Annotated in this window: 206 protein-coding genes, 7 tRNA genes, 1 other RNA gene, 2 pseudogenes and 1 riboswitch (2 of these 217 running past the window's edge); of the genes and pseudogenes, 89 read left to right on the plus strand and 127 right to left on the minus strand. The window is 41.9% G+C overall.

Features of this window, described 5'->3' with window-relative positions:
• From gyrA to GWK51_RS02265, 4 genes are all read right to left on the minus strand, one after another.
• Window positions 1-2,337: the 5' portion of a DNA gyrase subunit A gene (gyrA, locus tag GWK51_RS02250; RefSeq protein WP_161932508.1), read on the minus strand. Its footprint begins 645 nt before the window's first position; 2,337 of the gene's 2,982 nt are visible here — the first part of the coding sequence; its start codon is at window positions 2,335-2,337; its stop codon lies off the left edge, out of view.
• Between the two features lie 467 nt (window positions 2,338-2,804).
• Window positions 2,805-3,740: an FAD-binding protein gene (locus GWK51_RS02255; protein ID WP_142769195.1), complete on the minus strand. Its 936-nt coding sequence runs from the start codon at window positions 3,738-3,740 to the stop codon at window positions 2,805-2,807.
• A gap of 17 nt (window positions 3,741-3,757) precedes the next feature.
• Entirely contained in the window at window positions 3,758-4,510 is a 753-nt protein-coding gene (locus GWK51_RS02260) for an electron transfer flavoprotein subunit beta/FixA family protein (protein ID WP_100240977.1), read from the minus strand.
• A 504-nt stretch (window positions 4,511-5,014) separates the two neighbouring features.
• Window positions 5,015-5,620, minus strand: coding sequence for a LysE family translocator (locus tag GWK51_RS02265; RefSeq protein WP_161932509.1), 606 nt, complete (start codon window positions 5,618-5,620; stop codon window positions 5,015-5,017).
• Between the two features lie 114 nt (window positions 5,621-5,734).
• Between GWK51_RS02265 and GWK51_RS02270 the strand changes: the two genes are divergently transcribed.
• Together GWK51_RS02270 and GWK51_RS02275 are read left to right on the plus strand one after the other, a co-directional pair.
• The gene (locus GWK51_RS02270) at window positions 5,735-6,229 is read left to right on the plus strand and encodes an Lrp/AsnC family transcriptional regulator (protein WP_100240975.1); all 495 of its coding nucleotides are present in this window, start codon (window positions 5,735-5,737) and stop codon (window positions 6,227-6,229) included.
• Window positions 6,230-6,236: 7 nt separating this feature from the next.
• Complete coding sequence (locus tag GWK51_RS02275; protein WP_161932510.1) at window positions 6,237-6,797, plus strand: GNAT family N-acetyltransferase; 561 nt, start codon at window positions 6,237-6,239, stop codon at window positions 6,795-6,797.
• Here the strand turns inward: GWK51_RS02275 and GWK51_RS02280 are convergent.
• The 8 genes from GWK51_RS02280 to GWK51_RS02315 form a co-directional block, all read right to left on the minus strand.
• Window positions 6,777-7,145 carry a hypothetical protein gene (locus GWK51_RS02280; protein ID WP_161932511.1) on the minus strand — a complete coding sequence of 123 codons (369 nt, stop codon included), beginning with the start codon at window positions 7,143-7,145 and terminating at the stop codon, window positions 6,777-6,779. The two genes, GWK51_RS02275 and GWK51_RS02280, sit on opposite strands and share 21 nt — an antisense overlap.
• A 221-nt stretch (window positions 7,146-7,366) precedes the next feature.
• Entirely contained in the window at window positions 7,367-8,290 is a 924-nt protein-coding gene (xerA, locus tag GWK51_RS02285) for a site-specific tyrosine recombinase/integron integrase (protein ID WP_161932512.1), read from the minus strand.
• Between the two features lie 10 nt (window positions 8,291-8,300).
• The gene (locus GWK51_RS02290; RefSeq protein WP_161932513.1) at window positions 8,301-8,921 is read right to left on the minus strand and encodes an alpha/beta fold hydrolase; all 621 of its coding nucleotides are present in this window, start codon (window positions 8,919-8,921) and stop codon (window positions 8,301-8,303) included.
• 103 nt (window positions 8,922-9,024) lie between these two features.
• Complete coding sequence (dapF, locus tag GWK51_RS02295; RefSeq protein ID WP_161932514.1) at window positions 9,025-9,870, minus strand: diaminopimelate epimerase; 846 nt, start codon at window positions 9,868-9,870, stop codon at window positions 9,025-9,027.
• A 13-nt stretch (window positions 9,871-9,883) separates the two neighbouring features.
• Complete coding sequence (gene lysA / locus GWK51_RS02300; protein ID WP_161932515.1) at window positions 9,884-11,128, minus strand: diaminopimelate decarboxylase; 1,245 nt, start codon at window positions 11,126-11,128, stop codon at window positions 9,884-9,886.
• A gap of 23 nt (window positions 11,129-11,151) precedes the next feature.
• Entirely contained in the window at window positions 11,152-11,376 is a 225-nt protein-coding gene (gene lptM / locus GWK51_RS02305; protein ID WP_100240970.1) for an LPS translocon maturation chaperone LptM, read from the minus strand.
• A 133-nt stretch (window positions 11,377-11,509) separates the two neighbouring features.
• Window positions 11,510-12,913, minus strand: a complete 1,404-nt coding sequence (locus GWK51_RS02310; protein WP_161932516.1) for an amino acid permease — start codon at window positions 12,911-12,913, stop codon at window positions 11,510-11,512.
• 307 nt (window positions 12,914-13,220) lie between these two features.
• Window positions 13,221-14,720: an alanine/glycine:cation symporter family protein gene (locus tag GWK51_RS02315; RefSeq protein ID WP_161932517.1), complete on the minus strand. Its 1,500-nt coding sequence runs from the start codon at window positions 14,718-14,720 to the stop codon at window positions 13,221-13,223.
• Between the two features lie 350 nt (window positions 14,721-15,070).
• On the opposite strand from GWK51_RS02315, the gene radA reads away from it, so the two are divergent.
• From radA to tehB, 3 genes are all read left to right on the plus strand, one after another.
• Window positions 15,071-16,453 carry a DNA repair protein RadA gene (radA, locus tag GWK51_RS02320; protein WP_161932518.1) on the plus strand — a complete coding sequence of 461 codons (1,383 nt, stop codon included), beginning with the start codon at window positions 15,071-15,073 and terminating at the stop codon, window positions 16,451-16,453.
• Window positions 16,454-16,576: 123 nt separating this feature from the next.
• A complete protein-coding gene (locus GWK51_RS02325; protein ID WP_161932519.1) occupies window positions 16,577-17,551 on the plus strand; it encodes a Tim44 domain-containing protein in 975 nt (324 codons plus the stop codon).
• A gap of 137 nt (window positions 17,552-17,688) precedes the next feature.
• Entirely contained in the window at window positions 17,689-18,552 is an 864-nt protein-coding gene (gene tehB, locus GWK51_RS02330; protein WP_161932520.1) for an SAM-dependent methyltransferase TehB, read from the plus strand.
• A 65-nt stretch (window positions 18,553-18,617) separates the two neighbouring features.
• Here tehB and cysN read toward each other — a convergent pair whose 3' ends face one another.
• The 8 genes from cysN to glnA form a co-directional block, all read right to left on the minus strand.
• The gene (gene cysN / locus GWK51_RS02335; protein WP_161932521.1) at window positions 18,618-20,228 is read right to left on the minus strand and encodes a sulfate adenylyltransferase subunit CysN; all 1,611 of its coding nucleotides are present in this window, start codon (window positions 20,226-20,228) and stop codon (window positions 18,618-18,620) included.
• Window positions 20,229-20,273: 45 nt separating this feature from the next.
• Window positions 20,274-21,182 (minus strand): sulfate adenylyltransferase subunit CysD, encoded by a 909-nt coding sequence (cysD, locus tag GWK51_RS02340; protein WP_026441297.1) that lies wholly within the window; start codon window positions 21,180-21,182, stop codon window positions 20,274-20,276.
• Window positions 21,183-21,396: 214 nt separating this feature from the next.
• Window positions 21,397-21,609, minus strand: a complete 213-nt coding sequence (locus GWK51_RS02345; protein WP_100241077.1) for a hypothetical protein — start codon at window positions 21,607-21,609, stop codon at window positions 21,397-21,399.
• A gap of 103 nt (window positions 21,610-21,712) precedes the next feature.
• A complete protein-coding gene (locus GWK51_RS02350; protein WP_161932522.1) occupies window positions 21,713-23,044 on the minus strand; it encodes a lipase family protein in 1,332 nt (443 codons plus the stop codon).
• Between the two features lie 107 nt (window positions 23,045-23,151).
• Window positions 23,152-24,033, minus strand: coding sequence for a 4-hydroxybenzoate octaprenyltransferase (gene ubiA, locus GWK51_RS02355; protein ID WP_161932523.1), 882 nt, complete (start codon window positions 24,031-24,033; stop codon window positions 23,152-23,154).
• 18 nt (window positions 24,034-24,051) lie between these two features.
• Complete coding sequence (locus tag GWK51_RS02360; protein ID WP_161932524.1) at window positions 24,052-24,519, minus strand: chorismate--pyruvate lyase family protein; 468 nt, start codon at window positions 24,517-24,519, stop codon at window positions 24,052-24,054.
• 68 nt (window positions 24,520-24,587) lie between these two features.
• A complete protein-coding gene (locus GWK51_RS02365) occupies window positions 24,588-24,863 on the minus strand; it encodes a hypothetical protein (protein ID WP_100241076.1) in 276 nt (91 codons plus the stop codon).
• Between the two features lie 90 nt (window positions 24,864-24,953).
• Window positions 24,954-26,369 (minus strand): type I glutamate--ammonia ligase, encoded by a 1,416-nt coding sequence (gene glnA / locus GWK51_RS02370; RefSeq protein WP_171334036.1) that lies wholly within the window; start codon window positions 26,367-26,369, stop codon window positions 24,954-24,956.
• Window positions 26,370-27,192: 823 nt separating this feature from the next.
• On the opposite strand from glnA, the gene GWK51_RS02375 reads away from it, so the two are divergent.
• Entirely contained in the window at window positions 27,193-27,984 is a 792-nt protein-coding gene (locus GWK51_RS02375; protein ID WP_161932525.1) for a transporter, read from the plus strand.
• Window positions 27,985-28,038: 54 nt separating this feature from the next.
• Here the strand turns inward: GWK51_RS02375 and yddG are convergent, their stop codons facing one another.
• The 13 genes from yddG to GWK51_RS02440 all read right to left on the minus strand — a co-directional run bounded on the left by yddG (window position 28,039) and on the right by GWK51_RS02440 (window position 43,028).
• Window positions 28,039-28,923 carry an aromatic amino acid DMT transporter YddG gene (gene yddG / locus GWK51_RS02380; RefSeq protein ID WP_161932526.1) on the minus strand — a complete coding sequence of 295 codons (885 nt, stop codon included), beginning with the start codon at window positions 28,921-28,923 and terminating at the stop codon, window positions 28,039-28,041.
• A gap of 236 nt (window positions 28,924-29,159) precedes the next feature.
• Window positions 29,160-29,426, minus strand: a complete 267-nt coding sequence (locus tag GWK51_RS02385; protein ID WP_161932527.1) for a PAAR domain-containing protein — start codon at window positions 29,424-29,426, stop codon at window positions 29,160-29,162.
• A 16-nt stretch (window positions 29,427-29,442) separates the two neighbouring features.
• On the minus strand, window positions 29,443-30,189 hold the full coding sequence (locus GWK51_RS02390; RefSeq protein WP_235941056.1) for an OmpA family protein: 747 nt from the start codon (window positions 30,187-30,189) through the stop codon (window positions 29,443-29,445).
• A gap of 22 nt (window positions 30,190-30,211) precedes the next feature.
• Window positions 30,212-31,174 carry a type VI secretion system-associated protein TagF gene (tagF, locus tag GWK51_RS02395; protein WP_161932529.1) on the minus strand — a complete coding sequence of 321 codons (963 nt, stop codon included), beginning with the start codon at window positions 31,172-31,174 and terminating at the stop codon, window positions 30,212-30,214.
• 37 nt (window positions 31,175-31,211) lie between these two features.
• Window positions 31,212-35,039, minus strand: coding sequence for a type VI secretion system membrane subunit TssM (gene tssM, locus GWK51_RS02400; RefSeq protein WP_161932530.1), 3,828 nt, complete (start codon window positions 35,037-35,039; stop codon window positions 31,212-31,214).
• 22 nt (window positions 35,040-35,061) lie between these two features.
• Complete coding sequence (locus GWK51_RS02405; RefSeq protein WP_161932531.1) at window positions 35,062-36,462, minus strand: hypothetical protein; 1,401 nt, start codon at window positions 36,460-36,462, stop codon at window positions 35,062-35,064.
• Window positions 36,455-37,456 (minus strand): type VI secretion system baseplate subunit TssG, encoded by a 1,002-nt coding sequence (tssG, locus tag GWK51_RS02410; protein WP_161932532.1) that lies wholly within the window; start codon window positions 37,454-37,456, stop codon window positions 36,455-36,457. The genes GWK51_RS02405 and tssG overlap by 8 nt, the downstream gene beginning before the upstream one ends.
• Complete coding sequence (gene tssF, locus GWK51_RS02415; protein ID WP_161932533.1) at window positions 37,420-39,225, minus strand: type VI secretion system baseplate subunit TssF; 1,806 nt, start codon at window positions 39,223-39,225, stop codon at window positions 37,420-37,422. The genes tssG and tssF overlap by 37 nt, the downstream gene beginning before the upstream one ends.
• A 17-nt stretch (window positions 39,226-39,242) precedes the next feature.
• Window positions 39,243-39,716 (minus strand): type VI secretion system baseplate subunit TssE, encoded by a 474-nt coding sequence (gene tssE / locus GWK51_RS02420; protein WP_161932534.1) that lies wholly within the window; start codon window positions 39,714-39,716, stop codon window positions 39,243-39,245.
• 83 nt (window positions 39,717-39,799) lie between these two features.
• Window positions 39,800-40,303, minus strand: coding sequence for an Hcp family type VI secretion system effector (locus tag GWK51_RS02425; protein ID WP_016165884.1), 504 nt, complete (start codon window positions 40,301-40,303; stop codon window positions 39,800-39,802).
• 48 nt (window positions 40,304-40,351) lie between these two features.
• Entirely contained in the window at window positions 40,352-41,833 is a 1,482-nt protein-coding gene (gene tssC / locus GWK51_RS02430; protein ID WP_161932535.1) for a type VI secretion system contractile sheath large subunit, read from the minus strand.
• On the minus strand, window positions 41,826-42,335 hold the full coding sequence (gene tssB / locus GWK51_RS02435; RefSeq protein WP_142769225.1) for a type VI secretion system contractile sheath small subunit: 510 nt from the start codon (window positions 42,333-42,335) through the stop codon (window positions 41,826-41,828). Before tssB ends, tssC begins: the two co-directional genes overlap by 8 nt.
• Before the next feature lie 24 nt (window positions 42,336-42,359).
• Window positions 42,360-43,028: a hypothetical protein gene (locus GWK51_RS02440; protein WP_216071662.1), complete on the minus strand. Its 669-nt coding sequence runs from the start codon at window positions 43,026-43,028 to the stop codon at window positions 42,360-42,362.
• A 354-nt stretch (window positions 43,029-43,382) separates the two neighbouring features.
• Here GWK51_RS02440 and tssH point away from each other — a divergent pair, with 354 nt between their 5' ends.
• The 6 genes from tssH to GWK51_RS02470 are packed head-to-tail and all read left to right on the plus strand — an operon-like array spanning window position 43,383 to window position 50,956.
• A complete protein-coding gene (gene tssH, locus GWK51_RS02445; protein WP_216071663.1) occupies window positions 43,383-46,049 on the plus strand; it encodes a type VI secretion system ATPase TssH in 2,667 nt (888 codons plus the stop codon).
• A 24-nt stretch (window positions 46,050-46,073) separates the two neighbouring features.
• On the plus strand, window positions 46,074-47,192 hold the full coding sequence (tssA, locus tag GWK51_RS02450) for a type VI secretion system protein TssA (protein WP_161932536.1): 1,119 nt from the start codon (window positions 46,074-46,076) through the stop codon (window positions 47,190-47,192).
• A gap of 5 nt (window positions 47,193-47,197) precedes the next feature.
• Complete coding sequence (gene tssK / locus GWK51_RS02455) at window positions 47,198-48,562, plus strand: type VI secretion system baseplate subunit TssK (RefSeq protein ID WP_161932537.1); 1,365 nt, start codon at window positions 47,198-47,200, stop codon at window positions 48,560-48,562.
• A 12-nt stretch (window positions 48,563-48,574) separates the two neighbouring features.
• On the plus strand, window positions 48,575-49,378 hold the full coding sequence (locus tag GWK51_RS02460) for a DotU family type IV/VI secretion system protein (protein ID WP_142769230.1): 804 nt from the start codon (window positions 48,575-48,577) through the stop codon (window positions 49,376-49,378).
• Window positions 49,379-49,392: 14 nt separating this feature from the next.
• On the plus strand, window positions 49,393-49,986 hold the full coding sequence (locus tag GWK51_RS02465) for a hypothetical protein (RefSeq protein WP_161932538.1): 594 nt from the start codon (window positions 49,393-49,395) through the stop codon (window positions 49,984-49,986).
• Between the two features lies 1 nt (window position 49,987).
• The gene (locus tag GWK51_RS02470) at window positions 49,988-50,956 is read left to right on the plus strand and encodes a M15 family metallopeptidase (RefSeq protein ID WP_161932539.1); all 969 of its coding nucleotides are present in this window, start codon (window positions 49,988-49,990) and stop codon (window positions 50,954-50,956) included.
• A 135-nt stretch (window positions 50,957-51,091) separates the two neighbouring features.
• On the opposite strand, the gene GWK51_RS16505 is transcribed toward GWK51_RS02470, so the two are convergent.
• The 8 genes from GWK51_RS16505 to GWK51_RS02510 all read right to left on the minus strand — a co-directional run bounded on the left by GWK51_RS16505 (window position 51,092) and on the right by GWK51_RS02510 (window position 61,778).
• Window positions 51,092-51,241, minus strand: coding sequence for a zinc ribbon-containing protein (locus GWK51_RS16505; RefSeq protein WP_322869399.1), 150 nt, complete (start codon window positions 51,239-51,241; stop codon window positions 51,092-51,094).
• 363 nt (window positions 51,242-51,604) lie between these two features.
• The gene (locus GWK51_RS02480; protein ID WP_199949998.1) at window positions 51,605-51,748 is read right to left on the minus strand and encodes a zinc ribbon-containing protein; all 144 of its coding nucleotides are present in this window, start codon (window positions 51,746-51,748) and stop codon (window positions 51,605-51,607) included.
• 196 nt (window positions 51,749-51,944) lie between these two features.
• Window positions 51,945-52,841 carry an AbiTii domain-containing protein gene (locus tag GWK51_RS02485; protein WP_161932540.1) on the minus strand — a complete coding sequence of 299 codons (897 nt, stop codon included), beginning with the start codon at window positions 52,839-52,841 and terminating at the stop codon, window positions 51,945-51,947.
• A gap of 68 nt (window positions 52,842-52,909) precedes the next feature.
• Window positions 52,910-55,534: a Fe/S-dependent 2-methylisocitrate dehydratase AcnD gene (gene acnD, locus GWK51_RS02490; protein ID WP_161932541.1), complete on the minus strand. Its 2,625-nt coding sequence runs from the start codon at window positions 55,532-55,534 to the stop codon at window positions 52,910-52,912.
• On the minus strand, window positions 55,534-56,685 hold the full coding sequence (prpC, locus tag GWK51_RS02495) for a bifunctional 2-methylcitrate synthase/citrate synthase (RefSeq protein ID WP_142769235.1): 1,152 nt from the start codon (window positions 56,683-56,685) through the stop codon (window positions 55,534-55,536). The genes acnD and prpC overlap by 1 nt, the downstream gene beginning before the upstream one ends.
• 101 nt (window positions 56,686-56,786) lie before the next feature.
• On the minus strand, window positions 56,787-57,671 hold the full coding sequence (gene prpB / locus GWK51_RS02500) for a methylisocitrate lyase (protein WP_131327042.1): 885 nt from the start codon (window positions 57,669-57,671) through the stop codon (window positions 56,787-56,789).
• A gap of 23 nt (window positions 57,672-57,694) precedes the next feature.
• On the minus strand, window positions 57,695-58,378 hold the full coding sequence (locus tag GWK51_RS02505) for a GntR family transcriptional regulator (RefSeq protein ID WP_161932542.1): 684 nt from the start codon (window positions 58,376-58,378) through the stop codon (window positions 57,695-57,697).
• A 430-nt stretch (window positions 58,379-58,808) separates the two neighbouring features.
• Window positions 58,809-61,778, minus strand: a complete 2,970-nt coding sequence (locus tag GWK51_RS02510) for a heavy metal translocating P-type ATPase (protein WP_161932543.1) — start codon at window positions 61,776-61,778, stop codon at window positions 58,809-58,811.
• An 81-nt stretch (window positions 61,779-61,859) separates the two neighbouring features.
• On the opposite strand from GWK51_RS02510, the gene GWK51_RS02515 reads away from it, so the two are divergent.
• The 4 genes from GWK51_RS02515 (at window position 61,860) to GWK51_RS02530 (ending at window position 65,975) form a co-directional block, all read left to right on the plus strand.
• Entirely contained in the window at window positions 61,860-62,249 is a 390-nt protein-coding gene (locus tag GWK51_RS02515; RefSeq protein ID WP_142769238.1) for a MerR family transcriptional regulator, read from the plus strand.
• 44 nt (window positions 62,250-62,293) lie between these two features.
• Window positions 62,294-62,884 carry a 5-formyltetrahydrofolate cyclo-ligase gene (locus GWK51_RS02520; protein ID WP_161932544.1) on the plus strand — a complete coding sequence of 197 codons (591 nt, stop codon included), beginning with the start codon at window positions 62,294-62,296 and terminating at the stop codon, window positions 62,882-62,884.
• A gap of 148 nt (window positions 62,885-63,032) precedes the next feature.
• Window positions 63,033-65,462 (plus strand): endopeptidase La, encoded by a 2,430-nt coding sequence (lon, locus tag GWK51_RS02525; RefSeq protein ID WP_161932545.1) that lies wholly within the window; start codon window positions 63,033-63,035, stop codon window positions 65,460-65,462.
• Window positions 65,463-65,594: 132 nt separating this feature from the next.
• Entirely contained in the window at window positions 65,595-65,975 is a 381-nt protein-coding gene (locus tag GWK51_RS02530) for a VOC family protein (protein WP_161932546.1), read from the plus strand.
• A gap of 286 nt (window positions 65,976-66,261) precedes the next feature.
• On the opposite strand, the gene GWK51_RS02535 is transcribed toward GWK51_RS02530, so the two are convergent.
• Window positions 66,262-67,152: a M20/M25/M40 family metallo-hydrolase gene (locus GWK51_RS02535; protein ID WP_407925959.1), complete on the minus strand. Its 891-nt coding sequence runs from the start codon at window positions 67,150-67,152 to the stop codon at window positions 66,262-66,264.
• A gap of 205 nt (window positions 67,153-67,357) precedes the next feature.
• Here GWK51_RS02535 and rlmH point away from each other — a divergent pair, with 205 nt between their 5' ends.
• From rlmH to GWK51_RS02550, 3 genes are all read left to right on the plus strand, one after another.
• Complete coding sequence (rlmH, locus tag GWK51_RS02540) at window positions 67,358-67,840, plus strand: 23S rRNA (pseudouridine(1915)-N(3))-methyltransferase RlmH (protein WP_161932548.1); 483 nt, start codon at window positions 67,358-67,360, stop codon at window positions 67,838-67,840.
• A 115-nt stretch (window positions 67,841-67,955) separates the two neighbouring features.
• Window positions 67,956-68,732, plus strand: coding sequence for a DODA-type extradiol aromatic ring-opening family dioxygenase (locus tag GWK51_RS02545; protein WP_161932549.1), 777 nt, complete (start codon window positions 67,956-67,958; stop codon window positions 68,730-68,732).
• A 117-nt stretch (window positions 68,733-68,849) separates the two neighbouring features.
• On the plus strand, window positions 68,850-69,617 hold the full coding sequence (locus GWK51_RS02550; protein ID WP_161932550.1) for an META and DUF4377 domain-containing protein: 768 nt from the start codon (window positions 68,850-68,852) through the stop codon (window positions 69,615-69,617).
• Between the two features lie 64 nt (window positions 69,618-69,681).
• Here the strand turns inward: GWK51_RS02550 and gdhA are convergent, their stop codons facing one another.
• Window positions 69,682-71,025 (minus strand): NADP-specific glutamate dehydrogenase, encoded by a 1,344-nt coding sequence (gene gdhA / locus GWK51_RS02555; RefSeq protein ID WP_161932786.1) that lies wholly within the window; start codon window positions 71,023-71,025, stop codon window positions 69,682-69,684.
• A gap of 342 nt (window positions 71,026-71,367) precedes the next feature.
• Here gdhA and GWK51_RS02560 point away from each other — a divergent pair, with 342 nt between their 5' ends.
• Both GWK51_RS02560 and nth read left to right on the plus strand, forming a co-directional pair.
• Window positions 71,368-72,159, plus strand: a complete 792-nt coding sequence (locus GWK51_RS02560; RefSeq protein WP_161932551.1) for an RnfABCDGE type electron transport complex subunit B — start codon at window positions 71,368-71,370, stop codon at window positions 72,157-72,159.
• Window positions 72,160-72,191: 32 nt separating this feature from the next.
• The gene (gene nth, locus GWK51_RS02565; RefSeq protein ID WP_161932787.1) at window positions 72,192-72,860 is read left to right on the plus strand and encodes an endonuclease III; all 669 of its coding nucleotides are present in this window, start codon (window positions 72,192-72,194) and stop codon (window positions 72,858-72,860) included.
• A gap of 48 nt (window positions 72,861-72,908) precedes the next feature.
• On the opposite strand, the gene GWK51_RS02570 is transcribed toward nth, so the two are convergent.
• The 4 genes from GWK51_RS02570 to GWK51_RS02585 form a co-directional block, all read right to left on the minus strand.
• On the minus strand, window positions 72,909-73,118 hold the full coding sequence (locus GWK51_RS02570; protein ID WP_228151386.1) for a hypothetical protein: 210 nt from the start codon (window positions 73,116-73,118) through the stop codon (window positions 72,909-72,911).
• A gap of 58 nt (window positions 73,119-73,176) precedes the next feature.
• Window positions 73,177-73,836: an adenylate kinase gene (gene adk, locus GWK51_RS02575; protein WP_044740200.1), complete on the minus strand. Its 660-nt coding sequence runs from the start codon at window positions 73,834-73,836 to the stop codon at window positions 73,177-73,179.
• 85 nt (window positions 73,837-73,921) lie between these two features.
• The gene (locus GWK51_RS02580; protein WP_142769249.1) at window positions 73,922-75,238 is read right to left on the minus strand and encodes a hypothetical protein; all 1,317 of its coding nucleotides are present in this window, start codon (window positions 75,236-75,238) and stop codon (window positions 73,922-73,924) included.
• 60 nt (window positions 75,239-75,298) lie between these two features.
• Window positions 75,299-75,826, minus strand: a complete 528-nt coding sequence (locus tag GWK51_RS02585; protein WP_161932552.1) for a hypothetical protein — start codon at window positions 75,824-75,826, stop codon at window positions 75,299-75,301.
• Window positions 75,827-76,077: 251 nt separating this feature from the next.
• On the opposite strand from GWK51_RS02585, the gene mrdA reads away from it, so the two are divergent.
• Both mrdA and rsmD read left to right on the plus strand, forming a co-directional pair.
• Complete coding sequence (mrdA, locus tag GWK51_RS02590) at window positions 76,078-78,141, plus strand: penicillin-binding protein 2 (protein WP_161932553.1); 2,064 nt, start codon at window positions 76,078-76,080, stop codon at window positions 78,139-78,141.
• Window positions 78,141-78,695 carry a 16S rRNA (guanine(966)-N(2))-methyltransferase RsmD gene (gene rsmD / locus GWK51_RS02595; protein ID WP_161932554.1) on the plus strand — a complete coding sequence of 185 codons (555 nt, stop codon included), beginning with the start codon at window positions 78,141-78,143 and terminating at the stop codon, window positions 78,693-78,695. The genes mrdA and rsmD overlap by 1 nt, the downstream gene beginning before the upstream one ends.
• 90 nt (window positions 78,696-78,785) lie before the next feature.
• Here the strand turns inward: rsmD and GWK51_RS02600 are convergent, their stop codons facing one another.
• On the minus strand, window positions 78,786-78,983 hold the full coding sequence (locus GWK51_RS02600; protein WP_161932555.1) for a hypothetical protein: 198 nt from the start codon (window positions 78,981-78,983) through the stop codon (window positions 78,786-78,788).
• 687 nt (window positions 78,984-79,670) lie between these two features.
• Window positions 79,671-79,973, minus strand: a complete 303-nt coding sequence (locus GWK51_RS02605) for a hypothetical protein (protein WP_161932556.1) — start codon at window positions 79,971-79,973, stop codon at window positions 79,671-79,673.
• A gap of 661 nt (window positions 79,974-80,634) precedes the next feature.
• On the opposite strand from GWK51_RS02605, the gene GWK51_RS02610 reads away from it, so the two are divergent.
• A complete protein-coding gene (locus tag GWK51_RS02610) occupies window positions 80,635-80,844 on the plus strand; it encodes a hypothetical protein (protein ID WP_161932557.1) in 210 nt (69 codons plus the stop codon).
• 328 nt (window positions 80,845-81,172) lie between these two features.
• Window positions 81,173-82,819 carry a bifunctional 3-(3-hydroxy-phenyl)propionate/3-hydroxycinnamic acid hydroxylase gene (locus GWK51_RS02615; protein ID WP_268895760.1) on the plus strand — a complete coding sequence of 549 codons (1,647 nt, stop codon included), beginning with the start codon at window positions 81,173-81,175 and terminating at the stop codon, window positions 82,817-82,819.
• A 65-nt stretch (window positions 82,820-82,884) separates the two neighbouring features.
• Here the strand turns inward: GWK51_RS02615 and GWK51_RS02620 are convergent, their stop codons facing one another.
• The 13 genes from GWK51_RS02620 to GWK51_RS02680 form a co-directional block, all read right to left on the minus strand.
• Window positions 82,885-83,496, minus strand: a complete 612-nt coding sequence (locus tag GWK51_RS02620; RefSeq protein ID WP_161932789.1) for a glutathione S-transferase family protein — start codon at window positions 83,494-83,496, stop codon at window positions 82,885-82,887.
• 117 nt (window positions 83,497-83,613) lie between these two features.
• Window positions 83,614-84,507, minus strand: coding sequence for a LysR substrate-binding domain-containing protein (locus GWK51_RS02625; protein ID WP_161932558.1), 894 nt, complete (start codon window positions 84,505-84,507; stop codon window positions 83,614-83,616).
• Window positions 84,508-84,518: 11 nt separating this feature from the next.
• On the minus strand, window positions 84,519-85,712 hold the full coding sequence (locus GWK51_RS02630; protein WP_161932559.1) for an MFS transporter: 1,194 nt from the start codon (window positions 85,710-85,712) through the stop codon (window positions 84,519-84,521).
• Window positions 85,709-86,293, minus strand: coding sequence for a TetR/AcrR family transcriptional regulator (locus GWK51_RS02635; RefSeq protein WP_161932560.1), 585 nt, complete (start codon window positions 86,291-86,293; stop codon window positions 85,709-85,711). Before GWK51_RS02635 ends, GWK51_RS02630 begins: the two co-directional genes overlap by 4 nt.
• A 163-nt stretch (window positions 86,294-86,456) precedes the next feature.
• Window positions 86,457-86,981: an acyl-CoA thioesterase gene (locus GWK51_RS02640; RefSeq protein WP_100240930.1), complete on the minus strand. Its 525-nt coding sequence runs from the start codon at window positions 86,979-86,981 to the stop codon at window positions 86,457-86,459.
• Window positions 86,982-87,284: 303 nt separating this feature from the next.
• A complete protein-coding gene (locus GWK51_RS02645; protein WP_161932561.1) occupies window positions 87,285-87,476 on the minus strand; it encodes a hypothetical protein in 192 nt (63 codons plus the stop codon).
• 268 nt (window positions 87,477-87,744) lie between these two features.
• Entirely contained in the window at window positions 87,745-88,674 is a 930-nt protein-coding gene (locus tag GWK51_RS02650) for a patatin-like phospholipase family protein (RefSeq protein WP_161932562.1), read from the minus strand.
• 325 nt (window positions 88,675-88,999) lie between these two features.
• Window positions 89,000-90,475: an alanine/glycine:cation symporter family protein gene (locus GWK51_RS02655; protein ID WP_100240928.1), complete on the minus strand. Its 1,476-nt coding sequence runs from the start codon at window positions 90,473-90,475 to the stop codon at window positions 89,000-89,002.
• A gap of 78 nt (window positions 90,476-90,553) precedes the next feature.
• Window positions 90,554-91,795 (minus strand): sodium/glutamate symporter, encoded by a 1,242-nt coding sequence (gene gltS / locus GWK51_RS02660; protein ID WP_161932563.1) that lies wholly within the window; start codon window positions 91,793-91,795, stop codon window positions 90,554-90,556.
• Between the two features lie 144 nt (window positions 91,796-91,939).
• Entirely contained in the window at window positions 91,940-93,271 is a 1,332-nt protein-coding gene (locus GWK51_RS02665) for a DcaP family trimeric outer membrane transporter (RefSeq protein WP_161932564.1), read from the minus strand.
• Between the two features lie 308 nt (window positions 93,272-93,579).
• A complete protein-coding gene (locus GWK51_RS02670) occupies window positions 93,580-94,923 on the minus strand; it encodes a DcaP family trimeric outer membrane transporter (protein ID WP_161932565.1) in 1,344 nt (447 codons plus the stop codon).
• Between the two features lie 662 nt (window positions 94,924-95,585).
• On the minus strand, window positions 95,586-96,491 hold the full coding sequence (gene ypfJ, locus GWK51_RS02675; RefSeq protein WP_161932566.1) for a KPN_02809 family neutral zinc metallopeptidase: 906 nt from the start codon (window positions 96,489-96,491) through the stop codon (window positions 95,586-95,588).
• A gap of 39 nt (window positions 96,492-96,530) precedes the next feature.
• Window positions 96,531-97,457 carry a DUF808 domain-containing protein gene (locus GWK51_RS02680; RefSeq protein WP_161932567.1) on the minus strand — a complete coding sequence of 309 codons (927 nt, stop codon included), beginning with the start codon at window positions 97,455-97,457 and terminating at the stop codon, window positions 96,531-96,533.
• 197 nt (window positions 97,458-97,654) lie between these two features.
• Here GWK51_RS02680 and trpS point away from each other — a divergent pair, with 197 nt between their 5' ends.
• The 4 genes from trpS (at window position 97,655) to GWK51_RS02700 (ending at window position 102,366) form a co-directional block, all read left to right on the plus strand.
• Window positions 97,655-98,668, plus strand: a complete 1,014-nt coding sequence (gene trpS, locus GWK51_RS02685; protein ID WP_016165833.1) for a tryptophan--tRNA ligase — start codon at window positions 97,655-97,657, stop codon at window positions 98,666-98,668.
• 378 nt (window positions 98,669-99,046) lie between these two features.
• Window positions 99,047-99,688: a YqiJ family protein gene (locus GWK51_RS02690; protein ID WP_161932568.1), complete on the plus strand. Its 642-nt coding sequence runs from the start codon at window positions 99,047-99,049 to the stop codon at window positions 99,686-99,688.
• A gap of 24 nt (window positions 99,689-99,712) precedes the next feature.
• Window positions 99,713-101,422: a flotillin family protein gene (locus tag GWK51_RS02695; protein WP_161932569.1), complete on the plus strand. Its 1,710-nt coding sequence runs from the start codon at window positions 99,713-99,715 to the stop codon at window positions 101,420-101,422.
• A 119-nt stretch (window positions 101,423-101,541) separates the two neighbouring features.
• Window positions 101,542-102,366, plus strand: a complete 825-nt coding sequence (locus GWK51_RS02700; protein ID WP_161932570.1) for a VOC family protein — start codon at window positions 101,542-101,544, stop codon at window positions 102,364-102,366.
• A 25-nt stretch (window positions 102,367-102,391) separates the two neighbouring features.
• On the opposite strand, the gene GWK51_RS02705 is transcribed toward GWK51_RS02700, so the two are convergent.
• The 5 genes and pseudogenes from GWK51_RS02705 to GWK51_RS02725 all read right to left on the minus strand — a co-directional run.
• Window positions 102,392-102,826 carry a hypothetical protein gene (locus tag GWK51_RS02705; protein WP_161932571.1) on the minus strand — a complete coding sequence of 145 codons (435 nt, stop codon included), beginning with the start codon at window positions 102,824-102,826 and terminating at the stop codon, window positions 102,392-102,394.
• A 184-nt stretch (window positions 102,827-103,010) separates the two neighbouring features.
• The gene (locus tag GWK51_RS02710; protein WP_161932572.1) at window positions 103,011-103,769 is read right to left on the minus strand and encodes a TorF family putative porin; all 759 of its coding nucleotides are present in this window, start codon (window positions 103,767-103,769) and stop codon (window positions 103,011-103,013) included.
• 70 nt (window positions 103,770-103,839) lie between these two features.
• Entirely contained in the window at window positions 103,840-106,095 is a 2,256-nt protein-coding gene (gene tynA / locus GWK51_RS02715; protein ID WP_235941058.1) for a primary-amine oxidase, read from the minus strand.
• A 164-nt stretch (window positions 106,096-106,259) separates the two neighbouring features.
• Window positions 106,260-106,943 (minus strand): response regulator transcription factor, encoded by a 684-nt coding sequence (locus tag GWK51_RS02720; protein ID WP_161932573.1) that lies wholly within the window; start codon window positions 106,941-106,943, stop codon window positions 106,260-106,262.
• A gap of 125 nt (window positions 106,944-107,068) precedes the next feature.
• A pseudogene (locus tag GWK51_RS02725) lies at window positions 107,069-107,374 on the minus strand (succinate--CoA ligase subunit alpha); the annotation flags it as partial.
• 532 nt (window positions 107,375-107,906) lie between these two features.
• Between GWK51_RS02725 and pgaB (GWK51_RS02730) the strand changes: the two are divergent.
• On the plus strand, window positions 107,907-109,142 hold the full coding sequence (gene pgaB, locus GWK51_RS02730) for a poly-beta-1,6-N-acetyl-D-glucosamine N-deacetylase PgaB (RefSeq protein ID WP_235941043.1): 1,236 nt from the start codon (window positions 107,907-107,909) through the stop codon (window positions 109,140-109,142).
• On the opposite strand, the gene pgaD is transcribed toward pgaB (GWK51_RS02730), so the two are convergent.
• From pgaD to sdhC, 13 genes are all read right to left on the minus strand, one after another.
• Window positions 109,039-109,599, minus strand: a complete 561-nt coding sequence (gene pgaD / locus GWK51_RS02735) for a poly-beta-1,6-N-acetyl-D-glucosamine biosynthesis protein PgaD (protein ID WP_161932574.1) — start codon at window positions 109,597-109,599, stop codon at window positions 109,039-109,041. The genes pgaB (GWK51_RS02730) and pgaD overlap by 104 nt on opposite strands.
• On the minus strand, window positions 109,586-110,860 hold the full coding sequence (gene pgaC, locus GWK51_RS02740) for a poly-beta-1,6-N-acetyl-D-glucosamine synthase (RefSeq protein WP_161932575.1): 1,275 nt from the start codon (window positions 110,858-110,860) through the stop codon (window positions 109,586-109,588). Before pgaC ends, pgaD begins: the two co-directional genes overlap by 14 nt.
• A complete protein-coding gene (gene pgaB / locus GWK51_RS02745; RefSeq protein ID WP_161932576.1) occupies window positions 110,860-112,695 on the minus strand; it encodes a poly-beta-1,6-N-acetyl-D-glucosamine N-deacetylase PgaB in 1,836 nt (611 codons plus the stop codon). Before pgaB (GWK51_RS02745) ends, pgaC begins: the two co-directional genes overlap by 1 nt.
• Window positions 112,695-115,148, minus strand: a complete 2,454-nt coding sequence (pgaA, locus tag GWK51_RS02750; RefSeq protein WP_161932577.1) for a poly-beta-1,6 N-acetyl-D-glucosamine export porin PgaA — start codon at window positions 115,146-115,148, stop codon at window positions 112,695-112,697. Before pgaA ends, pgaB (GWK51_RS02745) begins: the two co-directional genes overlap by 1 nt.
• Window positions 115,149-115,362: 214 nt before the next feature.
• A complete protein-coding gene (sucD, locus tag GWK51_RS02755) occupies window positions 115,363-116,253 on the minus strand; it encodes a succinate--CoA ligase subunit alpha (RefSeq protein WP_100240908.1) in 891 nt (296 codons plus the stop codon).
• An 11-nt stretch (window positions 116,254-116,264) separates the two neighbouring features.
• A complete protein-coding gene (gene sucC / locus GWK51_RS02760; RefSeq protein ID WP_161932578.1) occupies window positions 116,265-117,431 on the minus strand; it encodes an ADP-forming succinate--CoA ligase subunit beta in 1,167 nt (388 codons plus the stop codon).
• A 173-nt stretch (window positions 117,432-117,604) separates the two neighbouring features.
• Entirely contained in the window at window positions 117,605-119,038 is a 1,434-nt protein-coding gene (gene lpdA / locus GWK51_RS02765; protein WP_161932579.1) for a dihydrolipoyl dehydrogenase, read from the minus strand.
• Between the two features lie 60 nt (window positions 119,039-119,098).
• Window positions 119,099-120,313, minus strand: coding sequence for a 2-oxoglutarate dehydrogenase complex dihydrolipoyllysine-residue succinyltransferase (odhB, locus tag GWK51_RS02770; RefSeq protein WP_100240906.1), 1,215 nt, complete (start codon window positions 120,311-120,313; stop codon window positions 119,099-119,101).
• Window positions 120,313-123,153 (minus strand): 2-oxoglutarate dehydrogenase E1 component, encoded by a 2,841-nt coding sequence (locus GWK51_RS02775; RefSeq protein ID WP_216071689.1) that lies wholly within the window; start codon window positions 123,151-123,153, stop codon window positions 120,313-120,315. Before GWK51_RS02775 ends, odhB begins: the two co-directional genes overlap by 1 nt.
• 745 nt (window positions 123,154-123,898) lie before the next feature.
• Window positions 123,899-124,609 carry a succinate dehydrogenase iron-sulfur subunit gene (locus GWK51_RS02780; protein WP_142769274.1) on the minus strand — a complete coding sequence of 237 codons (711 nt, stop codon included), beginning with the start codon at window positions 124,607-124,609 and terminating at the stop codon, window positions 123,899-123,901.
• A 14-nt stretch (window positions 124,610-124,623) separates the two neighbouring features.
• Window positions 124,624-126,522, minus strand: coding sequence for a succinate dehydrogenase flavoprotein subunit (gene sdhA, locus GWK51_RS02785; RefSeq protein WP_142769275.1), 1,899 nt, complete (start codon window positions 126,520-126,522; stop codon window positions 124,624-124,626).
• Window positions 126,523-126,534: 12 nt separating this feature from the next.
• Window positions 126,535-126,900 (minus strand): succinate dehydrogenase, hydrophobic membrane anchor protein, encoded by a 366-nt coding sequence (gene sdhD, locus GWK51_RS02790; protein WP_004695554.1) that lies wholly within the window; start codon window positions 126,898-126,900, stop codon window positions 126,535-126,537.
• Window positions 126,900-127,298, minus strand: coding sequence for a succinate dehydrogenase, cytochrome b556 subunit (gene sdhC / locus GWK51_RS02795; protein WP_142769276.1), 399 nt, complete (start codon window positions 127,296-127,298; stop codon window positions 126,900-126,902). Before sdhC ends, sdhD begins: the two co-directional genes overlap by 1 nt.
• A 997-nt stretch (window positions 127,299-128,295) precedes the next feature.
• Here sdhC and gltA point away from each other — a divergent pair.
• Window positions 128,296-129,573: a citrate synthase gene (gene gltA, locus GWK51_RS02800; protein WP_100240904.1), complete on the plus strand. Its 1,278-nt coding sequence runs from the start codon at window positions 128,296-128,298 to the stop codon at window positions 129,571-129,573.
• Window positions 129,574-129,678: 105 nt separating this feature from the next.
• On the opposite strand, the gene GWK51_RS02805 is transcribed toward gltA, so the two are convergent.
• From GWK51_RS02805 to GWK51_RS02820, 4 genes are all read right to left on the minus strand, one after another.
• On the minus strand, window positions 129,679-131,277 hold the full coding sequence (locus GWK51_RS02805) for a flavin-containing monooxygenase (RefSeq protein ID WP_161932581.1): 1,599 nt from the start codon (window positions 131,275-131,277) through the stop codon (window positions 129,679-129,681).
• A gap of 16 nt (window positions 131,278-131,293) precedes the next feature.
• On the minus strand, window positions 131,294-132,139 hold the full coding sequence (locus tag GWK51_RS02810; RefSeq protein ID WP_161932582.1) for an SDR family NAD(P)-dependent oxidoreductase: 846 nt from the start codon (window positions 132,137-132,139) through the stop codon (window positions 131,294-131,296).
• Window positions 132,140-132,157: 18 nt separating this feature from the next.
• The gene (locus GWK51_RS02815) at window positions 132,158-133,114 is read right to left on the minus strand and encodes a metal-dependent hydrolase (protein ID WP_161932583.1); all 957 of its coding nucleotides are present in this window, start codon (window positions 133,112-133,114) and stop codon (window positions 132,158-132,160) included.
• Window positions 133,115-133,309: 195 nt separating this feature from the next.
• Complete coding sequence (locus GWK51_RS02820; protein ID WP_161932792.1) at window positions 133,310-133,795, minus strand: type IV secretion protein Rhs; 486 nt, start codon at window positions 133,793-133,795, stop codon at window positions 133,310-133,312.
• 239 nt (window positions 133,796-134,034) lie between these two features.
• Here GWK51_RS02820 and GWK51_RS02825 point away from each other — a divergent pair, with 239 nt between their 5' ends.
• On the plus strand, window positions 134,035-135,660 hold the full coding sequence (locus tag GWK51_RS02825) for an NAD+ synthase (RefSeq protein WP_161932584.1): 1,626 nt from the start codon (window positions 134,035-134,037) through the stop codon (window positions 135,658-135,660).
• Between the two features lie 119 nt (window positions 135,661-135,779).
• Here GWK51_RS02825 and GWK51_RS02830 read toward each other — a convergent pair.
• From GWK51_RS02830 to coaD, 5 genes are all read right to left on the minus strand, one after another.
• Window positions 135,780-135,856 (minus strand) — tRNA-Met (locus GWK51_RS02830).
• Window positions 135,857-136,306: 450 nt separating this feature from the next.
• Window positions 136,307-136,383, minus strand: a tRNA-Met gene (locus GWK51_RS02835).
• Window positions 136,384-136,456: 73 nt separating this feature from the next.
• An RNA gene (gene rnpB, locus GWK51_RS02840) (RNase P RNA component class A) lies at window positions 136,457-136,834 on the minus strand.
• A 27-nt stretch (window positions 136,835-136,861) separates the two neighbouring features.
• Window positions 136,862-137,125 carry a YfhL family 4Fe-4S dicluster ferredoxin gene (locus GWK51_RS02845; protein WP_100243201.1) on the minus strand — a complete coding sequence of 88 codons (264 nt, stop codon included), beginning with the start codon at window positions 137,123-137,125 and terminating at the stop codon, window positions 136,862-136,864.
• A gap of 1 nt (window position 137,126) precedes the next feature.
• Window positions 137,127-137,618 carry a pantetheine-phosphate adenylyltransferase gene (gene coaD, locus GWK51_RS02850; RefSeq protein WP_016165810.1) on the minus strand — a complete coding sequence of 164 codons (492 nt, stop codon included), beginning with the start codon at window positions 137,616-137,618 and terminating at the stop codon, window positions 137,127-137,129.
• A 251-nt stretch (window positions 137,619-137,869) separates the two neighbouring features.
• Between coaD and smpB the strand changes: the two genes are divergently transcribed.
• Window positions 137,870-138,346: an SsrA-binding protein SmpB gene (gene smpB, locus GWK51_RS02855; protein WP_016165809.1), complete on the plus strand. Its 477-nt coding sequence runs from the start codon at window positions 137,870-137,872 to the stop codon at window positions 138,344-138,346.
• Window positions 138,347-138,388: 42 nt separating this feature from the next.
• On the opposite strand, the gene GWK51_RS02860 is transcribed toward smpB, so the two are convergent.
• The 3 genes from GWK51_RS02860 to rluD all read right to left on the minus strand — a co-directional run bounded on the left by GWK51_RS02860 (window position 138,389) and on the right by rluD (window position 140,939).
• Window positions 138,389-138,955 carry a flavodoxin family protein gene (locus tag GWK51_RS02860; protein ID WP_161932585.1) on the minus strand — a complete coding sequence of 189 codons (567 nt, stop codon included), beginning with the start codon at window positions 138,953-138,955 and terminating at the stop codon, window positions 138,389-138,391.
• 105 nt (window positions 138,956-139,060) lie between these two features.
• Window positions 139,061-139,801, minus strand: a complete 741-nt coding sequence (pgeF, locus tag GWK51_RS02865) for a peptidoglycan editing factor PgeF (RefSeq protein ID WP_161932586.1) — start codon at window positions 139,799-139,801, stop codon at window positions 139,061-139,063.
• A gap of 85 nt (window positions 139,802-139,886) precedes the next feature.
• A complete protein-coding gene (rluD, locus tag GWK51_RS02870; protein WP_161932587.1) occupies window positions 139,887-140,939 on the minus strand; it encodes a 23S rRNA pseudouridine(1911/1915/1917) synthase RluD in 1,053 nt (350 codons plus the stop codon).
• Window positions 140,940-141,010: 71 nt separating this feature from the next.
• Between rluD and GWK51_RS02875 the strand changes: the two genes are divergently transcribed.
• Complete coding sequence (locus GWK51_RS02875) at window positions 141,011-142,000, plus strand: outer membrane protein assembly factor BamD (RefSeq protein ID WP_161932588.1); 990 nt, start codon at window positions 141,011-141,013, stop codon at window positions 141,998-142,000.
• Window positions 142,001-142,185: 185 nt separating this feature from the next.
• Window positions 142,186-144,060, plus strand: coding sequence for a DNA primase (locus GWK51_RS02880; RefSeq protein WP_161932589.1), 1,875 nt, complete (start codon window positions 142,186-142,188; stop codon window positions 144,058-144,060).
• A 16-nt stretch (window positions 144,061-144,076) separates the two neighbouring features.
• Here GWK51_RS02880 and hemA read toward each other — a convergent pair whose 3' ends face one another.
• Window positions 144,077-145,360 carry a glutamyl-tRNA reductase gene (gene hemA / locus GWK51_RS02885; RefSeq protein ID WP_161932590.1) on the minus strand — a complete coding sequence of 428 codons (1,284 nt, stop codon included), beginning with the start codon at window positions 145,358-145,360 and terminating at the stop codon, window positions 144,077-144,079.
• A 79-nt stretch (window positions 145,361-145,439) separates the two neighbouring features.
• Between hemA and GWK51_RS02890 the strand changes: the two genes are divergently transcribed.
• The 12 genes from GWK51_RS02890 to ribB all read left to right on the plus strand — a co-directional run bounded on the left by GWK51_RS02890 (window position 145,440) and on the right by ribB (window position 152,654).
• A complete protein-coding gene (locus GWK51_RS02890) occupies window positions 145,440-147,152 on the plus strand; it encodes a tetratricopeptide repeat protein (RefSeq protein ID WP_216071665.1) in 1,713 nt (570 codons plus the stop codon).
• 9 nt (window positions 147,153-147,161) lie between these two features.
• On the plus strand, window positions 147,162-147,743 hold the full coding sequence (lolB, locus tag GWK51_RS02895; protein WP_100243202.1) for a lipoprotein insertase outer membrane protein LolB: 582 nt from the start codon (window positions 147,162-147,164) through the stop codon (window positions 147,741-147,743).
• Between the two features lie 12 nt (window positions 147,744-147,755).
• A complete protein-coding gene (gene ispE, locus GWK51_RS02900; RefSeq protein WP_161932592.1) occupies window positions 147,756-148,586 on the plus strand; it encodes a 4-(cytidine 5'-diphospho)-2-C-methyl-D-erythritol kinase in 831 nt (276 codons plus the stop codon).
• Window positions 148,585-148,659: transfer RNA gene (locus GWK51_RS02905), tRNA-Gln, on the plus strand. The genes ispE and GWK51_RS02905 overlap by 2 nt, the downstream gene beginning before the upstream one ends.
• 24 nt (window positions 148,660-148,683) lie before the next feature.
• Window positions 148,684-148,758 (plus strand) — tRNA-Gln (locus GWK51_RS02910).
• Window positions 148,759-148,776: 18 nt separating this feature from the next.
• A tRNA-Gln gene (locus tag GWK51_RS02915) sits at window positions 148,777-148,851 on the plus strand.
• A gap of 93 nt (window positions 148,852-148,944) precedes the next feature.
• Window positions 148,945-149,019: transfer RNA gene (locus tag GWK51_RS02920), tRNA-Gln, on the plus strand.
• Between the two features lie 36 nt (window positions 149,020-149,055).
• Window positions 149,056-150,009 (plus strand): ribose-phosphate pyrophosphokinase, encoded by a 954-nt coding sequence (locus tag GWK51_RS02925; RefSeq protein WP_100243191.1) that lies wholly within the window; start codon window positions 149,056-149,058, stop codon window positions 150,007-150,009.
• Window positions 150,010-150,109: 100 nt separating this feature from the next.
• Complete coding sequence (gene rplY / locus GWK51_RS02930; RefSeq protein WP_100243190.1) at window positions 150,110-150,406, plus strand: 50S ribosomal protein L25; 297 nt, start codon at window positions 150,110-150,112, stop codon at window positions 150,404-150,406.
• A 20-nt stretch (window positions 150,407-150,426) separates the two neighbouring features.
• Window positions 150,427-151,008 (plus strand): aminoacyl-tRNA hydrolase, encoded by a 582-nt coding sequence (gene pth, locus GWK51_RS02935; RefSeq protein ID WP_142769292.1) that lies wholly within the window; start codon window positions 150,427-150,429, stop codon window positions 151,006-151,008.
• A gap of 144 nt (window positions 151,009-151,152) precedes the next feature.
• Window positions 151,153-151,533 (plus strand): aspartate 1-decarboxylase, encoded by a 381-nt coding sequence (gene panD / locus GWK51_RS02940; protein WP_016165796.1) that lies wholly within the window; start codon window positions 151,153-151,155, stop codon window positions 151,531-151,533.
• A 193-nt stretch (window positions 151,534-151,726) separates the two neighbouring features.
• Window positions 151,727-151,883: riboswitch (FMN riboswitch) on the plus strand.
• Window positions 151,884-151,994: 111 nt separating this feature from the next.
• Window positions 151,995-152,654: a 3,4-dihydroxy-2-butanone-4-phosphate synthase gene (gene ribB, locus GWK51_RS02945; RefSeq protein ID WP_161932593.1), complete on the plus strand. Its 660-nt coding sequence runs from the start codon at window positions 151,995-151,997 to the stop codon at window positions 152,652-152,654.
• Between the two features lie 42 nt (window positions 152,655-152,696).
• Here ribB and GWK51_RS02950 read toward each other — a convergent pair whose 3' ends face one another.
• On the minus strand, window positions 152,697-153,233 hold the full coding sequence (locus tag GWK51_RS02950) for an HPP family protein (protein ID WP_161932594.1): 537 nt from the start codon (window positions 153,231-153,233) through the stop codon (window positions 152,697-152,699).
• A gap of 88 nt (window positions 153,234-153,321) precedes the next feature.
• Between GWK51_RS02950 and GWK51_RS02955 the strand changes: the two genes are divergently transcribed.
• Window positions 153,322-153,876: a TetR/AcrR family transcriptional regulator gene (locus tag GWK51_RS02955; RefSeq protein ID WP_161932595.1), complete on the plus strand. Its 555-nt coding sequence runs from the start codon at window positions 153,322-153,324 to the stop codon at window positions 153,874-153,876.
• 10 nt (window positions 153,877-153,886) lie between these two features.
• On the opposite strand, the gene GWK51_RS02960 is transcribed toward GWK51_RS02955, so the two are convergent.
• Together GWK51_RS02960 and GWK51_RS02965 are read right to left on the minus strand one after the other, a co-directional pair.
• Window positions 153,887-154,498: a LysE family translocator gene (locus GWK51_RS02960; RefSeq protein ID WP_161932596.1), complete on the minus strand. Its 612-nt coding sequence runs from the start codon at window positions 154,496-154,498 to the stop codon at window positions 153,887-153,889.
• Window positions 154,499-154,542: 44 nt separating this feature from the next.
• Complete coding sequence (locus tag GWK51_RS02965) at window positions 154,543-155,028, minus strand: DUF1289 domain-containing protein (RefSeq protein WP_161932597.1); 486 nt, start codon at window positions 155,026-155,028, stop codon at window positions 154,543-154,545.
• 204 nt (window positions 155,029-155,232) lie between these two features.
• Between GWK51_RS02965 and trhO the strand changes: the two genes are divergently transcribed.
• From trhO to GWK51_RS02980, 3 genes are all read left to right on the plus strand, one after another.
• Complete coding sequence (gene trhO / locus GWK51_RS02970; protein ID WP_161932598.1) at window positions 155,233-156,165, plus strand: oxygen-dependent tRNA uridine(34) hydroxylase TrhO; 933 nt, start codon at window positions 155,233-155,235, stop codon at window positions 156,163-156,165.
• 140 nt (window positions 156,166-156,305) lie between these two features.
• On the plus strand, window positions 156,306-156,929 hold the full coding sequence (locus GWK51_RS02975; protein WP_161932599.1) for a DedA family protein: 624 nt from the start codon (window positions 156,306-156,308) through the stop codon (window positions 156,927-156,929).
• 21 nt (window positions 156,930-156,950) lie between these two features.
• Complete coding sequence (locus GWK51_RS02980; protein ID WP_161932600.1) at window positions 156,951-157,364, plus strand: ABZJ_00895 family protein; 414 nt, start codon at window positions 156,951-156,953, stop codon at window positions 157,362-157,364.
• A gap of 27 nt (window positions 157,365-157,391) precedes the next feature.
• On the opposite strand, the pseudogene GWK51_RS02985 reads toward GWK51_RS02980, so the two are convergent.
• Window positions 157,392-158,270, minus strand: a pseudogene (locus GWK51_RS02985) (LysR family transcriptional regulator).
• Between the two features lie 103 nt (window positions 158,271-158,373).
• Here GWK51_RS02985 and GWK51_RS02990 point away from each other — a divergent pair.
• The gene (locus GWK51_RS02990) at window positions 158,374-158,973 is read left to right on the plus strand and encodes a LysE family translocator (RefSeq protein WP_161932601.1); all 600 of its coding nucleotides are present in this window, start codon (window positions 158,374-158,376) and stop codon (window positions 158,971-158,973) included.
• Between the two features lie 118 nt (window positions 158,974-159,091).
• Here GWK51_RS02990 and GWK51_RS02995 read toward each other — a convergent pair whose 3' ends face one another.
• A complete protein-coding gene (locus GWK51_RS02995) occupies window positions 159,092-159,616 on the minus strand; it encodes a YecA/YgfB family protein (RefSeq protein WP_100243177.1) in 525 nt (174 codons plus the stop codon).
• A gap of 68 nt (window positions 159,617-159,684) precedes the next feature.
• Window positions 159,685-159,894 (minus strand): PA3496 family putative envelope integrity protein, encoded by a 210-nt coding sequence (locus tag GWK51_RS03000; protein ID WP_016165788.1) that lies wholly within the window; start codon window positions 159,892-159,894, stop codon window positions 159,685-159,687.
• Between the two features lie 417 nt (window positions 159,895-160,311).
• Between GWK51_RS03000 and rpoD the strand changes: the two genes are divergently transcribed.
• The 6 genes from rpoD (at window position 160,312) to GWK51_RS03030 (ending at window position 166,841) form a co-directional block, all read left to right on the plus strand.
• Entirely contained in the window at window positions 160,312-162,201 is a 1,890-nt protein-coding gene (gene rpoD / locus GWK51_RS03005; RefSeq protein ID WP_161932602.1) for an RNA polymerase sigma factor RpoD, read from the plus strand.
• 110 nt (window positions 162,202-162,311) lie between these two features.
• Entirely contained in the window at window positions 162,312-162,599 is a 288-nt protein-coding gene (locus GWK51_RS03010; RefSeq protein WP_100243175.1) for a YbeD family protein, read from the plus strand.
• A 135-nt stretch (window positions 162,600-162,734) separates the two neighbouring features.
• Entirely contained in the window at window positions 162,735-163,397 is a 663-nt protein-coding gene (gene lipB, locus GWK51_RS03015) for a lipoyl(octanoyl) transferase LipB (protein ID WP_161932603.1), read from the plus strand.
• An 81-nt stretch (window positions 163,398-163,478) separates the two neighbouring features.
• Entirely contained in the window at window positions 163,479-164,012 is a 534-nt protein-coding gene (locus tag GWK51_RS03020) for a hypothetical protein (protein WP_100243173.1), read from the plus strand.
• A 1-nt stretch (window position 164,013) separates the two neighbouring features.
• Window positions 164,014-165,198 carry an iron-containing alcohol dehydrogenase gene (locus GWK51_RS03025; protein WP_100243172.1) on the plus strand — a complete coding sequence of 395 codons (1,185 nt, stop codon included), beginning with the start codon at window positions 164,014-164,016 and terminating at the stop codon, window positions 165,196-165,198.
• A 245-nt stretch (window positions 165,199-165,443) separates the two neighbouring features.
• Complete coding sequence (locus tag GWK51_RS03030; RefSeq protein ID WP_100243171.1) at window positions 165,444-166,841, plus strand: APC family permease; 1,398 nt, start codon at window positions 165,444-165,446, stop codon at window positions 166,839-166,841.
• Between the two features lie 48 nt (window positions 166,842-166,889).
• On the opposite strand, the gene GWK51_RS03035 is transcribed toward GWK51_RS03030, so the two are convergent.
• Window positions 166,890-167,444, minus strand: coding sequence for a flavodoxin family protein (locus tag GWK51_RS03035; RefSeq protein ID WP_161932604.1), 555 nt, complete (start codon window positions 167,442-167,444; stop codon window positions 166,890-166,892).
• A gap of 184 nt (window positions 167,445-167,628) precedes the next feature.
• Between GWK51_RS03035 and GWK51_RS03040 the strand changes: the two genes are divergently transcribed.
• Window positions 167,629-168,015, plus strand: a complete 387-nt coding sequence (locus GWK51_RS03040) for a winged helix-turn-helix transcriptional regulator (protein WP_161932605.1) — start codon at window positions 167,629-167,631, stop codon at window positions 168,013-168,015.
• Window positions 168,016-168,034: 19 nt separating this feature from the next.
• Here GWK51_RS03040 and GWK51_RS03045 read toward each other — a convergent pair whose 3' ends face one another.
• The 8 genes from GWK51_RS03045 to rplU all read right to left on the minus strand — a co-directional run bounded on the left by GWK51_RS03045 (window position 168,035) and on the right by rplU (window position 175,568).
• On the minus strand, window positions 168,035-168,520 hold the full coding sequence (locus GWK51_RS03045) for a tRNA (cytidine(34)-2'-O)-methyltransferase (RefSeq protein ID WP_161932606.1): 486 nt from the start codon (window positions 168,518-168,520) through the stop codon (window positions 168,035-168,037).
• A gap of 107 nt (window positions 168,521-168,627) precedes the next feature.
• Window positions 168,628-170,001: a siroheme synthase CysG gene (gene cysG, locus GWK51_RS03050; RefSeq protein ID WP_161932607.1), complete on the minus strand. Its 1,374-nt coding sequence runs from the start codon at window positions 169,999-170,001 to the stop codon at window positions 168,628-168,630.
• A gap of 72 nt (window positions 170,002-170,073) precedes the next feature.
• Complete coding sequence (gene serS, locus GWK51_RS03055) at window positions 170,074-171,345, minus strand: serine--tRNA ligase (protein WP_161932608.1); 1,272 nt, start codon at window positions 171,343-171,345, stop codon at window positions 170,074-170,076.
• A 129-nt stretch (window positions 171,346-171,474) separates the two neighbouring features.
• Window positions 171,475-172,272 (minus strand): RsiV family protein, encoded by a 798-nt coding sequence (locus GWK51_RS03060; RefSeq protein WP_161932609.1) that lies wholly within the window; start codon window positions 172,270-172,272, stop codon window positions 171,475-171,477.
• 208 nt (window positions 172,273-172,480) lie between these two features.
• Complete coding sequence (lolA, locus tag GWK51_RS03065) at window positions 172,481-173,179, minus strand: outer membrane lipoprotein chaperone LolA (protein WP_161932610.1); 699 nt, start codon at window positions 173,177-173,179, stop codon at window positions 172,481-172,483.
• A 249-nt stretch (window positions 173,180-173,428) separates the two neighbouring features.
• The gene (locus tag GWK51_RS16725; RefSeq protein ID WP_268895762.1) at window positions 173,429-174,757 is read right to left on the minus strand and encodes a YadA C-terminal domain-containing protein; all 1,329 of its coding nucleotides are present in this window, start codon (window positions 174,755-174,757) and stop codon (window positions 173,429-173,431) included.
• 222 nt (window positions 174,758-174,979) lie between these two features.
• On the minus strand, window positions 174,980-175,237 hold the full coding sequence (gene rpmA, locus GWK51_RS03075; protein ID WP_100242545.1) for a 50S ribosomal protein L27: 258 nt from the start codon (window positions 175,235-175,237) through the stop codon (window positions 174,980-174,982).
• A gap of 19 nt (window positions 175,238-175,256) precedes the next feature.
• Window positions 175,257-175,568, minus strand: a complete 312-nt coding sequence (rplU, locus tag GWK51_RS03080) for a 50S ribosomal protein L21 (RefSeq protein ID WP_100242544.1) — start codon at window positions 175,566-175,568, stop codon at window positions 175,257-175,259.
• Window positions 175,569-176,006: 438 nt separating this feature from the next.
• Between rplU and sdsA the strand changes: the two genes are divergently transcribed.
• The 8 genes from sdsA to GWK51_RS03120 all read left to right on the plus strand — a co-directional run bounded on the left by sdsA (window position 176,007) and on the right by GWK51_RS03120 (window position 186,643).
• Window positions 176,007-176,984 carry an All-trans-nonaprenyl-diphosphate synthase gene (gene sdsA / locus GWK51_RS03085; RefSeq protein WP_161932611.1) on the plus strand — a complete coding sequence of 326 codons (978 nt, stop codon included), beginning with the start codon at window positions 176,007-176,009 and terminating at the stop codon, window positions 176,982-176,984.
• Window positions 176,985-177,005: 21 nt separating this feature from the next.
• Complete coding sequence (locus GWK51_RS03090) at window positions 177,006-179,057, plus strand: site-specific recombinase (protein WP_161932612.1); 2,052 nt, start codon at window positions 177,006-177,008, stop codon at window positions 179,055-179,057.
• A gap of 135 nt (window positions 179,058-179,192) precedes the next feature.
• On the plus strand, window positions 179,193-179,798 hold the full coding sequence (locus GWK51_RS03095) for a phosphatase PAP2 family protein (RefSeq protein ID WP_100242541.1): 606 nt from the start codon (window positions 179,193-179,195) through the stop codon (window positions 179,796-179,798).
• Window positions 179,799-179,830: 32 nt separating this feature from the next.
• Window positions 179,831-181,087 (plus strand): efflux RND transporter periplasmic adaptor subunit, encoded by a 1,257-nt coding sequence (locus tag GWK51_RS03100; protein ID WP_161932613.1) that lies wholly within the window; start codon window positions 179,831-179,833, stop codon window positions 181,085-181,087.
• 12 nt (window positions 181,088-181,099) lie between these two features.
• Window positions 181,100-184,279, plus strand: coding sequence for an efflux RND transporter permease subunit (locus GWK51_RS03105; RefSeq protein WP_161932614.1), 3,180 nt, complete (start codon window positions 181,100-181,102; stop codon window positions 184,277-184,279).
• Window positions 184,279-185,724, plus strand: a complete 1,446-nt coding sequence (adeK, locus tag GWK51_RS03110; RefSeq protein ID WP_161932794.1) for a multidrug efflux RND transporter AdeIJK outer membrane channel subunit AdeK — start codon at window positions 184,279-184,281, stop codon at window positions 185,722-185,724. The genes GWK51_RS03105 and adeK overlap by 1 nt, the downstream gene beginning before the upstream one ends.
• A gap of 112 nt (window positions 185,725-185,836) precedes the next feature.
• Entirely contained in the window at window positions 185,837-186,184 is a 348-nt protein-coding gene (locus GWK51_RS03115) for a YbjQ family protein (protein WP_161932615.1), read from the plus strand.
• A 9-nt stretch (window positions 186,185-186,193) separates the two neighbouring features.
• The gene (locus GWK51_RS03120) at window positions 186,194-186,643 is read left to right on the plus strand and encodes a YbjQ family protein (protein WP_161932616.1); all 450 of its coding nucleotides are present in this window, start codon (window positions 186,194-186,196) and stop codon (window positions 186,641-186,643) included.
• Window positions 186,644-186,705: 62 nt separating this feature from the next.
• On the opposite strand, the gene GWK51_RS03125 is transcribed toward GWK51_RS03120, so the two are convergent.
• Window positions 186,706-187,512 carry an SDR family NAD(P)-dependent oxidoreductase gene (locus tag GWK51_RS03125; protein ID WP_100242535.1) on the minus strand — a complete coding sequence of 269 codons (807 nt, stop codon included), beginning with the start codon at window positions 187,510-187,512 and terminating at the stop codon, window positions 186,706-186,708.
• 34 nt (window positions 187,513-187,546) lie between these two features.
• Window positions 187,547-188,209, minus strand: coding sequence for a hypothetical protein (locus tag GWK51_RS03130; RefSeq protein WP_161932617.1), 663 nt, complete (start codon window positions 188,207-188,209; stop codon window positions 187,547-187,549).
• 182 nt (window positions 188,210-188,391) lie between these two features.
• Between GWK51_RS03130 and GWK51_RS03135 the strand changes: the two genes are divergently transcribed.
• The 3 genes from GWK51_RS03135 (at window position 188,392) to GWK51_RS03145 (ending at window position 193,277) form a co-directional block, all read left to right on the plus strand.
• Window positions 188,392-191,286 (plus strand): valine--tRNA ligase, encoded by a 2,895-nt coding sequence (locus GWK51_RS03135; RefSeq protein WP_161932618.1) that lies wholly within the window; start codon window positions 188,392-188,394, stop codon window positions 191,284-191,286.
• Between the two features lie 75 nt (window positions 191,287-191,361).
• Window positions 191,362-192,612: an ATP-binding protein gene (locus GWK51_RS03140; protein ID WP_161932619.1), complete on the plus strand. Its 1,251-nt coding sequence runs from the start codon at window positions 191,362-191,364 to the stop codon at window positions 192,610-192,612.
• Complete coding sequence (locus GWK51_RS03145; protein WP_161932620.1) at window positions 192,612-193,277, plus strand: HNH endonuclease; 666 nt, start codon at window positions 192,612-192,614, stop codon at window positions 193,275-193,277. The genes GWK51_RS03140 and GWK51_RS03145 overlap by 1 nt, the downstream gene beginning before the upstream one ends.
• A gap of 48 nt (window positions 193,278-193,325) precedes the next feature.
• On the opposite strand, the gene GWK51_RS03150 is transcribed toward GWK51_RS03145, so the two are convergent.
• Together GWK51_RS03150 and GWK51_RS03155 are read right to left on the minus strand one after the other, a co-directional pair.
• Entirely contained in the window at window positions 193,326-193,694 is a 369-nt protein-coding gene (locus GWK51_RS03150) for an endonuclease domain-containing protein (RefSeq protein ID WP_161932621.1), read from the minus strand.
• A gap of 144 nt (window positions 193,695-193,838) precedes the next feature.
• Window positions 193,839-194,855 (minus strand): molecular chaperone DnaJ, encoded by a 1,017-nt coding sequence (locus GWK51_RS03155; RefSeq protein ID WP_161932622.1) that lies wholly within the window; start codon window positions 194,853-194,855, stop codon window positions 193,839-193,841.
• A gap of 641 nt (window positions 194,856-195,496) precedes the next feature.
• Between GWK51_RS03155 and GWK51_RS03160 the strand changes: the two genes are divergently transcribed.
• From GWK51_RS03160 to GWK51_RS03180, 5 genes are all read left to right on the plus strand, one after another.
• Window positions 195,497-196,438 (plus strand): transporter substrate-binding domain-containing protein, encoded by a 942-nt coding sequence (locus GWK51_RS03160; protein WP_161932623.1) that lies wholly within the window; start codon window positions 195,497-195,499, stop codon window positions 196,436-196,438.
• A 71-nt stretch (window positions 196,439-196,509) separates the two neighbouring features.
• Entirely contained in the window at window positions 196,510-197,253 is a 744-nt protein-coding gene (locus GWK51_RS03165; protein WP_100242530.1) for an amino acid ABC transporter permease, read from the plus strand.
• Entirely contained in the window at window positions 197,253-197,936 is a 684-nt protein-coding gene (locus GWK51_RS03170; RefSeq protein WP_161932624.1) for an ABC transporter permease subunit, read from the plus strand. Before GWK51_RS03165 ends, GWK51_RS03170 begins: the two co-directional genes overlap by 1 nt.
• Window positions 197,937-197,950: 14 nt before the next feature.
• Entirely contained in the window at window positions 197,951-198,676 is a 726-nt protein-coding gene (locus GWK51_RS03175) for an amino acid ABC transporter ATP-binding protein (protein ID WP_171334101.1), read from the plus strand.
• Window positions 198,677-199,157: 481 nt separating this feature from the next.
• The gene (locus tag GWK51_RS03180) at window positions 199,158-200,345 is read left to right on the plus strand and encodes an ammonium transporter (protein WP_161932625.1); all 1,188 of its coding nucleotides are present in this window, start codon (window positions 199,158-199,160) and stop codon (window positions 200,343-200,345) included.
• A 63-nt stretch (window positions 200,346-200,408) separates the two neighbouring features.
• Here GWK51_RS03180 and GWK51_RS03185 read toward each other — a convergent pair whose 3' ends face one another.
• A complete protein-coding gene (locus GWK51_RS03185) occupies window positions 200,409-201,104 on the minus strand; it encodes an HAD family hydrolase (protein WP_161932626.1) in 696 nt (231 codons plus the stop codon).
• 189 nt (window positions 201,105-201,293) lie between these two features.
• Here GWK51_RS03185 and GWK51_RS03190 point away from each other — a divergent pair, with 189 nt between their 5' ends.
• Window positions 201,294-202,037 carry a phosphatase PAP2 family protein gene (locus tag GWK51_RS03190; RefSeq protein ID WP_161932627.1) on the plus strand — a complete coding sequence of 248 codons (744 nt, stop codon included), beginning with the start codon at window positions 201,294-201,296 and terminating at the stop codon, window positions 202,035-202,037.
• Between the two features lie 247 nt (window positions 202,038-202,284).
• On the opposite strand, the gene GWK51_RS03195 is transcribed toward GWK51_RS03190, so the two are convergent.
• The 5 genes from GWK51_RS03195 to GWK51_RS03215 all read right to left on the minus strand — a co-directional run bounded on the left by GWK51_RS03195 (window position 202,285) and on the right by GWK51_RS03215 (window position 208,650).
• A complete protein-coding gene (locus GWK51_RS03195) occupies window positions 202,285-203,607 on the minus strand; it encodes a sensor histidine kinase (RefSeq protein ID WP_161932795.1) in 1,323 nt (440 codons plus the stop codon).
• Window positions 203,608-203,631: 24 nt separating this feature from the next.
• The gene (locus tag GWK51_RS03200) at window positions 203,632-204,312 is read right to left on the minus strand and encodes a response regulator transcription factor (protein WP_142769329.1); all 681 of its coding nucleotides are present in this window, start codon (window positions 204,310-204,312) and stop codon (window positions 203,632-203,634) included.
• 15 nt (window positions 204,313-204,327) lie between these two features.
• Window positions 204,328-206,004 (minus strand): phosphoethanolamine transferase, encoded by a 1,677-nt coding sequence (locus GWK51_RS03205; RefSeq protein WP_161932628.1) that lies wholly within the window; start codon window positions 206,002-206,004, stop codon window positions 204,328-204,330.
• 120 nt (window positions 206,005-206,124) lie between these two features.
• Window positions 206,125-207,240, minus strand: coding sequence for a porin (locus tag GWK51_RS03210; protein WP_161932629.1), 1,116 nt, complete (start codon window positions 207,238-207,240; stop codon window positions 206,125-206,127).
• Window positions 207,241-207,375: 135 nt separating this feature from the next.
• Window positions 207,376-208,650, minus strand: a complete 1,275-nt coding sequence (locus GWK51_RS03215) for an MFS transporter (protein ID WP_407925955.1) — start codon at window positions 208,648-208,650, stop codon at window positions 207,376-207,378.
• Between the two features lie 115 nt (window positions 208,651-208,765).
• On the opposite strand from GWK51_RS03215, the gene GWK51_RS03220 reads away from it, so the two are divergent.
• From GWK51_RS03220 to putP, 5 genes are all read left to right on the plus strand, one after another.
• Window positions 208,766-209,392 (plus strand): 1-acyl-sn-glycerol-3-phosphate acyltransferase, encoded by a 627-nt coding sequence (locus GWK51_RS03220; protein ID WP_161932630.1) that lies wholly within the window; start codon window positions 208,766-208,768, stop codon window positions 209,390-209,392.
• 60 nt (window positions 209,393-209,452) lie between these two features.
• Entirely contained in the window at window positions 209,453-210,379 is a 927-nt protein-coding gene (locus GWK51_RS03225; protein WP_100242519.1) for a patatin-like phospholipase family protein, read from the plus strand.
• A 99-nt stretch (window positions 210,380-210,478) separates the two neighbouring features.
• Entirely contained in the window at window positions 210,479-210,952 is a 474-nt protein-coding gene (locus GWK51_RS03230) for an NfeD family protein (protein ID WP_161932631.1), read from the plus strand.
• A gap of 14 nt (window positions 210,953-210,966) precedes the next feature.
• The gene (locus GWK51_RS03235) at window positions 210,967-211,821 is read left to right on the plus strand and encodes an SPFH domain-containing protein (protein WP_100242517.1); all 855 of its coding nucleotides are present in this window, start codon (window positions 210,967-210,969) and stop codon (window positions 211,819-211,821) included.
• A gap of 203 nt (window positions 211,822-212,024) precedes the next feature.
• Entirely contained in the window at window positions 212,025-213,515 is a 1,491-nt protein-coding gene (gene putP, locus GWK51_RS03240) for a sodium/proline symporter PutP (RefSeq protein WP_161932632.1), read from the plus strand.
• A gap of 110 nt (window positions 213,516-213,625) precedes the next feature.
• Here the strand turns inward: putP and GWK51_RS03245 are convergent, their stop codons facing one another.
• From GWK51_RS03245 to prpF, 3 genes are all read right to left on the minus strand, one after another.
• Complete coding sequence (locus tag GWK51_RS03245; RefSeq protein WP_100242515.1) at window positions 213,626-214,534, minus strand: polyprenyl synthetase family protein; 909 nt, start codon at window positions 214,532-214,534, stop codon at window positions 213,626-213,628.
• A 244-nt stretch (window positions 214,535-214,778) separates the two neighbouring features.
• Entirely contained in the window at window positions 214,779-215,750 is a 972-nt protein-coding gene (locus tag GWK51_RS03250; protein WP_216071668.1) for a GGDEF domain-containing protein, read from the minus strand.
• Window positions 215,751-215,948: 198 nt separating this feature from the next.
• Window positions 215,949-217,139: a 2-methylaconitate cis-trans isomerase PrpF gene (gene prpF / locus GWK51_RS03255; RefSeq protein ID WP_161932633.1), complete on the minus strand. Its 1,191-nt coding sequence runs from the start codon at window positions 217,137-217,139 to the stop codon at window positions 215,949-215,951.
• A 316-nt stretch (window positions 217,140-217,455) separates the two neighbouring features.
• On the opposite strand from prpF, the gene GWK51_RS03260 reads away from it, so the two are divergent.
• Both GWK51_RS03260 and GWK51_RS03265 read left to right on the plus strand, forming a co-directional pair.
• Window positions 217,456-218,811 (plus strand): amino acid permease, encoded by a 1,356-nt coding sequence (locus GWK51_RS03260; protein ID WP_161932634.1) that lies wholly within the window; start codon window positions 217,456-217,458, stop codon window positions 218,809-218,811.
• Between the two features lie 84 nt (window positions 218,812-218,895).
• Window positions 218,896-218,968 (plus strand) — tRNA-Arg (locus GWK51_RS03265).
• 217 nt (window positions 218,969-219,185) lie between these two features.
• Here GWK51_RS03265 and GWK51_RS03270 read toward each other — a convergent pair.
• Window positions 219,186-219,974, minus strand: a complete 789-nt coding sequence (locus GWK51_RS03270) for a suppressor of fused domain protein (RefSeq protein ID WP_161932635.1) — start codon at window positions 219,972-219,974, stop codon at window positions 219,186-219,188.
• A 239-nt stretch (window positions 219,975-220,213) separates the two neighbouring features.
• Here GWK51_RS03270 and GWK51_RS03275 point away from each other — a divergent pair, with 239 nt between their 5' ends.
• Window positions 220,214-221,182, plus strand: a complete 969-nt coding sequence (locus tag GWK51_RS03275) for an MBL fold metallo-hydrolase (protein WP_161932636.1) — start codon at window positions 220,214-220,216, stop codon at window positions 221,180-221,182.
• A 155-nt stretch (window positions 221,183-221,337) separates the two neighbouring features.
• Here the strand turns inward: GWK51_RS03275 and GWK51_RS03280 are convergent, their stop codons facing one another.
• The 4 genes from GWK51_RS03280 to GWK51_RS03295 all read right to left on the minus strand — a co-directional run bounded on the left by GWK51_RS03280 (window position 221,338) and on the right by GWK51_RS03295 (window position 223,757).
• Window positions 221,338-222,018, minus strand: a complete 681-nt coding sequence (locus GWK51_RS03280; RefSeq protein WP_161932637.1) for a DUF799 domain-containing protein — start codon at window positions 222,016-222,018, stop codon at window positions 221,338-221,340.
• Window positions 222,015-222,392: a DUF4810 domain-containing protein gene (locus GWK51_RS03285; RefSeq protein WP_161932638.1), complete on the minus strand. Its 378-nt coding sequence runs from the start codon at window positions 222,390-222,392 to the stop codon at window positions 222,015-222,017. The genes GWK51_RS03280 and GWK51_RS03285 overlap by 4 nt, the downstream gene beginning before the upstream one ends.
• Window positions 222,393-222,405: 13 nt before the next feature.
• The gene (locus GWK51_RS03290; protein ID WP_161932639.1) at window positions 222,406-223,077 is read right to left on the minus strand and encodes a CsgG/HfaB family protein; all 672 of its coding nucleotides are present in this window, start codon (window positions 223,075-223,077) and stop codon (window positions 222,406-222,408) included.
• Between the two features lie 98 nt (window positions 223,078-223,175).
• Complete coding sequence (locus GWK51_RS03295) at window positions 223,176-223,757, minus strand: LysE family translocator (protein ID WP_171334100.1); 582 nt, start codon at window positions 223,755-223,757, stop codon at window positions 223,176-223,178.
• Between the two features lie 465 nt (window positions 223,758-224,222).
• On the opposite strand from GWK51_RS03295, the gene GWK51_RS03300 reads away from it, so the two are divergent.
• Entirely contained in the window at window positions 224,223-225,836 is a 1,614-nt protein-coding gene (locus GWK51_RS03300) for an oleate hydratase (protein ID WP_161932640.1), read from the plus strand.
• 116 nt (window positions 225,837-225,952) lie between these two features.
• On the opposite strand, the gene GWK51_RS03305 is transcribed toward GWK51_RS03300, so the two are convergent.
• Window positions 225,953-226,144: an NF038215 family lipoprotein gene (locus GWK51_RS03305; protein WP_100242508.1), complete on the minus strand. Its 192-nt coding sequence runs from the start codon at window positions 226,142-226,144 to the stop codon at window positions 225,953-225,955.
• A 279-nt stretch (window positions 226,145-226,423) separates the two neighbouring features.
• Here GWK51_RS03305 and GWK51_RS03310 point away from each other — a divergent pair, with 279 nt between their 5' ends.
• From GWK51_RS03310 to GWK51_RS03325, 4 genes are all read left to right on the plus strand, one after another.
• Window positions 226,424-226,972 (plus strand): TetR/AcrR family transcriptional regulator, encoded by a 549-nt coding sequence (locus GWK51_RS03310; protein WP_142769344.1) that lies wholly within the window; start codon window positions 226,424-226,426, stop codon window positions 226,970-226,972.
• A 14-nt stretch (window positions 226,973-226,986) separates the two neighbouring features.
• Window positions 226,987-228,636, plus strand: a complete 1,650-nt coding sequence (locus tag GWK51_RS03315) for an MFS transporter (RefSeq protein WP_161932641.1) — start codon at window positions 226,987-226,989, stop codon at window positions 228,634-228,636.
• 29 nt (window positions 228,637-228,665) lie between these two features.
• The gene (locus GWK51_RS03320; RefSeq protein ID WP_161932642.1) at window positions 228,666-229,799 is read left to right on the plus strand and encodes an HlyD family secretion protein; all 1,134 of its coding nucleotides are present in this window, start codon (window positions 228,666-228,668) and stop codon (window positions 229,797-229,799) included.
• A gap of 63 nt (window positions 229,800-229,862) precedes the next feature.
• Window positions 229,863-230,686, plus strand: the 5' portion of a protein-coding gene (locus GWK51_RS03325) for a 1-aminocyclopropane-1-carboxylate deaminase/D-cysteine desulfhydrase (protein ID WP_161932643.1). Its footprint extends 46 nt past the window's final position; the window shows 824 of its 870 coding nt (coding positions 1-824); it begins with the start codon at window positions 229,863-229,865; its stop codon lies off the right edge, out of view.

Here is a 230,686-nt window from a genome sequence, read left to right on the forward strand (position 1 = left end):
CTGTTCGCCATCAGTAATCGCAACACCAATCAAGGTATCTTCTTCGTTCAGCTCAATCGCACGTAAACCATTAGAACGTACATTACTGAACTGTTCAAGTTCGACACGTTTCACAGTACCTGAAGCCGTTGCCATAAACACAAAGAAATTCTTACGTAGGTTTTCAGTCATTTCTGCAAATTCAGCGACAATTTCATCGTCCAAATCAATTGCAGAAAGTTCAACACCTAACTCTTTCAGCTGCTTACGCAATGCATCTGATAACTCATCAGCATCTTCTGCCAAACCATCAAACGAAGCTTTTAACGCTTCATAATGGGCTTCGATAATGCTGTTTTCACGTAGTTTCACCACATTGGCACGTACAAAAGCTTTAAAGTCCGCTAAACGGTCTTTAAATTTCTTCGGTGCATCAATTACAGGTAAAATTGCGGTGATAGTTTCATCTGCTTCAAGTGGCAACAAGTTCACCATCGGGCGACCTTTCGCACCACGTGACGCTTGCGGTACTTCAAATACTTTCAAGCGATACACTTTACCGACATTGGTAAAGCATAAAACGGTCGCATGGTTCGACGTCACAATCAGATGCTGAATGTAGTCATCTTCTTTCATCGATGTTGCAGATTTACCACGTCCTCCGCGACGCTGCGCCGCATAGTCAGACAATGGTTGCGTTTTTGCATAACCCGTTTGCGAAACTGTTAATACCACTTGCTCTTCAGGAATTAAATCTTCACGGCAGAAATCAATACGTGATTCCACAATTTCAGTACGACGCGCATCGCCATATTGCTGAAGAATTAAAGCCAGTTCTTCTTTAATGACATTCATCAATAAATTGAAATCGTTCAGAATTGCAGTTAACTCTGCAATTTGACCTAGAATTTCGGTATATTCAGCATGAAGCTTGTCTTGCTCTAGACCTGTTAAGCGGTGCAAACGTAATTCTAAAATCGCACCCACTTGCGTTGGAGACAGACGATATACATTACCATCTAAACCAAATGGACGGTTTGGATCTTCGCCTTCAATGACATCTGGACGAACCGAAACTGAACCAGCTTTCTCCAATAAAGCAACCACACCACCTGCAGCCCATTCACCTGCTTGTAAACGCTCACGCGCTTCAGCTGGGTTGGCAGAGGTTTTGATGGTTTCGATGATGGCATCGATATTGGCTAAGGCAACCGTTAAACCTTCCAAGATATGACCACGTTCACGCGCTTTGCGTAATTCAAACATGGTACGGCGTGTCACCACTTCTTGACGGTGACGAATAAATGCCGCAATGATATCTTTAAGATTCATTAACTTCGGCTGTCCGTTGTCCAGACACACCATGTTAATGCTGAAAGAGTTCTCAAGCTGTGTATTCAAAAACAGGTTGTTGACTACAACTTCTGCATTTTCGCCACGTTTTAAATCAATGGCGATACGCATACCTTCTTTATCAGATTCGTCGCGTAGTTCAGAAATCCCTTCTAGTTTCTTTTCTTTCACCAACTCAGCGATACGCTCAATGGTTTTCGCTTTGTTGACTTGATATGGAATTTCAGTGAAGACAATCGTGGTACGACCTGTTTTTTCATCTTCTTCAAAATGGTATTTACCACGAAGATGTAAACGACCTTTACCTGTACGGTAAGCATCCACAATACCTGATTTACCGTAAATAATGCCACCCGTCGGGAAATCTGGACCCGAAATATGCTGCATTAAACCTTCAATCGTGATGTTCGGGTTTTCAGCATAAGCCAAGCAAGCATTCACGACTTCGGTCATGTTGTGCGGCGCCATGTTGGTCGCCATACCCACAGCAATACCCGTGGTGCCGTTAATCAACAAGTTTGGAATACGCGTCGGCATCACTTGCGGAATGCGTTCAGAACCGTCGTAGTTGTCTTCCCAATCTACGGTATCTTTTTCTAGATCCGCTAAAATTTCATGGGTCAGCTTTTGCATACGGACTTCGGTATAACGCATTGCTGCCGCGCTATCGCCATCGACAGAACCGAAGTTACCTTGACCATCTACAAGCATATAACGCAAACTGAAATCTTGCGCCATACGAACAATCGTTTCATAAACAGCAGAATCACCATGTGGGTGATATTTACCGATTACGTCACCGACAACACGGGCAGACTTTTTGTATGCTTTGTTGTAGTCATTACCCAATTCGTGCATTGCATAAAGCACACGACGATGAACAGGTTTTAGACCATCTCGTACATCCGGTAAAGCGCGCGATACAATCACGCTCATTGCATAATCCAAATACGAGTGCTTGAGTTCATCCTCAATGGCAATCGGTCTAATTTCCGATACGCTCATGCATACTCCTTGTTATACAAGCAAAGCAGGAATTCTGCCCGCATTTATATATCTTAAATCTTGCAAAAATTTAACCCAGAAAACTGAGCTAAAAAACTAAAATACAGCCGCGAATTTTAGCATATTTTATGCCTTTTAGGTGCGGATTTAGATGAGTTAATTTCGTTTGTTTTCCTTTATTTATCGGCTTTTTTTTAAACACTTTCTGCACAAAATTTAAGTTGAAATATGTGCTTTTTCCAACGTCGTTCAATCCCACACCAAACTCAAATTAAACTCTTGTTTTTATTATATTATTCACAATTTCAAGCTTCTATATATAGAGCTTAACCTTTCTACCCAACAAAACACATGCCTAACTTTTATCCTCCTTCCAGCCTTTCATACTCTAAATCACATGCATCCAATAAACTTGAGGCATAAAAAAACGCCCTTTTCGGGGCGTTTTTAGAACAATTGTTCAGAAATTAGATTTTAGACACTAATTCAGGAACAACAGTGTTCAAGTCACCGACTAACCAGTAGTCAGCAACTGCATTGATTGGCGCTTCTTCATCTTTGTTGATCGCAACGATCACTTTAGAGTCTTTCATACCTGCCAAGTGCTGAATCGCACCAGAGATACCTACAGCGATATAAAGGTCAGGCGCAACAATTTTACCCGTTTGACCAACTTGCATGTCGTTAGGAACGAAGCCAGCATCTACCGCAGCACGTGAAGCACCTTGAGCAGCACCAAGCTTGTCTGCTAATGGATCAAGTACTTTGTGATAGTTCTCACCAGAACCTACACCACGACCACCAGAAACCACGATACGAGCCGCTGTTAATTCAGGACGTTCAGATTTTACGATCTCTTCAGCAACAAACTTAGAGATACCAGCATCTTTTGCTTCGCTTACCGCTTCAACCGCAGCAGCACCGCCTTCAGCAGCAACTGGGTCAAATGCTGTACCACGAACGGTAGCTACGACAATTGCTTCGTCAGATTGAACAGTAGCAATAGCGTTACCTGCATAGATTGGACGCTTGAATGTGTTTGCAGATTCAACAGCAATGATGTCTGTGATCATGCTGACATCAAGAAGTGCAGCAACACGTGGAAGAATGTTTTTACCCGTAGTTGTAGAAGCAGCCAATACGTGCTTGAAGCCACCTTTAGCAACGTCAGCAACTAAAGCTGCAACGTTTTCAGCCAATTGGTTTGCATAAGCAGCGTTGTCAGCAAGTAATACTTTGCTTACACCAGCAACTTTAGCCGCAGCGTCAGCCACTGCTTGCGCGCCTGAACCTGCTACCAATACAGTGATATCACCACCGATTTTTTGTGCCGCAGCAACAACGTTTAAAGTTGCACCGTTAAGTGTCTTGTTGTCGTGCTCAGCGATTACTAAAATACTCATGATTTTATCCTTCTGTATTAGATCACTTTCGCTTCGTTTTTCAATTTTTCAACAAGTTCATCAACAGATTTCACTTGTACGCCAGCTTTACGGTCAGCAGGTGGTTCAACTTTAACTGTTTTAAGTTTAGTTGCTGCAGTAACACCGAAATCAGCAGGTGACTTAGTATCAAGCGGTTTTTTACGCGCTTTCATGATGTTTGGAAGAGCAGCATAACGTGGCTCGTTCAAACGTAAGTCAGTCGTGATGATTGCTGGAAGTGACAATTCAACAGTTTGTAAACCGCCATCAACTTCACGCGTCACTTGTACTTTGTCGCCATCAACTTTAACTTCTGATGCGAAAGTACCTTGACCTGCACCGAGAAGTGCACCAAGCATTTGACCGACTTGGTTAGAGTCGTCATCAATGGCTTGTTTACCAAGAAGGATTAGTTGTGGTTGTTCAGCTTCAACAACACCTTTCAGGATTTTAGCAACTTCCAAAGCACCAAGTTGGCTGTCATCAGCTTCAACTAAGATACCGCGGTCAGCGCCAAGTGCCATTGCAGAACGAATTTGTTCTTGAGCTTCTTTAGGACCAATAGAAACAACAACGATTTCTGAAACAGTTCCTTTTTCTTTTAAGCGAACCGCTTCTTCCACTGCGATTTCACAGAATGGGTTAATTGACATCTTAACGTTAGTAAGGTCTACCCCACTATTGTCCGGTTTAACGCGAACTTTAACGTTGGCATCAACCACACGTTTTACAGCAACAAGAGCCTTCATGTAATCCTCGGCTGTTTTAGCAAAAGTAAATGTTGAGAAAAGTTAGATTAACTCTTCACTTAAAATTTTTTAGGTGTCCTATCTTGCAATGCGTATGGCATTTCGGTCAAGTCACAATTGCCGAATCGGCTGTAAAAATGCGTAAAAATGGCTGAACGTCGCGTTCAAAGTTTTATTTGCATACATTTCAATTCTAAAATAGCTTTTAAAGTGTATTAATTTTAAACATTGATTTTTATTATTTTTTTACTTTATTTACTACATAATTTTTTCTGATCAATTGCTGAAAATTCGGCTTGATCTGTTGACTCAAGCCAGCCAGAAGGACTGCAAAATGAAACAAATGACTTGTCAGTTTTGACAGAACCTTATTCCTGATTAAAATTTTATCCCCTGCCATATCAAAGTAGCAGTCCAATCCAACAGATTGCACCATTAGGGTAAAAATCTACTTTAGAAAATACAAAAAAGCATGCCAATCAAGAGCATGCTTTTAAGTTTCCATTAATTGGCAATCAGCCAAGTGGCAGCCAGCATCAGTAAACCACCCGAACCAGCATCAATCCATTTTTGTTTTTTGGCATCTAACTGTGCATTTGCGGTAATTTTAGCAATGACCAGACTTAATCCACTATACACCACCAAACATAAGCCAATAAAAATAGACGATAAAATCAAACCTTGAGTGACAGTGTTTTCAGCCTGCCGAATAAATTGCGGCAAAATAGCAAAATAAATCAGCATGCCTTTTGGATTCAGTAAAGCCGTTAAAAAGCCTTTCGTAATTGGACTACCCGCAGCTGCTTTAGGTACATGCAAAGTTTTGGTATTTAATACCGACTTTAATAAGCTAAATGCCAGATACAGAAGATAGGCAATCCCCAACCAACGTATGGTTTCAAACAGCACAGGAAAAGAAACAAGAATGGCGGCAATGCCAACGGCAACCAAAACTGAATGCACCACATAGCCCATGCATACACCAAGCGTCGCCATCATGCCTGCTTTTACGCCTTTCGCCATCACTTGCGAAAATATAAACAACATGTCGGGCCCTGGGGTAAACACCAGAGGTAAAACAGTCAGCGCAAACAATAAATAAACAGACATATCCTTTTCCCTTCCGAATAGACTGAAAGTGAAAATTAGTATCTGCGAATTTATACAAAATAGGATTGCAAATATTCTATAATTAGATTTAATTTTCGAATTTAATTCTATTTTATGAAATCATCTTCCAAGAATATTTTAATCAAGCTTGATCGTATTGATAAAAGTATCATTCGTGCTTTGCAACAGAATGGCCGGATTCAAAATAATGATTTAGCCAAAGAAGTTGGCCTATCGCCATCTTCCTGCCTACGTCGAGTCAAATTGCTGGAAGAAGCGGGTGTGATTCAGAATTACACTACTGTGGTTGATCCACAGAAAATTGGTTTCCAACTGATTTTATTCTCACGCATTTGGTTGGTTGGACAAGATGCCGAAACCATTGATCGTTTCATTGAAGCCATGAAAGAACTACCGCAAGTGATGGAGTGCTATATTATTTTGGGTGAATGCGATGCCATGCTAAAAGTGGTCGTGCCCGACCTAGAAAGTTACCGCAAATTTCAGTCAACGCATTTGACCAAGAAAAATGGTATCACCAGTGTCAAAACCGATTTACCCAGTCAAATTATTAAACAAAGTTTTCAACTGCCGCTGGAAGATTTATAAAAATTTTATGCCAATACAACTCGAAAGTAAGCGCTTGATCTTAAGACCGTGGCAAGAAACGGATCGCTTGCCCTTTTATCAACTCAATGCTGATCCTGCTGTGATGCGCTATTTTCCAAAATGTTTGTCGCAAACCGAAAGCGATCAATTGCTGGATAAGTTTCAAGCATTGATTGAACTGCAAGGTTGGGGATTTTGGGCGGTCGAATTAAAAACTGAACAGCGTTTGATCGGTATGACGGGATTTCATCATCAGCCCGATCAATTTAGCTTTTCACCTTGTACTGAAATAGGTTGGCGTTTTGACAAAAACTATTGGGGACAAGGCTATGCGACAGAAGCAGCACAATTGGCTTTGAATTTTGCGTTTCAAACTTTACAGCTCAAAGAAATTGTGGCTTTTACAGCGGCGATTAACCATGCTTCAATAGCAGTCATGCAACGTCTAGGTATGTTGTATCGACAAGAGTTTCAGCACCCTGCACTTAAAGCGGACAGTATTTTGCAAAAGCATGTGCTGTATGCCATTCAGCAAGCTGAGTTTTGCTCAAATATGCGCATTGCCTAAAAAGTCTCGATGTACATGACTCAATTCGATCAACTCATAATCTGATAAATCAAAAATTTCCCACACCGATTGAAAGTCATCCGTCGTATCCATAATCGGAATATAACTTGCAGAGACATTCCATGTGGTGCCATCCCAGACATAACACTTAAGCGTATCCTGCTGCATCGCTTGTACCATACCAGAAGTATTAATGCCTTCAATCACCGAATTTTCAGGCAACAAAGGTTGCACCTCAGGTAAGCAATACTCAATAAAATGTTTAATCTGGCGCAAACCATAGCCAGCAAAAATATCCTTTTGCACTTTATTTAGCTGATCATATTTTTCTTGTATGTTTGAAATCATGGTTTGCAATCCTCTTTCCATTTCGCTGTCCAAATCGCATTGGGTACTGACCTTCCTGTACCACACACTAAGCGACACTTATACTTCATCTTTTGCTTTTTTATTATTCTACAATAGTACAAATATGCTCCTTTCATAGCTGTTGCCCTTGAGTGGAGCAAGTTCTGTACCAAATTAAAATCATTCATCGGAATGATGGACTTATATCTACACGGAAATTGTTACTGTTTCTTGAATTGGGCACGTGGATGCGCTTGATCATAGACATTGGCTAGTCGATCAAAATCGACATGGGTATAAATCTGGGTCGTGGTTAAATTGCTATGTCCCAACATCTCCTGCACCGCTCTTAAATCACCACTATTCGACAGCATATGGCTGGCAAAACAATGTCTGAGCAAGTGCGGATGCAAATCAATACTAACCCCTGCACGTTGTGCTTGAAACTTGACCCGATTTTCAATTTGTCGTGCCCCAAGTGGATTACCTTTACGACTAATAAACACCTGTGCATCAGGCACAAAATCGCCATTCCATAGCGGATATAACTTGAGCCACTGCATTAATGCCAATTTGGCTTTGGAACCAAAAGGTACGACACGGGTTTTATTACCCTTACCTGTAATGCGTAATAATTGACGATTAAAATCAATGTCCTTAATTTTTAGGCTTTGTACTTCTGCAAGTCGCAAGCCACTGGAATACAGCAATTCCAGAATAGCTTTATCACGTAGCCATAATTCCTGATCCGATTCTTTTTCAGGCTCGGCTTGATCCAAAATTTGCTGGATGGTTTCAATATCGACCATACCGGGTAATGGTCGCGGTTGACGTTTTAACTGAAAATCATCGGAAGGGTTAAATTCCAGATACTGCCCTTCTTGTGCCCATTTCATAAATTGACGAATGGCAGACAATAGCCGCTGCAAACTACTGGAACTGAGTTGCTGCTGTTCGACTTTTACCGCCAAATACTCACGTAGATCCGCTGTTTCTACATCTTGCAAAAGCAACTTTTTCTGTTCGCAAAACTGTAAAAAATCACCCACATCACGCTCATAAGCCAATAGGGTGAGTTTGGACTGATTTTGTATTTCTCGTGCCTTCAGCCACATGACCAATAACTGTTGGGGTTCCACAGACATAATGCCAATCCTAAATCTTCACCAATCCATTGAACTGGTTTAAATACTGCTGAATGTGGACTGCAACGTCTTCAGCATATTGTTCTGCAAAAGCATGGTCACCACCTTGAATGATATGTAGTTCAGCTTGCAGAAGTTTGTGCTGCAAAGCCTGACCGACTGCAATAGGGCTAATCGGATCCTGATCTCCCCACAACAACATCACTGGTATGTTAATTTTTTCAAGTTGCGGCGATAAATCGATTTGAGCACTCACAAACCAGTCTGGATAATGTAAATACTGTTGTTGATAAGCACTACGCCAGTCCTGTACCTGAAAAACAGATAAATCAATTCCGCCCGAAGTCGCCAACAACACCAACCCTTTGACCAAATCTGGACGTGCTAATGCAGCTTGTACGGCAAAAATTCCACCCATCGACTGGGCAATCAAAATACATTCCGACTGAATCTGCTGCAGAACATAGTCAGACAAACTGGCAAAATCGACAACCGATGGCTGACTGGGTTCATCGCCAAAATCAGGGTAAGCAATCACCTGTTTTTCCGTATAGTCAGGCAGAAGTTGAATCAATGGATTCCAAAATGCGGTATTGCCCGAAGCGCCAGGCAGAAAAATGAGTGTTGGCATGTATTTCAATTCATGGATTTGATCTTTTTATGCAGCATAGCTGATTTTTTGCCATAAAAAAGCACCATCTCGCAGACAGTGCTTTTTTAATTAGGCTAGAGGTTTAGCCTTGGAAATAACGGAGATCAATGCGTCCTTCATAGACATTGGCCGTTGGACCTGTCATCCACACCACATCACCATCTCGCCATTCAATTTGCAATTTTCCGCCCGCAAGCTCAATTTCAACCTGATTGGCCAATAAACCACGGCGCATACCTGACACAGCGGCAGCACATGCCCCTGTACCACAAGCCAAGGTTTCGCCCACACCACGTTCGAATACGCGTAAACGCGCATGTTTTTCATCAATAATTTGCATGAAACCCGCATTGACTCGTGCAGGGAAACGCGCATGTGATTCAACTTGCGGTCCCATCGTAGTGACATCCGCAGTGATCACGTCAGGTACGATGGTCACCGCATGTGGATTACCCATATTCACCACATCAATTGTAATCTGCTGTTGATTGGCTAATTCGAGGTCATACAAGTTTTCAGGCTCATCTGCCAAGAAAGGAATCTCTTGTGGCAAAAATTTCGGGTAACCCATATTGACGCGTACCCAGCCATTCGGACCCAATTCAGGCTCAACAATACCCGCTTTGGTTTGCACCTTAATTTTGGTTTTAGTCGTCAGTTGGCGCTCATGCACAAAGCGTGCAAAACAGCGTACTCCATTACCACATTGCTCAACTTCAGAACCATCGGCATTAAAAATACGATATTTAAAATCTGCTTCAGGGACATCAGGTGGTTCAACAATCAGTAGCTGGTCGAAACCAATGCCAAAATGACGGTCAGCAAGGCGTTGAATCGTCAGCGCATCCAAATATGCGCGCTGACTAATCAAATCAATTACCATGAAGTCATTGCCTAGACCATGCATTTTAGTAAATTCTAAAAACATTCTGAGTGACTCCTTAAGGCAACAAACGCTCTTTTTCCCACAGGGATTCTACAGTTTCACGCTCACGAATCAGATGCGACTCAGTACCATCCACCATCACTTCAGCCGCACGTCCACGTGTGTTGTAGTTTGAACTCATGACAAAACCGTAGGCACCTGCACCCAAGACGGCCAAGGTGTCATTTTCACGTAACGCTAAATCACGTTCTTTACCTAAGAAATCGCCAGTTTCGCAAATTGCACCAACCACATCCCACTGTAAAGTTTCCACATCAGTACGTGGCGTGACAGGTTGAATATCCATCCACGCTTCATACAAAGCAGGACGAATCAAATCATTGATTGCCGCATCGATAATGGCGAAGTTACGGTGATTGGTCGGTTTTAATAAATCGACTTTGGTCACCAGTACACCCGCTTTGGCAGAAATACTACGACCTGGTTCCATATACACTTTTAAACCTAACTTTTCTAAAGCAGGTTTCATTGCATTGGCATATTCTTCTACAGTCGGCGGGACTTCATCTTTATAGGTCACTCCCAAACCGCCACCAATATCGATGTGCTTGAGTTGAATACCTAAATCTTTCAACTGTTCGATCATCAGCATGACGCGATCTAAAGCATCGACAAAAGGTTTGGTTTCGGTCAATTGTGAACCGATATGACAGTCGATCCCGACAATCTCTAAATTCGGTAAACTCGCTGCATATTGATAAGTTTCAAATACAGTGTCCGACGGAATCCCAAATTTGTTTTCTTTTAAGCCTGTCGAAATATAAGGATGCGTTTTCGCATCCACATCTGGATTGACACGCAAAGAAATTGGCGCTTTTTTACCTAAAGCCGCTGCCACTTTCTGAATGCGATCTAATTCAGCATGAGATTCAACATTGAAGCAGGCAATACCGACTTCTAAAGACTTTTGAATATCGGCTTCAGTTTTGCCTAAACCTGAAAACACCACTTTAGACGCATCACCGCCCGCTGCCAGAACACGTGCCAGTTCACCACCGCTCACGATATCAAAGCCGCAACCTAACTTCGCTAACACATTGAGTACCGCGATATTTGAATTTGACTTTACCGCAAAACAAATTTGATGATCGATAAAATCAAACGCACGATCCATATCTAAAAAATGCTTTTCAAAAGTTGCTTTTGAATACACATACAGTGGCGTGCCATATTGCTCTGCAAGCTGTTCTAGGGAACACTGCTCTGCGTGCAATACCCCATTAATGCGGGTAAAACTCATGAAGATGTCCTTTCAGTGACAAGTTAAGGTGTAGAGGTTTTCGATTCGGTAGTCGCCTGTTGGTCGGCTGGTTCAGTCGTTTGGACTTGTTCAGTTTTCTGACCAGACTCTACGTTTGGATATAACAAATATTTTGCACGTTTGTCATAATTTGGATCGCTTGGTAATTGTAATGCTCCCGATTGACCACAACCGATTAATGAAGATCCCAATACCAATACACTTATGCAGCAAATGACGCGACGCATCTGACCACCTATCTCAAATTTTAACGAAGTATAACCCGATCAACGCGTTGACCAAAGCATTAAACGCTAGAGATTATCGCCAGACATAAAAAAACGCCAGTATTGAACTGACGTTTTAACATACAACAAAAGATTATTTATGTTTCGGCTTGTAGAAACCAAAATAACCAATCGCAAGAATAATCAACCAAATTGGGCTAACCATTAATGCCTTCATGGTATCAGGCTCTAATGACAATACGTAAATCATACCGACAAAGAAGATAATCCCCACCCAACAGGTAAAAGGTCCACCTGGTAATTTAAAGGTCGATTTGGCATGTAACTCTGGGCGAGTTTTGTAATACACCAAATAGCTCCACAAAATGATCAACCAAACCAAGATAAATAGAATGGTGGAAAGCGTGGTCGCTAAAGTAAAGGCTTCTACCGTATTCGGTACAAAGTATTGTAATGCCGCACCTGCCAATAAACAGATAGCTGAAAAATACAAGGCATTTGCTGGAACAGCACGCTTGTTCAAATGACCAAACGCTTGTGGACCTTGTTTCTCACGTGACAAACCGAACAGCATACGACTGGTCGAGAATACACCACTGTTCATGGAAGACATGACCGAAGACAGCACCACCAAGTTCATGATAATCGCTGCTGCCGCAATGCCCGCTTGACTGAACAAGTTTACGAATGGGCTCACGTCTGGATTAATCTTATTCCATGGTGTAACTGACATCACGATGATGAGTGCGAACACGTAGAAAATGATGATTCGGATTGGAATCGAGTTGACCGCTTTGGGCAAGTTACGCTCAGGGTCTTTGGTTTCAGCAGCCGTAGTTCCTACCAATTCCACCCCAACAAAGGCAAAAATGGCAATCTGGAAACCAGCCAAGAAGCCTTCCATACCCGTCGGGAACATACCACCATTTGCCCACAAATGGGTAAATGATGCGACTTCGCCAGATGTGGAGGTAAAGCCTGTGAAAATCATCCACAGACCAACCGCAATCAACACCACAATCGCAATGATTTTGACCAGCGCAAACCAGAATTCAAGCTCACCAAACAGTTTCACTGTCATGAGGTTCAAACCCATGATGAAGACAATCGCAGCAACACTGATCATTGCCCCTTCAACAGGACTAAACGGCAGTCCGTTATTGAAGAATTGCAGGTAATAAATAATGGCAGACAAGTCCGCAATACCAATGGTGATCCAGCACAACCAGTAGGTCCAACCCACAAAATAACCTGCCCAAGGACCAATCAGGTCCGTGGAAAAATCAATAAATGACTTATATTTCAGGTTGGATAATAGTAATTCGCCCAATGCACGCATGACGAAGAACACCATTAAACCAATGATCATGTAGATGAATAAGATCGAGGGACCTGCCAAACTAATGGTTTTCCCCGAGCCCATAAATAAACCTGTACCAATTGCCCCACCAATGGCAATCAGTTGTAGATGTCGATTCGACAAACTACGATGGAGTTCGCCTTGTGCGGCTGACTCATTCGAGTTTTGATTTAACATCGTGATAGAAACTCTCTATTAATCCTTTAAGATTTTTTAACCAAATTAATCCAAATTACACATTTGCACTATTTTTAAGCATGCCTTCGCTATGTAAGTTTTTGGGTCAATCTAAGCTAAACAACTATATCTGTATCGTTCAGCATTCACGCCTCATACAATTAGCGCCGATAATACGCACAAGATTGGAGCAATACAATGCACTTTTTTGACACACCAGTTCGTATAAATCCCAAATATTGAAATAAAGAAAGCAGCCTTTTCGGCTGCTTTCTTAAGTTTTACTAAATGCTAGTATGGGAACTTTCTATTGTTTGTTTTGTTGTTTCTTTAAACGCTCTTCCCAGAAGGTTGCATTACGAATACCGAGTTTGACTGGGTCAAAGGTATATTCGGTTACGCCTGCTTTTTGTTGTTGCTCATAATCTTTAAGAGCTTTGATGGTTGGTTTCCAGACAAAGTAAGTTAGGATAATACCGATAATGTTGATCCAAGCCATTAAGCCTACACCAATATCACCAATCCCCCAAATATAACCTGTCGCACTGATTACACCGTAAGCTACTGAAATCATGATGAAACATTTAGTGATAAACATCAATGAAGGTGTTTTAGTGATATAGCTAAGATATGTAATGTTGGTTTCAGCAATGTAGTAGTAGGCAACAATCGTGGTGAAGGCAAAGAAGAAGACCGCTAAAGCCACAAAGATTTGACCAAAGCCACCGAATACTGTACTTACTGCCATTTGAGTAAATGCTGGAGAACCAATTTCTACTGTGCCTGCCACGTTTTGTACAATGAATTGACCCGCTTCTAACGTCCCTTGTACGTTATACATACCCGTGATCAAAATCATGAATGCTGTAGCTGAACAAACGAACAAGGTATCTACATAAATAGAGAATGCTTGAACAAAACCTTGTTGTGCAGGATGTTGAACTTCTGCCGCTGCAGCTGCATGCGGACCTGTACCCTGACCCGCTTCGTTTGAGTAAACACCACGTTTTACCCCCCAACCAATTGCGGCACCCAATCCTGCCATTGGTGTAAAGGCATCATTAAAAATTAGTTGAATGACACGTGGTAGCTCATGGATGTTAATAATTACAATCACGATTGCCATGATGATATAACCTGCCGCCATGAATGGAACGACAAATTCAGCAAAACGTGCAATACGCTTAATACCACCAAAAATAATGATCGCCAGTAAAGACAAAATGACAACTAAAGCAACCAGTTTAAAAGATCCTATATTACCGAATACGATAGAACCTTCACCCGTGATCTGAGTAAATGCATTACCGACAGCATTAGCCTGAATACCAGGTAAGAACAAACCACAAGCAACAATCGCAGCGATAGCAAAGACCACACCTAACCAACGTTGACCTAAACCTCTATCGAAATAGAATGCGGGTCCACCGCGGTATTGACCTTGATATTCAACTTTATAAATTTGACCTAGAGTGGATTCAACATAAGCAGTACTTGCACCTAAAAATGCCACTACCCACATCCAAAATACTGCACCAGGACCACCAAAACCAATTGCAGCAGCAACACCTGCAATATTACCTACCCCCACACGTCCAGATAGTGAAACGGCCAATGCTTGAAATGAGGAAATACCTTGTTCCGAAGAACCACCTTTGATTAATAATCTCGCCATCTCTTTCATTTGGCGCACTTGCACAAAGCGCGTCAAAATAGAGAAAAATAAACCTGCCCCCAAACATAGATAAATTAGAGCCTTGCTCCAAATAATACCATTTACCCAATCAACAATTTCTGCTGCACTCATAGACATCAACCTTTTATATAATTTGAAAATGTAGCAACTGCTTTATTTTCATTTGTCTGAGCATGAGCAATATCTATGCCATTCAAGATCCGAGTCATGACAAGAAATGTACAAATGCTCAAACACCTTCCTTGGAAAAAGTGAACTGAACGAATATCTTGACTCAAAAACACACTGTTTCTTACTTGTAAAAGTCTTAGATCATGTTATTTTTCTGAGCACTTCCCTTTAACCAGTAAATTACGACAAACAGCTTTGCTTCTTATTCCTTAAGAATTACACCAACTGTATTTAGTAGTTTTCGTAATCACTATTTTTATCTAATTTACAGATTATTTTCAATTTTATTTATGGCAAAAATTAAAACTGTATATCGCTGCGAACAATGTGGCGCTGACCATTCCAAATGGGCTGGACAATGTTCCGAATGCGGAGAATGGAATAGTCTGGTTGAAGTACGAATGGAACCTGCCATCACGCACCGCGCCCAACCGAAAATGGGCGGCGGTTATGCAGGACAAGCCGCCAGTGTGACTACCTTAAATCAGGTGTCAGTCTCACATGAAACTCGTCTCGCCACAGGCATTGGTGAATTTGACCGCGTACTGGGTGGCGGTTTAGTCACAGGTTCAGTGGTTCTAATTGGGGGTGACCCTGGGATTGGTAAATCGACCATCCTTTTACAAACCGCAACCTATATGGCGGCTGCCAAAAGTTCAGCCCTCTATGTAACCGGTGAAGAATCCTTATCTCAGGTCGCACTCCGTGCACAGCGCCTAGATTTGCCAACCGATCAACTTAAAGTCATGGCGGAAACCTGTGTAGAGCGAATTTGTGAGGTATTGGCTCATGAGCGTCCTGCCGTTGCCATTCTCGACTCGATTCAGACCCTGTACACAGAAACCTTGCAATCTGCCCCGGGTGGTGTCTCGCAAATTCGTGAATCTGCCGCCTTACTGACTCGTTTTGCGAAAAACAGCGGGACTGCACTGTTTATTGTGGGTCATGTTACCAAAGAAGGTGCACTTGCAGGACCGCGTGTGCTTGAACACATGGTCGACTGCGTGCTGTATTTTGAAGGTCAATCCGATTCACGCTATCGCATGATTCGTGCAGTGAAAAACCGTTTTGGTGCAGTCAATGAACTCGGTGTGTTTGGCATGACCGATAAAGGCTTACGTGAAGTTGCCAATCCTTCTGCTATTTTCCTGAGTCGTTATGATGAAGCCATACCGGGTTCTATCGTGATGATCAGCCGCGAAGGCACACGACCATTGTTAGTCGAAGTCCAAGCCTTGGTCGATGATGCACACGGACAACCGCGCCGCGTTGCATTAGGTTTAGAACAAAACCGTTTAAACATGCTGCTTGCCGTAATGCATCGCCATGGTGGTGTGCAAACCTCTGGACAAGACGTCTATGTTAATGTCGTGGGTGGTTTAAAAATTACCGAAACAGGCTCTGACTTAGCCGTACTCTTGGCTTGTGCTTCCAGCTTAAGGGGCAAAGCCTTACCACAGCAACTGGCCGTTTTTGGGGAAGTTGGTCTGTCAGGTGAAATTCGTCCCGTGCCGAATGGTCAAGAACGCTTAAAAGAAGCCATTAAACATGGTTTTAAATACATCATTGTGCCGCGTGCCAATGCACCGCAAAAAGCAATTGCAGGCGTACAAATTATTGCGGTTGCCCGATTACATGAGGCCTTGACCGAAGCCATGAATCTTGCAGAGTAATTGAACTGGCTGTTCAAATTTAACTGTGCAAAATTAAACAAAAAAATTGCTTTTTCTTATTGAAAAAAGTGACAAATGCCTGCATAAATACAGGGCTATTTATCATTTTTATAGGAAAATTGAATGGAAGTTCGACAGCGTAGTTTAGTTGCAGGTATTTTAGCAGCGATGTTATTGGTTGCACCTTTGGCCGAAGCCAAACGTGCAGGTGGTGGTAAAAGTCATGGCATGAGCCGTTCAGCAACACCAACACAGTCTTATCAACAACCTCGTCAAGCTACACCTGCTCAACAACCTGTTGCCCCTGCAACTGCACCACAAAAATCTGGTCCAGGTGTAGGTAGTATGGTTGCTGCGGGTGTTGCAGGTGCTGCCGTAGGTGCAGTTGCTGCAAATGCGCTTGCAGATGACCGCCCAGCTAGCCAAGCTGAAGCCGCCCAAGAAGAAAAAGGCGGAATTCCAGGCTGGATCTGGATTCTTCTCGCTGCTGCTGTTGCCTTCTTCATTTTCCGCAAGATGGGCGCAAAAAAAAAACTAACATCCACTAACCCGTATGCACCAAATCATGGCGGTCAAACAGCATCGCCATTTGGTCAAGCACCTGCAGCACCACGTGCATCAACAGACAATACCAATATTTTTGGTCAATCTGTAGGTGGCGGTGCCGCAACTCAAGCACCTGTGAATAACGCACCATTCGGTGCTGCCTATACCAACAGTGGCAATCAACTACCTGATGGTACTGAGCCAGCCGCTTTCTTACGTATTGCACGTCAACGTTTTAATCATATTCAATCAATGAATACTGCGAGCAATATTGAAGAAATTCGTCGTTATTTAACGCCTGATTTATACCAGTCGATGTATAACGACATTATGGCGAACCGAGATCAAGATGTTGCTGAGTTTTCTAACTTGAATGCAATGGTGACGGATTCTGCGACTGAAAATGGTCAATATGTAGTGAGCGTTCGCTTTACAGGTACAGTCAGTGAAGACCTGAACAGTTTGCCGCAGCCATTTGCTGAAATCTGGCATTTTGTTAAACCTGCGGGTTCTAACCAAGACTGGTTGGTTGCAGGTATTCAACAAGCTTAATCATTGAATTGCATAAAAACAGCGACTTCGGTCGCTGTTTTTATTTGTCATCAAATCAGGCTAATATCAAATCAAGAATATGAATGAATAAAACCTCTTTCTAGCTGAGATAAAGCAACAAATTACAGGATCTCTCTATGCAATCTCTCGTTTGTTATAAAACCCTTCCTGTTTGGAAGCACGACAGCATTCCCACCGCCTTTCAGCAACCCCACAACACCAAACAAGGGACTTGGGCAAAACTGCATATTCTGCAAGGTGAACTTGAGTTTGCTATGCTAAGCGAACAGGGTGAAGTCATATCAAATCATCATTTTAGCGTGACCGAACAGCCCCCTTTAATTGAACCTCAGGCTTGGCATCGTATCGTGGCATTTAGTGATGATATTGTATGCCAGCTCAGCTTCTATTGCCAAGCCGAGCAATTGTTCACCCAGAAATATCAACTCACTCCGACCCATTCAGAAATTTTAGCCGCTCAACCGTATTTGCACGGTGGAAAGGCACTTGATGTCGGCTGTGGTTCAGGGCGAAATGCCCTATTTTTAAGTCAGCATGGCTTTGAAGTGGATGCTTGGGATGTGAATGAACAAAGCCTGCAACGCTTAGAACAAATTATTCAAGCTGAGAAAATCACCCATATTCATACCCAACTGCGGGATTTGAATCTAAATCAACACATTGAAGATCAATACGATTTCATCTATTGCACCGTCGTGATGATGTTCTTACAAGCAAGTACCGTTCCAGCGCTGATTGCACAAATGCAACAAGCCACCAAATCAGGCGGATATAACTTGATTGTCTGTGCAATGGACAGTGAAGATTATCCAGCCCAGCCTGACTTCCCTTTCAGCTTCAAAGTGGGCGAGTTAAATGCACTTTATCAAGACTGGAATATTCTCAAATACAATGAAAATATCGGTGAACTGCACCGTACTGATGAACATGGACAGCGAATTAAACAGCGCTTTGCCACACTCTTTGCACAAAAGAAATGAGGCTTAAATATGAATTTTTGCCCATAAAAAAACCCGCCATCTGGCGGGTTTTTTAGTATTGGATCTTATAAACGAACCAATTTCACGATTTGTTCTGCAAGCTCTTCAGCTTGTTCTGCAGTTAAGCTTACATCCGTTGCATCCGCAAGGTCAGTAATCACCACCACACCTGTTTCACGCAACAATGCCACTTGCTCAACGGTTAAACCAGCTTTCGCAATTGCTACCACACCTTGTTGAATCAACAAGCTTTCTAGGACTTGTGCTTGCTCTAGGGCTTTTGCTGTTACCGTTACTGTCGCAGGTTTTTGACCTAAACGTGCAGCACGATCTTCAGCAGAAACAGGGTTTGCATGTGCAGTCCATTCAACCGCAGCTTCAACCATACCTGCACCAACCGTCACATTGCTTAAACGGTCAATAAAGATAAATGAACCTGTATAGCGGCTGTCTTGGTAGCGGTCAAACACCACTGGTGCATCAAATTCAACCGTTAAGTCTGCAATCGCATTTAACTCTAACTGTTCAACTTGGGTATGCTCAAGCGTATTCACATTCACACGGAAATTAATTGCCGTGACTTTTGCTGGAACCGTTTGCGTACCAATCTTAACGTTGTACAACTTGCCTTTTACCAGTGGCTGGTCATTCATCCAAACCACGGTCGCACGTACACTACGTGATAAAGATGGCTCTTCACCCGCTTTTACTAGCACGTTACCACGAGAAATATCAATTTCATCGTTTAAGGTTAAAGTAACTGCCTGACCTGCAATCGCATGATCTAAGTTACCGTCATAAGTCACGATTTCTTTCACTGTCGACTTTTTACCTGAAGGTAATGCCACAATTTCATCGCCAACGTGTACTTCACCCAATGCGATTGTTCCACAGAAACCACGGAAATCGAGGTTTGGACGGTTAACATATTGCACAGGGAAACGAAATTCGCTCTTGCTTGAATCACGAGTAATTTCTACAGATTCCAAGATGCTCATCAAGGTTTGACCTTGATACCATGGTGTATTTGCAGAAGCGTTGACCACGTTATCGCCATTCAAAGCAGAAATTGGCACAAACAGAATATTGCTTGGCTTGCGATCTAACTGGCTGACAAACTGTTGGTATTCTTCTTGAATTTCGCCAAAACGAGTTTCAGAGAATTCCACCAAGTCCATTTTGTTAATCGCAACAACAATGTTCTTAATACCCAACAAGCTTGCGATGTACGTATGACGACGTGTTTGAGTTTGTACACCATAACGTGCATCAATCAAGATGATTGCAAGGTCAGCCGTAGACGCGCCTGTTGCCATGTTACGCGTATATTGCTCATGCCCTGGCGTATCCGCGATGATGAACTTACGTTTTTCTGTAGAGAAATAACGGTAAGCCACATCAATGGTAATGCCCTGCTCACGTTCTGCTTGCAGACCATCCACCAATAACGCAAGGTCAGGTGCATCACCCGTAGTGCCGACTTTTTTACTGTCGCGGGTTACCGCTTGTAATTGATCTTCATAGATCAATTTTGAATCATAGAGTAAACGTCCGATTAAAGTACTTTTACCATCATCGACGTTACCGCACGTCAAAAAGCGTAATAAGTCTTTTTGTTCATGCTGTTTTAAGTAAGCCAAAATATCTTGGCTAATTAATTCTGATTGATGAGACATTGCTCAAACTCCACAAATGCTTTGAAACCGAATGCTGAGTAACGCTTAGAAATAGCCTTCTTGCTTTTTCTTTTCCATAGAGCCAGCTTCATCATGGTCAATCATACGACCTTGACGTTCTGAGCTTGTCGCGAGCAACATTTCTTGAATAATTTCAGGTAAGGTATTCGCTTCTGACTCGACTGCACCTGTTAATGGGTAACAGCCTAAAGTACGGAAACGTACCGATTTCATTTGTGGAACTTCACCTTCGTGCAAACGCATACGTTCATCATCAACCATGATGAGTGTACCGCTACGTTCAACCACTGGACGTTCAGCAGCAAAGTACAATGGAACAATTGGAATCTGCTCCAAATAGATGTACTGCCAGATGTCTAACTCTGTCCAGTTTGATAATGGGAACACGCGAATACTTTCGCCTTTGTTCACTTTACCGTTATATAAATTCCATAATTCTGGACGTTGGTTTTTAGGATCCCAACGGTGTTTATTATCACGGAAAGAATACACACGCTCTTTGGCACGAGATTTTTCTTCGTCACGACGTGCACCACCAAAAGCAGCATCAAAACCATACTTATCCAGTGCTTGTTTTAAGCCCTGAGTTTTCATGATATCCGTATATTTTGAACTACCGTGATCGAATGGATTAATGCCCGCATCACGACCTTCTTTGTTTTGATGAACGATCAAATCAAAGCCATGGGTTTTCGCCATGTTGTCACGGAATTGGATCATTTCCTTGAATTTCCAACCTGTATCTACATGCAGTAGCGGGAATGGAAGCTTGGCAGGATAAAACGCTTTCAAGGCAAGATGCAGCATTACAGCTGAGTCTTTACCAATAGAATATAACATTACCGGATTTTCGAATTCGGCAGCTACTTCACGAATAATGTGAATACTCTCAGCTTCAAGCTGTTTAAGATGAGTAAGTCTTTCCTCATTTATTGACATCGACAACACCGATTACTAATTCGTGCTTATTACACATTCAACAATTGATATTCATTATAGAGATTTACTATTCACAGTTATTGCTTGTTTTATTATATTGATATGCAAAATTATCATATAAAGCATAACTAATAATAAGTATTAGTTTTCAAGCTATAGTGAATCTCTACCCTTTCAAATGGATTGTAAAATCTGGGAAGATTTTAGCCTATTCACTTTTTGCTTGCGATGCAGCTTCGCGCTGTTGTCTTAATTCAACTCGCTTTTGAATTTCTGCACGCTCTAGATCATATTGCTTTTTATTCTCTGCATCACTTTTAGCCGCTAAAAGTGCCATTCCGAGAATAAACACTGGAATGAGCAGCCCAAATGCCATGAGTTTCCAAGGCATCGGTTTTTTATTCACTTCAGGTTGGTTCATACGCAATAACTCAAATCTAATATCTTTTAAACGCGCAACAATATAACAAAAAAGAGCCTCAATGATGAGACTCTTTTTCAACCAAGTAATTTCTTATAAGAACTTAAAAATTACCCGTACATTGAGGGTTTGAGCTTGCATCCAATATTGATGAATCTGGTGTCACATTGGTTTTGGCAGGCATATTCGCTTGAATAAAACTATAGACTTCTTGATTGCGGCAGACAATCGCTTGCGTATGAGAAGCACCGATCACTGGATCGAGAGTGACGCTTGGCGAACCCAATGCCTGTAAATTCTCAACCAATGCCTTGGTAATAGGATAAGGAACATTGGTATCCGCAGTACCTTGCACGACATACACAGGTTTATCAATGCGTTTCGTTGCAGGCTGGTTATTAACCAAGAACTTTTGTACTGTTTCATTTGTCGCAAAAACCGTACTGTCTAAACCTGGATAATCCATGACTTTCTGATCAGGATTATCTGTCAGATACTGAATGATATCTGCTTTGAACTTTTCAATTAAGCTAAGGCTGGCATCATTTTCATTATCCAGACATAGTCCATTATCCCCTGTTGTACCTTCTGCATATTCAGAAAGTGATTTTGCCCGAGATTGGAAAATATCCTGATAATTGAAACGCGGCTCATACGCTTTAATACCAACGCCAGTTAAAGCCGCATATGCCAACAAGGTGGCATAGGTATCAACCGATGTACGGTATGCCAAAGGAACATTTGCAGCAATTTCTTGTGCCTCGATGTTCGCCAAGGCAGCAGGTGCAACTTCTAAAATAATTTTACCTAAACTTGAAGCTGGAGCTCCTGCAACAGCACCTTTATAACTTGCATCAGTATTTGCATATTCTGCCGTCCCCAAAGAAGCATGTCCGCCTTGCGATTGTCCGACTGACATCCAATCACCATTCAGTTGTTTTCCATAATGGTCCTTGGCTGCCTGTACGGCAGATAAAGCTGATTTAGCTGCACTCGATAAATTGAGATATGGGTGAATCCCAGGTGTTCCTAGTCCCTCATAGTCTGGTGCCACAATCACATATCCTGCGGCCAACAGACTTTCTGCTAAAATTTTGAAACGCGGATGAATCAAGTTATTACTTGGGGCACAACTATCTCCAACACCCACCGTTCCATGTTCCCAAACAACCATCCGATAACCATCTGCAGGTTGAGTAACTTTAGGAAATAAAACCATCGCTGTTGCTTGTGCTGTCTGTCCCTGTACATTTTGCATGTTATAGGTCATGACTTTTATCGAGGCGGCAGCATCTACAATATCTTTGGAATATACACTTTCAGAAACATAAGTTTGCTGCTGAGCTGCTGGGGTATCATCATCGTCATGACAGGCTGTTAAAAATAGACTAGAAAATGCAAATGTCAGTGCCAACGCTATTTTTGTGCGCTTCATAAAATGTCCTTTTTATGTTTGTTGTTGTATGCACGAAACTACATGCCAATTCATTAAGGCATAAAAAAAGTGCCCTGTATAGGACACTCTTTAACCGCATAGTCATTTTAAACAATTAATTCTAAAAAGATTCCTGCAAAAATAAGCATTCCCACCCAGCGATTGTGACGAAATGCCCAAAAACAAATTTGCGGATTACGATCTTTGGTTTTGATTGCTTGATAAATAAAATCAGCAGCAACAAGTAGCAATGCTAACAAACCGAATGGCATCAATAGCTGTTCTAAATACAAAGCACCGCCAATTAGCACCAAACTCAACACCTGCAATAACCCGATGATCTGAACATCATATCGTCCGAATAAGATTGCCGTGGATTTCACCCCAATTTTTAAATCATATTCACGGTCGGTAATCGCATATTGGGTATCATACGCCACGGTCCACGCCAAATTACCAAAATACAGTAACCAACAAGTTAAATCTGGTGTTACCCCCACTGCGGTATAACCCATTGGAATTGACCAAGAGAATGCTGCACCCAGAAACACCTGTGGTAAATGAGTGTAGCGTTTCATGAATGGATAAATAAAGGCGAGAAACAAGGCACCAAAAGACCAGTAAAAGGTCTCTATCGGCAAAAAGAACAACATGCAGGCACTGGCTAAAACCAAGACCAAAAACACGTAAACTGCTTCTTTGGCACTAATAATGCCTGTCGCTAAAGGGCGCGTCTTGGTACGCTCGACATGCGCATCAACTTTGCGATCTGCAAAATCATTAATTGCGCACCCTGCCGCACGCATGAAAATGGTGCCCAAAATCATGGGAATTAAAATCCCCAAACTCGGTATTCCCTTATTGGCAATCCACATTGCCCACATGGTTGGCCAGAACACCAATTCCGTACCAATCGGTTTATCAAAGCGACATAAATAATAATAAGCTTCTAAGCGTTCACGCCAAGTAATCTGTTGCACCGTAGCCATGAAAATCCTTCAAAAATTTCACAATTTGGTTTTGCGAAGATATTGCTGAAATGCAGGTAAAAATGTTTCTTGCACTATAAATTTGCAACCATGCCAAGTATAACAACTTTGTCGTGTCCACCCCTCATCCAGCAAAATTACGCGACGCTCGCATTTCGGCTCAGTCCGATCAAACAAGAACCAACCAATTGGTTTAGCACCAATATGCTTAAAGATTCTGGCACGGCGCTGCAAACTTTGAATCGGGAAAATGCTTTTTGCTTTGACCCAAGGCTGAGATTCACAACCATATAGATAACTTTCACGTACCCATGAAATGTGATGCAAAGGTTCTTGCATCCATGTCGCATCGATAAAATTCAATCGCTGAAAATGCTCTTTGACAAGCTTAACGCTAAACTGTCCATCCGCAACATCGGTTAACTGCTGGGTTAATGAACCCGAAGCATGCAGCCATGTTTTCAGTTCCGCTGGAATTTGCTGCATAAATTTACCTACGCAATCGCTCTGTATAACTGATTCACATTGATCTAACTGATTTTAAGAATGATGCTTTAACCATTATCTGTTTTTGCAATAATTTCAAATTGACCATTGGGCAGTTTTTGCAAAATAAAACCTTCCGCACTGATATAAAAGCTTTGGGGATAAGCATAGTCCAAAGCCATTTCAGGACTCTTAAGACCTAAAAACTCAACCTGCTTATAACCTTCAGGTGTCCTTGCGACTTCGACATAGACCACAGGTGAAAAATTTAATTTAAACCCTTTGCTGTGATCTTTTGCATCGACCCAAGGATAAAAGCCTGTTTGTTTTTTCCGCTGTGCCATAATTTTGAAGACTAAATTTCTATGTGCAGCCATGATACAAAAAAAACCCGCACAAGGCGGGTTTTTTTACAGTCATTCTTCTCGAAAGAATTACAAGCTGTAGTACATGTCGAATTCAACTGGGTGAGTAGTCGTGTTAAGACGACGTACATCTTCAGTTTTAAGTTCGATGTAGGCATCAAGCATTTCTTTAGTGAATACACCGCCTTTTAATAAGAACTCGTGATCCGCTTGAAGTGCTTCAAGCGCCATGTCTAGGCTATGAGCAACTGTAGGGATTTTTGCTTCTTCTTCAGGAGGAAGGTCATACAAGTTCTTGTCAGCAGCTTCACCTGGGTGAATCTTGTTTTGAATACCGTCGATACCCGCCATTAACAATGCAGCGAAACCTAAGTACGGGTTCATCATTGGATCTGGGAAACGAGCTTCGATACGCTTGCCTTTAGGGCTAGAAACGTAAGGAATACGGATAGAAGCAGAACGGTTACGCGCTGAGTAAGCAAGCATAATTGGTGCTTCGAAGTGTGGTACTAAACGCTTGTACGAGTTTGTAGAAGGGTTAGTAATTGCATTCAATGCACGAGCGTGCTTGATCACACCACCAATGAAGTAAAGCGCCATTTCAGAAAGACCAGCGTATTCATCACCAGCGAACAAGTTCTTGCCATCTTTAGAGATCGACATGTGAACGTGCATACCTGAACCGTTATCACCAACCATTGGTTTAGGCATAAACGTTGCAGTTTTAGCATATTGGTGTGCAACGTTCCAAACCGCATATTTAAACTGTTGTACTTCGTCAGCTTTACGAACCATCGTGTTGAAGCTTACACCAATTTCTAATTGGCAAGATGCAACTTCGTGGTGATGTACTTCTACACGACCTGGACCCATGATGTCTTCGATCTTGTTACACATCTCAGCACGCATGTCTTGAGAAGAGTCAACTGGAGGAACTGGGAAGTAACCGCCTTTAACACGTGGACGGTGACCAGAGTTACCAGCTTCGTAATCTTTGCCAGTAGACCAAGCAGCTTCTTCAGCGATTAATGTATGACGAGCGCCAGACATATCGATGTCCCACTTCACTTCGTCAAATACAAAGAATTCTGGTTCTGGACCAAAGAATGCAGTATCACCAATACCTGTAGATTTTAGGTATTCTTCTGCACGGCGAGCGATAGAACGTGGGTCACGGTCATAACCTTGACCTGTTGATGGCTCAATAACGTCACAAGTAACAACTACTGTAGGCTCAGCGAAGAACGGGTCGAGAAAACCAGTTTCAGCATCTGGGCGTAAAATCATGTCAGACGCTTCGATACCTTTCCAACCAGCAATTGAAGAACCGTCAAACATTTTACCGTCTTCAAATGTATCTTCATCAATTGTATCTGCTGGGTAAGTTACGTGTTGTTCCTTACCTTTAGTATCAGTAAAGCGGAAATCGACCCATTTTGCGCCACTTTCTTGGATGAGTTGAAGGACCTTGTTCGCCATGCTCATTTTGCTCCGATGATTTTTTGTTGCACCTGTGAAGTGCGTGTTAGTAGTTGGCAGTTATAAAGCAATTCTCATACCAACTTTGTAAAAGCAAAGCTAAAACATTGAATTATTTATCAGAATGCAAGATTTATAAACTTTGCTTTGAACCTATTATACTGTTAGAAAATTGAAATGCACCATATTCAAACATTTTCATTTTCACGTTTAAAACTATCACACAAAAAGATCCAAAAGAGTGCATTTTTAGGTAAATGATATAATGCAGTGCATTTTTTCAGGGAAGTTTTAACTTTTTATATTGGTTTTATGATGATCATTTTCATCATTTATCAATAAAACTTATCCATTATATAAAATTTGATTTTTTTCCTGCTTCTGCTCAAGACTTTTGATGCAATTCACACCGTCTTAGGCAAAAAGCCTCATTTAAAAGTAGGAATCATCGTAAAAACTTGCACCACTTTATTGCTATGCATTGATGCTCCTGTGATGGCTTATCTGTTTACTATAAAAGTCTGATCTCGAAAGACATCATTACCAATAAAACCAATAATCTTAAATCCCTAAAAATTCGTTACATTTATAGACAAGCTGATTATTTTGACCAATACTACAACAAACTTTGATCAATCAAGGTGTATAAAAATACAACACAGTAAGAATAAAGGTAGGACAACAACGACACTCTACAAACTCAAGTTGTAATCAAACCATCAGAACCCTTTAAGACTTCATCAACAATAACACTGATCCTGCTTTTCTAAATCTCAACATTAATGCATAGAGAAGATAGAAATAGAGGCAAATCGACCCGAGGTAGAATATGAAAAAAAGTGTGTGTTTCGGTTTTTGTTCTCTCTTTGCTGCAACCAGCTCTGCTGCGGATACAGCAGATCTAGCTAAACAGTTGTCAAACCCTGTCGCGGCGATGATCAGTGTCCCTTTTCAGTTCAATTACGATGAAAATATAGGGGCGAATGAAGACATCGAGCGCTATCAACTCAATATTCAGCCCGTTGTTCCTATTAGTTTAAATGAAGACTGGAATCTGATTTCACGTACGGTACTGCCAGTTGTGGTTCAAACCTATGGCGATAGTGCGAAAGATGATGACTGGGGCACGGGTGATACCGTACAAAGTTTATTTTTATCGCCTAAAGAGCCTGGACCTGGTGGGATTATTTGGGGTTTTGGTCCTGCGATGCTCTTGCCTACAGCATCTGAAAAAACCTTGGGTGCAGATCAATGGGGACTTGGTCCAACAGGTGTGGTATTGAAACAAATGAATGGCTGGACATTTGGTGCACTCGCCAATCATATTTGGGCGGTCGAACATAAAGACAATGCTGAGGGTGTGAGCAGTACATTCGTACAACCCTTTATCACGTACACCTATCCAAACAGTGTGACCATTGCACTAAACAGTGAAGCCACTTATGACTGGAACAGTGAAGATTCTACAATTCCGATTAACTTGAATGTCACCAAAATTGTAAATCTGTGTGGACAACTGATTAGTGTCGGTGGCGGTGTGCGTTACTGGGCTGAAGACACTACAGGTAGTGCGAAGGACTGGGGTGGACGCTTACAAGCGACCTTTATTTTCCCGAAATAATCGCGCCCAGTTCTATATGCAGTGAAAAAGGAGATGTCATCATCTCCTTTTTTATTATCGCGCTCGAGTAGACCACCAACACAAAAAAGATCCGCCTGTGACCAAAGCTGCACCCTGCCAGAATGACCATGTCAGCTCAATACTCAGCAACTGCATAGCAATGAGCGAGGAAATAATTGGCGTGAAATAAGACGCTGCGGTCAGAAGCTGAATATTGCCATGCAAAATGCCAATATTCCATGCTGCATACCCGAGTCCAAAAGCAGCAGCACTAAACACCAGATACAGATAGCTATACCATTCAATGTTAGGAATAACAAAGTCTCCCATCCAAAAGTACTTCAACCATAATGCGATGGAAGTCAGACAGAAAAACAAGGCAATCGCATTTTGACCATTCCCGATTTTCTTGGTCACAATGCAATATGCCGCCCAGATAAAAGCCCCCATGAATGCTAAAACATAACTAATCGGATTCGAGGCAATATTCTGCGTAAGCTGGCGAATACTAAATTCGCCATTCCCAACCTGAACCTGAATAATGCCCAATAAAGTGAGTAGCACCCCCACAATCACCCAAGGATGGAACTTCTGCTCTTTAGCTAAGATTAAAAGCAGCACCGTCAAGCTTGGCCACAAATAGTTCAGAATACTGACTTCAACCGCTTGCTGACTATTTTGTGCAAATGCGAGGGAAAGCGACAAACAAAGCTCGTAGGAAACAAATAAAATTGAACCCCAAATAAGATAGGTTTTATTCAATAAATGCAGTTTGGGTGGCTTAAATAGAATGAGTAAAACAACAGAACTTAAACTGTAAATGAGGCAGACCCCTAAAATTGGACCAAAACCCTCCGTCACCTGCCGTAATAACCCGACGATAGAAGCCCACAATAAGATGGCACAAAGCCCAATAATTGTGGCTAAACGATGTGACATGATTCTCTACTTTAGCACTGCAAAATTCATGTGAATGTAACAACACTCAGATGGAGCGACAAGGCATTTGTCGAACAGAAGGCTGAATATTTTTTCCAAGTGTAGGTACGCTTCAACAAAGTCTTCAGAACCGAAGCTAAAAGCCGCACTTTCTAGGTAAATGATTAAACCTCAATTAGTGAAATATTATTCAAACGTTCGACTAAAAAATTAGATGCGAGACCCAAATTTTTAAATTAGTTCGCACCTTGGACTAAACTTTGCTTAGGCAATAACTTGCAGCCACATGATAATACATCATTCACACGTGCCACAGCTTTTCCCATGACCAACATATGTGCATCACCCGAAATAATGGTGGCAACTACTTTATGTAAAGGACAAGTTGCTTTATCTCCAACACATGCCACTGCAATCCCCTCAATCGTGTAGGTTGATTGCCCTGAAATGACTTTTCCACCACCCGTCGTTGGACACCCAACCGTAATATACGGCGTCGCCATACCTCATTCTCCAAAACTATAAAACTTCAAATTCAATTCTTCTATTCTTCTTGCGCCCTTCAGCAGTCGTATTGTCGGCGACTGGTTTGTCAGAACCTAAACCCGCCGTACTTAACCGTTCAGCAACAATACTTTTACCAACCAAATAGGTTTTCACTGCTTCTGCCCGAGCCAAACTCAACTGTTCATTTTTCTTGGCATCCCCTGAGCTATCAGTATGCCCAATAATTTTGACGTTCTTGTCTTGCACTTTATTTAATGCAACAGCCATCTCATCCAGAATTTTGGTTCCCGTCACCGTTAAAATGGCACTGCCTGATTCAAACTCAACAATACGATCCTTTAAAGCATCATCTACAATTTTTTGCTCAGATTGGTTCGCTGTAAGTGTGGTATTCAAACGATATGGAGGTTGTACCAACGACTGGAACATTGAAGTGATTGGTTGCAACTCATTTGGATTGTTCAGTTTTCCAGATAATTCGACTTGAGTTCCCTTAATGGCCAATTTTCCTGCACTCACCTTTTTTAGGTCTGGAGTAATGACTCTGGTCACACTTTCATTCCAGTCCGCTGGTGTAGTGACAGCACGAATCTGAATCTTATCGACAATTTGTTCGGCACCATAAACTGCAGATAACTTTTGTAAAATTGCTTGTTTACTGGCTTCATTGGGAACCGCCCCCTCAACCACAATGGATTGAGCATAGACCATACTGGTACAAAACAGCCCTAGACCAAACAGAAAATTGGCGGAAATCATTTTATTTACAGCTTTCATTATTTTATTGACCCTGTATAAAAGTGTTCTTAAAAAGTTTAATCGCCTGATTTAGACTGAGTTGGCGCTCGCATAACGCCTGCTCCAGAGCAGCCAAACCCGCATTCTGCGCTAAATAACCATCAATCCATTCCGCATGAATTAATGAAACCCAGCGATTACTATTCAAGTTTTGGCTAAAAATATCACTGAGTGCAGCGATGTCAGCCCCTTGAAAGCCAAATAACAATATAGGCTCTTCGCAATGTAATAATCCCACCAGAACTTCTGTATTTTGGTTATGCAGAAAAGCATTGATTAGGCTGCACCAAAACGCTGCGATTTCATAACTGTGCCGCGCATTATGAACTGGGAGGATTAAAACTTTATTCAGCTTGGCAACACCATAATGCAGAATCGGTTGTAGCAATAAGCCTAGTCCAATCATGCTCTGAGCCAATTGATAGCTATTTAACTTCATTAAGCCCGCAAATGAATGCATCGTGTGATGATCAAAGAATTCGGCGCTTGGTACAGTCGCAGATTGCGGTAAACTTTGAGTAAAGCTTGCAAGCTGATTGGATAACTCTTCTTCTTGTCGAATCGTCTTCAATATTTTGTTTTGCTGGAATAAATGTACCAGTAAGGGCTTATAAATTAGGGGTGCAAAAGATAAGTTAGCCGCAGGATGAGCTATTTCAAGTAAATGCGAGAGCACCATCGGGAATTTGCGTCCTGATGAATCCTGACTGGCGGCTAAATTAGCCACCAGAAACATCGGCTCCATAGGGTTTGCGATAAAGAAATCTAAGCTTGGCAAAGTCCGATATGAGACGTCGAAATCGGCTTGTTTCATTGCCAACTCCAATGCCTCACTCATCCAGCGATCAAGCATAGCGATGATTGCAGATTGTCCTTTACTCTTTAAAAAGTCACCATGTGCAGGCGTTTTACCGAAATACAAAGGGGCTGTTTTAATCACCTGCATCGGAATTCTCCTGCTGTTCTACTCCACCACTGCTGCATTAGTTGTTAACTCCTGACATGGATGGCTGCTGCCCTTGCACAGGTAATTTACTTTCCGCATTGGGCTTTAAAGGTTCCGATGCGACCTGTGCAGCGACAACACGCACAGCTTTATCCATCACCACTTTATCCACCAGTTGCAGACCTGCGTAACCCCGCCCTGAACCCACATTGCTATTACTGTTACCACTGATCAGACGGAAGTTCAGCTTCACTGCTAAGGATGGATCTTTCGGGTCAGTCCACGTCATTTCAAAGCTGCCATTTTGCGGTTTACGTTGTGCTGAATCGATCAGTCGATTAATGCCATATTCACCTGGAGCATCAAAAATGGTATGGGTTTGTCCTTGCAAATCTACTGCAGTAATTCGCACACCTGGGATAGCACCAGGATTTGGCCAAATAAAGTTTACCCATTGTTGAATTCCGTTTTCATAGAGCATGCGCTGTCCATCAATATCAATGCTATACGACTGCAACTTCGGATTTGGTAAAGGATAGAATTGGAAATTAGACTGATTGGCAGCTGCGGGTGCTGCTGCCTGATTAAGCTCGCCCGTCGCAACGCCATTTGCTGGTGCAACATAACGTTGGAAGTTCATGACAAACTGTGGATTTAAGCCCACCCCTAAATCTTTCCAAGTTTTAGACGACAACATATAACCGCGTCGAATCACCAAAGGGTCTAAGCTTTCTTTCACGAATCGAGCAATACTGCCTGTTTCGCCAAAGACCTGCCCAATTTCAGCACTGGTCGCCTGAATGGTCGCACTTTGATTAAACGGATATTTGTTTGCCAAAGTCTGACTAAATGGCTGATAAGCCTGCATGACCCACAATTTATTAATTTCATCTTGCGCAGGTAATAACAACGCAGTAAATGCTTGGGTTAATGGACTTACCAACAAACGTTGTAACATTTGCTGATCGCTGGCATTTACACCCACGGTGAGCTTTTCATCGACAATTTTCTGCGTGCTATTAAACACAGAGCTTTGCTCATTAATGGTTTGTTTTACCACTGTTAATGCACTAGGACCAATATCCCCTGCATTTTTTAAATCATTAAATTTACTACGCACTTGCGAGAAACTCATTAAGTATTCATCAAGGAGCGACTGATTCTGTTGATCATCCCGTTTACGAACCAATTGGTAAAACACCACAAATTCTTGTGAGATCGGTCCTTGTGCTTGCTGAAGTGCTTTTTGAACGGCATCTTCATTATTTTGTCTTAAAATTTTACGTTTGAACCAAGCCACAAAACCTGTTTGTGGTGCAGCCAATTCCGCTTGCACAACAGGATTATCCCAACTGGTTTCTTGCGTAACTCGATTAAGGAAAACTCGAATTGGCGAGTTTTGCGATTCACCTAAAATATCGACAATCCGTGCATCAGTTTTAAAATCTGTCCCTTTGGCATAATGCACTGCATTTAAAAACTTTTTCCATTCCAAGATATATTCTTGCTTGTATAACTGCGTCAGTTGTTTCCGAATTTGATCAGGACTACCGCTAAAAGTTAAATCATCAGATTGTGTTGTATTGAGCACCCAATCCTTACTATCAGTCGGTTTATTCGCAACTTCGTCAATCGCTTTGGCAACATAATCATTCCAAGCCTGATAGGTAAATACGCCAGGAAGTGCATATCCCCCCATCACCACAGTCTTGTTATTTTCACCAACAATTTGTGCAACGGTTAAAGCAGGAAAACGTACGGCTGCACGCATTTTAATTTCGTTATACACCCGATCGCGTGCTGGCATACCACGCACGACAGACACCATGACTTGTCGGGTCTGCTCCACCAGCTGAGTATCTGCCGCTAATACAGGAAATGCCTCTTGATTGGCTAAGGTCATGGCATAACTTAAGACTTGTTCGGCTTTTTGGGTCAACTCTGCCTGCGGCATCGAACCGCGATTTGCCAATAACCAAGAACGCCAAAATTTGGTCACCTGATCACCTAAATGACTTGAATCCATATATTGATGATTACTCATCATCAAATAAGCTTTTAATGCGTTATAGGCATCCTGTGGATTTGTCTCAGAAGGCTCGAAATATTGTGTCGTTTTCTGGGTTGACACTTGCTGGATTTGCACATTGGCATGATTTTCCTTCAGCACTGCTTCATTGGCTTTAACACGCTGCAGATATTGTTCAATATTTTGTTGCGATGGTTGCAAAACCAGTTGTTGAATACCTTTCAGATATTCCAGTTCGAGTTTTTCCCTGAGGTCTTCTCCCTGATAAAGGCCAAAGGAAAACTTGAAGGGTCGATCCTGCGCAAAAGTATCAAATTGCTGCAGTCGGTTTTGAAGAATCAACAATGCATCAAGTTGGGTTGAAAGATCCGTTCCCGAACTTTTCTCCATTTGCAGTACTTTATTCAAGTCTGCCTGTACGTCCATAATCAACTGCTGATTATTGCGATAAGACCAAACCCACGTCGCCAAGACCAAAGACACGGCAAATAAGGTCACGATAAAACCCAAATAACGTTGTCGTTTCCGTGTCGGGTTAATGTGCTGTTTGACCAGATTTTTATCTTTTAAAATGACGTTTGAAAAAAGCCCCTTTAAAAAATACCCATGATTTTGTGTAATGACGGCTTGGGTCTGATCTAACTGTTTAAGTAAATTTAAATCAAATTCTTGCGCAATTTGCTCCGTCATCGGGCTTTCAATCATGCCTTCCTGCAAGGCACTGGTGAAATAAAAACCACGGAAAACAGGTTTAAATTGATAGGGATTATCTTCAAAAAGTGCCGCAATAAAGGTTTTCACAGCAGGTTTAAGCGTTTTAAACTCCAAAGGAAAAGTCATCACGCCGGGCGAGATATTCTGTGCATGACGTCGACTTAAATGCGTGGTACTGACACTTTTTAATCCATCAAAAAGAATATTGTAGTGTTGCTCAAACATGTCTGAGGCATTCGCAGCAGATTCAGGGTCATATGGCAAAGTTGCCCCCCAAACCTGATCAAATTCCTGCCCATCATAACAGTCAAAAAATTCTGTAAAACCTGCAATCAGATCCATCTTGGTAAATACAACGTATACAGGTGCAAAAATCTCGAGCCGCTCGGTTAAATCTTGAATACGTGCTCTCAAGTTCTTTGCCAACTTCAAGGACTTTTCGGGGCTTTGGCTAATCAATTCCGCAATACTGACCACCACAATCAAGCCATTCACAGGTGCTTTAGGACGATTCTTTTTCAGCAGTTTAAGAAAACCGAGCCATTCCCCGTGGTCTTCCGCATAGACCGAATAACGACCCGCGGTATCCAGCAATACGCCATCCGTTGAAAAAAACCAGTCGCAGTTTCGGGTACCACTTAATCCCGCAGAGACTACTTTTTGATGGGATTCTTCAAAAGGGAACTTCAAACCTGAATTATAAATGGCAGAACTTTTACCTGCTGCTGGGTTGCCAATCACCATATACCAAGGTAATTCATACAGTGCAGCATTGCCTTTTTTATCCCCCAGCCTTGATTTGCGAATCAACTGTATGGATTCTTTCATCTGCTGTTGGATCAGACGTAATTCTTCGTTATTTTTGGTCTGGTTATATTCTGCTTGTGTTTCTTGATTAATTGCATCCGCAAGCTCTTCCCCTTGCTGTTCATGCTTTCGACGTTGTATGAGCCAGTAAATCCCGTACCCGATCAAACCCAAAATATAGGCAACACACAATGCAATAAAAATATGTCGCGGGATGACATTATATGAAGAAATCAGTGCCACAAATAAGGAAAGTGCAATGATGGCTTTGGGATTGGTAATGTACTGCCAAAGGTATCCTAAAATGATATACATTGTTTTCTCGTCAATTTTAATCTTATATATTTGTGAATTCTGCGAGTGACTCTTCCGTATGGAATCTCACCAAGGTCTGAGCTGCGTCCAAGCTATACATAAAGCTTTGTAAAGATTCAGGTGCTTGTAAGCCTAAAATAAAGGCATAAATTTTGGCTAAGTCTTGCGTGTGACCTAAACTGTAATGACTATATAAATAGTGATGGGGCTGAATGGCTGATGCGGCAAAATAGTTTGAAATCTGTTGCACCACCTTCGCCTGAGTAATGTTGTCGGGTAGCAGCACAAATGGATTTTCTAAGTCATATTGCTCAAGATGCTCAATCTCGAAGCGTTTTAAACTATGCGCCACGCTAGCCTCATTTGAAAGCAGATCAATCCCTTTGAGTTTCGACGTTTCTAAAATTTGTAGGGCTTCACTGGCGAGACAACAACTTCCGATAAACTCTGCAGGAATAAATTGCTCGGCTTGCCATAGATGATCATCAATCACTTCCTGATCGAGCGCTGAATCTGTTACCAGCAAAAATGAAACCTCAAAGGATTGCGAGCTGATTTTTTTAAGTAAATTCAGCCATTCTGAGTAAGCATTTTGGGCATCCCAATAATGGTAATGAATCTTGACCTGCTGCGAGAGCAAACCCAGATTTTCGAGAAATTCCAGAATCAGCTGCTCACTGTCACTTTCATTCCAGACGTGCAAATATGCATCCGATAGCACCACATGCATATTCAAAACATTGAGGCGAGGAATATCCTTCAGCACCTGTATGTCATCCTCATGTTCAGCATCTGGCTTGATCCATGCAGGATGTATCCGATATTCATAGGCTAGCTGCTGATCATAGAACATAGCCGATTGTTTCAAATGCTCCACTAGACTGAGCAGCATGGCTTCATTTTCATAGAACTCTGCGAGCATGAATGTTTGGATTCTTTTTTGAATACTTGCAATGAAATGCTCAGCAGACTCATCTTCAAGATCTGCATCAAACTGTTCAGGAATTCGATAAGATAAAATGGGATGACCAAACTGGTTTTTAAACACTGGATCAAGCGTAGGTGCCTGCATTTGATCCATTTGATTAAAGATCTCTTGGTTTTTCCCCATCGCACTGAGTAAAGAGCTTGAATAGACATTCAAACGGATATGTTCGATATCGACGGATGCTTGGGCAGACAAATCTGTAGAAGTGGGTTCAGCATCCATTTTTTGCTGCTTTTTCTCTACCGAAGTTTTATACCAAGACCAAATCAAATACGGGCTTAATAACACCAGACTAATCAAGCATGGCAGTAAAATAAAATACAGCAACAGATCTTGTGGGGATGGATCAAACTTTGAATCTTGCCAGTAAAAAATGATTAAGGTTGAGCTAAGGAGAAATACACTGAACAGCGTAGTCAGAATTTTCTTAAGCATGAGAACCTTCCCCTAGCAAGCTATAGCAAAACTGACGATGATCCTGACCCAGTCTAGGCATTAAAAATGTGCTTTGTCCTAAGCCCATCTCTGAATGAGAGTCCAGAACAACCGAATGTAGGTCTGTCTGTTTTAAAATGAGTCGTATATCAACCATCAAAGTTGGACTACACCAACTCTGAATAATTTGTTTTAGTTTTTTACTTAAAGATTTCTGCGGCAAAAAATTGAGATAGTCCGCATAATTTAATGGTCCAATCTGTATTTCAATTTTTCCATCCACTTGACGAACTTTTTCACCACAAAAAGTACTCTGTCCAAGTGCATTGCGCTGCTGACCACCTAAGCAGGTCTTTTGCATGTCATTTAAATAAAAACATTCTGGAATAAATTCTTGAATATGAATGTGCTGCTTCAATACACAGCTCAGCATCGTTTGCAAAGCATGTGCATTGTTATTTTGTCCTTGCAACAGTCCTGAAAATTCAGCAAAGAAATACTCTAAATCTTGGTTCCCGCCCTGTTCTGATCGAAAACCACTTAGGGCATGTAATATGTTTAGATAATCATTGTTGTGTTCAATTTCATAACGAACAGGTAAATGGTAAGCGAGACTTGCATCCACATATTGAGCGGTCAGTTTATGGTTAAATAGTCCAATAAACTTCTGAATTTCCAGTCGTTGTTTACGTGGCGCAAGCTTTACTTTTTGGGTGTAGCTATAAGGTAAAGCGCCTTGAATCCCCATCAGCCCAATCATGAGATTTTTAATCTCAATTTTGTCTTCCTCAAGCGTTAATGATTCAATTTCCGCAACAGGAAAATTTAAATTAATTGAACTCTCGAAGCTAAATCGACTTGACCAATCTAATTGCTGCTGCGATGTAGGTTCATGTCTAAGTAAGCGTGTTGTTTGAACAAAATCATACGCTGTAGGAACCTGAAATAACCGATCAATTACAGAAGCTTCTTGCCACCAACGTTCTGAACGCATTGGTATAACTCCTGTTCTGATTGACTATCCACAATGCAAAGATCAATAAAACTATTGATCTGAACTTTTAGATTAAATACATGACTTAATAGCTGGCTAAATAGATATAAGCTATGACCACGGAATATTTCAGGCTTGATCGATACCGTGACTTTAAGTCCTCTTACAAATGCAGGGAAAGGCTTGGCACTCATCATTTTGTGACTGACATCAAACTTGATGCCTTGAATGGCATTAATGATTAAATGATTTTCTTGCGAACACGGTAAGTTATATAGGGTTAATAACTCCTGTAGATAATCCACAGGATTGGCTTGCATGAAGGACATTGAATTTAATGAAAGATGCGAAACGATTCTCCATTGCTCGGCTTTATTGCCAGAAAAGGTATAGCAAGCCGTTGGTCTTTTTACGACCGTTGCATGCCGAATTAAGCCCGTATTGGTGGTGTTTAAAACATGATTACTCAAACTCATTGCTTCATAAGGTAAATCCCCATTCGAGCAAAGCAATGTTGTACTAATAAAATCTGATTTTATTTCTTGTGGATTCAGATGTTTTGAAATAATGGAATAACCCATTTCAATATTTTTCTGATTTACTTTACTATTTAGTGCATAAAAATATTGAATATTATCTTTGTGTGCATGACTCATGGCAAAAAAAGGAGAAATCGGATAACTTACCTCGGCCTGATCATGTTTTTCTCGTATCATCTGCATATTTAAAACAGAATAAACACGATAATACTCAGGATGATGAGCATCCGTTAAAATTGGATATTCTATTTTCTTATGGTCAATTTTTTGTGGTTCAGCCTTTTTTTCAAATAAATTCACAGCATGGCAAGTAAATAACTTAAAGTTCGCAATATTTAATGCAGAATAATTATTTAATATTGCAGGGTCACTTAAATTTAATTTTAAGTGAACGTGTAGCTCAAAATAATTTGATTTTGTTTTTAACTTTTTTAGACAGTTTAAATTCAATCTTAAATAATTAAATTTTTCTGGAAAACAAAAATATTCCATTAAAAGACGGTATGCATGATGCGTATGCTGATCTAGAGGCAATAGACTTTCTTGCTCACTAAATCCCATGACCTCAAACGGATTGTCGATATCGACGCTTTCAGCACCTGATTTTAAGCAAAAGCGAGTTTCATTTCTAAAAACTGCATCTAAAAACTGCAAAGGAAAATTTGAAATGGCATCCAGATAAATAGGTAAAGTCTGATGTTCTAGCCAGACTTCAGCCTGATTAAAAGCCTCAAAAGAGAATGTCAGTGTGGCATTTTGATTCAGATGAATGTGTGAACTTTGCCGAGATGTAAACTCTACCCGCTTCAGTTGCAGCGGTAATAAACACACGTCCGCACTGGTTTTGAATTCACATTGCACACCTTTTACACTTCTAGATTTGAGTGAGGTTTTTGCGGGAATAATATGTGCTTCGGTTATTTTTTTTTGCTTTTCAATATCTTCTAAACTAATAACTGTACACGCAGGAAAATGACGGAGATACTGCGGAAACATCACCTCAAAAATGGAATGCGTGAATACATCGTAACTGTCTGCTAATTTCTTATCGATTCGCGCTGCAATTAGAGAGAATGCTTGTATCAAACGTTCAATATGCGGATCATCAATCTGCTCTTGGTTCAAAGCCAATCGTTGCGCAATTTTAGGATATTTTTTGGCAAACTCTCGCGACTGCTGTCCAAATTCTTGTAATTGTTTTTCGTAATACGGTAATAGTTCTTCGATCACAACATTTTCTCGAAAGCTTAGGACTGTGCAGAAACAACGTATTGTTGTGTCGTCGGTTTTAATAACGCATCAAAAACAACAGGTTCGTACAGAGGATGGATATTTAAATACGCCTGAATGGTGAGGCACAGCGCGCCCATATTGTGCCCATCCAATAACATTTCCACTTTAACTTGTCTTAAACGAGGCTCATGTGCCGAAATAGATTGTTCAATCGACTGACAAATTTTATCTCGATCTAAAGGGTTAGCCGTCGACAATCCAACAAAGTCTATGATGCCAAACTGGATAATAGACTGTTTGGCCAGTGGATAATCCCCGATCAAATGATCCAGTTTCGCCATGCGACTATTGAGTAAATCTTCAAGATCATGCGCGACAGATTGTCTTAACTCTTGCAGTGACAGCCCTTTCAAGACATCATTTTCTGGCAGTAAACGGTCAAAAAGTGTAGAACGGAAACCGTAAGGATATAGCTGATCTAAGCTCATTTTTTATGATCTAAATTTAACAAATCGTGATTCAAAAATAGGGAGCAAACTTTGCTGCCCCCTATTTTCGGAACTGAATCTAATTAAGCAGCATAAGAAGCTGTGTTATTAGACAATGACCATTTCTTCGTCACAGCACCCTTCGCAGTACCATTGATATCTTGCTGGTTATAGGTCCACTCAACCGCTGCATATTTCAAACCGAAAGTTTCTGTTGGTACGCCTTCTTCATTCACGCTTGGTGCAACACTAGAAACAAGAACGTGTTTCAGCTTGATTTGAAGGTATTTGATACGCTTATCACCATTGGCGCGGTAGAAGTCGATTTGCACTTCATCAAAGGTATAACCCGCTGAACATGCTTCCCAAAGTTTAGGGCTGGTTGCATCAAGATCTTTCACAAAATGCATATCTGCATGCTCAACACGTTCTGCCGTATGACCACCCACACTTGAAGAAGTTGCTGATTTTGGTTGGCGAATATTGTGCGCCCAAGAGTTTACTTCTAACCAACCCTTGTGTTCAGAGTCACGAGACTCACCATCAACTTTGTATTTACCTCGAAATTCGACGTATATATCTTTCATGGAGTTATCCTATATTATAAAGTTCTTAATTATTTAGCTGTTCTTAATTTAATTAGAAGACTGAGGCAACTCAGTGACAAGTCGCAAAGATACGGACAACTCGTCCAGCTGGAAATGTGGTCTTAGAAAAACCACAGACTTGTAGTGACCAGGCTCGGCTGGATTTTCTACAACTTTCACGGACGCTTCTCTTAGCGGAAATTGTGCTTTCGCTTCTTGAGAGGCTCCGTCATCCAGTAGTATATATTTTGCTAACCATTCATTTAAAAAGGCTTCAACATTACCAGCAGACGCAAAACTGCCAACTTTGTCGCGCATCATGGCTTTTAAATAATGGGCAATTCGCGATACAGCCATAATGTACTGAATCTGACTTGATAAGGCAGAATTGGCATTCGCAGTATCACTATCGTATTTTTTTGGTTTTTGTGCAGATTGCGCACCAAAAAAGGCTGCATAATCCGTGTTCTTACAATGTACTAAAGGAATAAAGCCCAAATCGCTGAGTTCTTTTTCACGACGATCCGTAATTGCAATTTCAGTTGGACACTTAAATGCCACTTCTCCATCGCTGGTTTTAAAGGTATGTACAGGTAAACCCTCAACCAAACCACCACCCTCGACGCCACGGATTGCAGCACACCAACCATGCATATCAAACGCATTGGTTAAACGGGTTCCAAATGCATAAGCTGCATTCATCCATAAATATTCTTCGTGATTTTGACCTGAAACTTCTTCAACAAAATTAAAGCCTTCGGTTTGCAAGCCTTGTTTCGGATCATACGGTAAGCGGCCCAATACACGCGGCATGGTTAAAGCCACATAACGGGCATCATCGCTTTCACGGAAAGAGCGCCACTGCACATATTCAGCCGTTTCAAAAATTTTTGAAACATCACGCGGACGGTCAATATCCGTAAATGATTCCAGCCCCAACATATTGCAGCTGGCTGCCGAAATAAAAGGTGCATGTGATGCAGCAGCAACATGTGAAATCTGTTCAAGTAAATACATGTCTGAAGGTGTACGATCGAACTCGAAATCACCAATCAAAGTCGCATAAGGCGCCCCACCAAAGGAACCATACTCTTCTTCATAGATTTTCTTAAATAAAGTGCTTTGGTCAAAGTCAGTCGCACTTTGGAAATCTTTAATCAGTTCCTTCTTGGTCGTGTTCAATACACGAATTTTAATCAAAGGATTAGATGGAGATTCTTGGCAGAAATAGTACAGTCCACGCCATGTCGATTCGATTTTCTGAAATTCGGCATGATGCATAATTTTGCTAAGTTGTTGCGAAATCAAATCATCAATTTCTGCAATTCGCTTATCAATCGACATCGACATATTGTCAGAAACGGTAATAGTACCCGCCATAACTTCTTTTGCCAGTTCAGCAATCAAGCTTTTTGCACGGTCATGTTCATCATCATTTCGCGCAATGCGACTTTGCTCAACAATCGAATCCAGCAAGGTGAATTCAGCAGCCGTATCCTGAACTGCCAGTGCAGATTGCATATTATTCATGATCTGCACCTACTTCCTGACTCAACTGTCGAACTTGTTCTGTATTTTTTAGAACCTCATCCAGCAAGTCTTCCAAACGTTCACTGTTTGAAATTTTATTTCGTAAATCTGTGAGACGTTCACGCGCCTCAACCAATTTACGTAACGGTTCAATTTGCTGGGCAATATTCTCTGGTCGAAAATCTTCCATCGATTTGAAAGTTAAATCTACACCAAAACGACCACCCGTTTCAGTCATGGTGTTCTCGACTTGGAATGCAGCGCGGGGAGCAAGCGATTCCATGACTTCATCAATATTTTCCAAATCGACATTGATAAACTTTTTATCTTTTAATTTGGTTTTTTCATGTTCAGATGCCGCAGAGAAATCTCCCAATACACCCACAACAAAGGGTAATTCTTTAATTTCTTTGCCTTCGCCCACTTCAACGTCATATGTTAATTGAACACGCGGAGGTCGAATACGTTGCAATTTCTTTTGCACGCTTTCACGTTTAGCCATGATGTAAAACCTTAATTGAAATTGTTATAGACCTGCAAATGGATTACCACTGCTGTTCGAATTACTCGAACTGGTATTATTTTTTGCGATGGTCGGTGTTGATTTTGTTTTATTGGATGGAGGATTGGCTTTAGGCTTACTCTTCGTTTTTGAAGTAGAAACTTTTGTTGTTTTTACCTTGCTAGATTTGGTCGAGCTTTGATTTTTTTCTGCGGTATTTAGCGCAGTTTCTAATAAAACAGAAGCTGGTTTAGCAGAGTCAATGCTACGAATTAATTCATTCGCTGCTGGATAGGTAATATCCGAACTTAAATAACGCATTTCCTTAGAACGCATCTGTTTTAAGGCGTCATTTGCCATTCCTGTTGCAGCTAAAAACTTAACATCCGTCAGCGTATTACTTTGAACTTTCTCTGCTTCAAGTTGCTGCACAATGGTTAACGCTTTTTCGTTACGACCTAACTGTTGAAAACGCTGAGCTGCTTGAACTAAATAACCATTTTTATTATCTGCATTTTTTTTGTCACAGATTTGGCTATATGTTTTTAATAGCACTGAGTCAGTTTCACCCGAAACTAATGGGTTTTTCTTAATACAGCTTCTAGATATATCCACTTCTGAAGTACTAGCGAATGCACTTATAGATACACAGCACAGTGATAAACATGCAGATATCAAAATATTAGTTTTCAAAACAACCTCTATTTATAAAGTATTTGTCTAAAGTTTTAACCATTAAAATTGGTTTTTACTTTATGTATTTTTAAAGTAGGCAGATTTAACTAAAAAATAACCGCACAAGTCAAGACAAATTTCGTCACCTTGTGACATCCCGCACATTTAAATAACACTTTTTTTCTTAAATTTTATGGTATAAGATGCGCACGACTTTATACCAATTAATTAAAAACATAATTTTTCATGCTAAAAGTTATGATTTTTTGACTAAGAACGCTTGATTATTACTTTATTATTAATGAGTTATTACCTATAAAATCTTGTATTAAAGTAAGCATTTATTCTTAGTCTCAAAAGCTGAGATCCATAATGAATAATTTAAAAGTTTTAATTACAAAATTGTCTAATCCTGTGCGTGAGGCACTTGAAAAGGCAGCAAATTTCTGTGTTTCTCAACAGAATTTTGAAATAGAAATTGAACATTTATTTTCAGAAATTGTTAAACAACATTCAAATAATGATCTCAAAATATTATTAGAAAAATATAAAATTTCAGAACCCGATTTAATCCGCGATTTATCACACAGTATTGCGCAATTACCCAAAGGAAATACCCGTACTCCCATCTTTGCCCTTTCGATTGTGCGATTGTTTGAACAGGCATGGTTGGTCGCTTCTGCCGAACAAATCCCCGTGATTCGCAGTAGCCATCTCTTGGTTGCATTATTAACTGCACCTGATTTATTTCAAATTGCCAGTCGCGCTTCCACCCTACTGGAAAGTGTTCCAATCGACACCATGAAACACCAATTTTTGCAGATCTGTCGGGATAGCATTGAATCGGATCAGGCAAAACAAGCAGATACAGCATCAGCAGCTACACCCGTGGCAACCCCACCTGTGCGTAGCCCAACGCCTGCATTGGATCAATACACCATTAACTTGACTCAAAAAGCACAAAAAGGCGAGATTGATCCTGTAATTGGACGTGAGCATGAAATCCGCCTCATGCTGGATATTCTAATGCGTCGTCGACAAAACAACCCTATTTTAACGGGTGAACCTGGGGTTGGAAAAACGGCAGTTGTGGAAGGCTTAGCCTTAAAAATTGTCCAAAACGATGTGCCTGAAGCCTTAAAAAATGTGCAACTGCATACCCTCGATATGGGTCTATTACAAGCTGGTGCCAGTGTAAAAGGCGAGTTCGAAAATCGACTCAAACAAATTATTCAAGAAGTACAAGCTTCTAGCCAAGCCATTATTCTGTTTATTGATGAAGCGCATAGTTTGATTGGTGCTGGCGGTCAGGCAGGACAAAATGATGCGGCCAACTTACTTAAACCCGCTTTGGCACGGGGTGAACTCCGCACCATTGCAGCAACCACGTGGGCGGAATACAAACAGTATTTTGAAAAAGATGCCGCATTAAGTCGTCGCTTTCAAGTGATTAAGGTTGAAGAACCGAGCGAAGCCGTTGCAATTGATATGTTACGCGCGATGGTTCCAGTCATGTCGAACCATTTCCAACTGCACATTGACGATGAAGCCATTGTAACCGCGGTACATGCTTCACACCGTTATATTACGGGACGTCAACTGCCCGACAAAGCCATTAGTGTACTGGATACTGCCGCGGCACGTGTTGCCTTGACCCAGAATGCGCAACCTGTTGCTTTAGATCAAGGCCAAGCGCAATTACATAACTTAAGGCTTGAACTTTATCTTCTGGAAAATGAGCAACGTTGTCATCCTGTTCATCAAGAACGTATCCAGACCATTCAACAATCGATTCAGTCTGTTGAACATGACATCCAAATCATTCAACAAAAATGGCAACAGGAATTGTCACTGGTACAGCAAATTCAAGCTTTGCAACAATCCGAAGATCAAGAAACTCAGCCCACTATCACAGAACTGCGTCATGAATTGAGTCAGCTTCAAGGACAAAATCCATTGGTGTTTGATCGAGTCAACGCCCAGATCATTCATGAAATTATTTCAGACTGGACAGGTATTCCTGTGGGCAATATGGTCAGCGATGAAATTAAACAAATTTTAAGCTTAGAAACCAAACTCGAACAGCGTGTTATGGGACAAACCTATGCCTTAAATCAATTGGTTCAAGGCATCAAAACCTCTAAAGCCAAATTAGAAGACCCGAACAAACCACAAGGTGTCTTTTTACTGGTTGGACCAAGTGGTGTTGGTAAAACTGAAACCGCGTTGGCTTTGGCAGATGAATTGTATGGTGGAGAATCACACCTGATCACCATCAACATGTCTGAATACCAAGAAGCACATACCGTTTCATCTTTAAAAGGGGCTCCTCCTGGTTATGTAGGCTATGGTCAAGGCGGAGTATTAACCGAAGCAGTACGCCGCAACCCTTACAGCGTTGTATTACTTGATGAAATTGAAAAAGCGCATAGTGATGTGCAAGAACTGTTCTATCAAGTCTTTGATAAAGGCACACTGGAAGATGGTGAAGGTCGTCTCATCGATTTCAAAAACACCACCATTTTGCTGACCTCAAACACAGGCTCTAGCGCCATTATGCAAGCCTGTTTAAATCAGCCTGTAGAGCAATGGCCTTCTGCAGAAGAGTTATTGAATCAGCTCAAACCAAGTTTATATCAACAATTCAAACCTGCCTTTTTAGGTCGCATGCGGATTGTGCCGTACTTCCCTTTACATGATGATCTGCTGATTCAAATTATTGAGCACAAACTCTCGAAAGTCATTCAGCGTCTACAACAGCAATACCAAACACAAGTGCAATATAGCGAAGATGTGCCTGAGTTATTGCTGAGTCGTTGTACCGAAGTCGATAGTGGTGCCAGAAATGTTGATCATATTTTAAATGCAACAATTCTGCCTGCTTTGGCAACCGAAATTTTGCTGGCATTAAGCGAACAAAAATTGCCACAACAGATCTGGATTGATGTGAAAGATGATGAGTTTGTGTATGTGCTCGACCCACAAAACAAAACGTCTAAGAAGAAAAATCTTAAAAAATCTAAATTAGAACCAATGTAAGCCTCAATCAGATTATTAAACGCCATGCATTTTACATTAGACACTTTACTTGAACCGATTGCAGGTTCTCGCGCATGTGGAGAAGACTTGTCCTTTTCCAATGAGTTTCATGCCATTAAGAAAGCCCGTACAGAAGACGATCCTTTACTGGCGCTTGGGGATTGGGTGACTGAACCCAAACAAGCCGATTGGTATTTTGTGGCAGAACAAAGCAGCATCTTACTGGCAAATAAATCCAAAGATATTCGCCTTCTGACTTGGTTATCTGAAGCTTGGGCACATTTAGAGGGCTTTCAAGGCATTGCGAATGGATTGGAACTGTCCTATCGCCTGTTAGAACAATACTGGCTCAAGTTACATCCAGAAATTGAAGAAGATGATTTAGACCAGCGTTTAGGTTTACTAAAAGGCTTGGTCAATCAGCTTCCCGTTTTAATTCGAAAAACACCTTTAATTGAAACCGCTCCTGCTTATTGTTTAATGGATTATGAAAATTTCCTGTATCAACACAATCAGCAACGCAAGCAGGCTGAAGATGAAGACTTAAGCTCAAGTTCGCAACAACTTGAACAATTTGATGCTGCTCTTGCAGGCAGTTCCAAAAGTGTTCAGCAACAAAACTATCAAAATTTTGAACTGATTTTGTCGCACTGGGAGAGTCTGAAACAGGTTCTTGACCAGTTAATGCAATTAGAAGCACCAAGCTTTGCTCAGATTGATTCCCAACTTGAAGACATCCATAAATCTTTAAAAAAAATTTATAAAACGGAAATGTTTCAGTCTAGTCAGCACAGCACTTCCCTGATGACTCCACAAAGCAGCAATACAGGTGTAGTACCAGCCGACCATACACATGCCATGACTACTCTCCCGATGCAACAGCAGCAAGGTTTTCAACCCTCTGCACAGAACCACTTACAAAACCGTGAGCACGCCATTCAGGTCTTGCAGGAAATTGCGGATTATTTCCAAACCCATGAGCCACACAGCCCTGTGAGTTATATGCTGCAAAAAACCGTGAAATGGAGCCAAATGCCTTTGCATGAATGGCTGGCACAAGTGATTAAAAATGAAAACCCGCTCGAATCTGTACAAGAATTATTGGGCATTTCACCAACAAATAATGAAACAAGTAACTGGTAATTTGCATGTTTAAAGCAGAAAAAATTCTTTGGGGTGAAGGACTGTTTTTACGTCCGCAACACTTTCAGCTACAAGACCGTTATCATGAGCAGCATTTAAACCATACCATTCGCTCGACCATTCCCTTTGCGTATGGAATACAAAAAATTCAATTTGATGAAAGTCAGCTACACCTGAACGTGTTGGCTTTGGCATCAATTGAAATGCTATGGCAAGATGGTGAAATCTATGCTGCACCTGCACAAGATCTGTTGCCTGAACCGATTTTACTGGACCAGTTAAATTTACGTGGTGAAATGCAGATCTACTTGGCAATGCCAATCGTGCAAGCCAATAAAAAGAATGTTGCCTACGAGTCAGATGCTCAATCCAGCCGTTACCATTGTTATTTAAATCAAACCCATGACTTGTTTACCGATGCATCGCCTGCGGAAATTTCACTATTGCAACGTCGTGCCGAATTTAAACTTTTAGAGCCACATCAAACTCCAGCACATGAAATGGATGGTTTTCTGTATTTAGCTGTAGGACGAATTAAGCGACAAAGTTCAGGGCAATTTGAACTTGATCATAAATTTATTCCCCCTATCTTGCATATTGAATCCAGCGTGACTTTATATACTCAGCTGAAACGTACTCTGAATGTGATACGCGCCAAGATTAAAACCATCCAAACCAATAATCGCGAAAATGAACAAAAGCTGATTGAATTCCGTTCTGGGGATATTGTGTCTTTTTGGCTGGTCAATGCCCTCAACACGGCTTACTCCAGCTTGAATCATATTTACCAGCATCCACAAATTCATCCTGAACGATTGTTCTGCGAATTGCTACGGCTTACAGGTTCATTACTGACTTTTTCATCGGCACATGAGGTCGATCAACTGCCCCAGTATCAGCACCACCAACTGCAACAGAGTTTTAACAACTTAGACCAGATTTTGCGGGATTTGTTAGACACTATTATTTCAAACCGCTACATCAGTATTAGCCTGAAAGAAACCCGCCCTTCTTATTGGGTTGGTAGTCTGGAAACAGACAAGATTACCCGCGACACCCGTCTCTATGTGTGTGTATCTAGCAGCATGATGCAAACACACGAGCTGATTCAGATTGTTCCATTACGTTTTAAAGTGGGGAGTACGGTCGATGTTGAACAACGTGTGGTTGCTGCCCTGCCTGCCATTCCACTGCATCATTTAATTCAAGTTCCAACTGCAATTCCTGTGCGCTCAGGGGTGAGTTATTTCGAAGTAGAGCCGCATCATGAGCTGTACCAAAACATGCTGGATGCTGAAAGCATTTGTATTTACGTGCCTTCAGGCTTCCAAGACATCAGCATTGAATTAATTGCCGTCATGAATGCTTAAGGAACAATCGTTATGAATTCAACAACTAAAGCACCTTCTCTATTTGATGACGGTCAAATTGGTAGCAGCGCACTGCCCACTGCACCAGCCACAGTTCAGCACAGCTCGACATTGACCGATCTGCTGTATGACGGTTTTTATGTGGTGTTTTTAATTCGCAATCAATATGTCCCGAGCAATCCCGCCCAGTTTCGTGAGAAGGTGCTGGATTTGTTGCATCGCTTTGAACAGCAAGCCCGTAAATTACATTTTTCTGCAGATGACATCCATGATGCGAAATATGCCTATTGCGCCTTGCTGGATGAAACCATTGTGACCCAACAAGACGATGCATTCTTTAACCTGCAAAATGTCTGGCTGATTAATCCTTTGCAATTGAGTTTATTTGGTTCACAACTGGCAGGTTATCAGTTTTTTGAAATTTTGGAGCAATTGCGCAGCAAAGGCAAAGACCGTCTAGCATCACTGGAAGTGTTCCATTACTGCATGCTATTGGGCTTTCAAGGCAAATATCGCATTGAATCGATTGAAAGTTTAAACCATTTAGTTTCCCGTGTCGGAGATGAAATTGATTACCTAAAAGGTAAAAAAGCTGCATTCTCGCCTTTTTCAGCCTTACCCGATCAAATTAAAAATATCATCCATCGCGAATTACCCTTTGTCTGGATCATTTTGTTCTTATTGATTTTTAGCCTTCTGGCTTTTGCAGGTTTAAGATACTCGCTGAGTCAACACACGCAAAACTCCCTTGCACCATTTAACAATGTGATTACTACGCCAACTGAACAGGCGAATATCACTATTTATTTACCATAAATGGTGGCGGATTTATGGCACAAGACAAGCAAAACTCCATACGTATTTTAAAAGCATCGCCATCTCCAGCTCCAAAGCGTTCAAGCCTGTACCTTATTGCAGGTTTTGTCGGTGGCATTCTTTTAAGTGGCGGCTTATTTGTTTTTTTTATTTATGCTCAAGATGTACAACCATCAACGGCATCAACAACGCAGAGTGAAACTAGAGAGGCCGATACGCCATCTGTTGCTTCTGAAATAAAGCCTACAGGCAATCCGAATACGCTCACTGAAGCTGAAGATGTTGATTATCCCAATCAGTTGAATGATCAAGAAATGTCAGCCCTGTTCAAGCATCCTGTAAACGGGGTCAATACCCTGAATGCACCAGCACCAAACAGCTCACCTTTTGCCAATCTCGCTCAGGGGCAAGAAACGAACCCCATCAGTAAAGAAGTCGTGATTGAGAGGAAAATTCACAAACCTCAAGCAGTGACCCCAGCAGTCAAACCTTTGCCTCAGGGCGTCGTCAAACCTGCTCTTTTAGATCAGCTGGATAAAGAAATTGAATTAGCCCAGCCGCAAATGCAAGCCACTCATCCATCTTCTCCAGCAGTGCATTCGAACTAAAATGATCATTTTTATTGGCTGTAGTTTTTTGGCGCTGGTGATTGGCTTGAGCCTATTGATGTCTTATGAGCTTAGGCTGCGAACCCTCAATTATGTACGGCTGATTTTACCCAGCAGTAAGCAGAAGCTGGGGCATGCACGTCATTTTGCCCAAGAAATGGGATATGCCGCTTCGGCTGAACAGACTCAAACCCATTGGCATTTGCAACAATGGTGGATTCTGATTGCAGGATTTTTCCTGTTGGGCAGTATTGTATTGTTTGCCTTTACGCGACCTATTGATCCCACCAAAGTTGAAGCCAATTATCTGGAACAGGTCGACCCGCAAATTTATGCGCTGTTAAATGGTGAAATGCTGACGCCTCCGCCAGAAGTGGATGAACAGTTGGTCGATGCCGCTATTGTTGAAGCCATGCAAATGGAACAACAGTATCAGGCACAGAACAACAGTGTGACTGCTCAACCTTTCTCTTTGGAACGGGAGAGCACCTTTGAACAAAGTCATGGGCATTTTGATACTTCGCTGATTGACCGTAAATGGGATCGTATGAACCCGCGCTATAAGCAACGCTTGTTGATGGTCTTTAAGATTATGAAAGAACGTCATAACTATGAGCTGGTTTTACTGGAAGGTTACCGTAGCCCTGCGCGTCAAAATATGCTGTCTGGTAACAAGAACACCACCCGTGCCAAGGCGTTTCAGAGCTATCACCAATTTGGTCTGGCCGCAGATGTGGCCTTTAAACGGGATGGCAAAGTCGTGATTTCAGAACGTGACCCTTGGGCTTGGAAAGGCTATCAACTGTATGGTGAAGTTGCCGAATCAGTAGGTTTAACGTGGGGTGGACGCTGGAAGTCTATACATGATTATGGTCATACCGAGTACCGTATGCCGGGGTTGAAGAAAACAGCAGAAATGGCAGAAAAACTGACCACCGAAGGACAACTTTTAGCGCAAGAGTTGAATTAATCAATCGCTCAATTAGGATGACTACACATCAAATCACATCGTTCTAAAATATAGATGACAACAAAAAGCCCTATTGAGTAATAGGGCTTTTTCCAAAACAGGGTTGTCTGTTTTGGCATTGTTACTTAAACACTTTTATTTTTTAAATTGAGTGCAAGCGCATTTGGTACACGGGGGTAAACGATCAGTACCAATTTCTAAGTAGACGCGACGTCCGCATTGAACACAAAAATAGAAACCTGTTCCAGGTTGTTCGCCAGCAGTTACCATTTTGGTTCTCCTTATGTTCTTTTAGAAATGGTATCCCTAGTATAACGCGCTTATGCTGAATGTCTATTGGTCATTTCAAAAAATAATGGTGTCATAAGTGTAAGAAATGATGTATTCAAAAAATTGGTGAACCAACTAAAATTTAATCATTAAAGTGAATATTTGATTACCTTATAAACCTAAATAATGCTTTAGATCTCATATACCCTATTCTCTAAGTGTATTGATGATGAACACTCGCTCTAAGTTTCACATACAGTTGAGCGATTCAATCTGTTTTTTACGCTCTTAAATGCTTTTCTTCATGCAAATAAAAAGCCCTATCGAGTGTGACAGGGCTTAATTCAAAACAGCAGATAACTGCTTGGTGTTTGCGGCTTAGGCATTCTTACTATTGAATTGATTGCCAAGGCATTTGGTACACGGGGGTAAACGATCAGTACCAATTTCTAAATAGGTGCGGTGTCCGCATTGAATACAAAAATAGAAGCCTGTTCCAGGTTTTTCGCCAGCAGTAACCATTTTTGTTCTCCATGTGTTTTAAAAATGGTGAACAGAGTATAGACAAGCTTTTGAGATTGTAGAGTCTATTTTGTGACCGCAGGGGTCATGGCAAAATTGTAAAATATTTAATGAATGCTTTTCTATTTGGCAAGAGTTTAAGCATACATATAAAAAGTCATCTAATATTATTAATACCCATTTTATTTTAAAAAATTCAACTTAAATAACTAGATAGCATCGGAATATATGGCGCAATAAAACCCAAAACAGTAGCAGAATTCGAAGCAAAACTCATAAAATCACTAAAAAGTGTTTTATATTGATCTGTACCTATAGAAGCTCCTAATATTTCAATTCTTTTTGAAACCTCTAAAACAATCTCATCATCAATATCTGATTTCCCTAAATCATTTATTAACTGAATAAATTCTTCGGGAATTTGATTATTATTAACTTTTTGGTGAATAGTACTATGAGTATTCCCTGAAGCTAGATTCTGAACATTACCTGAAATATTAATATTAAAAATCTGACTTACTTTATCTTGAGGAATTGGATTTGAATTCAACTCTGCTTCTCCAGCTTGAGGATTTATCACTTCTATTTCTAATACAAAATTTAAAATCTTAGTTTTGACAGTATCAATTATACCTATAACAGAGGCTACTGGAATTACTTTCCATGCTTGTATACAATTCATACCTCTGTACATATTCGAGCCATATTTAGCTAATATCGCTGGGTCCCAACTCTGTGTTAATTGCCCATTTTTATCATTGATTGTATAACTTTCTAAAGTTGCAATTGGACTTTTAAAATCAGCTTTAGAACATGACTCTTGTAACCAATTAGGAAGACCATGGGTCGGAATATCTGCATTACTCAAGCTACTACCAAAGCTACCTACAAAATGTCCTTTAGACCCGACAAATATTGTTCTATAGTTTGGCAATAAATCTTCAGAACTATAACCGTTAAGTTCAAAATCCACCCAACTTTTAAAATCCTCATTTCCTAGCCTATAAGCTAGAATTTTACATTTCCTCAATAAATCTGAAACATTTACATTTGAATTTACAGCATCATTTTGAATTTCTCGCAGTAAAGACATTTCACACTCGAATTAAAAAACCCCACTCAAAAGTAGGGCTTTTTTAAAACAATTTCAAATACTTTAAATTAAGCTGTTAATTGTTCTTTCTCTTCTTGGCTTTCCAAAAAGTCCTGAGCAAAACGCTGAAGTACACCACCCGCTTCATATACAGACACTTCTTCTTCTGTATCTAAGCGGCAAGTGACAGGCACTTCCACAACTTCATTCTTACCATCAGCCGTTGCACGTTCAATCACTAAAGTTAAGGTCGAACGTGGTGCAATATTACCAATCACGCTGTATAGCTCAGTACCATCCAGCTTCAAAGTATTACGGTTTACACCTGCTTTAAACTCAAGTGGTAACACGCCCATACCCACCAAGTTGGTACGGTGAATACGCTCAAAACCTTCCGCGACAATTGCTTCTACACCTGCAAGACGTACACCTTTCGCAGCCCAATCACGGCTAGAACCTTGACCATAGTCTGCACCTGCAATGATGATGAGCGGTTGCTTACGATTCATGTAAGTTTCAATCGCTTCCCACATACGCATCACTTCGCCTTCTGGCTCTACGCGCGCTTTCGAACCTTGTTTAACAGTACCGTCAGAACGACGCACCATTTCGTTAAACAATTTCGGATTCGCAAATGTTGCACGTTGTGCTGTTAAGTGGTCACCACGGTGCGTAGCGTAAGAGTTGAAGTCTTCTTCAGGTACGCCCATTTTGTGTAGGTATTCACCTGCCGCAGAGTCCATCAAAATCGCATTTGAAGGCGACAAATGGTCTGTGGTGATGTTGTCACCCAAAATTGCCAACGGACGCATATTTGCCAAAGTACGTGGCGCAGCCAACGCACCTTCCCAATATGGCGGACGGCGAATATAAGTACTTTGTGGACGCCAGTCGTAAAGTGGGCTTTCCGCTTGCTCAACTTCGCCCAAGTCAAACATAGGAATGTAGACTTTACGGAATTGTTCAGGCTTCACCGCATCTTTTACCAGTGCATCAATTTCAGCATCGGAAGGCCAAATGTCTTTCAGGTAAATTGGATTACCGTCTTTGTCTGTGCCCAGTGCATCTTTTTCGATATCAAAACGAATCGTACCCGCAATCGCATACGCAACAACTAGCGGTGGAGATGCCAAGAACGCTTGTTTTGCATATGGATGGATACGACCATCGAAGTTACGGTTACCCGACAGTACCGCTGTCGCATACAAGTCACGGTCAATGATTTCTTGCTGGATTTTCGGATCAAGCGCACCAGACATCCCGTTACAGGTGGTGCAGGCATACGCCACGATACCAAAGCCCAGTTTCTCAAGATCACCCAAGACACCTGCTTCTTCTAAATACAATGCAGCCGCTTTTGAACCCGGTGCAAATGATGATTTCACCCAAGGCTTACGCACCAAACCAAGTTCATTGGCTTTACGTGCCAACAAACCAGCAGCAACTGTGTTACGTGGGTTTGAAGTATTGGTACACGAAGTAATTGCCGCGATGATGATTGCACCATCTGGCATTAAGCCATCGGTACGGTGCTCAACCACACCTGCAATGCCTTTCTCTTTCAAATCAGCCGTAGAAACACGTGCATGCGGATTTGATGGACCAGCGATATTACGGGTTACGGTAGAAAGATCAAAACGAAGAACACGTGGATACTCAGCTTTGGTCATGTCTGATGCCCAAAGACCGATTTCTTTCGCATATTGTTCAACCAATGCCACTTGTGCATCTTCACGACCAGTTAGGCGTAAGTAATCAATGGTGTTTTGGTCAATGTAGAACATTGCCGCAGTTGCGCCATATTCTGGAGTCATGTTGGAAATCGTGGCACGATCACCCACCGACATGCTGTCTGCACCTTCACCGAAGAATTCGAGGTATGCACCCACCACGCGCTCTTTACGCAAGAACTCAGTCAATGCAAGCACGATATCAGTTGCCGTGATGCCCGCTTGACGCTGACCAACAAACTCAACCCCAATAATGTCTGGCAGACGCATCCAAGATGCACGACCCAACATTACGTTTTCAGCTTCTAAGCCGCCCACGCCAATTGAAATAACACCTAAAGCATCGGTATGTGGTGTGTGTGAGTCTGTACCTACACAGGTATCTGGGAAAGCTACGCCATCACGTGCCTGAATCACTGGAGACATTTTCTCCAAGTTGATTTGGTGCATAATGCCGTTGCCCGCAGGAATCACATCGACGTTTTTAAATGCCGTTTTAGTCCACTCAATAAAGTGGAAACGGTCTTCGTTACGACGGTCTTCTACCGCACGGTTTTTCTCAAACGCGTCTGGATCAAAACCACCGTATTCCACAGCTAAAGAGTGATCCACGATCAACTGGGTTGGCACCACTGGATTGACTTTAGATGGATCGCCACCTTTGTCTGCAATCGCATCACGCAAACCTGCAAGGTCAACCAATGCGGTTTGACCCAAGATGTCATGACACACCACACGCGCTGGATACCAAGGGAAATCCAGATCCTGACGGCGTTCAATCAATTGTGTTAAGTATGCAGTTAAATTTTCTGCATCTGCGCGACGAACCAACTGTTCCGCCAACACTTTAGAGGTGTATGGCAATGTCGCATAAGCACCAGGCTGAATATCTTCAACGGCTTGGCGTACATCATAGTAAGCTAATGATGTGCCTGGCAATGTCTTACGATATTGGCTATTCATTAAACACGCTCTGCTAATGGTTTAAATTCGAGGTTTTCAGGACCTGTGTAGTTCGCGCTTGGACGAATAATTTTGCCGTCTTGACGCTGTTCAATCACGTGCGCTGACCAACCTGCGGTACGCGCAATCACGAATAATGGCGTGAACATTGCTGTTGGAACACCCATTAAGTGGTAGCTTACCGCACTGAACCAGTCGAGGTTCGGGAACATGTTTTTCACTTCTTTCATCACGGCTTCTAAACGTTCCGCAATCAAATACATTTTTTTGTTTTCTTGTGCATCCGCCAGTTCAAGCGCCACTTGCTTGATCACTTCGTTACGTGGGTCAGCAATGGTGTAAACAGGGTGACCAAAACCAATCACCACTTCTTTGTTTTCTACACGCTTACGAATGTCCGCTTCTGCTTCATCAGCATTGTCATAACGCTGTTGAATCACGAATGCAACTTCGTTGGCACCACCGTGTTTCGGACCACGTAATGCACCAATCGCCCCTGCGATAGTTGAGTACATGTCTGAACCTGTACCTGCAATCACACGTGACGTGAAAGTAGAGGCGTTGAACTCGTGCTCTGCGTACAAGATCAATGAAGTGTGCATCGCTTGAATCCATTGTTCACATGGTTTTTCACCGTGTAACAAATGCAGGAAGTGCGCACCAATTGAGTCATCATCAGTTTCAACTTCAATGCGTTTGCCGTTGTGGCTGAAGTGGTACCAGTACAGCAACATTGAACCGAAAGATGCCATTAATTTGTCTGCGATGTCACGTGCGCCTGCATAGTTATGGTCTTCATGTTCTGGGGTTAAGCAACCTAGCACCGAAACACCTGTACGCATCACGTCCATTGGGTGTGCATACGGCGGAAGCTGTTCTAGCGCAGCTTTAAGCGATGCGGGTAAGCCACGAAGTGCTTTTAATTTGTTTTTATAGGCTTTCAGTTCAGCTTTGTTGGGTAATTTGCCGTGTACCAAAAGGTAAGCCACTTCTTCAAATTCGCTTTGACCAGCAAGGTCTAGAATGTCGTAACCACGGTAGTGCAAGTCATTACCACTACGACCTACGGTACAGAGTGCTGTATTCCCCGCAACTTGTCCGCTTAGTGCAACTGACTTCTTTGGCTTAAATCCTGTTGTTGTAGCATTCATAAGATCTTCCTTCTTCCATTGGGTGGATCAAATCATTGTGATTCATCGTGACTGCTGTATTTCCTGTGCAGACACGATGAATGGTCTAGTAAATTGTGTTGTTATTTATTTTTTACAAAAGAGGCATCAAGGTATTGTTCAAACGCATGGTAGTTAATGCGGTCATACAATTCTTGGCGGGTTTGCATGGTGTCGACCACATTCTTTTGCGTGCCTTCTTTACGTAATGTGGTGTACACGTTTTCTGCCGCCTTGTTCATGGCACGGAATGCAGAAAGTGGATACAGTGCAATGCTCACGTCCGCAGAAGCCAATTCTTCTGTGGTGAATAATGGCGTAGAACCAAATTCAGTAATGTTCGCCAAAATAGGCACATGGGTCGCAGCAGCAAATTGCTTGTACATGGCCAATTCAGTGATCGCTTCAGGGAACAACATGTCCGCACCTGCTTCAATATAAGCCCCAGCACGGTCAATTGCCGCTTGTAAACCTTCAACCGCTAAAGCATCGGTACGCGCCATAATCACAAACTTATCATCACCACGTGCATCCACAGCAGCTTTAATACGGTCTACCATTTCTTGTTGTGAAACAATGGCTTTGTTTGGACGGTGTCCACAACGCTTTGCACCGACTTGGTCTTCAATGTGCATGGCTGCTGCGCCAAACTTGATTAGCGCTTTGGTGGTACGTGCAATGTTAAATGCAGATGCGCCAAAACCTGTATCTGCATCCACCAATAAAGGTAGATCGCAAACATCGGTAATACGGCGTACATCAGTAAGAACGTCATCTAGGTTGCTAATGCCTAAGTCAGGTAGACCTAGAGAACCTGCCGCAACCCCACCGCCAGATAAGTAAATCGCTTTGTAGCCTGCACGCTTTGCCAATAATGCATGATTGGCATTGATGGTGCCGACGACTTGTAAAGGATGCTCGCTAGCGACTGCATCACGGAATTTCTGTCCTGCTGATAACGTTGACATAAGTTCTCCCTCTCTCCTCACGATTAAGAAATATGTTGCTGAATATTTTGATAGGATGCGGCAATGTGACGACGCATCAGTAACTCCGCCAGTTCCGCATCACCATCGGCAATGGCATCTAAAATACGGATATGTTCTGACAAGGCTCTGTGTGGACGATTTGGGGTTTTGGAATACTGAATTCGGTACATCCGAATCAAGTGATACAACTCATCACACAGCATCTTTTCTAGGGTTTTATTGCCACAGTTCTTGATGATGCAGTAATGAAAATCGTCCTGACCTTCTTGTAAGTAATATCCTTTACCTTCTTTAAAATCTGGGTCCTGTGCATGCATATGCAGCACTTCACGCAAGTTTAGAATCTGTTGCTTATCGATGCTTTGTGCCGCCAAACGACAAGCCAGTCCTTCTAAGTTTTCACGAATTTGATACAGCTCGAACAATTGCTGATGCGACAAGGACACCACACGTGCGCCGACATGCGCAGTCCGTTCCACCAATTTTTGCCCTTCTAGGCGATGAATGGCTTCACGTAAAGGACCACGACTGATGCCATACACACGAGCCAGCTCAGGTTCAGAAATCTTGCTACCCGCTGCAATTTCACCACTGACAATTGCAGTTTGAATCTTTCTGAAAATTTGGTCTGTTAAAGTCGCATTAGCGGCTTGTTTTGTCTGCGTAGACAGCTCTTCGGTTAGCATATTGTCAACAATCAGTTCAATTATTAGCTAAAATAAGCACAAATAAATTAAAATGCAACAAGATTGTCAACAACTTTGGTATTAGAGTTGCAAACCTTCTTAAAGATAACTTGACAAAGATGGAGTAGAATCATGGCTGGCTTCCGTTCTGAAGATGTTGCATTATCACACCTCAATAAATTATTTTAATTCAATGTTTTAAATCTTATTTCCATACTTGTTCCGTGATAGAACTGCAATTTTTATAACAATGTCATGACCTGCTCTAACCACACTAGGTTTCAGTCAAATCACGCAGTCGTCCCGAATGACCCTTGAGTTTTATTGTCGACACTTCAGTTTTTGTTTTGCTCTATCTGTTATGCCGTAATCAAAAAAAAGCCTCAAGGAAATGCTTGAGGCTTTTGTTACCATTTATATGCTATGTGACTTATTTCGCCTTTTGTAAGCGCAAGGCATTTAGCACCACCGACAGTGAACTGAGTGACATCGCTACCGCAGCTAACATTGGGGTCAATAACAAGCCAGTCAATGGATAGAAAATCCCCGCTGCCACGGGTACACCTAAGCCGTTATACACAAAAGAAAAGGCAAGGTTTTGCTTCATGTTGCGCACACCCAGTTTCGCCATATGCACTGCATCAGCTGCGCCACGGATATCGCCTTTGACCAAGGTCACTTGCGCTGTCTGTTTGGCAATATCAGTGCCGTTGCCCATGGCAATCCCGACATTGGCTTGAGCCAGTGCAGGCGCATCGTTAATACCATCACCCGCCATTGCGACAATTTTGCCCTGTGCCTGATATTGTTTCACAATTTCCAATTTTTCAGTTGGCGTGCAATTGCCATGAACATGCTGAATCCCCAGTTCTTGTGCCACCAACTGCGCATTCTGTTCATGGTCACCTGTCGCCATCACCACTTCAATGCCATCAGCCATCAATTGCTGAATGACCTCTTGAGCATTGGTTTTAATCGCATCGTGAATTGAAATATAGGCCAGCACTTCTTGGCTATTGCTCAAGAAACTGATGACATTGCCTGCTGCACGTTGTTGATCCAACTGACTTTGTATAGCAGGATCTAAACCAATACCGAGTTGTTCCAGCAACTTTTGACTGCCGATATACAGTGTTTGTTCACCAATCTGACCTTTCACGCCAAAGCCTGTGACATCTTCAAAGTCTTCCACTTTCAGCAATTGCTGGGCAGGCACAATTTGCGTCAGGGTTTGTGCAATTGGATGACTTGAATATTGTTCAATCGAAGCAATCCACTGTTCCACTTGCGCCTGTTCCACATTGGAACTGAGTAATCGAATTTCCTTTAAACTTGGCTTGCCTTCAGTCAAGGTTCCTGTTTTGTCGACAATCAGCGTATTGACCTTGCTTAAGGCTTCAATCGCTTCTGCATCTTTAAACAACACCCCTTTCTGCGCTGCACGACCTGTGGTTGCCATGACCGACATCGGCGTAGCTAAGCCCAGCGCACATGGACAGGCAATAATCAGCACCGCTACTGCACACATCAAGGCTAAGTCAAATTGTGCACCCCCAAACACCATCCATGCCACGAAGGTCAAAGCACTAATCAGCAACACCACAATCACAAAATACTTGGCAAATACATCGGCTAAACGTTGTAACGGGGCTTTTGAGCGTTGTGCTTCCGCAACGGTCTGAATCATTTTGGCTAAGGTGGTATTCGCGCCCACCGCGGTAGTTTGAATACGGATACTGCCCTGTTGATTGACCGTTCCACCAATCACGGTGTCATGCACCTGTTTTTTCACAGGTACAGGTTCTCCCGTCATCATGGCTTCATCAACATAGGTTTTGCCTTCCACCACCACACCATCCAGTGGAATCTGTTCACCTGAAGAAATCTGTAAAATATCCCCCTGCTTCACCATGCCAATATCAACTTCAACCACCTGATCGGCTTGTACCAATTTGGCAGTATTCACTTGCAGTTTTAGCAAGGCTTTGAGCGAGTCAGCAGTTTTGGCACGTGCTTTCAGCTCCATGATTTGACCAAGCAAACTTAAAGACACAATCATACACGCGGCTTCAAAATACACCGCCACGCCATGTCCTGTTTTAGCAGCTATCGGAATCAAGCTTGGGAAAATGGTTGCCACGACACTATAAATATAGGCGGCTAACACCCCAACCCCAATCAAGCTCCACATATTCAAATTGCGAGTTTTATAGGAAGTCCAGCAGCGCTCAATAAACGGTTTACCTGCCCACAGCACCACAGGGGTTGCCAGCACCAATTCAATCCACGGCTGAATATGCGGTGAAATAAAGCTGTGAATATGCGAACCCATCGCCATAACAAACACAATTAAAGTCAGCGGCAAGGTCAGCCAAAAACGATGGCTAAAATCGACCAGCTCTGGGTTGGGTCCATCATCTAAAGTCGGTTGCATCGGCTCCAGTGCCATACCACAGATGGGACAAGTACCTGGACCTTTCTGCACAATTTCAGGGTCCATTGGACAGGTATAATCCATATCTGCCGCACCCTCAGGTACAGGGCGCTGATCCGGTGGAATCAGATAAAACTCAGGATCCGCCTTAAACTTATCCAAACAAGATGGATTACAGAAATAATAAGTTTGCTGTTGATAATCGGTTTTGAGTTCTGTGTTTGAATCGACCGACATACCGCAGACAGGGTCAATAAATGTGGATGACCCCGATGGAGCAGGATGTTCATGTTGATGTTTCCCGCCACCACAGCAGCTACTTTTTTCGGGTTCCGGTTTAGGCTTGGGTGCACAACAGCTTGATTTTGATTCGGTTTGTTCTGTTTCAGGAGTTTTAGTCTCCGTACCACAACATATCGAGGTTTTCTGAACTTCTGGTTTTGAAGCGTCACAACATCCTGATGCTTTTGCAGGCTTTTCTTCCTCTGTCGAAACATAGCTTTCAGGCGCAGCGATAAATTTTTGCTGACATTTTTCACTGCAAAAATAATAGTTTTTGCCCTGCCATTCGCTATGCGGTTTACTCAAATCTGTCACGGTCATGCCACATACAGGGTCAATAAATGTGGTCATCGCTGTATCTGAAACAGCTGTTGATCCACAACCACACCCTTTGGAAGTAACTACAACACTTTCCTCTTTCACCTGAGATGAGGCATCGCTTAAATCTGTTTTCGGCTTACTGCAACATGAACTTTGCGCTTTTTCTGAGGTTAGATAAGCTTCAGGATCGGCTGCAAATTTGTCTAAGCAACCAGCACTACAAAACAAATAGCGAACCGATTGATATTCATAGGCATGTGGCGAATCCTCTGTAATTGTCATTCCACAGACAGGATCAATGGTCACCACCGTTGGCGATTTTTTTTCTTTGGAACAGCAAGAGCTTTTGGGTTGCTCGTTCATCGGACTCACCATTTCTTTTTTGATTGTGTTAGCATAAAGTCTGTACCTAGGTACTGAGTCAAGCCTTTTGGAGATTATTTTATGCTCACTATCGGCAAACTGGCAAAACACTGCCATGTGAATGTAGAAACCATTCGTTATTATCAACGTATTGGGCTGATGCGCATTCCAGAAACGACTCAAAACTACCGTTACTATGGCCAGCAAGATATTGAAACCTTAAGCTTTATCCAAAAAGGCAAAGATGCCGGTTTGCAACTCAGTGAAATTCAAGATTTGTTGCATTTACAACTGGATGATCGAGAAAAGGTACGTGAAGTCATTCAGCAACGACTGGAAAAAATTGACCAGCGTATTCAAGAGTTGAATGCCTTAAAACAGCGCCTGTCCAGTTGGGTAGATGAATGTAAAACCACGGAAAGTAGCTGTTGTCCAATCTTACAAGCACTTAAAAATGACAACAAAATTTAACCATCACTGACTGACTTCCTTCGCTAATAACATAGTGCATAGCCATGACCACTGAACTGATTCAACTTCGAAAGCATCTTAGAAAGAAACGCCGCCATGTTTCACCGATACGTCAAAAACATGCTGAACAACACATCTTAAATCGGCTGAGACACCTACCCGAATTTAAACATGCCGCGCAGGTGGGTATTTATTTGCACGCTTTTGGCGAGATTCAGACGCGTAAAATCATTGAATATTGCTTCCAACAAAAGAAATCTGTGTATTTACCCATGATTTGCAATATGAATCAGCGCTTGGTTTGGGTCAAAATTTCACAGCATCAATTTTATAATCAGCGTTTTTCTTATCACCCACTCGGCATGCAAGAGCCCATGGCTAGTCGCGGACAGCATGTTTCACATTTAGACTTGCTGATTATGCCCTTACTGGCCTGCGACCCCTTCGGCACACGGATTGGCATGGGTGGCGGTTTTTATGACAAGACCTTGGCCTCTACCCCTTACCATCGCCCATTCCGCTTAGGTTTGGCGCATCACTTCCAGTTGGTACCACAAACCCTAACTCGGGAAAAATGGGATCAACCCTTAGATGCGCTGCTCATGCCCCAACAATTTTTACGTTTCAAACGTTAAAATTGGTATTTCTGACTGTTGTGAATACTTAAAAATCACATATTTAGTCATTTTTTATACATTTTGTATTGACCTGCCCTTGTATTTTTTGAAATACCCATCACTATAAAAAACATGGCAACACCGTTGTCACTCATTAGGAGTGCCCATGTCTGAAATTATTATGAATCAAGAAACCTTAGAGCCTCAGGTTCCAAGTGTATTACCGCTTTTAGCGTTACGTGACGTGGTGGTTTACCCGCACATGCAAATCGCGCTATTTGTAGGTCGTGAAAAATCGATCAATGCAGTTGATGTGGCTCGTAACAGTGACAATCTCGTATTTGTAGTTGCTCAGAAAGATTCTCTGACAGAAGAAATTGATCACGACAACTTATATCAATACGGTACGGTCGCGAAGATTGTACAAGTTGTGAATCATGAAAATGATGAAAACTGTATAAAAGTATTAATTGAAGGTCTACATCGTTCTAAGCTAGAAAAAATCATTGATGAAAATGATTATCTGACTGCTGAACATGCCCTGAGCCCAATGTCGATTCACATTGACGAACAAACGCAAGAAACACGTGTTCAAGAGTTACGAACCCTGTTTGCTCAATATGCTGAAGCAAAATTACGTAATGCCCGTGAACTGGTTGCCGCAGCCAACAAAATTGAAGATTTATTGCAATTGTTGTTCTTCGTTGCTACCCGTGTACCTCTGAACATTGATGTGAAGCAAAAATTCCTTGAGCACGATGAATTTGAAGCACATTTACAAGAGTTGATGACTTATTTGTTGCAACAGTCTGAAGAGCAACAAATTGAACAAACCCTGCATGACTCTGTAAAACGTCAAATGGAGAAAAACCAGCGCGAATACTTCCTCAATGAAAAGATGAAGGTGATTCAGCGTGAACTTTCTGACATGAATGGCGGTGCAGAAGATGACGTTGCGGAAATTGAAAAACGTCTTGCAGAAGCGGATTTACCAGAACATGTCCGTAAAAAAGCAGAAGCTGAATTCCGTAAGCTAAAAGCCATGCAACCAGCTTCAAGTGAAGCAGCTGTAGTGCGCAATTACTTAGAGGTGATTTTAGATACACCTTGGAATAAAGCCAGCAAAGTCAGCATCAATCTTGCAAAAGCACAAGAAATTCTCGATGCAGATCATTACGGCCTAGATGACGTGAAAGACCGTATTGTGGAATATCTTGCAGTACAGTCACGCGTGAAAAAACTCAAAGGTCCTATCCTATGTTTAGTTGGCCCTCCGGGTGTAGGTAAAACTTCACTGGGTGAATCAGTTGCGAAAGCGACTGGTCGTGAGTTTGTCCGTATGGCGCTGGGCGGTGTACGTGACGAAGCGGAAATCCGCGGTCACCGTCGTACTTATATTGGTGCGATGCCAGGTAAAATTGTGCAGTCGCTAACAAAAGTTGGCGTGAAGAACCCATTGTTCTTGCTCGACGAAATCGACAAGATGGCGCAAGACTACCGTGGTGATCCTGCATCAGCATTGCTTGAAGTGCTTGATCCATCGCAAAACAACAAGTTCAACGACCACTACTTAGATCTTGATCTTGATTTGTCTGAAGTAATGTTCATCTGTACTGCCAACAGCATGAATATTCCTGAAGCCTTGTTAGACCGTATGGAAGTGATTCGTCTACCGGGTTATACCGAAGATGAGAAAATCAACATTGCTGAACGCTACCTTGTACCTAAAGCCATTAAGAACAATGGTTTACGCGCTAAAGAACTGACTGTTCATGAAGAAGCGATTCGTGACATCGTGCAACGTTATACACGTGAAGCAGGTGTTCGTAGCTTAGAACGTGAAGTCTCTAAAATTGCGCGTAAAGTGGTAAAAGAAGCGGTCAGCAAAAAGGCGAAAAACCTGCAAGTGAATGTAACTTCTGCCAATCTTCCAGACTACTTAGGTCCGCACAAGTTTGACTTCGGTATGGCTGAAGATGAAGCACAAGTGGGTCGCGTAAATGGCTTAGCTTGGACATCTGTCGGTGGTGAGTTATTGACCATTGAAGTTGCTGCCGTGAAAGGTAAAGGTAAATTCATCACTACGGGTTCACTCGGGGATGTGATGAAAGAATCGATTACCGCAGCCATGACCGTGGTTCGTACGCGTGCAGATGAACTGGGTATCGAGTCGACTCGCTTTGAAGAGACTGACGTACACGTTCACTTGCCAGAAGGTGCAACACCGAAAGATGGTCCATCCGCAGGTTTGGCACTGACAACAGCATTGGTTTCTGCCTTCACAGGTATTCCAATTCGTCCAGATATTGCCATGACTGGTGAAACCAGCTTGGGTGGTCGTGCAATGCGGATTGGTGGCTTGAAAGAGAAACTATTGGCTGCACACCGTGGTGGCATTAAATTGGTGTTTATCCCTCAAGACAATGTCCGTGATTTAGCGGAAATTCCTGAGAATGTAAAAGAAGGTCTAGAAATTAAGGCTGTAAAATCAATTGATGAGATTTTACCGCTAGCATTGACTTCTATGCCTGAACCTTTGCCTAAAGCACCGATTGTTAAACCAGTCGATGAAGGTAAAAAGGCAGCACGTCACTAATTTCTGCAAGAATGAGAAAGAGAGCTTCGGCTCTCTTTTTTTATTACAATTTACTGCTGATAACACCACACAACTTGATGCTTTTATCGCCTACAATAATTCGACGCAAGGGATGATTGCAGGACAATTAAAATGAAAAATCCTGTCGGCTGGTTTGAAATTTATGTGGATGACATCACACGAGCCAAACAGTTCTATCAAGCTGTATTTAATATTGAACTCACCGAACTGACGCCACCTTCAGATGGTTCGTCACTGCAAATGTGGGCTTTCCCTTCAGATATGCAAGTCTATGGTGCTTCAGGTGCTTTGGTACAAATGCCAGATGTTGCCGCAGGCGGCAATAGCACATTAATCTATTTTTCATGTGAAGACTGTGCTGAGGAAGCTGCTCGAATTACTGGTGCAGGTGGAAAAATTCAGGAGGAAAAAACCTCCATCGGTGAATATGGTTTTATTGTGCTGGCCTTTGATACTGAAGGAAATATGATTGGTTTACATTCCTTGAAGTAAAGCATTCGAATGTAAAGTAGATTTAAATGATCGTGGTTTGAGGGTTCCAGAACATTTCATTCGATTAATAAAAAATCGACTTGAAAAAACTGGAAAAAGCCTCATATAAAATAGTAAGACACATATGCGCTGTATGTTTCTTATTCATAAAGGTTATCTGTTTCTCCAGGCGGGTAACCTCTTGATCGCAGTCCTAATACTATTCTAGGGCTGCGTTTTTTTATTGGGATTATGTATAAAATCTACATAATCCAATTCAGTTCAAGTTGGTAATTTTCGACCTTCTCTATTTCAAAATGGCTTGTACCAAACCATCAATCACTTGTGTCATTTTTTCCAGATTTAAAGTCTTTAATGTGTCCGCAGAGGTATGATAATTTTTATTCCGATAAAACGCGGTATCCGTCACCATAATGGCGGGAATATCATATTTCCAATAATTACTATGACTGGAAAAATTAATGCCTGGGGTAATCGATGGTGCAACCAAACGCTGACACTCTAGGTTTTGCATGGCTGCACAGAAATTTTCTCCTAGCCCCCGTGAATCAATATCACTGACTGCCGCAATAAAATTGGCATGACTCGGATAAAACCATTTTAAACCTGCAGGATATTCCTGCGTCTGTGCCACATCGTAATAGCCAACCATTTCCAGAATATACACGCCCTGAATTTTATCACGCTGCGCCTGTTCCGATTTGGCATGTACATAACTGCCCATATATTCCGTATTGGCATATGGGGGTTCTTCCAGCGTATAAAACACAAACTCTACATTATGTTTTAGATTTTTTTTCTCCTGCGCCAAGATGCGTGCTGTTTCAAGTACTCCTGCCACGCCAGAAGCATTGTCATCTGCCCCTTGTTGTTGCTCAAACACATCATAATGTGCACCTACAATCAGTTTGTCTGCACGCCTAACATTCAGACTACACACCACATTACGATAGTTTTCACGGTTCACAATATAGTTTTGAAACTGACAAGGAATACCAAACAAGCGCATTTGCTCTTTAATCCAAGCAGAAACTCGGTTTAATTCTTCGGTATTTTGATGATTTCGGAATGAGCCACTCCCTATAATCTGCTGCAAATAAACATCCAGATTCTGCGCATCAGCCTGCTTATTGATTGCAGAATTGGCTCCACTATAGGTACTGCTGAATAAGGTCATTAGTATGACGAGTACGATCCAGCAGCGTCCTTTAAAATTTTCCCTTTGCATTTATTCTTATTCCACGTTATCCGCAAAATTTATTGCTTTTATAAGAGCATTAATGCAACAGCCAGTAATTATTTTCAATTGCAAAATGTATATCAGCAGCAGATTCTGCCGTTTCAAGGCTATAATTCTGCTGAATTAGCTTTTGACATCAGATATGAAAATACGGATTCTGACCATTGGTCAAAAAATGCCAGCTTGGGTGCTGACAGGTTTTGAAGATTATTTCAAACGAATTCAACCCTTTGTACAGACGCAAATTATTGAATTGCCGATGGCAAAACGCGGCAAAAACGACTCTGAAGCTGACATTTTAAAATACCGTCAAATTGAAGGTGACAGCATTTTAAATGCCTTAAAAGCCAATGAAACTCTGATTGCACTTGAAGTCGGTGGTCGTGAATTTAGTACCGAAAAACTGGCTGAAACCATGAAATCATGGATGCTGGAAGGGAATGATGTGGCTTTGGCAATTGGTGGTCCAGATGGTCACTCCGAAGCAGTACGTAAAGCTGCGGCATGGCATTGGTCTTTATCTAAGCTAACATTGCCGCATCCACTGGTGCGGGTCATGTTGATTGAACAGCTGTATCGTGCCATGAGCATTAACCACAATCATCCTTACCATCGTGCAGGCTAAGCGCAATTCTTTATCATTCTAATATTGCAACAATACGTTGAATATACGCTATTTATTCATATATTTGTATTTGGCATGATAAACCCATTCCTTCATTCAACTTAGGCGCAAGACTATGAATCTACTAACTTTACCTGGTTTATTTATTTCACATGGTTCACCCATGCTTGCGCTTAATCCAGAACAAGTCGGTCCCGCTTTACAGCGTTTAAGCCTGAATCTTCCGACGCCTAAAGCCATCGTTGTGATGTCAGCTCACTGGGAAAGTCAGGCTCTCGAAGTGAATACTGGGGTTCGTCCTGAAACATGGCATGATTTCCGCGGTTTTCCACCAGCACTGTACGAAATTCGCTACCCTGCTCCTGGTGCCCCTGAACTTGCAGAAGATATTTTAAAACGTTTGTCTGACGCAGGCTTTGATGCGCATGCCAATGCGAGCCGTCCACGCGATCATGGCGTATGGATGCCGCTACTGCATATGTTCCCCGATGCAGACATTCCTGTGGTTGAAATTTCATTACCGATGCACATGACTGCGGAACAGATTTATCACATTGGACAAACCCTTGCCGCGTTACGCGAACAACAGGTTTTATTGATTGGCTCGGGGAGTATTACCCACAACCTGTCAGAACTGTCATGGCATGGTGAGTCACAGGATGTACCTGTCTGGGCATCGACTTTCCGCAACTATGTTGCCCAGAAACTCAGCCATCAAGATTATGATGCCGTGCTTGATTGGAAAAGCATTCCCTATGTACAGCGCAATCACCCCACCTTAGAACATTTTGCTCCGTTATTTTTTGCAATGGGCACGGGTACACGCTTTAATATTGTACATAGTAGTTTTTCTATGGGGTCACTCGGTATGGATATTTACCGTTTCGACTAACGTGAAATTCACATTAAAGAAATGAATACAAATGTTGTACATGTATTCATTTCTTTTTTTTATAAATCAATTAACCTTTAGTTTTATATTTCTTCGACTCAAAGTGTTAATTTAAAAATGAAATTGAAATATCTTTTACTTGCTTTATTACCTTTTTCTTTAGCTGCTTGCCAATCTACTCAAACTCAATCAAATTTGGATCAAGCCGTGAATGTACAATCAATTCCTGATCAAAATAAAACCCTTGCTGCCTATCAATGGATCAGCACCACATCAACGACACCAAAACCATTAACCTTGTCTTTCAATGCACAAGGTCAACTTGCAGTGAAAACCAGTTGTAATGGTTTAGGCACCAGCTGGAAAATTGAAGGTGACAAAATTGTCACAGGTGCAATGATGGGCACGCAAATGGCTTGTGCTGAACCTGCAATGCAACAAGAGCGTTTAGCCGCAGAATTACTGGGCGAGCGTGCCATTCAGTTCACACTGAATAGCCAAAATGTGGAAGCGCCAACCTTAACCCTAGTGTCTGCCAAAGGTGAAAAACATGTTTTTATGGGTACAATGACACCTGAAACTAAGTACCAATCTCAAGGTGAAACCATTTTTCTAGAAATTTCACCTGAAACCAAAGCCTGCTCTGGCGTTGGTCCAATGACTTGCCTACAAGTCCGTGAAATCAAATATGACGACAAAGGTGTAAAAACCGCGGTGGATAAAGACTGGACTTTATTCTACGGTCATATCGAAGGCTACACGCACGATCCGAAAACCCGTCAAATTGTTCGTGTAAAACGTTTTGAACGTCCAAACCCTGCAGCAGACCAATCGAAATATGCCTATGTCAAAGACATGGTGGTTGAGACTGAAACTATCAAATAAAGTCCGTTCAATAAAAAAAGCCGTTGGATGTCCATCGGCTTTTTTTAACTTAGGCGGCTATAATTTAGAATACGCCTTGAGACAACATCGCGTCTGCCACTTTCACGAAGCCCGCAATATTGGCACCATCTACATAATTGACGCTACCATCTGCTTTCGTACCATATTTGACACAATTGCGATGAATGTCTTTCATGATGGCATGCAAGCGCTCATCGACTTCTTCAAAACTCCAGCCTAAACGCAATGCATTTTGCGACATTTCAAGACCAGAAGTGGCCACACCACCTGCATTGGATGCTTTACCCGGTGCATACAAAATGTTAGCAGCCACGAATTTTTCTACTGCATCTAAGGTCGATGGCATATTTGCACCTTCAGCCACGCACAGTACGCCATTCGCCAAAAGCAGATCCGCATCTTCACCAGTCAATTCATTCTGGGTTGCACACGGTAAAGCGATATCGCACGGAATGCCCCATGGACGTTTGCCTTCCAAGTATTCAAAACCATGCTTAGATGCAAATTCAGAAATACGACCACGCGCCACATTTTTCAAATGCATGACTTCATTCAGAAGTTCATCAGTAAAGCCATCTTTGACATAGACCGTACCGTTTGAGTCAGACAATGAAACAACTTTGGCACCCAAGAACATGGCTTTTTCCGCAGCAAATTGCGCCACATTGCCCGAACCTGAAATGGTCACGGTTTTACCTTGGAAACTGTCACCGCGCGTTTTCAGCATTTCTTCAGCGAAATACACCGTACCATAACCCGTCGCTTCAGGACGTGCCAATGAGCCGCCAAAAGCCAAGCCCTTACCGGTAAATACACAAGACGTGTCATTACTCAGCTTTTTCATCATGCCAGCCATATAGCCAACTTCACGACCACCCACACCAATGTCTCCTGCTGGAATATCGGTGTTTGAGCCTAAGTGACGATACAACTCAAGCATTAATGCCTGACAGAAGCGCATGATTTCGCCTTCAGATTTGCCCTTTGGATCAAAATCAGAGCCACCTTTCCCCCCACCCATTGGCAAGGTTGTTAAGGCATTTTTAAAAGTCTGTTCAAAACCCAAGAATTTTAAAATGGATAAATTGACTGAAGGATGGAAGCGCATTCCACCTTTAAAAGGACCAATCGCTGAATTGTATTGGACACGAAATGCACGATTTACATGCGTATTGCCTTGATCATCGACCCAAGAAACACGGAATTGGACCACACGCTCAGGTTCAACCAAACGCTCAAGTAACCCATGTGCTGCATATTTAGGGTTCTTTTCAATGAATGGCCAAAGGCTGGTCATTACCTCTTCTACCGCTTGTAGAAACTCGGGTTGGTGTGCATCACGTGTTTTTACGTAATCCAAGAAGTCGTTTAGGCAACTATATTTCAACACTTCATCCTCAGCAATTTATGAATCAAAATAGGTCAAAATTAAAATAAGTGATAAATTTTGGCGCAAAACATTAAATAACTTTTGACCACCTTCCACAATATTTATTTCATTTATTGTGATATTTTTAATATATAACAATAAATTATTTTAACTATTAGACAAATTATTGACTTTATCTTTATCAACCCTGACTTAACAATACTTTCCATTTTCGCACCATATAAATACATGTTTTGCATTAATTTAGTACACAAGATTAATCCCCTGAATCATGTTAAAATTCCCCAAAATTTGATTCCATCTCTCTAATCCTGTTCTGAACACAGGCGTGGTTTTCGCATGATTTCGCAAATTGCTCTCATTCAACACATCGACTCCCTGCTTCCTCAAACCCAATGTGGTTTATGTGGTCATCGCGATGGTTGTCTACCCTATGCCAAGGCGATTGCTGAGGGTGAAGCTGCAAATAAATGCGTTCCCGGTGGACAGCCCGTCGCAGATGCTTTAGCTGACTTGCTACAACGCCCGCAATTAATCGCTGAAGAAAGTGTTTGGCCCATTCAGGCAGATGGTCGCCCGCAACGCATGAAAGCCATCATTCGTGAAGATGAATGTATTGGCTGTACCAAATGCATCAGTGCTTGTCCTGTGGATGCGATTATTGGCTCAGGCAAACTCATGCACAGTGTATTAACCGACTTATGCACAGGATGTGAACTCTGTATCCCGCCATGTCCCGTGGACTGTATTGATTTGGTTGAAGATGTACTGACACTTCCGAATGAAGATGCACGGATTGCAGAACAAAATGACCTGCGTCAGCGCTACTATGCACATATCCAGCGTGAGGAAACACGACGTGTACATCGTAAAGGGCCTGTGGTGCGTGCCGAAATCGATACGGCGCTTTTCGCCCAGTTTTCGACTCAGCTTGACTCTGTTCCTGTCATTGAAGTTGCAGATAAAACTGCTGTAGTGAGCAACCAAGATGCCAAATCTACTATTGAGTTAGCGAAATTACGGACGCAAATCAAGAAGCTCGAAAAGCAGCTGAGTGTGCGTGAAGATGCAACCAAGCGTGCTCTGTTACTCAGCTTGAGCGAACAACTCAATGCATTGCAAGGAGCTTAAACGTGGCAACAAAAACTGCAACCGTCAAAAACATGACCAAAAAGCAAATTCAGATTTTTTTTGAACGTTTACGTGATCAACGTCCAAATCCTACGACTGAGTTAAACTTTTCCACGCCTTTTGAATTGTTAATCGCGGTGACCCTGTCTGCGCAAGCGACGGACGTTAGTGTAAATAAAGCCACAGACAAGTTGTTTCCGATTGCCAATACCCCTGAAGCCATTTTTGGCTTAGGAGTTGAAGGATTGAAGCAATATATTAAAACCATTGGTTTATATAATTCCAAAGCGGAAAATGTCATTAAAACCTGTCAAATTTTAATGGAACGCCATAACAGCCAAGTCCCGAATAACCGTACCGATCTTGAAGCCTTACCCGGCGTGGGACGTAAAACGGCCAACGTGGTGCTAAATACTGCATTTGGGCACCCTACTATGGCGGTAGATACGCATATTTTCCGTTTGGGTAATCGTACAGGCTTGGCTGTGGGGAAAAATGTCCTTGAAGTCGAACACCGACTGGTCAAAGTAATTCCCAAAGAATTTATGGACGATGCACACCACTGGCTGATTTTACATGGTCGTTACTGCTGTATCGCGCGTAAACCGAAATGTGCCGAATGCGTGGTGTCCGATGTGTGTAACTGGCCAGACCGTTTTGAATTTGGCGCTGCACGGGCCATCCCCGTAAGCAATATCTAAATCACACAGTGCATAGAACGGACATGCGCTGTGATCAAATGGACAGGCTTATTGCTTAGGTGGCTTTTGTTTTAATTTCGGGTGTAACGTGTACTCAGGTTTTGGCGCAGTTTTATTTTCTTCTTTTTGTTTTTGTTGAGTTTCTCTGAGCATTTTAAAGCTGATATAGAGCAAACCCAGCAACATCGCCAAGCAGGCAATCACCAAAATGATTAAACCAATTTTTAACAAAATCGTATCCTCAAAAAGTTCGGACAATTAAAAAGAGCCCTAATATGACTTAGGACTCTTTTAAAGTCAAAAATTCAGGTTTGAATTATTTTGACTGATCTAAAATCGCGAACAAATCTTTTTGTACGTCTTCAATTGCACGTAAACCGTTTAATTTGTCATAAGTCGGTGCGTTTTCGCCAGAAGCAGCACGACCTTGGTAGAATCCAACCAATTGCTCAGTTTCTGTATGATAAGAACCAAGACGCTTGCGAATGGTTTCTTCTTGGTCGTCAGGACGTTGTACCAAGTCTTCACCTGTTTCGTCATCTTTGCCTTCAACTTTTGGTGGGTTGTAAACAACATGATAAACACGACCAGATGCAGGATGCTGGCGACGACCAGACAAACGCTGAACGATTTCTTCGTCAGGTACATCAATTTCGATCACGTGGTCGATGTTAATCCCTTCTTTTTCCAAAGCTTCAGCTTGTGGAATCGTACGTGGGAAACCGTCGAAAATGCAGCCGTTCACGCAATCAGGTTGAGCAATACGTTCTTTTACAAGACCAATGATCAGTTCGTCAGAAACCAAACCACCGCTTTCCATTACGCTTTTAGCTTTAAGACCTAATTCAGTACCTTCACGAATCGCAGCACGGAGCATATCACCGGTTGAAATTTGTGGGACATTGTAGCGCTTACAGATCAACTGAGCTTGTGTACCTTTACCTGCTCCAGGTGGTCCGAGTAAGATAATGCGCATAAAAAAACATCCTCATTTAAAACAATGTGTATGATACTTCGAGCCAACAATTCTGCAGATCTGAACCGTCAGCATGAGCATCTAATTATAAGAAAGCTACAAACAAATGTATTGTACCAGCTATAAATCCAGTGACCCCACCTAATACAATCAGAATCCATTCGTCTTCCTGAAATGCAGGACGTAATAGGTTCTGGAATTCTTTCGGCGTTAACTCCCGAATACGCTCTCGGAACATTTGAAAGATTTTCTGTGCACGGCTCGCATTGAACGCAGGGTCGCATACTGGCACCATCGTAATTTCAATTGAGCGATCAATCAAGTCCGTCTTGAGTTTTGCGTACTCTTTTGGCCCTAATGACAGCTGTAATGACGTACGAACCAATGGAGTTTCCATAATTTCATTGATATGACGCTTGACGATACGACGGGTTTTGTCTTTTTTACTGCCGTACATCATTTCCGTCATGATGGATTTTAACGTAATCAGATCTTCTGTGACCACACTGGCAAACACATCCGAGACTTCTTCCTGACGTTTCATGAAGGCACCTTGAATATTATAGGTTCCGATGCGAGGCCAGACAGGTTTAATCCAAGGAAATTTACGATCTTTAGTTAATTCAGTCAGTTGCGGATAACGCACATAATGTGGCTCAATTGGGTTAAAGACCATCCAAATGGCAATCCAGTTGGTTAAAAAGCCCCAAATCGATGCCCAGAAGGGAACTGTCCAGTGCCATGGCACCACGAACCAGACAATCATCTGGAACACACCAAAGAACATCCCAATCAAGGCACTAATGTGCCAAATAAAGTTAATTTCTTTCTGTCCAACTTTAAGGAACATACGTACCATCAAACGGCGATCGCCTTCCATTTGGCTGACCACCATTTCACGCATGTCAACCAATGACTCAACGTTCACAGTTAATTCTGTTACCAGTTCTTTCAACACCCCTGGAAGTTGCTTGTGTGCTTGTGCATAGATACGTCGTTTAATCGAATAGGGTAAATTTTCCCAAAGCACTGCATTTCGGTCGACCATTACTTCATCAATCAGATGTTCCAGTTCAAATCCGACCTGCTCCCCAATAATACGTGCCATGTCTTCAGGGTCCATGGCATCGAGAAATTCACGCAAAGAACCCAATTTAGACAAGGTATTATCAGTAATGATGCCTGAAATACGTCCCGCCTTACGTGGCACAATCCCCTGCCAACCCACGGGCAAAGGACCTAAATGGAAACCCCAGAAGTTAATTGGATAGAACACCATTTTGAGCGCCATCCAAACGTGCGCCCAAGTCACAAATGCAGTTACTGGAATAATGCTCAGCACAGCCCAAAAATCGGGACGATTCAAAAAGGTTTGCCACAACTGATTGATGTACTCAAGCATGCATAATTTTCCAAAATAATAACGAAATAACAGAGATTAATTCTTAATTTTTTAAACAGGTTATTTTCTGCCTAAGCCCATACTTAATGTATAAGAGAATTGTATTTTTGGTTCAATGTGTTCCACAACTTCACCCTCACGATTCTTTAATTCTTCTCCTGCCCCAACCCCCACACTAAACGTACTGATGCGATCTCGATCCAACAATACATATGCAAGATCTACACCTACACCTAAACGCGTTTCATCTTTATTGTCCACTTGCTTACTGGCAATATGCCCTGCATAGACGCCGACATAATACCCGTTTTTATCCTTCCCAGTGAAATAGTAAGGATATCTAAAGCCAAGCTGCACCCCAAAAGGTGAATCATCTGTTAAGAAAAAACCCGCCTTGGCATAAGCAATCCCGTAAGGATTGACCCATTCGGTATTTAAATGCACCAGCTGTTGGGTGACTCCTGCACCCACATTCCACATTCTGGCACTCTCAGGTGTCAATTTGGCGTCTGGCAGATAATTTTGATCCTGTGCATAAGCAGTATTGAATAATGTTATCAATGCTAACAAGGGATAAACTCTTGTCATTATTGTCACCTTTGTCCTTATTTTAATTGTGCATGCATTCCAAATTTTTTGCATGTTTTTGACTTTAACAGAATTGTTTCTAATCTTATATACAACGCCTGCTGTTTTTACTGTCTAAAAGGTCAAAACACCCTGTTGCAATAAAACAACCAAGCCCAGCGGTGTTCCCGTAGATAAGCATTATCAAAGACTCTGACTTGGGGTAGAATAGCGCCTTCCTGATTCTCCCCCACTGTGTAAGTCAATCGCGTATGAAGCAGCACTTTCCTTTAAAAAATGTCCAACAAGAAAAGCGCATTTATCGCAATCGAGTCTTTATCTCTGTCGGGATTGTCAGCTTCTTTATGCTGCTGTTGGTTGCACGCTATGCCTATTTGCAAATTATGCAATATCAGCAATTTTCAACCGCATCGGATCAGAACCGTATTCGCTTGCAACCGCTTGCCCCTGCACGTGGCTATATTTATGACCGTAACGGGATTTTATTAGCCGATAATTATCCCGTCTTCACCGCAACCATGAGTCGTGCAGATGTGGATGATATTGACGATACAGTTAAGCGCCTCACCCCAGTTTTAAGTCTGACTGATGAGGATATTGAGCGCTTCCTGTCACGTATTAAAACCTCGAAAAAAACCGAACGCGTATCTATTAAACTGAATTTGACAGAAACCGATATCGCCAAATTCAGTGAGGTGAAATTCCAGTTTCCTGGGGTCAATATAGAGACTCAAATGACCCGCTATTATCCGCATGGTGAGCTGTTCGCACATGTGATTGGCTATGTGGGTCGAATTAATGACAAAGAACTCAAAAGCATTGACAAAGACTTGTACGCAGGAACCAACCTGATCGGAAAAATCGGGGTGGAAAAGTCTTATGAGGAATTGCTACATGGTGTTCCGGGCAATGAATCTGTGGAAGCCGATGCACACGGGAACGTCCTACGTCATTTAGGACGTAAAGAACCCGTGCGAGGTAATGACTTATACCTTTCACTGGATTATGGCTTACAAACAGTTGCGACCGAGCAACTGGCTGGACGTCGTGGTGCGATTGTTGCCATGGACCCTCGCACAGGTGAAATTCTGGCGCTGGTTTCCAGTCCAAGTTTTAACCCAAATCTATTTGTCACAGGCATTAGCCATACGGACTACAGTGGCTTACGCGACAATTTAGATCAGCCACTGTATAACCGTGCCGTACAAGGGGTATATCCACCGGGTTCGACCATTAAACCGATGTTTGGTTTAGGGGGGATTCACTATGGTTATATCGACTGGGGCACAGCCATTTCCGATCACGGTTACTTTACCCTACCCGGCGATTCACATAAGTTCCGTGACTGGAAAAAATCAGGTCATGGTGTGGTGAATCTGCATAAAGCCCAAGTCGTCTCATGTGATACGTTCTATTATGTGCTCGCTTACCGTTTGGGTATTGAGAAAATGAACTCGTGGATGCGCCAGTTTGGCTTTGGTCAAAAAACTGGTGTGGATTTACCGAGTGAAAGTGAAGGTCTCTATCCAAATCCAGACTGGAAAATGCGTACCCGTAAAAGCAAATGGCTCAAGGGTGAAACCATCTCCGTGAGTATTGGTCAAGGTGCTTTCACCGCAACACCATTACAGTTGGCGATGGCAACAGCCATTACCGCCAATCATGGTGCCCATGTGATTCCACATGTATTGCAAGCCAGTAAAGGGGCAAAACCGCACACCGTTCTGAATGCACCTGATGGGCATATCCTGTTTAATGGTACAGATGAAGACTGGGTCAAAATGCGTGATGCCATGGTCGATGTGATTGAAACAGGTACTGGTCGAGGGATTCGTACCCCGATGTATAAAATTGCAGGTAAAACCGGTACAGCACAGGTTAAAAGTATTGCACAGGGTAAACGCTATAATGAAGCGCTACTGACTGAGCGCCAGTTAGACCACGGTTTATTTGTAGGTTTTGCACCTGCCGAAAATCCTGAAATTGCGATTGCGGTGGTATGGGAAAATGGTCGTCATGGTGGTTCTGCAGCGCAGTTAGCCCGCCCTGTTTTTGACTATTGGTTATTGCAACGTAAAAAGAACCCGATTAAACCTGAAGGGCATCAAATTAGTGGTGGCTTAATGACTGCTGGAATTAAGCCAGGCGAATTGCCAAGTGGTACAACTCCTGCGTCCCCAGCAGCAATTACTCAGGCACGACCAACTACAAATACTCAGGCGCGACCAGCGACCGCAACTACCCAAACAGCCCAACAACCCGCTACACCTACCACCCAAGCTGCACCTGCTGCAGTTGCGGAGGATGTCGAATAATGAAAAATCAACTCAGAATTATTGGCGGAGAGTGGAAACGCCGCCAACTCGCCTTTGCTAGCATTGACGGATTACGCCCGACCCCAGATAGAGTACGTGAAACATTGTTCAACTGGCTCATGTGGGACATTCAAAATGCGCAAGTCCTCGATTTGTGTACTGGTTCAGGAGCTTTAGGTTTTGAGGCTTTGTCTCGTGGTGCCAAGCATGTGACCATGATTGAACCTGACCGTACACAAGCACAGTTTCTGAAACAGAACATACAGTTATTAAAAGCAGAGAATTGCCAGTTAAAAGTCACTACGGCGCAACAAGCCCTGCCGACGTTGAAATCTAGCTTTAATCTGGTTTTTCTAGATCCACCGTATAGTTTGGATCTGTGGGAAGAACTGGCAAAACTGGCTGATCCGCTGATTGCTGAAAACGGTTTGATTTATGTCGAAGCAGACCGTGATCTGAACAGTCTGAATCTGCCAGCAACTTGGCAAGCAATGAAGCAAACCAAGGCTGGAAGCGTACGCGCAGCTTTATATAAGAAAGTCACAACAAATTAATCTTGATGCAAAGATCAACCCGTCATTGCGCACTGAACTTTGACTGGGCTTTGATCTTGCTCTGTAAGTTATACACAGACACCAAAGTCATTAACGCGGTGCAGGCCGGTTATGATCGTCATAGTCATTATTATTCATATGATCATGATGATTTGAATCTGGTCGATGATCCGAGTCATGGTGCTGCGGAGGACCATTATGATGGCGATGGTCATAATCATCGTCATACCATAAACATCCTGTGAATAATGTTGCAGTCAAAACCAACAGCATAATATTTCTAATCATTATTTTGCTCCAGCCTTTGAATTTCATTTTTAATTATTAATGATCAGTTGCACCGACAGGCATTTATTTTGTTTATTTTCTGTTCAAAGTTAATCCGAACATCTTGCCCTCAAATACACTTTTTGAAAATCCGTAATTTAAAAAACCAGAGGGAGAATACAGTCTCCGTCTGGTCTCAGGATACTCATAGCTCAATTAATGGGTATCGGATAAAATCAACTGTGGGAGATGAACCATTTTTGTCCATATATTTTTGATGAGACGGTTCTGGTTGATAATCAGTTTGTTGGAGCATTGGACTCGAATATGATTCGTCCATGCCTGTACTATTTGACATACAACCCATCATCAAGCTTGTAGTCAGTACAAGCAATAAGGTTGCTTTAATCATTTTCAATCCCCTTTTAACTAGGGTCGAATCTTTATTATTCACCTTATCTATAGACCAGAACTTTTAAATTTGTGCATTTTTTGTTCTATTTCTTGTCATATGTCAACCCTATCGCAAGAGATTCGCTTTGCGATGAATTAGTATCAGACGCTCAAGATTCTGCTGCCTTGCTAAATTTTTCATTTTATTTTGCCTGATATATCCTCTTAAAATCCTGTCAAATAAGAGTTTCTGCTTCCCCTTATTTGACTGAATGGATTGACTCAAAACTACGCCCATCACAAAGTGAACCCGCGTTAATGTGGCAAAGGTTTAGTCTGTTTATAGTTCGGACGATCAGGTCGATGACTCGGCGGACGATTCTCTGGAGGTCGACTTTGAGGTGGTCGATGCTCAGGCGGACGGTTCTCAGGAGGTCGATTCTGCGGTGGTCGGTAATCTGGACGTCCATTCCATTCATAGCCATACGAAGGTCGACGATGATCATAATCATAGCCATATGAATAGCGATGATCATGGTCATACCAATCGTCATCGTACCAAACACATCCTGATAACAGCATAACCGACAAAGTAGAGAGCAAGACTAGTTTTATCATTATATTCCCCTTGTCTACTGGGTGTTCTCTTTCATTATTCAGAAGAAGCATGGATAGAAAACAAACAACATGTTCATTTTTTGTTATAGCCTTGCTTTCAGTTTCTTTGAGACTTTTATGCATTCGAGTCTATATTTTATACCATCCAAAGCATATCGACTTTCACATTTTTGGTGGATTTGCTGTGTGCTTTACAGTTCTATGAGATTGCGCAAGCCTGCTTGAGCTATTCTCTCGGTCTTTCACAGTTGAAGAAATATCTGCCCAGTTTCTACGACAATAGATTATTAATTTTTAATCTGTTGATTTTATCATCAATTTATTCAAATTAGACATATTCCCTTACAAGTCAAACCAGATCACTTGAGCTAAAAAGCACTGATTTTTCTGCTGTTATGTTTTGTTTCAGTAAACGCATCGCATTCAATTTAATGCAATTGAAATATTTGAATACAAATTCTGCCGAATGTTTCTTCCAATCGTTACCTGAGCTACACAGTTTGCACATTATTGTATTATTCACGTAATTTATTCTGTTTCGCTTTGTAGCTTGAATTGCCTGAAATGCCCTGAATCCTTAGCATGAGTCCTGTTCTTACTTAAGTGATGATAAGTAGAACAGCTTTAATTTTTATCTCATTTATAACTCAGGATGCCTATTATGAAATTAACTCATATCCTACTTGCAACGACAATTGCTGCTGCCACAACAACGACTTTTGCTGCGACACAAGAGCATGCTCAAGCAGAAGAAAAAGTGATTGTTTCAACTCAAGAACAGCCTACGACTGCTGCGGGCGAAGGTACAGCGGCTCAACCAAGCACAACACCTGCAGCTGATGCTGCAAGTGAAGCGACACCTGCTCAATAAGGTCGCATAAACCAGTTTTTCTAGGGCTTTCACTCCACCTCATTCACTCGAAAGCTCTAGAAAATCGCAGGTGATTCAGATTGTTCTGATTCACCTGTTTTCGTTTTAAAGCCGCTAAAACTTGAAAAAACCCGACCATGAAGATAGTTAATTATGATGATTCCCATCCGATCAACTATCATCAAAAATACAATAAGTCATTTTAAATCAATAAAATATTAAAAAAATAGAAACCATCTTCGGCCTTATTCATACTAGCTCTACACTATGGCATAGCTTGTTTACAGCCTGCGCTTGACCGTTAATAGCCACATTGTGAATGGATTGAATGGAATTCGCTGTGAGCACAAACAAGACTGAATTTATGACAGAAGTGGCAATTCTTGGCGCTGGTCCAGTGGGACTAACACTTGCCAATTATTTAAGCAAGCAAGGCGTACAGGTCACTGTCATTGAACAACTGGATCAACTGATTGATTACCCGCGTGCCATTGGTATTGATGATGAGGCATTGCGCACCATTCAATCTTTAGGATTGGTGGAGCAAGTATTACCGCATACCACACCTAACCATGCTATGCGTTTTTTAACGCCTAAAGGTCATTGCTTTGCAGATATTCAGCCGTTAACCCGCGAATTTGGGTTCTCACGTCGAAATGCCTTTATTCAACCGCAAGTGGATAATGTGTTGCTTCAAGGACTAAAGCAATATCCACAAACTGAAGTGCTGTTTTCACGTCAACTGATGGAATTTAGCCAAGATGCTCAATCTGTAACGTTGAAAATGCAGAATAAACAGGGACAGGACGAAGTCGTTAAAGCGCAGTATCTGATTGCTTGTGATGGAGGTAACTCTGTTGTTCGTCGCACCTTAAATATCGGTTTCGATGGTAAAACAGCACCCAACCAATGGATTGTGATTGATATTGAAAATGACCCATTGGCAACACCGCATATCTATTTATGCTGTGATCCTGTACGCCCGTATGTCTCGGCTGCTTTACCGCATGGCATTCGTCGCTTTGAATTTATGGTGATGCCTGGTGAAACCCAAGAAGAACTGAGCAAACCAGAAAACATCAATAAACTGTTGGTCAAAGTCTTACCGAATACCCATAACATTGAAGTGATTCGTCAACGTGTCTATACCCACAATGCCCGTATTGCAGAGAAGTTCCGTGTAGATCGGATTTTACTGGCCGGCGATGCTGCCCACATTATGCCTGTGTGGCAAGGTCAAGGGTATAACAGTGGTATGCGTGATGCTTTTAACTTGGGCTGGAAAATGGCATTGGTGATTCAAGGCAAAGCTAGTCCTGAACTCCTAGATTCTTACCAAATTGAACGTAAAGATCATGCTAAAGCCATGATTGATCTTTCTGTGATGGCAGGTCATGTCCTTGCGCCACCTAAAAAATGGCAAGGTTTTGTCCGTGACGGCATTGCCTATGCACTGAACTATATCAAGCCAATTAAACAATATTTGCTGGAAATGCGCTTTAAGCCGATGCCGCAATATCATGATGGCGTGCTCATTCCAAATACGCAAAAGAACTCGCCTGTAGGTAAAATGTTTATTCAGCCCAAAGTGCAATTGGTCACGGGTGAACACGTATTGCTGGATGAAGTGATTGGCAATGACTTCGCAATTTTGGCTTGGGGGGTAGACCCACAATGGGGCTTATCAGCAGCCAGCATGCAGCAATGGAAAAAACTTGGGGTGAAATTCATTCAAGTTTTACCTGCAATTCAACTGCAAAACGAGAAGCGCAAACAATACGATGGCGTGATTTGTGTGGGTGATATTGGTACTGAAATCCGCACGTGGTTTGGTCGTACCAATGACTCGATGGTGATTTTACGCCCTGACCGCTTTGTAGCCGCACTTGCGATTCCACAAAGTGCCGATCAGATTAGCCAAGCCTTATTCGCGAAATTATACAGCAAAGCTGAAGCAAATCAGTTAATTGCCTGAGCTTATCCCTGATAAAAAGACAAAGCCCAGAACACATTCTGGGCTTTTGTTATTGCTAAAAGCAATTATTCAATAGCATCAAACCAAGCAATCCCTTGCACCGAGGCTCTACTTTTCATCTGTCTTAAGAAAGGTTTGGCTTCTTCAAAATACGGGAGCAGCTTAAACGCCATGGCATAGACCAACCAATACGCCAAATATAAATCTGCTGCTGTACATTTTTCTCCCAGCAAATACGGTTTCGCCTGACTCAAACCTTGTTTTAAAAATTGGAATAAGCGTTGTTCATCACCAAAACTTAAGCCTGATTTTTTACTTTCGATCAAATCCTCAGCTACGTTCAAGTTTTTTATATCCATATATTCTGTTAATGGACCATGGATAAAGAACAGCCATTTCAAATATACACCGCGTTTCGGGTCATTCAGTGCTGGGGCAAAATCTTGCTCAATATACTTATCCGCCAAATAGGCAATAATCGCAGGCACCTCCGTGACCACAATATCAGCATCAACCAGACAAGGCACTTTTGCCATGGGGTTAATTGCCAAATACGGCGCTTGATGAAGATCTTCATAGCTAATATTGATCAGTTCAACCTTATCTTCAATGTTCAGTTCTTTCAGAAAAGGCAAAATGGTATTACCGCGCGATTGCGGATTGGTATACAACTGCATCATTGTTATGCTTCTACTGTTGTTATTTTGCGCTACCTTAGCATAGCTTGAACCACAACAACGTGGTTGTTCTGTCATCCATGACTTTCGATGCTGCTGGTGATTGCAATCCCTAGCTTAGAGAATACCTGTATAAAACTGTTCTTTTAATATTTTTAAAATCAATTCAATCGCTTCGCTGCGCTGTTCCTTGCGATAACTGGCGTACAAACCAATGGTCGGTAAAGGTTCAATGGTGTTCTTCACCACAATTTTATCGCCCAATAATGGAATGACATAGGCAGGCACCAGACTCCAGCCTACTCCCATCCCGACTAAATTTACATTGAGCAAAATATTGGTCGAGTACTGAACTACATTTACATTGAGTTTGGATTGTTTGAAAAAATCCTGAATGATTTTATACAGCTGCGGCGAAGCCCCTTCATCGCTGATAATAAAATCTTGCTGATTGAAACTCTTGATGCTGACATGGCGTTGTGCGGCTACGGCTGAGTCTTTCGGGACAATCAATGCCAAAGGTTCATTAAAGATTTGTACATATTCCAGTTCACTTGATTCATCAATATATCGGGTGAAGGCAATATCAATGTCGCCTTTCTTTAAGGCTTTGAATTGGTCTGCATCGGTCAGGCTATGGAAGTGAATTTTCAAATCAGGAAAATGCGCTCGGATATTAGGCATGATGTAGGGAAAGATTTTCATCTCGGCGACAGGCACGAAACCAATATGCAGTTGGTCTTTGCTCATGTTTGCCACTTTCCGCGCATCGTGAATGGCCTTTTCTGCATGTTCCAAACTGAGTAAGGCTTCTTTCAAAAAAGCTTTACCTTCTTCAGTCAGCTCGACTTTACGGTTGGAACGCACCAATAACTGTACTCCAACCTCTTGTTCCAAATCCTTGATTTGTTGACTCAAAGAAGGTTGTACCGTACACATGCGTTGCGCTGCTTTGGTGAAATTCAGCTCCTCAGCCAATGCAACAAAATAGCGTAAATGACGTAGTTCCATCTGTGTTCTCCTTAATGTTGAACGCGTACAACTTGAGCTGCCACCTTGACCCGATACACCCATAGTGTCACTAAAGTCATTCCAGCACAAAACAGATACGTTGCGGTATAGCCCCAATAGGCAATCAATAGCCCCATGATCACTGAACCCACCGCCAAGCCTAAATCAAACAAGGTGAAATACGTGGAAATGGCATGTCCGATCCGTTGCTTGGGTACACTTTGAATGGCCACCGTTTGCAAACATGGAAACAAAGTGCCATAGCCAATGCCTATGAGCACTGCCGACAACCACAAGACCCATGCCTGATGCAACTGACTTACCACGGCTAGCCCCAGTGCAAACAGCAGAAAAGAGGGATAAATCACAGCACTGGCGCCTTTCTGGTCAAACCAACGTCCGACCCAAGGGCGAACAAAAATCATAGAACAGGCAAACACCAGAAAAAATGTACTGGTATATGCCATCAACTGTTTGGTTTCAGTATAAGCCGCAATAAAGCTCATCACACTCGAATAAGCAAATGCCGTTAATAGCGCCACCACACCGACCGACAACACTCGAAACTCAATAATATCGTGTACCGTTAAACTGGAAGAAGCGGGTTCGATTGAAGATTGCTGATCATCATCCTGAACTGGAATGCAAAGGCAGAATAAAAACCCGATGGTAATTAATCCAGAGAGGACAGCAAACAGCACAGTAAAGCTGGCATATTGGGTGATGGTTAATGCCAATAAAGGACCAAAGACCACACCTAAATTGGTGGACATCACAAAGTAGCCCATGCCTTCGCCTCTGCGTTGTTCAGGAATAAATTCATTCGCCACAGGTACGGTCACTGTGGTCAAAATACTGAACCAAATGCCATGAATAAAACGCACCAACAGCAGGCTCCACATGCTGTCAATCCACAGATAACTGAAGCCAAACAAGATAAAAAGAACTTCCGAGCCACGGAAGCTCAGCTTCTTGCCAATTTTTTCCGCGATCAATCCTGAAAATGGACGTACCAAGATGGAGGAAATTAAAAATAGCGTCAGCGCCAAACCAGCTTCTTTTACCGACCCACCCAAATCTCGCATGATATAGACAGGGAGAATCGCCAACATCGCAAAATAATAGGTAAATAAAAACAGGTTATTCAGTACACAAAAAATAAATGCCCGATTCCATAGCCGACTTTCATGCAGATCCGACGTCATTTGGAATCTACCTGCGGAGTTGCATTGATCCGAGCAGGTTGCAATACCAGATTCAGCAAGGCTTGAATATAAGCTTCATCAGGCTGTCGGTTAAAGAAAATCATCTGGTAATGAATTGGGGCATATAAAGTGTCGAGCATCAGTTCAAAAGGGTAATCAGCTCGAATCTCACTTTGCTCAATTGCCAGTTGAATCAACTTTCGGGTCGCTTCACGGCGCGGCAATAAATACTGACTAAAAAACGTCCCTGCCGCTTCACGATGTTCCGATAAAACCACCATCAAGGCACGCCCTATCGGACGGTTTAACGCATGCGATAATTTTAATAACTGTTGTTTTAAATTAAATTCCAGACTTTGTGCATAGTCCAGTTCAAACACCGAAGCCGTTTCTTGCTTAAAGGCTTCAAAGACCAAATCGGATTTATGCTTCCACCAGCGATAAATGGTGGATTTACCCACACCTGCCCGTGCGGCAATCTCTTCGATCGTCAATTTGCTGTATTCATAGTCTTCCAAGGCTGCAATCACGGCATCCAAAATACATTGCTTGCGCCGAGAAGTTTTTTCCAGCTCTGACATAGATCACCATACAAACGAAACGATACGTATCGTTTTATAATAATGTAAATATTGCGTCAGTACTAGCCAATTAAGACCAAGGACTAATGATTTAGAGAAAGATTAGAGATAAAAAAACCCGTGAATCTGAAACTCACGGGTTGCGCTTGAACACAGCTAAATTTTAGCTCGGTGTCGATGCCTTTTTATAAATGCTGCAAGATGGGTGGTGGTTCTCTTGTAAACGCGCCACTTTACGTTGTTCCGCAGCTTCAAAGCGGCAACGTTTCCACTCATTGCTTAAATCCAATGGTGGAATCTGTTTTGGCTTACCTGTTTCATCCACGGCAACCATGGTGAAATAACAGCTATTGGTATGGCGAATAGTACGCTTTTGAATATTTTGCGCTTCTACACGAATACCAATTTCCATAGAGGTACGACCAACATGGTTCACACTGGCAAGGAAGGTTACAAGTTCACCAACATGAATCGGCTCTTTAAAGTTCACTTTATCAACCGATAGTGTCACAACATAACTACCTGAATAGCGGCTTGCACAGGCATATGCCACCTGATCCAGCAACTTTAAAATAGTTCCACCATGGACATTACCCGAGAAATTTGCCATATCTGGAGTCATCAATACAGACATGGTCAACTCCGACTGATCATCTAAAATTGGAGTAATTTGATCTAATGGGGACATCGCGTTCTCTAGACTCTTACAAAGATAGTAGAATATGTGGTCATTATTATATAACTTTTGTCGTAAATAACATGTTCAAATCGGCAATAAAGTCATCATTATTATTTATAGTGATTAGCACATCATTCAGTAAAATATATATTAAAGCAGTCAACTTTAATTTAAACCTATAATTTCATTATACTTATTTAGAATAATGTCGATTTCAGCTTCACTTGCCTTGAAGTTGATGCATCAATATGAATCTGAATGAAACGACGGCTTCAGCCCAATTTTATTAGGGTTAAGGAAATTTCAATGGAATTATGTAGCATCGATTTCTATGACGCTCAGCATTTCACGACAGACATGGTCATAACTGAGTTGAGTTTTAACATCTAAATCAGCGCTAATTTGATAGGAACCATCGCAATGTAACGCCACAATTTTGAATAATATATTTGGAAGTGATGCCAATTTTACGGTTTGACCCAATTCGAGTTGTTGTAAAGACATGGATGCTGTTTTCATTTTTAGGAGAAGAAGAAAATTTTAAAGTGCAGTATATTGAGCAAGAATATCACTGTAAATAAATTTCTTTAAACAGCATCATCTCTGATTATTTTAAAAAAAAATTAATTTATTTCAATAAATTATAAAAATATAATTTAAGATAAGTTATGTGATTAATAAAGTTTATTATCTGATGAATCATCATCTGGTATTGCAAATTGCTGCAAATAAAAAAAGGAAGCTTTCTAATGCTCCCCTTTTCAGTCTTTCCTTAATTCTGCACAGTAAATTGTGGAATTTTATAACCGCGTGAAAAATTCTGCTGATCAAACACTTTGAAAATACTGCTCAATTGTTTATCCGCAGCGGTTACTCCTGCTTGCATGGTTTCTTCACGCCCACGCACATCAAAGATATGTGATTTTTCCCTTAAATCGGGTTGAATCACCACATCGGCATGTTTGAGTTCTTCTTGTGCTAAACGGTTTTGCATAATGTTGATATTCTGGTTGAACAATCCCCAGACATTACTGGTTTCGGTATGTTCAGGCTGCGCCAAGATATCCACGGCAATCACAATATCCGCACCCAACTCACGTGCCACATTCACAGGTACTGGACTAACCAAGCCCCCATCAACATATTCCTCACCCGCAATTTTTGTTGGAATAAACATGCTCGGAATCGAAACAGAAGCACGCACGGCTTGCCCCGTGTTGCCATAATTAAATACGACCTTTTTACCTTCTTTCAGCTCAGTGGCCACCACGTACATCGGAATTTTCAAGTGTTCTAAGGGCGTACTCAAGACTTGTTCATTGACATAGTCTTCCACCTTTTGACCATCAAAAAAGCCTGTCATGGCTAACTTCACATCACGTACATCATTTGCCTTCATGTTCAGCGCGATGTCCCGTAATTGCTGTGCATTTTTCCCGCTGGCATAAATGGAACCGACCACACTGCCAGCACTGGTGCCCACAATCATATCGGGATGAATGCCATATTGTTCTAGCACTTGAATCACACCAATGTGCGCATAACCTCGCGCCCCACCACTCCCCAGCACCAATGCCACAATAGGACGATGTTCAGTTTGCTTCAGCTTCTTAAAATCGACACGATCTGCTTTGGCTTGGGCCTCAACCAGTGTTTGCTTGGTAGGGTTCTGATTAAAAGAAAATAGCGATGACTGAGCCATGGCTTGCCCTGAAAACATGCAGATAATGCCAATAACTAAGCTAGATTGAAGCAATTTCAAGGCGGACTAAACTCTCTGATCGGGACTGATGGTTATTCTATGCAAACGACAGTTTTTCTCTGTTGCATTTCGTAAAAATGTCATCTTGCCGTATTAAGATAATGAAGAAAAACCGTGAAATCATGGAGACTGTGCTGCATTTTCGCAACTAGGTTTCGCTTCACCTGCTTAGATGGCATTCCAATACGGATAACAAGACCTTAAATAAAAAAAGCCAGCCTTGCGGTTGCAGACTGGCTTCTTCAGATTCAGATGATTGGTTGCATTACCAAATATCAGAATTCACTTTATCTTTAAATTTCGGATGATTATCCAGCTTAAATTCTGGTTCTTTAATGCCTTGCTTCAACTGCGAGGTATAGTCTTTCAACAGCATTAATGCAAAAGGTGTTAACAACAGAATTGCAAACAAGTTAATGGTTGCCATTAAGCCCATAGATAGATCGGCCATAGACCATACCAATGGAACACTGGTGATGGCGCCGAAGTACACCATAAACAACACCAGTAAACGGAACACAAAGATCACTTTACGGTTATTGTTGATGAACTGCATATTACTTTCAGCATAGGCATAGTTACCAATGATGGAAGAGTAAGCAAACATAAACAGAATAATCGCAAGGAAGTCATCGCCCCAGCTACCAATCTGACTTACCAGCGCCATCTGAGTTAACTGTACACCCGCAAAACCTGCATCATGGTACAACCCTGATGACAAGATGATGATAGCAGTACATGAACACACCACGAAGGTATCGACAAATACACCCAGCATTTGTACCAAACCTTGGTTTACAGGATGTTTTACATCTGATGCTGCTGCTGCGTTTGGCGCAGAACCCATCCCTGCTTCATTCGAGAATAAACCACGTTTAATCCCCATCATCATTGCCATAGATACCATGGCACCAAAGAAACCACCTGCCGCAGCATCAAACTGGAAAGCATGCGAGAAAATCAATTGGAAAATGTCAGGCAAGATTGGCAAGTTTTTCACAGCAATGTACAACGCAACTGCCAAATACATGACTGCCATGAGGGGTACAAAGCTTTCTGCCACTTTGGCAATACGCTTAATCCCGCCAAAAATAATCACCGCAGTTAAGATCACCAATGCAAGACCGACCCAAGAAATTTCAAAAGAGAAAAGTCCCAAGTTCAACATGACATTGGCTTTATCCCAGCCCCATGCATGTGAAGTTGCATCAATAATCGAGTTGGCTTGTACTGCATTAAACACAAAGCCATAGGCTAAAATCAGGGACAGTGCGAAGACCACACCCAACCATTTTTGTTTTAGACCTTGGGTAATGTAGTACGCTGGACCACCGCGGAATTGCTGGTTCTGGGTATCACGAACTTTAAATAGCTGTGCAAGTGATGATTCAACGAAGGCTGAACTCATCCCTAAAAATGCAGTAAGCCACATCCAGAACACCGCACCAGGACCACCAATGGCAATGGCAATCGCCACACCTGCGACGTTACCCACACCAACACGGCTCGCAAGACCCGTCACAAACGCCTGAAACGGGGTAATCCCATGATCATCATCGCCCTCTTTACGGCTTGATTTCATCACTTTGATACTGTGGAAAAACAGTCGAAGCTGAACAGCGCCCGTAATTAAGGTATAGAACACCCCAACCACAACCAAAAATACAACCAGAAAGTTCCATAACGGATCATTCAGCATTTGCACCCAAGACATCAGGGTCGCATTTAATTGTTCATCCATTTTCTTATTCCTTAAGACTCAGCAGATATTGTTTGGCAATTCAAAAAAGGCCTTGAGAACAAGACCTTTTGTTATCACTTAAGCGAAGAACTTAAGAATAAGTTGAATTACAGTTGCATTGATCAAGTCAACAAAGAATGCGCCACAGAGTGGAACAATCAAGAAGGCTTTATGCGAAGCGCCATACATATTGGTAATGGCCTGCATATTGGCAACAGCAGTTGGGGTCGCACCCATACCAAAACCACAATGTCCCGCAGAAAGGACTGCTGCATCGTAGTTTTTGCCCATCACACGGAAAGTGACAAATGCTGCATACAATGCCATGGTGATGGTTTGCGCACCTAAAATCACAACCAATGGACCCGCAAGGTCTGCCAGTTGCCATAATTTTAACGAAAGCAATGCCATCGCCAAGTACAATGACAGTGAAGCATTACCAAACACATCAATCGCACGGTCAAAAATACTGACTTTGAATACGCCTTCAAGGATGTTACGTAAAATTACGCCACCGCCCAAAGTCCAAACAAAGGTCGGAAGTTCAAACCACGTGCCTTTACTAAAGCCCGTCATGAATTCAGCAAAAGCCAAACATGCTGCAAACATACCTAAAGTGGTAATTGCATTGTCCGCAGTAATTAAACGCACTTGATGTGGATATTCAAACGGAGCAGTTGCTTCAGCTTCTTTCTCGGTCATTGGAGTATGATCACGCGTTTCAATTTGCGCATCAGTTTTTGGTTCAGCCAATTGATAACGGTTAATCAACATTTTTGCCAAAGGACCACCGATTAAACCACCGATAATCAAACCAAAAGTCGCACTTGCCATACCCAGTGCTAATGCACCTTTGATACCATGTTGAACTTCTAGAATTTCGCCCCATGCACCCGCAGTACCGTGACCACCCGTCAAGGTAATTGAACCCGCGATTAAGCCAATCAGTGGGTCAATACCCAATAAAGTCGCAAGACTAATCCCGACAAAGTTCTGTACCACAATGAATGAAGCCACGGCAATCAGGAAGATCACCAAGCCCATACCACCTTCTTTCAGTTTAGAGAAGTTTGCACTTAAACCAATTGAAGCAAAGAAAATCAACATGAAGCTGGTTTGCAGTTCACTACTGGTGCTAATGCTAAAACCCCAGATGTTGTACACGACTAGGGAGAGAATAGCCGCGACCAAACCACCAGCAACAGGTTCAGGGATATTATAACGACGTAAAAAGTCGATATGATTCACAAGGAATCGACCCAACAACAATACAATGACTGCTGCAATCAGCGTATAAAACGCATTAAAAGTAAGTGCCATAATTCTTGTCCGTCAATTTTATCTGTTGTTATACAGATAAATAATAACGCCCTAAGTATGAAAAGCTACAAGCGGCAATTTGTACAAACAGTGAAACACTCTGTACAGCATCCGCGTGCAGGTCCAACTTTTGAGCAAGAGAATTTAGAAGTTGTAGCGTGCCATTGCGCCTACGCGATTATCTTTCCCTTTTACCCCAGAGAAAGTTTCACGCTCACCATAAATATATTCCACCCCAAGCGTGACAGGCGTCACGGGGTTGTACATCACATTGAGCCAACCTTGTTGTAAGGTTTTGTTCTGTACGGTATCTGTCACAGCCAAATAATCAGCAAAATCATTACTGTCATTTGCCAACATCAATCCATAGCCCAAAGTACCCCGTACTTTAGGATTAAATTGATAAGTCGTACCTACAGTTAAGGCATCGAATTCATTTAAGTTTAGATCTGCCGTTTTAGGTCCAACGTTATAAGCCGTATTGGTATAGAGCAGGAATTTATCATCCCCTTTGACATGCGAGTAATCACCCAGCACACGGAGCTGATCTGTAACTTTATAGCTTGCGCCTAAACCCACGCCCCAACTAAAAGCAGTCTCATTATCCGCTTCGGTTACGCGTAATTCCTGTGCCAATAAACGTAGCGATGATGTTCCTTTACCCGCAGCAAAATTCTGTTTCAGTTTTGCCGTTAATGCGGGGAAGCGATTGTCATCACGCCCTTTTTCCAGACCTAAAAAATAGGAGGTGTCTGTACTTAATTTATTGCTATAACGCAGCATGGGTGTACGGAAGGTACCAATACCCAAAGGCGAGTTGAAATCTAGCATCTCTGGTTGTAAATCAGTCGCTAAGAAATTAGACGTCGTTTGACCAAAGAGCCAATGATTTAGGGTTAAGTAGGCATGACGGATACGGAGCGAATCATTGCTGCCACGAAAATCGACTTCGACTTTAGCACCAAGCTCTTGACCTTCAATCGGTGTTTTAAAATCCAAACCGAAACGGGTTGTGGTTGCGGTACTATAAAAACGATCTTGTGTTTTATTTTGATCTGCGGTGTTATCTAATGACACTGCATTAATACGGTTAAAAATGGCATTGCCACCATCAACTTGATAAGACGCATCCCCACGGACAAATCCATATAATTTGACTTCTGAACCACCTGCAGTTTTAAACTGCAAAGGCGATGATTTTTCGCTATTGGTTGCTGTCACAGCAGAAACTACAGGCGTTTTCTCAACAGCTGGTGATGTGGTCGTAAGTGGTGCTGATTTTGCTACCACCGGTGCTTGTTGTACTTGTGGAAAATTTTGTTGAATCAAAGCTTTGAGTGCTTCAACTTCAGCTCTTAATTGTGCAATTTCCTCTTGCTCAGCAGACGCCGCGTGAGTCGCTGTCATCATCAAAGTCGCTATGCTAACAGCTAAACTTTGTCGAATCGCAGGCTTCTTCATGAGGGGTAAACTCATTCCAAACTCCTTGTTCCTTTGGTATTTTGCATGTTCATCAAGATCTATTTGTATCGGGTAAACAAATAGACCCATACGACCATATCAATTTCACAATTGATAACTGTCGAAATGAAAGCGCAACATTATGCTGTCTTTTGCTCAAAAGTTTTATTATTTTTTATAAACTCAGTTTTAATTGATTCTAATTTAATCTAATCACTACCTTTCAAAACAACCTGTTTTAGCTGAACCATTATGCTAACTTATTGTAAAAATAAATAAAAAAAAGAGGCATACGCCTCTTTTTTTCAACAGCACTGTATATTTTAGAAATTATACATCGCCACCACATTTACACGATTTTCTTCACCCGTTTTGCTGGTTAATGGTGTAGTCGCATTTGGTGCCGAGAAGGTCTCACGCTCACCATACGTATATTCAAGTCCTAGGCTGACTGGTTTGATTGGGCTATAGAATACGTTTGCCCATGCTTGCCATAAATCTTTGTTCAACGCAGATGGATTAGCTGAAGCATTAATATAATCTAAATCTGTATCATGGTTCATATAACCATAACCCAATGTACCACGCCACTTCGGATTGAACTGTTGGGTAATGCCTACAGTAATTGAGTCAAACTCACTTTGTTGAATATTTTTATTTGCATCAATAGCATAACCTGGGTTCGACCAAGAAACAAAGCTGCTGTCACCTTTGACATGGTAATAGTCGGCTTTTAAAGTGGTGCTTGGTGTCACATTAAATTTGGTCCCTAAACCTACACCCCATGCCACTTTCTCATCATCAGAAGTTTGCTTGTCTGCCACCATCGTACGCGCAGTCACAATGCCTGCGTTATCTGCGAACTTATGGTTAAAACGTGCAGTTAGTGCAGGAATACGCATTTGGTTATCTGGATCTGAACCTAAAGTCGTACCAGAGTTATCGCTATATTTAGAATCTTCAAGTGCGAAAATCAAATTGGTTTGAGGGCTAAAAGTGCTGGTATAACGCACTTGAGGTGTACGTTTTACTGCACCACCAACATAACCTAAAGCATCAATTGATTCTGGCATATAGTCAGGCACGGCAAAGTTCGACCATGTTTGACCAATCAACCAGTTTGCATACGTTAAATAGGCGTGACGGATACGTAAAGTGTCATTGGCACCAAGGAAATCAACTTCAACCTTACCAGCAACATCACCACTTTGGGTTGGAGTTTTAAAATCAAAGCCTAAACGTGTTGCAGCCAAAGTTGATTTGAAAATATCACTGTTACCCGTTGTACCTTCTAAAGCAGCTTTATTAATTTGGTTATATGGATGCCCTTTGTTTGGACCACCATCAATCTGATAAGTTGCATCTGCACGCACATTACCGTAGAAGTTAACTTCTGCACCACCAACCGTAATCCCTAGACCTTTTTTCTCTGGCGCTGGTTTTGCAGGTGAAATTTGTGCCGCAACTTGAGCTTGATAATTTTGCTGCTGCACATTCATTTGTTTCTGCTGCTGTGCATATTGTTCCAACATGCCACGCAACTCTTGAACTTCTTTACGTAATTGTTCAACTTCCGTATTAGTATCTGCCTGTGCCGTTCCCGCTGCTGCTACACCCATCGCCAAAACTAATGTTTTTAAACGTACAGACATCTTTTGAGTCGTCATCCTAAATTCCTTATCCATCACTGTGTGAATTATTGGTTGTTCATTCCACTGAACATTTCTTGAGCCAAAATGTGACAGATAAGTCTAATATCGACTATATATGCTTTAGTCGAAGCCTATAATTTTGTTTTTTATACAAATTACCATTCCGTTTGCACCGTAAATCAGGCTAAACCATTGTCTTTTATACATAAGTATTGAATAAATATTCAAAAATAATGAATTATGGTTCATTATTTCAAATTATCAGCATGTACTATCTGGAAATTTTGATCAAAACTCATACCTTTAAGGTATTAAAATCAACCTATTAAATGTCTTTTTTTCTTGAATTCATACCTGAATATTTCATCCAGAACTGCAAAAAACGTCCGTTTTACTCATCTATCGCTTGTTACAGGGTCATTCAACCGAGCACGCCTCTTTAAAATGCATGATTCCCAAATTAAGAAAACCTGAAATTTAAGTGCTATGGTGTATTGGCAAAATTTTGATTTTGAGCACTAATACAGGCTTCTAAACTTAGAGACCATGCAGCATACAAAAGCAATTCTAAAATGCCGTGTAGCTTGCAAGCTGAACAGAAGTAGAACTGATTAGACTGGTAGGAACAAAACAACAAAGGCGTAATTAAATTTACGCCTGTAGTATTCAGTTAGCGCTTAAATCGGCTGATTAAAGGTATCGCAATCTTTTAAATTGCCTGACTTCAAGCCTGCTTGGAACCACTTCATCCGTTGCTGACTAGAACCATGGGTAAAGCTATCTGGCACCACCTGTCCTGTTGCCTGTTTTTGCAGATAATCATCGCCAATTTTCTGTGCGGCATCCATGGCTTCTTCAACATCCCCTTGTTGTAAAAATTGGGTCCGTTGTTGATTGTGATACGCCCAGATGCCTGCTAGACAATCGGCTTGCAACTCCTGACGCACAGAGAGTTGATTGGCTTCAACTCGTGAAGTTTGTGTGCGGGCTTTATGGACTTGATCTGAGATTCCCAATAAATTTTGTACATGATGCCCAACTTCATGCGCAACCACATAAGCCTGAGCAAAATCTCCAGCTTGATCTTGGCGGGTTAATTCAGTCTGGTTTTGCTCACCACTGATGCCCATTTGCTGATGCATGTCTTTAAAGAAGGTGGTATCAATATAAACCTTCTGATCGATCGGGCAATAAAAAGGTCCCATCGCAGCCTGAGCTGCACCGCAGCCAGAATTTACTGCACCTGAAAACATCACCAATTTAGGTGGCGTATATGGCTGATTTAACTGTTGCTGAAATACCATATTCCATGTGTCTTCAGTATCCGCCAACACTGTCCCCACAAACTCCATAGCTTCTTGTTGCTCAGGCGTTGGATTATCCAAACCTTTGCTTTCTGCCACTGAAGTCTGCTGGGTCACTTGCTGTGTAGCTTGATATGCTTGCTGCGGATCTACACCAAAAAATTTCCATGCAACAAAGGCAACGACCAGCCCCAAAATACTGATGCCACCCACTTTACGGGCACCGCCGCCACGGCGGTCTTCAATATTGCTACTGACACGACGACCTTTCCATTGCATAGCCGTATTCCTTATTTTTATGAAGTAGATCGCTATAGATTATGCCTGTTTTGATTTCGGCCAAATCTTTTTAAACACAGTCAATACAAGAATAACGGTCAAACCTGCCGCAATACCTATCATCAAATTAATCAGCATTGGAGTTAATGCGCCAAAAATACTGCCAAAACTAGGAATCAGCTCTAAATGGTCAACCGTATCTTCAGTAAAATGATGAATTAAGGGTACGGCATGATTAATAATTCCGCCGCCCACCAAGAACATGGCAATAGTGCCAACTACGGTCAATGTTTTCATCAGTTTCGGCGCAAATGCCAACAAGAATCGACCAATGCTTTTCTTAAAATTGCCGCCTTGTTGAGTCAGATACAGTCCAATATCATCAATTTTGACAATCAGCCCAACAAAACCATACACCCCTATCGTCATGACAATTGCGATGATGCTAAGTACCGTCAACTTACTGATAAAGGTAGCAGTCGCAACTGTACCCAACGAAATCACCACAATTTCCGCAGACAAAATAAAGTCGGTACGTACTGCGCCTTTAATCTTTTCCTTTTCAAAAGTGGCGAGGTCAGTTTCAATACTTTGTAGCTCTTGTTCTGCTTCTTTTTCATCTTTCGCTTTACGATGTTGCAGACTGTGCAAAACTTTCTCCACACCCTCGTAACATAAGAACAAACCACCAATCATCAATAGTGGATTGATTAACCATGGCGCAACCACACTAATCAATAATGCCAGTGGAACCAAAATCAGCTTATTTACAAAAGAGCCTTTGGCGACACTCCACACCACAGGTAATTCACGTTCAGCACGTAGACCACTTACTTGCTGTGCATTCAGCGCCAAGTCATCCCCTAAAACGCCCGCAGTTTTCTTGGCTGCCACTTTACTCATCACCGCAACGTCATCTAATACCGTCGCAATATCATCTAATAATATTAATAAGCTACTCGCCATTATATTTATCCTAAGAACTTTGCTCTATTTTAATGAGATCTGATGAAAAAAACTGTATTTGCATGATGATTTATGTTCGGATTTATTTTTTTTCCACTTCTATTTTTTTCTGCTGACATTAAAAAAAATTATGCCGTACAATGTAGCCCATTAATTGACTGCAGATGTAGTAAAAACACTACTTTTTGGAAAAGAAAATGAGTAATCAAGATAATCGTCCAGTCATTTTGACTGGCGACCGTCCGACTGGGCAACTTCACTTAGGTCATTTTGTTGGTTCTTTACGTTCACGTGTGGGTTTACAAGATTCACATCATCAACACCTGTTATTGGCTGATGCACAAGCATTGACTGATAATGCCGACAATTTTGAAAAAGTACGTCGTAATATTCTTGAAGTTGCAACAGATTACTTAGCTGTTGGTATTGATCCAACCAAAACTACAATTTGTGTTCAGTCATGCTTACCTGCATTAAATGAACTCACGATGTTGTATCTTAACTTTGTGACTGTTTCTCGTTTAGAGCGTAACCCGACCATTAAATCTGAAATTCAGATGCGTGGTTTTGAACGCGATATTCCTGCTGGCTTCCTGTGCTATCCAGTTGCACAAGCGGCAGACATCACGGCGTTTAAAGCGACTGTGGTACCTGTGGGTGAAGACCAAATTCCAATGATTGAACAAACCAATGAGATTGTTCGTCGTATTAACCGTCAAATCGGTCAGGACTTATTACCAGAATGTAAAGCATTGCTTTCGAATATGAGCCGCTTACCAGGCTTTGACGGAAAAGCGAAAATGTCGAAATCATTAGGCAATACCATTGTGCTTGATGCTTCTGATAAAGACATTAAGAAAGCAGTCAATGCAATGTACACCGACCCAAATCACCTGCGTATTGAAGACCCAGGTCAAGTCGAAGGCAATATTGTATTTACTTACCTAGACGCGTTTGATCCAAACAAAGAAGAAGTTGAAGAACTAAAAGCACATTATCGTCGTGGTGGTTTAGGCGATGGTACTGTGAAAAAACGTTTGGAAGGCGTATTGAAAGAACTCATCGGACCAATTCGTGAACGTCGTATCGAACTTGCAAAAGATCCAGACTACATTATGGATATTTTGAAAGCAGGTACAGATAAATGCCGCGATATTACCCAACAAACTTTAGATGAAGTGAAATCAGGTTTAGGCGTTTTCCACTTCTAAACATGTTTTAAAGCTGCACAAATTAAAGGTCTTTGATAAGGCCTTTAATTTTATAGAATAAAAAATATTCAACCCTCTCACAATACTCTCCAATTCTTAACGTGATTTAACAGTAAATAACGTGATTGCTCATGAATGCAGACCTGTTTCCAATTATTCTAAATCTATAGTTTAGAGCACCTAAACTTGTAACATTTCTCCTTAACCGAACTGTGCAAACAGATTCGTTGTTCTACGCAATGATCACCCCAATCGTTGCGTATTTTTTTTGTCTCAAAGTTTTTTAGACTTATTCTCATTTCGATGCTATCTTAATCAATAAAGAAGAAATTTGTACTTTATTTGTTATTAATAACTTAAAAAATTGAGAATTCGAACATGTGGGAACTTGTGACGCACCCGTCAAATCTGGTTTTTAGCATTTCCATATGCCTACTATTTCTCTTTGCCTTTTTTGAACTGACTTTGCTCTTACTTGGTGGCGGAACTCAGGGCATTCTCGATCAACTTCTACCAGCAGATCTGACCTCTCCTGAAGTCGATATTGATACTGAAGCTGGTTGGCTGTTACAGGTTTTAGACTGGTTATATCTTGGCCGTGTTCCATTATTAATCTGGTTCATTATTTTCCTGACCATTTTTGGGCTGTTCGGGCTTTTTTTGCAAAGTCTTGCTCACCTCTTTACGGGAGCTTATTGGAGTGCATGGATTTTAGCGCCAGCCAGCTTCTTTTTATGCATGCCGCTGGTTCGGTTCACGGCAAAAATTGTTTCTAGGGTTTTACCCCAAGATGAGAGTACCGCCATTTTTAGCGAAGAGCTGGTCGGACGAACAGCCATCATTATACTCGGCATTGCCAAACCTCATTCTCCAGCTCAAGCCAAAGTCAAAGATCAATTTGGACAGATTCATTATGTTTTGGTCGAACCTGAACAGGATGAGTCCTTTAAACAGGGTCAACACGTCATTTTGACCCAAAAAACTAAAATTGGCTTTCAAGCCATTCGTGCAGAAACTTAATAACACTTCAACTTTGAGTATTCCATGTTAAATCCAAATATTATCAATATGTTAGTAATTACTGGCATTATTTTTGTCGCCATCATCGTGATTGGCTTTATTGTCGCCCGTTTGTACCAACGTTCCAGTAAGGAAATTTCATTTGTGCGTACGGGTTTTGGCGGTGAAAAGGTCATCCTTAACGGTGGTGCGATCGTTCTTCCCGTATTGCATGAAATTATTCCTGTAAATATGAATACCCTACGTCTTGAAGTGGTGCGTGCAGAAGACCAAGCTTTAATCACTCGTGACCGCATGCGGGTCGATGTCATGGCTGAATTTTATGTGCGCGTCAAACCCACAGCAGAATCCATTGCAACTGCGGCACAGACTTTGGGTAAAAAAACCATGTCGCCAAATGAGTTAAAGAATTTGGTTGAAGGTAAATTTGTCGACTCTCTGCGCGCTGTAGCCGCAGAAATGGCGATGGAAGAACTGCATGAAAAGCGCGTGGACTTTGTACAAAAGGTTCAACAGGTCGTCTCTGAAGATTTATTCAAAAATGGTCTAGAACTAGAAACTGTTTCTTTGACTGGCTTAGACCAAACCAGCTTTAAATATTTTAATCCGCAAAATGCTTTCGATGCTGAAGGTCTAACCAAACTTACAGAAACCATTGAAGACCGACGTAAAAAACGTAATGTGATTGAACAAGATGCCGATCTCGCGATCAAAACCAAAAACCTAGAGGCAGAACAGGCTCGCTTGCAGATTCTACGTGAAGAAGAATATGCCAAATTGCAGCAAGAACGAGAGATTTCTGTCCGTCGCGCAGAACAACTCGCGGAAATTGCGGCTCAAGAAGCGGCTAAAAAACGTGAGGCTGAAGAAGCACGTATTGCTGCTGAACGTGAAGTTGAATTGAAACGTATTGCTTCGGCACGTGATGTCGAAAATGAAAATATTCAAAAGTCGCAACTCATTCAAAAAGCACAAGTGGAGCAAAAGAAAACCATTGAACTGGCAGAGCAAGATCGCGCCATTGCCATTGCTGAAAAATCACGTGCAGAATCTGAAGCCAAAGCTCAAGCCGATCAGGCACGTGCTCAAGCGGTAAAAGCTGAAGAAGAAGTGTTAACAGTACGTGAAACACAACGTGCTGAACGTGAAAAGGCAGTTGAACTTGTTGCGGCAAAACAAGCAGCAGAAAAAGATGCGATTGCTATTACTGTTGCGGCAGAAGCAGGTAAAAAAGCCGCAGTCGATGAGGCTGAAGCAATTCGCATTGCAGCAGAAGCTGAAGCTGAAAAAGCCCGCTTAAAAGCCAAAGGTGAAGCCGACGCGAAAGTCCTGTTGGCACAAGCGATGGAAAAACAGTATCAAGTCGATGCCGAAGGTACCCGTGCAGTCCATGAAGCCAATAACACACTCTCCAGCGAACAAGTCGAAATGCAAATTCGTCTTGCCCTACTCAAATATTTACCTGAAATCATTCGTGAAAGTGTTAAACCAATGGAAAACATTGATGACATCAAGATCTTGCAAGTCAATGGTTTAGGTCATGTGGCTCAACCTCATGGCAGTGATGCTGCTAGCGAACATGCTACGACTTCATTGTCAGATCAAGTGGTGAATAGTGCGCTGCGTTATCGCTCTCAAGCTCCCCTCATTGACAGCTTAATGAGTGAGCTGGGACTACAAGGTGGTGACATCAATGGTCTAACCCAGCAGTTAAAGCCGCAAAGCAAAGTTTAAGCCTACCCATAACGAAAAGCGCAACATCAGTTGCGCTTTTTTCAGCAAAAAAATTACAAATAGGTCTGGTATATTCGGTTAGAATTCAAGCATATAAACTCTTAACACAAGGACCGTGCATGCATCTTAGGATCTATCCTGCTTTGTGGTTTGATAATCAAGCGTTAGAAGCGCTGGAGTTTTATTGTTCAGTTTTTCCCCATAGCCAAATTCTTGAACAGAATGCGACTGTGGTAAAAGCATCCCTTGCCAATCAATTATTTATTGGCATTAATGGCGGTCCTTACTTTTTACCCAATCCTGCCATCTCGTTCACTGTCATTTGCGAAAATCGTCAAGAAATTAATGCGCTATGGCAGAAATTGATGATTGGTGGCTCGAGTCTTAAAGACCTCGGACATTATGCATGGAATGCTTACTATGGCTGGGTGCAGGATCAATATGGCTATTCATGGCAATTACAATTAGGTCAAGCCAAACAAATTCAGCAACAAAAAATCATGCCGAATTTACTCTTTTGCGGCATTCATCAAAATCAGTGCTCACAAGCTCTGCAATATTATCAAAAGATTTTTCCCAACTTTCAGCGCCATCAACTAACTCGCTATACATCAGGCGAACTTAAAGGACAGATACAGGACTGTAGTTTCAGCATCAACCATCTAGAATTGATTGCGAAGGATAGTCCCGATACGCATATTTTCGATTTTAATGAAGCAGTTTCTTTTGTCATACCATGCAAAACCCAGCAAGAAATTGACTATTACTGGAATTATTTTACCGAGCATGGAACAGAAAGCTGGTGTGGCTGGTGCAAAGATGTCTTTGGTATCAGTTGGCAAATCATACCTGAAAATATCAGTGCCATTTTAAAAGGCAAACCACAAGCATTATCGGCACTGACCCGCATGAAGAAAATCATTATTCAGGACCTGCTGGTTTAAAAGCTAAATAGATCATTTTACATATTCAAAATTTTAATAAATGCACCCAATATAAACGGATCAACTGCCCACGGTCATAAGGAAAATTAGAAAGGTATTCATAGCCTAGTTTATTGCGTTTATTGATTTTGATTTCAATGCCATAGCCAAAGGAAATACTCAAGGCATCCAAATCAGCATTAAACTCCCCTGTGCCTAATTTATTACTGAAATTATCCGAGTTATAGGCCGTATAGTTAAACACCCGAATATATTCATTTTCATAGAAATCATTATTCAGTACGGTGTAATCTTTTTCTTCTTCGTCATGTTTTTCCGCAAGCTTTTGATAATAATTAAAAATATCATCCCCAATAAATTCATCCATATGCACATCTTCATTTTCGGCATAGGCGCTATTGATGAACAGTAACAACAAGAAAAAGCAGCGACAAGCAAACAACTGAATTGAGCCGAGCATATGTAACACTATGTCTTCACAGCATAATTTTAAAATTTACTATAGCATGTTGAAATATGACTTCATACAGCGTGCTTTAGAAATCTCCAATTGACTGAATACTCATGAAAACATAAAAAAAGGGCCTCATCATCATGAAGCCCTTTCCTTGAATCACCCCAAACTTGCGTTGGCGACTTTAGACTTAGAACTGCTTTGTGACAGAAAAGACCACACTGCCTTTCATCATATTGGCATCGCTATCAATATTATTATCAATCCACACCAATTCTGAACTTAGACCAAGGAAGTCTGCGCCGAAACCAATTTTATAGTCGAAATAGTCATCTTGCTGCCCATCCCCACCGAAAGCTTGAGCGAATTTTTCATTATCTTCCAGTTTGGTATAGCCCAAGCTCGAAACAAGTTTAATGCTGTTATACACGGGGAATTTATACGTCGTACTGAGATAAATTTCTGTGCCTGACTTGAAGGCAAATTCAGGTGAATAGAAGACACCCGCAGTGAAATAATCGCCTGCCGTCACTAAATCACTATGATTATAGTTCACGCCAAACTCACTAAAGTCGGTGTGATATTCTTTGATCGTGCCAGGATAATTGACATCGGCATAGTTAATATCTAAGAATGATTTTTCTGTGATTGGTAAAATATAACCCACAAAAAAGTCAGCTTCGACATTCCCACCTGCGCCCACATCGGCATTTGATGCCCAAAGGCTGAAGTACGCCCCAGATTTATGTGCAAAGTTTAAAGCACCTTGAACTGATGGATCTCGGTTCGACATCGACACACCACGGAAGCGATAATCGGTCAACATTGCCATTGAGCCTGCCACTGTAATCGCTGGAGTCGATTCAGTTGTTGATTCTTCGGCAAATGCTGAAACAGATGTCATCACAAGTGATGCAGTCAAAAGCTGCTGAGCATATTTTTTTAACATAGATTCCCCCAAATCTTTAGACATGCCATATCAAATGTTTGATATGGCATATTTCATTGCTATCGCAGCATTAGTGTTGATGTGTTGTAGTATCTTTTGGTGCATTCAAGTTCAAAGATGGCGTTTCATCAAAGAAGTTCCACGGCTTAAGCAAGACATTCACCCATTCCGTAGGCATGATTGGCCATTCTTCAGCACGAGCCACGTGAGTTGTCCCTGTGGTTAACCACACAACTAAGTCTTTGTTATCAATTGCATCATTATTTTTAACAAACTGACCTAAACCGGTATCTTTGTCTGAACGGTTCGGGTATGCACCCTCTGGATAGAGTTCAGTCGGATTGTATTTAGTGACCCAAATTTGCTTATCCATAAAGTTCAAACGCTTGAATAACCATTCATTTGGACTAAAATTCGCACCTTTGGCAATTGGATGTGTACCGCCTGCAAATGGAATCAATTGATACGAAACAGGATTACCGACTTTGTTTTCTTTCGAGTAATTGCTGATTAAGCGAATGGTTGATGGGTTAAATTTCTCAGCCGCATCTTGCTCAGTACGCACCACATGCTGTTCAATTTCCATCGCACTCTTACGCACGCCTTTCTTATTCACATTCACCACAGGGTTCATATGGGTTAAGGTGTTGTTCTCGCCATCCACATCTAAATCTAGACGGAAGTTATAAATGTGCTGATGGGTTGTCCCGACAATATTGTGATCCAATAAAGTGCCGTAACGCGTGTCTTCTTTTGCAGTTGCATCATGCATGGTCTTCGCTTTTACGCCTTTAACCGCTTCAATTCCTGTCGCACCTGCATTAATGCCCATAGTACCGTTGTCTGAGAAGACCCAGTCGAACATGTAGTCATAGTTACCCACGGTACTGATCCAACGAACTACCAATTCACGACGTTCTACGCTGACATTTTCTTGTCCCATTTCCTGATGCTTAAACTCAGGTCCTGCATAACGCTCAAATACCGCAATTGCGTTTGGAATCGTTACTGGGTTACCTTGATAATCAGCAATCACAGCATCCATAAGTACCGCATTTTCTGGAACGTCTTTACCACGCTCGATAGACGAGGTTAAAGTTCCCATACCGTATTCACCAGAATCAAGGTAAGACTTGAAGTACCAACCCATGTCTGGATCACCATAAGGTACAACCATCCCACCAAGGTTGCCTTGGTACATCACCTTACGTTTTACACCTTTATCTTTAAAGGTTACTGTACCCAATTGTAAGCCCACACGTGAATCAAGCCCGACGTGGAAGCACCAGTTACCCCAGTGAATGTACTGACCCGTGATGCTGTAGTTTTTACCCTCTGGTTCCACAATATTTAGAGGCTTACGTGTTTGTGCTGTTTTATTGCGACCATCATAAGGACGAGCCGTCATTGGCACAGGCACTAAACTGCCTTCTTCAATTTTGATGATTTTCTTTTTCTCTAAATCAACAACAGCCACCAAGTTTTCGATTGGATGTGCCCAGTAGTTACCATCACCTACATCTAAGTAGCTGACAATTTTCAGTAAACTGAGTTCTTTGTTTAGACCATCTTCGCCACCGAAATAACCGACAGTAAGTGGCGTACCAATAACTTTAGTCACATCTTTAATACCGCGCTTTGCCAATGCTGCATGGTATTCAGGGCTCTTTTGGATAATCTCTTGCACCATCATGAAGTCATCCAACAACACCATACCATGCGTTGCAGGCAAGACTTTCCAGTTGGTCACTTTTTGGCTATTCAGATCGACCACACCTTCAATGATGTTGTCATTTTGCAACAAGCTAAATTCAGCTAAACGTGGACCTTTGTATTCTGTATGGTTGAGTACGCTGTTCCAGACTGCATTTTTTTCGGGTTCTTGTAAACGAACACGGCTGAAGCGCAGTACTTTTGGAGCACGTTGGTCTGCCTGAATAATTTTAGTGACCGACTGAATTTCGTCTGCTGTTAGGGTATTTAATGGATGCTTGACGGTTTCAACTTGGAAAGTTTGATCTAAACCAGATTGGAAAATTTCATTTGCCAAAGTTTCAGATGCCATCGCCTGACCATCTTTCACGACAATTGGTGCTGAAATTTTTAATGGTTTGCCATTCACCATAATTGTGGTTGAATTTGGTTTCGCACGGACTAAGGTTGAGTTTTTGCTGATGGTATATACATTGGCATATTGATCTTGCTGTACCGTTGCGCCAACTGACTGCATGGCTTGTTGTAGCGGTAACATTTTCGCAGCTTCGCCATGTGCCATCGCTTGAGTCGCACATGCACCAATCGCCATTACGCCAATAACATTCGACATTTGTTTAAGGTATTTTTTCAACATGTGAGAATGTAATGTTTTCATCTAGGATTTCCTTAGCCTTACAACTGTTTTTCTATGCTGAAAAATTACGCTGTTGCCTAAGTAAAAAAATCATCCCAAAGGATGATTTTTTAAATTGAAGACAAATTCGGCATTTTTCTTCAAAGTTGAAGACCACATAACACTCGGCTCATTAATTCCTGACGGCTTTTCACTTGAGCTTTTTGATAGATATGCTGTAAATGGGTTTTAATGGTGGAGAGTCCACAATGCATTTCATTCGCAAGTGCCTGATTATTTAAACCTTTGCATAATAAATTCAGTACTTTAGATTCTTGGCGAGTTAAAGATTCAGTTAATCGTTCATTAAAGACACTCACCTGATGGCTCGAAAGATCATAAATTTGATTAAAACAGCAGGCAGTTAAATCGTAAAAGGATTCAATCATGCTTAATTCTTGTGCTGTAAAAGCAGCATGAGCAGAAGAACGAACCAAACTCATCCCTCGTACAGGAATACCATTCTGGCGGAAAAATAACTCGACAGTGTCTTGAATGTCCCACTTCTTTCTGAAGTCTTCGTATTCCTCGTTAGAAGTTGCTTGATGTAAAACACTTAACTTGATGTCTGGCTGTTGATAAGCATGTCGGAAATGTACTGGGTCATAATGCTGTTTATGTCCAAGATACTCCTCGACAGCAACTTGATTCACACCTTTGAATAAATATTGACTGGCTGTTGTTTCTGAATCGATGTTAAACGCAACCAATCCTTCAAATTGGATAACTTTCTGAAGGTTGCGACTAAATTCTTCACTGAATTGATTCCAATTTACCGCTTGCATCGTATCTAAACACTGTTAACACTCATGCCCGTGCAGTGCAATTTGTATACCAAATGTAAATTCATATGTGAAAAAGCGTATGTTGCTGTTGCAACATACGCTCTATATGATGTCAATTCAGTAACTTAAGCTAAACCTTTCTCTTTTAATACTTGTAGCATAGTCGCACCTAACTCCGCAGGGCTATGGGTATACGCCATTCCAGCACGCTCAAAAGCTGCGAATTTTTCTTCGGCGGTACCTTTACCCCCTGAGATAATTGCACCAGCATGTCCCATACGCTTACCTTTTGGCGCTGTTACACCCGCAATATAACCTACAACAGGTTTTGACACATTCAACTGAATATATTCAGCAGCTTCTTCTTCCGCTGTCCCACTAATTTCACCAATCATAATGATTGCATCAGTGTCAGGATCATCGCGGAACAGTTACCATCGATGCTTCTTGAAATAGCTTAATCTTTGAGTACTGTGGCATGTTAATGTATCGAATATAGCTAGCATCAATAAATACCCATTCTATAGCAGCATATTTTGACAATAACTTCAATATTTTTAATAGTTTGATATCTGCAGAGCATCAGGTGAACCGTTTAAACATCATTTTGGATTTATCAAAGGATTCTAGTAAATCTCTCCAAGGACGGTCAGTTCTAATTTTATAGAGCATCGCTTCAATATAACTTCTCATTTTATGTTTGAGTTAGATACCAAAATTATGGATAATCGGTTCTCAGCTTATACTGGTCTTGATCAATCTAAATTATACAAGGCATAGTAAGAGGCAGATTTGGTTTAGTGTTTAAATTTAACTTTCTCGCTTTTTTTGAAAAGTAAATGTCAACAGAACCTAATATATTTTTTCCAAAAGATTTTATACAACTAGACACAAAAAAAATTTCACAACTAAATCTATTTTTTATTAAAGTAATTTTAATCTAACTAAATTTGTTTCAATGCTATGGCTTATTTTTCGAAGATTCAGATACAATACAGAAGGCTAAGTAATTTAACTGCATTGCCATTACTGATGTGCTGTATATACTCTCATGCAGAGATTCAAATTAAAAATCATCCGATTAACTCAGTGGTTGCTAAATATCAAGCACAAGATATCCCCATTTCTTCTGCCAAAAAAATCAATAATATGCGGATTATGCATATCGATTTAGATTACGTGTACGACTCTGATATACAACAGCAGCAAAAAAATATCCAAACATTAGTTGCACGTATTCAATATCTGCAACCCAACACTATTTTTCTACAAGCTTTTGCCGATCCTGATGCCAATGGTTCAGCGGATCAAGTATATTTTGAGAATCGACACCTACCAAACCGAAACAATCTATTCCCCAAACTTGTACATGAAATACGTCAGCAAACGCAGGTAGAACAAATATATGCATGGCTTCCACTCATTGCCTGGGAGCTTCCCAAAAGCAAAATGTTGCAGTATGTCGAACATAGCCAAGGATCTACTCAAGGCTATATCCGCCTCAGTCCCTTTGATGCTAAAAATATTAATATCGTAGCTGAGATTTTTAGTGATTTTATAAAAAACAATCCTGTTGACGGCATTTTGTATCATGATGATATTACCTTGAGTGACTACGAAGATAGCTCTGTTATAGCAAAAAAAATGTATGATACTTGGGGCTTTCAAGACCAAAATATGCTAAGTCATGCAAACCATTCACAACAATTTAGCTTTGCCAAATATAAAACTGCTTATCTTGACCAATTTGCAGCAGGTATCAGTAACATTTTAAAAAAACAACAACCCAATTTACTTACAGCACGAAATATGTATGCGTCTGTTGTTCTAAATTACAAAAGCGAACAGTGGTTTAGTCAGTCTCTAAGTAGTACCTTTAGGTATTATGACTACAATGCGATTATGGCAATGCCATATATGGAGGAGAGTACTAACCACCATCAGTTTTATTTGGACCTGATCATTCAAGCAAAAAAATATGACCCAAATTTAGACCGTACAATTTTCGAACTACAAACAATCAATTGGAAGGATAATAGTAAAATTTCGAGTCAGGAAATTGCTGAAACCATGCATTTTTTAGAACAGCAAGGTGTCAAACATCTAGGCTACTATCCTGATGATTTTGTGGAACAACATCCACATGCATCGATGCTAAAGTCGGTATTTTCATCTGAGCATTTAGATCATAAGCACTAATTTCTCCTTTTTCACCATAATATAGCGTAATGTTTTCTGCCTGTTGAAGACGCTCAATATCTACTATACTGACGGAAAAGCTACGAGCAAGATCAGATGAATTTACACTTATTGGAAATAGTCGCTTTTCTTTATTACGAAAACGATACCAGTTATAACTAGCCCAAAGAAGCAGACTTAAAATCAAGAGACTAATTAATTCAGACAAATATATTAAATTTTCAAGCTTTTGAGGTGTAATTTTAACAACCAATTGCTCATAGACGATATTACCTTTAAACCACCAGAAAAGAAGGGTCAGTATTGGCATAAATAACCACATCCAGATAATCCAACCTAATGCCAATAAGCTATATCCTGCTGTTTTATTTCGAACATATTCCGGTCGGTCAATATAGTCAGGAATATCCAACTGTGTTTCGTCCGTGATAACTTGAAATATTTTATTCTTTTGCATCTTTTATTTCTCCCCTAAATCCCCGATCTGGGCTCACCCAACGTGCGCGTTTTTGGGTTTTCAGCAAGGTTTTAGGTACAGCGACCACTGTGGTCATCATTGTCAAAAGCCAGAAAAATAGTGGATACCAAATTACCCAAAAGTAGTTTATGAACAATCGACCTCGGTCATATCGACTATCAATCATCAAACTAACGAAAAACTGGATTAAACAAGTGAGCCCTAAGATCACTCCATACCATGTAGGTAGTAAAGATTGAATTGACCATTCCCCACGAACTGAGAAAATGAGCCCATACAGAAAAAGCAATATAATGCCAAACATCAAATATGCCCACAGCACACTCATCATTGACTCCATTGCTACGGGCCACATACGACGTAATCGCCATTTAAACAATTTATGGCTATAAGCCAATAAGACTTCAATTCCTCCTTGTGCCCAACGTAGCCGCTGTTTCCATAAACCTCTAAATGTTTCAGGCATATAAATATAACCTATCGCCTTGGGTACATAATGCAAATCCCAATGATCAAATTGCAACCGCCAAGACACATCAATATCTTCGGTAATCATATCGTCACGCCAGTACCCTATACGGTCTAATGCAGTCTTACGAAACCCGACTAGCACACCAGATACGGTAAAAATACGACCATAAGTTCTTTGCGCACGTTTAATCAAACCAATAATCGAAGAAAACTCTCCAACCTGAATTTTACCTAGAATACTAGAACGATTGATAATTCTCGGGTTGCCTGTAACTGCTCCTACACGTGGAAAGCGTGTTAAATGGCTCATCATCCATAACACTGCATGCGGATGTAATAGTGCATCACCATCAATACAAACTAGATATTCATGTTGACTCACCATTGCTCCAGCTTTTAATGCATATGCTTTACCTTGATTTTCAGCGAGATGTACTACCCGTAAACGTGGATAAACTTGTTGCAACTCATCCAAGATTTCAGCAGTTTTATCACTACTCCCATCATTGATGGCTATCACTTCAAAATCAGGATACTGTGTTTGCATCGCATATTTAATAGTGTCTCGTACTTGAATCTCCTCATTGAAACAAGGAATCAAAATACTGCATGCATTTTCACTTGGCTGAGGAATTTCATTTTGCTTATATTCACGTTTCAAATAAAACCAAATGCCACCTACAATCCATAACCAAGCCATACAAAGTGGATAGAAGAATATAAAACCAAAAAGAAAGTCTCTTAAACTTAGATGAAATAACCATTGCATTATTTTTTCTCCAAGACTTTTTGAGCAAATGGATCTCGGTAACTCAATGGTTCACTATTTAAGCTTAACTCTGGATAGAAGCTTTCATGAATCACCTTTGCTTGATTAAAACTGTAGTTATTTATCCCATTGTTTTGAATAGATAAGCTTTTGAGTTGTTGATAATTCTTTTTAAGCTGTTTTACTTGTTGTTTTGTCAATTGTTCAGGGATATTAAAACTGGCAATTAAATGCCGTTGCTCTTTTTCATTAAAAGTTTTAATTTGTTTTAGAAATGCCTTAAACACTTCAGGCTGACTAATCGGATCCATTTCAAGATAAATGAAATCAGCATATTCTAAAGTATAGTCAAGTAACGGTTTTAAGCCTGCTTGTTGTGTTTGATCTAACTTGAATTTTAATGCGGTTTGGTAGTTATTACTGATATTAGCATAGTATTTGGCTTGCTCTTTGGTTTTTTCCTTTATTTTAAAAATACGAGAAATTTTAGCTTCACATGCTGCATCCCATATCTTTTGATGTAAAGCACACTCCAACATAGATCCAGTATCAATCATCAACCCTTCTATTGAAGAATTATTTATCACTAAATCTGCCGTAAGCTTAGCTAAGTCTATCCCCTGTTCTGTTTCTAAAGTTAATGGTAGTTCAGCATAAACACGATTACCAATCCTTGTACGGGCTTGCCACACAGTGCGATTCAGTATGTCGTTTTGCACTTTTAGCTGTCGATTAGGGAAATAAGCTGCGTCAATTTTTCCGTCACCATTTGTATCTGAAATAACTTTCAGTAACAGCGTATTAGTTTTTAACGCATCGACTTTATCTAAGAACTGTCCAAGTTTTTTGTCAAATTCTTTATTATTAATAGATTGCATTTCATTCAAATCAAACCGTAGAAAACTATTTTTTTGCTTATACGGTGCATGGACATTACTCAAAAACTCCAACATTTCTTGATTAATCATTTCAGGAGTTGGATTATCCATAATTAAAGCGCGTTGATAAGTTTTCACCGTGTCGGCAAGCGGGGCAACACTACCTAAACTAAATGACATAGGTAAACCAGCTTTAGCAGCCAGCTCTTCACTTTCTACAGTAACTGCACCATAGGGCCAAAAAATTGCTTTGCTATCAATACCTAACTCTTGGTCAAGGACTTGCTTAGATTTTTTTAAATCTGCAATGACTCGATTATGATATTCATCCTCTGTTTCATAACGTTTTTGTATTTCAATATATTCCCGTGTAATTGCAGCCGGTTGCATATTTTTTTGTGGATTTGCCAAAATACCATGATGCATATTGTCTGAATGTGACACAAATTCTGCAAAACCTGAAGCAGCCATTTCACGCATTTGCGGCCAAGTCATGAGATTGCCTGTACCATAAGCCTCATAAGCATCTTTAGTATTCCCATTTATCCAACTTGTGGCAATTGCAAAAACAGCAGGCGTTTTAAACTGCTTTAACAATGGAAAAACACGGCTATAACTACTTAGGGCACCATCATCAAAAGTTAATAGCACCGCTTTATTCGGTAGCTTTTTTTTTCCTTGACGAGCAAGCCAAATATCTTCTAAACGAATAGGTTGCCATCCTTCACGTTGAATCCATTCTAAGTACTGCGCTAGATTTTTAGTACTGATCGCATATATATCTCGGTCTCCACGTTTTGCAACATCATCGCGTACATCATGAAACGTTAAAGTCACAAATTGGTTATCTTGTAGCATTATAGGCTTTGGTTTTTGAAGTTCTGCATGAGAATGTATCGGTATTGTCACCATTCCAGTAAAACTCAATGCCATAAAAAATTGGGTCAATATTCTCATTAAAAACGCCCCTCAAACCCGATGACACCATAAGTTCGGTCCTCCGACTCACCATCGTAAGGATGGATGCCCCAACCAATGCCATAGTTCAGCTTCCAAGTTCTCGACAATTGCCAATCATGTTGATAATAAAAATTATAAATTGCTTCTGCTGAATATTCTTTTTGTTTATATGTCCCTGCACTTACTTCAAAATGCTGGCTAAAATATCGATCATAATTTCTCCATGTCATCCAATCATGAACTAAACTTACTTCTAAACTAGAGTTAGACTCAGGGTTAAAATAATCTGCTTGTACGTCATCATTTTGACCGTAATAGCCACGTAAAGTCCCTTGTGTAATATGATGTGGTGCTTGATAAAGTTGCTGCATAAAATAAATTGCAGTTTCTTGACGTGTATTACCATCATCAATGTCTGTGATCTGATAAGTGGCACCAGCCTTGCGAGACTTATTTTCTTGCCAATCAAAACCAACAGTATAGGATTTACCTTCAAAACCTCGACGAATCGCTTGTAAAGGAATATCCGCTTGGCCGTTATAACCTAAATGATAGTTCCAATGATCATTAAGCCATTGCGACCACTCAAAGTTAGCCCCAAATCTATCCCCATCAGAGGCCTGAGATAGAGCAAGGCTTGCGTATTTACGATTCGATGCCCATTCTAGTCCAAGCCCAATACGACTATCATCCACTTCTCCATCATCAAAGTCTGACCATCGGTAATTTTGAGTAGCATAGGCACGATAGTTATCATAAAACCAAGGACTGTTTAGACGGGTTTGATGATCACGTTCTCGAGACCCTTTTAATTGTCCTAATAAATCTTGACTGTCCGATTTACTTTTAGATATCGTAGTTTGATGTTGAATTGTAATTCGATTACGGTCGTTCAGCTCTTTTCGACTTACTTGTACACCGGTATCTAACGGCGAGCGTTGAAGCAAATCTTGATTCTGTGTACGCCATGCTTGAATATCACCCAAAGCTTGGCTATTTTGCATATGGTTAATCCGTGTTGCCTGCTGGATTGGTTCTACACCATTTAATTGAGACAGACTCTTTTCTGACTGTTGAGGCTTTTCACGCCAACGCTGAATTAAAGCAAGATTATTTTGATAACTGGTATTGTTCGGTGACTGTGCAATTAGTTTTTCAAAATAGTCTTCTGCCTTAGCGTGCTCATTTCGATATGCATAATTCAAACCTTTTAGTCCCAAATATTCTAAGCGGTCATCATGTGTAGTACGATTTACACCTTTCGCATTGCTATATCTGAAAGTTGGTAATAAATGATCCATTTCTATAATTAATTGATTTGCTTGCTTAAATTTTTCTTGCTCAATGAGAGCATAATACAGACCAGAGTACACCTCATAATCAGCGTAATTTTTTTCTAACAATAAGCTTCGATAATATACTTCAGCTTGTTTAGGCTGATGCAATCTTAAATAGCTATCGGCTGCTGCATGTCGCACATAGGCAGGCATATCCAAGATTGGAATATTAACTTTTTGCAACTCAATCACTGTCTGCTTTGATGCTTGTCTTGCGTTTAGAGCATAGCTATATTCATAATAAAACTTACGCCGAATAGCTTGATCATCTGGTAGCTTAGCTTCATATCCTTGCATCTCTGCAATTACTTCATCTAGTTTATTATAAGCACGCATACCTTGATCTTGATATGTCAACATCCGCTGTGATTGAATCGCATTTTGTATGCGCTGTGAAAACTCGTTGAGCTTTATACTATGCTTCAGATTCGGACGAGACTCACCTAAATTATGATTTTGAATATATTTTTCTGCTTCTACATAATCACTATTCGCCATCAATGCTAAAACATACTGTTCTTGCGTATCAATACTCACCTGTTGACTCAGCGCTAGATTAGCCATTTCAAGTGCTTCCACTGGCATATCCATTACTCGATAAGCATATGACATTTGAGCTATATAATCAGGACTGATTTGACTGTTATCGACTTGAGAAAGATCTTTTTTAGCTTGAACATATTGACCAGCTTCAGCATTTAACACACCTTGCCAGACCAGCCATTGCTCCTGTTGGCTCTGTTCATAAAAGGCTTCAGCCCACTTTACTGCAGATTGAAATTGCATTAAATCACGCTGTCCTTTAATAACACTTAGCCAGGCATATTCAGGAAAACTTTCAACTTTAATGCTCTGTAAGTAACTCAAATCGTCTATTGTTAATTTATGATAAGTATGAGCACTTACAATATAGTCAGCTATAAGCTTTTGATTTTGTGGTTGTTGTACCAATAAAACTCTTAATTGATCTAGACCTTGCTCAACCTGTCCAGATTTGATGAGAATAACCCCTTGCTCCCTCAGTTGATCAATATTTTCAGCGGCTTGTAATTGTGTCATGGGTGAAGTACTGGCTAAAATACAAATCGCCCAAATGGATTTTTTATAATTCATATTCATTTCACACTATGTTGGTAAATATCACCACACAATTTATTTATGCTTATTAATTATGTGTCTTTTATTCCAGTATATTTTATGAAATGAATAAAATGTGAACTGTTTTGTAAAAAAAATTTTGATACAAAGCTCAATTTTTAAATAGTTTTATCCCGTACTTTAAATTTAAAAAAATCCCCTATATAGGGGATTTTTTTAAATTTAAAACTTAAGCTAAACCTTTCTCTTTTAATACTTGTAGCATGGTCGCACCTAACTCTGCAGGGCTACGAGTATACGCCATTCCAGCACGCTCAAAAGCTGCGAATTTTTCTTCGGCGGTACCTTTACCCCCTGAGATAATTGCACCAGCATGTCCCATACGCTTACCTTTTGGCGCTGTTACACCCGCAATATAACCTACAACAGGTTTTGACACATTCGACTGAATATATTCAGCGGCTTCTTCTTCTGCTGTCCCACCAATTTCACCAATCATAATGATTGCATCAGTGTCTGGGTCATCTTGGAACAGTTTTAATGCATCAATTTGGTTCATCCCTGGAATCGGGTCTCCACCAATACCGATACAAGTTGATTGCCCTAAACCTAATTTAGTGGTCTGCGCAACCGCTTCGTAAGTTAACGTGCCTGAACGTGAAATAATGCCGATACGACCTGGCTGATGAATATGCCCTGGCATAATCCCAATCTTACATTCCCCTGGAGTAATCACACCTGGACAGTTTGGACCAACCAAACGCGTACCATTGCCATTGGTCTCTAAATAACGCTTGGCTTTCAGCATATCAATCGTTGGGACACCTTCCGTAATCACAACAATCAGTCCAACACCTGAATCTACCGCTTCTACAATGGAATCTAGTACATATGGTGCAGGAACATAAATCACAGAAGCATCTGCCTGAGTTTCACGTACTGCGTCTTTCATGGTGTTAAATACAGGTAAATCTAAATGTGTGGTTCCACCTTTACCCGGGGTTACGCCGCCCACCACTTTGGTTCCATAATCCAGCGCTTGTGCAGAATGAAACGTCCCATTCTTACCCGTAAAACCCTGTACCAATACTTTTGTGTTTTTATTAATTAATACGCTCATTGTGGAACTCCTTATGCTTTTACTGCGGCAACAATTTTTTCTGCAGCATCAGCCAGACCATTTGCAGAAGTTAATTTCAAACCTGATTCATCCAGAATTTTTGCCCCTAACTCGGCATTATTTCCTTCTAAACGAACCACAACAGGAACTTCTACATGAACTTCCTCTACCGCAGCAATAATCGCTTCTGCAATCATGTCACAACGAACAATTCCACCAAAAATATTAATCAATACACCCTGCACAGAAGTATCTGCCAAAATCAGTTTAAACGCTTCAATCACACGTTCTTTGGTTGCACCACCACCTACGTCCAAGAAGTTTGCAGGTTGTCCACCATATAGTTTAATGATGTCCATAGTTGCCATCGCCAAGCCCGCACCATTGACCATACAGCCGATGTTACCTTCTAAAGCCACATAGTTCAGATCAAACTCAGAAGCTTTCAGCTCACGTTCATTCTCTTGAGATTTATCACGTAAAGCTAATATTTCAGGTAAACGATACAAGGCATTTGAATCAATGCCGACTTTGGCATCGACACATAAAATTTCGCCATTTTCACGAACTGAGAGTGGGTTAATTTCAAATAAAGCAAAGTCATTTTCAACAAAGGCTTGGTAAGCCGCAGTCATAATTTTAACGAATTGAGTGACTTGAGCATCTTTAAGTTTCAGAGCAAAGGCTACTTCACGTGCCTGAAATGGTTGTAAGCCTACCAATGGATCAACTTCAACTTTAATAATTTTCTCAGGTGTTTCTTCTGCTACTTTTTCAATTTCAACACCACCTTCAGTGGATGCCATGAAAGTCACGCGTCGGCTAGAACGGTCTACCACCGCGCCCAAATATAATTCACGTTCTACAGGATAAACATCTTCACAAACCAATACGCTGTTAACAGGCTGTCCATTTGCATCTGTTTGATACGTTACTAAACGAGTACCGATAATGTGATTGGCATAGTCCGCCGCTTCAATACTGGACTTCACTACCTTCACGCCGCCCGCTTTACCGCGACCACCTGCATGAACTTGTGCTTTCATTACCGCAAACTTGCCACCAAGCTGCTCAAAGGCTTTCACTGCTTCTTCTGCGTTAGTTGCCAATACACCTTCTTGAACAGGCATACCATATTTTTTTAATAACGCTTTGGCTTGATACTCATGTAGATTCATTGACTAACCTTTTACTACTTTTTCGCTTTGTTATAGACTGACTAATCCTCGGACTTACGTCTTCTTGGTATTAGTCCTTATTTCGATTTTTCTTTCTTATTTGTAGTAGATTGTTCTGCTAAAAACAACCGTTAAAAGTAAAAAAGAGCGGTTTAAACCGCTCTTTTTTAATCTTACTTACGCTTACGCTGAATTGCGTGAATCGCTCGACCATCAACGGCCAAGGCAGCTTCATGTACAACTTCAGAGAAAGTTGGGTGACCAAATGTCATCAACTGTAGATCTTCAACAGAAGATACAAATTCAAGTGCGATCATACCTTGATGCACGATATCAGACGCAGCTGGTCCAATCACGTGCATACCCAATAAACGGTCAGTTTTTGCATCCGCAACGAACTTCACGAAACCAGCATTTTCACCAGCAGCCATTGCACGACCATTTGCAGCGAAACCAAATTGACCCGTTTTAACTTCATGGCCTTTTTCTTTCGCTTGCTCTTCTGTTAAACCTACCCACGCCGCTTCAGGATGTGTATAGATTACAGAAATGATTGTGTCATAGTTCACTTGTGCAGCATGACCGTGAATACGTTCAACCGCCATTACGCCTTCTTCCATTGCTTTATGCGCAAGCATTGGACCACGTACTAAGTCACCAATTGCATATACACCTTCAACAGAAGTTGCACACCAATCGTTCACCTCAACTAAACCACGTTCAGTGAGTTTAATACCTGAATCATCAGCCAATAAACCTTCTGCATAAGCACGACGACCAACACAAACGATTAATTTATCGAAAGTTTGAGTCTTGTCTTCGCCACCTTGCGTGTACTTAACTGTCACTTCACGACCGTTAACTTCAGTACCAGCAACTTTAGCGCCTACACGAATGTCTAAACCTTGTTTAGTCAATACTTTTTGGTAATCTTTAGCCAATGCTTTATCAGCCATTGGTAAGAATGCATCCATTGCTTCAAATACAACAACTTCAGCACCTAGACGACGCCACACTGAACCAAGTTCTAAACCAATTACGCCAGCACCAATTACACCTAAACGCTGAGGAACTTCTTGGAATTCTAAAGCGCCCGTTGAATCAACAATAATGTCTTGATCAACAGGAGCTACAGGAATATTTACAGGCACAGAACCAGATGCAAGGATCACATATTTTGGCTCTAAAATTTGAGTTTCACCTTCATGAGAAACAAACTCAACTTTTTTACCAGCAAGTAATTTACCCGTACCTTTTAACCATTCGATACCATTACCTTTAAGAAGGCCATCGACACCCATAGTTAATTGGTTAACGATTTTATCCTTACGATCCAGCATTTTAGCCAAGTCGAACTTCACTTCACTTGTTGTAATACCGTGATCATCTAAATGATGAACTGTATCTTCATAGCGGTGAGATGAGTCAAGCAATGCTTTAGAAGGAATACAACCCACGTTTAAGCAAGTACCACCTAAAGATGGCTTACCTTTGTGAATACGTTTTTCGATACACGCAACTTTAAAACCTAATTGCGCTGCACGAATCGCTGCTTCATAGCCGCCTGGGCCACCGCCAATTACAACAAGATCAAATTGTTGAGACATGTTTATCTCCAAATACAGGCTTAGAGGATCGCTCTAAGCCTGTTATTTTTATTCTATCGATTAAAGGTCAAGGATCAATTTAGCTGGTTCTTCTAACAATTCTTTGATTGTTACCAAGAAACCTACAGCTTCTTTACCATCGATTAAACGGTGGTCATAAGAAAGCGCTAAATACATCATTGGCAAGATTTCTACTTGACCATTCACTGCCATAGGACGCTCTTGGATTTTGTGCATACCTAGAATTGCAGTTTGTGGTGTGTTCAAAATTGGCGTAGAAAGCAATGAACCGAATGTACCACCGTTAGTAATGGTGAACGTACCGCCAGTCATGTCTTCGATCCCTAATTTACCGTCACGTGCTTTATAAGCGTAGTCACGGATACCGTTTTCAACTTCAGCGTAGTTCATACGGTCAGTATCACGGAGTACAGGTACCACTAAACCACGGTCAGAGGATACAGCTACACCGATGTCATAGTAACCATGGTAAACAATGTCGTCGCCATCAATTGATGCGTTCACCGCTGGGTAGCGTTTAAGCGCTTCAGTTGCCGCTTTAACAAAGAAAGACATAAAGCCAAGACGCGCACCATGACGCTTCTCGAATGCGTCTTTGTATTGCGCACGCATTTCCATGATTGGCTTCATGTTCACTTCATTGAACGTCGTTAACATTGCAGTTTCTTGAGTCGCTGCAAGTAAACGCTCAGCAACACGCTTACGAAGACGTGTCATTGGAACACGTTTCTCAATACGCTCGCCAACTGCAACACTTAAAGGTGCAACAGCAGCAGCTGGTTTAGTTTGGTGGTTTGCAACATCTTCTTTCGTGATACGACCACCACGACCAGTACCCGCTACGTCAGCAGCAGCAATACCAGTTTCAGTTAATGCTTTACGAACTGCAGGAGCTTGGTCTTGAACTTGTTGAGCACGTTCTACAACTGGAGCAGCACCCGCTTGAGTGTTTGCAGCAGCTTGTTCAACTTTTGCTTCACCTTGAACCGCTTCAGTTGCAGCAGCACCAGAAACCGCACCTTCTTCAAACTGAGCAATTACTTCAGCAGAAAGAACTGTGTCACCTTCATTTTTAATGATTGCAACGATTGTACCGTCAGCAGGAGCAACTACTTCTAAAACAACTTTATCTGTTTCAATGTCACAGATCACTTCATCACGTGATACTGCTTCACCTGGTTGTTTGTGCCAAGTTGCGATCGTACCGTCTGCAACTGACTCTGGGAATACCGGTGCTTTAATTTCGGTTGCCATTATTTAGAATCTCCTGATTGTTCAGCTACGATCGCTAAAGCGTCATTAACCAGCTGAGCTTGTTGTTTTGCGTGCAAATATGGTGAACCACAAGCCGGTGCAGCAGAAGCTTCACGACCTGCATAACTGATACGAACTTGTTTACCTGATTTCATTACATCGTCATATAAACGAGGAGCAATGAATAACCAAGCGCCTTGGTTCTTAGGCTCTTCTTGCGTCCAAACTACATCTTTAAGGTTTGGATAAGAAGCAAAGACTTCAGCAATACGTTGTTCTGGGTACGGATACAATTGTTCAATACGAACAATTGCAACGTTGTTTAAACCTTGCTCACGACGTTTTTCTAATAGGTCGTAATAAACTTTACCACCACAAAGAACAAGACGCGTTACGTCAGCTTTGTTGATTTGATCAACTTCATCAATCACAGTCTGGAATGTACCCGTTGCAAGTTCATTTAAAGTTGAAGTTGCAAGTTTGTGACGAAGTAAAGACTTCGGTGACATGATGATCATTGGCTTACGAATTGGGCGAACAGCCTGACGACGTAAAGCATGGAAAATCTGAGCAGGTGTAGTCGGCGTCATCACTTGCATGTTGTCTTCAGCACATAGCTGCAAGAAACGTTCTAAACGTGCAGATGAGTGTTCTGGACCTTGACCTTCAAAACCGTGTGGTAACAACATAGTTAAACCACAAACACGTTCCCACTTGGTTTCACCAGAAGCGATGAACTGGTCAATTACAACCTGTGCACAGTTTGCGAAGTCACCGAATTGAGCTTCCCAAATGACCAAGCTCTTTGGCAATGTGGTTGCATAACCATATTCAAATGCCAATACTGCCATTTCAGACAATAAAGAATCATAAACAGCAACACGCGGTTGGTTTTCTTTGATGTGGCAAAGTGGAATATAAGTAGAACCGTCAACTTGATTATGTAATTTCGCATGACGATGCGAGAATGTACCACGACCAACGTCTTCACCAGTTAAGCGTACTAAATAGCCATCATCCAACAAAGTTGCATAAGCTAAAGTTTCAGCTGCACCCCAGTTCAACGGCATTTCACCAGTTTGCATTTTCAAGCGATCATCAATCACTTTCGCAACTTGACGCTGCATTACGAAGCCTTCAGGAAGCTCGCGCATGGTGCGACCAAGTTCTTTTAAGCGATCTTCAGAGAACGTTGTATCCCAAATATCAGTGTATTCGTGACCTAAGTACGGTGTCCAATCTACAAACATTTTTGTATTTGGCTCAAGTACCAAGGCATTTGCAACGTGATTACCTGCTTCTAAATCAGCACGGTAGTCTTCAATCATTTGATCTGCTTTAGCACGATCCAACACGTTTTCTTGAACCAATTGGTCTGCATATAACGCACGTGTAGTCGTTTTCTTGTTGATGACTTGATACATCATCGGTTGTGTTGCTGCTGGCTCGTCCGCTTCGTTATGACCACGACGACGGTAACAGAACATGTCAATGACTACGTCTTTACGGAATGTATGACGGAAATCATGTGCCAATTGAGCAACAAACAATACTGATTCAGGATCATCACCGTTCACATGGAAAATCGGTGCTTGGATCATTTTCGCGATGTCTGTACAGTATTCTGTAGAACGCGCATCACGTGGGTCAGATGTTGTAAAACCAACTTGGTTGTTTACTACAATATGAACCGTACCACCTACTGTGTAACCACGGGTTTGTGACATTTGGAAGGTTTCTTGGTTTACACCTTGACCTGCAAATGCAGCATCACCGTGAACGATCACTGGTAATACATCGTCACCGCCAATGTCTTTACGACGTACTTGACGTGCACGTACAGAACCTTCAACTACTGGTCCAACGATTTCTAAGTGCGATGGGTTAAATGCTAATGCCAAGTGAACTTCACCACCTGGAGTCATTACATTTGAAGAGAAACCTTGGTGGTATTTAACGTCACCAGAACCTTTTTTATGTAAGCTCTTACCTTCGAACTCACCAAATAGGTCTGCTGGGTTTTTACCCATGATGTTAACCAGAAGGTTTAAACGACCACGGTGTGGCATACCAATCACAACTTCTTTACAACCTACAGAACCTGCACGTTGAATTAAAGCATCAACCATTGGAATGAACGATTCACCGCCTTCAACACCGAAACGTTTCGCACCGACGTATTTGTTACCAAGGAATTTTTCTAGACCTTCAGCTGCAGTCAAACGCTCTAATACGTGTTTCTTTTGTTCTGCAGTGAAATTGAATTGACCACGTGCCCCTTCAAGGCGTTGTTGAATCCAACGTTTTTCTTTGGTATCAACAATATGCATGTATTCTGCACCAATCGAAGCACAATACGTTGCTTCCATGGCTTGAACCATTTCACCTAAAGTTGCTTCATCTTTACCGATAAGCAAATTGCCTGTATTAAATACAGTATCTAAATCTGATTGGGTCAAACCGTGTGCAGCTAGATCAAGATCTGGAACGATTTCACGTTTCGCCAAACCTAATGGATCAAGCTTTGCTTTCTGGTGACCACGGTTACGATACGCTGCAATAAGTTGTAATACGCCAATTTGACGACGCTCATGTTCAGTACTGACTGTGCTTTGAACCACGGCCTGAACACGACTTGAATTGCGACCTAATAAGAGGAATTGCTCACGTACATTACTGTGTGGTTGATCACCTTTCGGGAATTTATCGAAGTAAGTGCGCCAATCAGCTCCAACTGATTCAGGTGACGTCAAATACTGCTCATAAAGTTCTTCAATATACGCTGCACTATCAGCGGAAAGTTCAGTGTCAAGACGCAGAGCGTCAGCAACTTCTTGCATTTGTGGACCCATTTCCTATTGCAAAAATATTTCAGGTGCCTTTTAAGCAACCCCATGATTGATAATGTCAAATTGGTAACATGACATTAGTCCCCAGCAGACATTAGCCTCAGGGCGTTATCACCACATTAGGATTATCCTGATGTGTAAAATGAACAACAACACCCTCAATGGCATCATCACTCATCCATAAATACTCGACCGAAACCGAGCAATTTTTTGCAAAATCGTTTTAGAAAAAATAAATTCTCGATTTAGCTTTTCTAAAACCACTTTCAAGCCATTAAGCTCTCAATTTTTATGAAAAAATGTGTATAAAATAACCATCATTTTTTCAATATAACGATGTATCAAATCGTAACATGATCCCATAAGATCAATTGATTTTTTTGACACATACCATTCATAAATCAGCGAAATACACATTGAATTTCATGATGTAAACTATGGTGCTTTATCGTTAAACAACATGCAATTTAGACCAAAGTCCAATTCCAGTTTTACAAATAGCAAAAAAGAGCATCTTCTCACAAACTGCCCTTTTCTAACGTTATATAATAGCATTTATTCTACGCGACTAGCGCACTTACAACACAAATAATCCGCTCCTTTTTACATGAATTGCACAAATTCCGCCTAGCCTTTCATCACTCAGCAGTAAATACAAAGTTTCGCCCCAAATAATGACCGCAATAAAAAAGCACACCCGAAAGTGTGCTTTTTTCAACCTTTACATATGCAGCAATTAGCCAGCCATATCCAAAAGCATATTACGGATGTGACCGATTGCTTTTGTCGGGTTTAAGCCCTTAGGACAAACAGATACACAGTTCATGATCCCTTTACAACGGAACAATGAGAATGGGTCGTCAAGACGCGCCAAACGCTCTTGAGTTGCTGTATCACGTGAATCGATAATGAAACGATACGCGTTCAACAATGCAGATGGACCCAAGAATTTGTCTGGGTTCCACCAGAATGATGGGCATGAAGTTGAACAGCATGCACACAAAATACATTCATAAAGACCATCTAAGTGTTCACGATCTTCAGGAGACTGTAAACGCTCTTTCGGTGGTGCAGGTTGATTGTTAATCAAGAATGGATGAATTTTATTGTACTGATCGTAGAACTGGTTCATATCTACAACCAAGTCTTTCACAACTGGAAGACCAGGAAGCGGACGAACAGTAATTACGTCTGGCAAGTCGTTTAGGTTCCAAAGACACGCTAAACCATTTTTACCATTGATGTTTACACCATCAGAACCACAAATACCTTCACGGCATGAACGACGGAACGTTAAAGTTTCATCTTGTACTTTCAATGCAAGAAGCGCATCAAGCAACATGCGGTGCTTGTCAGTCAATTCAAGCTTAAACGTCTGCATGTACGGTGCTGCATCCTTATCAGGATCGTAGCGGTAGATATTAAATGTACGAGTACCTCTACTCATCTTACTTCTCCTAATTAGAATGTACGTGGTTTAGGTGGAATAGCTGCTACAGATAGCGGCTTGTAACGCACTGGTTTGTACTCTAGACGGTTGTCAGCAGAGAACCATAATGTGTGCTTCATCCACTCATCATCACGACGACCATATGGGTATTCTGGATGATCTGGAGACTCTTCAAAATCTACAACCGTATGTGCACCACGACATTCTTTACGTGCAGCAGCAGAAATCAAGGTCGCTTTAGCAACTTCATACAAGTTTTCAACTTCTAGAGCTTCAATACGCGCAGTGTTAAATACTTTAGATTTGTCTTTCAAATGAATGTTGCGAACGCGTGATTCAATCGCAAGAATTTCTTTCACACCTTTGTCAAGCAATGCTTCTGTACGGAATACACCAGCATGGTCTTGTACGATATCACGAATTGCATCAGCAACTTCTTGTGCATTTTCACCTGTTGTTGACTCATCCAATTTACGGATACGTGCAACAGTTTGCTCAAGTACAGTTGTAGGAAGCGGCTGGTATTCGTCACCGTGGTGTTTAGTCACGTAGTCGATGATGTGTTCACCAGCAGCTTTACCAAATACAACCAAGTCAAGCAGTGAGTTAGTACCTAAACGGTTTGCACCATGTACAGATACGCAAGAACATTCACCAATTGCATAGAAACCTTTTACCGGCTTAGTGAAGTTACGTTCACCCGCATTGGTAGAATAAACATCAGTCTCTTTGTTGTAGTTCGCTTCAAGTGGTGAAGTTTCAACACTTTCAGGCACAACAACTTGACCATGAATGTTTGTAGGAATACCACCCATTTGGTAATGGATTGTCGGTACTACAGGAATTGGCTCTTTGGTGATGTCAACGTTCGCGAATTTCTTACCAATCTCAAATACAGATGGAAGACGTTTCATGATCGTTTCCGCACCCAAGTGCGTCATATCAAGCAAGATGTAGTCTTTCTTAGGACCACAACCACGACCTTCTTTAATTTCTTGGTCCATAGAACGTGATACGAAGTCACGTGGTGCCAAGTCTTTTAAAGTTGGTGCATAGCGTTCCATGAACGGCTCACCAGCATCGTTACGAAGGATCGCACCTTCACCACGACAGCCTTCGGTCAACAATACGCCTGCGCCAGCAACACCCGTCGGGTGGAATTGCCAGAATTCCATATCTTGTAATGGAATACCTGCACGAGCCGCCATACCAAGACCGTCACCAGTATTGATATATGCGTTAGTAGATGCACGGTAAACACGACCCGCACCACCTGTAGCAAACAATGTCGCTTTCGCTTGGAATACTGCAATTTTACCCGTTTCTTGGTCGTATGCAGTCACACCCAGTACATCGCCTGCTTCGTTACGGATTAAGTCAAGCGCAATCCATTCAACGAAGAATTGAGTACCCATCTTCACGTTGCTTTGATAAAGCGTGTGAAGAAGTGCGTGACCTGTACGGTCGGCAGCAGCACAAGCACGTGGAACCGCTTTTTCACCGTAGTTTGCAGAGTGACCACCGAATGGACGTTGGTAAATCGTACCGTCTGCATTACGGTCAAATGGCATACCCAAGTGTTCTAGTTCATAAACTACTTGCGGTGCTTCACGCGTCATAAATTCAATCGCGTCTTGGTCACCTAACCAGTCAGAACCTTTAACAGTATCGTAGAAGTGGTAGTGCCAGTTATCTTCTTGCATGTTACCAAGAGATGCACCAATACCACCTTGCGCTGCAACTGTATGTGAACGTGTTGGGAATACTTTAGTCAGAACCGCAACTTTTAAACCAGCTTGAGCAAGTTGGTAAGACGCGCGCATACCAGAACCACCACCACCAACGATGACTGCATCGAAAGTTTCGTGTGGAATATTTGTGTAATCTTCTTTAGGGGTTATAGCGCCCATGATCTCTTCCTATCAATTCGCCCAAAAAATCTGGATTGCCCAGATCGCATATGCAAATACAGCAATAATTACTGCTGAAGTCAGTACAAGGCGTAAACCTGAAGCTGAAGGACCCATTTGACGAGTAGTCACATAGTCTGTGAATACTTGCCACATACCAATCCATGCATGTGCAACAAGAGATAAGACGGCTAATAAAGATAAGATCTTCATTGGAGCTGTCATCATAAAGCCGTACCACTGTTCGTAGCTAAAACCGCCATTGCATAGGATCCAACCTAAAACAACAACCGTATAAACTGCTAATACGACAGCACTTACGCGTTGGATAAACCAATCACGAGAACCTGAACCCGTTAAACCAGTAGCACTTTTCATTAGATAACAATCCATACAAATGCCGCAATGATACCGATTGCAGACAAGATCAATGAAATAGTAGCTGCGACACGACCACTTTGCAGTTCTTCAGCAACGCCAAGATCCGCAAGTAAATGCTTAACACCCGCAATAAAGTGGAAAATTAAGCCGGCTACAAATACCCATACGACAAAACGCACGATGAAACTATTGAAAATAGCTTGCACTTGCGCAAAACCTTCTGGAGAAGACAATGACTTGTCTAAAATCCATAAAAGTACCGGTACGAGTAAAAATACGATGACACCAGATAGACGGTGTAAAATTGATGCAATAGCCACAGGGGATTTTAAGTTTACTTCTAAAACTTGACCCATGGACAAATTGACAGGTCTGTTGCTTTTCACAGCGGGCATCCTGTAAGTAAAAACTCCATCCGGAGTTTGTTGGAATTAATTCGAAGGAAAGCTGGCATTGTCAGGCAAGCAAATGCCTAAACTTAAAACGACATCGAATTATAAAACGCGAAAAGTCAAAATACAAACAATCAAAGACTGGTTTTTTAACAAAAAATACTTAAATAAGAATCATTCACAAAAGCAAACATTCTATATAAACCAATAATTTAGCTAAAATCTAATGCTATGCTATTGGTTTTTATCACTTATCCACTCTTTTTGAGGGCACGGACTGCCACTATTCCCCTGTTCAACTTTAGACTAAAGATAATTAGAATATTCGCTCTATTTGATAATCCTTTCCTTTATATGGAAAGACTTGCATTTCCTATCAAAATGTTCACTATTTATTTAGAGCGATATTTTCCAGATATAACCAGATTAAATAACGACTTAGCCAAAATTAAATACCTATCACTGATTAATTTGATGGGTTTAAATTACGCAAAAATTGCAAAAAATGACGTGCAATGGCTATTTTTTAAGCCATTTCGCAAATTCAATTAGTCATTTTTTGATCAATTAAACACATCTTTGGTCTTAGAATTAAATGCCAAATTTCTCAATAAAATGAAATAAAATTTGAACAAAAAAATATGTAAGTTATGAAAATTAGATAAATTTCAGGTGTAAATGCTCACACCATTTGTTCAAAAAACACAGACCTATAATTTATATAAATATTTACAATTCAGCGACTGCCCCGTTTTTTTTCTGCACCTCTATAATTTTTTGACATATCATAGCGCGGCGGTGCTGTGATTTTACTCATATCTCTAAGGAAGGATTTGACTAAGCCTCTGTGTGAACGTCAGTTTTTTATCCATAAGTATAATTGACAAAAATCCAGTACGCTCTAATCTAATTAGCAAATTTTTGATCCGTCTGATTCGCGCATTAAAAGATTAGTACTACGAGTCAGATTAAACATTCACCAGGACAGGAGATCTATTGAATGTCTGAAGCAACTGGCAAAAAAGCCGTATTACAGCTTGATGGCAAAGAAATTGAATTACCAATTTACAGCGGCACATTGGGCCCAGATGTAATCGACGTTAAGGATGTGTTGGCCGCAGGTCACTTTACTTTTGATCCTGGTTTTATGGCTACAGCAGCTTGCGAATCAAAAATTACCTTCATTGATGGTAACAAAGGTGTACTTTTACACCGCGGTTACCCAATTGACCAACTTGCAACTAAAGCAGACTACTTAGAAACTTGCTACCTATTATTAAATGGCGAGCTTCCAACTGCTGAGCAAAAAGTTGAATTTGACGCTAAAGTACGTAACCACACGATGGTTCACGACCAAGTAAGCCGTTTCTTCAATGGTTTCCGTCGTGACGCTCACCCTATGGCAATCATGGTTGGTGTAGTGGGTGCACTTTCTGCGTTCTATCACAATGGTTTAGACATCGAAGATGTTAACCACCGTGAAATCACTGCAATTCGCTTAATCGCGAAAGTACCTACACTTGCAGCTTGGAGCTACAAGTACACTGTAGGTCAGCCATTTGTTTACCCACGTAATGACTTGAACTATGCAGAAAACTTCTTGCATATGATGTTTGCTACTCCAGCAGACCGCGATTACAAAGTAAACCCTATTCTTGCAAAAGCAATGGACCGTATCTTCACGCTTCATGCTGACCACGAACAAAATGCGTCTACGTCTACTGTACGTTTAGCTGGTTCTACTGGTGCTAACCCATATGCATGTATCGCTGCTGGTATCTCTGCACTTTGGGGCCCTGCTCACGGTGGTGCGAACGAAGCTGTTCTTAAGATGCTTGATGAAATCGGCACTGTAGAAAACGTTGCTGGCTTCATGGAAAAAGTGAAGACTAAAGAAGTTAAGTTAATGGGCTTCGGTCACCGCGTTTATAAGAACTTTGACCCTCGTGCTAAAGTAATGAAAGAGACTTGCGACGAAGTTCTTGGTGCACTTGGCATCAACGATCCACAGCTTGAACTTGCTATGGAACTTGAGCGTATCGCGTTATCTGATGAATACTTCATCAAGCGTAACCTTTACCCGAACGTAGACTTCTACTCAGGTATCATCCTTAAAGCGATTGGTATCCCTACAGAAATGTTTACTGTAATCTTCGCACTTGCACGTACTGTTGGTTGGATCAGCCACTGGTTAGAAATGCACAGCGGACCTTACAAAATTGGTCGTCCACGTCAGCTTTACACTGGTGAAGTTCAACGTGACATCCAAGGTCGTTAATTCGCAAGAATTGATGATTAAAAAAACCACCCTTTGGGTGGTTTTTTTATGCCTTAAGAAAATTATGATTGATCAGAACTTACTGGATTTGATCAGGCTTAAGCATTAACTTACATGATAATGCTCTAAATCTAACTTTTGCAGTTTTTGCTTCAATTGCTTAAGCGACCATGGCCACGCAGCGAAATTTCGTCCATTTTGGTCTAAATAGTACGACTTACAACCGCCCCGATTAAACACTGTGGTCTGTAAATGTGTTTGCACGGCATGATTATGCTGACGAAGCACCTCAGGCTTGATTTCCATACGCTTAATCTGCTGATTTTTCATCTGTAACAGACCACTGATAATGTAATCCAACTGCGCCTCAGCAATTCCGATAAAAGAATCATAAACCAAAATATTGGGGCCTAGCACCAAAAAGGCATTCGGCACCTGCTCCAAACTTGTTCCCAAGAAGGCTTCTGGAGAACTGTCCTGCCATCGCTCAGCCAAAAGCTGACCTTGCGCATCATAAACTCGTTGACCAATTGGTGGATGTGACACTTCAAAGCCAGTACCCCAAATAATCACATCGACCTCATGTCGATCACCATTCGCAGCAATCAGCTGATTTCCCTGAATTTCAACCAAACCCTGTGGTACGAGCTGCACATTGTCTTGCTGCAGTGCAGGATAGTAATTATTGGCAAATAACAGCCGTTTACATCCTATGGAAAAATTTGGCGTGACATGTTTTCGTATTGTTGAATCTTGAATTTGCAGCTTTAGCAACTGCTTACTTAATACATTGATCGGTTCAAGCAGCTGCGGATGCCGCAAACCAAAATTGATCCCATTCAGAATTTGCGCCACACTGCTGCGCCATAACTGTTGAATAACAGGATATTTTTCTATCACCCCTTTTGCAGTTTTATTTAAGCTAAGATCAGCTTTTGGTAACACCCACGGCGCGGTGCGCTGAAATACGATCAGTTTCTCCGCCTGCGGTTGAATCTGTGGAATAAACTGAATTGCGGATGCCCCTGTACCAACCACTGCGATCCGCTTTCCAGTTAAATCCACGTCATGATTCCAGCGTGCAGAATGAAACATTTCACCATTAAACGTATCTATTCCTTTGATTTTAGGCAGAGCCGGTTCTGTAATGGGTCCTGTAGAGAAAACAACCGTTTTGGCCCGAAATACCCCCTTTGTAGTCTGCAAGTTCCATTGCTGCTGTGACTCATTCCACTTGGCAGAAAAAAGCTCATGCTTGAATTTAATCTTGTCGATCAGTTTAAATTGATGGGTGACTTGTTCTAGATACGTCAGAATCTCTGCCTGCTTGGCAAATAGATGACTCCATTGATGACTGGGGGCAAAAGAAAATGAATACAGCGCTGAAGGTACATCGCAGCCACAGCCTGGATAGGTGTTATCGCGCCACGTTCCCCCAACTCGATCTGCTTTTTCCAGCACGACAAAGTCATGATAATCCGCTTGTCTCATTTTATAAGCGGCAGCAATACCAGAAATTCCCGCACCAATCACAATGCAATCATATACATGCGTGGCATGTGATTGCTTTACCTTGCTTCGTGGCTGAGGTTTCTTTTGATTGATTGCCGATTCATGTATATCCGCACCAAGATTCCTTGCACTATGTTCTAAACTAGGTTCGAGTTCAGGATCAGCATTGTCCTGAAATGTATTCTCTGTCATGTTTTAGCTCTTATTGTTATTTCACATATTTTTGAAAGAACGGATACCCCATTCCAAGTAACTTGACATACAAACTCGGTGCAGCACGCTTCATCCACCAGAACAATTTGGCGTCTGGCTGAGGAATGGTATACAGCTTGTTTGCATCCAAGCGATCCAAGGTTTGCATCGCCACTTGCTCACTGTTGATAAAGGCATGGTTCATCAACAAATGATCTGCCAACCCTGAATAATGCTGCGGTAAGCGACCATTTTTCATAATATTGGTCGGCACCAATGTGGGACAAAGTACATTTATACGAATGTGAGCATTGCGAAGTTCTGCAGAAAGTGTTTCCGAGAGTGACAGCACACTCGACTTGGTCACGTTATAGGCTGTCATTTCAGGAGCAGCTGTAAACCCCGCAGCCGATGCCACATTAATAATGGCACCAAAACCTTGCTGCTTAAATTTAGGCACAAAATAATGACAACCATGAATGACTCCCCATAAATTGACCTGCATACACCACTGCCAGTCCTCCAGACTCAGCTCGTCAAATTTCCCACCCAAACCAACACCTGCATTATTAATCAGCAGCGTTGTAGGATGTCCCATCAGTTGTTCAGCTTGCTCCGCCAAAGTTTGAACTTGCTCTGCGCAACCCACATCACATTGCACTGCAAAAGCAGCGGTCTGATATTTGGTTCGAATCAGTGCCACCGTTTGCTCGGCCGCACTGTAATTTATATCTGCACAAACCACTGTGCCGCCACGACGAGCAAGTTCGAGCGCAAAACTGCGTCCTATTCCACTTCCTGCACCCGTCACAACAGCGTAGGCGTGCTGACTAGGCTTTGTTCTTTTTTCCCATATTGTCATTTTGAATGCTCCTCTGGCTTAAGAGCGTAAACTAGGGATAAATTCCCTTGTGAAGTAAGGCGTCAAAATGCCATGTTCAGGATGTAATAATTTTTCTTTGTAATAGCTTAAATAAGCTGAAGTATCATAATCATTCGGATGAAAGTTCGGACGTAAATAATCAAAAATATGTCGCATGGTGCTACCATAAACACCATCTTTCAGTCCAAAAATCAGCGCGATGCTATACGGCATTTCCTTCCAATAACTTAAGCGAATCAAATTTTTGGGGCGTCGATAAAACGGCACTAGCAATGAGGCGAATGAAATCAGCAGCAAAATCGTGATCAGTGCTGGAAAAAAGCCTGCAATTCGTAATGCATAATTATTTGAAAGTGACTGAAACACATCATAGGCAATATCTTTATGCTCAGACTCTTCGAGCATATGCCACATCCAGATGGCACGTTGCTTTTCATCCCGAGAATGGAAAAAGATATCTTCATGTTTCATCATATATTCCGCCAATACCGCAGTGAAATGCTCAATGCCTGCCATTAAAGATAGCTTCATGGGCTGCGGTAAGCGGTTAAACCCATAATCAAACACCCACCCTGCCCATGTACGAAACAGTTGCACAGGAAAATCCAAACCTACCAGCGCATCATTCAATTCATTGTGCATTTTGGAATGGATGGCTTCTTGACCAATCAAGGCGGTGACCCGCTGCTTTAGCAATGGATCTTGGATCAATTCACGGTGATAACGTGCGGTATCAATCACCAAATCTTCTCCAAACGTCAGAAAAATGGAGAGTGATGCAAAATAAGCACTGGCCAACTCTGCATTTAAATAAAATTTGGGATCTAATGTTTTAGCATCAAAGTCAAACCGCATATGCCGAATTGGTATCATGGGAGACTGTTTTAAGCTATCAAAGCGTGGACCAGAAAATACATGGCTCAATGTATTTTTAAGTGGTGAAATGAATTGCATGACCATTCCTTATTTTTCTACTGTAACTGCAACTTTGTGGTAGTACATATGCGGTGTTTGCACATGCTTACAGTAAAAAACTAAGGCAGCTCATTTAAGTTACCATTAGCAATTCGAGTCATTTGATTTGCAATTTCTGCCTTTCACGAAGTTTGTCCGACAGTTTCCTGACAGAATTATCTACACAGGACAAAATCACGCTTTAGATGCCAAGAACGGAATACACTGCTCATAAGCAACACAGTCCTGACCCTGTGCCTTTTTAATAAAATAGTCCTGCACCATTTGCGCCTGTTGTTCTATGCCATAATGTAAAAATAATTTGCCCTGCTCTAAAACATAAGCATAACGGCGATCAAACATTGCCTTACGGACCACAGCAATGCCTTGTTGATATTGCCAGACATGGGTCATCTCATGCATAAACCATGACTGTAAACGAAGTGAACACTTGGAAAAGTCCTGACAGTAATTTTGCTGATGAAAATAGATGTGTCCATTAGGACTCATGGCATAATTTTTCAGTATGGCTTTATGCGCAACAATCTGCACACAATCGAGCTGAATTGTATCTGCAAAAATACTGCGTACCAATTTTTTTTCACCCTCAGTCAATGGACGCTGCGCTAAAACCCCGATGAGCTTAATGCTCTGAATCAGCGTTGAAAAGTATTGCACCATATCTTTAACCATTTCAGTGAAATATCCATAAAACTGCATATCCAATTATGCTGTGCTTTTCTAAATGCAAATAAGAATTTTTTTTGGATTTATACACTACATTTGTCGCAATTCGTATATAGTATCAACGCAAATATTTATTCTTTGTTTTGTCGTTGATTACACAGTACTGACCCAATAACGATTAAAAAAATCAGTGGTCTGTGTACACATCCCTATAGCTTTAGGATTAAGTTGGAATGAAAAGTTTTAAAATTGCCCTAGCACAATTCTCTCCGCACATTGGCAATATCGAAGCAAATGCTGAAAAAATGCAACAATTGGCAAACGAAGCCAAAAAGCAAAAATCAGATTTAATCATCTTCCCTGAATTATCAACCATTGGTTACCCAGCAGAAGACTTACTGTTACGCCCGAGCCTATCTAAACGTACCCAACAAGCCTTCGAACAACTCAGCCAAGTCAAAGACATCGTGATGGTGTTTGGTTTTGTGAATCAAACTGAAGATGGTCAGCGTTATAACTCTGCCGCAGTGATGAAAGACGGTAAGATTCTGGGCATCTACAATAAACAAAACCTGCCAAACTATGGCGTGTTTGATGAAAAACGTTATTTCAACGAAGGTCATCAACACTTGGTGTTTGAATACTTAGGTCATAAGTTCGGTTTACTGATTTGTGAAGATATCTGGTCACTCAATACCGTTCAGCAATTGGCTCAACTCAATGTTGAAACTGTGTTGGTACTGAATGCTTCTCCTTATGAAGTCGGCAAACCACAGCACCGCATCAATACCATGCAAGAGCTGGCTAAACAGTTAAATATTCATTTGGTTTACGCTAACCAAGTGGGTGGTCAGGACGATTTGATTTTTGACGGCACCAGTTTTGTAATTAACAAGGATGGTGCCGTTGCTCTGCAAGCACCAAGCTTCCAAGAAGCTTTGTTCTATACAGACTATATTGCTGAACAGCAAAGCTACAAAATTGCTGAAAGCAGCCAAACACTGGATACCATGGCTGAGATTTATCAAGCATTGGTGATGGCAACCCGTGACTATGTACAACGCTCTGGTTTCCCTGGTGTGATTTTAGGTCTGTCAGGTGGGATCGACTCTGCCCTAACCCTTGCAATTGCAGCAGATGCGATTGGTGCAGACAAGGTACAAGCAGTGATGATGCCGTATACCTACACCTCTCAAATCAGCGTAGAAGATGCAGCAGCTCAAGCCAAGACCATGGGGATTACCTTTGGTATTGCTGAAATTAATCCGATTGTAAACAGCTTCATGCAAACACTGTATCCATTCTTTGGCAATGCCCCTGCGGATGCGACGGAAGAGAACCTACAAGCACGTGCACGTGGTACCTTGTTAATGGGCTTATCGAACAAGTTCGGTAACCTTGTACTGTCTACAGGCAACAAATCTGAACTTTCTGTCGGTTATTGCACCCTCTACGGCGATATGGTGGGCGGCTTTGCCGTACTGAAAGATGTGTACAAAACCATCGTATTTGAATTGGCGAAATACCGTAACAGCATTGCAGAAACCCCTGTGATTCCTGAGCGTGTGATTACCCGTCCACCTTCTGCTGAATTGCGTCCAGATCAAACTGACCAAGATTCTTTACCACACTATGACGTACTGGATGCAATCCTTTATGCCTATATTGAAGAAGACATGAGCCAAGATGACATTATTGCCAAAGGCTTTGATGCTGAAGTGGTGAAGAAAGTGATTCGTTTGGTCGACTTCAATGAATATAAACGCCGCCAAGGTGCAATTGGTCCACGTATCAGCTCACGTGCCTTTAGCCGTGAACGTCGTTACCCAATCATTAATGGTTGGAAAGCTGGCGTCTAAGCGCTAATCAGTACATAAAAAAGCCCAAACATCTGTTTGGGCTTTTTTATGGATCATTTTTAGAATTTATTTTTCAGGCACAAAAAAAGAGACCAAGCTGAGAGCCTGGTCTATAAAAATGGTGGCTATGACGAGACTTGAACTTGTGACCCCCGCATTATGAGTGCGGTGCTCTAACCAACTGAGCTACATAGCCGTAAACTGTGTGCGCATTATCTAAATTTCATCTCTATGCGTCAAGCCTTTTTACACTTGAATGTTCAGAGTTTGTACAACCAGTTAAACTCACTATAAAAACTAGCCTTAACTGTATATTTTTCATCACTTTATCAGTCTAAAAAACACAGATACCTTCGCCGCTTTTATATTTTGCGACAGTTATTCAGACACAGCTCCAATATCTACATCCATGACTTGGTGGAGCTTTATTGCTGTCCTGTAAGCATAGCAATAACAAGGAAGATCAATGGTATCAAAAACAGAAGAATGGACTGAACAGCAGACACATCACACTGAAAAATGATCAAAGTGCTTTTAGGATGATTCTGAATATTTTAACCATGCGATTGAACAGGGTATTTTAAAAAGTGTCCAACCATAAATTTTAGACAAAAAAAATCACGTTATAGGAACGTGATTTATAAAATGGTGGCTATGACGAGACTTGAACTTGTGACCCCCGCATTATGAGTGCGGTGCTCTAACCAACTGAGCTACATAGCCGTAAACTGTGCGCGCATTATCTAGTTTTATTTACAGTACGTCAAGTACCTAATGCGCTTAATTGATCAAAATTTGGTGAAGTGAGCCGATAAGCCGGGTTCTGTCGTGAACGATCATTCCTCTAGGCGTACAATCACTCATACGCTCCAGCGACCTACCCGGATCCAGCATGGGCCATGCCTAAAGGATCCCTATTTGGTCTTGCTTCCGGTGGGGTTTACCATGCCATGAACTGTTACCAGTCATGCGGTGCGCTCTTACCGCACCCTTTCACCCTTACCTCCGATTCCGATTGCTCGAAACCATAATGAAGGCGGTCTACTCTCTGCTGCACTTTCCGTCGGCTCACGCCGCCCAGGCGTTACCTGGCACCTTGCCCGTTGAAGCCCGGACTTTCCTCCCCTGCTTTAGTCACGGAGACCTCCACAGCAGCGATCGTCTGGCTCACTTCGAAGGCGCATCTTATCAAATTTAAAAACTATTTGCTTGTGCTTTTTTGAGCAATTAAACGTTGATACTTTTCTAGCAGCTGTTCTTGCGTTTCTGCATGATTCGGATCTAAGGGAATACAATCCACAGGACAGAATAGCTGACACTGCGGCTGATCATGATGTCCCACACATTCGGTACATAAGTCTGGGTTAATTTCGTAAATCAATTCACCCATATAAATCGCTTCATTGGGGCAAACAGGTTCACAAACATCACAATTGATGCATTCATCGGTTATATATAAAGACACTCTACCAACCTTGTTGATGCTTCTGCTCAAAAGCTTTGACCACCGCTTCAGGAACGAATTTGGTGACATCGCCTTTCAGACGAGCAATTTCACGAATTAACGTGGAAGAAATAAATGAATATTGTTCAGATGGGGTCAAAAACACCGCTTCGAAGCGTGAATCTAACTGACGGTTCATATTAGCCAATTGGAACTCATATTCAAAGTCCGAAACAGCACGCAATCCACGTAATACCGCAGTCGCATTCTGTTCACGGAAAAAGTTCACCAATAAACCATCAAATCCCACAAATTCTACATTGGGTAAATGGCTCAGAGAAGCTTGAGCTAATGCCACGCGTTCTTCTAGTTTGAACAATGGATTTTTATGATGTCCAATCGCAATGGCTACCACCACCTCGTCGAACATTTTTGATGCACGCGTTACAAGGTCGACATGCCCATTGGTAATTGGATCAAATGTTCCTGGATAAATTACGCGAGTTTTAGACATCCATTTGTACTCTGATTCATTTTATTGGGAGGTATTTTAACAAAATCTGATTTTATTAGCGAAGAAACTGCATAAATTTGAAAAATCTTCACTATTCGTTCAAAACTATTCTACTGTTTCCACTTTCACCCAATCGCTGCGCATCCTTTATCGCTCTATTTGCTTTAGATTAAATCTTGCTGATTCGATTTAAGAATTGTCAGTAAGGTCATGTTGGGGCACAATAGTCATAACTTTGGAAGTAACTGATTATGGCGAAAGCAACTGTAGTTAAAAAACATAATGGCGGTACGATTGCCCAAAATAAGCGTGCCCGTCATGATTATTTTATCGAAGAAAAATTTGAAGCTGGACTGTCCTTACAAGGTTGGGAAGTAAAGTCCTTACGTGCTGGTCGCATGACCCTGACGGAAAGTTATATCTTGTTTAAAAATGGTGAAGCCTATTTATTTGGCGCGCAAATTCAGCCTTTATTGTCTGCATCGACCCATGTAGTGCCTGAGGCGACACGTACACGTAAATTATTGCTGAATCGCAATGAAATTGCCAAATTACTCGGTGCTGTGAATCAAAAAGGCTTCTCTTGTGTACCTTTGGCGTGTTACTGGAAAGGCCCTTTGGTCAAGCTTGAAATTGCTTTGGTGAAAGGTAAACAACTACACGACAAACGTGCCACTGAAAAAGACCGTGACTGGCAGCGTGACAAAGCCCGCCTGTTCCACAAGTAATAAAAAAACCTCCACTTGGAGGTTTTTTTAATGACTCATCTTTTAATAATCAGCTTTCAGCTCGACCAAATATTTACCGAACTTGCGCGCTGTTTCCAAATCGCCTTCTGGTGGTGTAACTTCCACACTGGCATTATCGGACTGGGTCATTAATCCCAAAAAGCTCGACATACGGTTAATATCTTGCTGGCTACGACCTGTAGGCATAAACGGCAAACCCGCCCAGAGCATGCCATGTTGCATGGCAAATAAGTTGATCTGCTGCAAGACTGCCAACTTATCGCCACTTAAGCCACCACCATTGGTAAAGCCTGCAGCGAGCTTGCCTTGCCAAGCACGGGCTAACCAACGCTTAGATGAATCTTCCATAAACTGTTTCAGTGCCGAGGTCAGGCTCCCCATATAGGTTGGACAACCCATAATGATGATATCCGCCTGATCCAACAGTTCCCATTGTACTGCTGCCACTGAAATCAGATGCACATCTGCACCCGCCTGTTCTGCACCTTGCGCAATATATTGAGCCACTTTAGCCGTATGCCCATAAGGACTATGATAAACCACACAGACATGAACAGGAGCAGCAGAAACGAGATCAGTAACAGACATGGAAACTTTTAAAACCAAATAATTCAGTCAAGTTTAACACTTTTACTTGATTTGAGGCGAGCACATCAACAATGAAATCGCCCGAGTCAAACAGAAGAAACCAGCTTATTTGATGAACACAAAAGTTGCCATACGCCCAGTCTTAACATTACGGCGATAAGAATAATATTCATCATTTTGTCGATAGGTACACTGATCGCCACCCAAAATCTTGGTGACACCATGCTGCTGTAAAATATAACGTGCGATCGCGTATAAATCTGCCATGTATTTTCCCTGTTCTTTTGAGGGTTCAAAAGCAGAATCCAGCGCAGCATATTTACTACAGAAAGTTTGTTTGACTTCAGCCCCCACCTCAAAACAAGGTTGACTGATGGCAGCCCCCAACCATGCCCATGCAGGTGGATGTTGCATCGCTGCAATGGTATTTTCCACAATACCATTCGCCAGCCCACGCCAGCCTGCATGCAGATTGGCAACTTCAGTGGCTTCAGCATTACCCAGTACAATCGGTAAGCAATCTGCGGTCATCATCATTAAGGCATGCTGTTTGCGTTGCGTCACCAAACCATCGCCTTCCAGTGCCTCAAAGCAGATTTGCTCATTCACGGTATGGCAAATGGTGCTATGCGTTTGCGTCATCCAAGTAATTTTATGTACACCAAAGGCAGAAAACTCTTGTAGCAACTGCATACGGTGCTGTTGCACCCGCTTCGCATCATCCTGTACATGCAATGCCAGATTAAAACCTGCCAATTCAGGTTTATCCGACGCCAAGGCATGCTCGTGTTGTACTCGGGTTTGCCCTACACAGATCCCCTCTGGCAATCCTTGAACAAATTGCATGTTGAATTCCTTATTATAAAATCATCATTCTTCACGGTATTACTTGTCATAAGGCTATACCGTGAAGTTATTTCAAGTCAGAGACTTAATAGGCTGCATCTTCACTACGTAACACATCAACCAATGCTGCAAAATCTTCCGCCCACGGCGCTTCAAACATCATGTCCTTGCCCGTACGTGGGTGAACCAGTCCCAACTGTGCTGCATGTAAAGCCTGACGTTTAAAGGCACGTAAGGTGTCATTCAGCAATTCAGACGCCCCTGCAGGTACGCGAACACGTGGCATATAAACTTGGTCGCCAACCAGTCCAAAACCGATATAAGAGAAATGCACACGAATTTGATGGGTACGACCTGTTTCCAGACGTGCTTGTACACGCGTGAAATGCTGAAAACGCTCTTTCACGTTGTAATGCGTCACTGCATCTTTACCGCCAGGCAATACCGTCATTTTCACGCGATCTACAGGGTGGCGTTTAATGGGCTCATCAATGGTGCCGCCAGCAATCATATTGCCGTAAACGATCAAATCATAAACACGATAAACCGTTTTTTTTGCCAATTGCTTGCTCAGTGAGAATTGCGCTTCTAAGTTTTTCGCCACCACCAATAAGCCACTGGTGTCTTTATCAATACGGTGTACCAAGCCTGCACGTGAAAGTTCAGCCGATTTTGGATAGTGGTAAAGCAATCCATTGACTAAAGTTCCCGTGGTATTCCCTGCACCTGGATGTACCACCATGCCTACAGGTTTGTTAATGACAATGATGTCATCATCTTCATAAACAATGTTTAAAGGAATGTTTTCAGGCTGACTGGTGGTTTGTGCTTCCAACTCGACATCCAGAGTAAGTAGCTCATTTCCTTCACATTTGTACTTTGGCTTCACAGTGTTACCATTTACCAACAAATGCCCATCCTTCAGCCACTGCTTGAGTTTTTCACGCGAAAAGTCACTCCAAACATTGGCAGCCACCTGATCAATACGTTGCCCGATATAGCTTTCATCCAATTGAAATTGCAACGATAAACGTGTTGCAGTTGCATCGGAAGTATGGTTATCTGCTTCGTCTGTTTCTTCAAGTAAATTGAAATCAGTTTCTGCAAAATTTGTATCAGTAGATTGTGCTTGGGTCATTTGATCATTCAAACAAAAGTGGTTTAATAGCGCAATTGTAGCTCATTGCCCGTATTAACAGAGGAATTTTTATGTCGCTGCCACGTTATAAAATTACAATGCTCGCTCTTTCTTTAGGCATTGCATCTGCAATGGTGGGCTGTAGCAGTAATCCAAAAAAAGAAGTGGTAGATACAGGCCCACAATTAAGTGAGCAAGTGTATATACAAAAAGCTGAGAAAGCGTTAGATAATGGTCAATATACTGATGCTGCCAAGTACCTAGAAGCCATTGATACATATTACCCAACGGGTGATTATGCGCAGCAAGCTCAGCTTGAGTTACTGTATACAAAATTCCAGCAAAAAGATTATGAAGGCACCATCAGCCTTGCCGAGCGTTTTATTCGCTTAAATCCACAGCATCCAAATGTGGATTATGCCTACTATGTTCGCGGTGTAGCGAACATGGAACAAAACTATGATGGTTTAATGCGTTATACCTCATTAAAGCAATCACACCGTGACACCAGCTACTTAAAACTGGCTTACCAAAACTTTGTCGACTTCATTCGTCGTTATCCATCTAGCACGTATGCCGTAGATGCAGCACAACGTATGAAGTATATCGGCAATGAACTGGCTGAAAGTGAAATGAACGTGGCGCGCTTTAACATTAAGCGTAAAGCGTGGTTGGCTGCGGTAGAGCGTTCACAATGGGTGATCGAACACTATCCACAAACCCCGCAAATTCCAGAAGCGCTAGCGACTGTGGCTTATGGCTATGAGCAATTGGGTGACCAAGCGACAGCACAACAATATGTGAATGTATTAAAGCTGAACTATCCAAACTTGGTGAAATCAGACGGCAGCGTCAATTTACGTGCGGCACGTAAAGAAGGCAGCTGGGTCAACCGTGCAACATTCGGTGTCTTTGGTCGTGAAGAACAAAGCAACATCGAAACACCAAAAACGGCTGCACCCGCTGAGCAACGTAGCTTAACCAACCGCATGAGTTTCGGTTTGCTGGATCGACCAGCAACAACAACTGAAACACCAGCTTCAGGTGCGGCTGCCGAATAAACTCGCAACTCATCGTGCAATTTATTCAAGGGCAAGTTATCATACTTGCCCTTTTATATTGGGTATTGGGCTTGATCAGGTTGGTCAAACCATATACAAATAAATAGTGTTCTTTTACAAAGCATAGGATTTATCCAAATCTCACTTTGTATTTTCTTTTTGTTGCACCAATCACGATAACGACTATGGCCATTCCTCAACATACGATAGATCAAATTCTCGATCGAACTGATATTGTCGACTTGATTGGTCAACGCGTGAAACTAAAAAAAACAGGACGCACCTATTCGGGCTGCTGTCCGTTTCATCAGGAAAAATCTCCTTCGTTTCACGTCTATCGTGACAAGCAGTATTACCACTGCTTTGGTTGCCAAGCCAATGGTAATGCCATTCGTTTTCTGATGGACATCGACAATCGTAACTTTGTCGATGTGATGAAAGACCTGTCCAGTCAAACAGGCATTGAACTCCCTAAAGACAATCAAGATTCCAAGCGTCTCTCCTATAAACGCGAAGCCAAAGTTGTTGTAGAGCCGCCGAAGACAGCCCCTGTTCAATCGCCTGCTACAACTGAACTGCCCATTGATCACGACCCTTTTGAAGAATTTCGTAATGTCGATGATCCCTTTGCCCAGTTTGAACCGTTTCAAGAGTTCCATGAAGCTCCAGCGCAAGATGGTAATCTCTACGACCTACTGGAAAATGTGGCTCAGTTCTACGAGCGACAACTGCCACAAAGTCAAACTGCGCAACACTACTTTAGACACCGTGGTTTAGGTGCAGAAACGATACAATTCTGGCGTTTAGGCTATGCACCTGAAGATTGGCAACATCTGGAAAAGGCCTTTCCACAAGACGTTCAGGGTTTAAAATTACTGGGTTTAATCCGGACCAGTGACAAGGGACGCGATTTTGACTTATTGCGTGATCGGGTAATTTTCCCAATTCGCGATGCCAAAGGTCGTGTGGTCGGTTTTGGTGGTCGTGCCCTAAATGATGAAATTAAACCGAAATACATCAACTCGCCAGATTCCGAAGTCTTTCATAAAAATCAGTTACTCTATGGACTGTATGAAGGACGCAAGCAGAAAGCTCAAGACTGGCTGATGGTTGAAGGCTACATGGATGTCATAGCATTACAACAAAATGGTATTTATGGCGCGGTTGCAACCTTAGGAACTGCGAGTAATACCGAGCATTTAAATATTCTGTTTAAACAGAATAACCGTATTACCATTGCCTTTGATGGTGATGCTGCTGGGCAAAAAGCAGCACGACGCACTTTGGAAATTGCACTTCCGCTGTTAAATGATGGTCGTGAACTCAAGTTTTTTGTCCTGCCGAATGATCATGATCCAGATTCCCTGATCCGACGTGAAGGCTTGGAAAATTTCCAGCGCCTCTTACAGCAAGCACCTTTGCTTTCTGACTTTGTATTTGCACATTTAACTCAAAATCAGGACATCAGCAGTCCTGAAGGTAAAAGTCTGGTGATGGCAGAACTGCGCCAACTGACTGAACTGCTCCCTCAAAAAGGCTCCTTCCGTTATCTGTTGAATCAGTCCTTTAAAGAAAAACTGGGTTTTGGAAAGCGCTGGACACCGCAACTGAGTAATGATGCATCTTTATCTTTTAACATTCGCACCAAAGATGAAGATTTCGCCATCGCAATTTTAATGCACCACCCCTTTTTATATATTCATTTTGAAACGCTACGGGCATTTGTGCCCAGCAATGAATTACTTTCGCATATCTTAACTATTCTGAACCGAATTTTTGATAATTTGCCTGATGATCAAGAACTGGCCACGTATTATGTACTCGGTGCTTGCAGCACTTACGGTTTAGAAATTGCCGATATTATGCGACGTACCAATATTGAAGTGCTGACCCATGCACCTGAAATGGCTGATAAACTGGCGACTGAATATGCTTTGGCTTTGCAGGAAAAATATTTACGTCAGAAATTAAAAGATCCAAACTCATTGCTTGAATCACGTAATTTACGCCAACAACTCAATGAACTGACCAAGAAAATCGGACTGCGCTTATTATCTTAAGTCATCGAAAAAACGATTATTTTTTAGCTTTACGACGATGCTCAATCACATAAGCAAGGCTTTGTTGGAGCTGTTCAAAATAGGCTGGATCTTCTGCCTTGGCCGCATCGCGCAGGACAATTGAGGTTGGATGTAACAGCTTTTGAGTTAAACGATGGGCAAATTCATGCATAATCTGCGCGGCATTTTCGCCTTTTTGTAAGCGTGCTAACGCCAATTCTAATTCTTCTTGTTGTAATTCATGTCCGTGTTCACGGTATTGATGAATGGTTGCACCCGCTTCATTCACACGTTCATGGGTAATCAGCTCTACGGCTAACTGATTCACCATCACCTCGGCTTCAACCGCCGCTTGGCGACGTTGTGCCAGATTTTCATCAATCACAGACTGTAAATCATCGACCCCGTAAAGATAGACCCCATCCAAAGATTCTACTTTAGGCTCGATATCGCGTGGTACGGCTAAATCCACCAGTAGCATTTGCTGATAGCGACGTTTCTTTAAGGCACGTTTGACATCCTGATAAGAAATCACCTGATGTAAACTACCGGTACAACTTGAAATCACATCTGCACGGTATAAGTTTTCAGCTAACGCAGTAAAATCAATAATTTCAACATCCACTTGATGGGCAATTTCTTGTGCCAACAGTTCAGCACGTTCGCGGGTACGATTACAAATCAGGACTTTACCGACGCCCATCTCTGCCAAATGCTTCGCCACCAAGCTATTCATTTCACCAGCTGCGACGATCAACACGGTCATTTTTTCAGGTTGGCTAAAGACTTGTAAAGCCAACTGCGCAACAGCATACCCCATTGAAACGGCATGACTGCCCACCGCAGTTTCAGAACGGACACGTTTTGCCGCATAGAAGGCATATTCAAAAATTCGGTTTAAATTACCTGAAACGGTATGTGCATCTTTTGCCAAAGATAGGGCAGATTTTACTTGTCCTAAAATTTGCGGTTCACCCAACATGAGCGAATCTAGCCCGCTGGCAACCCGCATCAAATGCGTAACGGCTTGTGCATCTTCATAACGATAAACATGATTGACCAGTTGTTTGACATCAAGATCATTTGCTTGGGCGAGCCAATTTAATACCATATCTGCATTTTCGGATATGGCATAAACTTCGGTGCGGTTACACGTCGAGACCACCACTAAATCGTTTAATTCAGTGTTGTGACTTTGCTGGGCAAGCAATACACTCAGCTTTTCAGCATTAAATGCAATTTGCTCACGCAACTCTACTGACGCGGTTTGATGGTTGACCCCCAATGCAAAGAAAGACATATCAAATCATCAATTCACTAAATTTATGCTATTGTGCAACATCGGTGTCATAAAAAGCATTACTTGGATCAAGAAAAAATTGCGTCAAACATACAGCCGTATGAACGGCACGACGATAAAGCAGTATTCTACCACATTCTTACTGCTTGGTAGCATGGCTTCTGGTACTCATGTAAGAGCATCGGAGGCAGTTTATCATGCAAATTCAAATAATAATGCCATAAAACAAAGCATGATTGCCGAATTCGCTTTGGCTTATCACGATATTCCAACTGCCTTGCATAATTACACGGTACTTGCGATTCGCAGCAACTCCACTCTGGTCAAACAGCGTGCCTTAAACATTGCCTTAGAACAAGATGACTTAAAAGCTGCACTCGATATTGCCACGCACTGGGTGGTGCAAGAACCTGAAGATGTGCCTGCATTATTTTATTTATCGCATATTGCCTTAAAAGCACACGAATATGAGCTGGCTGCGGAAACACTGGATAAAATTCTCAACATTGATCCAAATGCAGATTTAGAACAAATCTTGGCAGGTATTTCCCCTGAAACGCAGAGTGATCGAGAAGAGCTGCTCAAAACCTTATCGGCCAGTCAGGAAAAAGACAATCCTTCTATTTTGGTGCTGATTGCAGGTTTAGAAGCACAAAATGCGCAATATGAACAAGCATTGCTAACTGTGAACCGCGCCTTGCGTAAACGCCCCAAAGTCACGGGCTTTATCCTGATGAAAGCGAACTTACTGAATGCATTAGGCAATCAGGAAGAAACACTGAAATGGTATGACAAATCCAGTCGTCGACATCGGGACAACCTCGAAGTGCGTCTTGCAGAAGTGAAATATCTGATTAAAGTCAATCAATCCGATATCGCATTAAAAAGACTGGAAAGTATTCTAAAAAGCTGGCCGAAACAGGAAGAAGCCCTGTTTCTTGCAGGCTTAACCAGTATCGACTTAAAGCAATATGAAGATGCGGAAAAATATTTGGTCGAGTTGCGCTATTCCGCACAATATCAAAATGATGCCTATTACTATTTGGCGGTTAATGCAGAACGGAAACAGCATTTTGAAACGGCCAAAGCTTATTATCGCTTGGTAGATGGCAGCCTCTATCCTGTGTCTAGACGCAGCATGATCAATATCTACGCCCAGCAGGACAAATTACAGGATGCCTTGCGCTTTTTGACTCAAGAACGGGTTAATTATCCACAACATGCTAGTTTTTTATATCAGGCACAAGCCGATATTTTAAAGCGCATGAACAACAATAAGGCTGCACGTCGCTTATTGGATGAAGCCATTAAGAACCTGCCAGATGATCCCGACTTGATTTATGCCGAAGTGCTCTTGCTCGATCCCTTTCAAGATCGGGTCAAGTTGGAACAACTGTTGAATCGCTTACTGGAAATTGAACCGAATAGTCCAACTTATTTGAATGCTTATGCCTATACCTTGGCACTGCAAAATCGACGTTTGGATGATGCACGGCATTATGTCGAACTAGCATTAGAATACACACCTGATCAGGCTTCGATTTTGGATACGCTGGGCTATATCACCTATTTGCAGAACGATTTCGAGACTTCAGCGCAAGTACTGGGTAAAGCCTACACATTAAGCAATAGTGTTTCGATAGGCGTACGATATGCCAAGGCCTTATATATGCAAGGAAAAATTGCAGAATTTAGCGCGGTGTTACAACAACTCAAACAAAAACATCCAAATGACCCGCAATTGGAACAACTAAATTCGTTACTGTTACCTGAACAAATGAAAAAGAGCTAATTGATTTTGATGCGTGTATTTTCCAAAGTCGGTCTGACCGTATTGACCAGCAGTGTTTTATTCCTTACGGGTTGTCAGCAATTTACCAAACCGCAAATTCCTGCGGAAAGTCCAAATGCTGCCGAACAGAATAATTTTAATTTGCAAGGCAAAATAGGTGTACGCACGCCACAACAGTCTGGGAGCGCCTTTTTTACTTGGCAGCAACAACAGCAAGAATTTGATATTGAGCTGAGTGGCATTCTGGGCGTAGGTAAAACCCAAATTACAGGCAAACCAGGCGCTGTGAGCTTGAACAGTGCCAAAACAGGGCTGATTCAAGCGGCAACACCTGAAGAACTACTGGAACAGGCAACAGGCTGGCAAGCACCGATTACCCATTTAGTGGATTGGGTGCAGGCGCGACCAGCTACCTTACAGGCACAAATCAACAAAGATGCCAGCAATCGTCCTCAACAAATCATTGAAGATGGCTGGCAAGTCGATCTCAGTTATAACGATACAGCTCAACTGCCGAATAAATTAGTTCTTAAACAAGAACTTGAATCTGGCAAAGAAAATCGTATTACAATGCTCATTCAAAACCGTTAATTCTGGCTGGCTATGATTCGCGTACCCTCTCCTGCAAAACTGAACTTGTTTTTACACATCACGGGACGTCGTGAAAATGGGTATCACGAGCTACAAAGTATTTTTCAGTTGATTGATTTATATGATTGGCTGGAATTTGAGCCCCTGCAGGAAGACCACATTCAGATTGATGGCTTAAATAACGTCGATCTTGAGCAAAATTTAATTTACAAAGCCACACAGATGCTGAAACCCTTTGCCCAGCATTTCACTGGCTTAAAGATTAAAATCGAGAAAAACATTCCCATGGGGGCTGGCTTGGGCGGCGGATCCTCGAATGCCGCGACGACCCTAATAGTGGTCAATCAACTTTGGCAATGTGGGTTAAGCATTGAACAACTGGCAGAACTGGGTGTGAAACTCGGTGCCGATGTACCTATTTTTGTCCATGGTCAAAATGCATGGGCAGAAGGCATTGGTGAACACTTAACATTCATAGACTTAGATCAAAAACAATACATTGTGCTTAAACCTGACTGTTTTATCAGCACTCAACTACTTTTTTCACAAAAAACATTGACAAGAAACACGAAGCCATCTAAATTCTGCGCCTATCAGATAAAGCCATCTGACTTTGGAAATAACTTTGAGCCTCTGGCAAGAAACTTATATCCTGAAGTCGATGAAGCGATGCAATATTTAGATCAGTTCGGTGTTGCAAAACTTACAGGTACAGGTGCTTGTGTTTTTACTGAAGTAACTGCTGAAATGCACGTTGATGAAATTCTTAAGCATTCGCCTTGTAAAGCTTACTTGGTCAATAGTTTAAATGAATCTCCATTGCGTCATTTTAAAGTTCAATAGGGGCGTCGCCAAGTGGTAAGGCAGCGGGTTTTGATCTCGCCATCCGTTGGTTCGAATCCAGCCGCCCCTGCCAATTTCACCTGTAGATGTATGTATTAGGGGCGTCGCCAAGTGGTAAGGCAGCGGGTTTTGATCTCGCCATCCGTTGGTTCGAATCCAGCCGCCCCTGCCATATACACACATCAAATTTAGGGGCGTCGCCAAGTGGTAAGGCAGCGGGTTTTGATCTCGCCATCCGTTGGTTCGAATCCAGCCGCCCCTGCCAATTTCAAGTTTTAAAAGACAGAATAGCGTTTTTGATCTTCTTGTCATTTCACCTTGACATGAATATGCAAAAATATTAAAATTCTGCCGCATTAGGGGCGTCGCCAAGTGGTAAGGCAGCGGGTTTTGATCTCGCCATCCGTTGGTTCGAATCCAGCCGCCCCTGCCATCTATTTTCAAACATACCAACCGCCAAGGGTGCTTCATGCCCAATCTTGTCGTTTTTAGTGGAACTGCTCATCCACAATTCGCTCAAAAAGTCGTAAGCCATTTGCACATTCCTTTAGGTGCAGCATCAGTTTCTACCTTCTCTGATGGTGAGATTGCTGTTGAAATCACTGAAAATGTTCGTGGTAAAGACGTATTTATCGTACAACCTACTTGCGCCCCTACTAATGATAACCTGATGGAAATCTTAGTAATGGCTGACGCATTACGTCGTGCAAGTGCTGGTCGTATTACTGCTGTCATTCCTTACTTCGGTTATGCGCGTCAAGACCGTCGTCCTCGTTCATCACGTGTTCCAATCACCGCAAAAGTTGTTGCAGATATGCTGACGACTGTTGGTATTGACCGTGTTGTAATGATTGACCTACACGCAGACCAAATCCAAGGTTTCTTCGATATCCCTGTAGACAACATCTACGGTACACCTGCATTGCTTGCTGACTTACGTCAACAGTCTCATGACAACCTAATGGTTGTTTCTCCAGACGTTGGTGGTGTAGTTCGTGCTCGAGCTGTTGCAAAACAAATGGGTGATATTGATCTTGCGATCATCGATAAACGTCGTCAAAAAGCGAATGAATCACAAGTGATGCATTTGATTGGTGATGTGAAGGGTCGTGACTGTGTCATTGTTGATGATATGGTCGATACAGCAGGTACGTTATGTAAAGCTGCTGATGCACTAAAAACATTTGGTGCACGCAAAGTGGTTGCCTATGCAACTCACCCTGTTCTTTCAGGCAAAGCCATTGAGAATTTGAAAAACTCTGTCATCGACGAACTCGTTGTAACAGATACAATTCCATTGTCTGAAGAAGCACAAGCACTTGGTAAGATTCGCCAAGTTTCGGTTGCCGGCATGGTTGCTGAAACAATTCGTCGTATTAACAACGAAGAATCTATTAGCGCAATGTTTGATTCTTATCTATAATATAGCGCTGAATTTTAAAAGCCCTGCCCAGTGCAGGGCTTTGTCTCACTAGGTCGGTCGCAGATCTAGTTTAATTAAACTTAAATTAAGGATGTCTATCATGGCAAACTTCGTATTAAACGCACAAGCACGTGAAGCAGCTAACCAAGGGAAAGGTGCGAGCCGCCGCCTTCGTCACGCTGCACAAGTTCCAGCAATCATCTACGGTGGCAACGCTGAACCTGTAGCTGTTACTTTAGAACTTCGTGAGCTTGTTAAAGCTTTAGAAAACAACGCTTTCTTTGAAGAAGTTGTTGAAATCAAAGTTGGCGACAAAGTTGAAAGCGTTAAAATCCAAGCGTTACAACGTCACCCAGCTAAAAACACTCCAATGCACGCTGACTTCAAACGCGCATAAGTGTTTAATGGTGTAAATTAGTGGCTAATATTTCGCTAATTGTTGGTTTGGGCAATCCTGGAAAGGAATATGCCCAAACCCGCCATAATGCAGGCTTCTGGTTTGTAGAACGCATTGCAGACAAATATGGCATTACATTAAAAAACGACCCTAAATTTCACGGAATCAGCGGTCGTGGTAATATCGAAGGTCAAGACGTCCGTCTGCTTTTACCAACAACCTTTATGAACCTTTCAGGCAAAAGTGTTGTTCCCTTCTGCAAATTTTATCAAGTCGCACCTGAAGCAATGTTAATTGCCCATGATGAGCTTGATATGAACCCTGGTGTGATTCGCCTGAAAACTGGCGGCGGTCATGGTGGTCATAATGGACTACGTGACATTGTTCCACATCTTGGTCCAAATTTTCATCGTCTGCGTATTGGTATTGGTCATCCTGGTTCAAAAGAACGTGTCTCTGGGCATGTGCTTAGCAAAGCGCCAAGCAGTGAACAAGGTTTAATGGATGATGCAATTGACCATGCACTCTCACGACTCAAGTTACTCGTGAATGGTGATATCCAGCAAGCAATGAATCAAATCAATGCTTATAAACCCAACTGAATTTATTTGAATTGTTGAACAATCCTTCTTGCCATGTTGCTCATTTCAGAGCAAAATGCGTTTTTTGCCGATTACTGGTTTTGTAAGAAGCGATTGATTTAACCATAAGATAACGGTCTTAGGTCCACTCAGGAGACGCTCGCCATGCTATCTCGTTTATTAAAATGCAAAATTCACCGCGCTGTAGTTACACATGCAGAACTTCACTACGAAGGTTCTTGTGCAATTGATGGTGTGTTAATGGATTTAGCTGGCATTCGTGAATACGAAGAAATCCATGTTTGGAACGTTACCAACGGTAAACGTTTCGCAACTTATGCGATTCGCGGTGAAGACAACTCTGGCATTATCTCTGTCAACGGCGGTGCTGCTCATCAAGCTGATGTTGGTGATCTTGTCATCATTGCAACATTCGGTGCGTTCACTGAAGCTGAAGCAAATGCGCACAAACCACGTTTAGTCTACGCGAACCCAGACAATACAGTAAATCACACTGCAAACTGTATTCCTGTGCAAGTGGCTTAAGATGCAGAAAAAGCTCGCAAATTGCGAGCTTTTTTATTTCCGAAAAATAACCAAGTTCTCCATCCTATAATTCTCCCCTCTTCCTCCAATTCATTGTCTTAGCAATTTAATTGCAAACCTTGTCAGAAATAATCATGACGCTTAAGTTACATGAAAAATCACATTTTCTGCAAATTAGCCTATAATGAGCCTACATCGCTTCAGGGCGGGGTGCAATTCCCCACCGGTGGTAATTTCAGTCGGATCATGATTTCTGCTGATTCAGCCCACGAGCGTGTAGTCTCAACCCTACATGCAGATTTGGTTCAAAGCCAAAGCCGACGGTATAGTCCGGATGAAAGAAGACGACGTCATCAACACCCTTCTTATTGCCTAAAGCACAGTAAGATGGTTTTGCTACGAGCCTATTTTCACATGTCCTGAAATGTTCAATCGTATTTTCAAGTTACGCGAGCGTTTCAATGTCTAGTTTAATTCAACCCGAAATCTTCTTTTCAGCCCTTCCCCCTGCTGAACAACGTATTCAACAAGCCTTAACCGATATCCGCCAAGGTAAACCTGTCTTGGTAATGGACGACTTTGATCGTGAAAATGAAGCCGATTTAATTATTGCTGCGGAAACATTAACGGTTGCGACCATGGCACGTATGATTCGTGATGGTTCAGGTATTGTCTGCCTTTGCATCACCAATGAACTCGCCGACCATTTAGAATTGCCACCAATGGTGAGTGATAACTCTAGCCAATTCAAAACTGCTTTCACCGTCACCATCGAGGCGGCTCAAGGAGTCACGACAGGCGTTTCTGCACAAGATCGTGTCACCACCATTCAAGCAGCAACCCGCACAGGTGCAGTTGCCAGTGACTTGAACCGCCCTGGTCATGTCTTTCCCTTACGCGCACGTGATGGTGGTGTACTTAGCCGCCGCGGGCATACTGAAGGAACCATTGATCTTGCCCGTTTGGCAGGATTGAAACCTGCGGGTGTGTTGTGTGAGTTAACCAATCCAGATGGCACCATGGCTTCTGGCATTCAAGTACTGGCTTATGCACAAACCCATCAGCTGACCGTAATTACCATTGAAGAATTGGTGCAATATCGCCTGGCTCATCAGATTTAAAATGAAATGCCTCAGTCACTGTGCTGAGGCATGCTCAAATGCTCATTGGTCCATTTTACTGCGCCACAAGCCCAATCCATACAGTGGCCAGTGATGCTTTGCTTTTAAGTGATAAAGAAGATAAGCAATGCCAACCAACACACAGGCACCTAGTGCTACAGGAAACAACAAGAAACTCCAGTCATAAGTCACATGAGGTGCCGATAAGAGAATCACCAAAGGATTCGCACCCGCTGGAGGATGGATACAACGAAAATATTGCATGCATGCAATTGCTGCACCGACTGAAAAGGCAATAGATAGATAACTCGCACCAAACCATTTCAAGAAACACAACCCAATCGCAGCCGAGATCAAATGCCCGAAAATGATGTTTCTGGGTTGTGCCAATGGGGATTGGGATGCCGCATAAAGCAAAACACAACTGGCACCAAAGGGAGCCATAATAAAAAGGTGACCACTCCAAGCGCCCAAACACAGCAAAACCAAAATGCTCAGACTACCGCCAATAAAACCCAGCAGAATCTCCCTCCCTGATGGTGTCGTAGAAAGTTTTTCTTTGCCTGTAAATATGCGCATTGATATCCCCCTGATGTTGTTTTCTTCAAGTCGATGGCTTAAAATCAAAATAGTACAGATCTGTACTATTTACAAGGAATAAATATAGATGTCAAAATCTGCACAGAAAATATTGGATACGGCAGAACACTTATTTAATCAGCATAGTTTTTCTGGGGTTGGTGTCGATTTAATTCGCGACCAATCGGGCTGTTCCAAAACCACCATGTATACCTATTACAGCAATAAACAACAGTTGGTGATTCAAGTCCTAAAAGCGCGAGATTTAAAGTTTAGACAAAGCCTGTCCACCTGTGTGCAAGGACACGATCAGCTTGATGCCATCCATAAAATTTATGATTGGCATATGGACTGGTTTCAAACAGATACTTTCAAAGGCTGTCTCTTTATTCGTGCAGTCGCAGAAAGTACTGCACAAGACCAAACTTTTGTAGAGATTGCGCAACAGCATAAAAGCTGGATCAAAAATTTAATTCACCAACAGGTGATGAGTTTTAAACATGCAGGTGAAATCACTGAATTAACTTATAACTTTCTAGAAGCATTGATCAGTCGTTTTCTAGTCGAAGGCTTTGATCTTGTTCAAGCAGAACAAAATAAAGCCTTATTGGATAAGTTAATCAAATGCTTAATCGATGAATGATACAACCCGATTAACTAATGCTAATGTAGATTCCATAGAGCGCCACAGCAATTAAAATCATCCCACAAAACGCCAATAGATGCTGATACATCTTGGAACGAGAAAAGCGGTTGAACATCAGATAGACAAAGGAGAGCGTGGCAAAATCAAGAGCAATCCAACTAAGCGTTAAAATACCCAGACTGAGGTTCAAATTCGGCGTAATCTGTACAAATTGCGGAAAGAAAGAGGCAAAGAAAATAATGTCTTTAGGGTTGGAAATCGCCACCAGAAAACCTTGCTTAAATCCACCATTGGCAACAGTGCTTGAAGCATTTTCAGCCCCTACATCCCCCTGCCAGACTTCTCTTAAAATCTGTATCCCCAGATAAATAATATACAGACAGCCTAGAATTTTAACGGCATTAAACCACTGCTCACTAATGGTCAGAAAACCTTTTAGAATTGCAATCGAAGCTGCTATCAGCACCAGAGAAGCAAGGTTGGTTCCAAAAATAGTCTGTAAAGCTCGTCGATAACCGCCTTTTAAACCTGCACTGGCAACCAAAAGCATCACGGGTCCAGGAGTGGCAATCATTATGATTACGGCAAAACAATATAAAAAATATTCAATATAATTCACAAGTCATTACTTTCTTTTATTCAAATTTCAATAGAGTGAAGAGATTAATCTTCTTCCTGATCACGCAATAAACTATGACTGATCCCATCTGCACGCAAAAATGCCAAATCATAACTTGCTGTTGCCAATGCCAACACACGTCGCTCAAACTCTTGCCACAACGCTTTCACTTGTTGCTCACTAATCCCTAAGCCACTTTCATTGGTAAAATTTTTGTTCTTTTCACAAATTTTGAGCGCATGATATAACTTGCGTCCTTTCGAGGCGTCTGGGCGTAAACGTACGCGCTTGGACAACACAAAACCTTCCACATGACGTAAATCCGCAAAAGGCAACATCGGAACTAAAATCTGATCCAGTTGAGCATCTAATCGCAGCCAAACCGCGTGTTGTTGTTGAGCCGAATAGGTATTCCACTTAATCACTTCATGATTAAAACGACGACATCCCCGACAAACCGCATCACCAAAGACCGTAGAACAACGCCCTGCACACGGCGTCAGTGAAGCAATCCGACGATCATTACTCAAAATAAGCTCCTAAAATCAGCAAGATACAATCACAAAAACAATGCTTAAAGTTTTTAACAGCTATTAAAAACTGCTCAAGCATCATACCTTTTCTGACCGCATTAAAAAACCATAATTCTTGACGGGTTTTCTCGCATATTGCGGCAATTCGCGCTAAAATACGCGCCTTAAATTTTATCCTTCGTTTATATTTTGGAGTACTCCATGAACGCTACTGTAGAACAGCTTGCACCTGTAGAACAGCAAGCGACCTCTGGTTGGGTGGTTGCCGCACTTTATCAATTCAAAGAAGTTCAAGATCCTGCTGATCTACAACAACGACTTTTAGACTTGGTAAATTCTATCAACCTGTGTGGTACTCTGATTGTTGCAGGCGAAGGCATTAACGGTACGGTTGCGGGTGACCGTGCGGCGATTGATGCTGTACAGCAATTCCTTCTTAACGAAGGTTTTAACGCAATGGAATACAAAGAGTCGCATAGTGCTGACAAGCCATTCCGTAAAATGAAAATCAAACTGAAAAAAGAAATTGTTACGCTGGGCGTCGAAGTTAAGCCACGCGATTTAGTCGGTCATTACCTTGATCCTAAAGAATGGAATGAACTGATTGCACGTGATGACGTGATCCTGATTGATACACGTAACGATTACGAATTCAAAGCGGGTACTTTCAAAGGTGCGATTGATCCGCAAACTGAAACTTTCCGTGAATTCCCTGAATACGTAAAGCAAAATCTTGAGCAACATAAAGACAAGAAAATTGCGATGTTCTGTACGGGCGGCATTCGCTGTGAAAAATCTACTTCATTGCTTTTACAAGAAGGCTTTGAAGAGGTGTATCACCTTAAAGGCGGCATTCTCAAATACCTTGAAGAAACTCCTGCTGAAGAAAGCATGTGGGAAGGCGAATGTTTCGTATTTGATGGTCGTACTGCAGTTACTCACGGGGTCGAAGAAGGTCAAAACATTAAATGTCACGCCTGTGGCTGGCCTTTACTTCCTGCTGAAGTGGAAGAATCAAGTTATGAACATGGCGTATCTTGCAAATACTGCGTAGACAAAACAACTGACAAGCAAAAAGATGGCTTCCGTATGCGCCAATCGCAAATTGCTGCTGCAAAACGTAAGCGTCTATAATCGATCCTATCTCGTTTTCATGAGCCTCCCCCTGTGGAGGCTTTTTTATGATTAACCAACAGTAATCAACTACAAAACAATGCTTTACCCGATATTCAAATCCCACTAGGATAAGGCATCTTTCACTTTCATAAACGCCTATGAACCTGACAGACTGGATTATCTCCATCATGGAGCAACTGGGCTATCTTGGTATTGCCCTGCTGATGTTTTTGGACAATGTTTTTCCACCTGTCCCTTCTGAAATTATTATGCCTTCTGCGGGTTACTCTGCTTCTCAAGGTGAGCTGCTTCTCATCGGGGTCATCATTGCAGGCTGTATCGGTTCCTTAGTCGCTGCTGCGCTGTTGTACTGGATTGGCTATAAGTTTAATCACGAATCCATCTTTCGCTTTGTTGACCGCTACGGCAAATACTTTTTTATTAAAGCCTCCGATGTAAAAACTGCACTGGACTGGTTTGAACATTATGGACATCGGATTGTGTTTTTTGGACGTATGGTTCCCGCAGTACGTTCCTTAATCAGCATTCCAGCGGGTATGAGCCACATGCCTTTCTGGAAATTCATGTTTTATAGCAGCTTAGGAACCATCATTTGGACCAGTTTTTTGGCTTGCGTGGGCTTCTATTTCGGTGAAAATCAGGCGCTGATGCATCAAATTTTTAGCCAAGTCGGTTATGTGATGCTGGGTATTGCCCTAGTCATCGTTTTATGGCTTTTATATCGTCGACATCAGCGCAAATCACGTCGTTTTAAAAATTAAGCTATACACTTAAGGATTTACATGAAGCATTACCTCAAACATTTTGCAGCCGTCTACAGCATCGCTTTGGTGCTTTTGGTGGCGATTCTGATCTTTGGGCTTCATTTGGGTGGCATAACCCTGATTCCTGCATTAATTGCTTCCGCTTTCATTAGTGCAGCGCATTTCGTCAAAAAAGAACAACGCCTACCCAGTAGTGATGAAAAAATACAATTGGTTTGGGGCTGTAGCGCCATCGCGATCATCATTGCCAGTTTCTTTGTGTTTTTCTTGGTACTGATGAATCCAAATGCTGAACAGATTTTAAAAGCCGCGGATGAAGCTGGACTCGGTCTTTCTGCCGTGATCATGCTCTGTCTGATTGCTGTGCATGCTGCAATCTTTCATTTTACCTATGGTTGGTATGCTGCTTATCGTTTTAAGCAACTGCAATAGCTTCACATCCGATGCTGAAGATTATCATTATTTCAGCATGCTAAATTTGGTTTGGCTCGCTAGCATTTCTTCAGTGAGCCACTGTTTAAAAATAACTTTACGAGGATCATCCTCAAAAGGTGATGCCGAAAGCAAATAATACGCAGAGTCATCTTCACAGATTGGGGAAAGTATTTTAAGCATCTGAAAGCTCAATTCTTTTTCAATCATATAGACCGATGCAATTGTTGCGCCTAAGCCCGCCAAGCAAGCTTCTATACAAAGATAAAAATGCTCTAAGGATACTTTTTCATAGTCTTGTAACTGCACTTTCAAATGAGTGCTTAATTGAGTCCACATTTTGGCTCGAGAACCCTAAATAAACAATTGCTGCATCGGTTCCTCCTGATTTTGGTGCGCCACGCAGACCATGTACTCATCTGCTATCTTTTCGCTATACACCGCTTTGCCCCAATCAAAATCATTGCGCCTAAATGCCAAATCAATATGCTGTGCTTTGAAATCAGGGTTGCCCCCGCCTGTCAATAAACTAATCTCAATCTCAGGATAGCGCTGTTTAAACTGAACCATACGTGGAATCAACCATTTCATTGCAATCGTTGGTTCGCAAGACAAAATTAGCGGCTGCTTGCCGTGATCCTGCTTTTGAAGCTGCTGCAAACACTGATCGATTTGCGGAAAAACTTGTTCGCAACATGCCAATAGTGCTCTACCCTCCACCGTCAGCTGTAACTTTTTCCCTTCGCGAACGAATAAAGCGCAGCCTAATGCATCTTCTAAGTTTTTTAATTGTTTACTGACCGCACCTTGGGTCACAAATAACTTTTCTGCGGCAACAGTAACACTCTCATGGCGCGCGATATAATAAAAAAACTTGAGGGAATTCAGTGATAATCGCTCAATCATTCCAAAAACTCATCAATCTAGAAGAAATAAAGTCGATTTTAAATATAGCAAATATATGAAAAATATATAAATCCTTTAGTTCTCTTCCCAAAAGGATCAATGAGTGAATGAAATCATAGCAATTGCAATGATCACGGTACTGGCTGTGATTAGCCCTGGGGCAGACTTTGCACTGGTCAGCCGTAATAGTTATTTATATGGTCGCCATAGTGGTCTTTATACCGCTTATGGCATTGCCTGTGCGGTATGGATCCACATTGGCTATAGCGTGTTCGGTCTGAGTGTTTTAAAACACTATCTGCCAAATCTTCTCAGTATTATTCAGTATGTTGGTGCGCTGTATCTAATCTATATCGGTTATAAAACCTTTATCCAGCTTCCTGTTGTTGAACAGTCGGCAGTGAGCTTCGTCCAGCGCAAGCAAGCTTTCAGGCAAGGATTTCTCACCAATAGTTTAAATCCGAAAACCACCTTATTTGTCATGAGCATCTTCGCGCAGTTACTCTCAAACCAAAATCAGATGCTCAGCTTAATCGGATATGGCGTTTTTATATCTGCCAGCCATCTAATCTGGTTTATGCTGGTTGCTTACTTTTGCTCTACGCCTGCCATTAGAAATCAGATCCTGCGACAACAAAAGATGATTAACCGACTAATCGGAGCAATTCTCAGTTGCTTAGGACTGGGCTTGTTGCTGATCTAATCCGAAATCATTTAGTCAAAACCCGAGCATAAAATTTTGAGATAAAAAAACGTCCACGAGGGACGTTTTTTTATCTTTCAATAGATCATACATGCCACGAAGCATGGCATCATGAGTCTTATGCCGGTGTATGGTACATCAGATAAAGTTCATTTAAGTTGTCTGGAATTTCTTCCGCCAACTCATCCATCAATTGACCATTGCGACGGAAAGATTCCATTTGTGGATCTTCTTCATCAATACCACTGAACACCATAATTGGTAAAGTTAAATCTACCAATTGCTCTTCATACTCTGGCGCAAACCATGCATCTTCGTTTAAGAACATTGCGTCGACAAAGCCAACACTCCAGTCACCTAAACTTGATTCAACGTCGGCTTCTTCAATTTCAAAAGGAAACTCAATACCTTCTTCATTGGCCAAATTCTGACGGATACTGTCCAACCAAGATTTTACTTGTGCAATAATTTCAGCAGGAACTTTTTTCTGATTGCCTTCAAAAAGCTCATCTAACCAACGATCAAATTGCGGACCAACAGCAATTGCACATAAGAAACCATGAGTCGCCGCAAAATCTAGACCATACTCATTTTGGTCACCATCTAGATATTCACTCAATAGGTCTAAATCTAAAGCACTCATTTCATATCCAAGTTTAAAATTATAAGACGTAGCATAACACTTTCAACACACGATTCTTATCGTGAGTTTCAATCATCCTCATCATCAAAGTCGTCATCATCGTCTATATCATAATCAAAATCTTTTAACTCGCGCTCTAAACGGCGTTGTGCGAGTAAGTCATCGATCAAGCGACGTTTTTCCAGCGACTCTTTCGCGCTAATTTTGCCTGATGCCTCGTCAAAATTGACGTCATCATCACCGTAGTTATCATCTAATTCAAAATCTGTTGAAGACACTCAAACTACCTCAGAATAAAAATATAATGGGTCTAGGCGCTATTTATCCTGCTTCAGAATCCTTGTCAAGATTTATTTAAATTTATCCCATTTAATTTGAATTTTGGTCTTTATTTTTAACCATTTTTTATGGCATGATATAATCCACCTTGCGTCTTTCTGTTTTTCGGTATTTTTAATATCAAATTCTTACATTTTGATGTGGATTTTAAACTGACGAGCGCAAGGGATGAACTTGAAAATAACAATTTCACCCCCATCTTTATCACTGAATTTAAATTAAATATTTTATCAGGCAGCTTAACGGCTGATTATTCCTGATGAGATACGTTGCAGTTTACAGATTAAATATTTGAAGCGAACTGAGCTATCCAGCGCAGTTTTCACCATCACAGATTCAACCAAGAGTAAGCAAAGATGAGCGATATGACTTCCCCTACTTCGCAAGTAGCGGCTCTGATTAGCCGAGGCAAAGAGCAAGGTTACTTAACTTATGCCGAGGTTAACGATCATCTCCCAGACTCGATCACTGAAAGCGAACAGATTGAAGACATTATTCAAATGCTTCAAGACGTTGGTATTCCTGTACACGAACGTGCACCTGAATCTGACGATACAATGTTCGAAGACAATGCAGAAGCTGCGGATGAAGTTGCTGAAGAAGAAGCGGCTGCCGTTCTTGCATCTGTAGAAAACGAACCTGGTCGTACCACAGACCCAGTACGTATGTACATGCGTGAAATGGGTACAGTAGAACTTTTAACCCGTGAGGGTGAAATTAGCATTGCGAAACGTATTGAAGAAGGTATTCGCGATGTTCTGCATTCTATTGCCTACTGGCCAAATGCAGTTGAAGTGGTTTTACAAGAATATAATGATTACCAAGAAGGCGAACGCCGCCTTGCAGATATTTTATCAGGCTACTTAGACCCTGAAACTGACGATGACATTCCAGAAGTTCTGGAAGATGAATCTGAAGAAATTGAAGAAGATGAAGAGTCTTCAAGCAAGACAACCAAAGATGTAAAACTGGATGACGACGATGAAGAAGAAGAATCTGAAGGCGATGACGACTCTGAAGGTGATTCAGGTCCAGATCCAGAAGTTGCCAAAGTTCGTTTTGAAGAATTAGAAGCGGCTTGGAACCAAACCAAATCTGTGATTGCCAAACATGGTCGCAATAGTGATGAAGCGAAAGCTGCACTTGAAGCCCTTGCAACCGTGTTCATGATGTTCAAATTTACCCCTCGTTTATTTGATATCATTTCTGAAATGATTCGCGGTACCCACGACCAAATCCGTACTTCAGAACGTGAAGTGATGCGTTATGCCGTGCGTCGTGGTCGTATGGATCGTACTCAATTCCGTACATCGTTCCCTGGTCAAGAATCTAATCCAGCTTGGTTAGACGAACAAATTGCCAAAGCGCCTGCTGAGCACAAAGCCCATTTAGAAAAAGTACGTCCAGACGTGCTTGCCTTCCAGCAAAAAATTGCCGATATCGAAAAAGAATTGGGCTTGAATGTTAAAGACATTAAAGACATTTCTAAACGTATGGCTGTGGGTGAAGCGAAAGCACGCCGCGCGAAAAAGGAAATGGTTGAAGCCAACTTACGTTTGGTAATTTCGATTGCGAAAAAATACACTAACCGTGGCTTACAGTTCTTGGACTTGATTCAAGAAGGTAACATTGGCTTGATGAAAGCGGTAGACAAGTTTGAATACCGTCGTGGTTATAAGTTCTCGACTTATGCAACATGGTGGATTCGTCAGGCGATTACCCGTTCGATTGCAGACCAAGCGCGCACCATCCGTATTCCAGTACACATGATCGAAACCATCAACAAGATCAACCGTGTATCGCGTCAACTTCTTCAAGAAATGGGTCGTGAGCCTACGCCTGAAGAATTAGGCGAACGTTTGGAAATGGACGAAGTTAAAGTGCGTAAAGTACTTAAAATTGCCAAAGAGCCGATTTCGATGGAAACACCTATTGGTGATGATGAAGATTCGCATTTGGGTGACTTCATTGAAGACAGCAACATCACTTCTCCAGTCGATGCTGCAACTTCAGAAGGCCTGAAAGAAGCGACTCGCGAAGTCCTTGAAAACTTGACTGAACGTGAAGCGAAAGTCTTAAAAATGCGTTTTGGTATTGACATGCCGACTGACCATACTTTGGAAGAAGTAGGTAAACAGTTTGATGTAACACGTGAACGTATTCGTCAGATTGAAGCTAAAGCACTACGTAAATTGCGTCATCCATCTCGTTCTGAACACCTACGTTCATTCCTTGAAAATGACTAAGACCACATGATGCACATGGGGGCTTGAAAATTATGCAAGTACCTCCATTATGTATCAATGAGAAACACAACGCCTGCACTCTCGCAGGCGTTTGAAATAAGGGGGCTACAATGTTAGACCGTACACCATCCCGCGAACTTCAAGAACATCTTTGGGTTTTCCCAATGGATTACCCAATTAAATTAATTGGGGAAGCAGGTGCTGAGTTACGCGTTGCAGTCGTTGAAATTCTAGTGAAGCATTTTCCTGAGTTCGATGGCGAGAGCTTACGTGTGCAACCGTCACGTACTGGAAAATACCATTCGTTGACTGCACAACTCCGTTTCGAAGAACTCGAACAAGTTCATGCACTGTATGCAGATTTAGCGGCTTGCCCGCTGATTAAAACTGCACTTTAAGCACTCAAAAAAACACGCGATCTGCGTGTTTTTTTTACGCCTAAAGACTCCCCAATTCAGAGAATTTCCCCCTATCCCGCTTCGCTCAGCATATAATTCAAATCACACTCACCTATTGTTAAGGATGCTGTCGACGTGACTGATGCTGTAACCCAACCTACCTTAATCATTCGTCAATTTAATCAGCTTACCCCTTATGCAGACCGCTTTCAGGACATGAAACAGTTTACTGAACAACGTGATGCAGATACTCCTGACGAATTGTGGTTACTACAACATCCCGATGTGCTGACCCAAGGTCAGGCAGGTAAACCCGAACACATCTTGGTGCCTTCACATATTCCTGTAGTGCAGACCGACCGTGGGGGTCAAGTCACTTGGCATGGACCTGGTCAACTGGTCGCTTATTTCATGTTTGATCTCAATCGTCTGGGCTGGAATGTCCGCACATTGGTGTCTTATGCTGAAAACCTGATGATTGAACTTCTGAAGAAATACGGAATTGAAGCCTATGCCAAACCTGATGCACCAGGCGTTTATGTGAATGGGCGCAAGATTGGCTCTTTAGGATTTAAAATTCGTCGCGGGCGTAGTTATCACGGACTGGCACTGAATATTAATTGTGACTTAACTGGTTTTCACACCATCAACCCTTGCGGTTATGCAGGCTTAGAAATGGTGCGCATTCACGATCTGATTGAACAGAACCCACCAAGTTTTGAAAACTTATGCGCCGATATCATTGAAACTTTAGAAAACAGCGGGTACTTTAATAAAGTTCAAATTGTTCAACAATAAGCACTTTACTTTTAACAGTAAAATAAATTAGAGTATTCACTCTAAATAAAATAATAGATTCAGAAACAAAGGGATAAGCAAGTGATTTTAAACAAATCAGTAAAACCTGCTTTACAACTCGCCTATGTCAAACTCATGATGGATGTGATTGGCAGAGGCTTGGTGATGGCAAGTCAGGTGGATGATGAAATTAAGCAGGAAGTTGCCAAATTCCCTGCCAATTTCATTTTGTCCATGAAGGTATTTCCCCATGGTCCTGCCTTTATTGCCCAAGTGACAGATCAGCATCAGTTAGTGCTGTTAAATGACACTGAACAAAAGCCTGATCTCACTATTACCTTTAAGCACCTGAGTCATGCCTTTCTGGTATTTTCTTTCCAAGAAAGCACCGCGCAAGCCTTTGCCAATGACCGTATGATTGCTGATGGTGACTTGTCTTATGCCATTCGTTTAGTCCGCTGTCTGAACAAAATGGAATCCCTGATTTTACCGAAATTACTGGCTGAACTTGCAGTCAAACAATATCCTCACGAACTTAGCCTAAAAGAAAAACTGACAGGCGCAGCCAACATTTATCTTAAAGTGGCTCAATCATATTTCAAACGGAGTGCATAACATGGCAAAGCCTTATTACGAATTTTTTTGCCCAGTCAAAGTCATCGCAGGCAATGCAGCGTTAGAACACATCCCTTTTGAACTAGCTACACTCGGCTCCAAACGCCCAATGATCATCACCGATAAAGGCGTACGCAGTAACCAGTTACTGGCACCCATTGAAGCAGCCTTTGAATCCACTGATGCCGTAATTGGCTGTATTTTTGATGATGTTCCACCCGATTCAAGTTTGGATACCGTACGTCAAGCCGCAGCTTTGTATCGTGAAAACCAGTGTGATGCGATTATTGCTGTGGGTGGCGGCTCAGTCATTGACACTTCTAAAGCCACCAATATTTTGGTCAGTGAAGGTGGTGATGATCTATTACAGTATTCTGGTGCACACAACCTACCGAAACCATTAAAGCCATTTTTTGTGATTCCTACCACTTCTGGGACAGGTTCTGAAGTAACCATGGTGGCAGTCGTTTCGGATAAAGCTAAAAATGTAAAAATGGCATTTGCTTCATATTATCTGATGCCACATGCCGCGATTCTTGACCCACGTATGACGCTCACATTACCACCGCATTTAACTGCCATGACTGCGATGGATGCTCTAACCCATGCGGTAGAAGCTTATACCTGTTTGGCCGCGAATCCGATCAGTGATGCCTATGCGACAGCAGCAATCAAAAAAATCAGCGGCAATTTGTTTAATGTCTTAGACAATCCGAACGATTCACAAGGTCGTTTGGAATTGGCACAAGCATCTACCATGGCGGGCATTGCCTTCTCGAATTCTATGGTCGGTTTGGTGCACTCTCTAGGACATGCACTCGGAGCTGTTGCACATCTGCCGCATGGACTTTGCATGAACCTGTTCCTGCCGTATGTGCTGGAATACAACAAAGAAGTGAATGGCGACAAAATTGCTGATTTATTACTGCCGCTTGCAGGTGCTGACATTTACGCACAAACACCAGCACATTTAAGAGCCAATAAAGCCATCACGACGATTCAAGCTATGCGTGATCGCCTGTTTAGCTTGACCAAATTGCCAAGAACCTTGCAAGAAACAGGTAAAGTGACTGAAGCTCAACTCGATGAAGTAGCTGAAAAGGCCTTAAATGATGGATCGATCATTTACAATCCGAAAGAAGCAACCATCGAAGACTTGAGAGCCATTCTGCAAAAAGCATGGTAAATGTGAACTGAAATTTAAAGCCTGATGTGCAAACATCAGGCTTTTTCATGAATGACACAATAGTCATCGTTTTTTTACCATTTTGGCAGAGAATTTGCTAAAAAATTCTACAAAATTACTGACAAGTGACATCAATTTAGGATAGATTGGCGCACTTTTATTTTATTCGTAGGGGGGATCGTTCGTCTCAAACGATCCTTATAAACATGACTGATCCTTGATCAACGATTAAGAGGACAACGCCGTTGACAAATATCTCTGGGACTCAATCGGCAGCGAAACTGCAAAAAAACCTTGGATTCTGGCACATTGTCATTATTGGTTTGGCTTACATCCAACCGATGACCTTGTTTGATACGTTTGGTTTAGTATCTGAAGAAAGCCATTACCATGTTCCGACCTCTTATATTATTGCCCTGATTGCAATTTTATTTACCTCCATTAGCTATGGGCATATGATCCGTCGCTACCCATCTTCGGGTTCAGCATATACCTATGCGCAGAAATCAATTCATCCGAATGTTGGTTTCATGGTGGGCTGGTCATCATGGTTAGACTACCTCTTATCACCAATGGTCAATATTGTCTTGGCGGTGATTTACTTAGAGGCTTTATTCCCTGGTGTAAACCACTGGGTCTGGGTCTTGGGTCTAACTGCACTGATGACAGGGGTAAACCTACGTGGTGCACGCTTCGTTGCTAACTTTAACAGTCTGATTGTTTTCGTTCAGCTAGGTGTAATTGCATACTTTACATGGATGGTATATCAATTACTTGCCGCTGGTGTGAATGCAGATGGCACATTGGTGAATGCCAAGTACCAACTTTGGAGTCTTGAACCATTTTGGAACGAGATGACCACTATTGGTGCATTAATCACAGGTGCAACTTTACTCTGCTTCTCGTTCACTGGTTTTGACTCATTAAGTTCATTGGCTGAAGAAACCAAAGATACTGAAAAGACGCTGCCGAAAGCCATTTTTATGACGGCACTATTTGCTGGTGTGATCTTCATTATCAGCACTTATTTCATGCAAATTTACTTCCCGAACGACCCTACAACTTACTTTGAAGATGTTGCTGCAACTCAGCCAGACATCTTGCAAGCAGTCGGTGGTGTCGCTTTCAAAACAATCGTATTGTATTTTGCAATTGTGACGGTAATGGCTTCGGGGATTTCAGCACATGCTGGCGTATCACGCTTGATGTATGTCATGGGTCGTGATGGTGTCATTAACAAGAAGATCTTCGGTCATATTAGCCCAAGAACGTATACACCATCGTACAACATTTTAATTGTTGGTTTGGTTGCACTGACTGCGGGCTTTATGGATCTCGACATCGTGATCTCAATGATTAGTTTCGGTGCCTTGACTGCCTTTACTTTTGTTAACTTGTCCGTGATTTCACGTTATGCCCTACGTGACGGTCGCACTAAAAATGCAAAAGAAATCATCAACTTTGTTGTAATTCCGATGCTAGGCTTTCTCAGTATTTTCGCCATGTGGCTTGAAATTGAAGAAACGGCATTGAAATATGGCTTATGGTGGGCGATGTTTGGTATTTTATACTTAGGTTATAAGACCAAAGGCTTTAAACAGCCAGCGCCACAACACAATGAATTTGATGATCATCATCATTAATTTTCATGCCTAAAAAAAGACGCTTGATGCGTCTTTTTTTATTTCAGCTTATGCAGAAAACTTCTTGGTGATGCTGGCGATACGCTGTGCATAGACTTTTGCTGTGTCCAAATCACCTGATGGAATTTCTTCCACGCTAGCATCCGAAGGCGTTTGTACCAATAAACCGACAGAGCCACCTAAATTATTCACATCTTCGCGAGTTGCCGATTTACTGTTTGCAGGTAATAAACCTAAGCTCACCCAAATACCGCCATGCTGTGAAGCCAGAGTCTGTAGCTGAATAAGCGTGACTTGCTTATCACCATTCAAACTGGCGCTGTTGGTAAAGCCACCAAAAATTTTATCTTGCCATGCACGGTTAAACCATTTTTTCGAGCTTGCATCTGCAAACTTTTTAAATTGCCAAGGTGCCGTACCCATATAAGTCGGTGCACCAAAGACAATTGCATCAGATTGATCTAAGGTTTGCCAATCTTGTTCTTGAATATCACCATTCGCATCAATTTCGATGAGATTCGCGGCAATTTCTTGTGCAAATGTTTGAGCAATTACTTTGGTATGCCCGTAACCTGAAAAATATACTACTGAAATATTGGACATTTTGTTTTCCTGCTTATGCATTCGATTAGGTCGAAACCTAAGGCTCACTGTGATTCATTAAAAGATCACACCACATGAATTCATGATACACTTATGAAACCTAGTATCAATTAGTTACCACTTGGTAACTGGTCTAGAATCCATGTGAAATGATGCTTAATTCTCAACATGAGGCAGAGCTAAAATGAATAACCCAATGAAATTCAACATCTTTCATCCAAACTGCCCTGCACGGCTTTTTTTTGAAAAATTTGCAGACAAATGGATTTTATTAATTGTGTACACTCTTGATCAGGAGTCACAACATTTCAATGAGTTGAAAAAGAATATTCTCGGGATTTCTCCCAAAGTGCTGTCACAAAAGTTAAAAATACTCGAACGTGATGGTTTTTTGACACGCACCATTCACGAAGACAATATCATTCGAGTGGAATATGCACTGACTGAAATTGGCAAAGATTTTGCCCAAAATGCCTATCAACTCAAAGATTGGGTCGAAGCAAATATAGAAAAAGTGATAGATTCTAGAACTGGATTTGACGAGCGCCAAGAAAAAAAAGAGCCAGCTTAAACTGACTCTCTAGAATAGCTTATTCTGCTGCCAATTGTTGGAAGCCTTGTTGACGCCATGCTTCATATACAATTACGGCTGTGGCATTCGACAAATTCAAACTACGTGAATTCGCTGCCATCGGTAAGCGAATCCAATGCTTTTGTGGGAACATTAAACGCACATGCTCAGGTAAACCACGTGTTTCTGGTCCCATCAACAAGGCAATTGGACGGTTCAAATCTGAGGTATGCGGCGTTTCAGTGCCCTTGGTCGTTAAAGGATACACTGCATCTCGATCTACGCCTTGTGCAGCTAAAAATTCAAGACATAGTTCAATATTGTCCCAAATTTGCATGCGTGCCCATTCATGATAATCCAAACCCGCACGCTTCAATTTTTTATCATCCAATTCAAAACCCAATGGCTTGATCAGATGTAGCTGCGCTCCAGTATTGGCACATAAACGAATGATATTGCCTGTATTAGCAGGAATTTCAGGCTCGTATAAAACAACATGGATCACAACACTTCTCAACTTAGTAATTTTGCTATTTGGTAGATAAACAGTTCATGCTCAGAACAATTCAATCTCCAATCCATAGCAGTTAGGATGAAACAATGGCTAGCACTTTACTGCCATTGTAATTGTTCACGTAAACTCACCACTTCACCAATGATGGTTAAAGTCGGTGCTTGAATATGATGTTCGCTGACTTTGCTGGCAATATCCGCCAAAGTTCCAACCACCACCTGTTGCTCAGGTGTTGTCCCTTTAGAAATTAAAGCAACTGGCATATTTGAGCGTTGTCCATGGGCGATGAGTTGTTGGCAGGTATTTTCTAGACCGACCAAGCCCATGTATAACACCAAGGTCTGATTCTCATACACCAATTCATTCCAAGGCAGCTCTGGCGAGCCTTCTTTGAGATGTCCTGTCAAGAATCGAACACTTTGCGCATAATCACGATGTGTTAAAGGAATGCCCGCATAAGCTGAACAGCCCGATGCTGCGGTAATCCCTGGCACAACTTGGAACGTAATACCAGCGTCAAACAACTCTTGAATTTCTTCACCACCACGTCCAAAGATAAACGGATCTCCACCTTTCAGACGACAAACCCGTTTGCCTTGACTGGCGTACTTGACCAATAAAGCATTAATGCCTTCTTGCGGTACAGCATGATTTGAACGCGCTTTACCGACATAAATTTTTTCTGCATCACGGCGACATAAATCCATAATCGGCTGAGAGACCAGACGATCATAAATCACCACATCCGCTTGTTGCATCAGGCGTAATGCTTTTAAAGTCAAAAGCTCAGGATCGCCCGGACCAGCACCAACCAAATAGACCTCACCTTGCGGCGTTTTCCATTCTTTCAGCGCCTGTTCAATCAGTTGATCTGCTGCATCTTCATTCCCATTAAACACCTGCTCTTTGAGTGGACTGGCATACAAGTCTTCCCAAAAAATACGGCGCTGGTCAGGATTGGCAATTTTCTCTTTGACCTTGGCACGCCATTTACCCGAAAACTCAGCGAGTTTGCCCATGCCATGCGGAATCAAGGTTTCCAGTTGAGTTCGAATTTGGCGAGATAAAACAGGAGATGTACCATTACTCGCCACCGAAAGAATTAAGGGCGAACGGTCAATAATGGCAGGTACCATAAAACGACAATGTGGAGGATCATCGACACTGTTGACCAGTACCTTTTCAGCTTCACAGACTTCAAACACCTGCTGATTGACTGCACGATCATTGGTCGCTGCAATCACAAGTCGATAGTCACGTAAATTCAACGGTATCTTAAACGCTTCAGCCAAATACTGACCTTGGGTTTGTTCAACCAAAGCCAACAAATCTGCTTCAATTTCAGGAGCAATTACATGCAGTACTGCCCCTGCTTTGGCTAACAAAACTGCCTTGCGATAGGCAATGTGCCCACCGCCGACAATCAGACAAAGTTGCTGTTGCAGCTTCAAAGAGATTGGAAATATCTCCACGGAATACCTCTAAAATTTGTATCTGATCGTCTTCAAGCAATTTTCGTGCACAAAATGCACATACATCATCAATTAATCGATGTATTCCACGCCACCCATATACGGACGAAGAACTTCTGGAATCTCAATCGAACCATCAGCACGTTGATAGTTTTCCATCACGGCCAATAAAGTACGACCCACTGCGAGACCAGAACCATTTAGGGTATGTACAAACTCAGTCTTCTTCTGATCGGCACGGTAACGTGCTTTCATACGACGCGCTTGGAAATCCCACATATTTGAGCATGAAGAAATTTCACGATAGGTATTTTGACTTGGCACCCAAACTTCTAGATCGTAAGTTTTGGCTGCACCAAAGCCCATATCACCACCACACAAAGTGATTTTACGGTAAGGTAAGCCGAGCGCTTGCAAAATACCTTCCGCATGACCCGTCAACTCTTCCAAGGCTTGCATTGAGTCTTCTGGTTTAACAATTTGCACCATCTCAACTTTATCAAATTGATGTTGGCGAATTAAACCACGCGTATCACGACCATAAGAACCTGCTTCACTACGGAAACATGGGGTATGCGCAGCATATTTTAAGGGTAAGCGATCAGCATCGATAATTTCGTCGCGCACAAAGTTCGTGACTGGTACTTCAGCGGTCGGGATCAAATAATATTCTTTCTCACCCTGTAATTTGAACAAATCTTCTTCAAATTTAGGCAGTTGACCTGTACCACGTAAAGAGTCTGCATTGACTAAATAGGGTACATACGCTTCGGTGTAGCCATTTTTAAGAGTATGTGTATCCAACATAAACTGGGTTAAAGCACGTTGTAAACGCGCTAAAGGTCCTTTTAGAACGCTAAAACGTGAACCTGTGAGTTTGGTTGCTGTTTCAAACTCTAAACCACCCATCCATTCGCCAAGATCGGTATGATCCTTGATCTCGAAGTCAAAGCTACGTGGTGTGCCCCATGTGTAAACTTCAACATTATCACTCTCATCTTTACCTTCAGGTACAGACTCGTGCGGCATATTTGGAATTGAAAGCAGTTTCGCTTCGAGTTCAGCTTGTAATTCAGCTAAAGCCACTTCCGCAGCTTTAATTTCATCACCAATTGCCGCCATACGCGTCATGATTTCGGACGCATCGCCACCCGCTTTTTTAATTTGACCAACTTGTTTCGCGCCCGCATTACGCTCAGCTTGTAAAGCCTCAGTTTTGGACTGTAAATCTTTACGGCGAGCTTCTAATGATGCCCACTCGGCTACATCCAATTGAATGCCGCGTTTTGCCAAGGCTAAATTTACAGCCTCAATATTTGTTCTGATTAATTTCGGGTCGATCATAGCCAGTCTTTGGGAAAGAAAAAAACTGGCTATAGTGTAAGCTGTTCATACCAAAAAATACAGTCAGCAACGCTCAAGCACGACTACATTCAGGCAATAATCCATCAATTACACTGATGCTTCTGAAGATTAATGCTCAGGATATTGTGGCAAACTCGGTAAATATTCTGGACGTACAAATTTTTTCAAGCTGTAGTATGGCAATGTGAGTTCAGTCATGCCTTCTGCATAAGAGGCAAGCTCATACAATGGATACACGAATACCAAACCATTCGCCCCATAATAGAAATTGTCGCTTAGTTGCAACTTCGCTTTTTCAATATTATGTTCTTGTAACCAATTCAAATTATTGTCATACAGTGCATCGAGTACTTGTGCATCTGTCCCTTTCACCAAGATATCTTGCAAGGCTAAACGCTTTTTTTGTTTCAAATCGAAATTCACAAATTCTTGATGATACATCCCGTGTGCCGCCCCTGCGGAATAGCTATAACTCTGCATGGCAAAGGTTGCGAAATTATCATTCTGCCCGACATAGCGAACATAGGTTGAACTTTGATTCAGGCTGGGCTGTGCATCATCATCCAAACGTACTTTTTGATTCGGTTGATCCGAAAATGCAATCGGGTCTGTTTTTTTAATCCGATCCATAAAATACTGGTCAATCCATTTCAAATTAGTTTCAACCGTTTGGATATCGTATTGCGTACAACCTTCTGCTTCACAGGCTTCAGGCTTCGCTAACTTTACAGGAACGACTTTTGCCTGAATTGCAGGAATCACCTGTTCCGCTTTTGCTTCAGTATTGGTGGTTTTCGCTTCTGCGGATTGTTGCGACGCATCTCTCGGCTGACAACCTGCAAATAACACCACTGAACAGAACAGCGGTAAAACCCAATATCGTTGTTTTAATTGGAAAGTATTCATAAATAAACCTTGTATGCAATGTCTTCAAGCAATTCTTTTCACTATACAAAGTCTGACTTTAAGATGAAATTACAAAATGTAGCCCAATCCTATAGACCACACATTAAAATGAATATTTCAATCGGACTCATTTTTCGTTATCCACATAAAAAATGCAGCGCTTAGGCTGCATTTTTATTACTCTTGATTTTAATGAAGATTTTTAGACTTATTGATCAATAATGTCCGTGCCTTTCGGTGGGGTAAAATTAAAGGTTGATGCTGGAATTGACGCATTCACTTTGACATTATTAAATTTTACATACGTGGTTTGACCCAATGAATCTTGTAAAATCATTAAATTTGGAGCCTTATTCACACCAAAACTAATGGTCAAGCTTTGGAAGGCACCGTCATCACTTTTTGGGTAAAGGGTGTAATAGGTTTTGCCTTTATTCGGTTGCGTCACACGATAAGACTGCATAATCTGGCTCGTATTGCCCGATAACAATAACGCAGGCGTATTTGCAACTTGCTCATCTAGGCTTTGACGAACAGCTTGTTGTAAGTCTGGATCATAAATCCACACTGTTTTTCCAGAGGTCACAATCGTCTGTTTTGCAGGAGTAGTCGTTTCCCAATAAAACTTACCAGGACGCGCGACTTTCATAGTGCCTTTAAAGGTCTGATTCATGTGTTGCGCAGTCAAACCTTTTTTCTGTGTTGCTTTTGTAGCGCCAGATGTTTTCGTTGTTTGCTCAAAATTAGCCGATAAACTTTGAATACCACTTAACTGCTTCACTAAGTTTGCAGTTGCTTGTTGCTCCGATGCCGCGACTGGGGCTGCAAAAACAGTAGTACTCATCATCGGGGCTAAAGTTACTGCACCCAATGCCATAGCACATGTGGTTTTACGAAGCATATTCATGTCAATCACCTTTCTAATTTGCTATTTCGCAATCTATTGAAAGGCACATATTAAACCAATTCTAGTTGCTAATAATTGAGAATATAAGAAGATTTGTATATTTATTCAGGTTAAATGTAGTAAACCATCCATCATGATGAAGACTTTATATTTATATTTTATGCAAAAAAGCCCCTGAATTTCAGGGGCTTTTCTGCTTGAGCTACTAAGAGGATAAATGCCTATTTGAGCTACTAAGAAGTTAAATTCCTATTTCCACTGCCAACCGACCGCAGCACCTGCACCAAAGTCACCTTCACTATTGAATGTCACAGCTGCTTTATAGACATACTTGTTATTCTCAGTCACACCACTCATACCGAAGGCATAACCTTGTTCACCTTCCCACATACCCACACCAGTGCTGAACATACTCATACCTGCTTCAGTGGGTTGAGGTAAGGAAGCAATCGCAATACTGGATGCGACCGCAGCATAAGTTTTGTCTTCTAAATTTCTCATGTCTCTATTCAATGCATCTACACGACTGTCTGTATATGCTTTCGCATCATTCAGAGTTTGTTGTCCAACTTGATCAACATAAGCTTTTGCTTCATTTAAAGTAACGGTATCTGCTGCTGCCAGAGTCTCAGCTGTTACACCATTCGTTCCATCTGTACCTTTTAAACTAGCTATCCAAGCAGCTAAATTCTCAGCGGCTGTTTTGTTTGAGTCAGGCGAAAAACTTCCTGTATCAACTGCAGCTTGATAAGCACTAACTCCATTTGTACCTGTTGCACCAGTTTCACCTTTTAAGCTTTCTACCCAAGCAGCAACTCCTTTTTCTGAATCAAAACCATTTTCTATTGCAATTTCATAGGCACTTTTACCATCCGCACCAGTTTCACCTTGTGGTCCTTGCGCTCCAGTTTCACCTTGTGGTCCTTGCGCTCCAGTTTCACCTTGTGGTCCTTGTGGTCCTTGTGGTCCTTGTGGTCCAGTATTGCCTCCACCGTGATGTCCACCACTGCCAGAGCCTCCACCATGTCCACCACTGCCAGAGCCTCCACCATGTCCACCACTGCCAGAGCCTCCACCATGTCCGCCACTGCCAGAGCCTCCACCATGTCCGCCACTGCCAGAGCCTCCACCATCATGTCCGCTACCGCCAGAGCCTCCACCATGTCCGCCACTGCCAGAGCCTCCACCATCGTGTCCGCTACCGCCAGAGCCTCCACCATGTCCGCCACTGCCAGAGCCTCCACCATGTCCGCCACCACCGCTATTTTCCCTATTATCTTTATAATGTCCTAAGCCTAAACCTTGACCATGCTCTTCATGACCCTGTCCATTATGATTCTGATGAGTATCTATTTGGTTTCCCACTATTGATTTATCTTTTCCATATGCAAATGCATTCCCATTAGCCATATTACTTAAACTATGCATAGCACCTGTAATACTTTGCGTGGCTCCATCAAAGATACCAGCCCATACACCATTTGCTGTTGTAATTAAGACACCTAATAAAAGTAATTTTGGTGTAAATTTTTTTGATTTTTGCTGTTCAAAATGATGCTCAAGTATAGATTTTTTCATGTCCATCTTCCTTATGCTTCTTATTTAAACCATTACACTCCTTAAAAAATGTGATGTATATCACTATTTTTAGGTATATTGAGATATAAGATAGATAACAAAATCTGGACGTATTCATCTAAATAATTGGTTTATAAGTTTTTTATTCTTTCAATTTCCAGACAAAGATTTCAAGGCAAAAAAAACCCGCATAAAATGCGGGTTTTTCTGAACAATTAAAACTTATGCAGTTTCAACAGTTACATAGCGACGGCCAAACTGACCTTTCACTTCAAATTTTACTACGCCGTCAGCAGTAGCAAATAAAGTATGGTCACGACCCATACCAACATTTGCACCAGCGTGGAATTCTGTACCACGCTGACGAACGATGATGTTACCAGCAGTCACAGCTTGACCACCGTACATTTTAACACCTAACATCTTAGGATTTGAGTCACGACCGTTCTTAGTCGAGCCACCGGCTTTTTTAGATGCCATGTCTATTTACTCCTCGTGATTAGCCTGAGATACCAGTAATTTTCAACTCGGTAAACCATTGACGGTGACCAGTTTGCTTACGGTAGTGTTTACGACGACGCAACTTAACGATGCGGATTTTGTCGTGACGGCCATGACCAACCACTTCTGCAGTTACTTTAGCGCCAGCTACAACTGGAGCACCGATTTGAATGCTTTCGCCGTTTACAACCATTAATACGTCATCAAACGTAATAGTCGCGCCAGTTTCAGCTTTCAATAATTCAACTTTAAGGGTTTCACCCTCAACTACACGGTGCTGTTTACCACCGCTTTGGATTACTGCGTACATAATGTACTCCAAACATGCCCGTGTCGTCGTGCCGATAAAGGGATATATCGATCTTAAGACGATCGCCACTGGGGTTATACAAGGGGACAGATTTTAAGTGATTATTGAGCAAACAACAAGCCACCTTCACAAAAAAACCTAAACTCGCGCCGAAGTTAGCTTAAACCCTCTACGTCCTAAATTAAAATAGAATGAAACACATACGACTGTGTAATAAACAATAGATTTTTAAAATCAATTCGCTACTATAGTCAGCAGATACATTTTTGATGTCATCCAATACTTCGTGTGCGTATTTATTGCAATCCGCAAGCTTCAATTTGCAAGCCAGAAGCAACTGATTTAACACGTCTGTCTTTGCTTCTGCTTTTCGATTGCACTATATATAGCTATGTCACAGATGAAAGCATCACTTAACCAATAGAGGTTTCTATTCCTATGGCCATCGACTTTAAGCAAGATATTCTCGCCCCTGTAGCTCAAGACTTTGCTGAGATGGACACATTTATTAATGAAGGAATCACCTCTAAAGTGGCACTGGTGATGGCGGTCAGCAAACATGTGGTTGAAGCAGGCGGCAAACGCATGCGTCCGATTATGTGTTTACTGGCAGCAAAAGCCTGTGGTGCAGAAGACTTGGCGCAGCAGCGGAAATTGGCAGCCATTATTGAAATGCTGCATACCGCAACACTGGTCCATGATGATGTTGTAGATGAATCGGGGTTACGTCGTGGTCGTCCTACCGCCAATGCTACATGGAACAATCAAACTGCTGTTTTAGTGGGTGACTTCCTCATTTCACGTTCTTTTGATTTATTGGTCGATCTGAATAATATGACCTTATTAAAAGACTTTTCGACAGGTACCTGTGAAATTGCGGAAGGTGAAGTGTTACAACTGCAAGCACAACATCAACCTGATACCACCGAACAAACCTATTTAGATATTATTCATGGCAAAACTTCGCGTTTATTTGAGTTGGCCACTGAAGGCGCTGCAATCTTGACAGATACATCTGAGTATCGTGAGCCCTTAAGAAAGTTTGCAGGGCATTTTGGTAATGCCTTTCAAATTATCGATGATATTTTGGATTACACGTCTGACGCTGAAACACTGGGTAAAAACATTGGTGACGATTTAATGGAAGGTAAGCCAACCTTGCCGCTTATTTCTGCATTACAACACACCACTGGCGAGCAACATCAGATTATTCGTAAGAGTATTGCGACGGGTGGCACTGCTCAACTGGAACAAGTGATTGAAATTGTACAACAGTCTGGTGCTTTAGATTATTGCCGCAAACGTGCGACTGAAGAAACTGAGGCAGCCCTAGCCGCATTGATGGCATTACCTGATACCATCTACCGTCAAGCCTTAGCCAATTTGGCTCAATTGGCTTTACACCGAATTCAATAAAGTAGAATTGCCTATTTGCTTATGCATATACAATTAAATGATGTGTTGCGAAACATGCAAGAACAGCTTGAGCGTGCTCAGGCTGTTGATCATCACTTGCTGATTGAGCTGGTTAACTTAATTCGACCCAGTGATAGTCGAAATCTAGACGAAATAGAACAAAAATTTCAGCTGTTTATTCAAACGTTGCTCATTACTCCCAATGCAGCCATTACGCTACAAAGTTATCTTCTTCGCCTGATCAATCAGTACAAGCAAACCAGTTTATTTGCCGACACAGGCATTTTATCTCTGGATGGTTTTTGGAATCAGCTCGCGCAACGTGTTGGCGCTCATTTTTTACCTTTAATTTATGATGGGACTCAGCTACAAGAATTGGTGCGTCAGGTTTTCCATCAAGCCAGCGATCATTACTGGCTTGATCAAATCTCCGAGAAAAACTGGCAACAACTGTTTCGACTCTTAAATCAGGGTCATAGCAATCAACAGGAAAAGCTCAAAATTAAAAGTGAGCTAATTAAAGCCATTACCGTAATTTCATATCGAATTAGTGGCATTGGGCTATATCCTGAATTTATTAATGCTCAACCCGAACTCACGGAATATGAATCTCCTTTTTTAGTTCAAAACCGTGAGATTATTGAGTTTATTCAACATTATAAGAAACTACATCAGAATCGGGATGAATTTGCTGTCATTGCCCCACCCGATGCCTCACAAGCCTTGGTGATGATTGACCAATGCCGTGATGTCGTTTCAAAAATTCGGCGCGCTACCAAACGAATTGGAGTCAGCATCAGCCTGACATATTTGCTCTCATTGCTGGAACAGTGTCTGGACCGTGTCGAACTGCTGCTGCAATTGATTGTTGAAGAAGATGATTTTCGTTATCTGGCGATGGGGAGTCTACTCACCGATATCAGTCAGGCGATTTATAATGAGCGTAGTGTTCGAGCATTATTGGCGAATAATAGTGAACTCATCGCCTTACAGGTGACCGAGAATGCCAGTAAAACGGGTGAGCATTACGTAAGTACCGATAAAAAAAGCTTTTGGTCGATGTATCTTTCTGCCGCAGGCGCTGGGGTGATTATTGCCATTATGGCAACCCTGAAGACCTTGGCATCACGGGTAGTCATGGCGCCGATCATGCAAGCATTTGTCTATAGCATGAATTATTCATTCGGTTTCATGCTAATTCATATTGTGCATTGTACTGTCGCGACCAAACAACCCGCGATGACCGCAGCCGCACTAGCTGCCACAGTACAACATCGCAAAGGCTCCAAAACCGCGCAAATTGCCGAATTGGCAGCGCTGATTATTAATATTATCCGCACCCAATTTATTGCCATTCTCGGCAATATTTCCATAGCGATTCCCGTAGCCGCTTTAATCGCTTGGCTATGGCAAATTGGCTTGCATGAGCCTTTAATGAATCATGCCAAGGCGGCAAAAGCACTGCATGACTTAAATCCGTTCACTTCTCTCGCAATTCCACATGCAGCCATTGCTGGCGTTTGTCTGTTTTTATCTGGCCTAATTGCAGGCTATTTCGACAATATGGCGGTCTATCGAAAAGTAGGTCCAAGACTGAAAGCGCATATGCACTTAAAGCTGGTTTTGGGTCAGGAACGCTTAAATGCCTTTGCGGAATATATTGAACGTAATTTAGGTGCACTCGCCGGTAATTTCATTTTTGGCATTATGCTCGGTAGCATGGGAACCATTGGCTTTATTCTTGGTTTACCGCTCGATATTCGCCATATTGCCTTTGCCTCTGCCAATTTTATTCAAGGCTTAATGAATATTAATGACACGCCCGATATTGGCCTGATTATTGTTTCCTTTTTGGGTGTGCTTTTAATTGGCTTAACCAACTTGTTTGTAAGCTTTACCCTGACCATTATTGTTGCATTACGAGCACGTCGAGTACGTTTTGAACAATGGAAGCCGTTAGCAAAACTGGTCATGACCCACTTTTTAACCCGTCCAAGTGACTTTTTCTGGCCACCAAAAACGCCATTAGTTGTTGAAGAAACTACAAATACTCACAAAACTTTAAGTAAATGATTTGTTATATTTCCACTTTACAATAGAGAAATTTAACCGAGTTCACACAGGCTTGAAAAAAAGTGTACTGGCTAGTACACTTTGATCCAGAAGTTAACTGGGGGAGGTCCGGTTAAACGAACAAGAGGTTAATGCATGCCATACATGCTGTTAATTATTGGTTGTTTTTTGTTATTTTTCAGTGTCTTGATTTTGAACACTCCCGCATTACTTGCCTACGATTTTGCTATTGTCGAATGGGCGAGTACTCACCGCACTGAAGAGCTCAATCAGATCACAACCCTACTTTCAGCAGTCGGCGGCATGCCTTTCGTGCTTTTTTTGACCGTCTTATGGTGTTTAGCCTTAAGTTGGTATAAAAAATATATTGATATATTTTTGATCTGTTTAGGATTATTGGGAAGCGGGGCAATTGCTTGGCTACTAAAATACTGGATTGCAAGACCACGCCCACCTGAAATGCTGCATTTGGTTCAGAGTTATGGGGCATCTTTTCCCAGTGCGCACAGCGTCTACGCTGCAGCATTAAGTTGTCTGGTGATTTATCTGTATCGCAACCATTCCAAGTCCTCATATATTTGTAGTTTTGCAATTGTATGGTTCATTTTAATGGGGTGCTCAAGAGTGTACTTGGGCGTGCATTTCCCTTCGGATGTCCTAGCAGGTTGGAGCATCAGTTTTATTTGGATTACCCTGCTTTATATCGTGTTTAAACAGCGTATGAAGCAAACAATAAATTAATTTTTAGATAATAATCTATCCGAGGTGGAACAATGATGTCTGCAAAGCTTTGGGCACCTGCCCTCACCGCTTGCGCATTGGCAACAAGTATTGCACTTGTTGGTTGTAGCAAAGATCCAAAGGATGCGCAGCAGGCTGCTGCATCTCAACAAATGCCACCGACTGAAGTGGGTGTAATTGTTGCTCAACCACAAAGCGTCGAACAATCTGTAGAGCTCTCTGGCAGAACCACAGCATTTGAAGTATCTGAAGTTCGCCCGCAAACCAGCGGCATTATTCTAAAACGCTTATTTGCTGAAGGCAGTTATGTGCGTGAAGGTCAGGCCCTTTACGAGCTAGACTCACGTACTAACCGCGCAACACTGGATAATGCGAAAGCATCCCTGTTGCAACAAGAAGCAAACCTAAGCTCATTAAGAACCAAGCTGAACCGTTATCAGCAACTGGTTTCGAGCAATGCCGTTGCCAAACAAGACTATGACGATTTAGTAGGTCAGGTCAAAGTGGCTGAAGCACAAGTCGCTGCTGCTCGCGCACAGGTGAAAAATGCTGAAGTTGACCTAGGTTATTCAACTATTCGTTCACCAATTTCAGGTCAAACCAACCGTTCAACCGTCACTGCGGGTGCATTGGTAACTGCGAATCAAACGGATCCCTTGGTGACGATTCAACGTTTAGACCCAATTTATGTGGATATCAACCAGTCTAGCGCTGAGCTTTTGCGTTTACGTCAACAATTAAGCAAAGGCAGTTTAGACAGCAGCAATAACACGCGTGTCAAACTGAAACTGGAAGATGGTAGCTACTACCCTATCGAAGGTCGTTTAGCGTTCTCTGATGCCAGTGTGAATACAGATACAGGTACAGTGACAATTCGTGCCGTGTTCCCGAACCCAAATCACTTGTTGCTTCCTGGTATGTTTGCCAATGCGCAAATCGTACAAGGTGTCATTCCAAACGCGATTCTTGTTCCACAAGCGGCAGTTACGCGTACACCTACAGGTCAAGCAGTGGCTATGATTGTAGATGCCAAAGGTGCAATTGAATCACGTCCGATCACTACAGTGGGTGTTCAAGGTCAGGACTGGATTGTGACTGAAGGCATTAAAACGGGTGAGAAAATTGTGGTCGAGGGCGTTGCCAAAGTGAAAGCAGGTCAAACTGTGACAGCGAAACCATATCAACCTCAGGCTGAAGCACCAGCTGCTTCTGCACCAGCGACTGCTGAAAAACCTCAAGCGAAACAGGCTGAATCAAACACTGAACAAAAAGCTACTTCACACGCATAAGGGGTAGACTGAATGGCTAAATTTTTTATTCATCGCCCCATTTTTGCGTGGGTGATTGCACTGGTCATTATGCTGGCGGGGATTATCACGCTAACAGGAATGCCAATTGCACAGTATCCAACCATTGCACCACCGAAAATTTCAATTTCTGCAAACTATCCTGGTGCTTCTGCTGAAACCATTGAAAACTCGGTGACTCAGGTCATTGAGCAGCAATTAAATGGTCTAGATGGTTTGCGTTATATCAGTTCGCAAAGTTTGTCGAACGGTAGTATTGCAATTGATGTGAACTTTAACCAAGGCGTCGATGCGGATATTGCGCAGGTACAAGTTCAGAACAAACTGCAAACAGCGACAGCATCATTACCTGAAATTGTACAGCGTCAAGGGATCACGGTAAAAAAATCTGGGGCAAGCTTCTTACAGGTTGTTTCATTTTACTCTCCTGATGGCAAACTTTCAGGTGCTGACATTAAAGACTACGTGAATGCCAACATTAAGGATCCGCTAAGCCGTGTTCCTGGTGTCGGTGAAGTTCAGGTGTTTGGTGGTCAGTACTCAATGCGTATCTGGTTAGATCCAGCCAAACTGAATACTTATCAGTTGACTCCTTCTGATGTTTCTTCTGCAATTTCAGCACAAAATGCTCAGGTTGCAGTGGGTCAATTGGGTGGTGCACCTGCAGTCAAAGGTCAAATGATCAATGCGACCATTAACTCGCAAACCATGCTGCAAACCCCTGAACAGTTCCGTAATATTTTCCTGAAAAATACCTCTTCAGGTGCGCAAGTTCGTTTGGGCGATGTGGCACGTGTAGAATTGGGTTCAGAAACGTATCAGTTTGATTCTAAATACAATGGTAAAGAAGCAGGTGGTATTGCGATTCGCTTATCCACTGGTGCAAACGCATTGGATACTGCTGAAGCGGTAGAAGCAGCTTTAGCAAAATTACGTCCAAGCTATCCAGCGGGTCTGAAAGATGAAATTGCCTATGACACCACGCCATTCGTTAAGTTATCGATTGAAAACGTTCTTCATACCTTAATTGAAGCTGTGGCACTGGTTTTCATCGTCATGTTCTTGTTCCTACAAAACTGGCGTGCAACGATTATTCCAACACTTGCAGTTCCTGTGGTTGTACTCGGGACATTTGCAGTCATCAACATCTTTGGCTTTACCATCAATACCTTAACCATGTTTGCTATGGTCTTGGCAATTGGTCTTTTGGTCGATGATGCGATTGTCGTGGTGGAAAACGTCGAACGGATTATGCAGGAAGAACATCTTGATCCTGTCACCGCGACCGAAAACTCAATGCAACAGATTTCTGGTGCATTAATCGGGATTACCAGCGTATTGAGTGCGGTATTTATTCCAATGGCGTTCTTCTCGGGCACCACAGGGGTAATTTATCGTCAGTTCTCCATTACGCTCGTGACTGCAATGATCATTTCATTAATCGTTGCCCTGACGTTCACCCCTGCACTCTGTGCAACCATCTTAAAACAGCATGATCCGAACAAGCCTGTCAGCAATAATCCTGTTGCGCGCTTTTTCCGCTGGTTTAACCGTAGCTTTGAACGTATTTCGCAGAGCTATCAAAATGGTGTCAACCGTATGACGCATCATAAAGTGTTCTCTGGAATATTTTATGCGGTCATCATTGGTATCTTTGTATTGTTGCTGCGTAGTTTACCATCTGCATTCTTACCTGATGAAGATCAGGGTATTGTTATGACACTGGTACAATTACCACCGAATGCATCGCTTGAGCGTACCTCAACCACGATGGATACTGTGAATGACTACTTCTTGAAACAAGAAGATAAAAGCGTTCAATCGGTATTTACCGTGGCGGGCTTCTCATTTACAGGTCAAGGTCAGAACCAAGGTATTGCCTTTGTTCGATTGAAAGACTGGGATGAGCGTACCAGTGCGGATACTCAGATTGGTGCGCTGATTGGTCGTGCAATGCGTTTGAATGGCATGGTTCAAGATGCGTCTATGATCTATCCATTACAATTGCCATCAATGCCTGAATTGGGTGTCAGCCAAGGCTTCAACTTCATGTTGAAAGACGTGAATGGTCAAGGTCATGAAAAGCTCCTTGCTGCGCGAAATGCGATTCTCGGCATGGCAGCACAAGACAAGCGCCTAACCGCCGTTCGTCCAAATGGTATGGAAGATACACCGCAGTATCAAATCGACATTGACCAAGCGCAAGCAGGTGCAATGGGCGTAAGCTTATCTGACATCAACAACACCATGAGTATTGCTTGGGGTAGTAGCTACGTAAATGACTTTATTGACCGTGGTCGTGTTAAAAAAGTGTATTTACAAGCGGAAGCGAACAGCCGCATGATGCCTGATGACTTGAACAAGTGGTACGTGCGTAATAATGCAGGTACGATGGTTCCATTCTCTGCATTTGCAACAGGCAAATGGACCTATGGTTCACCACGTCTTGAGCGCTACAACGGCGTATCTGCCATGAACATTCAGGGCTCTGCTGCAACTGGTGTGAGTTCGGGTGAAGCAATGCAGGCGATGCAAGAGATCATGCAAAAACTTCCATCGATGGGCTTGCAAGGCTTTGACTATGAATGGACAGGTTTATCGCTTGAAGAACAAGACTCTGGTTCTCAAGGTCCTGCGCTCTATGCATTATCTTTACTGATTGTGTTCTTCTGTTTGGCGGCATTGTACGAGAGCTGGTCTATTCCATTCTCTGTAATGCTGGTGGTTCCACTGGGTCTGGTGGGTGCTGTGGGATTAACTTTCTTCGGTTTCCATGTCTTACACAACCCGAATCTTGCCAACAACATTTACTTCCAAGTCGCCATGATTGCCGTGATTGGTCTGTCTGCGAAAAACGCGATTCTGATTGTAGAATTTGCTAAAGAGCTTCAAGAAAAAGGTCAAGACCTGTTTGAAGCTACCATGCATGCAGCCAAATTACGTTTACGTCCAATCATTATGACGACCCTAGCCTTCGGTTTCGGTGTACTTCCACTTGCAGTCTCTACAGGTGCGGGTGCAGGTAGCCAGCACTCTGTCGGTTACGGTGTACTTGGTGGTGTACTAAGTTCTACACTGTTGGGTATTTTCTTCATTCCAGTGTTCTTCGTTTGGATTCGTAGTATCTTCAAATACAAACCGAAAACACAAAACAATCAGGAGCAAACATCGTGATGCAAAAAGTATGGTCTATTTCAGGTCGTAGCATTGCGGTATCGGCACTTGCGCTTGCTTTGACCGCGTGTCAAAGCATGCGTGGTCCAGAACCCGTCGCTCAAGCGAATATTCCACAAGGTTACACAGCGAGTGCTTCTGGTACATCGGTAGCTGAACAAGGGTATAAAGACTTTTTTGCTGATCCGCGTCTGGTACAAGTGATTGAAATGGCATTAGCCAACAACCGTGACTTACGTACTGCGACTTTGAATATTCAACGTGCACAGCAAACCTATCAAATCACAGAAAACAACCAACTGCCGACCATTGGTGCGAGTGGTAGTATTCTGCGCCAAGATACCCTGAGCACGAAGCCAAGCACAACTTATAATGTGGGTTTAGGTGTGACTGCTTATGAGTTGGACTTTTGGGGACGTGTACGTAGCTTAAAAGACAATGCCTTGGACAGCTATTTAGCCACCCAAAGCTCACGCGATGCGACGCAAATTTCTTTGATTGGTCAAGTTGCACAAGCATGGCTCAGCTACTCGTTTGCCAATGCCAATTTAAAACTGGCAGATCAAACCTTAAAAGCTCAGCTTGAATCTTACAATCTGAACAAAAAGCGTTTTGATGTCGGAATCGATAGTGAAGTGCCTGTGCGCCAAGCACAAATTTCGGTAGAAACAGCACGTAACGACGTTGCCAACTACAAAACCCAAGTGGCTCAGGCACAAAACTTACTGAACTTGTTGGTGGGTCAAGCTGTTCCTGAAAACTTGCTGGCGAAGCAACCAGTGACTCAAGTTACTCAAAGTGCTGCAATTGGTGCTGGCTTACCAAGTGATTTGCTGAACAACCGTCCTGACGTACGTACTGCAGAATATCAATTGTCTGCTGCGGGTGCCAATATTGGTGCAGCAAAAGCACAGCTTTACCCAACCATCAGCTTGACGGGTACTGCGGGCTATGCCTCTACCGATTTAAGCGACTTGTTTAAATCTGGTGCTTTCGTTTGGTCACTTGGTCCAAGTCTGGATATTCCAATTTTTGACTGGGGCACACGTAAAGCCAATGTCAAAATTTCTGAAATTGACCAGAAAATTGCCTTGTCGAATTACGAACAAACCATTCAAACTGCTTTCCGTGAAGTCAATGATGCCTTGGCAACTCGTGAAAACATTGGTGACCGTTTAGCAGCGCAAAAACGTTTGGTTGAAGCAACCAATACCACCTACAAACTTTCAAATGCCCGCTTCCGCGCAGGGATTGACAATTACTTAACCGTATTGGACTCTCAACGTAGCGCTTATGCGGCTGAACAAAGTTTGTTGTTATTAAAGCAAGCTGACCTGAACAACCAAGTTGAACTGTATAAAACATTGGGTGGCGGTGTAAAAGCCAATACCAGTGACAGCATTCAGCAACAGCCTTCGACCGCAGAAATGAAAGCGGCAAAATAAAGGTTGAACAATAGCAAAGCTCACTTCGGTGGGCTTTTTTATTGCATTTTGATACATTATTTCATATCTTCAAGTTTCTATTTAAATTCAACCGATTGGTTTTATTCTTTCTATGTTATTAAGTAATCTTGAAACTGTTCCTGGTCATCACATTCGTCAGCAACTGGATGTTGTCTATGGCAGCACGGTACGCAGTAAACATGTGGGACGAGACTTACTGGCAGGACTCAAAAATATTGTCGGGGGTGAACTGACAGCCTATACCGAATTATTAGAAGAATCACGTCAAGAAGCCATGAATCGCATGATTGAAAAAGCCCGCGCCATGGGTGCAAATGCCGTGGTAGGTATTCGTTTCTCGACCTCGAATATTGCTCAAGGTGCTTCAGAGCTGTTTGTTTATGGCACTGCGGTAATTGTAGAACCGATGCAACGCATTCCTGACCCTTTTAGCGCTTAAGGCCACAGCATGGATGGTTTAATTTTCCAAATCATTGTCTTTGCAGTGTTGTTTGCAGTCGGTTGGGGCTTTGGTCGACACAATGAACGGCAGCATTTATTGCAATTGGCACAGCAAGAACAACGCTTGGCTTATATCCGCTTGGACATCAGCCGCTTTAAGCAAAATACCGCACAGGGCTATATGGTCAGCAGCAATGTGGTGATTTCGCATGACTACTTCAAATACATCATCGCCAATCTACAAAACCTGCTTGGCGGCAGACTGACCAGTTATGAAACTGTGGTCGATCGCGCGCGTCGAGAAGCGATTGTCCGCTTAAAACTGGAAGCAGAGAAAATGGGCGCCACCCAAATTCAAGGCTTACGCTTAAGCACCACAGAAATGGGTATGCAAGGTGGCATGGTTGAAGTCTTTGCTTATGGCACCGCTATTTTAAAAACAGATACACACAACTAGAACACGTAAAAAAGCGGGCTAAATCTACTCTAGCCCGCTTTTTAAAAGCCATCATTTACATCTTATTTAACTTTGGCTTTACGAATCATGCGGTACAGCGCACTTGGTGACAAACGTGAAACCAAGACCCCTAATTTTTCTTTACGCCCACCAATCACAATATATTCATCGCCCTGCATTAAGGCTTTGACGGTATCTTGTGCAAATTCATCGGCTTCTAGACCATTGGCGGTCACTTCATTGTCAAAACCTTGTGCCTGCCCTGCACCATTTAGGGCATTAATTGAAACATTGGTTTTGACAAAACCTGGGAATACCACTGAAACATCGACCCCTTCATCTGCCACTTCTGCTCTTAGACTGTTTGCCCACATGTGAATGGCACCCTTTGCCGCAGAATAGGAAGCACGATATTGCGTACCCAATAAGCCCGCAATACTGGATACAAACACCACTCGTCCTGACTTTTGATTTAACAGCGTTGGAAGAACAGTTTTGGTCAAAAATACCTGCGAGAAGTAATCCACTTCCATAATGGTACGTTCAGTTTGCATGGTGGTTTCAGCAATCAGCGCACGCTGGCTTAATCCAGCATTGTTAATTAACCAGTCGATGCGACCTTTGGCAGCCAAGACTTGTTCATAGGCATGTAAGACCTGAGCTTCATTGGTAATATCGGCACAAATTGAAAGGTGTAAATCTGGATTCAACAATCCAACACGCACCGTTTCTAGTTCTTCATAGCGACGTGCCATCAACACCACTTGCGCGCCTTGCAAGGCACATTCCTGTGCCAAGGCTTTACCTAAACCTGAAGATGCCCCTGTAATCCATACCACTTTATTTTCTAAACTGTCTAGCTTTGCCATGATCCACTATCCTGATGCTATTGCGGCGTATGCGCTAATTGTTGGTTGAATTTCCTAAAAAAACAAGAAAATGATTGAAATAATGACTCATGGTTTTGGCATCGTATTGCGTGCCCAATTTATCAAAACGCTTATAACCCATTTGCGTGGTGACATTAATCACGCCATTTAAAGTCTTATCGACCACTACATTAAATTTCAGCATCTGTTTCGGAATACGAATTAGATGGGTCACGCCCTGATCGACAATTTGAGTAAAGGCATGTAAGGCAGGAACCACCGCTGTATTATCGCCCTGCTGCATCTGTTCGGCAAAACCCAGTAATTCTTTGACATTTTTCGGGTCGACCGCGTAGGACAAATAATAGTCCCCGTCTTTTTGATACATCAGCTCATGTAAATAATTCACCATTGGCACAAGGCGTTCATTGCCAAAAAATGACACCGACCATGGCATATATTTACGCGTGGTGTCCATAATGTGATGAATAACCTTGGCAGATTCGTTGTCGCCCGAAAGTGAAATACGGGTAATTTCACCAAAAACCTGATCAATCACCTCATAGGAAATGTCTGCCAGTACCTCGCCCAGTGCTTTGGCAACACTCTCGCTTTGCCCTTGATTTAACTGTTGAAAGATGTCCTGAAAACGTTGATGGGTTTCTGATTTCAACTTGAGTGAAATAACATAACTCATTCTATTTTTTCCTTTTTATCAAGTTCTGCGATCTGATGCGCAGTCGTTATACAACCTTCATCATAAAACCTAACACCTGCCATGACAATTGCAGAAACAAAGCATTTGACGAACATCCCTAAGCAGTTATTTTTTTGCTACACTAGGTGCAATTTTTTATTCACTTTTTATCTGTTCTGACTATGACTGATTCTGCGCAAAATATTGCTACGACTTACGATCCGACTGAGATCGAGAAAAAATGGTACAAGACTTGGGAAGACAAAGGCTACTTTAAGCCATCGGGTCAAGGGGATTCATTCTGTATCATGATTCCACCGCCGAACGTCACCGGTAGCTTGCACATGGGTCATGGTTTTAACAATGCCATTATGGATGCCTTGACGCGCTATAACCGTATGTCTGGTAAAAACACCTTATGGCAACCGGGTACGGACCATGCGGGTATTGCAACGCAAATGGTTGTCGAACGTCAGTTGGGTGCACAAAACATCAGCCGTCATGACTTGGGTCGTGAAAAGTTCATCGACAAAATCTGGGAATGGAAAGAACAATCTGGCGGTACGATTACACGTCAAATCCGTCGCTTAGGTTCTTCTGTGGACTGGTCGCGTGAACGCTTTACCATGGATGAAGGTTTATCCAATGCGGTAAAAGAAGTTTTCGTGAAACTCCATGAAGATGGTTTGATTTACCGCGGTAAACGTCTGGTGAACTGGGATCCGAAATTGCAAACTGCACTTTCTGACCTTGAAGTTGAGTCCGATAAAGAAGAAGCAGGTTCATTGTGGCACTTCAAATATTTCTTTGAAGACAAATCACTCCGCACCCACGATGGTAAAGATCACATTGTGGTGGCAACCACGCGTCCTGAAACATTATTGGGTGATACAGCTGTTGCAGTGGCACTGGATGATGAGCGTTATACGCACCTTGTGGGTCAGAACATCATTCTGCCAATTACAGGTCGTGCCGTTCCTATCGTTAAAGATGAATATGTCGACAAAGAATTCGGGACAGGCTGTGTAAAAATCACCCCTGCGCACGACTTCAATGACTATGAAGTGGGCAAACGCTGCGAATTGCCAATCATCAATATCTTCAACAAAAATGCGGAAGTATTGGCTGAGTTTGAATACATCGCGAAAGCGGGTGAACAAATTTCTAAAACCATTCCTGCACCAGCAGACTATATTGGTTTAGAGCGTTTTGCTGCACGTAAGAAATTGGTTGAACAAGCAGAAGCGGAAGGCTGGTTAGACCAAATTCAACCATATACCTTGAAGCCACCACGCGGTGACCGTTCAGGTGTGATTGTTGAGCCATTATTGACGGATCAATGGTATGTGAAAATTGCACCGCTTGCAGAACCTGCGATTGAAGCGGTGCAAGATGGTCGCATCAAATTTGTACCAGAGCAGTACAGCAACATGTACATGGCATGGATGAACAACATTCAAGACTGGTGTATTTCACGTCAGCTTTGGTGGGGTCACCGTATTCCAGCTTGGTACGATGCTGAAGGTAATGTCTTTGTCGGTCGTAACGAAGCGGAAGTGCGTGCTAACAACAACATCCCTGCTGATGTTGCATTGAGCCAAGATGAAGACGTACTGGATACATGGTTCTCTTCTGCGCTGTGGACGTTCTCTACCTTAGATTGGACGGGCGATGCCAAGAAAGATGCGGAAAACTATTTCCTGAATACCTTCCACCCGACTGATGTGTTGGTGACGGGTTTTGACATTATCTTCTTCTGGGTAGCGCGCATGATCATGATGACCATGCACTTCATGAAGAATGAAGATGGTACACCGCAAGTTCCGTTCAAAACTGTGTATGTACACGGTTTAGTACGTGATGGCGAAGGTCAGAAGATGTCTAAATCTAAGGGTAACGTGCTTGACCCATTAGATTTGATTGACGGTGTAGACCTTGAAACCTTGGTACAAAAACGTACTACAGGTTTGATGAACCCGAAACAAGCGGCGAAGATTGAAAAATCGACCCGTAAAGAATTCCCAGAAGGTATTCAAGCATACGGTACAGATGCAGTACGTTTCACGTTCTGTGCGCTTGCCAACACAGGTCGTGACATCAAGTTCGATATGAAGCGTGTTGAAGGTTACCGTAACTTCTGTAACAAGATTTGGAACGCGACCCGTTTTGTATTGATGAATGTTGAAGGTCAAACCGTGGGGCAAACTGCACGTCCTGATCTTTGGGAATTGCCTGAACAATGGATCATCAGCCGTTTACAAAAAGCTGAAGCTGCGGTTCAACAAGCCTTTGCAACTTACCGTTTGGACTTGGCTGCACAAGCGATTTATGACTTCATCTGGAATGAATACTGCGATTGGTATGTCGAGTTGACCAAGCCAGTATTGAACGATGCTGAAGTGTCTGAAGAGCGTAAAGCAGAAGTTCGTCGTGTGTTATTGGCAGTGATGGAAGCATCTTTACGTTTAGCCCACCCAATTATGCCGTACTTGACTGAAGAAATTTGGCAAACCCTTGCGCCAATGCTCGGTATTCAAGGCGAAACCATTATGACTGCGGCATACCCAGTGCCTGCTCAAGAGAAAATCAATGAGCAAGCTGAAGCGGACATGCAGTGGTTACAAGGTTTAATTGGTGCAGTACGTAACATCCGTGGTGAAATGGGCTTAGGTAATGCACGTTTATTACCAGTGTTGCTTCAAAACACCACTGAAGCGGAAAAAGCACAGATCACCCGTATTGAAGCGTTGTTTAAAGCTTTAGCGAAAGTTAAAAGCATTACTTTCTTGGCAGATGCTGAGCAACCACCGTTGTCTTCATCGAGTGTTGTGGGTCACGTGTCTGTATTTGTTCCAATGAAAGGTTTAATTGACCCGAAAGCAGAATTGGGTCGCCTTCAAAAAGACTTAGACAAAGTGCAAAAGCAGCATGACCAAATTGCAACTAAACTTGCAAATGAAGGTTTTGTGGCGAAAGCACCTGCGGCTGTCGTTGAAGGTGAAAAAGCGAAATTGGCTGAGTTTGCTGACCAATTAGCGAAGATTAAAGCGAATATGGATCAGATTGAAGCGCTTTAATTCTTTAAAGACTAAGATTTAATCTGTAATATAAAGGGCTGATTATTCAGCCCTTTATGATTTAATTAAGAAAATATGACTTTTATTACTCAGTTTCATTTTGATGAAAAAAATATCAATATACTACCTAATGAAAACTTTAAAAATACTAATGTTTTTACCGTAGTTATTGGAAAAAATTCAATTGGTAAAAGTAGACTTTTAGGTTCAATTATTAGAGAAAATTTAAGCGAAGACTTTTTTATAAATAAAAAAGTTATCGCGATAACAAATACTTCATATAATAAATTTCCCAAAAATAGAGAAAATTTCATTAATTACACAAAATTACTTCCATTTCCAACAAATGAATCAATTGGTGGTTATGGAGTTAATATTAACTCTTACTATGATAGCATAATAGAAATTTTTTTAAATTATCAAAAATCCAGAGGATTAAAAACAAAATTTAAATCAAATATTTACATGGACGTAAAAAAACTCACACCCAAACTCCTATTAAAAATAAAAGAAAATAGTAGTTTTACTTACAATAAATTAGCTCAAGTTTTAAACTTTTTAAAACTTGATAACTCATTAATAATTAGATTAGTAATACGGAAAAACATATTAGAAAAAATAAAAAACTTAGATGGAGATCATACTGATATTATAAAAAAACTAGAAGAAATAAATTCTTTAGAAATTTCTTTAGAAGAATTAGCATATTTGGATTCAACAATAATTGATTTAATTTTATTAAAGGTTATAGATATTTTTAGAATCTATTTGCACGACAAAAAATCAGATAAAAAGATAGATTATAGAGAGTTAAGTTCTGGTCAGTTAGCAATTCTTTCTATGGGTCTCGCATTAATCTGCGAATTAGAAAATAATGCGCTTATTTGTATCGATGAACCCGAAGTTAACTTACATCCACAATGGCAAGAAGAAATTATTAATCTAATTGAATCAATTTCAAAAAGTTATAAAAATTGCCAATTTTTAATAGCTACTCACTCTCCTCAAGTAGTTTCAAATCTGACATGTGATAATTCATTTATCTTAAACCTAAATACAAATGAATTAAGAAATACTAAGGAAATAATGAATAGATCTGCCGACTTTCAGCTTTCTGAAGTTTTCAGCTCCCCAGGAAATAACAACGAATATTTATTAAGAAAAATACTTATTATTCTAAACAAATTAAATACTGACACCACCTTAAATGAAGATGAGATAAATACAAAGGAATTAGTTAAAAAACTATATTATGAAGAGAAATTTCAAGAAAATTATAAAGTAAAAACCTTGGTTGAAGTTTTATTAGATCTTGAGGTTAAATAATGAAAATATTTTTTATTCCTTCAAAATTTAATGAATACATTGATACTTATGATAAAAAAGATCACACATTCTGGAATAAGGAATGTAAAGAAATTCTAGAGCTTAAAAGTTTAATTCGCGCTCATTATTTAACAGAAACCAATAATATATGTTTCTACTGTAGGCATCAGATCCCGTCTCAACATGGTAGATATTGGGATATAGACCATATTTTACCAAAATCACTCTATACAAAATTTTTATTTGAATCAGAAAATCTCATAGTAAGTTGTGTCGATTGTAATTCTGCAAAAGGAAATAAAAATCCTCATAAATCACGAAACACAAATGTTAAAAATTTGCCAAAAGGTTCTGACAAATATATTTTTATCCATCCTTTCTATGATAATTATGACGATCATATTCAAATTAAAAAAACAGCTAACCCCAATCATCATTTTCTGATCAAGAAAACCGATAAGGGTGCAAAAACTATAGAGTTTTGCAACTTGAGTCGCTTTTTTCAAAGTTATAGTGATTGGGATAATGTGAGTTTCAAAACGATCGAAGTGACAGATGAATTGCTCGATTCAAAGCAAACATTATCTAAGCAAGATATTCAAGCTCTTATAAGTAGCCGCTTAAATGAAGTTCATAAATTATCTGCTTTACTTGCTGAGGCTTAAGAGCATTTGACTTGATTAATCAATATTCCCTCTCCTCATAGGAGAGGGTTAGGGAGAGTTACTTTTCCTCTTAAGACAGATACTCCATAAATCACCTAATACTTTTTCAGTTCTGTTTAAAGCATCATGATTCCAATACCTTACTACTTTTAAATCCAAAGCCTCTAAAAACTTAGTTCGTTCAGCATCATATTCAATCACATCATCTCTACCATGCTGACGACCATCTAGCTCAATGACCAAACCCAACTCATGGCAGTAAAAATCCACAATATAGGGTTTGATCACATGCTGTCTGCGAAATTTAAGATTCATAAATCGTTTAGCACGAAGTAATTGCCACATGAGATGTTCTGCATCAGTAGCATTGCTTCTCATAGTTTTGGCGAATTCTAATAATTGTGGGTCTAGTTTCATTTTTTATTTTCCATTTAGATTACCCTCACCCCAACCCTCTCCCAAAGGGAGAGGGAGCATCCTTTGTGAATTTGATAGTTATTCGATACACAACGTTCCCTCTCCTTCTAGGAGAGGGTTAGGGAGAGGTGCTTTTAAAAAAGCTTACAAAGCCCCATGCTCCAACAATATCTCTACCCCACTCACCTTTTTCATATGCTTTAGACGCTCTTTTTCCCACTTCAACTGCTGCTTTAACTCAGCACAATCGGCGTCTATAGCTTTATACACATCACTAATATGCACATGCTCTGCTTTCACCTTATTCGCCAACTGAAAAGAATCTAAAATCTCACTAATTTGGCTTTCAAGCTGCTGACTTTGCGCATCCAAAGCTAACTTATAAAACTTCACTTGCTCCGCAGATAACTCTTTTGCCCCTACGCCTTTATTCTGTTCAAGCTGTAACTGAAGTTTGAGTAAATAAAACAAATCCTGCTGTTCATGCGCCTGACTGGCTTGTTGGAACAACTCAGTTTTTTCTGCTTTCTTGCTTTCGTCCTGCTCACGGTCGGGGTGAATCATCGCAGCAATTTTTAAATATACGGTTTTCAGCGACTGCGCTGCCATCTGCTCCGCTTGTTCCCTTTTCTGCTGTTGTCTTTGCTGTTTGGCTTGTTCACGTGCCTGTTGCTGCTCGGCAGCGTATTGTTCAAAGTCATCTTCAAACGAGGCACTTTGATCATCACTTACAGGCAAATCAACTTTTAACTGCTGCACCTTTTTAGTTTTCTTGGCGGACTGCTGCGCATGTTGCTGATAAAAACGAATGATTTGTTCGACTTGTTGCTGCTGTTCATTGGAGAGCATTTTGGAATGCTTCAGCATCTGTGCGCGCTGGGCAATGCTTTCATCCAGTTGATGCATATCCGCTTTGGAAAATTCGTGGTTGTGCAAGACTTGCCAAAGCTGATCGAGCTGCTGAAACAGCACCGCATGCAGTTCACTATATACAGGCAGGAGTTTTTGCCGCGTGTGCTGTTGAATTTCGGCTTGGGCATTTTGCCATGTAGTAAGGCTGATTTTTTGCTGTTCAATTTTATCTATCAGGCGATTCAGCTTTTTCTGCTGTGGAGACTTTTCAGCCCTTTTCTGAATGCTGACTTTAAGATCGAAGGACATTGCCGATTCACACGCTAAAACAATGCAGCCACTATAACAAGTTTAACCATCGGACAGTACTCAACTGCGCAGCATCATCCACTGCAAAGCCATAATGGCATCCACAACATATCCCCTGCGCAATGACTGTGCCTTGTCACGCCTAAAGTTTAGATAATTGCACTATCTTATTTTCTAAATCTGTTTGCGACTATTTATATGTCCCATTTTCGACAATCTGGCAGATGTTGTGCTAATTGCTCCCCAAAACTCTCCGTATTAAATAAAGTGTTTTTAAAACATAGACTTAAAATCATTAAAGTCATAATTTCGTATTTAAAGAAATGAAAACACTGAACAAGCAATTGTTTATTTTTATTAAAAACAGTATGTTATTTAAACACACAATACCTTGCAGGCACAGAATCTGCTTTGTTCTACTTAAGTGATATACATCAGACTTAAATCTGTTTAAAACTTAAGCAGTTAACGTTAACAAAGCATCAACAATCTGAGCTTCGCAAGTGATGAAAACTCGCGCTAAGATGAAGTTTAAGCTGCTTGTCAGACAAACAGCTGTGCATGCAATAACGAATAAGCTGATGGATATTCAGTCAATAAATAAAGCAAATGATGACAATAAAACACAAGGAGTTTTACTTATGTTATTCAAACGGCCCCTGACTTCCCTACTTTGTGCCAGTACCCTCGCATTCGGTTTAAGTGCCTGTAGTGGCGACAAACCACCTAGCAGTGGTGATGCAGGCAGCAAAGAGACAGCAGCGTCAGGAACACTGGAGAAAATTAAAAAATCAGGCACCATTGTGCTGGGGTATCGCGACTCTTCCATTCCATTCTCTTATATTGCCGACAATCCAAATCAACCTGTGGGCTATGCGCATGATTTACAACTTAAAGTGGTCGATGCCGTTAAGCAAAAGCTGAATATGCCCGATTTGAAAATTCGCTATAACTTGGTCACCAGTCAAAACCGTATTCCTTTGGTGTCGAATGGCACGGTCGATTTAGAATGTGGCTCCACCACCAACAACAAAGAACGTCAGCAACAAGTCGATTTCTCGGTGGGCTTTTTTGAAGTCGGTTCTCGCTTACTCACCGCTAAAGATTCTGGGGTAAAAGACTTTGCTGACTTAAAAGGCAAAAAACTGGTGACTACCGCAGGCACCACGTCAGAGCGTTATATTCGCCAACATGAAAAAGAACTGAGCATTGGTGAAATTATTTCTGCCAAAGACCATGCCGAATCTTTCTTGATGCTGCAAAACGGACGTGCTGCTGCCTTTATGATGGATGACATTTTACTTGCAGGGGAAAAATCTAAAGCCAAAGATCCTGAGCATTGGGTGATTGTTGGTACTTCACCAGTGCATGAAATTTATGGCTGTATGCTCAGAAAAGGCGATCCTGAATTTAAGCAAGTAGTGGACGATGCGATTAAATCGGTCTACAGCTCAGGTGAAATTAATAGCATGTATAACAAATGGTTTGAGCAGCCAATCCCACCGAAAAACATTAACCTGAACTTCCCGATGTCTGAACAGCTAAAAGCGTTGATTAGTGCACCACATGACCGTGATCAGTAATTGTGCTGATCATCCATTTCATATGCATCAGGTAGTGCACTTGCCTACCTGATTTAGACACTGGAGCTCCTATGAACTATAGCTGGAACTGGGGCGTATTATTTCAATCTACAGGTGTCGGGGACAGTAGCTATTTCAACTGGATTTTAACAGGCTTGGGCTGGTTACTGGTCATCGCCATTGTGGCATGGTCTATCGCATTTGTACTGGGCAGTCTGCTCGGCATTATGCGTACGCTTCCGAATAAAACGGCACGTGCTATTGGCACCGCCTATGTGACCATTTTTCGTAATGTACCGCTGTTGATTCAACTGTTTGTCTGGTTTTATGTGGCGCCGAATTTTCTCCCTGCGGGGCTGAAAGATTGGTGGGTGAATGACTTGAGTGCCAGCACCAGCGCCCTGATCTCGGCCAGTATTGGCTTGGGCTTATTTACCGCAGCACGGGTCTGCGAACAAGTGCGTACAGGCATTGAAGCCCTGCCAACGGGTCAAGTCAATGCAGGTTATGCTTTGGGTTTTAGTACGGCACAACTGTACCGTTACATTATTTTGCCACAGTCATTCCGTACCATTCTGCCGCCATTAAGCTCTGAACTGACCAACTGCGTGAAAAATACCTCGGTCGCTTCTTTGGTCGGGGTCGCAGAAATTATTTCGCAAATGAAAACCATCAGCGAGTACACCCAAAACACCATCGAGATTTATACCTACGTCACCATTATTTTTATTGTGATTAATATCTGCCTTATTCAATTTATGAATTTTCTGGAAAAACGCTTACGCATTCCAGGTTTAATTGCAGGAGATAAATAATGGACTGGCTCACTGCATTTCTTCAAGATTTACATCTCTCTGCACCTGCCTTATGGCATGGTCTCAGCATTACCTTAAAAGTGGTGTGTATTGCGACAGTCGGTGGGATTTTTATTGGCACCTTGCTGGCATTAATGCGCCTGTCTTCCATTCGGGCACTGAATTTGGTTGCCCAAGCCTATGTCAATTTGTTCCGCTCTATTCCACTGCTGTTGGTACTGATGTGGTTCTACTTTGCGGTGCCGTTTTTCTATACCGCATTTACAGGCAATTATCTGACTATCGACACTGCACTGGTCTCGAGTATTGTCGCCTTTATGCTGTTTGAAGCCGCCTATTTTTCGGAAATTGTGCGTGCAGGGATTCAATCGATTCCCAAAGGGCAAAGTGCTGCGGCTTATGCCTTGGGCATGAGTTATAGCCAGTCCATGCGCCTGATTATTTTGCCGCAAGCCTTTCGCAAAATGACCCCGCTATTACTGCAACAAACCATTATTTTGTTCCAAGATTCCACCATGGTTTACGCCATAGGTTTGCTGGATTTTTTCCGCACCAATTACGTCCGCGGCGACCTGATGTCCTTACTTACCCAGTACATTCTGTTTGCAGGTCTGGTCTACTTTAGCATCAGCGCCTTGGCGACCTTTGCGGTGAAAAGATTACAACGGAGATTAAAAGTATGAGTGATAAAAAAGTAATGATTGATCTCCAAAATGTCAGTAAATGGTATCAACAATTTCAGGTGCTTACCGACTGCACCACTCAAATCTGCCAAGGTGAGGTAGTGGTGGTCTGTGGTCCTTCAGGTTCAGGAAAATCGACCCTAATTAAAACCGTAAACGGTTTGGAACCCTTTCAACAGGGACAAATTTATGTGGATGGTATTCCAATTGCCGACCCGAAAACTGATTTGAACAAATTGCGTAGCCGTGTCGGTATGGTGTTCCAGCATTTTGAGTTATTTCCACATTTGAGCATTACTGAAAATTTGACCATTGCGCAGATTAAAGTATTAGGACGCAGTGCAGATGAAGCTAAGAAAAAAGGACTCGCCTATTTAGATCGGGTTGGACTGAGTTCGCAAGCCAACAAATATCCAGCGCAGCTTTCGGGTGGACAACAACAGCGTGTCGCGATTGCCCGTGCCTTGAGTATGGACCCGATTGCCATGCTGTTTGATGAGCCGACTTCTGCCCTTGACCCAGAAATGATTAATGAAGTGCTCGAAGTGATGGTCGGTCTGGCCAAAGAAGGCATGACCATGATGTGTGTCACCCATGAAATGGGCTTTGCCCGCCAAGTGGCGAATCGCATTATCTTTATGGATCAAGGTAAAATTGTGGAGGACTGTTCCAAAGATGAATTCTTTAATACGCCACGCGGTGAACGCGCGCAGCAGTTCCTAGATAAGATCTTGCACTAAGCCCAAACAGCATCAAGTGGAACGAGCATGCTCCACTTGATCCCTCCTTTTTTTGCCCTTTATGCGACACACATTTCGATTGCCTATCGCTGACATCAACCAAGCTGGAAGCCTAAACGCTTCCAATACCTTCAAACCATTCAGCCTGAACGTTGTGCCACACTATAGACCATCAGTCGCATGTATTTCCTGAACAATAAGTCAATTTATCATTTTGATTTTACATTTAATTCATTTGAAATCTTTATTTTTCATACTCTAAAAATGCAAATTACAGCACCTTTTTAAGTCAATACGCACTATTTTCCACCAAATAAATCGTATTTTCATCAGAATTGGTGCATTTTTTGCTTAGGTATTTTTCTGAACGGAGTATTTTGTTGCTGAACTCCAATTTTTAGATTTACTAAACTATTTTGGTGCAAATCACCTTCCCAAGTTTGTGCCTAAAATCGTATTTAGCACTTTTTTCGAGCAAACTATGCAAGATATCGATTTATTATTTCTACTGCTAGGAGCAGTGCTGGTACTGGCAATGCATGCCGGTTTCGCATTTTTAGAACTAGGAACAGTTCGACATAAAAATCAGGTCAATGCCTTAAGTAAAATCCTGACAGACTTTGCGCTTTCAGCGATGGCTTATTTTTTTGTAGGTTACTACATTGCCTATGGACACCATTTCTTCCATATGGGTGCAACCTTGGCAGCAGATCATGGCTATAACTTGATGCGCTGTTTCTTTTTACTGACCTTTGCTGCGGCAATTCCTGCCATTATTTCAGGCGGCATTGCAGAACGTGCCAAAATGCGTTCCCAAGCCATCGCGACTTTATTGCTGGTGGCTTTGGTCTATCCTTTCTTTGAAGGCATTGTCTGGAATGGCAATTTGGGTGTACAAGCATGGTTAGAGCACACTTTTGGTGCACCCTTCCATGACTTTGCAGGCTCTGTAGTTGTTCATGCTATGGGCGGCTGGATTGCCTTGGCAGCCGTGATCCTGTTAGGTGCACGTCATGGTCGTTATAAAAAAGATGGGCGTGTCAGTGCTCATCCTCCTTCGTCTATTCCCTTCCTTGCACTAGGTTCATGGATTCTGATTGTGGGCTGGTTTGGCTTTAACGTGATGAGTGCACAGCGTTTAGATGCTATTTCAGGTATGGTGGCGATTAACTCGTTGATGGCGATGGTCGGCGGTACTGTGACTGCCAATATGATTGGTAAAAATGACCCAGGCTTCTTACACAATGGTCCGCTCGCTGGCTTGGTGGCCATCTGTGCTGGCTCGGATATAGTGCATCCTTTTGGTGCATTGGTGATTGGTGCGATTGCAGGCATCATTTTTGTGAAGTTCTTTACCTATACCCAAAACAAACTTAAGGTGGATGATGTGTTGGGCGTTTGGCCATTACACGGTATTTGTGGCGCCTTTGGTGGCATCGCAGTGGGTATTTTCGGTCAACAATGGCTAGGCGGGATTGGTGGTGTCTCCATGATGTCACAAATCATAGGTACCCTATTCGCCATCGTCGTTGCACTTGCAGGTGGATTTGCAGTGTATGGCGGCTTAAAAGCTTGTATTGGCATTCGTTTATCGCAAGAAGATGAATTCCGTGGCGCCGATTTATCCATCCACAAAATTTCAGCCAACTCCGATGACAGTATGTTTTAAGTTTTTCAATTTACGCATGTTGCGCAGCGATTCTCAGGAATCGCTTTTTTTATGTCTGCAATTTTATCGTGGTTCTAAATAGGCCCTTAACTCATGCAACTGCTGAATACGAGGCACCTCTAGACGTTCATCTTCAGGGTGAAAGCCTTGTAACCAGATGGCTTGCATACCTGCTTGTTGCGCACCGCGAATATCATTCACAGGATGATCACCAATAAACATACACTCGGAAGGCTGCACGCCTAAACTTTCAGCCGTATGCAAAAATATCTGCTGATGGGGCTTACTGATGCCTGCCAGTTCGGAACTGACAATCACATCAAAATATTCATTAAACCCGAGTCCATCTAAAATATTCAAGCGGGTGGCATGCCCACCATTCGATACCACTGCCAAAGCATAATCTTGCTGCTTTAACATTTTTAATAGATCCACAGCTCCTGCCATGGCGACGGCACACTGCCCAAAGTACTTAAACCAGAACTGGGTTAACTCCTGAAAATCGACTTCAGTTTGCCAATCCAACTCTTGTCGTAAAGCGTGCGCAATCGAAGCCCCAATACTCGGATGGGTTAGCTGTTCTTTTTGAGGATAACCGCCATTATCAATACGGCGGATAATCTGCTGGATTTTGTCCAGATCATGGGCGAATAACTGCGACTGATATTGTTGCAGTAAAAATTCGCTATAGCGCTGAATACTTTGATCACGGTGGGTTAAGGTATTGTCCAAATCAAATAATACTGCACGAATAGACATAACATGCTCTGCTGACTTTTACCTCTAATCTAGCATTTTCCAGTCGCTTTACATGACAGATTTTCTAGGAAGTTCTGCATAAAATCTGTGAAGCAAATCAGCCCAGCGACGTGCTTTTAAGGTTCAGTTAAGTCCACTTTAAGTTTGCTTTGCTCTAATTAAAGTCATCCAAATACCGTTTGCATGACCATGTCTGAATTACAACGTTTTAGCCTCAAGCAAGGACTGATTTTGCTGTTCAGTTTTATCCTACTGCAACTGCTTTTCCCTGTTGCGGGTCAACTCGACCTGATGTTGATTCAGCCGTGGGCGGGGCTACATGGTCAATTTCCATGGCGTCATGACTGGTTCTTGGAAACCCTGAATCATAAATATGTCAAAAACCTTTTAATTCTGTGTGATGTCAGTTTTGTCACGCTTTGGCTAGCCAGCTTTAAGGTCAAAGCTTTAGCAGCAAAACGTTGGCAATATGCTTATCTGTTCTGGATTTTAATTTTAAGCACCAGTGTGGTGGGAATTCTTAAATCACAATCGGGGCACGCCTGCCCTTGGAATATGACCCAAACCACAGCAACAGGTTTTCTCTGGAACTTTAGCCTCAGTCATGGGCACTGCTTCCCAGGTGGTCATGCGGCAACAGGCTTTGCCTTAATGACGGGTTTCTTTGCCTTTCGTAAAGCTGCTCCAAAACGTGCTTACTTCTATCTTATTGCGGGTTTAATTTTGGGCTTTGCAATGGGCTGGGCACAAATGATGCGTGGCGCGCACTTCCTCAGTCATAATTTATGGACAGCTTGGGTGGTTTGGTGCTGTAACGTGGCGCTTTATCCATTGTTTTATAAACGCTTGCTGCCTGCTCAATCTGTAGAAACTGTTCAACCTACTGCGGTTATGCCTCAGCCAGTCACAGATCAGGTGCAAGAAGCCGCTTAAAACTTTGTCTTGCCACAGTTGTCAGGATTATGGAAACTGTTACCTTGATGAGACTTAGTAGTGATTAAAGTCCGCAAAGCATCCTTCTATCTGCCTATTTCTTTTCACTTTAGATTAGACGATACAAACATGGAAGTGGAGGCTCAAGGCCCTAAATCAATTGAAGCACTTATGAATTGGCACTACTAAAGCAGCATTATTTAATACAGCTTTTGCTTTAGAAAAAGCGCTGCCAGCTGAGTGAAGATTATTCATCTGATTGGACTTGTTTAGGAAACTGAACTTGCACAAATAAGCCGCCTAAAGTCTGACTTTTGCCGAACTGTATTTTACCCCCCAAATGTTCTGCTGCCTTTTGCACAATCGAAAGCCCTAGCCCACTGCCCATCTCTAAATGATGATGAATACGATAAAAACGCTTCATAATCTGCTCATATAAGGCAGGGTCAATGCCAGGACCGCTGTCTTCCACTTGAATGATGGCATCATTGCCCTGAGAGAAAATCGAGACATTAATCACGCCATTTTTAGGGGTGTATTTAATCGCATTATCAATCAAATTATAAATAATGGAACGAGCCGCAGACTCCAAGCCATTCACCAGAACCTCTTCTTGGCGCTCCATGCCCAAATCGATATCTTTGTGTAAAGCCACATGAATCAATTGCTCTACACAATTCACTGCCACTTGGTTTAAGTAAAATGGTTGTTGCTGCATGCTGTGCAGGTTACTGGCATCTTGCTTGGCTAAATCGAGTAACTGGCTGATTAAATGCTGAATACGGATTAAACCTTGGCTCAAATTTTCCAGTGCCGTGTTTTCTGGGAACTCACGCAATAAAATCTGCATTTGTAAATTCAGCGCAGTAATCGGTGTTCTGAGTTCATGGGCGGCATCTGCAATAAACTGGCGCTGCTCTTGTTGTGCCGACTCAATCCGTTCAAACAGATAATTCATTTCCTGAATTGTAGGAATGAGTTCCACAGGATAACGATTCAGCTTAATCGGGGTTAATTCATCCAGATCACGGCGGGCAATTTCTTGTCTAAATTCGTCCATCGGCCGTAGACTGCGTAAAATTACCCAGCCCAAACCCCATAAAATAAACGGAATCATCACCAGATAAGGCACAAACATGCTGGTGGCCAGTTCCAAAGCTAGATGACTTCTGGCTGAATGCGGCTGACTGACCTGTATTTGATACTTTTCAGTCGGCAGGACATACATGCGCCACACCCCTTGCGTGGTGGAACGGTCATAAAAACCCGCATGATTTATGCCATGTAATAGCAAGTTAAACTGATGTTGCGGATGTTCTTGCTTTTCCCAGACATCCACAAACAAGTCTTCCTCATGATAGCGCTTGTGAACATCAAAATGACTTTTGATGGGTGCTGGGTCATGTGCGGCAACGCGTTCCGCAAGGTTCTGCATTTGTGCATCCAGAATTTCATCCAGTTCACCCAATGAAATCCAGTATGCCGTTGCAATCAACACGCCCCCCAACAGCAAACTAAAACCTGAAACAAAAATCAATAAGCGTTTCTTTAACGATGTTTGCGTTGGCATGGTGTGCAGTGTCTGCATAAAAGCTTAATCCAGTTTACCTAAACGATAACCCATCCCGCGAATGGTACGGATAAAATCTTTACCCAACTTTGCACGCAAATGATGGACATAGACTTCAATGGTGTTGCTATTCACTTCACTGTCGAAGTCATACAGCTTATCTTCCAAATTGGCTTTGGAAAAAATTTTATTGGGATAACTGACCAGTGGTACCAGAATCGCCCATTCACGATTGGACAGTTCCAACTCTTGCCCATTCAATAAGGCGATATGCTGTTCTACATCCAACACCAAATCGCCATAACGTAGCTTGGACATTTCATTGGATGGCGCGACCTCATGCGAGCTACGACGCAATAAAGCTTGCATACGCGCCAACAGTTCTACAAATTCATAGGGTTTGACTAGATAATCATCTGCCCCCTGATTCAGACCATCCACTCGATTTTGCACCTGATCGCGTGCCGAAATAATCAAAACAGGTAAACTTGGGAAGCTTTGTCGGATTTTTGCCAAGACTTGCATGCCATCCATCATCGGCAACCCCAAATCCAACAACACCACATCAAAACTTTGCTGTTGTAACAGCTTGAGTGCATCAAGTCCGTTGTTGACCCATTCCACTTGATAATCATGCAACTGCAACAAGGTCTTGCTGGATTCAGCAATCATGAAATCATCTTCGATCATTAAGATTGTGGTCATTTTGCTTATCCCGACTTATGCCTTGCCTGTTAGATTGTTTGCACATTGTTTTAACATATCATTTTTATCATCAATCACTTGGGTTTTAATTTCAAGCATCGACAATAACGTTGGGAATAAATTATCCTGACTGCGTACGGCTTGTTTTTGCTGAGTTAAACAATTGACCTGACTGGCATTCTGCTGCTGCCATGCTGGTGAGAACCACATAATCATCGGCACATGGGTTTGCTGAACCGGCGCAATGGCATAAGGTGCACCATGCAAATACATCCCGCTTTCCCCCGTAGACTCGCCATGATCTGATAAATACCAGAAGCCCGTTTGATAATTCGGCACTGCTTTAATGGTCTGAATTACCTGATTTAAAATATGATCTGTATAGACAATCGAGTTGTCATAACTGTTCAGCAACTCATCGCGGCTACAACCTTGAATGGCATTGGTTGCACACATTGGTTTAAATGGCTGGAACTTCTCCGTAGAGCGTTTGTAATAAGCTGGACCATGACTACCCATCTGATGCAACACAATCAGCTGTGGTGTCTTATCTTGCGCTGGAATGCTCGCCACATAAGCCTTCAAGCTATCCACCAAGACTTCATCCATACACTCGCCTTCAGCATCACACCATTTTTGTTTTGATGCCGCTGGAATTTCAAACTTGTGGACACGGTCACAAGCCCCTTTACAGCCTGAGTTATTATCAATCCATGTCACCTTATAACCTGCACGTTGCGCAATATCGAGTAAACCTTCGCGATGACCTGCCAATTGCTCATCATAATCTTTACGCGGCATGCCAGAGAACATACACGGGACGGAGATTGCTGTAGCTGTACCACAAGAACTAACTTGGCTAAAGTTAATCACGTTTTGCTTAGACAATTCTGGATTGGTATTTTTCGCATAACCATTTAAAGAAAAACTTTCAGCACGGGCTGTTTCACCAACCACCAAAACCATCAATTTCGGCATAGACGCTGCGCTGGTGTTAATCACGCGATGTGCATCTGTACCATAGGTCACCAATGGCAAATTTTCTTTTGGTTTCTGTTTACGATAATACGATAAGGTCGAAGCAATAGTATTTTGCGGCGAGATCATGCCTTTTAAATCGCGATGCTCACGGAAAATTGCTGCAAAATCGACATAGAAGACAAACAGTAAGCCACCAATGACGGCGAAAGAACTTACGATATGTAAACCCTTGCTCAACAGTTGTTTCGATATCGGTCTGTGTTCAATGCTAATCAGTGCAATCACAACCATCGGGATGACCACCATGAACACACTCCACACTACAAATTGCATGGAAAATAAATCCAATGCTTCTTTTGTATCGGTTTGCATCATGTTTTGGACTTGCCCGGGTGAAATCACCACCCCCAAACTATTTACAAAATAAGCGGTTAAACCGCCAACAAAAACCAAGAACAATGCCAGAATTTTAGCATTCCATTTCCATTGCAGCAGTTGCAACACCACGTTATACAGTGCCACCACAACCAAGACCGTTGCAGATAAAAATGCATAGGCTTTCAGCCCTTGGTATGGAGTGAGGATTTGGATTTGTTTATAAAATGCAAAATTCAGCGCAATACCCAGCCAAAGTGCAAGCAGCAAGTTAAATTGATGTAAAGCCAGTGGCGGAAGAAACTGTTTTAGTCGTTCGAGGCGGGTCAAATTCATTTTGAGCGGTTCGATGATCAATATCCTTATTAATCTATAAATTGAAACTTAAACCTGACTTAAAATAAAAAAAGGACGCTGCTTTTGCACCGTCCTTTTGAATGGATTTTTTATGAAAAATTAGAATTTGAATTCTAAGCCAGTACCTACAACAGGTTGTTTAGTTTCATCATTGCCTTGTTCGAGCGTTAAGTAACCACCGTAACCATACAACTTCACTTGCTTGCTGAATGCATAGTCTACGCCGGCCATAATTTGGTCAGCATCGTAGTCATCGGCAGCATTGTTCTTAAAGCTAGTAGAGTTTGCGCTGTACTGCAATTTCACTGTCCAAGCTTTTGCTGATGGGAAATTATATTCCGCACCCACTAACCAGCCTTGAGCTTCATCAATAAATGAAGAATCAGGATCATTACCTTTCGCGTTTTCAACCTCAGAAGTTTGGTAAAGTGCTTTTATTGCCAAGCTATTATCAAGTAGATTTAAACGACCAATTGCACGTAAAGTATTTGCCGCAGCAGAAAGTGAAGTTACAGAAACTTCTGGATCCGATGCGTTATCGAAACCACGACCTAAAAATTTAGTTGGAACTGCTTTGTCATAAGCAACACCTGTGACAAACATTGGGCTGTCATACACCAAAGATGCTGACCAAGTATCGCCTAAACCACGACCACCGGCTTTATAAGCACCTTTACTTGTATCAATCCCCTTATCTTCACCAGTTGCAAGTAAGGCATTGAATTTAACTGCGCCTGTAGGTAATGTCAGTGCTGGTGCTTCATAAACTAAAACATTCGCAAGACGAGTTTCACCCGTCATAATACCTGTGATGTCTGCTTTATTGGCAACATAATTGTTGAACGTATCCACAACACCAGAAAGTTGTTTTAACGGGGTATCGTGCGCGCCAACTTTTACAGTACCCAATTTAGCATCTTTTAAACCCACGTAACGGTTACGCATACCCCAATCAGTGCTATCACCATCCGCACTGAATGACCATTCAGCCAAATAAACAGCACTTAATCGTTCTGTAAGTTTTTCATCACCCTTAATACCGATGTAAGAGCTATTTGAACTTAATTCAACTACATCTTTGTCCGAAGTGCCTGATGCGTTATCTTCTGGTAAATAGTCCACACTCGCATCAATTTCACCATATAACGTTGGTGCCGCAAAAGTTGAACCCGCTAACAAACTTAAAGCAATCGCTGCTGCAATTTTGGTTTTCATTGAATCATTTTCCCTGGTGTTAATTTTGTTACAAATATTACATTGCAGTCACATATTACAAAAGGATTAAATTTTTATTTATATATATGTTTTAATACTTTAGGCTAACAATAACCAAGCAACTGAATTGTAATATTATTTTTCGGATTTCACCCATCGGAAAATTGTAACAAGGCAGAGAATTGCAATAAAAACGATCAAAAATAGATAATTTGTATAGCCTAAAACATCACCAATCAAACCACTCAAGCTATAAAGTACACCGCTCACTGTCGCCATGACAGCAACCTGAAACGTGAAATCCGTCGCAGCAAATTCTTCTCGGCTGTATTGCATCACTAAGGTCAACATCACCACCAACAGCATGGCTGAAACTGCATCTTCCGCAGCATTAATCGCATAAATAACAATAGTGGAAACCGCATGTTGCTGGTCGTATTGATAAGCCAGCCAAGCATAAGCAGCCAGTGAGATAATTTTTAAGCCTGAGAATAACCACAATGCTTGCGAACGGCGCATCATTTTGAGCAATCCACCTGCCAAGCCCGCGCCAAATAAAGCAGCTACTGCACCCAGCATGGTGACATACACACCAATTTGACTAAAACTCAATCCCAGATCAACCATTAAAGGTTTCAGTAAAGGTCCTGCCAGTCCATCTGCCACCTTAAAGGTGAGTAGCACCCAAAGCCATCGCCATAGCGTGGGACTGCTACGGTAATATGTTAAATACTCAGCAATGGCTTTGCTTTTTGGTCGCCATGAAGTTGAAGGCGGATGTACCACCCGAACTTGTGTAGACTCCCGATATCGCCACACGGGTAATGTATTCAGCAAGACCAATCCCGCTAACAGCAAAAACGTCATCTGCCATTCAAACCCATCCAACAGCCAGAGTATGGCACCGCCCCCGACAATAAACCCCAAACGAGAGCCAATGACTTGAATAGTATTGCCCCAATGTTGCTGTTCAGATTTTAAAATTCGTACGGCAAGTCCATCAGTCGCAATATCCTGAGTCGCACCAACAAAATTCAAACTGAGCAAGGTGATAAAAAACAGCAATAGATATTGAGGTTGATCGAGTGCATGAATGGGTAAAAATGACAGGACAATTAATACAACGACTGAAAGCAACTGCATGGGAATAATCCAGCTCCGATAATGCCCGTGCTGTGAATGACCCACTCGATCCACCCAAGGTGCCCATAAAATTTTAATTGACCAAGGCAGCATCAGCAGTCCAAAACCGCCAATATGCGCCAGTGATACCCCTTCTGCTCGGAGAATGACAGGCAGTGCATGCGTCATAAACCCCACAGGTAAGCCTTGCGCCCAGTACAATGAAAACAGCAATAAATAAACGTTCTGTGCGATTGGCATATCTGGCAATCCTGTGATGTTGGACATGGCGCTCATTGGTGAGCATTTCTGCACATCCAAGCGCACATTTTGCCAATGAAGCACGATTTCCGAAAGCGTAATATCAAGAAAAACCAAGAATATTTGTCAGGATGACAAGGCTATGTCTACGCAGCATTTTCCCATTTTGCCGCCGCACGTGCCCGCGCGAGGTAGCGCCTTTTCGAAACAGTTTTTCCGTCGACTATTTCTGGCACAAGGCTGGTCATTTGAAGGAGAATTTCCCGACTTGGCAAAAGCTGTTGCGATTATTTCGCCGCACACCTCCAATATCGATGCCTGGCATGGCTTCAGCGCATTGTTAGGATTAGGCATACAAATAACCGTTTTTGGTAAGCATACGCTGTTTAAAACGCCACTTAAGCCCCTCTTAGATTGGATCGGAGTGATTCCTGTAAATCGCGCTAGCCCGCATGGACTCACACAGCAAATCATTCAAATTATTCAGGATAAAGATCAAATTTGGGTGGGTATGGCACCTGAAGGCACTCGAAAAAGTGCCAGCACGATTAAAAGTGGATTTTATCGAATTGCCGTTGGCGCGCAGATTCCAATTGTCATGTTTGCCTTTGATTATGATCACAAAACCATTCGCTGTTTGGGCGTATTCCATCCCAATGGGGATTTTGATCAGGATTTACCCCAAATTCTGGCGCACTATGCAGGACAATTTTCTGCCAAGAACCCAGCATGGTTGGCCAAACCGTTACAAACACTCGTCAAAAAGTGACTGGAAATATGAGTCAAAATTTGATCTGATGTGCGCAACGTTCATCCTGTTTAGAGTGCAATGACGCAATTACGTTTTTTCCAATATGGTTTAATTGGCTTACTTGGCTTTACCCTTGCGGGCTGTGATAAAACCGCAACCAAACCACCTGTGACAACCCCTGTACAGGCCCGTGAGCCTGTCATTGCGATTGCTTTAGGGGGTGGTGGTGCCAAAGGTTTTGCACATATTGGTGTACTGAAAGTGCTTGAATCACATGGCATTAAGCCCAAAATTGTGACGGGTACCAGTGCAGGCAGTTTCGTCGGCAGTATTTATGCCAGTGGTAAAAGCCCGTATCAGCTTCAGCAACTTGCCTTGCAACTGCAAGAGTCTGACCTGCGTGACTTGACCTTAAATAGTCAAGGCATTGTACTGGGACAAAAGCTACAGGATTACGTCAATAAAAATGTAGGCAACAAACCGATTGAAAAATTCCCGATTCGCTTTGCTGCTGTTGCAACCCGTTTGGACAATGGCAAAAAAGCCGACTTTATTTTAGGTAATGCGGGTCAGGCTGTACGTGCTTCGTGCAGTATTCCGAATGTATTTGTACCGACCACCATTCGTGGCACCAAATATGTCGATGGTGGCTTGGTCAGTCCTATTCCCGTGACCACGGCCAAAGCCATGGGCGCTGATATTGTGATTGCAGTTGATATTTCTGCACGACCTGTAGGCAATAAACCGCTAAATATGTGGGGCGTACTGGATCAAACCATTAATATTATGGGGCAGCAAAGTATCAATACCGAATTGAACCAAGCCAACGTGGTGATTCAACCGAAGGTCGGTCATGTGGGTACGCTCGACTTGAAAGCCAGCAATGAATCCATCCTCGAAGGGGAAAAAGCAGCGCAACTAAAAATCACCGCCATTCAAGCGGCGATCACCAATTTTAAGAAGTCTCCTGCCGCATTCAAACCCGCACCTAAAGCAAAATTTTAAATAAACACTTTTTTAATTTTCATCATCTTAGACATCTGTTACAGTGCATAGTGATGCTTTTCTCATCACTATTCACTAATACAATACACGAGCAGATGTATGGAATTTGTTTTTGAACCGTGGCACTGGTTTGTGCTCGGTGTTTTACTGATGCTGTCCGAATTAATCATTCCCGCTTTTGCTGCGTTATGGTTTGGTATTAGCGCAATTTTAGTAGGTATTTTATTTTGGCTTTTTCCAGCCCTAAGCTCAACAGCACAACTTGTGTTGTGGATTATCCTCTCCATTCTCTGTACCGTTGCCTGGTTTAAATATATTAAGCCACTCTCAATTGATAAAACCAAAGCGGGACTTTCACGCGAAGCCACCATTGGTCAAGTCGGTATGGTCATTCAGGTCAATATGGAACATGAGCAAATCCGCGTTCGATTTCCTATCCCAGTTTTAGGCTCAGATGAATGGAACTGCCGTACTCAATCCGCCGTCAATGTAGGTGATCGAGTTCGTGTAGTCGACATTCTGGGCAATGACCTTGTGGTACAACCACATCGTTCAAATAATGAAAATCAATAAAAGCGAGTAAAACTATGTCAGCGGGATCTATTATTGTTATTGCGTTGTTAGCCTTCGTCGGCGTGACCATTTTCAAAGGGGTACGTATTGTGCCTCAAGGTTACAAATGGATTGTACAACGTTTAGGTAAATACCATGTGACACTCAGTCCTGGTCTAAACTTTGTGATTCCCTATATTGATGAAGTGGCTTATAAAGTCACCACCAAAGATATCGTGTTAGATATCCCCTCTCAAGAAGTGATTACCCGTGATAACGCAGTGTTACTGATGAATGCTGTGGCATACATCAATTTAACCACCCCTGAAAAAGCGGTGTATGGGATTGAAAACTACACATGGGCCATTCAAAACCTTGTCCAAACCTCTTTACGTTCAATTGTGGGTGAAATGGACTTAGATGATGCGCTTTCTTCACGCGATCACATTAAAGCCAAACTCAAAGCTGCCATTTCAGATGATATTGCAGATTGGGGGATTACCTTAAAAACCGTCGAAATCCAAGATATTCAACCTTCGCCAACCATGCAAGCGGCTATGGAAGCACAGGCGGCGGCTGAACGTCAACGTCGTGCCACTGTCACCAAAGCCGATGGTGAGAAACAAGCTGCTATTCTAGAAGCAGATGGTCGCCTTGAAGCTTCTCGTCGTGATGCAGAAGCACAAGTCGTGCTTGCAGAAGCTTCGCAACGTGCCATTGAAATGGTCTCTTCTGCGGTTGGTGATAAAGAAATTCCTGTTGCTTACCTATTGGGTGAACAGTATGTCAAAGCCATGCAAGACATGGCGAAATCCAATAATGCCAAGACCGTGGTCTTGCCTGCGGATGTTTTAAATACCATTCGTGGTGTCATGGGTCGTCACAATTAATCCGACGAAAGATATCCCTTTGCATTTCAGTAGAATAGGCAGTTTGTGACTGCCTATTCTTTTTTTTAGAATAAAAAAAACAGAAAACTTTGTGAATTTATGTTTAAATCCCGCGCTTATTTTCAGGATATTGTTTGCTTTTTGTAACAATCTTAACAAAAAGCGGAATTTCAGTTTGTGATTTAACTCCCAAGGATAAGCGTATGAGTTCACTGAATCCGACCTTAATCACTTTTTTCTTTTATATCATTGCCATGGTTTTTATTGGCTTGATGGCTTACCGCGCAACCAACAACTTTGACGATTACATCCTCGGTGGTCGTAGTTTAGGAAGTTTCGTGACTGCACTTTCGGCGGGTGCATCAGACATGAGTGGTTGGTTACTCATGGGCTTACCTGGCGCAATCTTCTTGTCTGGTCTTTCAGAAATGTGGATCGGTATCGGTTTAGTGATTGGCGCATGGTTAAACTGGCTATTGGTGGCTGGACGTTTACGCGTTCACACTGAAGTACAACATAATGCCCTCACCTTACCTGACTATTTTTCTAATCGTTTTAACGACCACAAGAAAGTCCTGCGTATTGTTTCAGCGTGTGTAATTTTAATTTTCTTCGCCATTTACTGTGCTTCAGGCATGGTGGCAGGTGCACGATTATTTGAAAGCATGTTTGGCATGTCTTATACAACAGCACTTTGGGTCAGTGCCATTGCAACCATCAGTTATGTATTTATTGGCGGCTTCCTTGCTGTGAGCTGGACTGATACCATTCAAGCTACTTTAATGATTTTTGCCTTGATTTTGACCCCAATCGTTGCCCTGCTCAGCTTTAGCGATACGCAAGAATTGACCATGGCACTTGAAGCAGCTCGTCCTCAAGCCATGAACCTATTTGGTGACTTAAGCGTGGTTGCGATTATCTCACTGATGGCTTGGGGCTTAGGTTACTTTGGTCAGCCACATATTCTCGTGCGTTTCATGGCAGCTGACTCGGTGAAATCTATTCCGAATGCACGTCGTATTGGTATGGCATGGATGATCTTCTGCCTTGCAGGTGCGGTTGCTGCGGGCTTCTTTGGTATTGCCTACTTCCACCAACACCCTGAATATGCTGCTGCGGTGAATGCCAACCCTGAAACAGTATTCATGGAACTCACCAAAGTGCTGTTTAACCCTTGGGTTGCAGGTATCGTGCTGGCTGCGATTTTAGCAGCAGTCATGAGTACCTTAAGCTGTCAGCTTTTGGTGTGTTCAAGTACCTTAACAGAAGACTTCTACAAATCATTCTTACGCAAAAATGCGTCTCAAAAAGAATTGGTTTGGGTGGGCCGTCTCATGGTATTGCTGATTGCCTTATTAGCCATCTGGATGGCAGGTAATCCTGATGCCAAAGTGCTTGGTCTGGTGGCATACGCTTGGGCAGGTTTCGGTGCGGCGTTCGGTCCACTAATCATCTTGTCGTTATTCTGGAAGCGCATGACTTTAACAGGTGCACTTGCAGGTATGGTGACAGGTGCACTCACGGTAATTATCTGGAAGAATGCTTTCGGTGCGACAGGAATTTATGAAATTATTCCGGGTTTCATCTGTGCAACTATCGCGATTGTCGTGTTTAGTCTATTCAGCAAAGCGCCTGAAAAAGACATTACAGATCGTTTTGAACAAGCGGATGAGCTGTACAAAGCATCAAAATAAGTGTCAAAAAAAAACTCTATATGACCTAAGGGTGATATAGAGTTTTCCTTTAAGTGCATTTAATTGAATCAATTCCGAATGCACTTTCAGTTCCGTTCGAACTTTGACTGTTAAAACTGTCTTGCCAATAAGAACTGAGAAATTTGTTCTAATTCTTGTGCCTGACCTTCAAAAAACTGCAACGCTGCAAAAGCTTGGTCATGCAAGGTTTGCGCATATGCTTTGGCTTGCTCTAAGCCCATTAATGCAGGATAAGTCGATTTTTCGACTTGCTCATCTTTACCTGCCGTTTTACCGAGTTGTTCGGTATTGGCAATAATATCCAAGATGTCATCTTGCACCTGAAAAGCCAATCCTATGTTTTGCCCATATTGGCGTAATTGTGGAATTGCAGGGTCTGTACCCGCAAAAATGGTCACAGCCGCCATCATAATTGCCGCGGTGATTAAAGCACCGGTTTTATTGCGGTGAATATTTTCCAAAGCCTGCTGATCAATTTGCTTGCCTTCAGCCTGTAAATCCAACACCTGTCCACAGACCATTTTTGAAGAAGCGGTCGCTAGAATTTGCATTTGTTTAAGAATCACCGATTGATCAACCGCCTCGCCCTGATCAAACAAACGACTACCCAACACTTCAAATGCCATGGATTGCAGAATATCTCCTGCTAATAAGGCTGTGTCTTCACCATACGCCACATGACAGGTGGGCTGCCCACGGCGTAATTGATCATTGTCCATACATGGCAAATCATCATGTGCCAAGGAATAACAATGAATAAGCTCTACTGCGACCGCCGCACGACGTACAGCCGCCTGATTTTGGTTCGGGCGAATGGCAGCCGTGGCATAACACAACGCTGGACGTACTCGTTTGCCACCCAACATCACCGCATGATGCACTGCACTTTTTAACGGCTCTGGTAAAGAAAAAGCCTGTAATGCAGCAAGTAAGTCTTGCTGAATCTGTTGTTGCGCTTGTTGCAAGGTATTATTTTGTACGTCGGTTAGAGATGACACATTTGCCTCGAGTATTTTTGCTATACAGCCCTAGTCTGCTGCTGTACGACCATCAAAGTTCGGATTGTCCGTGATTGTACGCTAAATGCGATTGTCGCCATACACCTTGCACTCAATTTAATGAAAAGTTAATTTGATCTTTCTCTAGGCAAAACATCGCTTTGCTCTTATCCAAAAGCCCCTCGTCTAATCAATCTTTTTAAAATTTCTAAATAGTAAACCATACACGCATCAGATAAAGTCTTTAAGTACAGGATTGCCCCTTACAGCATAGCTTATGGTCGGGATAGGAATAGCAGGTGCTATGGTCGGTATAATAGACACAGTTTTTACGAGCGCTTTTGGCACAATATAAGGCTTCATCAGCCAGCTCATACATACGACGGGCAAACATAAATTCTGAGCTATGCACCACCCCCACTGAAATAGAAAAATCATGCAGTGTTTGTCCGCGGAAATGTTGCCCTAAGACTTCAATTGCGGTGCGATACAACTCGGCTTGCTCACAACCTTGTTGCAAAGATTGATTCGGCAACAAAATAGCGAACTCTTCCCCACCGACTCGGTAAATATTACGGGTGACTTCAATTGAACTGACATTGAGCAACGTCCGTGCCAAGGCTTTAAGTACATCATCCCCCAAACTATGCCCATAACGATCATTCAGTTGCTTAAAATTGTCGACATCTAGCAATAAGAGCGTCAGTTCTGTGGTTTCATGCTGGGTCATGCCATGTAAATAATGCTTTAATTTCAAATCAAAGGCACGACGATTGGCCAAGCCTGTTAAATGATCTTTTTCACTGATGCGTCTCAGCTCAAGATTCTTAGCTTCAAGCTGAATTTGATTGTGCTTTAAATCTGAAATATCGGAGCTACAGAGAAGCACCGATTGCACTTCACCACTCTCGGCATAATTCGGTTTCAACATCACCCAGTAATAACGACCATAGAATTGATATTCAAACGGCTCTACAGACAATCCCTGCTTAAAACGCAGCATGTTTTGAGCAAAGACCTGAGCACAATCCTCGGAAAAATGAGATAAATGCTGGAACTGAATCTGCTCGACTGAAACCGCAAAGCTATCTGCAAAAAAATGATTGGCAAACAAAATTTCTCCCGTCGGTGAGAGTAAAGCTGTTGCCATCGGCAGAGCGTTCAATACTTCATGAGCATCAATTTCAACTTTGTTTTGAATAGAATGAGCAACCATAATCAATACATTTTTTCAGGTTAAAGCTACGCAAAATGCTATCAAAATTAGAGAAGTAAAATTTCTAATAAATTACGCATAGTTTATGAATATAAAATATATATAAATTTAAGATTTGCTTATTCTTTATTTTGCATAAGCTATAAAAAAAGCCCCTATCAACTGGATAAGGGCTTTTGAATGCAATGCGTAGAAAGCTTATTTTAAGCAATCCTCAGGTACACGCACCCAACCTTCCATCAAGACACGTGCACTACGGCTCATAATGGCTTTTTTCACTTGCCACTGACCATTTTCTAAAATGGCCTGCGCTCCGACACGTAATGTGCCCGATGGATGTCCGAAACGTACCGCTTCGCGTTCACCCCCACCCGCAGCCAAGTTCACCAAAGTGCCTGGAATTGCTGCCGCTGTACCAATTGCAACTGCCGCCGTCCCCATCATGGCATGATGCAGTTTCCCCATAGACAGTGCGCGTACCAATAAATCGGTATCCAATTCAGTAATGGCCTTACCACTGGAAGAGACATAGGCTTTCGGTTTAGATACAAAAGCAATTTTCGGGGTATGTTGACGTGTTGTTGCTTCTGCGATGTCTTGAATCAAGCCCATCTGTTTTGCACCATAAGCACGAATGGTTTCAAAACGCTTCAACGCTTCCGCATCACCATTAATGGCTTCTTGCAATTCTGTACCGGTGTAACCAATGTCTTCGGCATTTAAGAATATGGTTGGAATCCCTGCATTAATAAATGTTGCAGGGAACGAGCCAATGTTTGGAACGTCCAACGTATCGACCAGATTGCCTGTTGGGAACATGGCACCGCCATCTTCGCCATCATCCGCAGGATCCAAGAATTCAATTTGCACTTCCGCCGCAGGAAAAGTTACGCCATCAAGTTCAAAATCCCCTGTTTCTTGTACTTGTCCATAGGTGATTGGGACATGGGCAATAATGGTTTTCTGAATATTTACCTGCCAGATACGCACCGTGCAAATGCCATTTTCAGGAATACGTGCTGCATCGACCAGCCCGTTGGAAATCGCAAATGAACCAACCGCTGCGGTTAAGTTGCCACAGTTGCCGCTCCAATCCACAAAAGGTTGATCAATCGAGACTTGCCCAAACAGATAATCCACATCATGCTCAGCTTGGGTGCTTTTCGCCAAAATGACGGTTTTGCTGGTACTTGAGGTTGCACCGCCCATGCCATCAATTTGTTTAGCATAAGGATCTGGACTACCAATCACGCGTAATAAAATTTGATCACGGATTTTGCCTGCGACTTGAGCCGCTTCTGGTAAATCATCACGCTTAAAAAATACACCCTTGCTGGTACCACCACGCATATAGGTCGCGGGGATTTTAATCTGTGGAGCGAAACTCATTGTCGTTCAATCCTTCCTGATTGGCTGTTTTGCAATATTTGATCAATTTAAACCGTATCCATCATACTGCTTTTTATGGAAAAAAATGTTCTTGCAGGACTTAAGTATAAAAAAGCAACGCTTGATCATTTTTTTGACATCACGCAGAACGATAGAGTCATTTTTTAAATAAATCTAAACAATTGATTCATCATTCAATTTTATATGCAAAAAAAGAAATAATCCTAGTGAAATGATTTGACCGATCGTTCATCTACTAGGCTAAGTGTAATCAATCCTTTACAATCCATACACATTCATCGTCGGGCTGAGAACTTTGAACAATAACTCTTCACAACTTCAGCGTGGCTTAAAGAACCGTCACATCCAACTTATCGCCATGGGTGGCGCAATTGGTACAGGCTTATTCTTAGGTTCCGCACAGGTTATTCAATCTGCAGGTCCATCCATCATTCTAGGTTATGCCATTGGTGGTTTAATTGCATTTTTGATTATGCGTCAATTAGGGGAAATGATTGTCCATGAACCAGTAGCAGGTTCATTTAGTCATTTTGCTTATCAATACTGGGGCAAATTCCCTGGCTTCCTTGCTGGTTGGAATTACTGGATTCTGTATATTTTAGTGGCCATGACCGAGCTAACTGCGGTTGCTAAATATATTAATTACTGGTGGCCTCATATCCCTGCTTGGGCTTCCGTACTGTTCTTCTTCGTTGTCATTACCCTCATTAACTTGGGTAATGTGAAGTTCTACGGCGAATCGGAATTCTGGTTAGCAATCATTAAAGTTGCTGCGGTTATTTCCATGATCGTCTTCGGTTTATATTTATTATTAACTGCAGATGCCACTTCTACAGCTTCATTTAGTAACCTTTGGACTCATGGCGGATTCTTCCCGAATGGTTTTGAAGGCTTATTCTATATGTTGGCTTTCTTGATGTTCGCCTTTGGGGGGATTGAACTGATCGGGATGGCAGCCGCAGAAGCGAAAGATCCAGAAAAAACCATTCCTAAAGCCATTAACCAAGTCGTTTTCCGTGTGCTGATTTTCTATGTTGGCTCATTGACAATTCTATTGTCTTTAGTGCCTTGGAATGCGCTGGATTTAGGTGGTTTAGATAAAAGTCCTTTCGTGATGATTTTTAGCCAAATGGGCATTCAATGGGCTGCACATTTACTGAACTTCATTATCTTGACTGCTGCATTGTCGGTTTATAACAGTGGTATGTACGCGAATAGCCGTATGTTGTTTGGTTTAGCGGAACAAGGAAATGCGCCAAAAGTTTTCTTGAAAGTGAACAAACAAGGCGTGCCAATTCCAGCAGTACTGTTCTCTGCATTGCTGATTTTCGGATGCGTATTGTTGAACTACTTCGTACCTGAAGATGCACTGGGTCATTTGATGTATATCGTGGTTGGTGCTCTGGTACTTAACTGGGCAATGATTAGCTTGACTCACTTGAAATTCCGTCAAGCGATGAAAGCAACAGCGACTCAAACCAAATTCCCTTCACTTTGGTCGCCAATCAGCAACTATTTAGTCCTGATCTTTATTGCACTTGTTCTTTACATTATGTGGACTCAAGGCTTTAAAGAATCTGTATTGATGTTGCCAGCGTGGATTGTGCTCATGCTCATCTTCTTTAAAATTATTAAACCAAGCAAAAGCTAAGTAGCTTTTGTACGGAGTTTAAAAGTTATTGTTTCGGCAATAACTTTTTTTTTGCTTTAAAATCAGTTACATTATTCCCGTTTTGCGCTCTTAGCTTAACTGGATAGAGCAGTTGCCTCCTAAGCGACCGACGTGGGTTCGAGTCCCGCAGAGCGCACATATTATTAAACCAATTTCGGAGCCTGTGTTAGGAAAACTTATTGATAGCAACTATTTAAAATTAGAAAAAATATCAAAGGTTCGATATATCCTAATAAACTCAATATTACTTAAACAGATAGCTTAATGGCTTGTCTAATATGTGTGAAAACCTTATACGACAAGGGATTCCATTAAGCCATGCTTTAGGGGTGAATATACATTTTATTAATTCACTATTTCAGGATTGATGGTCTTTGTCGGTCACTGATCTGTCCTATCTGTGCATCCATTAGTTTCTTTAATAGAGCATCACGACCATTTTCTATTGACCATTGCATTTCATCGTCCGTGATAACGGTGGCGATTAAAAGCTGCATATTTCCATTAGGCAATTTGATATCTGTAGGTAAAGGCTTTTGTGCTTTAGCTATAAGCACATTAATGGTGTCATTCTCATTATTACCTACAGGTATCGCTTCGACTGTTAAACCATTATTCTTTTCTACTCTAGCCAATAGATCTACATCATTCAGTAGAACTATATTTCCTGTCCATTGCATAAACCAAAGTGGCCATTCAGCATTTTCTTTTGCAATCATGAGCACTTCATATCCATAACCAGCTTTTCCAGATACAGATTTGACTTTACTCTTTTTCTCTAATTTTGATGAGCTGGAAATGACCCTACCCTGTTCATTATATTTAACCTCAATATCTTTAGCTGTTAAGCTTGCAGGCATATCACTATTAGTAAGGCCAAAAGTAGAATATACCCATAGCCCCTTTTTGATTTTGTCAGCAGATATTACGTAAAAACCACCACCCGGCCAAACACCAAATAAGTTTGGGGCTTTCATGATGTCATTAGGTAGCTTCCCTATATTTTTCTCGTAAAAAGCTTCTCGGGCATCATAGACGTGCTGCCATTCTTTTTCTGGGCTATTTTGAGCAAAGCCAATAGTAGACGCCGTAAGTGTAGTGAGCCCAAATAAAAATTTTATAAACTTCATATTCTTAAGCATTTATTTTCTCTATGTATGAATACGGAGTGATTCTACCAAACTAGTTATAGTCGACCCAGCTTTGAACCTATATCCAACCATATATATTTCTATCTAAATCAACATCAGCTTGCTAGGAAGCTAAACTTAATCCACACACCTTCATTCAGATTTCTTTTAAAAATCAATCTTAAAATTGATGAAAAAAAATTTACATGCTAAAAATTAAGTAACACCAATAAAAGATTGCCAAGATTGATATGAATAAAATACTCGCATCCCTCCTTTTCAGTACCAGCTTAATAAGTCTTCATACGTTTGCCACTTCCCCACCTGCGCCAATCCAGCAACAGCAGCAAGTTGCAGGCTATTACCAATATCAAGCAGGTCATGCGCAAATCACGGCACTTTTAGATGGGACCAATTTCCTCTCGCCTACGCTATTTAAAAATCTGCCTGAAAAAGATGTGCATCAAGTTTTAAAGAAATACTATGCCGACCAAGAAAAAGGGGTACAGACCTCAATTAATGCCTTTTTAGTCAATACTGGGCATTCTCTGGTCCTGATCGACAGCGGTGCTGCGAGTTGTTTTGGCTCACATTTAGGTTCAGTGTTAAGCAATCTCAAAGCCTCAGGTTATCAACCAGAACAGGTCGATACCATTTTACTAACGCATCTTCATCCAGATCACGTCTGCGGGATTAGCAAAAATGGCGTCGCAAATTTCCCAAATGCAACCGTTTATGTTTCCAATTCTGAAGCCAGTTTTTGGCTAAACCCTAAACAGGTCAAGCAACTACCAAAAGAGAAGCAGGCTGGCTTCCTCGCCACGGTGGAAAAAATTAAAGCAGCCATTGCTCCCTATCAAGTTCAGCAACGTTTCAAAACCTATCAATTGGGAGATAACATTAAAAACTTTAAAGTGATTAGCACCCCTGGACATACACCAGGACATTTTAGCTATGAACTAAAAACTACAGATGAAACCGTGGTATTTATTGGCGATATTGTGCATTCACATACAGTACAATTCGACAAACCAGAAACTGCCATTGATTTTGATGTAGACCCAAAACAGGCAGTGGCAACGCGCTTAAAACAGTTTGCTGAATATGCGAAAAATGGCGAAACCATTGCAGCACCGCATTTACCTTTCCCGGGGATTGGACACATCTACTCTGCGGATGAAAAAAGCTATCAATGGATTCCCGCGCACTTTAAAGATTAATTGCTAACTAAGATTGCCCTTACCTAAAAATGAGCGTAAGCAATAGCATGGATTTAATCGTCTTAGTGATCCAACTAAAGACTATTACCCTGTTAATAAAGAAAATTAATTAGAGAGCTTCATCAAAAAAATCCCCTCACTTGAGGGGATTTTGATTATTGCTGAGGGCTTAAGGCATTTTGTGAAAAATTTGGGGAGCGAGGTCCATACAATAGCCCTTTTTGTTGAGCTAACTGTGGTGCATAAAGCTGCACACTCACACTATTCGAGAGTACGTATGCCTTATCGGACAAATGATTGGCAATCTGATCCACCAAAGCGCCAACCAGCATTCCCACCAAACCAGCATTACTATTATTATTGGCTTGTTGGATTTTCTCCTGACCTTCCCATAATAAAGCACCCGTTTTTAAATCGATCAATTTAGCCTCAACCGCAACGGTAGACGTCGATTGGATGACTTGGTACTTAGAACCATATTCTTTGACTTTGACATATAGTGCTGCATCAGCGCCAAAGATTTCATTCAGCTTTTGAATTGGAATTTGCTGCGCATCATAGCCATTGGTCACGCCATTTTCTTTAAATAGCGTATCTACCACAGAAATTGGGAACACGTAATAACCCGCTTCTGCCACAGGCAAAGTTACTGTAGACCAATATCCATAAGTTGCACGAGTATCAGGTGACTCATTCACAGGTGGCAACACTAAAATTGATTTCGGCATATTGGCTATATATGCTGATAAATCACGGTTATTTTTTGGCGTGGTTACACAGCCCGTCAACAATGTTGCAGCAAGACCCAATATAAAAAGTTGCTTAAGCTTCTTCATTTCACACTCCCCGCAACAGATTGAGCTGTCATCTTATTCAATAGCCGATCCATCAGGACTGTCGATTCTGGGTAAGTTTGACGTTCAAGCTCAAAATATTGAATCGCGCGCGGTCCATTATTGATATTCAAATTTAATAAGCCAAGATGCGCATATAAACCTGGTGGCACGGTTGCATTTTTGGCTTTCGCTTTTTCAATATCTTTTTCAAGTTGAGCAATCTGTTCTTGCGGAGAGGTCTTCTCTGGTACACTCAGCATCAGATAGGTTTGCTGCGGGTATTGCCCCCAGCTATAGAGAGACTTTGGCGCCGAAACACAGCCAACCAATGTCATACTGCAAAGTGCAGCTAAAATTAATCCTATTTTTTTCATTGCTTCAAACCAATTACTGCGCAGACCATTTATTGGTTTGAATATCTAAGACCAAGTTATTCACCGCTTCACGTACTGCCAAATCTAAAACTTTACCGTTTAGAGTTGAATCATAAGAAGCGGTAGAGCCAAAACCGAGTACTTCGCGCTCGCTTAATGCATACTCACCCGCACCTTGAACGGAATGAACAATTTCCGCAGTCTTAACATCGACAATATTTAAGTTCACTTTGGCATAGGCAATTTGCGTTTTACCACGCCCCAATATACCAAACAGCTGATGGTCACCCACTTCTTTACGACCAAATTCAGAAACATCACCCGTTAAGACATAACGTGCGCCTTTAATCGCTTGTGAAGATTTGGTAAAGCCTGCTTCTTGTTGTAACTCAGCCAAATTGTCACGGTTTAATACCGAGAAATAACCTGATTGTTGTAAATGAGTCTCTAAAATGGTTTTTGCCTGACCACCTAAACGGTCAACATTATCCGAGAAAATTCCGCGCATATAGCTTGAACGGTTGTCAAATTTACCCACTGAAACAGGTGTTTTAACGCCAGTATATTTTACAGTTGCAACTGCCGCTGTGACTTGAGACGCTTGAATCGTTTTGGAGGTTTCTGTGGTTGAACATGCCGATAAGGTTAAGCCGCTAAAAACTGCTGTAAAAATAATTTTTTTCAAGATTTATCCCGCTGATATTTATTAAAAAAATCGGCGGGATTATAGCAAGTTACACTCTAGTTACATATAGAGAATGACGAATTAAGATTCCGAATCTATTACTTCATCCCAAAAATCAGTTTAAGACCCAGTACGGTCATGACCCCACCTGCGACACGGTCAAACAGGGCTTTCGATTTTAGATAAACTTTGCGTGGACCTTCTGCCGATAAGGCAACGGCAACCAGCGAATACCAGCCTGCATCAATAAAGAAGCACAGCATTGGTAAAACCACATAGAAATAAGTTGGAATGTCTTTCGGTAATAATGCCGTGAAAATACTGGCTAAGATCACCGCAATTTTCGGATTACTCATTTGTGTGATCAAACCTAAACGATAGGCTTGCTTGTAGCTCATAGGTTCAGCCGAACCATTCGGACTATCCATTGGCTCTTTGGCATGTTTGATAATTTTATAGGCAATCCAAAGTAAATATAAACCACCACAAATTTTTAAGACCAAATAGGCAGAAGGCACAGCCAGTAAAATCGCCTGTAAGCCCATGACGGCCAACAAGCCAAATAATGCAGCACCAGTCCCTGTTCCCAGTGCCGTAAACAAACCATGCTTACGTGAAATCGCAATCGAGTTTTTCGCTACATAAATAAAAGTCGGTCCTGGGCTAATGGCACCTAACATTAAAGCCAAGGTAATTGAACCTAATATGATCAGCGATTCCAAAGAGCACCTCGATGCATTGGGAGAAAAAATGGTGCACTATTCTAGACAAAATCTGCACCAAAACCTATCAAAAAATGCACTATATGCGATAAAAAGATTCAAAGATTTAAGTCGAAGTTTATTCTCATATTGCTAAAAACTCTTAATTCAATACACTTGTAAAGTATTTTCTTTATCTTAATAAATTCAAACCAATTAGAGCAATAACTCAATATATTATTTATTTTCATATGCTTGAAATAATAACACAGGATTATTTCATTTCGTTTTCATCTCTGAATTTCCCATAAAACAATTTTTTTGATCAAAATTTAGCATCAAATCTTCACATTTCTTTCATAGCTTTTTTCTATACATAATCACATACTCAAAATATGGGTTTATTTTACTTTCTGATAAAAAATGACAACCGAGGGTTTATCCATGCCGAATAAGACAACATTCGACGCCAAACAAGCACATCTCTGGATCATTGGTGGTGGTATTGCAGGTATGGCTGCCGCAGCCTTTGCCATCCGTGATGCAAAAGTGCCTGCGCAAAATATTCATATTCTAGAAGAGCTCAATATTGCAGGTGGTTCCATGGATGGAGGTGAAACACCTCAAGCGGCACATGCGTGGGTCACACGTGGTGGACGCATGCTCACCGATGAAACCTATTTATGTTTATGGGATTTATTTTCCTCAATTCCCTCTTTAGAAAACCCAGACATTTCTGTTCGTGAAGAATGTCGTGCATTTAATGCAGAGATCAAAACCCATGCTCGCGCACGTTTAATCGATGCTGAACACCACATCTTAGATGCATCTAAATTAGGATTAAGCAACTTACATCGTGCACAAATGCTGCGTTTACTGGCATCAAAAGAAGAGCGGATTGGCAGCCGACGCATCGATGAGTTTTTTGATGACAGCTTTTTCCAAAGTAACTTTTGGCGCATGTGGCGCACCACATTTGCATTTCAAAAATGGCACAGTGCAGCAGAATTAAGACGCTATTTCTTGCGTTTTATTCAGGAACTCCCGCGCATACATACTTTGGCTGGCGTGAAAAGAACCAAATACAATCAGTACGATTCCATGATTTATCCTCTACAGCGCTGGCTGGTCGAACAAGGAGTCGATGTGCGTTTTGGTCACTATGTGACTGATGCCGATTTTAGTAGCTATGAAAGCACGCAAGAACGTCGTGCAACAAAACTGTATGTCAAACTCCCTGAAGGTAAAGAAGAAATTGATCTGAAACAACATGATCTTGCCATCTTTACCTTGGGTTCGATTACCGCAGACTCACGTTACGGCGGCAATCATGATGTGCCTGAATTAATTCGAGATCGACAAGACCATGGTTGGCGTTTATGGGAGACTTTATCGAAAAAAGCAGCCGATTTCGGACGTCCCATGAGTTTTTATGGCAATGTAGATGAACACAAATGGGAGTCATTCACCCTGACCATGCAAGATGATGTCTTGCTGAAGCGTATTGTTGACTATACAGGCAATGAGCCGGGTACTGGTGCGCTTATGACATGGTTTGAGTCAGGCTGGCATTTATCCATTGTCGTGCCTGCACAACCGCACTTTGCCAATTTACCCGACAATACCTTTACCCTGTGGGGCTATGGTTTCGAAATTGACCATATCGGTGATTACATTAAAAAACCAATGTCCCAAGCTACAGGACAAGAAATCTTGACTGAACTCATCAAACAGCTCGGTTTTGACGATATTTTGGAGCATGTTTTAGCAAACACCGAAGTGACAACTGTCATGATGCCTTATGCCTCTGCCCTGTTTGCCTGCCGTAAATCAGGGGATCGACCTTTAGTGATTCCAAAAGGCTCGCAAAATTTTGCCTTCTTGGGGCAATTTGTCGAAATTGAAGATGATGTGGTCTTTACCGTCGAATACTCGGTACGCGGCGCAATGCTGGCCATTTATGAGTTCTTTGGAGTCACCCGCGATATCCCCGAAATCTACAATGGTTTACTCGATCCGAAAGTGGGCTTAAAAGCTTTAGAAGCGGTGTTCCACTAATTCATTGATACAAAAAGAGCATCTTCAATTGATGCTCTTTTTATGACTTCAATCTAGTCGGGCTAAAAGCTTTAGAAAAAACTTGTCTGACATTCAACTGGCATAGACAGTTCACACTAAGGATGGGCTACCTTCGCATGCGCCGTTTGTTCTTGTGCAATCAGTTTATAATCTTGATCTGCCACAGGCATACCCCCAATGACCATGCTGCGCACCATAGTTTTCGGTTTATTCAGATCATCCTTTGCATCACACCCGCTAAGCAATCCTGCCACAAGACACATCAGGATGAAGGATACTTTTTTCATCGCATACCCTCGCTTCTTTTCTTATTTTAATTTCAGCATAGCACTATTCATTTTCAAATCCTATCGGCTTTGTGACTACTTTTTATGGCTGAATCGATCTTCCGAAATACACCTGAACGAAGTTAAAACTGCTTCACTTGTATAAAGAAATAAGCTGAAAAATATCTAATGAAATGATGGATTTGAATTCTGCTTACAAAATCTTACAGGCAAGATGATTTACAACGGACAAAATTGTCCGTTAAATATTAGGACTGTCTGCTACAAAATTTGCGCATCATGACCATACGCCAACAACGTGCCGCTCAAAACCGAGAGGAATTACTGGAAGCCGCGATCCAAATATTCCGTACTCACGGCATTAATGCGCCTTTACAACTGGTGATTGATGAAGCCAAAGTCGGACGTGCAACCTTTTATCGTAATTTTGCTGACCGTCGCGCGCTGGTGATTGCCTTGATGGAACAAGCCTTGGAACGACTCGCGCAAAGAGCTGCCGAGTTTTCTCAATATGAAGATGGCTTTATCCGCCTTATTCAAAACCATGTCTATAACTTACCTTATTTGACTGCCTTGATGGAATATTGGCGGGTGATTGAACGTGATGATCCGATTATGGTGGACATTTATGCGCGGCGTGATGCGATCTTGCAGCCCTTGATTGATCAAGCCATTCGCCATCAAGTTTGTCGTCCCGATTTAACTACTCAAGACTATGCCATGATCACGGCGATTCTCCGCACCTCCTTTCAGGGCTTAACCGATACTGAACAACAGCAACTGGCACAGCGTGCCATTGAACTGTTGCTGAATGGTATTCGGGCATAGAAGGCGGGCTGATCATGTCACAAACTCCGCGCTTACTCGAACCCGCACCCGACTGGACACCTGAGGAAAAACCCACACTGCCCGGTTCGCCCGCGGTGATCGCTCACTCCAAGACCAAACGCATTCTGTATTTTTGTATTGGCTTGTTTATTGCCCTGTCTGCGAGTCTAAGTAATGGATTTATTACCGCCAATTTGCCCTTAATTCAGGGTGAATATGGACTCACTCCTTCGGAAGCAGCATGGATTCCTGCGGCTTATGTCATGGCGAATGTCAGTTCCAACCTGATTTTATTCAAAGCCCGCCAGCAATACGGCTTACGCTTATTCTCAGAAATTGGCTTGGTGATGTTCATTGCCGTACTGGTGCTGCATCTCTTTGTACACACCTTTGAAATGGCGGTCTTGGTGCGTTTTATCAGCGGGATGGTAGCGGCTCCGCTCAGTTCTTTAGGCATGTATTACATCATGCAAGCCTTTAAACGGGCAGATTTCGGACGCAGTATTTATTTGGCATTGGGCTTTCAACAACTGGGTATTCCTTTGGCGTGGATCATTTCGCCTTATCTGATTGACGTGAATAACTGGAATGTACTGTACACCTTTGAAATTGGCTTAGCCTTGTGCTGTTTTGCCATGGTGGTGTCATTAAAATTGCCGCGCAGCTTAAGAATTGCCGTGTTTGAAAAGCAGGATTTCTTGACCTTTGCCCTACTCGCCCCTGGGTTTGCCTTGCTATGTATTGTGCTGACACAAGGTCCGATTTTATGGTGGCTGGAAGTGAAATGGCTGGCGTATCTGCTGATTGCAGGTTTCAGCCTGATTGTGATCGGTCTGGTGTATGAACACTATCGGGTTAATCCCCTGATTATGACCCGTTGGCTTGGAGCAGCATCGACCATTCGCTTCATTATCGGAGCATTTGTGATTCGCTTTCTGATGTCCGAGCAAAGCTATGCTGCGGTGAATTTCTTAAAAACCATGGGCATGGGACCTGACCTGTTTGTACCGCTATATAGCATTATCTTTTTTGGGATTGTTGCGGGCACCTTATTCAGCGCCATCACCTTTTCGCGTGAACGAATTATTTGGCATTTACTGTTAGCCGAAGCCTTGGTGCTGATTGCCTGTGGTCTCGACTTTCATCTCACCAGTGATATTCGCCCCGCCAATTTTTATGGCAGCCAATTTCTGGTGGGTTTTGCCAGTGGCGCATTTATTGGTCCCTTGCTGGTAACTGGAATTATGAGTGCCATGCAAAAAGGGCCAACCCATATTGTGACCTTTATTGTGCTGTTTTCTGCCACGCAAACCTTTGGTGGCTTGGTCGGATCATCATTCTATTCCACCTACCAGCAAATGCGTACCCAAGAGTATCGTGCCGAAATCATTCGGCAGTTGCCAGAAACGAACCCGCTGATTGCACAGCGCCTGCAAAGCTATCAACAAAGCTCGCACAGCTACACCCTCGATCAAAGTTTAGAACAGCAGCAAGCCTTAAAAACACTGAATCAAGTGGTGACCCGTGAAGCGCAAGTTCGTGCCTATAACGATGTGATTAGTTTAAACGGTGTGATTGCCCTGCTGCTGTTACTGTGGGGTGCATTCCTCATTGCACGTAATCAGTATCAATTGCGGCAACAAGCCAAGCTGCCAAATTCCTAACCTATTGCCCTATTTATCGAGAAACTGTTATGTCTGAAGATCAAAAACCTGCAACATCCTCCGAAGAAGCTCCGCGGGCAGCGCCTCAGCCGATGACAATCGCTGCACCACCAAGCAAGCTGATTCCTACGGCAAAGCGAACCTTAATTCTGATGTTTATGGTATTGCTCCTCGGTATTGGCATTATTCTATGGGCATGGAAAATTGGTCCTTTTGACAGTGCTATTGAGTCGACGGACAACAGTTATGTCAAAGGCAAAACCACGGTACTGTCTTCGCAAATCAATGGTTATGTCAAAGATGTGCTGGTCAGTGATTTCGATCATGTCAAACAAGGGCAAGTGTTGATGCATATTGATGCCACCACCTATGATCAAAAAGTCACTCAGGCAGAAGCTGGGGTCGATCAGGCACAAAATAACCTGTCCAATCAAACCCAAAGCATCGCCCAGCGTAAAGCCGATATTGTGGCGGCGGAAGCCAAAGTGGAACAGGCACGCGCAGCCTATCAACTGTCTTTAGCACAACAGCAGCGTTATCAGCAATTGGGCAACTCAGGGGCAGCGTCCAAATCTGAACAGGACCAAGCCGTTGCCGATACCCAAAATAATTTGGCTTTGCTGCAACAGGCACAAGCCAATGTACTGGTTGCCCAAGAGGCGCTGAAAACCGCACAAGTCGCTGAAACAGGTTTAAAGGCTCAAGTCACCAATGCCGCAGCACAATTGGATCAGGCCAAAACCACAAAAGATTACAGCACCATCACCGCCCCAATGGATGGACAACTCGGTGAAGTCAATCCACGCGTGGGACAATATGTAGCCGCAGGTACACAATTGCTGTATCTGATTCCTCAACAAACTTGGGTCACGGCGAACTTTAAAGAAACTCAAATTGCCCATATGAAGATTGGGCAAAAAGCATGGTTTACAGTCGATGCACTTAATCATCAAAAATTTACCGGTCATGTGGAACAGATTTCCCCTGCCGCGGGTTCTGAATTCAGCGTGCTGAAAGCTGACAATGCCACAGGTAACTTTACCAAAGTGGTGCAGCGCATTGCGGTACGCATCGCCATTGATCCGAATCAGACGGGGATTGAAAACCTACGCCCAGGCATGTCCGTGATCAGTTCAGTCGATACCCACTCGGCACAGCACTAATTGCTGTGCAGAAACCCAAGCCTTCACTTAGACTATGCAACAAAACTGACTGACGAAACCCTCATGTTTGACCAAATTGCCCAAAGCATTCCTTATCAGCACATTCATGTGGATGGGTTTGAGATCACCATCAAGCGTTTGGATTTGGTGCATCCGCAGATTTCAGGCAACAAGTTTTTTAAACTGAAATACAATCTGCTGGCTGCTCAGCAGCAAGGCTATAAAAAACTGCTGACCTTTGGCGGTGCCTATTCCAATCATATTGCTGCTACAGCATATGCAGCACAGTGCTTTGGTTTTGAAAGCCTTGGGATAATTCGCGGGGAAGAACTGGCATCTAAGCCACTGAATCCGACCTTAAGTACAGCACAACAATTTGGCATGCAATTGCAGTTTGTTTCACGTGAAAACTATCGTCTCAAACAAAGCCCCGATTACTTGGCTCAACTACAGCAGGACTACCCGGATTATTACGTGATTCCTGAGGGCGGTACCAATACCCTCGCGATTCAAGGTTGTCAAGAAATCCTAAATTCGCAGGATCGTGAAAATTATGATGTGATCTGCTGCGCTGTCGGGACTGGCGGCACCATTACTGGTTTAATTGAAGCCAGTAATCCACATCAGCATGTACTCGGCTTTTCTGCCTTAAAAGGAGATTTCCTCACCACAGAGGTACAGCAACTCACCCATAAAACCAACTGGCAAATCACCGACCAATTTTGTTGTGGCGGCTATGCCAAAACCTCACCAGAACTACTGCAATTTATTCAGGACTTTGAGCAGTGCTACCAGATTCTGCTTGAACAAGTCTATACAGGAAAAATGCTGATGGGATTGTTTGAGCTGCTTCGACAAGGACACTTTACAGCAGGTCAGCGCATTTT

This window comes from Acinetobacter kanungonis (assembly GCF_009939195.1).
GTDB lineage: Bacteria > Pseudomonadota > Gammaproteobacteria > Pseudomonadales > Moraxellaceae > Acinetobacter > Acinetobacter kanungonis.

Coding starts and splice junctions, on each gene's coding strand:
- GWK51_RS03285 (WP_161932638.1), bottom strand. CDS start 222,392: ATGAAAAAAATAGGATTAATTTTAGCTGCACTTTGCAGTATGACATTG.
- GWK51_RS03060 (WP_161932609.1), bottom strand. CDS start 172,272: ATGAATACTTTCCAATTAAAACAACGATATTGGGTTTTACCGCTGTTC.
- tssB (WP_142769225.1), bottom strand. CDS start 42,335: ATGGCTAAACGTGAAAGCGTGCAAAAGAAATTGCAACGTATTCGACCT.
- tssA (WP_161932536.1), top strand. CDS start 46,074: ATGCATTTTACATTAGACACTTTACTTGAACCGATTGCAGGTTCTCGC.
- tssC (WP_161932535.1), bottom strand. CDS start 41,833: ATGAATAATATGCAATCTGCACTGGCAGTTCAGGATACGGCTGCTGAA.
- GWK51_RS02535 (WP_407925959.1), bottom strand. CDS start 67,152: ATGACCTTATTCAGCAGTACCTATAGTGGAGCCAATTCTGCAATCAAT.
- GWK51_RS02695 (WP_161932569.1), top strand. CDS start 99,713: ATGTTAAATCCAAATATTATCAATATGTTAGTAATTACTGGCATTATT.
- trhO (WP_161932598.1), top strand. CDS start 155,233: ATGAACGCTACTGTAGAACAGCTTGCACCTGTAGAACAGCAAGCGACC.
- rsmD (WP_161932554.1), top strand. CDS start 78,141: ATGAAAAATCAACTCAGAATTATTGGCGGAGAGTGGAAACGCCGCCAA.
- pgaB (WP_161932576.1), bottom strand. CDS start 112,695: ATGAGAATATTGACCCAATTTTTTATGGCATTGAGTTTTACTGGAATG.
- GWK51_RS03275 (WP_161932636.1), top strand. CDS start 220,214: ATGAATAAAATACTCGCATCCCTCCTTTTCAGTACCAGCTTAATAAGT.
- GWK51_RS03310 (WP_142769344.1), top strand. CDS start 226,424: ATGACCATACGCCAACAACGTGCCGCTCAAAACCGAGAGGAATTACTG.
- GWK51_RS02385 (WP_161932527.1), bottom strand. CDS start 29,426: ATGGCGACGCCGTATATTACGGTTGGGTGTCCAACGACGGGTGGTGGA.
- GWK51_RS03270 (WP_161932635.1), bottom strand. CDS start 219,974: ATGCTTAAGAATATGAAGTTTATAAAATTTTTATTTGGGCTCACTACA.
- GWK51_RS03305 (WP_100242508.1), bottom strand. CDS start 226,144: ATGAAAAAAGTATCCTTCATCCTGATGTGTCTTGTGGCAGGATTGCTT.
- GWK51_RS03215 (WP_407925955.1), bottom strand. CDS start 208,650: ATGTCCAACATCACAGGATTGCCAGATATGCCAATCGCACAGAACGTT.
- GWK51_RS02515 (WP_142769238.1), top strand. CDS start 61,860: ATGCTCACTATCGGCAAACTGGCAAAACACTGCCATGTGAATGTAGAA.
- GWK51_RS03250 (WP_216071668.1), bottom strand. CDS start 215,750: ATGGTTGCTCATTCTATTCAAAACAAAGTTGAAATTGATGCTCATGAA.
- GWK51_RS03295 (WP_171334100.1), bottom strand. CDS start 223,757: ATGTTAGGTGCCATTAGCCCAGGACCGACTTTTATTTATGTAGCGAAA.
- cysN (WP_161932521.1), bottom strand. CDS start 20,228: ATGTCTCATCAATCAGAATTAATTAGCCAAGATATTTTGGCTTACTTA.
- GWK51_RS02290 (WP_161932513.1), bottom strand. CDS start 8,921: ATGCCAACACTCATTTTTCTGCCTGGCGCTTCGGGCAATACCGCATTT.
- GWK51_RS03130 (WP_161932617.1), bottom strand. CDS start 188,209: ATGAGTTATGTTATTTCACTCAAGTTGAAATCAGAAACCCATCAACGT.
- GWK51_RS03175 (WP_171334101.1), top strand. CDS start 197,951: ATGATTGATCTCCAAAATGTCAGTAAATGGTATCAACAATTTCAGGTG.
- GWK51_RS02405 (WP_161932531.1), bottom strand. CDS start 36,462: ATGCTTAAGAAAATTCTGACTACGCTGTTCAGTGTATTTCTCCTTAGC.
- GWK51_RS02810 (WP_161932582.1), bottom strand. CDS start 132,139: ATGACAATATGGGAAAAAAGAACAAAGCCTAGTCAGCACGCCTACGCT.
- GWK51_RS02390 (WP_235941056.1), bottom strand. CDS start 30,189: ATGATTTCCGCCAATTTTCTGTTTGGTCTAGGGCTGTTTTGTACCAGT.
- GWK51_RS03145 (WP_161932620.1), top strand. CDS start 192,612: ATGAAAATATTTTTTATTCCTTCAAAATTTAATGAATACATTGATACT.
- GWK51_RS03315 (WP_161932641.1), top strand. CDS start 226,987: ATGTCACAAACTCCGCGCTTACTCGAACCCGCACCCGACTGGACACCT.
- GWK51_RS02270 (WP_100240975.1), top strand. CDS start 5,735: ATGAAATCATCTTCCAAGAATATTTTAATCAAGCTTGATCGTATTGAT.
- prpB (WP_131327042.1), bottom strand. CDS start 57,671: ATGTCAACGTTATCAGCAGGACAGAAATTCCGTGATGCAGTCGCTAGC.
- odhB (WP_100240906.1), bottom strand. CDS start 120,313: ATGGCAACCGAAATTAAAGCACCGGTATTCCCAGAGTCAGTTGCAGAC.
- GWK51_RS03135 (WP_161932618.1), top strand. CDS start 188,392: ATGACTGATTCTGCGCAAAATATTGCTACGACTTACGATCCGACTGAG.
- sdhC (WP_142769276.1), bottom strand. CDS start 127,298: ATGCCCGCTGTGAAAAGCAACAGACCTGTCAATTTGTCCATGGGTCAA.
- GWK51_RS03185 (WP_161932626.1), bottom strand. CDS start 201,104: ATGTCTATTCGTGCAGTATTATTTGATTTGGACAATACCTTAACCCAC.
- lpdA (WP_161932579.1), bottom strand. CDS start 119,038: ATGTCTCAACAATTTGATCTTGTTGTAATTGGCGGTGGCCCAGGCGGC.
- ubiA (WP_161932523.1), bottom strand. CDS start 24,033: ATGGCTACGGTGCAACAGATTACTTGGCGTGAACGCTTAGAAGCTTAT.
- GWK51_RS03170 (WP_161932624.1), top strand. CDS start 197,253: ATGGACTGGCTCACTGCATTTCTTCAAGATTTACATCTCTCTGCACCT.
- GWK51_RS02585 (WP_161932552.1), bottom strand. CDS start 75,826: ATGACAAGAGTTTATCCCTTGTTAGCATTGATAACATTATTCAATACT.
- glnA (WP_171334036.1), bottom strand. CDS start 26,369: ATGAGCATGGCGAACAAGGTCCTTCAACTCATCCAAGAAAGTGGCGCA.
- GWK51_RS02375 (WP_161932525.1), top strand. CDS start 27,193: ATGAAAAAAAGTGTGTGTTTCGGTTTTTGTTCTCTCTTTGCTGCAACC.
- pgaA (WP_161932577.1), bottom strand. CDS start 115,148: ATGAATTATAAAAAATCCATTTGGGCGATTTGTATTTTAGCCAGTACT.
- GWK51_RS02600 (WP_161932555.1), bottom strand. CDS start 78,983: ATGATTAGAAATATTATGCTGTTGGTTTTGACTGCAACATTATTCACA.
- GWK51_RS02550 (WP_161932550.1), top strand. CDS start 68,850: ATGAAATTGAAATATCTTTTACTTGCTTTATTACCTTTTTCTTTAGCT.
- xerA (WP_161932512.1), bottom strand. CDS start 8,290: ATGTCTGTGGAACCCCAACAGTTATTGGTCATGTGGCTGAAGGCACGA.
- lon (WP_161932545.1), top strand. CDS start 63,033: ATGTCTGAAATTATTATGAATCAAGAAACCTTAGAGCCTCAGGTTCCA.
- GWK51_RS02975 (WP_161932599.1), top strand. CDS start 156,306: ATGAACCTGACAGACTGGATTATCTCCATCATGGAGCAACTGGGCTAT.
- coaD (WP_016165810.1), bottom strand. CDS start 137,618: ATGTCTAAAACTCGCGTAATTTATCCAGGAACATTTGATCCAATTACC.
- GWK51_RS02505 (WP_161932542.1), bottom strand. CDS start 58,378: ATGCTAACCGAAGAGCTGTCTACGCAGACAAAACAAGCCGCTAATGCG.
- rpoD (WP_161932602.1), top strand. CDS start 160,312: ATGAGCGATATGACTTCCCCTACTTCGCAAGTAGCGGCTCTGATTAGC.
- GWK51_RS03230 (WP_161932631.1), top strand. CDS start 210,479: ATGGAATTTGTTTTTGAACCGTGGCACTGGTTTGTGCTCGGTGTTTTA.
- GWK51_RS02275 (WP_161932510.1), top strand. CDS start 6,237: ATGCCAATACAACTCGAAAGTAAGCGCTTGATCTTAAGACCGTGGCAA.
- GWK51_RS02880 (WP_161932589.1), top strand. CDS start 142,186: ATGGCCATTCCTCAACATACGATAGATCAAATTCTCGATCGAACTGAT.
- gltA (WP_100240904.1), top strand. CDS start 128,296: ATGTCTGAAGCAACTGGCAAAAAAGCCGTATTACAGCTTGATGGCAAA.
- GWK51_RS03160 (WP_161932623.1), top strand. CDS start 195,497: ATGTTATTCAAACGGCCCCTGACTTCCCTACTTTGTGCCAGTACCCTC.
- GWK51_RS02670 (WP_161932565.1), bottom strand. CDS start 94,923: ATGACGACTCAAAAGATGTCTGTACGTTTAAAAACATTAGTTTTGGCG.
- GWK51_RS03025 (WP_100243172.1), top strand. CDS start 164,014: ATGGCAAAGCCTTATTACGAATTTTTTTGCCCAGTCAAAGTCATCGCA.
- tehB (WP_161932520.1), top strand. CDS start 17,689: ATGCAATCTCTCGTTTGTTATAAAACCCTTCCTGTTTGGAAGCACGAC.
- GWK51_RS02720 (WP_161932573.1), bottom strand. CDS start 106,943: ATGCAAGCGGTAAATTGGAATCAATTCAGTGAAGAATTTAGTCGCAAC.
- tssE (WP_161932534.1), bottom strand. CDS start 39,716: ATGAGCTTAGATCAGCTATATCCTTACGGTTTCCGTTCTACACTTTTT.
- GWK51_RS02630 (WP_161932559.1), bottom strand. CDS start 85,712: ATGACGTCGGATCTGCATGAAAGTCGGCTATGGAATCGGGCATTTATT.
- tagF (WP_161932529.1), bottom strand. CDS start 31,174: ATGCAGGTGATTAAAACAGCCCCTTTGTATTTCGGTAAAACGCCTGCA.
- pgaC (WP_161932575.1), bottom strand. CDS start 110,860: ATGCAATGGTTATTTCATCTAAGTTTAAGAGACTTTCTTTTTGGTTTT.
- GWK51_RS02665 (WP_161932564.1), bottom strand. CDS start 93,271: ATGAGTTTACCCCTCATGAAGAAGCCTGCGATTCGACAAAGTTTAGCT.
- trpS (WP_016165833.1), top strand. CDS start 97,655: ATGAGTAATCAAGATAATCGTCCAGTCATTTTGACTGGCGACCGTCCG.
- lolA (WP_161932610.1), bottom strand. CDS start 173,179: ATGAATATGCTTCGTAAAACCACATGTGCTATGGCATTGGGTGCAGTA.
- GWK51_RS03200 (WP_142769329.1), bottom strand. CDS start 204,312: ATGACCACAATCTTAATGATCGAAGATGATTTCATGATTGCTGAATCC.
- rpmA (WP_100242545.1), bottom strand. CDS start 175,237: ATGGCATCTAAAAAAGCCGGTGGCTCGACTAAGAACGGTCGTGACTCA.
- GWK51_RS02635 (WP_161932560.1), bottom strand. CDS start 86,293: ATGTCAGAGCTGGAAAAAACTTCTCGGCGCAAGCAATGTATTTTGGAT.
- smpB (WP_016165809.1), top strand. CDS start 137,870: ATGGCGAAAGCAACTGTAGTTAAAAAACATAATGGCGGTACGATTGCC.
- tssG (WP_161932532.1), bottom strand. CDS start 37,456: ATGCGTTCAGAACGTTGGTGGCAAGAAGCTTCTGTAATTGATCGGTTA.
- lptM (WP_100240970.1), bottom strand. CDS start 11,376: ATGCGTCGCGTCATTTGCTGCATAAGTGTATTGGTATTGGGATCTTCA.
- lolB (WP_100243202.1), top strand. CDS start 147,162: ATGCGTGTATTTTCCAAAGTCGGTCTGACCGTATTGACCAGCAGTGTT.
- ribB (WP_161932593.1), top strand. CDS start 151,995: ATGTCTAGTTTAATTCAACCCGAAATCTTCTTTTCAGCCCTTCCCCCT.
- tssK (WP_161932537.1), top strand. CDS start 47,198: ATGTTTAAAGCAGAAAAAATTCTTTGGGGTGAAGGACTGTTTTTACGT.
- GWK51_RS02345 (WP_100241077.1), bottom strand. CDS start 21,609: ATGAACCAACCTGAAGTGAATAAAAAACCGATGCCTTGGAAACTCATG.
- GWK51_RS02605 (WP_161932556.1), bottom strand. CDS start 79,973: ATGATAAAACTAGTCTTGCTCTCTACTTTGTCGGTTATGCTGTTATCA.
- prpF (WP_161932633.1), bottom strand. CDS start 217,139: ATGAGTTTCGCTCCACAGATTAAAATCCCCGCGACCTATATGCGTGGT.
- GWK51_RS02640 (WP_100240930.1), bottom strand. CDS start 86,981: ATGTCCCCATTAGATCAAATTACTCCAATTTTAGATGATCAGTCGGAG.
- GWK51_RS02780 (WP_142769274.1), bottom strand. CDS start 124,609: ATGAGTAGAGGTACTCGTACATTTAATATCTACCGCTACGATCCTGAT.
- GWK51_RS02775 (WP_216071689.1), bottom strand. CDS start 123,153: ATGCAAGAAGTTGCTGACGCTCTGCGTCTTGACACTGAACTTTCCGCT.
- GWK51_RS02360 (WP_161932524.1), bottom strand. CDS start 24,519: ATGCAGCAAATTCCAGCGGAACTGAAAACATGGCTGCATGCTTCGGGT.
- GWK51_RS02625 (WP_161932558.1), bottom strand. CDS start 84,507: ATGGAACTACGTCATTTACGCTATTTTGTTGCATTGGCTGAGGAGCTG.
- rluD (WP_161932587.1), bottom strand. CDS start 140,939: ATGACCCAAGCACAATCTACTGATACAAATTTTGCAGAAACTGATTTC.
- GWK51_RS02310 (WP_161932516.1), bottom strand. CDS start 12,913: ATGTTAAATCAAAACTCGAATGAGTCAGCCGCACAAGGCGAACTCCAT.
- pgaB (WP_235941043.1), top strand. CDS start 107,907: ATGGCTTATTTTTCGAAGATTCAGATACAATACAGAAGGCTAAGTAAT.
- radA (WP_161932518.1), top strand. CDS start 15,071: ATGGCAAAAATTAAAACTGTATATCGCTGCGAACAATGTGGCGCTGAC.
- GWK51_RS02545 (WP_161932549.1), top strand. CDS start 67,956: ATGAATCTACTAACTTTACCTGGTTTATTTATTTCACATGGTTCACCC.
- prpC (WP_142769235.1), bottom strand. CDS start 56,685: ATGAATGCTACAACAACAGGATTTAAGCCAAAGAAGTCAGTTGCACTA.
- GWK51_RS03300 (WP_161932640.1), top strand. CDS start 224,223: ATGCCGAATAAGACAACATTCGACGCCAAACAAGCACATCTCTGGATC.
- GWK51_RS02480 (WP_199949998.1), bottom strand. CDS start 51,748: ATGGTTACTGCTGGCGAAAAACCTGGAACAGGCTTCTATTTTTGTATT.
- GWK51_RS03090 (WP_161932612.1), top strand. CDS start 177,006: ATGCATATACAATTAAATGATGTGTTGCGAAACATGCAAGAACAGCTT.
- GWK51_RS02875 (WP_161932588.1), top strand. CDS start 141,011: ATGTCGCTGCCACGTTATAAAATTACAATGCTCGCTCTTTCTTTAGGC.
- GWK51_RS02645 (WP_161932561.1), bottom strand. CDS start 87,476: ATGTCTTTACAACAACTCGAATTGGGTCAAACCGTAAAATTGGCATCA.
- GWK51_RS03225 (WP_100242519.1), top strand. CDS start 209,453: ATGACGCAATTACGTTTTTTCCAATATGGTTTAATTGGCTTACTTGGC.
- GWK51_RS02325 (WP_161932519.1), top strand. CDS start 16,577: ATGGAAGTTCGACAGCGTAGTTTAGTTGCAGGTATTTTAGCAGCGATG.
- GWK51_RS03220 (WP_161932630.1), top strand. CDS start 208,766: ATGTCTACGCAGCATTTTCCCATTTTGCCGCCGCACGTGCCCGCGCGA.
- GWK51_RS03320 (WP_161932642.1), top strand. CDS start 228,666: ATGTCTGAAGATCAAAAACCTGCAACATCCTCCGAAGAAGCTCCGCGG.
- GWK51_RS03210 (WP_161932629.1), bottom strand. CDS start 207,240: ATGAAAACCAAAATTGCAGCAGCGATTGCTTTAAGTTTGTTAGCGGGT.
- GWK51_RS02255 (WP_142769195.1), bottom strand. CDS start 3,740: ATGAGTATTTTAGTAATCGCTGAGCACGACAACAAGACACTTAACGGT.
- GWK51_RS02520 (WP_161932544.1), top strand. CDS start 62,294: ATGACCACTGAACTGATTCAACTTCGAAAGCATCTTAGAAAGAAACGC.
- GWK51_RS02260 (WP_100240977.1), bottom strand. CDS start 4,510: ATGAAGGCTCTTGTTGCTGTAAAACGTGTGGTTGATGCCAACGTTAAA.
- GWK51_RS02365 (WP_100241076.1), bottom strand. CDS start 24,863: ATGGCACAGCGGAAAAAACAAACAGGCTTTTATCCTTGGGTCGATGCA.
- sucC (WP_161932578.1), bottom strand. CDS start 117,431: ATGAATCTACATGAGTATCAAGCCAAAGCGTTATTAAAAAAATATGGT.
- GWK51_RS02805 (WP_161932581.1), bottom strand. CDS start 131,277: ATGACAGAGAATACATTTCAGGACAATGCTGATCCTGAACTCGAACCT.
- GWK51_RS03155 (WP_161932622.1), bottom strand. CDS start 194,855: ATGTCCTTCGATCTTAAAGTCAGCATTCAGAAAAGGGCTGAAAAGTCT.
- GWK51_RS02615 (WP_268895760.1), top strand. CDS start 81,173: ATGGAATTCGCTGTGAGCACAAACAAGACTGAATTTATGACAGAAGTG.
- GWK51_RS02925 (WP_100243191.1), top strand. CDS start 149,056: ATGCCCAATCTTGTCGTTTTTAGTGGAACTGCTCATCCACAATTCGCT.
- nth (WP_161932787.1), top strand. CDS start 72,192: ATGACCAAAAAGCAAATTCAGATTTTTTTTGAACGTTTACGTGATCAA.
- GWK51_RS02610 (WP_161932557.1), top strand. CDS start 80,635: ATGAAATTAACTCATATCCTACTTGCAACGACAATTGCTGCTGCCACA.
- ispE (WP_161932592.1), top strand. CDS start 147,756: ATGATTCGCGTACCCTCTCCTGCAAAACTGAACTTGTTTTTACACATC.
- rplU (WP_100242544.1), bottom strand. CDS start 175,568: ATGTACGCAGTAATCCAAAGCGGTGGTAAACAGCACCGTGTAGTTGAG.
- GWK51_RS03115 (WP_161932615.1), top strand. CDS start 185,837: ATGTTATTAAGTAATCTTGAAACTGTTCCTGGTCATCACATTCGTCAG.
- GWK51_RS03235 (WP_100242517.1), top strand. CDS start 210,967: ATGTCAGCGGGATCTATTATTGTTATTGCGTTGTTAGCCTTCGTCGGC.
- GWK51_RS02470 (WP_161932539.1), top strand. CDS start 49,988: ATGATCATTTTTATTGGCTGTAGTTTTTTGGCGCTGGTGATTGGCTTG.
- panD (WP_016165796.1), top strand. CDS start 151,153: ATGCTATCTCGTTTATTAAAATGCAAAATTCACCGCGCTGTAGTTACA.
- GWK51_RS03095 (WP_100242541.1), top strand. CDS start 179,193: ATGCCATACATGCTGTTAATTATTGGTTGTTTTTTGTTATTTTTCAGT.
- GWK51_RS02620 (WP_161932789.1), bottom strand. CDS start 83,496: ATGCAGTTGTATACCAATCCGCAATCGCGCGGTAATACCATTTTGCCT.
- pgaD (WP_161932574.1), bottom strand. CDS start 109,599: ATGCAAAAGAATAAAATATTTCAAGTTATCACGGACGAAACACAGTTG.
- GWK51_RS03165 (WP_100242530.1), top strand. CDS start 196,510: ATGAACTATAGCTGGAACTGGGGCGTATTATTTCAATCTACAGGTGTC.
- GWK51_RS16725 (WP_268895762.1), bottom strand. CDS start 174,757: ATGAAAAAATCTATACTTGAGCATCATTTTGAACAGCAAAAATCAAAA.
- yddG (WP_161932526.1), bottom strand. CDS start 28,923: ATGTCACATCGTTTAGCCACAATTATTGGGCTTTGTGCCATCTTATTG.
- GWK51_RS03010 (WP_100243175.1), top strand. CDS start 162,312: ATGTTAGACCGTACACCATCCCGCGAACTTCAAGAACATCTTTGGGTT.
- GWK51_RS02825 (WP_161932584.1), top strand. CDS start 134,035: ATGAAAAGTTTTAAAATTGCCCTAGCACAATTCTCTCCGCACATTGGC.
- dapF (WP_161932514.1), bottom strand. CDS start 9,870: ATGTTTTTAGAATTTACTAAAATGCATGGTCTAGGCAATGACTTCATG.
- GWK51_RS03150 (WP_161932621.1), bottom strand. CDS start 193,694: ATGAAACTAGACCCACAATTATTAGAATTCGCCAAAACTATGAGAAGC.
- mrdA (WP_161932553.1), top strand. CDS start 76,078: ATGAAGCAGCACTTTCCTTTAAAAAATGTCCAACAAGAAAAGCGCATT.
- GWK51_RS02700 (WP_161932570.1), top strand. CDS start 101,542: ATGCATCTTAGGATCTATCCTGCTTTGTGGTTTGATAATCAAGCGTTA.
- pgeF (WP_161932586.1), bottom strand. CDS start 139,801: ATGCAATTTGTTCAAGGATTGCCAGAGGGGATCTGTGTAGGGCAAACC.
- acnD (WP_161932541.1), bottom strand. CDS start 55,534: ATGAATAGCCAATATCGTAAGACATTGCCAGGCACATCATTAGCTTAC.
- GWK51_RS02460 (WP_142769230.1), top strand. CDS start 48,575: ATGAATTCAACAACTAAAGCACCTTCTCTATTTGATGACGGTCAAATT.
- GWK51_RS02680 (WP_161932567.1), bottom strand. CDS start 97,457: ATGGCGAGTAGCTTATTAATATTATTAGATGATATTGCGACGGTATTA.
- putP (WP_161932632.1), top strand. CDS start 212,025: ATGAGTTCACTGAATCCGACCTTAATCACTTTTTTCTTTTATATCATT.
- GWK51_RS02265 (WP_161932509.1), bottom strand. CDS start 5,620: ATGTCTGTTTATTTATTGTTTGCGCTGACTGTTTTACCTCTGGTGTTT.
- ypfJ (WP_161932566.1), bottom strand. CDS start 96,491: ATGCAATGGAAAGGTCGTCGTGTCAGTAGCAATATTGAAGACCGCCGT.
- GWK51_RS03100 (WP_161932613.1), top strand. CDS start 179,831: ATGATGTCTGCAAAGCTTTGGGCACCTGCCCTCACCGCTTGCGCATTG.
- GWK51_RS02465 (WP_161932538.1), top strand. CDS start 49,393: ATGGCACAAGACAAGCAAAACTCCATACGTATTTTAAAAGCATCGCCA.
- GWK51_RS02955 (WP_161932595.1), top strand. CDS start 153,322: ATGTCAAAATCTGCACAGAAAATATTGGATACGGCAGAACACTTATTT.
- GWK51_RS02650 (WP_161932562.1), bottom strand. CDS start 88,674: ATGGCTCAGTCATCGCTATTTTCTTTTAATCAGAACCCTACCAAGCAA.
- GWK51_RS02485 (WP_161932540.1), bottom strand. CDS start 52,841: ATGTCTTTACTGCGAGAAATTCAAAATGATGCTGTAAATTCAAATGTA.
- tssH (WP_216071663.1), top strand. CDS start 43,383: ATGAATAATTTAAAAGTTTTAATTACAAAATTGTCTAATCCTGTGCGT.
- GWK51_RS02580 (WP_142769249.1), bottom strand. CDS start 75,238: ATGCTTGAGTACATCAATCAGTTGTGGCAAACCTTTTTGAATCGTCCC.
- GWK51_RS03195 (WP_161932795.1), bottom strand. CDS start 203,607: ATGCCAACGCAAACATCGTTAAAGAAACGCTTATTGATTTTTGTTTCA.
- adk (WP_044740200.1), bottom strand. CDS start 73,836: ATGCGCATTATCTTACTCGGACCACCTGGAGCAGGTAAAGGTACACAA.
- GWK51_RS03190 (WP_161932627.1), top strand. CDS start 201,294: ATGTCTGAATTACAACGTTTTAGCCTCAAGCAAGGACTGATTTTGCTG.
- GWK51_RS02560 (WP_161932551.1), top strand. CDS start 71,368: ATGATTTCGCAAATTGCTCTCATTCAACACATCGACTCCCTGCTTCCT.
- GWK51_RS03180 (WP_161932625.1), top strand. CDS start 199,158: ATGCAAGATATCGATTTATTATTTCTACTGCTAGGAGCAGTGCTGGTA.
- GWK51_RS03125 (WP_100242535.1), bottom strand. CDS start 187,512: ATGGCAAAGCTAGACAGTTTAGAAAATAAAGTGGTATGGATTACAGGG.
- GWK51_RS02710 (WP_161932572.1), bottom strand. CDS start 103,769: ATGTTAAAAAAATATGCTCAGCAGCTTTTGACTGCATCACTTGTGATG.
- rplY (WP_100243190.1), top strand. CDS start 150,110: ATGGCAAACTTCGTATTAAACGCACAAGCACGTGAAGCAGCTAACCAA.
- GWK51_RS02280 (WP_161932511.1), bottom strand. CDS start 7,145: ATGATTTCAAACATACAAGAAAAATATGATCAGCTAAATAAAGTGCAA.
- GWK51_RS03105 (WP_161932614.1), top strand. CDS start 181,100: ATGGCTAAATTTTTTATTCATCGCCCCATTTTTGCGTGGGTGATTGCA.
- GWK51_RS02530 (WP_161932546.1), top strand. CDS start 65,595: ATGAAAAATCCTGTCGGCTGGTTTGAAATTTATGTGGATGACATCACA.
- serS (WP_161932608.1), bottom strand. CDS start 171,345: ATGATCGACCCGAAATTAATCAGAACAAATATTGAGGCTGTAAATTTA.
- GWK51_RS03140 (WP_161932619.1), top strand. CDS start 191,362: ATGACTTTTATTACTCAGTTTCATTTTGATGAAAAAAATATCAATATA.
- GWK51_RS02815 (WP_161932583.1), bottom strand. CDS start 133,114: ATGCAATTCATTTCACCACTTAAAAATACATTGAGCCATGTATTTTCT.
- GWK51_RS03040 (WP_161932605.1), top strand. CDS start 167,629: ATGAATAACCCAATGAAATTCAACATCTTTCATCCAAACTGCCCTGCA.
- gltS (WP_161932563.1), bottom strand. CDS start 91,795: ATGGCACTTACTTTTAATGCGTTTTATACGCTGATTGCAGCAGTCATT.
- GWK51_RS02425 (WP_016165884.1), bottom strand. CDS start 40,303: ATGAAAGATATATACGTCGAATTTCGAGGTAAATACAAAGTTGATGGT.
- GWK51_RS03280 (WP_161932637.1), bottom strand. CDS start 222,018: ATGAAGAAGCTTAAGCAACTTTTTATATTGGGTCTTGCTGCAACATTG.
- GWK51_RS03120 (WP_161932616.1), top strand. CDS start 186,194: ATGGATGGTTTAATTTTCCAAATCATTGTCTTTGCAGTGTTGTTTGCA.
- tssM (WP_161932530.1), bottom strand. CDS start 35,039: ATGTATATCATTTTAGGATACCTTTGGCAGTACATTACCAATCCCAAA.
- GWK51_RS02860 (WP_161932585.1), bottom strand. CDS start 138,955: ATGTCTGTTACTGATCTCGTTTCTGCTGCTCCTGTTCATGTCTGTGTG.
- GWK51_RS02350 (WP_161932522.1), bottom strand. CDS start 23,044: ATGAAGCGCACAAAAATAGCGTTGGCACTGACATTTGCATTTTCTAGT.
- GWK51_RS03035 (WP_161932604.1), bottom strand. CDS start 167,444: ATGTCCAATATTTCAGTAGTATATTTTTCAGGTTACGGGCATACCAAA.
- GWK51_RS03205 (WP_161932628.1), bottom strand. CDS start 206,004: ATGAATTTGACCCGCCTCGAACGACTAAAACAGTTTCTTCCGCCACTG.
- GWK51_RS02655 (WP_100240928.1), bottom strand. CDS start 90,475: ATGGATGAACAATTAAATGCGACCCTGATGTCTTGGGTGCAAATGCTG.
- GWK51_RS02950 (WP_161932594.1), bottom strand. CDS start 153,233: ATGCGCATATTTACAGGCAAAGAAAAACTTTCTACGACACCATCAGGG.
- rlmH (WP_161932548.1), top strand. CDS start 67,358: ATGAAAATACGGATTCTGACCATTGGTCAAAAAATGCCAGCTTGGGTG.
- adeK (WP_161932794.1), top strand. CDS start 184,279: ATGCAAAAAGTATGGTCTATTTCAGGTCGTAGCATTGCGGTATCGGCA.
- GWK51_RS02690 (WP_161932568.1), top strand. CDS start 99,047: ATGTGGGAACTTGTGACGCACCCGTCAAATCTGGTTTTTAGCATTTCC.
- GWK51_RS02995 (WP_100243177.1), bottom strand. CDS start 159,616: ATGAGTGCTTTAGATTTAGACCTATTGAGTGAATATCTAGATGGTGAC.
- GWK51_RS02510 (WP_161932543.1), bottom strand. CDS start 61,778: ATGAACGAGCAACCCAAAAGCTCTTGCTGTTCCAAAGAAAAAAAATCG.
- hemA (WP_161932590.1), bottom strand. CDS start 145,360: ATGTCTTTCTTTGCATTGGGGGTCAACCATCAAACCGCGTCAGTAGAG.
- GWK51_RS02980 (WP_161932600.1), top strand. CDS start 156,951: ATGAAGCATTACCTCAAACATTTTGCAGCCGTCTACAGCATCGCTTTG.
- sdhA (WP_142769275.1), bottom strand. CDS start 126,522: ATGGGCGCTATAACCCCTAAAGAAGATTACACAAATATTCCACACGAA.
- sdsA (WP_161932611.1), top strand. CDS start 176,007: ATGGCCATCGACTTTAAGCAAGATATTCTCGCCCCTGTAGCTCAAGAC.
- sucD (WP_100240908.1), bottom strand. CDS start 116,253: ATGAGCGTATTAATTAATAAAAACACAAAAGTATTGGTACAGGGTTTT.
- GWK51_RS02820 (WP_161932792.1), bottom strand. CDS start 133,795: ATGGTGCAATACTTTTCAACGCTGATTCAGAGCATTAAGCTCATCGGG.
- lysA (WP_161932515.1), bottom strand. CDS start 11,128: ATGAGTTTTACCCGCATTAATGGGGTATTGCACGCAGAGCAGTGTTCC.
- sdhD (WP_004695554.1), bottom strand. CDS start 126,900: ATGAAAAGTGCTACTGGTTTAACGGGTTCAGGTTCTCGTGATTGGTTT.
- tynA (WP_235941058.1), bottom strand. CDS start 106,095: ATGTCGAATGTTATTGGCGTAATGGCGATTGGTGCATGTGCGACTCAA.
- GWK51_RS02315 (WP_161932517.1), bottom strand. CDS start 14,720: ATGAGTGCAGCAGAAATTGTTGATTGGGTAAATGGTATTATTTGGAGC.
- GWK51_RS02705 (WP_161932571.1), bottom strand. CDS start 102,826: ATGCTCGGCTCAATTCAGTTGTTTGCTTGTCGCTGCTTTTTCTTGTTG.